This window comes from Streptomyces sp. NBC_01257 (genome assembly GCF_035917255.1).
Taxonomy (GTDB): Bacteria; Actinomycetota; Actinomycetes; order Streptomycetales; family Streptomycetaceae; genus Streptomyces.
The window spans coordinates 5,300,768-5,525,466 of the sequence record NZ_CP108472.1; the positions used below are offsets into that span (position 1 = coordinate 5,300,768).

Annotated in this window: 228 protein-coding genes and 4 tRNA genes (2 of these 232 running past the window's edge); 160 read left to right on the forward strand and 72 right to left on the reverse strand. The window is 70.8% G+C overall.

The features are described from left to right. Window positions 1–316, reverse strand: partial view of a helix-turn-helix transcriptional regulator gene (locus tag OG408_RS22930; RefSeq protein WP_326671679.1) — the beginning only. The gene continues 410 nt to the left of window position 1, outside the view; the window shows 316 of its 726 coding nt (coding positions 1–316); it begins with the start codon at window positions 314–316; its stop codon lies beyond the left edge, outside the window. A 202-nt stretch (window positions 317–518) separates the two neighbouring features. Here OG408_RS22930 and OG408_RS22935 point away from each other — a divergent pair, with 202 nt between their 5' ends. From OG408_RS22935 to OG408_RS23020, 18 genes are all read left to right on the forward strand, one after another. Further along, window positions 519–1,844 (forward strand): COG1470 family protein, encoded by a 1,326-nt coding sequence (locus OG408_RS22935; RefSeq protein WP_405404771.1) that lies wholly within the window; start codon window positions 519–521, stop codon window positions 1,842–1,844. A 544-nt stretch (window positions 1,845–2,388) separates the two neighbouring features. Continuing rightward, the gene (locus OG408_RS22940; RefSeq protein WP_326671681.1) at window positions 2,389–3,915 is read left to right on the forward strand and encodes a phage tail sheath family protein; all 1,527 of its coding nucleotides are present in this window, start codon (window positions 2,389–2,391) and stop codon (window positions 3,913–3,915) included. Between the two features lie 68 nt (window positions 3,916–3,983). Beyond that, window positions 3,984–4,424, forward strand: coding sequence for a phage tail protein (locus tag OG408_RS22945; RefSeq protein ID WP_124720830.1), 441 nt, complete (start codon window positions 3,984–3,986; stop codon window positions 4,422–4,424). After that, window positions 4,421–4,915, forward strand: a complete 495-nt coding sequence (locus tag OG408_RS22950; protein WP_266781404.1) for a hypothetical protein — start codon at window positions 4,421–4,423, stop codon at window positions 4,913–4,915. Before OG408_RS22945 ends, OG408_RS22950 begins: the two co-directional genes overlap by 4 nt. Further along, complete coding sequence (locus OG408_RS22955; protein WP_167535327.1) at window positions 4,912–5,070, forward strand: DUF6760 family protein; 159 nt, start codon at window positions 4,912–4,914, stop codon at window positions 5,068–5,070. The genes OG408_RS22950 and OG408_RS22955 overlap by 4 nt, the downstream gene beginning before the upstream one ends. 2,179 nt (window positions 5,071–7,249) lie before the next feature. Continuing rightward, window positions 7,250–8,086, forward strand: coding sequence for a hypothetical protein (locus OG408_RS22960; RefSeq protein WP_326671683.1), 837 nt, complete (start codon window positions 7,250–7,252; stop codon window positions 8,084–8,086). 37 nt (window positions 8,087–8,123) lie between these two features. Then, window positions 8,124–8,549 carry a phage tail protein gene (locus OG408_RS22965; protein WP_266781410.1) on the forward strand — a complete coding sequence of 142 codons (426 nt, stop codon included), beginning with the start codon at window positions 8,124–8,126 and terminating at the stop codon, window positions 8,547–8,549. A 109-nt stretch (window positions 8,550–8,658) separates the two neighbouring features. Then, complete coding sequence (locus OG408_RS22970) at window positions 8,659–9,333, forward strand: CIS tube protein (protein WP_266786365.1); 675 nt, start codon at window positions 8,659–8,661, stop codon at window positions 9,331–9,333. Next, the gene (locus OG408_RS22975; RefSeq protein ID WP_326671685.1) at window positions 9,330–11,105 is read left to right on the forward strand and encodes a VgrG-related protein; all 1,776 of its coding nucleotides are present in this window, start codon (window positions 9,330–9,332) and stop codon (window positions 11,103–11,105) included. Before OG408_RS22970 ends, OG408_RS22975 begins: the two co-directional genes overlap by 4 nt. Window positions 11,106–11,162: 57 nt before the next feature. After that, complete coding sequence (locus tag OG408_RS22980) at window positions 11,163–11,480, forward strand: PAAR domain-containing protein (RefSeq protein ID WP_285568515.1); 318 nt, start codon at window positions 11,163–11,165, stop codon at window positions 11,478–11,480. Then, window positions 11,477–11,884 (forward strand): GPW/gp25 family protein, encoded by a 408-nt coding sequence (locus OG408_RS22985; protein ID WP_326671688.1) that lies wholly within the window; start codon window positions 11,477–11,479, stop codon window positions 11,882–11,884. The genes OG408_RS22980 and OG408_RS22985 overlap by 4 nt, the downstream gene beginning before the upstream one ends. Then, window positions 11,884–13,845 (forward strand): putative baseplate assembly protein, encoded by a 1,962-nt coding sequence (locus tag OG408_RS22990; RefSeq protein WP_326671690.1) that lies wholly within the window; start codon window positions 11,884–11,886, stop codon window positions 13,843–13,845. Before OG408_RS22985 ends, OG408_RS22990 begins: the two co-directional genes overlap by 1 nt. Further along, window positions 13,842–14,408, forward strand: a complete 567-nt coding sequence (locus OG408_RS22995) for a phage tail protein (protein WP_266781420.1) — start codon at window positions 13,842–13,844, stop codon at window positions 14,406–14,408. The genes OG408_RS22990 and OG408_RS22995 overlap by 4 nt, the downstream gene beginning before the upstream one ends. Window position 14,409: 1 nt before the next feature. Continuing rightward, window positions 14,410–15,570 (forward strand): NADase-type glycan-binding domain-containing protein, encoded by a 1,161-nt coding sequence (locus OG408_RS23000; protein ID WP_326671693.1) that lies wholly within the window; start codon window positions 14,410–14,412, stop codon window positions 15,568–15,570. Between the two features lie 195 nt (window positions 15,571–15,765). Beyond that, window positions 15,766–16,017, forward strand: coding sequence for a DUF397 domain-containing protein (locus OG408_RS23005; protein WP_326671694.1), 252 nt, complete (start codon window positions 15,766–15,768; stop codon window positions 16,015–16,017). A 2-nt stretch (window positions 16,018–16,019) separates the two neighbouring features. Further along, the gene (locus OG408_RS23010; protein WP_326671695.1) at window positions 16,020–16,478 is read left to right on the forward strand and encodes a GNAT family N-acetyltransferase; all 459 of its coding nucleotides are present in this window, start codon (window positions 16,020–16,022) and stop codon (window positions 16,476–16,478) included. Window positions 16,479–16,691: 213 nt separating this feature from the next. Further along, window positions 16,692–17,348 carry an RNA polymerase sigma factor gene (locus tag OG408_RS23015; RefSeq protein WP_326671697.1) on the forward strand — a complete coding sequence of 219 codons (657 nt, stop codon included), beginning with the start codon at window positions 16,692–16,694 and terminating at the stop codon, window positions 17,346–17,348. Then, entirely contained in the window at window positions 17,345–18,415 is a 1,071-nt protein-coding gene (locus OG408_RS23020; RefSeq protein WP_326671699.1) for a hypothetical protein, read from the forward strand. Before OG408_RS23015 ends, OG408_RS23020 begins: the two co-directional genes overlap by 4 nt. A 225-nt stretch (window positions 18,416–18,640) precedes the next feature. On the opposite strand, the gene pspAB is transcribed toward OG408_RS23020, so the two are convergent. Together pspAB and htpX (OG408_RS23030) are read right to left on the reverse strand one after the other, a co-directional pair. Next, window positions 18,641–19,225, reverse strand: coding sequence for a PspA-associated protein PspAB (gene pspAB / locus OG408_RS23025; RefSeq protein ID WP_266781430.1), 585 nt, complete (start codon window positions 19,223–19,225; stop codon window positions 18,641–18,643). A gap of 25 nt (window positions 19,226–19,250) precedes the next feature. Next, complete coding sequence (gene htpX, locus OG408_RS23030) at window positions 19,251–20,162, reverse strand: zinc metalloprotease HtpX (RefSeq protein ID WP_266781432.1); 912 nt, start codon at window positions 20,160–20,162, stop codon at window positions 19,251–19,253. A 169-nt stretch (window positions 20,163–20,331) separates the two neighbouring features. On the opposite strand from htpX (OG408_RS23030), the gene OG408_RS23035 reads away from it, so the two are divergent. Both OG408_RS23035 and OG408_RS23040 read left to right on the forward strand, forming a co-directional pair. Continuing rightward, window positions 20,332–21,579 carry a cytochrome P450 gene (locus OG408_RS23035; RefSeq protein WP_326671701.1) on the forward strand — a complete coding sequence of 416 codons (1,248 nt, stop codon included), beginning with the start codon at window positions 20,332–20,334 and terminating at the stop codon, window positions 21,577–21,579. Between the two features lie 45 nt (window positions 21,580–21,624). Continuing rightward, window positions 21,625–21,837, forward strand: a complete 213-nt coding sequence (locus tag OG408_RS23040; protein ID WP_266781436.1) for a ferredoxin — start codon at window positions 21,625–21,627, stop codon at window positions 21,835–21,837. 13 nt (window positions 21,838–21,850) lie between these two features. Here OG408_RS23040 and OG408_RS23045 read toward each other — a convergent pair whose 3' ends face one another. Next, a complete protein-coding gene (locus tag OG408_RS23045) occupies window positions 21,851–22,543 on the reverse strand; it encodes a pyridoxine/pyridoxamine 5'-phosphate oxidase (RefSeq protein ID WP_326671704.1) in 693 nt (230 codons plus the stop codon). A 151-nt stretch (window positions 22,544–22,694) separates the two neighbouring features. Between OG408_RS23045 and OG408_RS23050 the strand changes: the two genes are divergently transcribed. Then, window positions 22,695–22,973 (forward strand): type II toxin-antitoxin system Phd/YefM family antitoxin, encoded by a 279-nt coding sequence (locus OG408_RS23050; RefSeq protein ID WP_266781440.1) that lies wholly within the window; start codon window positions 22,695–22,697, stop codon window positions 22,971–22,973. Next, complete coding sequence (locus tag OG408_RS23055) at window positions 22,966–23,370, forward strand: type II toxin-antitoxin system VapC family toxin (protein ID WP_266781442.1); 405 nt, start codon at window positions 22,966–22,968, stop codon at window positions 23,368–23,370. The genes OG408_RS23050 and OG408_RS23055 overlap by 8 nt, the downstream gene beginning before the upstream one ends. Before the next feature lie 33 nt (window positions 23,371–23,403). On the opposite strand, the gene OG408_RS23060 is transcribed toward OG408_RS23055, so the two are convergent. After that, window positions 23,404–24,585 (reverse strand): thiolase C-terminal domain-containing protein, encoded by a 1,182-nt coding sequence (locus OG408_RS23060; RefSeq protein ID WP_266781443.1) that lies wholly within the window; start codon window positions 24,583–24,585, stop codon window positions 23,404–23,406. A gap of 165 nt (window positions 24,586–24,750) precedes the next feature. Between OG408_RS23060 and OG408_RS23065 the strand changes: the two genes are divergently transcribed. Continuing rightward, window positions 24,751–25,986 (forward strand): acyl-CoA dehydrogenase family protein, encoded by a 1,236-nt coding sequence (locus tag OG408_RS23065; protein ID WP_326671706.1) that lies wholly within the window; start codon window positions 24,751–24,753, stop codon window positions 25,984–25,986. Further along, window positions 25,986–26,498 carry a nitroreductase family deazaflavin-dependent oxidoreductase gene (locus tag OG408_RS23070; protein WP_266781447.1) on the forward strand — a complete coding sequence of 171 codons (513 nt, stop codon included), beginning with the start codon at window positions 25,986–25,988 and terminating at the stop codon, window positions 26,496–26,498. The genes OG408_RS23065 and OG408_RS23070 overlap by 1 nt, the downstream gene beginning before the upstream one ends. 124 nt (window positions 26,499–26,622) lie before the next feature. On the opposite strand, the gene OG408_RS23075 is transcribed toward OG408_RS23070, so the two are convergent. Beyond that, on the reverse strand, window positions 26,623–27,270 hold the full coding sequence (locus OG408_RS23075) for a TetR family transcriptional regulator (protein WP_266781449.1): 648 nt from the start codon (window positions 27,268–27,270) through the stop codon (window positions 26,623–26,625). A 322-nt stretch (window positions 27,271–27,592) separates the two neighbouring features. Between OG408_RS23075 and OG408_RS23080 the strand changes: the two genes are divergently transcribed. Beyond that, a complete protein-coding gene (locus OG408_RS23080; protein WP_326671709.1) occupies window positions 27,593–28,393 on the forward strand; it encodes a VOC family protein in 801 nt (266 codons plus the stop codon). Window positions 28,394–28,571: 178 nt separating this feature from the next. After that, window positions 28,572–30,959: an outer membrane protein assembly factor BamB family protein gene (locus OG408_RS23085; protein WP_326674585.1), complete on the forward strand. Its 2,388-nt coding sequence runs from the start codon at window positions 28,572–28,574 to the stop codon at window positions 30,957–30,959. A gap of 257 nt (window positions 30,960–31,216) precedes the next feature. Here OG408_RS23085 and OG408_RS23090 read toward each other — a convergent pair whose 3' ends face one another. Continuing rightward, entirely contained in the window at window positions 31,217–31,906 is a 690-nt protein-coding gene (locus OG408_RS23090; protein ID WP_285568494.1) for a hypothetical protein, read from the reverse strand. Window positions 31,907–32,148: 242 nt separating this feature from the next. On the opposite strand from OG408_RS23090, the gene OG408_RS23095 reads away from it, so the two are divergent. Next, window positions 32,149–32,703: a hypothetical protein gene (locus tag OG408_RS23095; RefSeq protein ID WP_326671712.1), complete on the forward strand. Its 555-nt coding sequence runs from the start codon at window positions 32,149–32,151 to the stop codon at window positions 32,701–32,703. Between the two features lie 24 nt (window positions 32,704–32,727). Here OG408_RS23095 and OG408_RS23100 read toward each other — a convergent pair whose 3' ends face one another. The 3 genes from OG408_RS23100 to OG408_RS23110 are packed head-to-tail and all read right to left on the reverse strand — an operon-like array spanning window position 32,728 to window position 35,119. Further along, entirely contained in the window at window positions 32,728–33,510 is a 783-nt protein-coding gene (locus OG408_RS23100) for an enoyl-CoA hydratase/isomerase family protein (RefSeq protein ID WP_266781457.1), read from the reverse strand. Window positions 33,511–33,516: 6 nt separating this feature from the next. Beyond that, window positions 33,517–33,957 carry a Zn-ribbon domain-containing OB-fold protein gene (locus OG408_RS23105; RefSeq protein WP_285568490.1) on the reverse strand — a complete coding sequence of 147 codons (441 nt, stop codon included), beginning with the start codon at window positions 33,955–33,957 and terminating at the stop codon, window positions 33,517–33,519. 13 nt (window positions 33,958–33,970) lie between these two features. Further along, the gene (locus OG408_RS23110; protein WP_266781461.1) at window positions 33,971–35,119 is read right to left on the reverse strand and encodes a lipid-transfer protein; all 1,149 of its coding nucleotides are present in this window, start codon (window positions 35,117–35,119) and stop codon (window positions 33,971–33,973) included. Window positions 35,120–35,235: 116 nt separating this feature from the next. Between OG408_RS23110 and OG408_RS23115 the strand changes: the two genes are divergently transcribed. Continuing rightward, window positions 35,236–36,795 carry a FadD3 family acyl-CoA ligase gene (locus tag OG408_RS23115; protein WP_326671716.1) on the forward strand — a complete coding sequence of 520 codons (1,560 nt, stop codon included), beginning with the start codon at window positions 35,236–35,238 and terminating at the stop codon, window positions 36,793–36,795. Between the two features lie 64 nt (window positions 36,796–36,859). Here OG408_RS23115 and OG408_RS23120 read toward each other — a convergent pair whose 3' ends face one another. The 3 genes from OG408_RS23120 to OG408_RS23130 all read right to left on the reverse strand — a co-directional run bounded on the left by OG408_RS23120 (window position 36,860) and on the right by OG408_RS23130 (window position 40,560). After that, entirely contained in the window at window positions 36,860–37,027 is a 168-nt protein-coding gene (locus OG408_RS23120) for a hypothetical protein (protein ID WP_266781465.1), read from the reverse strand. Between the two features lie 192 nt (window positions 37,028–37,219). Further along, window positions 37,220–37,393, reverse strand: a complete 174-nt coding sequence (locus OG408_RS23125; RefSeq protein WP_266781467.1) for a hypothetical protein — start codon at window positions 37,391–37,393, stop codon at window positions 37,220–37,222. 200 nt (window positions 37,394–37,593) lie between these two features. Beyond that, the gene (locus OG408_RS23130; protein WP_326671719.1) at window positions 37,594–40,560 is read right to left on the reverse strand and encodes an AfsR/SARP family transcriptional regulator; all 2,967 of its coding nucleotides are present in this window, start codon (window positions 40,558–40,560) and stop codon (window positions 37,594–37,596) included. 233 nt (window positions 40,561–40,793) lie between these two features. Here OG408_RS23130 and OG408_RS23135 point away from each other — a divergent pair, with 233 nt between their 5' ends. Next, window positions 40,794–42,026 carry an amidohydrolase family protein gene (locus OG408_RS23135; RefSeq protein WP_266781471.1) on the forward strand — a complete coding sequence of 411 codons (1,233 nt, stop codon included), beginning with the start codon at window positions 40,794–40,796 and terminating at the stop codon, window positions 42,024–42,026. Between the two features lie 46 nt (window positions 42,027–42,072). On the opposite strand, the gene OG408_RS23140 is transcribed toward OG408_RS23135, so the two are convergent. Then, window positions 42,073–42,900: a MerR family transcriptional regulator gene (locus tag OG408_RS23140; protein WP_326671721.1), complete on the reverse strand. Its 828-nt coding sequence runs from the start codon at window positions 42,898–42,900 to the stop codon at window positions 42,073–42,075. 265 nt (window positions 42,901–43,165) lie between these two features. Further along, window positions 43,166–43,369: a cold-shock protein gene (locus OG408_RS23145; RefSeq protein WP_003967102.1), complete on the reverse strand. Its 204-nt coding sequence runs from the start codon at window positions 43,367–43,369 to the stop codon at window positions 43,166–43,168. 353 nt (window positions 43,370–43,722) lie between these two features. On the opposite strand from OG408_RS23145, the gene OG408_RS23150 reads away from it, so the two are divergent. The 4 genes from OG408_RS23150 to OG408_RS23165 all read left to right on the forward strand — a co-directional run bounded on the left by OG408_RS23150 (window position 43,723) and on the right by OG408_RS23165 (window position 48,632). Beyond that, on the forward strand, window positions 43,723–44,601 hold the full coding sequence (locus OG408_RS23150; RefSeq protein ID WP_266781475.1) for a menaquinone biosynthetic enzyme MqnA/MqnD family protein: 879 nt from the start codon (window positions 43,723–43,725) through the stop codon (window positions 44,599–44,601). A gap of 360 nt (window positions 44,602–44,961) precedes the next feature. Continuing rightward, on the forward strand, window positions 44,962–46,692 hold the full coding sequence (locus OG408_RS23155; RefSeq protein WP_326671723.1) for a serine/threonine-protein kinase: 1,731 nt from the start codon (window positions 44,962–44,964) through the stop codon (window positions 46,690–46,692). A gap of 72 nt (window positions 46,693–46,764) precedes the next feature. Then, window positions 46,765–47,964, forward strand: a complete 1,200-nt coding sequence (gene mqnC / locus OG408_RS23160; RefSeq protein ID WP_073732770.1) for a cyclic dehypoxanthinyl futalosine synthase — start codon at window positions 46,765–46,767, stop codon at window positions 47,962–47,964. A gap of 11 nt (window positions 47,965–47,975) precedes the next feature. Next, window positions 47,976–48,632: an amidohydrolase family protein gene (locus OG408_RS23165; protein ID WP_266781479.1), complete on the forward strand. Its 657-nt coding sequence runs from the start codon at window positions 47,976–47,978 to the stop codon at window positions 48,630–48,632. 19 nt (window positions 48,633–48,651) lie between these two features. On the opposite strand, the gene OG408_RS23170 is transcribed toward OG408_RS23165, so the two are convergent. The 4 genes from OG408_RS23170 to OG408_RS23185 form a co-directional block, all read right to left on the reverse strand. After that, on the reverse strand, window positions 48,652–49,347 hold the full coding sequence (locus tag OG408_RS23170; RefSeq protein WP_326671726.1) for a DUF3152 domain-containing protein: 696 nt from the start codon (window positions 49,345–49,347) through the stop codon (window positions 48,652–48,654). A gap of 98 nt (window positions 49,348–49,445) precedes the next feature. Next, window positions 49,446–50,237, reverse strand: coding sequence for a DUF3152 domain-containing protein (locus OG408_RS23175; RefSeq protein ID WP_442806139.1), 792 nt, complete (start codon window positions 50,235–50,237; stop codon window positions 49,446–49,448). An 85-nt stretch (window positions 50,238–50,322) separates the two neighbouring features. Continuing rightward, window positions 50,323–51,222, reverse strand: coding sequence for a hypothetical protein (locus tag OG408_RS23180; RefSeq protein ID WP_326671729.1), 900 nt, complete (start codon window positions 51,220–51,222; stop codon window positions 50,323–50,325). Between the two features lie 11 nt (window positions 51,223–51,233). Continuing rightward, complete coding sequence (locus OG408_RS23185; RefSeq protein ID WP_326671731.1) at window positions 51,234–51,743, reverse strand: SigE family RNA polymerase sigma factor; 510 nt, start codon at window positions 51,741–51,743, stop codon at window positions 51,234–51,236. 150 nt (window positions 51,744–51,893) lie between these two features. On the opposite strand from OG408_RS23185, the gene OG408_RS23190 reads away from it, so the two are divergent. Further along, complete coding sequence (locus OG408_RS23190; protein WP_266781489.1) at window positions 51,894–52,589, forward strand: demethylmenaquinone methyltransferase; 696 nt, start codon at window positions 51,894–51,896, stop codon at window positions 52,587–52,589. A 6-nt stretch (window positions 52,590–52,595) separates the two neighbouring features. On the opposite strand, the gene OG408_RS23195 is transcribed toward OG408_RS23190, so the two are convergent. Both OG408_RS23195 and OG408_RS23200 read right to left on the reverse strand, forming a co-directional pair. Beyond that, window positions 52,596–54,047, reverse strand: a complete 1,452-nt coding sequence (locus OG408_RS23195) for a phosphodiester glycosidase family protein (RefSeq protein WP_326671733.1) — start codon at window positions 54,045–54,047, stop codon at window positions 52,596–52,598. A 2-nt stretch (window positions 54,048–54,049) separates the two neighbouring features. Then, a complete protein-coding gene (locus tag OG408_RS23200) occupies window positions 54,050–54,790 on the reverse strand; it encodes a peptidase inhibitor family I36 protein (RefSeq protein ID WP_326671735.1) in 741 nt (246 codons plus the stop codon). Between the two features lie 146 nt (window positions 54,791–54,936). On the opposite strand from OG408_RS23200, the gene OG408_RS23205 reads away from it, so the two are divergent. Beyond that, entirely contained in the window at window positions 54,937–56,220 is a 1,284-nt protein-coding gene (locus OG408_RS23205) for a geranylgeranyl reductase family protein (RefSeq protein ID WP_266781495.1), read from the forward strand. 404 nt (window positions 56,221–56,624) lie between these two features. On the opposite strand, the gene OG408_RS23210 is transcribed toward OG408_RS23205, so the two are convergent. Then, a complete protein-coding gene (locus tag OG408_RS23210) occupies window positions 56,625–57,461 on the reverse strand; it encodes a C40 family peptidase (RefSeq protein ID WP_266781497.1) in 837 nt (278 codons plus the stop codon). An 816-nt stretch (window positions 57,462–58,277) separates the two neighbouring features. On the opposite strand from OG408_RS23210, the gene OG408_RS23215 reads away from it, so the two are divergent. The 15 genes from OG408_RS23215 to recQ all read left to right on the forward strand — a co-directional run bounded on the left by OG408_RS23215 (window position 58,278) and on the right by recQ (window position 76,491). Then, on the forward strand, window positions 58,278–58,637 hold the full coding sequence (locus OG408_RS23215; protein ID WP_123460983.1) for an NADH-quinone oxidoreductase subunit A: 360 nt from the start codon (window positions 58,278–58,280) through the stop codon (window positions 58,635–58,637). Window positions 58,638–58,654: 17 nt separating this feature from the next. Further along, window positions 58,655–59,209, forward strand: coding sequence for a NuoB/complex I 20 kDa subunit family protein (locus OG408_RS23220; protein ID WP_030926341.1), 555 nt, complete (start codon window positions 58,655–58,657; stop codon window positions 59,207–59,209). Then, a complete protein-coding gene (locus OG408_RS23225; protein ID WP_285568457.1) occupies window positions 59,206–59,931 on the forward strand; it encodes an NADH-quinone oxidoreductase subunit C in 726 nt (241 codons plus the stop codon). The genes OG408_RS23220 and OG408_RS23225 overlap by 4 nt, the downstream gene beginning before the upstream one ends. Then, complete coding sequence (locus OG408_RS23230; RefSeq protein WP_326671740.1) at window positions 59,931–61,253, forward strand: NADH-quinone oxidoreductase subunit D; 1,323 nt, start codon at window positions 59,931–59,933, stop codon at window positions 61,251–61,253. Before OG408_RS23225 ends, OG408_RS23230 begins: the two co-directional genes overlap by 1 nt. A gap of 29 nt (window positions 61,254–61,282) precedes the next feature. Continuing rightward, window positions 61,283–62,113: an NADH-quinone oxidoreductase subunit NuoE gene (gene nuoE / locus OG408_RS23235; RefSeq protein ID WP_266786369.1), complete on the forward strand. Its 831-nt coding sequence runs from the start codon at window positions 61,283–61,285 to the stop codon at window positions 62,111–62,113. Further along, the gene (gene nuoF, locus OG408_RS23240) at window positions 62,110–63,477 is read left to right on the forward strand and encodes an NADH-quinone oxidoreductase subunit NuoF (RefSeq protein ID WP_266781503.1); all 1,368 of its coding nucleotides are present in this window, start codon (window positions 62,110–62,112) and stop codon (window positions 63,475–63,477) included. The genes nuoE and nuoF overlap by 4 nt, the downstream gene beginning before the upstream one ends. Then, a complete protein-coding gene (locus tag OG408_RS23245) occupies window positions 63,474–65,981 on the forward strand; it encodes an NADH-quinone oxidoreductase subunit G (protein WP_326671742.1) in 2,508 nt (835 codons plus the stop codon). The genes nuoF and OG408_RS23245 overlap by 4 nt, the downstream gene beginning before the upstream one ends. Further along, complete coding sequence (nuoH, locus tag OG408_RS23250; RefSeq protein WP_266781507.1) at window positions 65,978–67,381, forward strand: NADH-quinone oxidoreductase subunit NuoH; 1,404 nt, start codon at window positions 65,978–65,980, stop codon at window positions 67,379–67,381. The genes OG408_RS23245 and nuoH overlap by 4 nt, the downstream gene beginning before the upstream one ends. Next, a complete protein-coding gene (nuoI, locus tag OG408_RS23255; RefSeq protein ID WP_405404825.1) occupies window positions 67,374–68,057 on the forward strand; it encodes an NADH-quinone oxidoreductase subunit NuoI in 684 nt (227 codons plus the stop codon). The genes nuoH and nuoI overlap by 8 nt, the downstream gene beginning before the upstream one ends. Further along, on the forward strand, window positions 68,054–68,884 hold the full coding sequence (locus tag OG408_RS23260) for an NADH-quinone oxidoreductase subunit J (protein WP_266781509.1): 831 nt from the start codon (window positions 68,054–68,056) through the stop codon (window positions 68,882–68,884). Before nuoI ends, OG408_RS23260 begins: the two co-directional genes overlap by 4 nt. Next, on the forward strand, window positions 68,881–69,180 hold the full coding sequence (gene nuoK / locus OG408_RS23265; RefSeq protein ID WP_018101339.1) for an NADH-quinone oxidoreductase subunit NuoK: 300 nt from the start codon (window positions 68,881–68,883) through the stop codon (window positions 69,178–69,180). The genes OG408_RS23260 and nuoK (OG408_RS23265) overlap by 4 nt, the downstream gene beginning before the upstream one ends. Before the next feature lie 15 nt (window positions 69,181–69,195). Then, a complete protein-coding gene (nuoL, locus tag OG408_RS23270; protein WP_266781511.1) occupies window positions 69,196–71,097 on the forward strand; it encodes an NADH-quinone oxidoreductase subunit L in 1,902 nt (633 codons plus the stop codon). A 4-nt stretch (window positions 71,098–71,101) separates the two neighbouring features. Next, window positions 71,102–72,673, forward strand: a complete 1,572-nt coding sequence (locus OG408_RS23275; RefSeq protein ID WP_266781513.1) for an NADH-quinone oxidoreductase subunit M — start codon at window positions 71,102–71,104, stop codon at window positions 72,671–72,673. After that, window positions 72,670–74,334, forward strand: coding sequence for an NADH-quinone oxidoreductase subunit NuoN (gene nuoN / locus OG408_RS23280; protein ID WP_285568447.1), 1,665 nt, complete (start codon window positions 72,670–72,672; stop codon window positions 74,332–74,334). The genes OG408_RS23275 and nuoN overlap by 4 nt, the downstream gene beginning before the upstream one ends. A 135-nt stretch (window positions 74,335–74,469) precedes the next feature. Continuing rightward, a complete protein-coding gene (gene recQ, locus OG408_RS23285; RefSeq protein ID WP_405404829.1) occupies window positions 74,470–76,491 on the forward strand; it encodes a DNA helicase RecQ in 2,022 nt (673 codons plus the stop codon). A gap of 24 nt (window positions 76,492–76,515) precedes the next feature. Here recQ and OG408_RS23290 read toward each other — a convergent pair whose 3' ends face one another. The 11 genes from OG408_RS23290 to OG408_RS23340 all read right to left on the reverse strand — a co-directional run bounded on the left by OG408_RS23290 (window position 76,516) and on the right by OG408_RS23340 (window position 89,653). After that, window positions 76,516–77,124: a Uma2 family endonuclease gene (locus OG408_RS23290; RefSeq protein ID WP_285568445.1), complete on the reverse strand. Its 609-nt coding sequence runs from the start codon at window positions 77,122–77,124 to the stop codon at window positions 76,516–76,518. 86 nt (window positions 77,125–77,210) lie between these two features. Then, on the reverse strand, window positions 77,211–79,931 hold the full coding sequence (locus OG408_RS23295) for a fumarate reductase/succinate dehydrogenase flavoprotein subunit (protein ID WP_326671750.1): 2,721 nt from the start codon (window positions 79,929–79,931) through the stop codon (window positions 77,211–77,213). A 26-nt stretch (window positions 79,932–79,957) separates the two neighbouring features. Continuing rightward, window positions 79,958–80,695, reverse strand: coding sequence for an ABC transporter ATP-binding protein (locus tag OG408_RS23300; protein ID WP_326671752.1), 738 nt, complete (start codon window positions 80,693–80,695; stop codon window positions 79,958–79,960). Then, window positions 80,692–81,564, reverse strand: coding sequence for an ABC transporter permease (locus tag OG408_RS23305; protein ID WP_326671754.1), 873 nt, complete (start codon window positions 81,562–81,564; stop codon window positions 80,692–80,694). The genes OG408_RS23300 and OG408_RS23305 overlap by 4 nt, the downstream gene beginning before the upstream one ends. After that, complete coding sequence (locus OG408_RS23310) at window positions 81,561–82,928, reverse strand: ABC transporter substrate-binding protein (protein ID WP_326671755.1); 1,368 nt, start codon at window positions 82,926–82,928, stop codon at window positions 81,561–81,563. Before OG408_RS23310 ends, OG408_RS23305 begins: the two co-directional genes overlap by 4 nt. Before the next feature lie 14 nt (window positions 82,929–82,942). Continuing rightward, on the reverse strand, window positions 82,943–83,170 hold the full coding sequence (locus tag OG408_RS23315; protein WP_190086068.1) for a 4Fe-4S dicluster domain-containing protein: 228 nt from the start codon (window positions 83,168–83,170) through the stop codon (window positions 82,943–82,945). Window positions 83,171–83,209: 39 nt separating this feature from the next. Then, complete coding sequence (locus tag OG408_RS23320; protein WP_266781532.1) at window positions 83,210–83,980, reverse strand: GntR family transcriptional regulator; 771 nt, start codon at window positions 83,978–83,980, stop codon at window positions 83,210–83,212. Between the two features lie 156 nt (window positions 83,981–84,136). Then, window positions 84,137–84,787, reverse strand: a complete 651-nt coding sequence (locus tag OG408_RS23325; RefSeq protein WP_266781534.1) for a GOLPH3/VPS74 family protein — start codon at window positions 84,785–84,787, stop codon at window positions 84,137–84,139. Continuing rightward, window positions 84,784–86,013, reverse strand: a complete 1,230-nt coding sequence (fahA, locus tag OG408_RS23330) for a fumarylacetoacetase (protein ID WP_266781536.1) — start codon at window positions 86,011–86,013, stop codon at window positions 84,784–84,786. Before fahA ends, OG408_RS23325 begins: the two co-directional genes overlap by 4 nt. Before the next feature lie 137 nt (window positions 86,014–86,150). After that, entirely contained in the window at window positions 86,151–88,145 is a 1,995-nt protein-coding gene (locus tag OG408_RS23335; protein ID WP_266781538.1) for a CocE/NonD family hydrolase, read from the reverse strand. Window positions 88,146–88,153: 8 nt separating this feature from the next. Beyond that, window positions 88,154–89,653, reverse strand: a complete 1,500-nt coding sequence (locus OG408_RS23340) for a peptide MFS transporter (protein WP_266781540.1) — start codon at window positions 89,651–89,653, stop codon at window positions 88,154–88,156. Between the two features lie 156 nt (window positions 89,654–89,809). On the opposite strand from OG408_RS23340, the gene OG408_RS23345 reads away from it, so the two are divergent. The 6 genes from OG408_RS23345 (at window position 89,810) to OG408_RS23370 (ending at window position 96,207) form a co-directional block, all read left to right on the forward strand. Further along, complete coding sequence (locus tag OG408_RS23345) at window positions 89,810–90,820, forward strand: polyprenyl synthetase family protein (protein ID WP_266781542.1); 1,011 nt, start codon at window positions 89,810–89,812, stop codon at window positions 90,818–90,820. A 228-nt stretch (window positions 90,821–91,048) separates the two neighbouring features. Next, window positions 91,049–92,275 (forward strand): LolA family protein, encoded by a 1,227-nt coding sequence (locus tag OG408_RS23350; protein WP_266781544.1) that lies wholly within the window; start codon window positions 91,049–91,051, stop codon window positions 92,273–92,275. 102 nt (window positions 92,276–92,377) lie between these two features. After that, window positions 92,378–93,331, forward strand: coding sequence for an ABC transporter ATP-binding protein (locus OG408_RS23355; protein ID WP_326671759.1), 954 nt, complete (start codon window positions 92,378–92,380; stop codon window positions 93,329–93,331). Continuing rightward, the gene (locus tag OG408_RS23360) at window positions 93,318–94,211 is read left to right on the forward strand and encodes an ABC transporter permease (RefSeq protein WP_326671761.1); all 894 of its coding nucleotides are present in this window, start codon (window positions 93,318–93,320) and stop codon (window positions 94,209–94,211) included. The genes OG408_RS23355 and OG408_RS23360 overlap by 14 nt, the downstream gene beginning before the upstream one ends. Before the next feature lie 237 nt (window positions 94,212–94,448). Then, the gene (locus tag OG408_RS23365; RefSeq protein ID WP_326671763.1) at window positions 94,449–95,039 is read left to right on the forward strand and encodes a TetR/AcrR family transcriptional regulator; all 591 of its coding nucleotides are present in this window, start codon (window positions 94,449–94,451) and stop codon (window positions 95,037–95,039) included. 223 nt (window positions 95,040–95,262) lie between these two features. Further along, complete coding sequence (locus tag OG408_RS23370; protein ID WP_326671765.1) at window positions 95,263–96,207, forward strand: hypothetical protein; 945 nt, start codon at window positions 95,263–95,265, stop codon at window positions 96,205–96,207. 51 nt (window positions 96,208–96,258) lie between these two features. Here OG408_RS23370 and OG408_RS23375 read toward each other — a convergent pair whose 3' ends face one another. The 8 genes from OG408_RS23375 to OG408_RS23410 all read right to left on the reverse strand — a co-directional run bounded on the left by OG408_RS23375 (window position 96,259) and on the right by OG408_RS23410 (window position 103,877). Further along, window positions 96,259–97,065, reverse strand: coding sequence for an HAD family hydrolase (locus tag OG408_RS23375; protein WP_326671767.1), 807 nt, complete (start codon window positions 97,063–97,065; stop codon window positions 96,259–96,261). A gap of 143 nt (window positions 97,066–97,208) precedes the next feature. Next, on the reverse strand, window positions 97,209–97,391 hold the full coding sequence (locus OG408_RS23380; RefSeq protein WP_326671769.1) for a hypothetical protein: 183 nt from the start codon (window positions 97,389–97,391) through the stop codon (window positions 97,209–97,211). A 148-nt stretch (window positions 97,392–97,539) separates the two neighbouring features. Further along, a complete protein-coding gene (locus OG408_RS23385) occupies window positions 97,540–97,998 on the reverse strand; it encodes a VOC family protein (RefSeq protein ID WP_285568421.1) in 459 nt (152 codons plus the stop codon). Next, a complete protein-coding gene (locus OG408_RS23390; protein ID WP_326671771.1) occupies window positions 97,979–98,659 on the reverse strand; it encodes a class F sortase in 681 nt (226 codons plus the stop codon). Before OG408_RS23390 ends, OG408_RS23385 begins: the two co-directional genes overlap by 20 nt. Continuing rightward, window positions 98,656–100,128, reverse strand: a complete 1,473-nt coding sequence (locus OG408_RS23395; RefSeq protein ID WP_326671773.1) for a hypothetical protein — start codon at window positions 100,126–100,128, stop codon at window positions 98,656–98,658. Before OG408_RS23395 ends, OG408_RS23390 begins: the two co-directional genes overlap by 4 nt. A gap of 56 nt (window positions 100,129–100,184) precedes the next feature. Further along, window positions 100,185–101,735, reverse strand: coding sequence for an FAD-dependent monooxygenase (locus tag OG408_RS23400; RefSeq protein WP_326671775.1), 1,551 nt, complete (start codon window positions 101,733–101,735; stop codon window positions 100,185–100,187). 62 nt (window positions 101,736–101,797) lie between these two features. Then, window positions 101,798–102,814, reverse strand: a complete 1,017-nt coding sequence (rarD, locus tag OG408_RS23405; RefSeq protein ID WP_326671777.1) for an EamA family transporter RarD — start codon at window positions 102,812–102,814, stop codon at window positions 101,798–101,800. Window positions 102,815–103,016: 202 nt separating this feature from the next. Next, window positions 103,017–103,877 (reverse strand): SDR family oxidoreductase, encoded by an 861-nt coding sequence (locus OG408_RS23410; RefSeq protein ID WP_326671779.1) that lies wholly within the window; start codon window positions 103,875–103,877, stop codon window positions 103,017–103,019. 110 nt (window positions 103,878–103,987) lie between these two features. Here OG408_RS23410 and OG408_RS23415 point away from each other — a divergent pair, with 110 nt between their 5' ends. After that, window positions 103,988–104,374 (forward strand): winged helix-turn-helix transcriptional regulator, encoded by a 387-nt coding sequence (locus OG408_RS23415; protein WP_285568412.1) that lies wholly within the window; start codon window positions 103,988–103,990, stop codon window positions 104,372–104,374. Window positions 104,375–104,459: 85 nt separating this feature from the next. Here OG408_RS23415 and OG408_RS23420 read toward each other — a convergent pair whose 3' ends face one another. From OG408_RS23420 to OG408_RS23440, 5 genes are all read right to left on the reverse strand, one after another. Next, window positions 104,460–105,518 (reverse strand): 2-oxoacid:ferredoxin oxidoreductase subunit beta, encoded by a 1,059-nt coding sequence (locus tag OG408_RS23420; RefSeq protein ID WP_266781572.1) that lies wholly within the window; start codon window positions 105,516–105,518, stop codon window positions 104,460–104,462. Continuing rightward, window positions 105,511–107,463: a 2-oxoacid:acceptor oxidoreductase subunit alpha gene (locus OG408_RS23425; RefSeq protein ID WP_326671782.1), complete on the reverse strand. Its 1,953-nt coding sequence runs from the start codon at window positions 107,461–107,463 to the stop codon at window positions 105,511–105,513. Before OG408_RS23425 ends, OG408_RS23420 begins: the two co-directional genes overlap by 8 nt. A 299-nt stretch (window positions 107,464–107,762) precedes the next feature. After that, entirely contained in the window at window positions 107,763–108,422 is a 660-nt protein-coding gene (locus OG408_RS23430) for a response regulator transcription factor (protein WP_148022109.1), read from the reverse strand. Window positions 108,423–108,618: 196 nt separating this feature from the next. Next, a complete protein-coding gene (locus OG408_RS23435; RefSeq protein ID WP_266781576.1) occupies window positions 108,619–109,971 on the reverse strand; it encodes a sensor histidine kinase in 1,353 nt (450 codons plus the stop codon). Between the two features lie 293 nt (window positions 109,972–110,264). After that, window positions 110,265–111,473, reverse strand: a complete 1,209-nt coding sequence (locus OG408_RS23440) for a sensor histidine kinase (RefSeq protein WP_266781578.1) — start codon at window positions 111,471–111,473, stop codon at window positions 110,265–110,267. Between the two features lie 170 nt (window positions 111,474–111,643). Here OG408_RS23440 and OG408_RS23445 point away from each other — a divergent pair, with 170 nt between their 5' ends. From OG408_RS23445 to OG408_RS23510, 14 genes are all read left to right on the forward strand, one after another. Continuing rightward, the gene (locus tag OG408_RS23445; RefSeq protein WP_266781580.1) at window positions 111,644–112,069 is read left to right on the forward strand and encodes an NADH-quinone oxidoreductase subunit A; all 426 of its coding nucleotides are present in this window, start codon (window positions 111,644–111,646) and stop codon (window positions 112,067–112,069) included. Next, complete coding sequence (locus tag OG408_RS23450; RefSeq protein ID WP_266781582.1) at window positions 112,060–112,776, forward strand: NADH-quinone oxidoreductase subunit B; 717 nt, start codon at window positions 112,060–112,062, stop codon at window positions 112,774–112,776. Before OG408_RS23445 ends, OG408_RS23450 begins: the two co-directional genes overlap by 10 nt. 86 nt (window positions 112,777–112,862) lie before the next feature. Further along, window positions 112,863–114,518, forward strand: coding sequence for an NADH-quinone oxidoreductase subunit C (locus OG408_RS23455; RefSeq protein WP_326674586.1), 1,656 nt, complete (start codon window positions 112,863–112,865; stop codon window positions 114,516–114,518). Further along, the gene (locus OG408_RS23460) at window positions 114,515–115,483 is read left to right on the forward strand and encodes a complex I subunit 1/NuoH family protein (RefSeq protein ID WP_326671786.1); all 969 of its coding nucleotides are present in this window, start codon (window positions 114,515–114,517) and stop codon (window positions 115,481–115,483) included. The genes OG408_RS23455 and OG408_RS23460 overlap by 4 nt, the downstream gene beginning before the upstream one ends. Further along, entirely contained in the window at window positions 115,483–116,055 is a 573-nt protein-coding gene (locus OG408_RS23465) for a NuoI/complex I 23 kDa subunit family protein (RefSeq protein WP_326671788.1), read from the forward strand. Before OG408_RS23460 ends, OG408_RS23465 begins: the two co-directional genes overlap by 1 nt. Beyond that, entirely contained in the window at window positions 116,055–116,756 is a 702-nt protein-coding gene (locus tag OG408_RS23470; protein ID WP_326671790.1) for an NADH-quinone oxidoreductase subunit J family protein, read from the forward strand. The genes OG408_RS23465 and OG408_RS23470 overlap by 1 nt, the downstream gene beginning before the upstream one ends. Further along, a complete protein-coding gene (gene nuoK / locus OG408_RS23475) occupies window positions 116,756–117,166 on the forward strand; it encodes an NADH-quinone oxidoreductase subunit NuoK (RefSeq protein ID WP_266781590.1) in 411 nt (136 codons plus the stop codon). The genes OG408_RS23470 and nuoK (OG408_RS23475) overlap by 1 nt, the downstream gene beginning before the upstream one ends. Next, window positions 117,163–119,163: an NADH-quinone oxidoreductase subunit 5 family protein gene (locus tag OG408_RS23480; protein WP_266781592.1), complete on the forward strand. Its 2,001-nt coding sequence runs from the start codon at window positions 117,163–117,165 to the stop codon at window positions 119,161–119,163. Before nuoK (OG408_RS23475) ends, OG408_RS23480 begins: the two co-directional genes overlap by 4 nt. A 3-nt stretch (window positions 119,164–119,166) precedes the next feature. Next, a complete protein-coding gene (locus tag OG408_RS23485) occupies window positions 119,167–120,741 on the forward strand; it encodes a complex I subunit 4 family protein (RefSeq protein ID WP_285573658.1) in 1,575 nt (524 codons plus the stop codon). Continuing rightward, complete coding sequence (locus OG408_RS23490; protein ID WP_326671793.1) at window positions 120,738–122,270, forward strand: NADH-quinone oxidoreductase subunit N; 1,533 nt, start codon at window positions 120,738–120,740, stop codon at window positions 122,268–122,270. Before OG408_RS23485 ends, OG408_RS23490 begins: the two co-directional genes overlap by 4 nt. A gap of 110 nt (window positions 122,271–122,380) precedes the next feature. Continuing rightward, window positions 122,381–122,845 (forward strand): large conductance mechanosensitive channel protein MscL, encoded by a 465-nt coding sequence (gene mscL, locus OG408_RS23495; protein ID WP_266781598.1) that lies wholly within the window; start codon window positions 122,381–122,383, stop codon window positions 122,843–122,845. A 194-nt stretch (window positions 122,846–123,039) separates the two neighbouring features. Continuing rightward, complete coding sequence (htpX, locus tag OG408_RS23500; RefSeq protein WP_266781600.1) at window positions 123,040–123,903, forward strand: zinc metalloprotease HtpX; 864 nt, start codon at window positions 123,040–123,042, stop codon at window positions 123,901–123,903. Continuing rightward, window positions 123,900–124,292, forward strand: coding sequence for a YccF domain-containing protein (locus OG408_RS23505; RefSeq protein ID WP_266781602.1), 393 nt, complete (start codon window positions 123,900–123,902; stop codon window positions 124,290–124,292). The genes htpX (OG408_RS23500) and OG408_RS23505 overlap by 4 nt, the downstream gene beginning before the upstream one ends. A gap of 147 nt (window positions 124,293–124,439) precedes the next feature. Beyond that, entirely contained in the window at window positions 124,440–124,718 is a 279-nt protein-coding gene (locus tag OG408_RS23510; protein WP_266781604.1) for a GlsB/YeaQ/YmgE family stress response membrane protein, read from the forward strand. Window positions 124,719–124,756: 38 nt separating this feature from the next. On the opposite strand, the gene OG408_RS23515 is transcribed toward OG408_RS23510, so the two are convergent. From OG408_RS23515 to OG408_RS23525, 3 genes are all read right to left on the reverse strand, one after another. Continuing rightward, on the reverse strand, window positions 124,757–125,425 hold the full coding sequence (locus OG408_RS23515; protein ID WP_326671797.1) for an alpha-ketoglutarate-dependent dioxygenase AlkB family protein: 669 nt from the start codon (window positions 125,423–125,425) through the stop codon (window positions 124,757–124,759). Further along, window positions 125,425–125,943: a methylated-DNA--[protein]-cysteine S-methyltransferase gene (locus OG408_RS23520; RefSeq protein WP_266781608.1), complete on the reverse strand. Its 519-nt coding sequence runs from the start codon at window positions 125,941–125,943 to the stop codon at window positions 125,425–125,427. The genes OG408_RS23515 and OG408_RS23520 overlap by 1 nt, the downstream gene beginning before the upstream one ends. Window positions 125,944–126,094: 151 nt before the next feature. Then, entirely contained in the window at window positions 126,095–126,583 is a 489-nt protein-coding gene (locus OG408_RS23525; RefSeq protein ID WP_266781610.1) for a YajQ family cyclic di-GMP-binding protein, read from the reverse strand. A gap of 216 nt (window positions 126,584–126,799) precedes the next feature. On the opposite strand from OG408_RS23525, the gene OG408_RS23530 reads away from it, so the two are divergent. Further along, window positions 126,800–126,881, forward strand: a tRNA-Tyr gene (locus tag OG408_RS23530). A 103-nt stretch (window positions 126,882–126,984) separates the two neighbouring features. Here OG408_RS23530 and OG408_RS23535 read toward each other — a convergent pair. Further along, window positions 126,985–128,397: a tyrosine-type recombinase/integrase gene (locus tag OG408_RS23535; protein ID WP_326671799.1), complete on the reverse strand. Its 1,413-nt coding sequence runs from the start codon at window positions 128,395–128,397 to the stop codon at window positions 126,985–126,987. A gap of 303 nt (window positions 128,398–128,700) precedes the next feature. On the opposite strand from OG408_RS23535, the gene OG408_RS23540 reads away from it, so the two are divergent. The 3 genes from OG408_RS23540 to OG408_RS23550 all read left to right on the forward strand — a co-directional run bounded on the left by OG408_RS23540 (window position 128,701) and on the right by OG408_RS23550 (window position 130,548). Further along, complete coding sequence (locus OG408_RS23540; protein ID WP_326671800.1) at window positions 128,701–128,823, forward strand: hypothetical protein; 123 nt, start codon at window positions 128,701–128,703, stop codon at window positions 128,821–128,823. 736 nt (window positions 128,824–129,559) lie between these two features. After that, a complete protein-coding gene (locus OG408_RS23545; RefSeq protein WP_326671801.1) occupies window positions 129,560–129,952 on the forward strand; it encodes a hypothetical protein in 393 nt (130 codons plus the stop codon). Window positions 129,953–130,098: 146 nt separating this feature from the next. Beyond that, complete coding sequence (locus OG408_RS23550) at window positions 130,099–130,548, forward strand: DUF523 domain-containing protein (protein ID WP_285573636.1); 450 nt, start codon at window positions 130,099–130,101, stop codon at window positions 130,546–130,548. A 30-nt stretch (window positions 130,549–130,578) separates the two neighbouring features. Here OG408_RS23550 and OG408_RS23555 read toward each other — a convergent pair whose 3' ends face one another. Continuing rightward, entirely contained in the window at window positions 130,579–131,235 is a 657-nt protein-coding gene (locus OG408_RS23555) for an SDR family oxidoreductase (protein ID WP_326671804.1), read from the reverse strand. Window positions 131,236–131,269: 34 nt separating this feature from the next. Further along, window positions 131,270–132,547, reverse strand: a complete 1,278-nt coding sequence (locus tag OG408_RS23560; protein WP_326671806.1) for an amidohydrolase family protein — start codon at window positions 132,545–132,547, stop codon at window positions 131,270–131,272. A gap of 332 nt (window positions 132,548–132,879) precedes the next feature. Between OG408_RS23560 and OG408_RS23565 the strand changes: the two genes are divergently transcribed. The 8 genes from OG408_RS23565 (at window position 132,880) to OG408_RS23600 (ending at window position 137,635) form a co-directional block, all read left to right on the forward strand. After that, window positions 132,880–132,952 (forward strand) — tRNA-Thr (locus OG408_RS23565). A gap of 45 nt (window positions 132,953–132,997) precedes the next feature. Further along, window positions 132,998–133,070: transfer RNA gene (locus OG408_RS23570), tRNA-Met, on the forward strand. A 90-nt stretch (window positions 133,071–133,160) separates the two neighbouring features. Then, on the forward strand, window positions 133,161–133,325 hold the full coding sequence (gene rpmG / locus OG408_RS23575; protein ID WP_003956487.1) for a 50S ribosomal protein L33: 165 nt from the start codon (window positions 133,161–133,163) through the stop codon (window positions 133,323–133,325). A 110-nt stretch (window positions 133,326–133,435) separates the two neighbouring features. Then, window positions 133,436–133,888, forward strand: coding sequence for a MaoC family dehydratase N-terminal domain-containing protein (locus tag OG408_RS23580; RefSeq protein WP_266781617.1), 453 nt, complete (start codon window positions 133,436–133,438; stop codon window positions 133,886–133,888). Then, on the forward strand, window positions 133,888–134,316 hold the full coding sequence (locus tag OG408_RS23585; RefSeq protein WP_326671807.1) for a MaoC family dehydratase: 429 nt from the start codon (window positions 133,888–133,890) through the stop codon (window positions 134,314–134,316). Before OG408_RS23580 ends, OG408_RS23585 begins: the two co-directional genes overlap by 1 nt. A 138-nt stretch (window positions 134,317–134,454) precedes the next feature. Beyond that, complete coding sequence (locus OG408_RS23590) at window positions 134,455–135,003, forward strand: TetR/AcrR family transcriptional regulator (protein ID WP_285573591.1); 549 nt, start codon at window positions 134,455–134,457, stop codon at window positions 135,001–135,003. A gap of 75 nt (window positions 135,004–135,078) precedes the next feature. Continuing rightward, complete coding sequence (locus OG408_RS23595; protein ID WP_266781623.1) at window positions 135,079–136,509, forward strand: MFS transporter; 1,431 nt, start codon at window positions 135,079–135,081, stop codon at window positions 136,507–136,509. Window positions 136,510–136,579: 70 nt separating this feature from the next. After that, window positions 136,580–137,635, forward strand: a complete 1,056-nt coding sequence (locus OG408_RS23600) for a UDP-N-acetylmuramate dehydrogenase (protein ID WP_326671809.1) — start codon at window positions 136,580–136,582, stop codon at window positions 137,633–137,635. A gap of 13 nt (window positions 137,636–137,648) precedes the next feature. Here OG408_RS23600 and OG408_RS23605 read toward each other — a convergent pair whose 3' ends face one another. Continuing rightward, window positions 137,649–138,284, reverse strand: coding sequence for an NAD(P)-dependent oxidoreductase (locus OG408_RS23605; protein ID WP_326671811.1), 636 nt, complete (start codon window positions 138,282–138,284; stop codon window positions 137,649–137,651). A gap of 87 nt (window positions 138,285–138,371) precedes the next feature. On the opposite strand from OG408_RS23605, the gene OG408_RS23610 reads away from it, so the two are divergent. Beyond that, complete coding sequence (locus tag OG408_RS23610; protein ID WP_266781629.1) at window positions 138,372–138,977, forward strand: TetR/AcrR family transcriptional regulator; 606 nt, start codon at window positions 138,372–138,374, stop codon at window positions 138,975–138,977. A 15-nt stretch (window positions 138,978–138,992) separates the two neighbouring features. On the opposite strand, the gene OG408_RS23615 is transcribed toward OG408_RS23610, so the two are convergent. Both OG408_RS23615 and OG408_RS23620 read right to left on the reverse strand, forming a co-directional pair. Continuing rightward, window positions 138,993–140,015, reverse strand: coding sequence for an adenosine deaminase (locus OG408_RS23615; RefSeq protein WP_266781631.1), 1,023 nt, complete (start codon window positions 140,013–140,015; stop codon window positions 138,993–138,995). 132 nt (window positions 140,016–140,147) lie between these two features. Then, window positions 140,148–141,374 carry a pyridoxal phosphate-dependent aminotransferase gene (locus tag OG408_RS23620; protein WP_266781633.1) on the reverse strand — a complete coding sequence of 409 codons (1,227 nt, stop codon included), beginning with the start codon at window positions 141,372–141,374 and terminating at the stop codon, window positions 140,148–140,150. Window positions 141,375–141,620: 246 nt separating this feature from the next. On the opposite strand from OG408_RS23620, the gene OG408_RS23625 reads away from it, so the two are divergent. The 15 genes from OG408_RS23625 (at window position 141,621) to tuf (ending at window position 160,738) form a co-directional block, all read left to right on the forward strand. Beyond that, window positions 141,621–141,693, forward strand: a tRNA-Trp gene (locus OG408_RS23625). A gap of 106 nt (window positions 141,694–141,799) precedes the next feature. Next, window positions 141,800–142,087: a preprotein translocase subunit SecE gene (gene secE, locus OG408_RS23630; protein ID WP_073732696.1), complete on the forward strand. Its 288-nt coding sequence runs from the start codon at window positions 141,800–141,802 to the stop codon at window positions 142,085–142,087. Between the two features lie 73 nt (window positions 142,088–142,160). Then, entirely contained in the window at window positions 142,161–143,063 is a 903-nt protein-coding gene (gene nusG, locus OG408_RS23635) for a transcription termination/antitermination protein NusG (RefSeq protein WP_266781636.1), read from the forward strand. Between the two features lie 190 nt (window positions 143,064–143,253). Continuing rightward, window positions 143,254–143,688 (forward strand): 50S ribosomal protein L11, encoded by a 435-nt coding sequence (gene rplK / locus OG408_RS23640; RefSeq protein ID WP_024494105.1) that lies wholly within the window; start codon window positions 143,254–143,256, stop codon window positions 143,686–143,688. 79 nt (window positions 143,689–143,767) lie between these two features. Then, a complete protein-coding gene (gene rplA, locus OG408_RS23645) occupies window positions 143,768–144,490 on the forward strand; it encodes a 50S ribosomal protein L1 (RefSeq protein WP_266781638.1) in 723 nt (240 codons plus the stop codon). 161 nt (window positions 144,491–144,651) lie between these two features. Beyond that, window positions 144,652–145,569 carry a hypothetical protein gene (locus OG408_RS23650; protein WP_266781640.1) on the forward strand — a complete coding sequence of 306 codons (918 nt, stop codon included), beginning with the start codon at window positions 144,652–144,654 and terminating at the stop codon, window positions 145,567–145,569. A 276-nt stretch (window positions 145,570–145,845) separates the two neighbouring features. Beyond that, window positions 145,846–146,403 carry a 50S ribosomal protein L10 gene (rplJ, locus tag OG408_RS23655; protein WP_148020214.1) on the forward strand — a complete coding sequence of 186 codons (558 nt, stop codon included), beginning with the start codon at window positions 145,846–145,848 and terminating at the stop codon, window positions 146,401–146,403. Window positions 146,404–146,486: 83 nt separating this feature from the next. Continuing rightward, on the forward strand, window positions 146,487–146,867 hold the full coding sequence (gene rplL / locus OG408_RS23660) for a 50S ribosomal protein L7/L12 (RefSeq protein WP_148020215.1): 381 nt from the start codon (window positions 146,487–146,489) through the stop codon (window positions 146,865–146,867). A gap of 596 nt (window positions 146,868–147,463) precedes the next feature. Next, complete coding sequence (gene rpoB / locus OG408_RS23665; protein ID WP_266781644.1) at window positions 147,464–150,949, forward strand: DNA-directed RNA polymerase subunit beta; 3,486 nt, start codon at window positions 147,464–147,466, stop codon at window positions 150,947–150,949. A gap of 129 nt (window positions 150,950–151,078) precedes the next feature. Continuing rightward, window positions 151,079–154,978, forward strand: coding sequence for a DNA-directed RNA polymerase subunit beta' (locus OG408_RS23670; RefSeq protein ID WP_266781646.1), 3,900 nt, complete (start codon window positions 151,079–151,081; stop codon window positions 154,976–154,978). Between the two features lie 458 nt (window positions 154,979–155,436). Continuing rightward, entirely contained in the window at window positions 155,437–155,910 is a 474-nt protein-coding gene (locus OG408_RS23675; RefSeq protein WP_326671817.1) for a hypothetical protein, read from the forward strand. A 461-nt stretch (window positions 155,911–156,371) separates the two neighbouring features. After that, window positions 156,372–156,743 (forward strand): 30S ribosomal protein S12, encoded by a 372-nt coding sequence (gene rpsL, locus OG408_RS23680; RefSeq protein WP_003948652.1) that lies wholly within the window; start codon window positions 156,372–156,374, stop codon window positions 156,741–156,743. A 2-nt stretch (window positions 156,744–156,745) separates the two neighbouring features. After that, entirely contained in the window at window positions 156,746–157,216 is a 471-nt protein-coding gene (rpsG, locus tag OG408_RS23685) for a 30S ribosomal protein S7 (protein WP_014047773.1), read from the forward strand. Between the two features lie 38 nt (window positions 157,217–157,254). Further along, window positions 157,255–159,384 carry an elongation factor G gene (gene fusA / locus OG408_RS23690; RefSeq protein ID WP_266781649.1) on the forward strand — a complete coding sequence of 710 codons (2,130 nt, stop codon included), beginning with the start codon at window positions 157,255–157,257 and terminating at the stop codon, window positions 159,382–159,384. 160 nt (window positions 159,385–159,544) lie between these two features. Continuing rightward, the gene (gene tuf, locus OG408_RS23695; RefSeq protein ID WP_073732686.1) at window positions 159,545–160,738 is read left to right on the forward strand and encodes an elongation factor Tu; all 1,194 of its coding nucleotides are present in this window, start codon (window positions 159,545–159,547) and stop codon (window positions 160,736–160,738) included. Between the two features lie 95 nt (window positions 160,739–160,833). Here the strand turns inward: tuf and OG408_RS23700 are convergent, their stop codons facing one another. Beyond that, complete coding sequence (locus OG408_RS23700) at window positions 160,834–161,304, reverse strand: GNAT family N-acetyltransferase (RefSeq protein WP_326671821.1); 471 nt, start codon at window positions 161,302–161,304, stop codon at window positions 160,834–160,836. A gap of 69 nt (window positions 161,305–161,373) precedes the next feature. Here OG408_RS23700 and OG408_RS23705 point away from each other — a divergent pair, with 69 nt between their 5' ends. Continuing rightward, window positions 161,374–161,847, forward strand: a complete 474-nt coding sequence (locus OG408_RS23705; RefSeq protein WP_326671823.1) for a hemerythrin domain-containing protein — start codon at window positions 161,374–161,376, stop codon at window positions 161,845–161,847. On the opposite strand, the gene OG408_RS23710 is transcribed toward OG408_RS23705, so the two are convergent. After that, a complete protein-coding gene (locus OG408_RS23710; protein ID WP_326671825.1) occupies window positions 161,844–164,024 on the reverse strand; it encodes an RNA repair domain-containing protein in 2,181 nt (726 codons plus the stop codon). The two genes, OG408_RS23705 and OG408_RS23710, sit on opposite strands and share 4 nt — an antisense overlap. Beyond that, a complete protein-coding gene (locus OG408_RS23715; protein WP_326671827.1) occupies window positions 164,024–165,706 on the reverse strand; it encodes an RNA ligase family protein in 1,683 nt (560 codons plus the stop codon). Before OG408_RS23715 ends, OG408_RS23710 begins: the two co-directional genes overlap by 1 nt. Window positions 165,707–166,199: 493 nt before the next feature. Here OG408_RS23715 and rpsJ point away from each other — a divergent pair, with 493 nt between their 5' ends. The 31 genes from rpsJ (at window position 166,200) to truA (ending at window position 183,552) form a co-directional block, all read left to right on the forward strand. Then, window positions 166,200–166,508, forward strand: coding sequence for a 30S ribosomal protein S10 (rpsJ, locus tag OG408_RS23720; protein WP_003948644.1), 309 nt, complete (start codon window positions 166,200–166,202; stop codon window positions 166,506–166,508). Between the two features lie 14 nt (window positions 166,509–166,522). Further along, window positions 166,523–167,167, forward strand: coding sequence for a 50S ribosomal protein L3 (rplC, locus tag OG408_RS23725; RefSeq protein WP_136328436.1), 645 nt, complete (start codon window positions 166,523–166,525; stop codon window positions 167,165–167,167). A 4-nt stretch (window positions 167,168–167,171) separates the two neighbouring features. After that, window positions 167,172–167,822 (forward strand): 50S ribosomal protein L4, encoded by a 651-nt coding sequence (gene rplD / locus OG408_RS23730; RefSeq protein ID WP_266781659.1) that lies wholly within the window; start codon window positions 167,172–167,174, stop codon window positions 167,820–167,822. Further along, window positions 167,822–168,145: a 50S ribosomal protein L23 gene (gene rplW, locus OG408_RS23735; protein ID WP_014154589.1), complete on the forward strand. Its 324-nt coding sequence runs from the start codon at window positions 167,822–167,824 to the stop codon at window positions 168,143–168,145. Before rplD ends, rplW begins: the two co-directional genes overlap by 1 nt. Window positions 168,146–168,184: 39 nt before the next feature. Next, complete coding sequence (rplB, locus tag OG408_RS23740) at window positions 168,185–169,021, forward strand: 50S ribosomal protein L2 (RefSeq protein WP_145765090.1); 837 nt, start codon at window positions 168,185–168,187, stop codon at window positions 169,019–169,021. Between the two features lie 12 nt (window positions 169,022–169,033). Next, entirely contained in the window at window positions 169,034–169,315 is a 282-nt protein-coding gene (gene rpsS, locus OG408_RS23745; protein WP_015610726.1) for a 30S ribosomal protein S19, read from the forward strand. Between the two features lie 42 nt (window positions 169,316–169,357). Then, window positions 169,358–169,705, forward strand: coding sequence for a 50S ribosomal protein L22 (gene rplV, locus OG408_RS23750; RefSeq protein WP_026290933.1), 348 nt, complete (start codon window positions 169,358–169,360; stop codon window positions 169,703–169,705). Beyond that, a complete protein-coding gene (gene rpsC, locus OG408_RS23755) occupies window positions 169,705–170,541 on the forward strand; it encodes a 30S ribosomal protein S3 (RefSeq protein WP_266781663.1) in 837 nt (278 codons plus the stop codon). The genes rplV and rpsC overlap by 1 nt, the downstream gene beginning before the upstream one ends. A 5-nt stretch (window positions 170,542–170,546) precedes the next feature. Then, on the forward strand, window positions 170,547–170,966 hold the full coding sequence (gene rplP, locus OG408_RS23760) for a 50S ribosomal protein L16 (protein WP_003966953.1): 420 nt from the start codon (window positions 170,547–170,549) through the stop codon (window positions 170,964–170,966). After that, a complete protein-coding gene (gene rpmC, locus OG408_RS23765) occupies window positions 170,966–171,190 on the forward strand; it encodes a 50S ribosomal protein L29 (RefSeq protein ID WP_024494976.1) in 225 nt (74 codons plus the stop codon). The genes rplP and rpmC overlap by 1 nt, the downstream gene beginning before the upstream one ends. Then, window positions 171,190–171,474 (forward strand): 30S ribosomal protein S17, encoded by a 285-nt coding sequence (rpsQ, locus tag OG408_RS23770; RefSeq protein ID WP_024494977.1) that lies wholly within the window; start codon window positions 171,190–171,192, stop codon window positions 171,472–171,474. The genes rpmC and rpsQ overlap by 1 nt, the downstream gene beginning before the upstream one ends. A 107-nt stretch (window positions 171,475–171,581) precedes the next feature. Then, window positions 171,582–171,950 (forward strand): 50S ribosomal protein L14, encoded by a 369-nt coding sequence (gene rplN / locus OG408_RS23775; protein WP_003966950.1) that lies wholly within the window; start codon window positions 171,582–171,584, stop codon window positions 171,948–171,950. Window positions 171,951–171,952: 2 nt separating this feature from the next. Then, window positions 171,953–172,276: a 50S ribosomal protein L24 gene (rplX, locus tag OG408_RS23780; protein WP_018550616.1), complete on the forward strand. Its 324-nt coding sequence runs from the start codon at window positions 171,953–171,955 to the stop codon at window positions 172,274–172,276. Further along, entirely contained in the window at window positions 172,276–172,833 is a 558-nt protein-coding gene (gene rplE, locus OG408_RS23785) for a 50S ribosomal protein L5 (RefSeq protein WP_018550615.1), read from the forward strand. The genes rplX and rplE overlap by 1 nt, the downstream gene beginning before the upstream one ends. Before the next feature lie 2 nt (window positions 172,834–172,835). Next, window positions 172,836–173,021, forward strand: coding sequence for a type Z 30S ribosomal protein S14 (locus OG408_RS23790; RefSeq protein WP_003948630.1), 186 nt, complete (start codon window positions 172,836–172,838; stop codon window positions 173,019–173,021). Window positions 173,022–173,245: 224 nt separating this feature from the next. Then, window positions 173,246–173,644 carry a 30S ribosomal protein S8 gene (rpsH, locus tag OG408_RS23795; RefSeq protein ID WP_018519291.1) on the forward strand — a complete coding sequence of 133 codons (399 nt, stop codon included), beginning with the start codon at window positions 173,246–173,248 and terminating at the stop codon, window positions 173,642–173,644. A gap of 21 nt (window positions 173,645–173,665) precedes the next feature. Continuing rightward, window positions 173,666–174,205, forward strand: coding sequence for a 50S ribosomal protein L6 (gene rplF / locus OG408_RS23800; RefSeq protein ID WP_266781667.1), 540 nt, complete (start codon window positions 173,666–173,668; stop codon window positions 174,203–174,205). Between the two features lie 2 nt (window positions 174,206–174,207). Continuing rightward, on the forward strand, window positions 174,208–174,591 hold the full coding sequence (gene rplR, locus OG408_RS23805; RefSeq protein ID WP_018550612.1) for a 50S ribosomal protein L18: 384 nt from the start codon (window positions 174,208–174,210) through the stop codon (window positions 174,589–174,591). A gap of 47 nt (window positions 174,592–174,638) precedes the next feature. Next, complete coding sequence (gene rpsE, locus OG408_RS23810; RefSeq protein WP_018101216.1) at window positions 174,639–175,244, forward strand: 30S ribosomal protein S5; 606 nt, start codon at window positions 174,639–174,641, stop codon at window positions 175,242–175,244. Further along, complete coding sequence (rpmD, locus tag OG408_RS23815) at window positions 175,244–175,426, forward strand: 50S ribosomal protein L30 (RefSeq protein WP_018550611.1); 183 nt, start codon at window positions 175,244–175,246, stop codon at window positions 175,424–175,426. The genes rpsE and rpmD overlap by 1 nt, the downstream gene beginning before the upstream one ends. A gap of 1 nt (window position 175,427) precedes the next feature. Further along, window positions 175,428–175,883 carry a 50S ribosomal protein L15 gene (gene rplO / locus OG408_RS23820; protein WP_018550610.1) on the forward strand — a complete coding sequence of 152 codons (456 nt, stop codon included), beginning with the start codon at window positions 175,428–175,430 and terminating at the stop codon, window positions 175,881–175,883. 223 nt (window positions 175,884–176,106) lie between these two features. Continuing rightward, on the forward strand, window positions 176,107–177,426 hold the full coding sequence (gene secY, locus OG408_RS23825; RefSeq protein ID WP_266781671.1) for a preprotein translocase subunit SecY: 1,320 nt from the start codon (window positions 176,107–176,109) through the stop codon (window positions 177,424–177,426). Continuing rightward, window positions 177,426–178,082, forward strand: coding sequence for an adenylate kinase (locus tag OG408_RS23830; RefSeq protein ID WP_266781673.1), 657 nt, complete (start codon window positions 177,426–177,428; stop codon window positions 178,080–178,082). The genes secY and OG408_RS23830 overlap by 1 nt, the downstream gene beginning before the upstream one ends. Before the next feature lie 128 nt (window positions 178,083–178,210). After that, window positions 178,211–179,047 (forward strand): type I methionyl aminopeptidase, encoded by an 837-nt coding sequence (gene map, locus OG408_RS23835; RefSeq protein WP_266781675.1) that lies wholly within the window; start codon window positions 178,211–178,213, stop codon window positions 179,045–179,047. A 166-nt stretch (window positions 179,048–179,213) separates the two neighbouring features. Beyond that, window positions 179,214–179,435 (forward strand): translation initiation factor IF-1, encoded by a 222-nt coding sequence (gene infA / locus OG408_RS23840; protein WP_003956442.1) that lies wholly within the window; start codon window positions 179,214–179,216, stop codon window positions 179,433–179,435. 60 nt (window positions 179,436–179,495) lie between these two features. Next, the gene (gene rpmJ / locus OG408_RS23845) at window positions 179,496–179,609 is read left to right on the forward strand and encodes a 50S ribosomal protein L36 (RefSeq protein WP_003956441.1); all 114 of its coding nucleotides are present in this window, start codon (window positions 179,496–179,498) and stop codon (window positions 179,607–179,609) included. Window positions 179,610–179,803: 194 nt separating this feature from the next. Next, complete coding sequence (rpsM, locus tag OG408_RS23850; RefSeq protein ID WP_014047799.1) at window positions 179,804–180,184, forward strand: 30S ribosomal protein S13; 381 nt, start codon at window positions 179,804–179,806, stop codon at window positions 180,182–180,184. A 105-nt stretch (window positions 180,185–180,289) separates the two neighbouring features. Next, window positions 180,290–180,694, forward strand: a complete 405-nt coding sequence (gene rpsK / locus OG408_RS23855) for a 30S ribosomal protein S11 (RefSeq protein ID WP_003956432.1) — start codon at window positions 180,290–180,292, stop codon at window positions 180,692–180,694. 137 nt (window positions 180,695–180,831) lie between these two features. Beyond that, on the forward strand, window positions 180,832–181,854 hold the full coding sequence (locus OG408_RS23860; RefSeq protein ID WP_003966937.1) for a DNA-directed RNA polymerase subunit alpha: 1,023 nt from the start codon (window positions 180,832–180,834) through the stop codon (window positions 181,852–181,854). Between the two features lie 252 nt (window positions 181,855–182,106). Then, window positions 182,107–182,607 (forward strand): 50S ribosomal protein L17, encoded by a 501-nt coding sequence (rplQ, locus tag OG408_RS23865; protein ID WP_266781678.1) that lies wholly within the window; start codon window positions 182,107–182,109, stop codon window positions 182,605–182,607. Window positions 182,608–182,697: 90 nt separating this feature from the next. Further along, on the forward strand, window positions 182,698–183,552 hold the full coding sequence (gene truA, locus OG408_RS23870; protein ID WP_285564868.1) for a tRNA pseudouridine(38-40) synthase TruA: 855 nt from the start codon (window positions 182,698–182,700) through the stop codon (window positions 183,550–183,552). Between the two features lie 7 nt (window positions 183,553–183,559). Here truA and OG408_RS23875 read toward each other — a convergent pair whose 3' ends face one another. Beyond that, window positions 183,560–185,431 carry a hypothetical protein gene (locus tag OG408_RS23875; protein WP_326671834.1) on the reverse strand — a complete coding sequence of 624 codons (1,872 nt, stop codon included), beginning with the start codon at window positions 185,429–185,431 and terminating at the stop codon, window positions 183,560–183,562. Window positions 185,432–185,483: 52 nt separating this feature from the next. Next, a complete protein-coding gene (locus OG408_RS23880) occupies window positions 185,484–186,338 on the reverse strand; it encodes a hypothetical protein (RefSeq protein WP_326671835.1) in 855 nt (284 codons plus the stop codon). 67 nt (window positions 186,339–186,405) lie between these two features. On the opposite strand from OG408_RS23880, the gene OG408_RS23885 reads away from it, so the two are divergent. The 4 genes from OG408_RS23885 to glmM all read left to right on the forward strand — a co-directional run bounded on the left by OG408_RS23885 (window position 186,406) and on the right by glmM (window position 191,202). Further along, window positions 186,406–188,025 (forward strand): ABC-F family ATP-binding cassette domain-containing protein, encoded by a 1,620-nt coding sequence (locus OG408_RS23885; RefSeq protein ID WP_266781686.1) that lies wholly within the window; start codon window positions 186,406–186,408, stop codon window positions 188,023–188,025. A gap of 642 nt (window positions 188,026–188,667) precedes the next feature. After that, window positions 188,668–189,111, forward strand: coding sequence for a 50S ribosomal protein L13 (gene rplM / locus OG408_RS23890; protein WP_266781688.1), 444 nt, complete (start codon window positions 188,668–188,670; stop codon window positions 189,109–189,111). Between the two features lie 45 nt (window positions 189,112–189,156). Next, complete coding sequence (gene rpsI, locus OG408_RS23895; protein ID WP_266781690.1) at window positions 189,157–189,678, forward strand: 30S ribosomal protein S9; 522 nt, start codon at window positions 189,157–189,159, stop codon at window positions 189,676–189,678. A gap of 165 nt (window positions 189,679–189,843) precedes the next feature. Then, window positions 189,844–191,202, forward strand: a complete 1,359-nt coding sequence (glmM, locus tag OG408_RS23900) for a phosphoglucosamine mutase (RefSeq protein ID WP_266781692.1) — start codon at window positions 189,844–189,846, stop codon at window positions 191,200–191,202. 31 nt (window positions 191,203–191,233) lie between these two features. Here the strand turns inward: glmM and OG408_RS23905 are convergent, their stop codons facing one another. The 3 genes from OG408_RS23905 to coaA form a co-directional block, all read right to left on the reverse strand. Then, window positions 191,234–192,778 (reverse strand): PH domain-containing protein, encoded by a 1,545-nt coding sequence (locus OG408_RS23905; protein WP_326671839.1) that lies wholly within the window; start codon window positions 192,776–192,778, stop codon window positions 191,234–191,236. 109 nt (window positions 192,779–192,887) lie between these two features. Continuing rightward, window positions 192,888–193,853 carry a DUF389 domain-containing protein gene (locus tag OG408_RS23910; RefSeq protein WP_266781696.1) on the reverse strand — a complete coding sequence of 322 codons (966 nt, stop codon included), beginning with the start codon at window positions 193,851–193,853 and terminating at the stop codon, window positions 192,888–192,890. 18 nt (window positions 193,854–193,871) lie between these two features. Then, window positions 193,872–194,867, reverse strand: coding sequence for a type I pantothenate kinase (gene coaA / locus OG408_RS23915; RefSeq protein WP_326671841.1), 996 nt, complete (start codon window positions 194,865–194,867; stop codon window positions 193,872–193,874). Between the two features lie 192 nt (window positions 194,868–195,059). On the opposite strand from coaA, the gene OG408_RS23920 reads away from it, so the two are divergent. After that, window positions 195,060–195,875: a hypothetical protein gene (locus OG408_RS23920; RefSeq protein WP_326671842.1), complete on the forward strand. Its 816-nt coding sequence runs from the start codon at window positions 195,060–195,062 to the stop codon at window positions 195,873–195,875. A gap of 76 nt (window positions 195,876–195,951) precedes the next feature. Here OG408_RS23920 and argG read toward each other — a convergent pair whose 3' ends face one another. The 4 genes from argG to OG408_RS23940 all read right to left on the reverse strand — a co-directional run bounded on the left by argG (window position 195,952) and on the right by OG408_RS23940 (window position 199,961). Continuing rightward, entirely contained in the window at window positions 195,952–197,397 is a 1,446-nt protein-coding gene (gene argG, locus OG408_RS23925) for an argininosuccinate synthase (protein ID WP_266781702.1), read from the reverse strand. Window positions 197,398–197,475: 78 nt separating this feature from the next. Continuing rightward, window positions 197,476–198,225, reverse strand: coding sequence for a vWA domain-containing protein (locus OG408_RS23930; protein WP_326671843.1), 750 nt, complete (start codon window positions 198,223–198,225; stop codon window positions 197,476–197,478). 128 nt (window positions 198,226–198,353) lie between these two features. Continuing rightward, window positions 198,354–199,211, reverse strand: a complete 858-nt coding sequence (locus OG408_RS23935; protein WP_326671844.1) for a helix-turn-helix domain-containing protein — start codon at window positions 199,209–199,211, stop codon at window positions 198,354–198,356. A gap of 330 nt (window positions 199,212–199,541) precedes the next feature. Further along, window positions 199,542–199,961, reverse strand: a complete 420-nt coding sequence (locus OG408_RS23940; RefSeq protein WP_285564861.1) for an ATP-binding protein — start codon at window positions 199,959–199,961, stop codon at window positions 199,542–199,544. A gap of 136 nt (window positions 199,962–200,097) precedes the next feature. Here OG408_RS23940 and OG408_RS23945 point away from each other — a divergent pair, with 136 nt between their 5' ends. Both OG408_RS23945 and OG408_RS23950 read left to right on the forward strand, forming a co-directional pair. Next, window positions 200,098–200,949, forward strand: coding sequence for a helix-turn-helix domain-containing protein (locus OG408_RS23945; protein ID WP_326671846.1), 852 nt, complete (start codon window positions 200,098–200,100; stop codon window positions 200,947–200,949). Next, window positions 200,946–201,152, forward strand: a complete 207-nt coding sequence (locus tag OG408_RS23950) for a DUF397 domain-containing protein (protein WP_326671848.1) — start codon at window positions 200,946–200,948, stop codon at window positions 201,150–201,152. The genes OG408_RS23945 and OG408_RS23950 overlap by 4 nt, the downstream gene beginning before the upstream one ends. Before the next feature lie 168 nt (window positions 201,153–201,320). On the opposite strand, the gene OG408_RS23955 is transcribed toward OG408_RS23950, so the two are convergent. Together OG408_RS23955 and OG408_RS23960 are read right to left on the reverse strand one after the other, a co-directional pair. Next, window positions 201,321–201,704: a hypothetical protein gene (locus OG408_RS23955; protein ID WP_326671850.1), complete on the reverse strand. Its 384-nt coding sequence runs from the start codon at window positions 201,702–201,704 to the stop codon at window positions 201,321–201,323. 157 nt (window positions 201,705–201,861) lie between these two features. Continuing rightward, complete coding sequence (locus OG408_RS23960; RefSeq protein ID WP_326671852.1) at window positions 201,862–202,848, reverse strand: Lrp/AsnC family transcriptional regulator; 987 nt, start codon at window positions 202,846–202,848, stop codon at window positions 201,862–201,864. Between the two features lie 126 nt (window positions 202,849–202,974). On the opposite strand from OG408_RS23960, the gene OG408_RS23965 reads away from it, so the two are divergent. The 9 genes from OG408_RS23965 (at window position 202,975) to OG408_RS24005 (ending at window position 212,253) form a co-directional block, all read left to right on the forward strand. Next, a complete protein-coding gene (locus OG408_RS23965) occupies window positions 202,975–204,462 on the forward strand; it encodes an MFS transporter (protein WP_326671854.1) in 1,488 nt (495 codons plus the stop codon). Window positions 204,463–204,627: 165 nt separating this feature from the next. Beyond that, window positions 204,628–206,475, forward strand: coding sequence for a glutamine--fructose-6-phosphate transaminase (isomerizing) (gene glmS / locus OG408_RS23970; RefSeq protein WP_326671856.1), 1,848 nt, complete (start codon window positions 204,628–204,630; stop codon window positions 206,473–206,475). Between the two features lie 28 nt (window positions 206,476–206,503). After that, complete coding sequence (locus tag OG408_RS23975; RefSeq protein WP_266781716.1) at window positions 206,504–206,872, forward strand: holo-ACP synthase; 369 nt, start codon at window positions 206,504–206,506, stop codon at window positions 206,870–206,872. 54 nt (window positions 206,873–206,926) lie between these two features. Beyond that, window positions 206,927–208,393, forward strand: a complete 1,467-nt coding sequence (locus OG408_RS23980; protein WP_326671858.1) for an NAD(P)H-hydrate dehydratase — start codon at window positions 206,927–206,929, stop codon at window positions 208,391–208,393. Between the two features lie 32 nt (window positions 208,394–208,425). Beyond that, the gene (locus tag OG408_RS23985) at window positions 208,426–208,815 is read left to right on the forward strand and encodes a DUF488 domain-containing protein (RefSeq protein WP_326671860.1); all 390 of its coding nucleotides are present in this window, start codon (window positions 208,426–208,428) and stop codon (window positions 208,813–208,815) included. 85 nt (window positions 208,816–208,900) lie between these two features. Beyond that, window positions 208,901–210,070 (forward strand): alanine racemase, encoded by a 1,170-nt coding sequence (gene alr / locus OG408_RS23990; protein ID WP_285564853.1) that lies wholly within the window; start codon window positions 208,901–208,903, stop codon window positions 210,068–210,070. Window positions 210,071–210,142: 72 nt separating this feature from the next. Continuing rightward, window positions 210,143–211,396: an alpha/beta fold hydrolase gene (locus OG408_RS23995; protein ID WP_326671862.1), complete on the forward strand. Its 1,254-nt coding sequence runs from the start codon at window positions 210,143–210,145 to the stop codon at window positions 211,394–211,396. Next, complete coding sequence (tsaE, locus tag OG408_RS24000; RefSeq protein WP_285564851.1) at window positions 211,365–211,940, forward strand: tRNA (adenosine(37)-N6)-threonylcarbamoyltransferase complex ATPase subunit type 1 TsaE; 576 nt, start codon at window positions 211,365–211,367, stop codon at window positions 211,938–211,940. Before OG408_RS23995 ends, tsaE begins: the two co-directional genes overlap by 32 nt. A gap of 145 nt (window positions 211,941–212,085) precedes the next feature. After that, complete coding sequence (locus OG408_RS24005) at window positions 212,086–212,253, forward strand: hypothetical protein (protein WP_266781726.1); 168 nt, start codon at window positions 212,086–212,088, stop codon at window positions 212,251–212,253. Window positions 212,254–212,331: 78 nt separating this feature from the next. Here the strand turns inward: OG408_RS24005 and OG408_RS24010 are convergent, their stop codons facing one another. After that, window positions 212,332–212,868 carry a hypothetical protein gene (locus OG408_RS24010; protein ID WP_266786377.1) on the reverse strand — a complete coding sequence of 179 codons (537 nt, stop codon included), beginning with the start codon at window positions 212,866–212,868 and terminating at the stop codon, window positions 212,332–212,334. A gap of 240 nt (window positions 212,869–213,108) precedes the next feature. On the opposite strand from OG408_RS24010, the gene tsaB reads away from it, so the two are divergent. From tsaB to OG408_RS24055, 9 genes are all read left to right on the forward strand, one after another. Further along, window positions 213,109–213,756: a tRNA (adenosine(37)-N6)-threonylcarbamoyltransferase complex dimerization subunit type 1 TsaB gene (tsaB, locus tag OG408_RS24015; protein ID WP_266786379.1), complete on the forward strand. Its 648-nt coding sequence runs from the start codon at window positions 213,109–213,111 to the stop codon at window positions 213,754–213,756. Next, a complete protein-coding gene (rimI, locus tag OG408_RS24020; RefSeq protein ID WP_219572924.1) occupies window positions 213,753–214,244 on the forward strand; it encodes a ribosomal protein S18-alanine N-acetyltransferase in 492 nt (163 codons plus the stop codon). Before tsaB ends, rimI begins: the two co-directional genes overlap by 4 nt. Then, a complete protein-coding gene (gene tsaD / locus OG408_RS24025; RefSeq protein ID WP_266781731.1) occupies window positions 214,244–215,353 on the forward strand; it encodes a tRNA (adenosine(37)-N6)-threonylcarbamoyltransferase complex transferase subunit TsaD in 1,110 nt (369 codons plus the stop codon). Before rimI ends, tsaD begins: the two co-directional genes overlap by 1 nt. After that, entirely contained in the window at window positions 215,350–215,634 is a 285-nt protein-coding gene (locus OG408_RS24030) for a hypothetical protein (protein WP_326671867.1), read from the forward strand. The genes tsaD and OG408_RS24030 overlap by 4 nt, the downstream gene beginning before the upstream one ends. A gap of 137 nt (window positions 215,635–215,771) precedes the next feature. Beyond that, window positions 215,772–216,134, forward strand: a complete 363-nt coding sequence (locus OG408_RS24035; protein ID WP_326671869.1) for a YciI family protein — start codon at window positions 215,772–215,774, stop codon at window positions 216,132–216,134. A 51-nt stretch (window positions 216,135–216,185) separates the two neighbouring features. Continuing rightward, window positions 216,186–217,436 carry an RNA polymerase sigma factor gene (locus tag OG408_RS24040; RefSeq protein WP_266781737.1) on the forward strand — a complete coding sequence of 417 codons (1,251 nt, stop codon included), beginning with the start codon at window positions 216,186–216,188 and terminating at the stop codon, window positions 217,434–217,436. A gap of 63 nt (window positions 217,437–217,499) precedes the next feature. After that, on the forward strand, window positions 217,500–217,970 hold the full coding sequence (locus OG408_RS24045; protein ID WP_266781739.1) for a VOC family protein: 471 nt from the start codon (window positions 217,500–217,502) through the stop codon (window positions 217,968–217,970). Window positions 217,971–218,016: 46 nt separating this feature from the next. Continuing rightward, window positions 218,017–218,682, forward strand: coding sequence for a hypothetical protein (locus tag OG408_RS24050; RefSeq protein WP_285564848.1), 666 nt, complete (start codon window positions 218,017–218,019; stop codon window positions 218,680–218,682). A 52-nt stretch (window positions 218,683–218,734) separates the two neighbouring features. Continuing rightward, window positions 218,735–219,100: a hypothetical protein gene (locus OG408_RS24055; RefSeq protein WP_266781743.1), complete on the forward strand. Its 366-nt coding sequence runs from the start codon at window positions 218,735–218,737 to the stop codon at window positions 219,098–219,100. Window positions 219,101–219,112: 12 nt separating this feature from the next. Here the strand turns inward: OG408_RS24055 and OG408_RS24060 are convergent, their stop codons facing one another. Further along, window positions 219,113–220,360 carry a THUMP-like domain-containing protein gene (locus OG408_RS24060; RefSeq protein WP_266781745.1) on the reverse strand — a complete coding sequence of 416 codons (1,248 nt, stop codon included), beginning with the start codon at window positions 220,358–220,360 and terminating at the stop codon, window positions 219,113–219,115. 96 nt (window positions 220,361–220,456) lie between these two features. Between OG408_RS24060 and OG408_RS24065 the strand changes: the two genes are divergently transcribed. The 4 genes from OG408_RS24065 (at window position 220,457) to groL (ending at window position 224,086) form a co-directional block, all read left to right on the forward strand. After that, window positions 220,457–221,473, forward strand: a complete 1,017-nt coding sequence (locus tag OG408_RS24065; RefSeq protein WP_405404992.1) for a polysaccharide deacetylase family protein — start codon at window positions 220,457–220,459, stop codon at window positions 221,471–221,473. Beyond that, entirely contained in the window at window positions 221,470–221,808 is a 339-nt protein-coding gene (locus OG408_RS24070) for a hypothetical protein (protein ID WP_266786635.1), read from the forward strand. The genes OG408_RS24065 and OG408_RS24070 overlap by 4 nt, the downstream gene beginning before the upstream one ends. A 244-nt stretch (window positions 221,809–222,052) precedes the next feature. Beyond that, window positions 222,053–222,361 (forward strand): co-chaperone GroES, encoded by a 309-nt coding sequence (gene groES / locus OG408_RS24075; RefSeq protein WP_018101172.1) that lies wholly within the window; start codon window positions 222,053–222,055, stop codon window positions 222,359–222,361. Between the two features lie 102 nt (window positions 222,362–222,463). After that, complete coding sequence (gene groL / locus OG408_RS24080) at window positions 222,464–224,086, forward strand: chaperonin GroEL (RefSeq protein WP_266781749.1); 1,623 nt, start codon at window positions 222,464–222,466, stop codon at window positions 224,084–224,086. Window positions 224,087–224,392: 306 nt separating this feature from the next. Here the strand turns inward: groL and OG408_RS24085 are convergent, their stop codons facing one another. Next, a protein-coding gene (locus tag OG408_RS24085) for a hydroxyacid dehydrogenase (RefSeq protein ID WP_326671878.1) crosses the window boundary here: on the reverse strand, window positions 224,393–224,699 show its final stretch. It continues 722 nt past the right edge of the window; only the last 307 of its 1,029 coding nucleotides appear in the window; the start codon falls outside the window, past its right edge; it ends in the stop codon at window positions 224,393–224,395.

Genomic DNA, 224,699 nt, shown 5'->3' on the forward strand with positions numbered 1-224,699 from the left:
CGAGGCCGGTACGGGTGGAGGTGTTGCGCTGGAGGCGTTGCAGGAGCTGGACGGTGGGCTCGTTCACCATGTCCACCACCACTAAGGAGACCTGCGCGCGGTCGGCCTCCTCCTCCGGTATCAGCTCTATCTCCGGCCGCAGGCGCAACTGGTGCACCATGCCGGTCCGCAGGATCAGGTCCTCGGCGTAGACCGCCACCGAGACCCTGCCCGCCGGGGGCACCGCGGGCGCGCCCTCCGCGGGGCGACCGGGCGCCACCGGTCCGGGGCCGCGGCCGGTCTGCGCCGCTGTCTTCGTCACTTCTGTCATGGTCATGTGCTCGTCTTCCTCAACTGCTTCCGCCGGTGTCCGATACGTCGGGCGTCGTGCGCGTTCGTGCCGTGACCGGACAGGGCGACCTGGCCCGGGGGTGGGGCGGCAGGACGCGGCGCGGAGGGGCTGCCGGGGCACCGGACCTGCCCGCACATTGCCCTCCCGCCTCTGCTGCGGGGGCCGGGGCGCGGCCTAGCGTCGCATCGTGACCACATCTGCCGAATTCGACATAGCCACGGTGACGGTGTCGCCGGGCGCCGGGGCGACGACCACGCTGACCGTGCGCAACGACGGCGACATCGTCGAGGCGTACACCCTCGAAGTGGTCGGCGACTGTGCGGCATGGGCCACGGTGGAGCCGGCCCGGGTCTCGCTCTACCCGGGCACCTCCGAGACCGTCACGGTGCGGCTCGCGCCGCCCCGGTCCCACGAGGTCGCGGCGGGCGAAGTCCCCCTGGGCGTACGCGTCCTGCCCGCGGAGCACCCCGAGTCGGTGGCCGTCCCCGAGGCGACGGTGGTCGTCGAGCCCTTCCACGAGCTCCGGACGAAGCTGGAGCCGGGCCGGCGCAGGGGCTGGCTGGGCGCCCGGTTCCGGACCTCGGTGCAGAACCGGGGGAACACCCCCGTCGACGTCGTGTTCGGCGGAAAGCAGGCGGGGGAGGAGCTCCGCCTCGCCTTCGCACCGGAACGCCGGAGCCTGAAGCCGGGCGAGTCCGCCGACGCGGGCCTGCGGGTGCGGGCCCGGAAGCTGATCTGGTTCGGCGCCCCGGTCACCTGGCCGTTCGAGGCCGCGGTGGCGGAGAGCGAGGGGGCCGGCGCCGAGGGCGAGCAGCGTGAGCGGCCGGAGCCCCTGCCCGGGGAGTTCGCACAGCTCCCGCTGCTGCCGAAGTGGCTGCTGATCGTCCTTGCGGCGCTCATCGCGCTGCTGCTGGCGTGGTTCGCGCTGGTGCGGCCCGCCGTCCGCAGCACCGCCAAGGAGGCGGGGGCCAAGGCCGCGCAGGAGGAGAACCGGCAGACACCGCAGGGCGGTGCGGCGGCAGGCGGCGCCACGGGCGGCGGCACCGGCGGTGCACAGGGCGAGGGTCAGGGGCAGACCGCCGGAACGGGCCAGACCGGGAGCGGGGGCGCCGCCGACGGCGGCTCCGGCTCGACGGGCGGCGGCACGGCGAACACCCAGCAGAGTTCCGAGACCATCGACGTGCAGACGGGTGCCGGGGCCAAGAAGGACGGGACGTACCGGGTCCCGGAAGGAAAGGTATTCGGCGTCACGGACATCGTGGTGGCGAACTTCCAGGGCGACGAAGGGGTGCTGACCATCTCCTTCGGGGAGCGGAAGATCACCACCATTGCCCTGGAGACGTTCCGCAACCAGGACTATCACTGGGTCACCCCCATTCGGATACCGGAGAACGCAGCGGTCACGGCTTCCGTGACCTGTTCCAAGCCAGGGACTCCGGCGACCGGAACGCAGGCCTCCGAATGCCATCAAGTACTCAATGTCAGTGGTGTGCTGAGCGATATCGCGCCGTAGGAACGATAGCGCCGGATTCCTTCCCGTCCGTTCCGTTGGCGTGAACAAACAGGGGTTCTGCCAGCGGAAACCTTCACATGACCGTTTGTCGGAGTGTGTCCTTCCACACATCGCCCGGAATCGGGAACGGAATCGCCGGAGCGCGTCGTGACTGGTGAATGCCGGTCCTCGGCAGGTGATTCCCGGTATTTCCCGGGTGGCGGGATTCGGCCGGTCCGCGAACACCCCGGCTCGGCGACGCGAACCGGCATCTCCCGGGCTCCGGACCGACCGTAGGAATCCGGCCGCCGCGGCCGTGCGCGATGAGTAGTTTCTGGCTGAAACTAACTGCTGGGGCGCCGGATCGGGTGAGTGGCGGCGAGGAATTCCCGCCGCCCGCGGACGGCCGCGGACGCCCGCGGCGGCGAAGGGCCTTCACGGGGCGGCCGGGGTGCCTGGGAAGGCAGCCGCCCTGCCCCGGGGCCAGGACTTTGAGGCCTACTGCCCGCAGACACCGCCGGGCAAGACTGAACAGGCGAACGACTGACCACCCGAAGGAGCGAGCATGCCGTCGTACCTCACCCCAGGTGTATACGTGGAGGAGGTGCAGTCCGGAGCGCGGCCCATCGAGGGAGTCGGCACCGCGGTCGCAGCCTTCGTCGGGTTCTCCGAGACCGGCCCCTTCCACCGGCCGACGCTGGTGACGAGCTGGGACCAGTACGTTTCGTCCTTCGGCACCTTCACTCCCGACACGTATCTGACGCTCGCCGTCCACGGCTACTTCAGCAACGGCGGCGGCGCGGCGTACATCGTGCGCATCGGCGGCCCGGCCGAGGACGCGGCGCGGGGCGAGGCGCCGGCGACGGCGCCGTCCGTCGCCGTCGGCGGCTTCCTGATCTCCGCCCGGCCCGGCGCCGGTGACGGCCTCTCCGTCGAAGTGGCCGACCCCGAGGGCGAGAACCCGCCGGAGGACCGCTTCCGGCTGCTGGTGCGGCAGGGCGGCAAGGTGGCGGAGAGCTACGACACCTCCGTACGCAAGAACGTCAAGGGCTACCTGGTCACCCAGGCCCGCCAGTCCAAGCTCATCGAGGTCACCGAGCAGCCCGGTGCGGCGCAGACCCGCCCCGAGAAGCAGAGCCTCTCCCTCGCTCCCGCCGCCCCGGAAGCGGGCGGCACGGTCCCGGGCGGCCCGGGCGAGTACGTGGGCGACGCGTCGGCCCGTACGGGCATCGCGGCGCTGGAGGCGATCGACGAGATCACCATGGTCGCCGTCCCGGACCTGATGAGCGCCCACCGCCGCGGCGACATCGACGCCGAGGGCGTCAGGGCCGTGCAGCTGGCCGTCATCGCGCACTGCGAGCAGATGGGCGACCGCGTCGCCGTGCTGGACGCCCCGCCCGGGATGAACGCCCAGCGCGTCCGCACCTGGCGCAACGAGGACGCCGGCTACGACTCCCGCTACGCGACCCTCTACTACCCGTGGCTCAAGGTCCTCGACCCGGCGACCGGCCAGCAGACCCTGATCCCGCCCAGCGGCCACGTCGCCGGGGTCTGGGCGCGCAGCGACGGCGAGCGCGGGGTGCACAAGGCGCCCGCCAACGAGGTCATCCGCGGGGCGCTGGACCTGGAACTCCGCCTGAGCAAGGGCGAACAGGACCTGCTCAACCCGATCGGCGTCAACTGTGTCCGTGCCTTCCCCGGCCGCGGCATCCGGATCTGGGGCGCACGGACGCTCTCCTCCGACCCGGCCTGGCGCTACCTCAACGTACGCAGGCTCTTCAACTACCTGGAGGAGTCCATCCTCCTGGGCACCCAGTGGGTCGTCTTCGAGCCGAACGACGACCGTCTCTGGTCGAGCATCCGGCGCAACGTCACCGCGTTCCTCACCGAGGAGTGGCGCCGGGGCGCGCTCTTCGGCCGGACGGCGGAAGAGGCCTTCTACGTGAAGTGCGACCGCGACAACAACCCGCAGGAGTCCATCGACCTCGGCCAGGTCGTCTGCGAGATCGGCGTCGCCCCGGTGAAGCCCGCGGAGTTCGTCATCTTCCGGCTCTCGCAGTTCTCGGACAGCACCAGCCTCGTCGACGAGTGACCCGCACCCGCCGTCCCCGGCGGGCAGTGACCCCAGCAGGCAACGAACGGAACAGGTGACACACAGTCATGGCAGAGGGCGATGCTCTTTCCACCCACGTCTTCGGCGTACAGCTCGGCGGCTATCTCGTGGAGTCGATCCAGGAGATCAGCGGTCTGACCGTCGAGGAGGAAGTCGTCGAGGTCCGCCAGGTGACCGCCGAGGGCAAGCAGATCATCCGCAAGCAGCCCGGCGCGCGGCAGGCCGGCGAGGTGACGATCACCCGCGGGCTCGACAAGAGCAGCGAGTTCACCAAGTGGATCAAGGAGACGCTGAACAACGGCGCCGTCGACACCGCTCGGCAGAACCTCACCATCGAGATCAAGGACTCGAAGGGTGAGACCGTCCGCCGCATCCAGCTGATGCAGGGCTGGGCCAGCAAGTGGGAGGGCCCCTCGCTGAAGGCCGGCGAGTCCAGCGCGGCGACGGAGACGGTCACCATCACCTTCGAGGAGATCGTCGTCGAATGAGGCGCAGGACCGTTACCGGCGGCGGCCTCGAAGAGGTCCTCGACAGCCTCGCCGCCGCCGCACCCGCCCCGGGCGAGGACGCCCCGGCGCCCCCGCCCGCCAGGGAGCGGGACCGTCAGGACATGCGCACGGAGTTCGACTTCGAGCTCCCGCGCGGATACGTCGACGACGAGGGCCGGGTCCACCGGAGCGGGTCGATGCGGCTCGCCACGGCACGGGACGAGCTGCGCCCGCAGATCGACCTGCGGGTCAAGGAGAACCCCGCGTACCTGAGCGTGGTGCTGCTCAGCCAGGTGATCACCCGGCTCGGCACCGTCACGGACGTGCACGCCGGGGTGGTCGAGGGGATGTACGCCACCGATGTGGCGTTCCTCCAGGACTTCTACCGCCGCATCAACAGCGAGGGCCACACCCACGCCGCGGTGACGTGCCCGCTGTGCCACGGGTCGTTCGAGGTGGACCTCTCGGGTGAACGCCTGGGGGAATCGTGACGTACGCGCCTTCCCGGCTGCGGGAGGAGCTCGCGTACATCGCCTACCACTTCCACTGGCAGCGTGAGGACATCCTCGACCTCACCCACGGTGAGCGGCAGGAGTGGGTGAGGGAGATAGCGCGGATCAACACCCGCGTCAACGAGAGCGGGTGAGGGCGTGGAGTTCAGGGACTGGTTCGGCAGGGGCGGCCGGCGGCAGGCCGCGGCAGCACCCGCGCCGGGGCCCGCGGAGGACGGCGCCGGTGACGGTACGCGGTCCGCGGACGCGCCGGAGACCGCCCGGCCGGCCGCGCGTCCGGACGCCGACTGGGACGGCGGCTGGCGCCGGGTCGCACCACCGGCCGTGACCGTCGCCCGGTCCTCGATCGGGGTGAGCGACGGGCTGCGCTTCCGGTCCCGGCTCGCCTCGTGGCAGAACATCGCGTACGGCGGCGAGCTCGGCCATGCCGTCCTGCCCTCCGCACCGGTGGGCCTCATCCACGGTGTGGCGCGGCCGGGTGCCGCCCGCACATCCGCACCCGGAGCGCCCCTGCTCCTGCGTGCGGCCGGAGCCCCGGAGGAGGCCGTCCGGCCGCCGGTGTCCGAGGCTTCGGTGCCGGAGACCCCGGGCCGCGCGTCCACCGGGCGCGGGCCGACGACACGGCGGCCCGGCCCCGACGACACGGCCACCCGGAGCGGGGCCGATTCCGCGGCGGCGCCCGCCGCAGCCGCGGCACCGCGGGCGCGGCCCGCGGCCGTCCGCCCCCGGCGCACCGCGCCGCCCCTGGTCGTCGCCCGCCGCCCGGCAACGGCCCTGCGGAGCCTCGCCGCGTTCGTACCAACTCCGTCTGTGAGCAGGAGGGGTGAGGTGGCGTCCGACGCGCCGGACAGCGCCCACGACGCCGGCCGTACGGGGCCCGGGGAGCGGTTGCCCGCCGCCCGGCCGGAGCGCGACGCGGGCTCGCCCGCCGCACCTCCGGTACGTCCCGCGCTGGGCAAGCCCCTGCGGGAACTCCCGCCCGGGGCGGCCCTCTTCACGCCCTCCGGCCAGAGCGGGAGCGGGGGCGCTGGCGGTGGCGCATCTGTTGCACCGGCCGTGCCCGGCGAGCCGGCTCTTCCTGTGGTCCAGCGGCAGACGCCGGAGTCGGCGGCCGGGGCTGCTTCGGCTGCTGCGTCAGGGGGCCGGGCAGCCCCGGGGACGTCGTCGGCCGAACGGAAGCCGCAGAGCGTGGAACGGGGGGCATCGGGGCGGCAGGACGCGGGGCGGCTGGCGAGCGAACGTCAGCTTTCCCGTCCCGGCGCGGCTCCCACGTCGGGGCCCGCCGCGTCCGGGCCCGCCGCGTCCGGGAGTACGGCCTCCGGTCCCGCTTCCCGTCCCGTCTCCGGTCCCACCGACTCCCGTTCTGCCACTTCCGGTTCCTCGCCGTCCGTCCAGCGTGCGCCGTCCGCGCCCACCACGCCGCCCACGGACGGGTCCGCATTCGACGGCCCGCCCGCCTCCGCGCACCGGACGCCCGCCCCCGGTGGTCCGGGCGCTCGGGCCCGTACCCGGGGCGGGCTCGGCGCGCCCCTCCCCGCGCTCCCGCCAACCGCCGGTCCCTCGCCCGACGCCCCGCTGCTGGGCGACCCGCGCCGCGCGCGGCCCGGGGCCACGGGTCCGTTGCCGGTCGGCGCTCCGATGGGTGAGTCATCGTCGCCACGGTCATCCGCCCCGGCCTCGCCCGCGGCGACCCCCGACATGCCGCTGCGCGCGCCGGCCGGGCCCGCCGCCGGGCCCGCATCCCCCTCGCTGCCTCCGGCGGCCGTCCAACGTGCTGCGGACACCACGACCCGCACGTCCGCGAACCCGACTGCCCCGACCACCTCGACCACCCGGGCTGTCCCACCCGCCCCGGTGCGGGTCCGGCGGATCACCACGGGGGGAACGGCAGGCGCAAAAGGTACGGCAGGTGCGCCACGTACGTCCGGAACGGCAGCCGGTTCCGTGCCGTCGGTCCAGCGGTCGCGCGCCCTGCTCGCCGGAAGGACGCTGACCGTGCGCACCGGCGCGGCCGAGGGCTTCTCGGCGCCGGCGTCGGCAGCCGCCACGCGTCCCGTCGTACCGGCGACCTGGCGGCGGGACGCCCGGCAGCCGGGTCCCGAAGGGCAGCCGGCCAGTGGCACCGGCCGGACGGAACGAGGGACGGAACGAGGGACGGGACGAGGGACGGGACGAGGGACGGGACCGGGGACCGAACGACGGTCCGTAACCCCGGCCACCCCCGCCCGAACTCCGGCCATCCGGACCCCACTTGCCTGGGCGGCGGGACCGGAGCAGCGAACGCCGCCCGGCGGCGCGCCCGTCCAACGGGCCGTGCCCGGCGGCCCCTCGACGGCCGCCGCGGCATCCCCGGCCCTTCGGGGCACGGCACCCGAGGCCACGAAGGCCCGGCGCACCGGCATGGCGGACGCGGACCGCGCCGACCGTCCAGGCCGGTTCGACCGCTCCGCCACCGACCGCCCCAGCCGGACCGCCCGGTTCGGCTGGGGCGGCCGCTCCACCACCCCGACACCGGCACGACCAGACCCCCAACAGCCCACCCCAGCCGGCACCCCCACCCCCACCCACGCCTCCGCCCCCGCACCGCACGCCGCCCCCGCCGCCCCGCCCGTCCCGGTGGTGCGCCCGCATCCGCCGGGGGCGCCGCGGCCCGGAGGTGACGCCGTGCCGGTGCAGCGGTTCTCGATGCCCGTGGTTCCCGAAACCGGCGTCCCCGCCATCGGACCGGTACCGGCCGCCGCTGCCCCGCCCGGACCGCCGGACCTCACCGTGCGCGCGTCGCGCCCCGCGCCGGCCGGATCCGGTGAAGGCCCGGGCGGCGGAGCCCGGGGCGGTGGTCCGGGCGGCGCCGCTCCCCGGAGTCCCGGCACCGGCAACCGGGCCCCGGGCCCGTCGGCCCGGGCGCTCCAGCGGGCGGTGGCCGAAGCGGGGTTGTCCGGAGTCCCCGTGCGGGTGGTCCAGCCGAGGTCCGTCCCCGGCCCCGCCCCGGCCGCACCGGAGACCACCGGCACGCCGGCGAGGAACGAGGCAGCCGGCCCGGACATCGAGGAACTCGCCCGCCGTCTGATCGACCCGGTCAGCAGGCTGATCCGGGCGGACCTGCGCAGAGGACGGGAACGCTCCGGGCGGCCGTACGACGGCCGCCGGTGAATCCGCCTCCCGCCCACGCAGAGAAGAAGAGAAGCAGATGACGGACAACATCTTCGCGACGAGCGTGTTCTTCAAGCTCGCCATCGGGGGGAGCGACCTCGGGGCCTTCCACACCTGCTCGGGCCTGGGCGCCGAGGTGGAGCTGGAGCAGTACGCCGAGGGCGGCAACAACGACTTCACCTGGCAGCTGCCGGGGCGGATCACCTGGACCAACATCACGCTGACCCGCCCCGTCACCGCGGACACGCTGAAGATCGCGCGATGGCTCAACGAGACGACCCGGCGGGTGGAGCGCAAGGACGGCGAGATCGTCGCACTGCGGCCCGACCTCAGCCGGATCATCAGCTGGCAGATCCAGGGAATCGTGCCGGTGCGCTGGCAGGGGCCCTCCTTCGACCCGTCCAGTTCCGAGGCGGCGATCGAGACCCTGGAGATCGCGCACGAAGGGCTGGTGCCCTCCTGATGGCCCGCCCGTTCCGCCGTGCCCGGGCCGGCGCCGCAGACGTACAGGAAGGAGGAGCACCGTGGCAGCGACTGCCCGCACGAGCCGTGCCCGTGCCCAGCTGACCATCATGGAACCGCCGGCGGACGTCGGTGCGAAGCCCGCCGGCACCCTCGCCCGGCTCACGCTGCAGTTCAACCCGGCGACGCTCTCCCTGACCAAGAGCACCGAGTGGCGGCGCACGCCCTCCCGGACGGCCGGTGAGTCCGCGCTGCCGGAGTTCGTCGGCAGCGGACCCCGCTCGCTGTCCCTGGACGTCTTCCTGGACGCCACCGCCACCCACGACAACTCGGTGGAGAAGGCGGTGGAGCAGCTGATGACGGCCTGTGTGCCCACCCCGAGCAGCCTCGGCCGGAAGAAGCCGTCGAGCCCCTGGGTGCGGTTCGACTGGGGGACGGCGAAGACGACGTCGTTCGACGGGGTGCTGTCCAGTCTCTCCGTCTCGTACACGCTGTTCGACGTCGACGGGAAGCCGCTGCGTGCCACCTGCTCCCTCTCCATCGAGGAGGCGAGCGTCGACCCGGCCGGGCAGAACCCCACGTCAGGATCGCGGGAGGCCCGCCGTACCCACCGGGTCGTCGCCGGTGACAGCCTGCCGCTGCTCGCCTGGCGCGAGTACGGGGACGCCACCGCCTGGCGCACGATCGCCGAGGCCAACGACATCGACGACCCCATGCAACTGGCCCCGGGCACGGAACTCCTCGTGCCCGGGCTGGAAGACCATGCCGCGGAGGACGCCCGGTGACCGGAACCGCACCCGCCCGATCGTTCGCCGCCGACCCGATCGTGGAGGCGCCCGCCGAGCTTCCGCAGGCCTGGGCCGCCCAGCTGGTCAGCTGTGTGGTCGACGAGAACGTCGGTCTGCCGGACACCGCCGTGCTGACGTACCGGGACCCGTACCACACGCTGCTCACCGCCACCGGGATCACCATCGGCACCCCCGTGAAGATCTCGGTGGTCACGGTCCGGGAGCGGGCGCGCGAGCGGCTGTTCACCGGTGAGGTCACCGCGCTGGAGCTCGACAGCGACACCACCGGCTCCTTCACCGTCGTCCGCGCCTACTCCAGGGCCCACCGGCTGCGGCGCGGACGCAAGGTGGTGGCCTTCCGCAACATGAAGGCCGCCGACATCGTCCGCAAGGTCGCCGCCGGCGCCGGGCTCCCCTGCGGGAGGGTCGAGGCGGCGCCCGTCATGTACAAGCAGCTCACCCAGCCCAACATCTCGGACTGGGACTTCCTCCAGTACCTGGCGGGCGAGTGCGGTGCGCAGGTGCGGGTGGACGAGAAGGGCCTGCTGCAGTTCGTGAAGCCGAAGCCCGCGTCCTCCGCGCCCTCGCCGTCCACACCGGCGGCCAAGAGTCCGATGGTGCTGGAGTACGGGCGCAATCTGCTGGCCCTGCGAGCCGTGCTGACCGGGTCGGACGGGGCGGACAGCGTCGAGGTGCGCGGCTGGGACGTGGAGACCAAGACCCGGCTGGTGGCGCGCGAGCAGTCCGTCCGCAGCACCACGGTGGTCCCCGGGATGAGCCCGTCCGTCGCGTCCGGGGCGTTCGGGGGGAAGGCCCGGATGACGGTCGCCGACACCCCGTACCGGACCCAGGCCGAGGCCGGTGCGGTCGCCGGCGCGGTGGCCGCACGGGTCAGCTCCGGCTTCGGGGAGATCGAGGCGGTCGCCGAGGGAAACCCCCGGCTCCGGGCCGGCGAACCGGTCACCCTCGGCAACGTCGGACCCGCGTTCGCCGGCCGGTACACGGCGACGGCGGCCCACCACGTCCTCGACCCGCACGGCGGCTACCGCACGACCGTCCTGGTCAGTTCCTCGCCCGACCGCTCCCTGGCCGGGCTCACCGGCGGCGACGGCGCCCTGCGCGGCCCCCGGATGCCGGGCCTGGCGACCGGGGTGGTCACCGACATCCGCGAGGGCCGGGGCAAGGGCGAGCGCGGTTCGGTGCGGCTGAAGTTCCCCTGGCTCGACGACACCTACGTGTCCGACTGGGTCCGTACGGTGCAGTGGGGCGGCCAGGGCGGCGGCGGGGTGTTCAGCCCCGAGGTCAACGACGAGGTGCTCGTCGGCTTCGAGCAGGGCCTGCTGGACAGCCCCTATGTGCTGGGCGGCCTCTACAACGGCGTCGACAGGCCGTCGCCCCACGACGTGCCGCTGGTCGACCCGACCAGCGGAAAGGTCAACCGTCGTTCCCTGGTGTCCCGTTCGGGCAACCGGATCGAGCTGCTGGACGCCCCGCGCGGCCCGTCCGGTGTACGACTGGCCACCGGCGACCAGCAGTTGGAGGTCACCCTGGACGAGCGGCGGGGGGAGATCGCACTGAAGGTGCTCGCCCGCGGCACCTCCCGGGTGCTGAGCTCCCTGTCCCTGAGCCGGTCCGGGATCACGCTCGACGCCGGCACGGGGAACGTGGAGGTGAAGGGGGCCTCGGTGACCGTCAACGGCAGGACCGGGGTCACCGTCGACGGCGGACTGCTCGCCGTGCTCAAGGCCAGGCTCATCCGGATCAACTGACACCCGAACCGCCCCGTCCGCCCCCGAACACCCGGCCCAGCAAGGAGAACAGCAGCCATGCCCCCCGCAGCCCGCACGGGCGACAGCACCGTCCACGGAGGCCTCATCGGCACCCCGCCACCGGGTGCGGTGGCCGTCGCCACCGTGCTGATCGGCGGCAGGCCGGCCGCCGTCACCGGCAGCCTGCACGTGTGCGTCGTCCCCCCGCACGCGCTCCTCGGCCCGGGGAACGTCGTCCTGCCGAATCCGGCCGCCCTGGCCGCCGGCGGGGTACTGATCGGCGGGCTGCCGGCCGCCCGCATGGGAGACACCACCAGCTGCGGTGCCAAGATCATCAGCGGTGCGCCGAACGTCCTGATCGGAGGACCGCTGTGAGCGGGGGCGGATTCATCGGACGCGGCTGGGGCTTCCCGCTGCGGGTCGGCTCCACCGGCGGCATCGGCATGGTCGAGCGGGACCAGGAGATCGAGGAGGCCATCGGGCTGGTGCTCGGCACCGCACCGGGGGAGCGGCCGATGCGCCCCGAGTTCGGCTGCGGCATCCACGACTACGTCTTCGCGCCGGGCGACGGCGCCACCGCAGGGCGCATCGCGCACGAGGTGCGGGCGTCGCTGGAGCGCTGGGAACCGCGCATCGAGGTGGCGGACGTGGTGGTCGCCTTCGACACCGTCGACGAGGGGACCCTCTACATCGACGTGCACTACACCGTGCGGTCCACCAACGACCTGCGCAACCTCGTCTTCCCCTTCTACACCATCCCGGAATCGGGAGCCGCCTGATGTCCCTGCCCTCGCCCAACCTGGACGACCGCCGCTTCCAGCAACTCGTCGACGAGGCCAAGCGGTACGTCCAGCAGCGCTCTCCCGAGTGGACCGACCACAACGTGTCGGACCCCGGGGTCACGCTCATCGAGACGTTCGCCTACATGGTCGACCAGCTGCTGTACCGGCTGAACCGGGTCCCCGACCGCAACTACGCAGCCTTCCTGGACCTGTTGGGCGTGCGGCTGTTCCCGCCGACGGCCGCCCGCGCCGACGTCGACTTCTGGCTGTCCGCCCCCCAGCCGGACACCGTGCGCCTCCCCGCCGGTACGGAGGTGGCCACCGCCCGCGGTGAGACGGAGGAGTCGGTGGTCTTCTCGACCGACGAGGACCTGGCGATCGTGCCCAGTTCACTGATCAGGCTCGTCACCGCCCCCGCCTCCGGGGACCGGACGGACCGCACGGCGCCGCTCGGCGCGGGCAAGGACATCCCGTGCTTCCAGGCCCGGCCGGAGCCGGGCGACTCCCTGCTCTTCGGGCTGCCGACCGCCGTACCGCGGTGCATCGTCGCCGTACGTCTGGACAGCCGGGTGGAGGGCGTCGGCGTCGACCCCCGGCAGCCGCCGCTCGTCTGGGAGGCCTGGGACGGCGCCCGCTGGGTGCCCTGCGCGACGGGCACCGACAGCACGGGAGGCCTGAACAGGCCCGGTGAGGTGACGGTGTTCGTGCCCGCCGGGCACACGGCGTCGGTGACGGCCGGCATCAGGGCCGGGTGGCTGCGCTGCCGGGTCACCGCGCCCGAACCGGGCCAGCCCTTCTACTCCGAGTCGCCGACGATCCGGGAGGCCGAGGTGTTCACCGTCGGCGGCACCGCCGGCGTCGAACACGCGGAGACCGTCCTCGACGTACCGCTCGGCACTTCCGAAGGGGTCGCCGGCCAGCGGTTCTCCGTACGCAGGGTGCCGCTCCTGCTGGACGGGGAGCCGCCCGTCGTCCAGGTGTCCTCCGCCGACGGCTGGCAGGTCTGGACGCCCGTGGAGCACTTCGGCGCCTCGTCCCCGGGCGACCGGCACATGCGGATCGACGCCGCCACGGGCGAGTTCGCGTTCCCGCCCGAGGTGCGGGAGGCGGACGGCACCATGCGTGCGTACGGGGCGGTGCCCCCGAAGGGCGCCCAGCTCCGCATCCCGCGCTACCGGACGGGCGGCGGCGCCGCCGGGAACGTGGCCCGCGGCGCCATCCGCGTCCTGCGCAGCTCGGTGCCGTACGTCGCAGGCGTCGACAACCGCGAGGCGGCCCGCGGCGGGGTCGACGGCGAGAGCGTCGCGAACGCCAAGGTGCGCGCGCCGAACATCCTCCGGGTCCAGGAACGGGCGGTCACGGCCGAGGACTACGAGGTCATCGCCCGTGAGGCCGCGCCCTCGCTGCACCGGGTCCGCTGCCTGCCCGCCGTCGCGGGCGAGGCCGGTGCGGTGCGCGTCCTGGTGGTGCCCGACGCGGTCCCCGACGAGGGCGGCCGGCTGCGGTTCGAGCAGCTGATACCCCCGGACTCGGTCCTGTCGGCGGTCGCCGGGCGGCTCGACGAACGGCGGCTGGTCGGCACCAGGCTGGTCGTGGAACCGCCCGCCTACCAGGGCGTCACCGTGGTCGCCGAACTGGTGGCGGCCGACGGCGATGTGGACCGCGTCCGCGCCGAGGCGCTCGACGCGCTGTTCCGCCACATCGACCCGCTGCGGGGCGGCACGGACCGGACGGGCTGGCCCTTCGGCCGTCCCGTGCAGTACGGCGAGATCTTCGCCGTACTCCAGAACGTGCCCGGAGTCCGGCTGGTCGACGAGGTGCGGCTGTTCCCCGCCGACCCGCTCACCGGGCGGCGGTCCGCGGCGGCGGACCGGATCGACGTGGCCTCCAACGCGCTGGTCTTCTCCCACCAGCACCAGGTCGTCGTCACGGCGGCCGGGGCCGGTGAGCGCGCATGACCAGGGCCGCGGTCCCCGGACTCCCGAGCCGCTACCCGATCGGCGGGCTGCTGCCCGCCCTGTACGCGGACGACGACCTCGCCCAGCGGTTCACGGCGGGCCTGGACACGGTCCTGGCCCCCGTCCTGTCCACCCTCGACAACCTCCCGGCGTACTTCGATCCCGCGCTGACCCCGGACGACTTCCTGCCCTGGCTGTCGTCCTGGGTCGGCGCCGACATCGACACCGCGTGGCCGGTGGCCCTGCGCCGGGCCGCCGTCGCCCGCGCCGTCGAGCTCCACCGGTGGCGCGGAACCCGCCGCGGCCTGGCCGGACACCTCCGCCTCTGCTTCGGCGTCGAGGCCGACATCCACGACGGCGGCGGCGCCGCCTGGTCGGCGGAGCCCGGGGCCGAACTCCCTCCGGCCCCGACCGGGGAACTGCTGGTACGGGTCCGGGCACCGGCCGGGACCCCGGTGGACGAGGCCCGCATCCTGGCCGTCGTCCGGGCCTCGTGCCCCGCTCACCTCACCTGCCGGGTGGAGATCCTGCCCGGCGCACCGGACGAGACAACAGGAGACTGACGTGACGCGCTCGTGCCCGGCGTGCGGAGCCGCCAACGAGGAGGACGAGGACTTCTGCGGAAGCTGCGGTACGTACCTGGGATGGTCCTCGCGCCGTGCCCGAACCCGGGCTGCCGCACCGGAGGCTGACGAACCGCCGGCCCCCGAGCCGCCCGCCCCGCCTGCGGCCGAGACCGCCCCGCCCGCGCCCGAGACCGCCCCGCCGCCCCCGGTCCCGGCCCCGCGCCGCGCACCCGCACTCGCACCCGCACCGGAGCGGGCCGAGCCTCCCGCCCCGGGCGCGGCGGAGCCGCCGCGCCCCCGCACGGCCGAGGCGCCCCCCGAGCCCCCGGCCGAGCCCGCCCCCGTACGCCCGGCTCGGCCGGAACCGCCGGTGGAGGACGAGCCCGTGGTGGCTGTACAGCCCGGCGTGCCGATCGCCCAGCGCCCCGTCGTCAGACCGGTGGCGGCGCAGGAGGAGAAGGACGGCTTCCCCTGTCCGTCGTGCGGGGCCCTCAACCGGCCGGGACGCAAGTTCTGCGGCCGCTGCGCGACGCCGCTCCACCCGGGCGAGCAGGCCGAACCGCTGCCCTGGTGGCGTACCAGATGGCCGTTCGACCGCAAGGTGCGGGCAGGCTCGGGGCGTCTGCTGCGGGGGAGCGTGCTGGCCCTGCTGATCGTCGGGCTCCTGATCGCGGGCTTCCTGCTCGTGCCGGCGGGGCGCTACGTCTTCGAGGACGTACGGGACAAGCTCGGCGGTACGGGGGAGATCAGCCCCAGCGACGTCACGGCGAGCACCGCCACCGCCGGGCACCCGGCGAAGCTGGCCGTGGACGGGCTGACGAACACCTACTGGGGCGCCCCGAAGGCCGGCGCCTCATTGACCGCCGAGTTCGACAAGCCGTTCCGGCTGGTCGGCGTCACCGTCCACACCGGGGTGTCGACGAAGCCCGAGGCGTTCCAGCGAGGCGCCAGGCCGACCTTGGCCGACGTCTTCATCACGACGAAGGACCGGAAGGTCCACGAGAAGACCATGACGCTCGCCGACAAGCCCGGCGAGCAGTCGATACGGACGGGCATCAGCGATGTCGTCTCCATCCGGTTCGTCGTACGGGAAGCGGCGGGTCAGGGCGCCGGACGGTCGATCGCGCTCGGGGAGATCGAGTACTTCAAGCGGACGTGAGGAAGCCCGGGCCACCCGCCCCGCCAGGGGACTCCCGGGCCTCGAACGGTGGGAAGACCATGGTCAGGGCGGCGATAGGTTGATCTCGAAGCCGGAGCAGGTGGGCGACATGTTCGACCTCTTCGGCATCCTGCGAGCCCAGGCGCTCAACCCCTGGAAGTCCGCGGAGATCATCGAGACGAAGGTGGGACAACTGTGAGCCACGGACCCGGACTGACCTGGTTCAAGTCCAGCTACAGTAATAATGAGGTCGGTGCCTGCCTCGAAGTCGCCTACGACTGGCACAAGTCCAGCTACAGCGGCAACGAGGGCGGGGCCTGCGTAGAGGTTTCCACCTGCCCCCACACCGTCCACGTCCGCGACTCCAAGGTCACCGACGGCCCCACCTTCGCCGTTGCGCCCGCCGCCTGGACCGCGTTCCTGGGCCACGCGACAGTCAACGGCTGATCATGCCCGGCGCGGACGCGCTCGCCGTGCGGCGTGCGAGCGAGACGGATGCCGACGCGCTGGCCCGGATCGACTCGGTTGCGGCGGAAGGCGACGAAGCGCGGCGCCGGAACATCCGGAACTGGTGCAGGCAGGGTCTCGCCGCCGTGGCCGAGGACGAGTCCGGGCCCCTGGGATACTGCGTGGTGGAGTACACGTTCTTCGAGCAGGGCTTCGTCACGATGCTGATGGTGGCGCCCGCCGCCCGTGGCCGAGGTGTGGGCGGGCGCCTGCTGGCGGACGCCGCGGCTTCGTGCAGTGCCCCGAAGCTGTTCACCTCGACGAACGTCTCCAACCAGCCGATGCAGCGGCTGCTGCAACGCGCGGGATGGAGCCCGGTCGGCCTGCTCCACGGCCTGGACGAGGGCGACCCGGAGCTGTTCTACCTCTGCCCGCAGGAACCGGGCGCCGTGCGTCCGTGACATCGGCGGGTCAAGCGCCGAGGTGCACCTGTCCGCCGAGCCGGGGCGGAGGTCCATGCCGATCGTGGTGGCGGCAGCACAGCGTGGAGACTCGGTGCTGCCAGGCGCCGCTCCGCCCACCCGTCACGTTCGAGTCCGGCTTCGGCGCACCTTCACCCAGGATCCGTGACGCACGTCACGGGAACCCGCCGGACCGGTCGGACATTAATCCACGTGACTCACTCAACCCCCGCCCGTCTCCGCGACGGTGACCCGGCCGCGCTTGCCGAGGCGTTCCGGGAGCACGCGGACGCCGTGTACCGCCATGCCCTGTGGTCCACGGGCAACTGGGCCACGGCCGAGGACGTCGTCTCCCTCACCTACCTGGAGGCGTGGCGCTCGCGTGAGCGGCTGCGCCCGGAGGAGACCGTCAGTCTGCGCCCGTGGCTGCTGGGCATAGCCACCAATGTCCTGCGCAACACCGCTCGTTCGGCCCGTCGGCACCAGAGAGCCCTGGCCCGGATGCCGCGATCGGACGCCGTCCCGGACTTCGCCGAAGAGGTGACCGGGCGGCTGGCGGACGCCGAACAGCTGGCAGCGGCCAAGGCGGCGCTGAAGGGGCTGCGGCGCACCGAGCGCGAGGTGTTCACCCTGTGCGTCTGGGGCGGGCTGGACTACGCGTCCGCCGCCGAGGCCCTGGGCGTACCCGTCGGCACCGTGCGCTCCCGGCTGTCCCGCGCCCGCGCCAAACTGCGCGACTCCGTGGACCACCCGGCCACCCGGCGCGACGACACGCAGCGCGCGCCCGGTCGGGAACTCCCCGGAGGCAGCGGACAAGTACAGCACGTAGACGGCATTCTGGCTCGAACCACCCAGGAGAACCTCGCATGAACGCTCTGTTCCGGAACCGTTCCGCCGCCCCGTCCTCCCGTCCGGCGGCCCCGGGCCACGAGGAGGGGGGCCGGGAGTGGCAGGAGGCCCGCGACCGCTCCGAGCTCGCAGCGTTGCGGGAGATGGTCCCGCCGCCCGCCGCCCCCCGGCTTTCGCCCACCCGTCGTGCGGAGCTCGAAGCCCACCTGATGAGGGAGGCCGACGACTCGGCCGCCACGTCCGACCCCGCGAAGTCCTCCACGTTCCGTGCCGCCGCCGGCCGTCCCTCGGCCTTCGGATGGCTGACGCCCGGCCGGTCGATGTCCCTCGGGGCGGCTGCCGCCGTCGTCGCGGCGACCGTGGCGGCGTTCGCCTTCACCGGCAGCAGCGGTCAGACGGCCGTCGCCGCGCCCGCCCCGCTCAGGGTGGAGGGCTCCCGGGCCACCGTGCCGCTCGCCACCGTCGCGAAGCGGGCCGCGGCCCTCGCGGATTCCCCGGGCGACGCGCTCCGCGGGACCCACCGCAGGGAGTGGGCACTGGGGATGTGGGACGACGGCAAGCACAAGCCGGAGCAGATGCCGGTGATCGAGTCCCGCGAGCGCTTCAACGCCGACGGCAGCGGTGAGGTGCAGGACATCGAGGACGGCCAGGTCGTCCGGCGTACGCACTTGCCGGCAGGGTCCTGGGAGAAGCTCGCCGAGTTCCGGAGCGCGCCCCCGACCACCGTCCCCGGCCTCGCCGACTACCTGGCGAAGGACAACCCCGATACCCGCGGCAGCGCGTACTGGACGATGAACTCCGTGGAAGCGCTGCTGCGTGACTGGACGCCCGGCCCCGCCCAGACGGCCGCGATCGACGGCCTGCTCGCCGAGCAGTCCGGCCTGAACGCCATCGGCCCGGTCAAGGACCGTGCGGGACGCCGGGGCCAGGCGTACGCCGTGGACTTCAAGGGGACGGTGCGGTGGACGATCATCCTCGACGAGCACACCGGACGGATCCTCGGCACGGAGCTCTCCAGCATCAAGACCGACCCGAAGATGCAGCTCAAGCCCGGTGATGTCGAGCAGTACGACACCTACCTGGACTGAGGCCGCACGCCTGGTCACCGCCCGTGGGGCCGGCCCCCACAACCCTGACGCCCCGCACCGGAACCACCGCCCAGGTCCTTCTCCACCCGAGGGCCGTCCCCGAGAGCGCGCCGGAATCGAGCGCAACGGGGTGGTGGCCACCGTCACCGTGGCCCGTACGCCCGAGAGGACGGCGCCCCGGTCGCTCCTGCGGCGGCCTGACGATCTCGTAGGGGGCGCCGGGTCTCAGAGCCCCGGCGCCCCCCACACCGGGAACCACCGGGCCAGCTCCTTCTCCACCCGCAGGTCGTCCCCGAGGGCGGCCCGGACCTGGAGTTCCAGCTGGTTGTCCCGTTTCTCGTCGCCGCCCGGGACGGGGGCGAACGGGTAGAACGTGCCGCGCTTGTAGAGGTACACCAGGGCCAGCGACCGGCCCTCCGGGTCGCGGAAGGCGATCAGCGAGCAGAGCAGCTGTGGGCCGAAGCCGCCGTCCTGGAGCAGGGTGTTGACCGCGTGCAGGTCGTTGACCAGGGCGGCGGAGTCATCGGGCGGCTGCCGGGTGAGCAGCCAGCTGTAGCCGTACGCGTCCCGGCTGAACTCCACCGGGACGCCGCCGCGCCCGGTGTCGGCGTCGAGCAGTTCCCGTACGTCCTGCTGGACGCGGGCGAAGGTGGCGCCCTCGACGCCCGCGAAACACACCGAGCCGTTGCCGGTCGGGACGAAACCCGTGGCCGCCTGGAGGGTGAGGGCGGCGGACGGGACGGCGAAGAGCTGGTCGAGGTCGGGGCGGACCGGTTTGCTGCGGCCCAGGATGCTGTCGAGCAGGCCCACGGACGTACTCCTCACGGGGTGGGGGTCAGGGGCGGGACAGGTCGGCGGAGATCCGGGCCAGCTGGTCCAGCCGCTGTTCGAGCGTCGGGTGCGAGGAGAGCAGCCGGCTCAGGCTCTCCTTGGAGGAGAAGGCGGGGACGAAGTAGAAGGCGTTGTACGGCTCCGCCTTCCGCAGGTCCTCCGTCGGGATGCGCGCCATCTGGCCGCTGACCTTGGTGAGTGCGGAGGCGAGGGCCGAGGGCCGGCCGGTCAGCAGGGCGGCTGTGCGGTCGGCGGAGAGCTCGCGGTAGCGCGAGAGCAGCCGGGTGAGCAGGAAGCTCAGGGCGTAGACGACCGCGCTGATCAGCGGGATCAGCATGATCGCGATGCCCATGGGGTCGTTGCTGCGGCTGTTGCGGGCGAAGCCGCCCCAGAGCGCGACGCGGGTGATGATGCCCGCGAGGACGCCGAGGAACGAGGCGATCGTCATGACGGCGACATCGCGGTGCGCGACGTGTGACATCTCGTGCGCGAGCACGCCCTCCAGCTCCTCCGGCTCCAGTCTGCGCAGCAGACCGGTCGTGGCGCAGACGAGGGCGGTCTTCTCGCTGCGGCCGGTGGCGAAGGCGTTCGGCACGTCGCTCTCGGCGATCGCCACCCGGGGCTTGGGCATGTCGGCCAGGGCACAGATCCGGTCGATCGCTCCGTGCAGCTCGGGCGCCTGCTCGGGGGTGACCTCGCGGGCCCCCATGCTGAAGGCGGCGATGCGGTCGCTGAACCAGAACTGGGCGACGAACATGCCGCCGGTGATGATCAGGATGATCGGCCAGGCGCCGCGCAGTACGGCCAGCAGCACGCCGACCAGCACCACGTACAGCAGCCCGATCAGGAACATGGTGGTGAGCATGCGTGTGGTCAGACCGCGGTCGGGGGCGTACCGGCTACGGGTTTTGGTCATCGGTGACCTCCAGTCCTCGCCTGCCTCCCATAGTGCTCCTCGGGTGTCGAAAGCGGATAAGAGACGCGGTGTGCGGCATTTGGCCGAACAGCACCTAGCCGTTTAGGTGCCTTGGGCATCTAGTAGGGAGTGATCGGCAGGACACCCCCCTCTCCTTGCGAGGTCCGCCATGACGGAGACCAAGACCGAAACCGAAGCCAAGGCCGCATCCGGGACCGAGACCCCATCCGAGGCCGTCGCCTTCCCGCAGAACCGCAGCTGTCCCTACCACCCGCCGACCGGCTATCCGAGCGCGAGCCGCGGGCAGGAGTCGGTGTCCCGCGTGCGGCTCTTCGACGGCCGTACGGTGTGGCTGGTGACCGGGCACGCCGAGGCGCGGGCGCTCCTCGTGGACCCCCGGCTGTCGTCCGACCGGGAGAACCCCGCGTTCCCGTTCTTCGCCGAGCGGCTGGCCACGACCACCCAGCGGCGCGTCGAGCTGATCGGCGTCGACGATCCCGAGCACAACGTGCAGCGCCGGATGCTGATCCCGAGCTTCACGGTCCGGCGCACGGCGGCGCTGCGGCCGGCGATCCAGGAGACCGTGGACCGGCTGCTCGACACGATGGTGGCGCAGGGACCGCCGGCCGAGTTGGTCGGCGCCTTCGCCCTGCCGGTGCCCTCGATGGTCATCTGCGCGCTCCTGGGCGTGCCCTACGAGGACCACGAGTTCTTCGAGGCGCAGTCCCGCAGACTGCTGCGCGGTCCCGAGGGCTCCGACGTCGAGGCGGCGCGGATCGCACTCGGTGACTACTTCCGCGACCTGATCGCGCGGAAGCGGCGCGACCCGGGCGACGGGCTGCTGGACGAGCTCATCGCCAAACAGCTGGAGACCGGGGCGGTGGACCTGGAGGAACTGGTCCGGCTGTCCCAGATCCTGCTGGTGGCGGGCCACGAGACGACCGCGAACATGATCTCGCTCGGCACCCTCACCCTGCTCCAGCACCCGGAACAGCTGGCCCGGATGCGCGCGGGCGGCCCCGACGGGATGGCCCCGGCGGTCGAGGAACTGCTCCGATTCCTGTCCATCGCCGACGGGCTCTCCCGGGTGGCCGTCGAGGACATCGAGATGAACGGGGTGACGTTCCGCGCCGGGGACGGTGTCCTGCTCTCCACCGCGGTGAGCAACCGCGACGAGGCCGTCTACCCGGCACCGGACGAGCTGGACCTCGGCCGCGGCGCGCGCAACCACGTCGCCTTCGGCTTCGGCATCCACCAGTGCCTGGGCCAGAACCTCGCCCGCGCCGAACTGGAGATCGCGCTGCCCGCGCTCTTCGACCGGCTGCCCGGCCTGCGGCTGGCGGTGCCGGCCGAAGAGATCCCGTTCAAGCCGGGAGACACGGTCCAGGGGCTCATCGAACTGCCCGTGACGTGGTGAAGGGATGACCCGGTGACCGGAAGCCGAGCGGAAGAACGGACGGACATGCGCGACGAGACGGAGACCGGCATCGCGATCGGGATCGACAGGGACGTCTGCATCGGGGCCGGGCAGTGCGCGCTCGTCGCGCCGAAGGTGTTCACCCAGGACGACGACGGGCTCAGCGAGCTCCTGCCCGCGTCCGAGGACGACCTGGCGGGCCCGTTGGTCGGCGAGGCGGCCCGCGCCTGCCCGGTGCAGGCGATCACGGTGACCTGAGGTGGAGGAGGGGTCAGGGCCAGAGCAGCTCCCGCACCCAGGGTCCGGCCCCGGCCCCGTCCTCCCGGCGGTAGCGCAGCCGTACGTGCCGCCGCCGGGCGTCGCCCTGGAAGAACTCGACCTCGCGCGGCTCGACGACGTACCGCGTCCAGCCGGCCACCTCGGCATCCGGCTCCGCCCCGGCCCGCCGCCAGGCGGCGTCGGACGCCCGGTCGAGCTCCGCCGTCGAACCCAGCACCTCGCTCTGCCGCCCCACCAGCGCCGAGGCCAGGGCCCCGGTCGAGCGGGCGTGCAGATCGGCGCGGCCCTCGGCGGGTGAGCAGGCGGTGACGGGGCCCCGGACCCGGACCTGCCGGCCCTGCGAGGGCCAGTAGAGGCCGAGCGCGGCATACGGGCGGGCGGCCAGCTCGCGGCCCTTCGCGCTGGTGGCGTGCGTGGCGAAGTGCCAGCCCGCCTCATCCGCGTCGTGCAGCATCAGCGTCCGCACATCGGGCAGCCCCTCGGCGTCCACGGTGGCCAGCGACATGGTGTGCGGCTCGGTCTGCCCGGCGGCGACGGCCTCGGCGAACCAGGTGTGGAAGAGGGGGAGGGGTGCGGAGGGCGCCGTGGCCGGTTCGAAGGCGGGCAGCTCGACGTCCCAGACGCGCTGGGCGTGGAGCAGGTCGAGGAAGGCGCGGTGTGCGGCGGAAGCCGATGCGTCGGTCATGTGGCCATTTCACCTGGCGCGGCGGAGTCCGGGGATGCCGGGCCGGATCCCGCGCCACCGGATTTCGCCCGGTTGCCCGGCGGGCCGGGTGCGGCGATGGCAGGGACCGATTGCTGTAGCACACCGAGACACAGGGGGCTACGCTGGTCGTATGAAGACCATCACGCAGCGGGAGTTCCGGAATCGGTCCGCGGACGTCATGAACGCCGTGGAGGAGGGCGAGATCTTCCACATCACGCGTAACGGGGTAGAGGTCGCGGAACTCCGGCCGCTCACGCGCAAGCGGAGCCTGAGTGCGGAGGAGCTGGTGGCCCGGCACAGGCGGCTGCCCCGGGTGGACGGCGCGTTGATGCGTCGCGAAGCGGACGAGCTGTTCGGTGACGAGGACCGGGCCGGGGACGACGATCCCTGGGAGCGGACGCGTGGCTGAGCGCTACCGTGCGGGGGTCCTCGACACCTGCACGTACATCGACCTCGACCTGTTGCGCGCCGAGGATCTTCCTGCCTTTCCGGCGCTCACCGCTGTGACGATGGCCGAACTCCAGCAAGGTGTGGCGATGGCCGGGGATCCGGCCGGGCGGGCGGCGCGGATGGAGAAGCTGGGGGCCGCCGTGGCCGACTTCGAGCCTTTGCCCTTCGACGGGGACGCGGCTGTTCGTTACGGGAGCATGGTGTCCCTCGTCGTCGCCGCCGGCCGCAACCCTCGTCCCCGGCGGATGGATCTGATGATCGCTTCCATCGCCTCGGTCAGGGGGCTGCCGCTCTTCACGCGTAACGCGGACGACTTCAAGGGTCTGGAAGGTGTGCTCACCGTCGTCGCCGTGTGAGTCCGCGCCGGAAGCCCGTGGCGCCCCGCCCCCTCACCCCCGCCCCAGCACCACCGTCCCCGACGAGCAGAACCAGCCGCCCGTGCCCGAGGCCACCGCCAGTTCCGGCAGCCGGCCCCCGGCCTTGACGACCTGGCGGTCCCCGGCCTCGCCGCGCAGCTGGCGGACCGCCTCCACCAGCAGGAACAGTCCGCGCATCCCCGGGTGGCAGGCGGACAGGCCGCCGCCGTCCGTGTTGACCGGGAGTTCGCCGGTGAGGCCCGTGCGGCCCTTCTCGACGAACGCGCCGCCCTCGCCCTTCGCGCAGAAACCCAGGTCCTCCAGCGTCACCAGCGTCATATAGGTGAACGCGTCGTAGATCTCGGCCAGATCGATGTCCGCGGGCCGCACCCCCGCCCGCTCGAAGGCCAGGCGGCCCGAGACGGCGGCGGGGGAGACGGTGAAGTCCTCCCACTCCGACATCGTGGAGTGCGAGACGTGTTCGCCGGTGCCCAGGATCCAGACCGGGGCCTTCGCCGTGTCGGGCACGTACTCCTCGGCCGCCAGCAGCACCGCACAGCCGCCGTCGCTGCGGATGCAGCAGTGCAGCTTGGTGAACGGGTCCGCGATCATCGGGCCCGACAGGACCTCGTCGACCGTGACCGGGGTGCGGAACATCGCGTCCGGGTTGGCCGCCGCGTTCGCCCTGGCCTGCACCGCCACCTCGGCGAGCTGCTCCAGGGTGGTGCCGTACTCGTGCATGTGGCGGCGGGCGGCCATCGCGTACTTGGCGATCAGCGAGTGCCCGTACGGCACCTCGAACTGGAGCGGGCCGCGGGCACCGAAGGAGAGGTTCGACGTGCGGCGGCCCGCCTTGATGTCCGCCCGGGCCGTCGACCCGTACACCAGCAGGACGGCGTTGGCCCGCCCCGCCGCGATGGCGTCCGCCGCGTGGGCCGCCATCACCTCCCAGGTCGATCCGCCCACCGAGGTGGAGTCCACCCAGGTGGGTCTCAGGCCCAGGTACTCGGCGACCTCGACCGGGGCGAGCGTGCCGAGGCCCGCGGAGGCGAAGCCGTCGACGACGGACCGGTCCAGGCCCGAGTCGGCGAGCGCCCGGCGCGCCGCCTGGGCGTGCAGGGCGTAGGGGGTGGCCGTGTCGACGCGTCCGCAGTCGGCGAGGGATATGCCGACGACAGCGACCTTGCGGCGGGGAGAGGACGTGGCAGGCAGCATGAATCTGACGGTACATCAGATGCGGGGAGGGTGAACATCGGTGAAGGGAGGGGATCTTGTGGTCCGTGTCGCTCTGCGCGACTCTGGGAATCTCACCGCTTCACCCCTAGCATGACGGCCCGTCAGATCAGAGGCCGTCGGCCTCTGAGGGGAAGGAGCCCGACGATGGATGCCGCCTTCACCGCGGAACAGGACGAGATCCGCCGCACCCTGCGCGACCTGCTGGCCAGACGTGGCGGACCCGGCGGGGCCGTGGACGCCGCGGCGACACCGGACGGATACGACACCGCACTGTGGCGACGGTCCGCCCGGGAGTTCGGGCTGCCCGGACTCGCCCTCCCGAAGGAGTACGGGGGCGGGGGCCGCGGCCCGGCCGAGCTCGCCGTCGTCCTGGAGGAGGCCGGCCGGGCCCTGCTGCCGTCCCCGCTGCTCGCCACCACCGTGCTCGCCGCACCCCTGATCCTCGCCCTCGGCACCGCGGAACAGCGCGCCGCCCTGCTGCCGTCCATCGCGGCCGGCGAGCTCACCGCGGCCCTGGCCGTGCCCGGCGGCTCGCTCTCCACCGCCCTCGGTCTCACCGGCGACCCCACCGGAGGCGCCTGGGCCGGCGGTGGCCGGGCGGGCGGTGTCCAGGCCCGGCCGGCCGGCGGCGACGGCGGCTGGCGGCTGTACGGGGAGGCATCCCAGGTGCTGGACGGGCACAGCGCAGGACTGCTCCTGGTCGCCGCCCACACCGGCGGCTTCCCGCGCAGCCGCACCCTGTTGTTCCTGGTCAGGACCGACGGACCGGAGGCGCCCGCCGGGCTCGTCCGCACCCGTCAGGACTCGCTGGACGAGACCCGGCCGCTCGCCCGCGTCCAGCTGCGCGACACCGAGGCGGCGCTCCTGGGCGCCGACGACGCCGTGGACGCGACGGCGGCCCTGGCCGCCGCCGGGCGCACGGCCGCCGTCGCCCTCGCCGCGGAGGCGGCCGGAGCGGCGGCGAGCGTGCTGGAACGGGCGGCCGGCCGGCTGGAGGCGCGCGAGGCCTCCGGCCGGGTGACCGGCGCCGCCGAAGCCGTGAAGCTACGGCTGGCGGACCTGTACGTACGGGTCCAGTCGGCCAGGTCCGCCGCCCACTACGCGGTCCTCGACCCCGAATCCGGCGGGCTCGCGCTCGCCCAGGCGCTGGAGGCGCTGCGGATCACCACCGCCGAGGCCGTACAGCCGCACGGCGGCGGCTTCGCCGGGGAGCAGGAGGCGCAGCTCTACTTCAAGCGGGCCGCCGCCGACGAACTGCTCCTCGGCCCCGTCCACCGGCTCCGCGACCACGCGGCGCAGCGGGCCGGGCTGTTCGGCCGGGAGCGGCTCGGCGGGCGCGCGGCCGGGCCCGGACCGGCGGCCGGGCAGGTGGCGGTCTGATGGCGCCCGGCGTCCGGCTCGTCCAGAAGGTGTCCGCGACCCGGGTCTTCGCCCGGATCGCCCCGCACGTCGTACCCGCCATGGACCGCACGGTCCACCGGCTCACCCGCGGCCGGGTGCTGCTCAGCGCGCAGATGCTGCCGGGCGTCGTGATGACGGTCCCGGGAGCGCGCAGCGGGCAGCCCCGGACCACCCCGCTGGCGTGCATGCCGCAGCCGGGTGACGGCGAGGGGGGCGGGGACAGCTGGGTCCTGATCGGCAGCAACTTCGGCCGTCCGGGGCATCCGGCCTGGACGGCGAACCTGCTGGCGCATCCGGAAGCGGCCGTCATCAACTGGAAGGGCCGCGACATTCCCGTACGCGCGAGGCTGCTGGCGGGGGAGGAGCGGGCCCGGGTGTGGCAGGCCGCGCTGAAGTTCTGGCCGCCCTATGCCGCGTACCAGTCCCGGATCGAACGGGAGATCCGGTTGTTCCGGTTGGATCCTTTGGAGGGACGCGGCGGTCACGAGTGAGGTGGGCGGGCGTCCGGATACACCGACGGCGGACCACCTGCGTGGTCCGCCGTCGGTGAGACAGGACCTGGGGTGCCCGGGATCACCGCGCGTCACCCAGTACGAGGGAAATCCGGCGCGGGCGCTACTTCGTCGGCTTCTTGCCGGTGATGCCCAGATGCACCAACAGCGCCAGGTTCGGCCGGAGTTCCGACTGCTTCACGCCCCAGGTGGTGAAGCCCTTCTGGTGCGAGGCGACGGCGGCCAGCATCGCCACCAGGGATCCCGCCATCGCCGCGGGGCTGACGTCCTTGTCGACCTTGCCCTTGGACTGGAGCTCCTTCACCGAATCCGTAAGGGAGTTGGTGACGGAGTTCAGGATCTTCATGCGGATCTTGTAGAACCGCTTGTCGCCCTCGGCCGCGCCGAGGTCGACCACGCGCAGGATCGCGTCGTTGCGCCGCCAGAAGTCGAGGAATCCCTCGACGAGTTCTTCGGCGGTCTGCCATCCCGACTTGCCGACCCAGGAGCGCCCGGCGACCAGTTCGGTCAGTCCGGCACCCTCCTTGGCCATTTCTTCGGCGATTTCGAGGACGGCGCCCTCGACGTCGGGGAAGTACTGGTAGAAGGTCGCGGGTGAAGTCCCCGCCTTCCGGGCGACGTCGATGACTTTGACGTCCCGGTACGGCGAGGAGCTGAGCATCTCGCTGAGGCAGTCGAGCAGCTTCTGCCGCGTCGCCTGTCCGCGTCGACCGGCCACGCGGCCGTCGACGGTGCGTACTTGTCCTGTCATGCCGTCAGCTTACCGACGGGTGATCGGAGCGCGATTCGGCCGACTGCAAATGGGGAGCGCGGCAGGCGTGGTGGGGGGAGTGAGGCGGGAGTGGGGTGATATCGGGCGATGCGTCCCGCCGAGGCCCGGCCGGGTTCCCCACAGCTTGATTAGTGTTATCAACAGCCTGTGGATAACTTCCGTGGATAACTTTCCGTGACGTCCATGAGGGCGCTTCGTGCATCGAAAATATGTTCGCATCGGAGGTGCCGGTGCGCGGGCGCCCCGGAGCGCGGCTACTTTGGGTGTGACGAGCGTCACCACGACGGAAGGATCCGGGCCCATGGCCGCATTCGCGCAGTCCGCGCCGTGCTGGGTGGATGTGCAGCTCCCCGACCTCGAAGCGGGCAAGCGCTTCTACGGGGAGTTCTTCGGCTGGACCTTCCGGGCGGGCGACGGGCCGTACGCCGACGCGCTCAGCGACGGTGCCCTCGTCGCCGCGCTCGCCGCCAAGCAGGACGGCCGCATGCCGACCGCCTGGGGCATCTACTTCGCCACCGACGACATCGCCGCGTCCGTCGCCCGGGTCCGCGAGCACGGCGGCCAGGTGATCACCGACCCCGTCCGGGCCGGCCGCTCCGGGGTGCTGGCGCAGGCCGCCGACCCCGGCGGTGCCGTGTTCGGCCTCTGGCAGGCCGGTGAGCGCCAGGGGTTCCAGAAGCAGAACGAGCCGGGCTCCTTCTGCTGGACCGAGGTCTACACCCGGCAGAAGGACCGGGTCGACGCCTTCTACGAGCAGGTCTTCGGCTTCCGCTCCATGGACATCGACGAGCCGGGCGCCGGTGACCCGGGCACCGCGGAGTCCGGCGTGGACTACCGCATGTGGTCCCCGCCCGGCACCGATCCGGGGCCCGACACCGCGGTCGGCGGGCGCAGCGTCATCACGGACGGGCTCCCCGCCGAGATGCCCAGCCACTTCCTCAGCTACTTCACCGTGGCCGACTGCGACGCGGCGGCCGAGACCGCCGTCCGGCTGGGCGGCCGGGTCTCCGAACCTCCCTTCGACATCCCGTACGGGCGGATGGCGGTCCTCCAGGACAACCAGGGCGCCGTCTTCGCCGTACTTCAGGAACCTGTGTCCTGAAACAGGCGGAACGGTACGGGACACCCCGATCCGCCCCCGGGTTCGCAACCGGCGCCTCGGCCAGGAACAATCGGGGTGCGCACCGCCGGGTGGTGCCCACTGATGAGACGCTGCACACGGCGGGTTTTTCGCGGACCTCTCCTCACGGAGGTCCGTACGGGGAGGTGGCAGGCAAGTGGTGGAGCAGCTGACGCAGCACGACCCTAGGCGGATCGGCCCGTTCGAGGTGCTGGGACGGCTCGGGGCCGGCGGCATGGGGCTGGTCTATCTCGCCCGTTCGGCGTCGGGCCGGCGGGTGGCGATCAAGACGGTCCGTACGGAACTGGCCGAGGACCAGCTGTTCCGGGTCCGCTTCACGCGCGAGGTGGAGGCCGCCCGCGCGGTCAGCGGGTTCTACACGGCCGCCGTGGTCGACGCCGACCCGCGCGCGGCCGTGCCCTGGCTCGCCACCGCCTACGTGCCCGCGCCCTCCCTGGAAGAGATAGTGAATGAGTGCGGGCCGATGCCGACGCAGGCCGTGCGCTGGCTGGCGGCGGGCATCGCGGAGGCCCTGCAGTCCATTCACGGCGCGAAGCTGGTCCACCGCGACATGAAGCCGTCGAACGTGCTCGTCGTCGAGGACGGCCCGCGCGTGATCGACTTCGGGATCGCCTCCGGTGTCTCCAACACCCGGCTCACGATGACGAACGTCGCCGTGGGCACGCCCGCCTACATGTCGCCGGAGCAGGCGCGCGACTCGCGCAGCGTCACCGGCGCCAGCGACATCTTCTCGCTCGGCTCGACGCTCGTCTTCGCCGCGACCGGCCATGCGCCGTTCCACGGGGCCAACCCCGTCGAGACGGTCTTCATGCTGCTGCGCGAGGGCCCCGACGTCAGCGGTCTGCCCGACGACCTGCGGCCCCTCATCGAGTCCTGCATGCAGATGGACGCCTCGCTGCGGCCCAGCCCCGCCGAACTGCAGGCCCAGCTCTCCCCGCACCTGTTCGCCTCCGGCGACGACGACAGCGGCACGGCCTCGGCCTGGCTGCCGGCCGACGCCACCGCGATGATCGAGCAGCGCCGCGGCGGCGGCCGCGCGATCGCCGCCGCGCCGCCCGTCCCGCCCGCGCCCGTGGCGCCGCCGCCGCCGCAGCAGTCGCCCGGTGCCGACTGGGACAACGCCTGGCGCAGCGGAGCCGAGGGGCAGCCGCCCGCCGCCTCCGCGCAGGCACCCGACGCGGGCGGTCCGGTGAGGCTGTCCGGCGCGCATGTGCCGATCGGTCCCGGCCCGCGCGCCCAGGACGTGCGCGCCTCGGCGGGCGCCGCCGAGGCCGGTCCGGCGACCGGGTGGGTGCGCCCTCCCGCCGGGGTGAACGGCGTGGCGGCGACCGCCCCGACCGCCCCCGTACCCGCTCCGGCGCACGCGCCCGACAGCGCACCCGCCGCCCCCGAGCGCTGGCGGCCCTGGCGGTTCCGGATGTCGAACGACGTGTGGGGGACCCCGGTCGTCGTCGGTGACCTGCTGTACGTCACCTCCTTCGAGGTGCACGCGCTGGACACCGGCAACGGGCGGCGCCAGTTCAAGACCCGGGACGTGGCCTGGGCGATGGCCGTGGACGGCGGCAGCATCCACGCCTCCGACGGCCCGTCGCTCTACGCCCTGGACGCGACCACCGGCACCGAGCGGTGGCGGCTGCAGTCCGACGCGTGGGTGTACTCCCTCAAGGCCGAGCGCGGAACGGTCCTCACCGGCACCCGGGGCGGCGGCGTCCAGGCGCGGGAGGCGTCCACCGGCGAGAAGCTCTGGGAGATCAACGGGGCGCAGACGGACTTCGAGACGGCGGAGGCCGGACCGGCGCTCCACGACGGCACGGTCTACGTCTGGCAGGACGCCCGGCTGCGGGCCCTCGACGCCCGCACCGGTTCCGAGCGCTGGTCCTACCCGGTCGGCGACGCGGCGTCCTGCGGCGGGGTTCCGGTCCGGGTGACCCCGGCGGCGGACGGCTACGTGTACGTCTCCGCCGGCACCCGGGTCCTGGCCGTGGACATCGCCTCCGGCCATGTGCGCTGGCACTTCGAGTCCCCGGCGGTCTTCCTCTCCCCGCCCGCGTTCGCCCCCGGCCCCGCGGTCACCGGCGGTGGCGTGTACCTCGCGGACTACCTCGGCACGGTGTACGCGCTGGACGCCTCGACCGGCAAGGACCGCTGGCGCATCGCCACGGAGTCCCGGCAGTCGATCGAACCGGTGCTGGTGGTGGCGGGCAACGTGCACGTCGGCAGCGGCAGCGCGCTGTACACGCTGGACGCGGTCACGGGCACCCCGAAGTGGCGGTTCGCCGCGGGTGGCGAGGTGGTGGGCGCGCCGGTCGTCGCCGACGGCCGCGTCCACTTCGGCTCGGCGGACCACGTCCTGTACACCCTGGACGCGGCGGGCGGCCAGCTCCGCTGGAAGCTGGCCACGGGCGGCGAGATCACGGGTTCGCCGGTGGCGCAGGGCGGGGTGGTCTATGCGTGCAGCAAGGACCGCTGCGTGTACGCGCTGGACGCGCTGAAGGGCACGGGCACGGGCAACCGGGCGCGGGCGTAGCGGGGCGCCCACCCCAGCCCGTCCGGCGTTTGAGGACGGAACCGTGGCTGTGGTGGCCGCCGCCCGGACGGAAAACGTCCACCTCCAGCCCGTCCGGCGTTTGAGGACGGAACCGGTGAGCGGGCGGGCGTCGCGAGAGGGTCCGGGGGCGCCCGGCGGCCGCTTCGTCCTCAAGCGCCGGACGGGCTGGACCTGGTGGCCGAATCGTCGTCATGCGCCGGACCGGCATGGTCGGGCGCCGGGCGCGCCGGTGACGGCTACCCCCGCGGGTAGCCCGGGGGACCCGGGCGGTCCGGCGGGTCCTGGACCGGGTACGTCGCGGTCGGCTCCGAGTCGGGATCACGCGGCGGCCCCGAAGCCGGATCACGCGGCCCCGACGGCGGCCCCGGCGGGCCCACGTACGGGTCGGGTTCCGGCTCCGGCCACGGGCTCGTCTGCACCGACGGCCCCGGCTCCCGCGTCGGCGGCCACGTATCGGGATCCGCCGACCCCGGCGCCTCGTACGGCCGGTCGACCCGCTCGCGCCGCGGCCTCCCGCGCCGCCCCGACATCAGCGCCGCCCCCAGCAGCAGCAGCACCCCGCCGCCCGCCGCGCCCGCGACCCCCTGCTGGAGCCCGGAGCCGTCGCCCGCGATCGTCAGGCTGCCGGCCGCCTGCCCCTGGCGCACCATCCACAGCACCGTGAACCCGAGCACCAGCACGCCCGCGAGCGCGACCATCGGCCGGAAGCGGAGGACGACGCCCACGACCGCCAGCACCGCGGCGAAGAGGAAGGGCAGCAGGATCGAACCGAGCACGGCCGGGTGCGCCCCGGTGACACCGGTGAAGAGGTCGTCGACCCCGTAGTACCGCCCGAGGCGGCCGTCGTACCAGTCACGGAAGGGGCTCAGCACGGCGGCCGCCGCTCCAAGGAGAGCGACGATCGAACCGAGGACGTTACGGATCATCTCCGGACCTCCCGCGGGCGTGAGCGCCGCCGGCCGGCGACGCGGATCACCACCGCTCTCGACTCGACGCTACGCCCGGGGTATGCCCCTCGCCACCAGACGGACGATGACGAGACTGTGACAGGGCCATGACCGGGCCGCCGGACGGGGCCCGCCATGCTGTGCGTTACGGTGTCGCGCGGCCGCCCGCCTGCCGGGCCGGCCGCGGCACAGACGAAGGACAACACAAGGGGGACGTACCGATGGTGCGGCAACACGTGAAACTGACCGTGGTCCTGGTGGCGGTGGTGCTCGCGCTCACCGGCTTCTCCAGCTCCAGCCACGGCGGCAAGGGCGGCAAGAGCCGGAGCGGGAAGAGCAAGTCGAGCAGCAGCAGCGGCGGCGGGTGCTCCAACTCCAAGAAGAGCAACGGCACCTACCACGACACCGACTACGACGACGATGACGACTACAGCTCGTCGAGCAGCTCGTCCGGCTCCACCTACGGCACCCCGACCCCCACCGCCACCGCGACGGACGCCCCGCAGGCGTACGTCTTCCGCTGCGCGGCACCCCGCAAGGGCAAGCGCAAGGCCGTCACCACCTCCACCGTCCGGCTCACCGCGAACGCCGTCGGCAGCCACACGTACGAGGTCGACGTGAAGTTCCTCGACGCGGTCGGCAACACCGTCGACACCGGTGAGGCCACCGTGCAGGCGGACGGCGGCGACACGAAGACGGTCTCCGTCCGGATGGCCAGCCCGGGCAAGGTCTCCCGCGTGAAGAAGTGCGCGGTCACCGCCGAGCTCAGCTACTGAAGGTCCGGGCCGGACACACCGCCCTCACCGCAGCCGGAACGTTCCGCCGCCGCCCCCGCCCCGCCCCCTGAACAGCTCCGCCTGCCGCTCCGGCGTCAGGTTCCCGAGCGCGATCAGGTGCGGGGCATGGGCGAGCGCCTGCGCCCGGGCCGCCTCCCTGGCGGACCAGACGGCCCGCACCGTGCCCTGCACCGCCCCGGTCGGATACGAGGCGACGACGGCCGCCGCCCGCAGCGCCGCCGCCACCGCCTCACCGGGCGGGGTCACCTCGCTGACCAGCCCGGTCTCGTACGCACGCCGGGCCGTGACCCGTTCCGCCGTCCCCATCAGGGACATCCGGGCGACCTCACCGAACGGCATCCGCTGCGCCATCGAGATCGCCTCGTACGCGCTGACCATGCCGTACGAGGTGTGCGGGTCGAAGAACGTCGCCTCGTCGGACGCGATGACGAACTCCGACTCGCCCAGCAGATAGAACGCCCCGCCGCAGGCCATCCCCTCCACGGCCGCGATCACCGGCTTCCACAGGTCGTTGGCCTTCGGCCCGATCGCGATCAGCGGATCGTCGATCGTGTACGGGGACGAGGGCTGCGGCACGTCCACGCCCCGGTCGATCCCGGTGCAGAACGCCCGCCCGCCGGCCCCGGTGAGGACGACGGCCCGCACCTCGTCGTCGTACCGGAACGCCCGCCAGGCGGCGGTGAGTTCGGCGGCGGTCGCGAGATCGATCGCGTTGTGCTTCTCGGGCCGGTCCAGGGTGACCAGCGCCACCCCGGTCCCCTTGTCCGTCTCCGTGCGCAGCGCCATGACCCGTCACCGCTCCAGCAGCCAGCGGACCAGGGTCGCGTCGGGGGAGACGGGGCAGAAGACCGCCTTCACCGCCGCCCCGATCCGCAGCCGCGCCGGATCGACGGAGTTCAGGGGCGCGTCGGGCCCGCTGACCACGTTCCCGACCAGCCGGATCTCCGGGGCGTCGGCCAGTTCGACGACGACGGCGTTGTACGGGGCCTGGTCGGCGTACGCGGGGAGCAGCGGCGGATGCGGCAGCACGTACGACCAGATGCGGCCGCGTCCGCTCATCTCGCGCCACTCGCTCTCGAACGACTGGCAGTGCGGGCAGCACGGCCGGGGCGGGAAGCGGAGCCTTCCGCAGTCCGGGGCGGCGCACGCCTGGACGCGCAGTTCACCGCGGGCCGTGTACTCCCAGAAGGGTGCCCCGTCCTCGTCCACGACGGGCAGCAGCAGTCCATCCATCTCGGTCAGCTCCTCAGTTCCTCAGCAGTACGGCGGACGTGGGGACGCCCTCCCCGGCGGTGACCAGGCAGGTCGAGGCGTCCGGGACCTGGGCGGTGGAGATGCCGCGCAGCTGCTTCACGCCCTCGTTGATGAGGTTGAAGCCGTGTACGTACCCCTCGCTGAGCCCGCCCCCGCCGGTGTTGACCGGCAGCCGGCCACCGCTCTCCAGCGCCCCGCCCTCGGTGAACGCTGCGCCCTCGCCGCGCCCGCAGAACCCGTAGCCCTCCAGGGAGAGCGGGATGAGCGGGGTGAACGCGTCGTAGATCTGCGCCACATCGACGTCCTCGGGCCCGAAGTCGGCCTGCTTCCACAGCTGTCGGGCCGCGGCCCAGGCCGGGCCGGTGAGCGGGTCGTCGTTCCAGTAGTTGACCATCCCGTGGTGCTGGGCGGGCAGTCCCTGGGCGACGGAGTGCAGGTAGACGGGCTTCTGCCGGCAGTCGCGGGCGCGTTCGGCGGAGACGATGACGCAGGCCAGCGCCCCGTCCGTCTCCAGGCAGTTGTCGAAGAGGCAGAGCGGGTCGCTGATCCAGCGCGAGGTCATATACATGTCGCGGGTCAGCGGGCGCTCGTACATCACCGCGTCCGGGTTCTGGTTGGCGCGGTTGCGGCAGGCGAGCGCGACGTTGAAGAGGTGGTCGCGGGTCGCGCCGTACTCGTGCATGTACCGCCGGGCGAGCATGCCGATCTCGTCGGCGGGCCGCAGCAGCCCGTACGGGCGGGTCCACTGCGCGGGGGTGGGCAGCTGCACCGCGGTGTTCTTCCAGGGCCGCGGGCCCGAGCCCCGTTTCCGTGAGCGCCAGGCGACACCGACGCTCGCCTGTCCGGTCGCGACGGCGGAGGCCAGATGCGCGAGGGTCGCGCAGGAACCGCCGCCCCCGTACCCCACCTTGCTGAAGAAGGTGACGTCGCCGGCCCCGATCGCCTTGGCGACCTCGACCTCGTCGGTCTCCTCCATCGTGTACGAGGAGAACGCGTCCACCTCCGACGCGGCGATGCCCGCGTCGTCGAGCGCCGCGACGATGGCCCGGCAGGCCAGGGTCTTCTCCGACTCGGGCAGGTGCTTCGCGAAACGCGTCTGCCCTATCCCGGCTATCGCCGCCTTGTCCTTGAGCGTCGCCACCCGCCACCTCCGAGGCCGTCATGACTGCTGACAGCGGAGGAGGCTACAGCTAATCTGACGGATAGTCAGCTACGGGGCGGCCATGGCGTTCCGGTTCGACGGCGGGAGGGCACGAGATGCGCGGCGACGAGGAATGGTCCACGGTCCCCAGCCTGGTGAGGGCGGCGGCGAGCCGGTACGGGGACCGGGAGGCGGTGGCCGACGGCCGCACCCGCGTCACGTACGCGGAACTCGGCGAGCGCGTGGAGCGGGCCGCTGCCGCGTGCATGGCCTCGGGGGTGGAGCCGGGGGACCGGGTCGGGATCTGGGCGCCGAACACCCTGGACTGGATCGTCTCCGCGCTGGGCGCGGTGACCGCGGGCGCGGTCCTGGTCCCGCTCAACACCCGCTTCAAGGGCACGGAGGCGGCGTACGTCCTGGAGCAGAGCCGCGCGAAACTGCTCTTCGTCACGGGCACCTTCCTGGGGACGTCGTACGTGGCGTCCCTGCGCCGGTCCGAGGTCGAACTCCCGCACCTGGAGACGGTGGTGGTGCTCGCCGACTCCGCCCCCGCCGACTACGTCACCTGGAAGGACTTCCTGGCGGCGGGGGAGCGGATATCCCCCGGGCAGGTCCGCACCCGGGCCGCCACGATCGCCCCCTCGAATCCCTCCGACATCATCTACACCTCGGGCACCACGGGCCGCCCCAAGGGCGCGGTCATCAGCCACGCGCAGACCCTGCGCTGCTACGCGATCTGGAGCGAGCTGGCGGGCCTGCGCGAGGGCGACCGCTATCTGATCGTGAACCCGTTCTTCCACACCTTCGGCTACAAGGCGGGCATCATCGCCTGCCTGATGCGGGGGGCGACGATGGTCCCGCAGCCGGTCTTCAACGTGGACACGGTCCTCGCGAACATCGCAGCCGAACGCATCTCGGTCCTGCCCGGCCCGCCCACGCTCCACCAGTCCATCCTGGACCACCCGGCCCGCGCGAACCACGACCTCTCGGCCCTGCGCCTGGTGGTGACGGGCGCCGCGGTCGTCCCCCTCCAGCTGGTGAACCGCCTGCGCACGGAACTCGACATCGCCACCGTCCTGACCGCCTACGGCCTCTCCGAGGCGGGCGGCATCGTCACGATGTGCCGCCAGGGCGACCCGGCGGAGGTGATCGCCGCCACGTCGGGCCGCGCGATCCCCGGCACGGAACTCCGTGTCCTGGGCGCCCCCGGCACCCCCGGCGAGATCCTGGTCCGCGGCTTCAACGTGATGCGGGGCTATTTCGAGGACCCGGAGACGACGGCCGCCACGATCACCTCGGACGGCTGGCTGCACACCGGCGACGTCGGCGTCCTCGACGGGGACGGCAACCTGAGGATCACGGACCGGATCAAGGACATGTTCATCGTCGGCGGCTTCAACGCCTACCCCGCGGAGATCGAACAGCTCCTGGGCCTGCACCCGGACGTGGCGGACGTCGCGGTGATCGGCATCCCCGACCCCCGCCTGGGCGAGGTCGGCAAGGCGTACGCGGTGCGCCGCCCGGGCGCCACGGTGACGGCGGACGACCTGATCGCCTGGTCGCGGCGGGAGATGGCGAACTACAAGGTGCCCCGGGCGGTGGAGTTCGTCAGCGAGCTCCCGCGCAACGCGAGCGGCAAGGTGGTGAAGGGGGAGCTGCGGGGCGGGCGGGGGTAGGGGAACGGCACGGCGGAGGGGCCCGGGCCGGGGTGGCTCGGGCCCCTCCGCCGTGCCGGCCGGTTCAGCTCGCGTGCGCGTCCTGCGGGGTGGCCACGCCGGTGTCGGCATCCTGAGTCGTGACCGGGGTGTCGCCGCTCGCGTGGGCGTCGGCCAGGGCGGGACACGCGCCGCCGATGCCGAGGGCCACGGCGAACGCGGCGGCGACGAGCGTCTTCTTGGTGCGAGTCATCTCAACTCCTGCGATGGGAGCGAACTTCCGGACGTGGAGTGACGCTAGCGACGGGACCGGCGGCGGCGGTACCCCCTGGCGGGAAGCGGCCCCCACGCTGACGCGATCGCGTGGGCCGTCCCTGCCCGGACACGCAGCGGCCGCGACGGCTCCCCCTCCGCGCCGCCGCGGCCGCTCCCCGTGCAGGTTGGACTAGTTGGCCGGCTCGGACGTGGCGTGCGCGTCGGTCGGCTTGGCCGGCTCGGACGTGGCGTGCGCGTCGGTCGGCTTGGCCGGCTCGGACGTGGCGTGCGCGTCCAGGGTGGTGATCTCCTCGCCCGTCGCGTGCGCGTCGGTCGGCTTGAGGCTGTCCTTGTTGGCGGCCATGAAGGTCAACTCCTGAAAGTGTGGACATATGGATTGGGCCGGCCCGCCCGGCTGTTCCCCCGTGGACTGCCGGGCGGGCCTTCCAGGGCCGTTCACCTTAGTGGTGAGGCCGCACGCCGATCCGTCTGCCCCCCGACGCGGCGGATCGATGAGTAGAGAGTGGCGTGCCGCGATAAACGATTGATGAACGCCCGGCAAGGTCAGGCCACGGCCGTCGGGTTGACGAGTGCACGGACCGATTCGGCCTCCGGGGAGCCGAGCGTATCGAAGATCGTCAGCGCCTCGTTCCAGCAGACCTGCGCACGGTCCGTCTGCCCGATGGCCGCCAGTGCCTGACCGAGCACCGTCAGCACGTTGGCCCTGCGCCAGTCCCCGCCGATGCCACGGAGCACGGCCAGCGCCTGCTCGGCGTGGGCCGCCGCCTGAGCCGCCTGCTGTTCGGCCATGTGCAGCTCGGCCAGCCGGAAGAGCGTCATCCCGTGCCACAGCCGCTGGCGGCTCTCGCGGAAGATGTGCAGGGCCTCCAGCAGGACGTTCTGGGCCCGGGAGGTCTGCCTGCTGCCGATGAGGGCGAGCCCGAGCGCGTACTTCCCGTTCGCGAGCCGGAGCGCGAGACCGGTGGTGTCGTCCTCGTAGATCGCGACGCCCCGCTGTGCCAGCTGGACGGCGCTCGGGGTCCGGTCCGTCGCGAGGTGCACACGCGAGAGGTTGCAGAGCGCCGATGCCTCGCCGGGCTTGTTGCCGTCGGCGCGGAAGGCCGTCATGGCCTGCGTGAGATGCGACTCCGCGTCCTCGTGGCGGTTCTCGTAGAGCGCGATGATCCCGCGCTGGTTGGGGGCCTGCCCCAGCGAGACCGGGTCGCCGGCCAGTTCGCCGAGCCCCAGGGCCCTCATCGCTTCGGCCTCCGCCTCGGTGAACCGGCCCGAGACGCTGTGGACGTGGGACAGCATGGTGCGGGCCCTGGCCTCGGCCTGCGCCTCGCCCGCGGCCTCGGCGGCCTCGGCCACGGCCGTCGCGGCCGTGGCGAACTGATGCGAGTTCGCGCCCGACTCACCGAGGTCGACCACCGCCATCAGCAGGTCCGATGCGCGCCGCGGCATGCCGATGGCGGCCGACTGGCGGGCGCAGGCGAGCAGTCCGCTGGACTCCGTGAACAGCCAGTCCAGGGCGGTCTCGCGGACCCGGAAGGCAAGGCCCGGGTAGGACGTGGACGAGAAGTGATCGAGGACCCGCTCCCCCGGCCGCTCCAGTGCGTAGACCCCCGCGGCCGTCGCCAGATAGAAGTCCAGCAGCCGCGACAGCGCCAGTTCCTTCTCCTCCGGCGGCTGTTCGTCCCGGTCAGCGCACGAACGCGCGTAGAGGCGGACCAGGTCGTGGTAGCGGTAGCGGCCCGGGGCCGCCGACTCCAGGAGGGACGTGTCGACCAGGGCCTCCAGGAGGTCCTCCGCCGTGTGCGCCTCCAGGTTCAGCAGCGCCGCCGCAGCCGCCAGGGAGATGTCCGGGCCGTCCGCGAGGCCCAGCAGACGGAAGGCGCGGGCCTGGGCCGGTTCCAGCTGGCCGTAGCCGAGTTCGAAGGTGGCCTTCACCGCGAGGTCGCCCGCCTGGAGCTCGTCCAGCCGGCGGCGCTCGTCCGCGAGCTTCGCGGCCAGGACCGAGACCGTCCAGGTGCGGCGGGCCGCCAGCCGGGAGGCCGCGATGCGGATGGCCAGCGGGAGGAAGCCGCACGCGGCGACGACGTCGAGCGCCGCCTCGCGTTCGGAGTTGATGCGCTCCTCGCCCACGATCCGGGTGAAGAGCTGGAGCGCCTCCTCGGGCGACATCACGTCCAGGTCGACCAGGTGCGCGCCCGCCAGGTCGACCATCCGGACCCGGCTGGTGACCAGCGCCGCGCAGCCGGCCGTGCCGGGGAGCAGCGGGCGGATCTGGGCCGCGTCGTGGGCGTTGTCCAGGAGGACCAGGATGCGGCGGCCGTCGAGCGTGGAGCGGTAGAGCGCGGCGCGTTCGTCCAGGGAGTCGGGGATGGCCGAGTCCGCCGTGCCCAGCGCGCGCAGGAACGCGCCGAGGACCGTCTCCGGCTCGGCGGCGCGGGCGCCCGCGCCCTGGAGGTCGACGTAGAGCTGGCCGTCCGGGAAGTGCGGGCGGGCCTGGTGGGCGACGTGCACGGCGAGGGTCGTCTTGCCGACGCCGCCGATGCCCGCGAGGGCGGAGACGGCCATGACCGAGCCCTCCGCGGTGGCGAGGCGGTCGCCCAGTTCGCGGACGAAGGAGTTGCGGCCCGTGAAGTCGGAGACCGTGGCCGGGAGCTGCGCGGGGCGGAGCGGTGCGGCGGCCGGCGTGGGTTCGTCGGCCGGGCGGGCCAGCTCCTCGTCGGCCCGCAGGATGCGCTGCTGGAGCGCGGCGAGTTCGGGGCGCGGGTCGACGCCGAGTTCCTCGGCGAGCAGCCGCCGGGTGTCGGCGTAGACGGCGAGGGCCTCCGCCTGGCGGCCGCTGCGGTACAGGGCCACCATCAGGAGCTCGCGCAGCCGTTCGCGCAGCGGGTGCGCGGCGGTGAGCGCGGTCAGTTCGGAGACCGCCTCCGCGTGGCAGCCGACCTCCAGGTCCAGATCGAGACGGGTCTCGGTGAGCTGGAGCCGCCACTCCTCCAGCCGGGTCCGCTGGTACTCCGCGTACGGCCCGGGGACGGAGGCCAGCGCCTCGCCGTCCCAGAGGGCGAGTGCCTCGTTCAGCAGCGCCCTGGCCCCGCAGCGGTCGCCCGACGCCCTGGCCTTCTCCGCGTCGGCTGCCCGGTCCTGGGCCACGGTCAGGTCGAGCGCCCCGGGCCCGATCCGCATCGCGTATCCGCCGGAGTCGCTCGCCAGGGTCAGCGGGCCCAGGGTCTTGCGCAGGCGCGAGGCGTAGGTGCGTACCGCGGCCAGTGCCTGGGAGGGCGGGTCCTCGCCCCAGATGGCGTCGATGAGTTCGGCGGCCGTGGCTGTGCGGCCGCCTCTCAGGAGCAGGGCCGTCAGCAGGGCGCGCTGCTGCGGCGAGCCGCACGGCAGCGTCTCGTCGCCCCGCCCGGCCCGTACCGGACCGAGGAGGGAGAAACGAAGTCCGGCTTCCTCCACCGACCTCTGCTCCGGGACGCGCTGCTCCGGAACGCGTACCCGTGGTCCGTCGGCACGGCCCATTGCTGTCTCCTGTCCTGCTCTGTGCGCTGCCCGGCACGATGGCACATGTCCGGATTCCTTCGAGGCCATCCGGATTGCTCCATACCGTTGGTATCGCCGTCAACAGTCTGCCTTGTGAACGGGGCGCGCGTCAGCAGTGGGTGACTCTCTGCACAAGCCCTCGACAACGATTGTGGAACGGGGCCCCGTCCAGATAGCTGACGGTTCGTCAGATCGGCGCTACCGTGGGACGCATGGAGACCTTCCCGAAGATCATCTCGGTGGACGACCACACGGTGGAGCCCGCTCATGTCTGGCGGGACCGGCTCCCGTCCAAGTACGCGGACTCAGGACCGCGCATCGTCCGGGCGCCGCTCAAGGAAATGACCTTCATGGGCGGCAAGTTCGCGCCCGTGATGGGTGCGAAGGGCGACGACGGCCCGATCGGCGACTGGTGGGTGTACGAGGACCTGCACCGCCCGCTGACCCGGCTCGACACCGCCGTCGGCTACGACCGCGACGAGATCAGGCTGGAGGTCATCACCTACGAGCAGATGCGGCCCGGTTCGTTCTCGGTGCCCGAGCGGCTGGCCGACATGGACGTCAACCACGTCCAGTCCGCGCTGTGTTTCCCGACCTTCCCCCGCTTCTGCGGCCAGACCTTCACCGAGGCCAAGGACCGCGAACTCGGGCTGCTCGGGGTGCGCGCGTACAACGACTGGATGGTCGAGGAGTGGTGCGGGCCCGACGCGCACGGCCGGCTCATCCCGCTCACCCTGGTCCCGCTCTGGGACGCACAGCTCGCCGCCGACGAGGTCCGGCGCAACGCCGCACGCGGGGTGCGTGCCGTGGCGTTCTCCGAGATACCCCCGCACCTCGGGCTGCCGTCCATCCACACGGACGAGTGGGACCCGTTCCTCCGCGCCTGCGACGAGACGGGGACGGTGATCGCCATGCACATCGGCTCGTCCTCGAAGATGCCGTCCACCTCGGCCGACGCCCCGCCGGCCGTCGGCTCCACCATCACCTTCGCCAACTGCTGTTTCTCGATGGTCGACTGGCTGATGAGCGGCAAGTTCGAACGCTTCCCGAACCTGCGGATCATGTACGCGGAGGGCCAGATCGGCTGGATCCCGTACATCCTGGAGCGTGCCGACGTCGTCTGGGAGGAGAACCGGGCCTGGGGCGGAGTGGCCGACAAGGTCCACCGGCCGCCGTCGGAGCTCTTCACCGAGCACGTCTACGGCTGCTTCTTCGACGACGCCTTCGGGCTGAAGAACCTGGACGCCATCGGGGTGGGGAACGTCCTGTACGAGACGGACTACCCGCACTCCGACTCGACCTGGCCCAAGTCCCGCGAGGTCGGCGAGGCGCAGATGGGGCACCTGGACGCCGATGTCGTGGACCGCATCGTGCGCCGCAACGCGATCGACCTGCTCGGGCTGACCGACGACGGGCTCTGGGCGGGGCCCGGCACGGCGGTGTGAGAGAGGGGGGTGAGGGGGCGGCCGGCCCCTCACCCCCCTCACCCGGTCAGGCCCGGGTGACCGGCTCCTGGAGTTCCGTCACCCATGCGTCCCGGTCCTCGGGGCACTCCAGGCTGACCTCGTGCGCATACCCCGCCGAGCGGTAGCCGCCGGCGTCGATCCACCGGGCCAGCGTCTGCACCGTCGACAGGACGCCGTCCATGCAGCCGCGGTGGACGATCGTCGCCGCCTCGAACGCGGGCAGCTCGACCACCGTCACACCGGTGTCACCCAGCGGCCCGGCCGGGGTCGCGACCGTCACCCCCGCGTGCACGACGACCGCCCCGCCGCCCTCCGGCACGTCCTCGTAGCGGGCGATCCCCGGGCCCGTCGGCACGACCCCGGCCTCGCCCAGCAGCGGGAACAGCCGCTCGTACAGCGGGCCGATCACCGGTGTGATGTCCTCCGGCGCGAAACCGGCGGCCACCTCGGTCAGTTCCGCGACCCGTACCGCGGGAACGCTCTTGATCACGACATCGTCCACGGACATGTGTCCCTCGCTCTCGATCGACCGGAGTCTCGCCTCGACCTGGGCCAGCCGCGCAGCCGCCGCGGCCATCGCCGCCTCCAGCTCCGAACGCCGCAGCCGCAGCATCCCGCGCAGCTCCTCGGAACCCACCTCGTCGTCGAGGACGGCCCGCACCTGCTGGAGCGTGAAGCCGAGGTCCTTGAGGGCGATGATCCGGTTGAGCCGGGCGAGCTGGGCGGCACCGTAGTGCCGGTAGCCGGTCGAGGGGTCGGTACGGTCGGGGTGCAGCAGCCCCACCGCGTCGTAGTGACGCAGCATCCGGGCCGACACCCGCCCGTACCGGGCGAAGTCTCCGATGGTGAACATGATGTCTCCCAGTGCACGGCCTCACACGGTGTCAAGGTCAAGCATCGCAACCCCCCGGTCCGGGTGTGACGCGCGTCATGGGAACTCCTCGCCCGCCGCGGACGGCAACTGACGTGGAGCATTCCCTGAGAGCCCGGATACGGGCAGGCGACCCGGACGCGTTCGGCGGGAGGGGCACAGGCAGGAGCCCCGCTTCTCCGCCGAGGCGGAGGAGCGGGGCTCCTTGGGTACTGCATTACCGGCCGCGATCGGCCGACCCGGGCAACTAGGCCGGGGTGACGTTCTCAGCCTGCGGACCCTTGGGTCCCTGAGTGACGTCGAAGTTCACGACCTGGTTCTCCTCGAGGGAGCGGAACCCGGACGCGTTGATCGCGGAGTAGTGGACGAAGACATCCGGGCCGCCGCCGTCCTGGGCGATGAAGCCGAAGCCCTTTTCAGCGTTGAACCACTTGACGGTTCCGGTAGCCATAAGCCCTCCTTGGGCCAAAGGGTTGCCCTGCTCCAGAACCTGCAAAGAAGTCTGAAAACTACAAAAGCCTGCGGGTTACATGCTCCGCAGGCTCTGTACTGCAAGGGAAACCAAACTGCAACTTGGCGTTGAGCCTAGCACGCAGCCTGCGCCGAAGGGTAGAGGGAAAGATCACTTGACCCGGATGTTTGATTGACGTGCGGATGAGCGGACCGAGAGGCCCTTCCGGGTGGCTCGGAGGCCTCTCCGGACACCTCTCCCGCGGCCATTGCCGGGCACCCCGGAAGAGGGAGCGCGCCGCGCCGCGCGCCCCCGGTGAGGGCGCCGGCCGGTCACGGGTCTAGCCTCGCGATGTGGACAATTCAACCGTCTCAACCGTCGCAGGCGACGACCGTCGCAGCCGGCCGCGCGTCGGCCACATCCAGTTCCTCAACTGCCTGCCCCTCTACTGGGGGCTCGCACGGACCGGAACCCTGCTCGACCTGGAGCTCTCGAAGGACACCCCGGAGAAGCTCAGCGAGCAGCTGATCAGGGGCGATCTGGACATCGGCCCCGTCACCCTCGTGGAGTACCTGCGCAACGCCGACGACCTGGTCGCCTTCCCCGACATCGCGGTCGGCTGCGACGGGCCCGTCATGTCGTGCGTGATCGTGTCGCAGCGGCCGCTGGAGGACCTGGACCGGGCCCGGGTGGCGCTGGGTTCGACCTCCCGCACCTCCGTACGGCTGGCGCAGCTGCTGCTCGCCGAGCGGTACGGCGTCACCCCCGACTACTACACGTGCCCGCCGGACCTCGGCGTGATGATGCAGGAGGCGGACGCCGCCGTCCTCATCGGTGACGCCGCGCTCCGCGCCAACCTGCACGACGCCCCACGGCTCGGGCTCCAGGTCCACGACCTGGGCGCGATGTGGAAGGAGTGGACGGGACTGCCGTTCGTCTTCGCCGTCTGGGCCGCCCGCAAGGACTACCTGGCCGCAGAGCCCGACGCGGTCCGCAAGGTCCACGAGGCGTTCCTGGCCTCGCGGGACGTGTCCCTGGAAGAGGTCACCAAGGTCGCGGAGCAGGCGGCGCGCTGGGAGGCCTTCGATGCCGAGGTCCTGGAGCGCTACTTCACGACCCTCGACTTCCGCTTCGGGCCCGCGCAACTGGCCGGTGTCACGGAGTTCGCGCGCCGGACCGGCCCGACCACGGGCTTCCCGGCGGATGTGAACGTCGAACTCCTCGGCGGCTGAGGGCTTCGCCGGACATTCCGCTACGGCGGATGCCGGCGGTGCGGGCCGGGCCGGAATGCCCGGCCTTTCCGTTCCGCCGTTCCCGCCCTTCCCCGAGGGGAAGGCTCGGGCGGATGTGCGGATATCGATTCGGGTGAATTCGCGTTGAATGGCCGATTGACGGAAGGGCCCGGGGGTGTGCCTCCCCGGGCCCTTCCGCAATCGCCCCGCGGAACGGCACATTCACGCCTTTTGTTGCGGTGAATGACGCCGTTCGTTCCCTTGGGGGCGAAATCGGCGGATGGTTTCCCCTGTGACCCGATGACCTTCGCCCCTAGGCTTCGGTCGGAGGTCCGGCCGGTCCACAAGGGGAGTCCGTATATGCAGCCGCTCGAAGCCGGCGAACCGCTGAGCATCGGTGCCTACCGGCTGCTCGGCCGGCTCGGCGCCGGCGGCATGGGGCGCGTCTATCTGGGGCGCAGCGCGGGCGGCCGGACCGTCGCGGTCAAGGTCGTCCACCCGCACTTCGCGCTCGACGAGCAGTTCCGCGCCCGCTTCCGGCGCGAGGTGGACGCGGCGCGGCGGATCGGCGCGCAGTGGACGGCCCCCGTCCTGGACGCGGACCCGGACGCCCCCGTTCCGTGGGTGGCCCACGGTTACGTCGCCGGGCCGCCGCTCTCGGAAGCCGTCACCGAGTACGGGCCGCTGCCCGAACAGGCGGTACGCACGCTGGGTGCCGGGCTCGCCGAGGCGCTGGCCGCGGTCCACGGCCAGGGCCTGATCCACCGGGACGTGAAGCCGTCCAACGTGCTGCTCGCCCTCGACGGCCCCCGGCTCATCGACTTCGGTATCGCCCGGGCCATCGACGCCACGGCCTCGCTCACCTCCACCGGCGTCTCGGTCGGCTCGCCCGGCTACATGGCACCGGAGCAGATCCGCGGCCTGGACATCTCGGGCGCGGCCGACATCTTCTCGCTGGGCGCGGTGCTCGCCTACGCGGCGACCGGCGCCGCCCCCTTCCTCGGCGACTCCTCCGCCGTACTCCTCTACAAGGTGGTCCACGAGGAACCCGAACTGGGTGAACTGGAGGGCGGACTGCGCGACGTCATCGCCTCCTGCCTCGCGAAGGACCCGGCCGTCCGGCCCACCCCGGCGGAGCTCGCCCGGCAGCTGGCGCCCGGCGGTGCGGCGGCCTCGGTCGCGGCGGGCTGGCTGCCCGGTCCGCTGGTGCGCGAGGTCAGCCGCTCGGCGGTCGCGCTGCTGGACCTGGAACCGCAGGAGGCCCCGGTGCAGTCGGGACCGGTGCCGTTCACCAGCGCGTCGTTCGGGACGACCGGGGCGAACGGCCCGCTCGGTGTCTTCGGCCCGCCCGTCGAACCGCCCCAGGCGTCCGGGCCGACCCCGCCGCCGCGCCACCCCACCACCGGGACCGGCGGGGTGCCGGGGCAGCGCACCCCCGATCCCCGGTTCGCCGTCACATTGAACGCGGACGCGCGGCCCGGCGAGCACCGGGGGCGCAGACTCAGCTGCACCGTCGCCCTCGCGGTGGCCGGTGCGCTCGCCGCGGTGACCGTGGGCAGCGCCTTCCTCTTCGACCTGATGCCGGGCGGGCGCGGCGCCGACCACGCCGGTCCCAGCGATACCGGTGCGACCCCGTCCGCCACCTCCTCCGGCCCGTCCGCCGCGGAGCCCCCCGCGCCGACGCGCTCCGCGACCGGGCCGGCGGACCCGCTCACCGCGGTCCCGGACGCCTTCGTCGGGACGTGGCGGGGGCCGCTCACCGAGAAGACGACCGGAGCGCCGCACGGCACGCTCACCGCGGTGCTCGTGAAGGGGAAGAAGGGCGCCGGGGTCGCCCGTATGACGACGACGGTCACCGGACTCGGCGTGGATGTCAGCTGCCACAGCATCGCCACCCTCACCTCCGCCACGGAGAAGGAGCTGACGCTCCGGGAGCGCGCCGATCCCGAACACCCGGGCACGGCGGGGCTGTGCACGACCACGCCCGCCGACCTCCACTTCACCCGCGCGGCCGACGGCACGCTGCGGTTCCGGTCCGACGAGCGGGGCGCCGGACTTCCCTACGGCACGCTGACCCGGTCCGGCCGCTGACCCGTACCGGCGCTGGCGTACGCTGAAGCGGTCCGTAGATCCGTTGAAAAACCGCCGAAAGGTGACAGCCCGGTGACCGAGAAGGCCGACCTCCAGCCCATCCTCGACCGAGCCGCCGAAGGCGGCCGGATCACTCCGGCGGAGGCCCTCGACCTCTACCGGTCGGCGCCCCTGCACGCACTGGGCGCGGCCGCGGACGCCGTGCGCCGGCGCCGCTACGCCGGTACGGAGCACATCGCGACGTACATCATCGAGCGCAACATCAACTACACCAACGTGTGTGTGACGGCGTGCAAGTTCTGCGCGTTCTACGCCGCGCCGAAGGACACCGCCAAGGGCTGGTCCCGCGATCTCGACGACATCCTGCGCCGCTGCGCGGAGACGGTCGAGCTCGGCGGCACGCAGATCATGTTCCAGGGCGGGCACCACCCGGACTACGGCGTCGAGTACTACGAGGAGCACTTCTCCGCGATCAAGAAGGCGTTCCCGCAGCTGGTCATCCACTCGCTCGGCGCCTCCGAGATCGAGCACATGGCCCGGATCTCGAAGGTCTCCGCCGAGGAGGCCATCAGCCGCATCCACGCCGCCGGGCTCGACTCCTTCGCGGGCGCCGGCGCCGAACTGCTGCCGGCCCGGCCGCGCACCGCGATCGCCCCGCTCAAGGAGTCCGGCGAGCGCTGGCTGGAGATCATGGAGATCGCCCACGGCCTCGGCGTCGAGTCGACCTCCACCATGCTGATGGGCACCGGCGAGACCAACGCCGAGCGCATCGAGCACCTGAGCATGATCCGCGACGTGCAGGACCGCACCGGGGGCTTCCGCGCCTTCATCCCGTACACGTACCAGCCGGAGAACAACAAGCTGAAGGGCCAGACGCAGGCCACCCTCTTCGAGTACCTGCGGATCATCGCCATCGCCCGGCTGTTCCTGGACAACGTCGCCCACATCCAGGGCTCCTGGCTCACCACCGGCAAGGAGGTCGGCCAGCTGTCGCTGCACTACGGCGCCGACGACCTCGGCTCGATCATGCTGGAGGAGAACGTCGTCTCCTCCGCCGGTGCCAAGCACCGCTCCAACCGGCTGGAGATCATCGACCTGATCCGCAAGGCGGACCGGGTGCCGGCCCAGCGCGCCACCACGTACGAGCACCTCGTCGTCCACGACGACCCGGCGAACGACCCGGTCGACGAGCGCGTCGTCTCGCACATCTCGTCCACCGCGATCGAGGGCGGCACGGCCCACCCCGAGCTCAAGCTCCTCAACGCCAACTAGGGTCCGTCGCCTTGCTGACGATCCACACCGCCGCCCTGCTCCTGCCGGGCGGCGGTCGTGCGCCCGTGCCCGGCGGGGCGGTGGCCGTCCGGGACGCGGTGATCGCCGCCTTCGGCCCGTACGCCGGACTCGCCGCGGCCCACCCCGCCGCCCGGGTCCGGCGCTGGCCGGGCGTCCTGACCCCGGGCCTGGTGCAGCGGGACGCCGTCCGGCTGCTGGAGGAGTCGTACTTCCCCGATCCGCGCGAGGCGGACACCCTGGGCACGGAGCCGCTGACCGGTGCGGCGCTCGACGCGCTCGGACCGGACGACACCTGGCGGGCGGGCAGCGTCCGGCGCGGGCTGCACCGGATGCTCCGGCACGGCACGACCGCGGTGACCGTTCCGCCCGCCACCGCGCCCGCGTTGCTCACCGCCGTGCGCCGATCCGGCCTGCTGGTCCTCGGCCCCGCGCCGGGCACCGGGAGCCCCGCCGGCGACGGGCCGCGGCTCGACCCGCTGGCCGGGGTGAGTGCGGTGGCCGACGCGATGGCGTCACCCCTCACCGTCGGGGGCCGGGCGGACCTCGCCGCCTTCGACGCACCGGACGAGGCCGCGCTGGCGGAGGCGGGCGGGGCGAGCTGCGTGGCCACGGTCGCGGGCGGACGCCTGGTGTACCGGGGCCGCTGAGGGCTGTCCCGGGGAGCGTCTACGGGACGGTGGGGCCGCCGAGGTAGGTGCCGTCGGCGGCGTAGGGCCAGGCGTTGGAGACGCAGCCCTTGAGTCCGTAGATCTGCTGCATCATGGCGGGGGCGGGGCGTCCCTTGCCGGGGCAGGTCTCGTGGCCGTGGCCGAGCCAGTGCCCGACCTCGTGGTTGACGATCAGGGCGCGGTAGTCGGCGAGCGGTCCGTGGAACTCGGGCGAACCCGTCCGCCAGCGCTTGAGGTTGACCATGACGTCGGTCCCGACCCGGCAGTTGACCTCGCCGTGCGTGTCGAGCCCGCCCTTCCCGCAGATGCGGTCCGTGGTCTCCGGGGTGGCGATCCGGATGACCAGCCCGGCCGGCCCCTCGGCGACCTGGCGGAAGGAGTGCTCGCCGTGGTGCGCCCAGCCGCGCGGGGCGGCCAGGATGCGGGCGACCTCGGCGGCCGCCGCGTCCGGGTCCAGTCCCGAGCCCTTCTCCACCTCGACCCGGTAGGCGTCACCGCCGCCGGACTCCGAGACACCCGCGCGGGCCACGGTGAAGGTGGCGGCGGCGGACGACGAGCTCGGCTCGTGCCCGCCGTTCCACCGGACCGCCACGGCCGCCGCCGTGACCAGCACCACCGGCACGACGGCCTTCACCCACAGCCGGTTCCGGCCGCGCTCGCGCCGCACTCCCCGGCCCACACTCCCTGCGGACATCCGCGCCCCTCCCCGGCCTCCGCATCCCCTGCGGTTGGCGTTTCCCCGCTATAAGGACCGCCGCCGGAGCCGATTGGTTCAGTCCACACACATATGGATCACGGGACGGTGGGGCCGCCGAGGTAGGTGCCGTCGGCGGCGTAGGGCCAGGCGTTGGAGACGCAGCCCTTGAGTCCGTAGATCTGCTGCATCATGGCGGGGGCGGGGCGTCCCTTGCCGGGGCAGGTCTCGTGGCCGTGGCCGAGCCAGTGTCCGACCTCGTGGTTGACGATCAGGGCGCGGTAGTCGGCGAGCGGCCCGTGGAACTCGGGCGAACCCGTCTGCCAGCGCTTCAGGTTCACCATCACCACCTCGCCCACCCGGCAGTTGACCTCTCCGTGCGTGTCGAGGCCCATCGCCCCGCACACCCGGTCGGTGGTCGCCGCGGTGGCGATGCGGATCACCAGTCCGGCCCGAGCGTCCGCGACCTGGTGGAAGGAGTGCGCCCCGCCGTGCGCCCAGCCGCGCGGCGCGGCCAGGATGCCGGCGACCCGGCCGGCCGCCTCGTCCGGGTCGACGCCGGAACCGTCCTCGACCTCGACCCGGTAGGCGTTCCCGCCGCCCGGGGAGACGCCCGCGCGGGCGACGGCGAACGTGCCGGGGCCGGACGCGGGGACGACGGGGTCGCGGGCGGAGTCCGTGGGGGAGGGGGAAGGGGGTGGTGGCGTGGCGCTCTTCGTGGGTTCCGCGGCCGGGGCGGACGCCGCGTTGTCCGGCCGTGAGGTCCGTGGCGTGTCCGACGGTTCCGGCGCGGCCGCCGCGGCCGGCCGGTCGTCCCCGCCGGCCCACCGGGGTGCGGCGACCACGGCGATCCCGATCAGCGCCGCCGTGACGGTGACGGCGGCGAGCACGCGTATCCGGCCGCGGCGCCGCCGCTCCCGCCGGGTGCGCCGCCGGACTCCCCGGCCTCGCCGCGGTGCGGGGTGCCGTCCTGTCTCAGCCGCCACGTACGGAGTGCTCCTTGTCTTCCATCGGATGTCCGTCCGCGTACTTCACGAGCTCCAGGAACCTGGAGTCGCTCGCGACGGAGACGAGTTGGTCCACGGTGACCGGTGACGACACCATCGAGGAGCCGTCACCGTCGACCGAAAGCCGGACGGTGCTGGTCCCGTAGGCGAGCTTGAGATCGACGCCGGTGATCGTCCGCGAGCCGTCCCAGTTGCCCTCCGCGGTGATGGCGCGGGCCCTGATGCCGCCCGGCAGCACGACCATCCGGCACTCGAGGCCCTTCGAAGGGATGCTGCGGCACGCCGGATCGGCGGGAACGGCGCCCGGACCGCCCCTGGGGCGCACCGAGACGACGACCGGGAAGGTGTTGCCGTCCGATCCGCCCTGGTAGCGGTTGACCGCCAGGTCGACCGGGCGGACGGTGCCGAGCTGCTCGTGGAGCAGTTCGTCGAGCAGCACCGCGACCTTCTGCTGGAACGCCTCCTGCCGGGCCCGTTCGGCCGCGGGCAGGGCGGCCATCGGCGTCTCGCCGTCGCTCGGCTCGATGTGCACGGGCGCGGGTACGGGCCGGGCGGACGGGACCGGCGACGGGGCGGCGGTCGTGGTCTGCGAGGCGGCGGAGGACCAGGTCTGTGCCGGCTGCGTACGCCCCTCCGGGACCCACGTCGCCAGCACCGCGCCGAACACTCCCAGTGCCACCGCACCTGTCACCCCGGCCCCGACGGCCGCACGGGCGCGGGTGCGGCGCCGACGGCCCTGGACCAGGGCGACCGGCACCAGGTCGGGCAGCGGCGGTGCGCCCTCGGCGGCCTGTTCCATCGCAGCCCTGATCAGCACGGCCTCGGCATCGGGGTCCGGCCGGTGGCCGGAGCGGTCGGTAACGTCCACGACGGGTCTCCTCAGCTTCGGGTGGTGTAGAGGTGTGCGTCGCCCAGGAGGGTGCGCAGGGTGGCGAGTGAGCGTGAGCACTGGCTCTTCACGGTGGACGGGCTGCACCGCAGCAGCTCCGCGACCGTCTCCACGCTCAGGTCCTCCCAGTACCGCAGGACGACCATCGCCCGGGCGCGGGGCGGCAGTTCGGCGAGCGCGGTCAGCAGCGTCACCGTGAGCTCCGGGCCGACCGCGGGCGGGTGCGCGGCTATCGGGGTGTGGGCACGGAAGTCGCGCAGCCGGCGGCGGCGCTCGGCGATGTAGGTACGGGTCAGCACCGTGCGGGCGTAGGCGTCCGGATGGTCCGCGGCGCTCGCCCGGCCCCAGTGCTGGAAGAGCTTCGCCAGCGTGGTCTGGGTCAGGTCCCGGGCGGCGTCGGCGTCCCCGCACAGCAGATAAGCGGTGCGGTACAGCCGGCGCTGGCTCGCGCGGGCGAATTCCTCGAAGCCGGCGGCGTCCGGGCTGCGTCCGGCTGTCATGCGGCCTCCTCTGCGGTCTGTCGTGGTCACCACGCCTGTTACTGAGTGCCGGCAGGCACGAAAGGTTGAAGCCGGATCGGAACTCCTTCCCGCATCCCGGGACGGCGGGCCCGCCCCGGTGCCGTCCGGCCGGGCTGCTTGAATGGGTGGGTGACCCGAGCCTCCCTGGACAAGCAGCCGCACGAAGTCGCCTCGATGTTCGACGACGTGGCGGCGAACTACGACCTCACCAACGACGTGCTCTCGCTCGGCCAGGCCCGGCTGTGGCGCAAGGAGGTCGCCAAGGCGGTGCACGCCCGCCCCGCCGAGAAGGTCCTCGACCTGGCCGCCGGGACGGCGACGTCCTCGCTGCCGTTCGCCGCGACCGGCGCGTACGTCGTGCCGTGCGACTTCTCCATCGGGATGCTGCGCGAGGGCAAGAAGCGCAACTCCTGGCTCCCGTTCACCGCGGGCGACGCCACGAAGCTGCCGTTCCGCGACGAGACGTTCGACGCCGTCACCATCTCCTTCGGGCTGCGCAACGTCCAGGACACGGACGCGGCGCTGCGTGAGCTGTACCGGGTGACGAAGCCGGGCGGCCGGGTGGTCATCTGCGAGTTCTCCCAGCCGGTCCTGGCACCGTTCCGGACCGTCTACACCGAGTACCTGATGCGGGCGCTGCCGCCGGTCGCGCGCGCGGTGTCGTCCAACCCCGACGCGTACGTCTACCTCGCCGAGTCGATCCGCGCCTGGCCCGACCAGGCCGGCCTCGCTGCGAAGCTCCAGCGGGCCGGCTGGTCGCAGGTCGCCTGGCGCAACCTCACCGGCGGCATCGTCGCCCTGCACCGCGGCACCAAGGCGGTCTGACGCGGGCTACTGCTTCGCGTACATGCCGTAGCCGCCGACCCCGGTGTACACGGAGTCGGCCACCCGCCGGTGGACGTACTCCGGTCCGTCCGGATCCTTGCCCGCGTCCGTCGGCGGTGTCTGCACCTCCGTACCCGTCATGAGCGTCGTGGATCCGCCGCCGTCGAGGTTGAGGACGTCGACCAGCGCCAGCTCCGGCGAGTCGAGCAGCCGGGCGAAGGCCTGGAGGGAGTCGCCGTCCTCGTGGGTGACCGAGGGATCGGTCTGCGGCTGTCCGGTGAGGGTGATGAGCACGGGGCGGCCCTTGATATCGGTGCCGAGCGCCGTGCGGGAGTCCGTGCAGATCAGGGTCGTGCCGTCGGCCCCGGTCTCGCGGCCGCTGCACGAGTCGGGGAGTTCGGCGGGGACCGTGCCGACGCGGAGCAGCTGGTGGAAGGAGCTCACGACGTCGACCGAGCCGTCCAGGGGTATGTCCCGGTCGAGTGTCATGTCGTGGAGTTCCAGGCCGACCGCCGGGCGGTCGTCGCGGGTGAGGTGGGTGCGCAGCCACTGCGCCCCGGTGCCGACTCCCTGCAGGATGCGGCCCCCGTCCGGGACGTGGACCTGCTCGGCCGCGGTCCGGCCGCCCCGGCGCTCCCGGGCATCGGTGACGACGCCGTGTGCGTCGATGACGACTTCGAAGCCGGGGTCGTCGTCCGCGGTGATGTTCCGGTCGATGCCCGGCTTGGGGACCGGGTACGCGTAGTCGTCCGTGAACAGGATGATCTCGTCCGGGTCGGTGTACAGCCCCGGCTGGCCGGCCACGGCCACGTCCTCGGCGTCGCGGGCGCAGCCCCGGCTGCGGCCGGGATCCCGGTTGACGTCGTCGATCCGTACGGTCGCGCCGGCGGCGGTCAGCCGCAGGTCCGTACGGAGCCTGGTGATGTACGGGATGCCGTACTGGATGACCGCCCCGTTGCTGCCGTCGCCGTTCGTCCAGCAACTGGAACTGTGCAGGACGCCGTCGGTGACCGAGACGCCCATGTGCATCAGGGTGGTGCCTTCGGCACCGGCCGGCAGGACGTGATCGGGGTGCTTGGGCTCGGACTTGAACAGGCCGCCGTTGACACCCGCGTACGGACGGCGGGCGGCGACCGACGAGACGCCGGCGAGCTGATCGGCGACCGTCTCGGTCAGTCCGTCCCCCGCGCCGACGATGCTCTCCAGGGTGAGCGCGGAGGCGGCCGGGTCGATCTCCACGATGTTCAGGACGCGGCCTCGGACGCGGTTGTCGGGGACGCGCTCCGTGTAGCGGATCCCGGTGACGCCGGGAGCGAGTGTCCTCGGGGTCTCCTGGGTCCAGCCGGCGGCCAGCGGGCTCGGCGCCGGGTCCGCGGCGGGCGCTGCGGGGGCGGTGAGGGCGAGGGTGCTCAGCGCCGCGGTCACGGCCACCCAGGTGCGGGTGAGGGATCCGGTCATGATTACTGGCACTCCGAGGTTCCGTTGACGAGTTCGTGGGAGCGGAAGGTCTTGGCGAAGGGCGGCGGGACGGTGGTGCTGTCGCCCCGCAGCACGACGTAGGCGCCGTACTTGCCGGCCGGAGCGGCCGGGTCGGTCCAGGTGCCGCTGAACGTCTCGGCCGGGTAGAAGCAGACATGACGTCGGGTGCGGTTCCAGACGGACGCGGGCGCCGTCCCGGCGCCGTACGCGTTGCCGTAGTTCTTCGTCGACGGATCGGTCGAGGGGATGTGGACCGTCATGGCGCCGCGGCCCGCCGGCTCGGTGAAGGTGCAGACGCGGTTGTCGGGGCAGCGCTCGTAGCCGGTGAAGCAGTGCGCCCGGGACGGAACCAGCTTGTGGGAGCTGATCGTTGCGGCGAAGCGCGGGTCGCTGCCGTACTCGTCGGAGTTCCCGGGCCTGATCGTCTGGAGCAGCCCGCCGAACTCGGTGTCCACGTACACGCAGGCCCAGTAGGCGGTGTTGTTCTTCGCGGAGAGCGTCGTGTCGTCCCAGGAGGCGTCGTAGCGCTGTCCGTCGTCCTGCGGGGCGAAGGTCCGCTTCGTGCCGGCGCCGCCCGACGCGCTGTACAGGCAGAGCTGTCCGGCCGGGCAGTCGTCGAAGGCCTCGGCGCTCGCGGGCAGGACGAGGAAGGCCGAGCAGAGCAGGGCGAGCGCGGCGGCGACGAGGGAGCCGCGCCAAGTGATGATCTTCTTGATGGTCACGGATGATGATCGCACCGGGATCGGCCACGTGAGGGGACCGATGTGCGGACCGGTTCCGGCCGCGGCCCACCCGCCCTGCCGGCTCCGGATGTCCCCCATAGACTGCCCGCATACGCAATGTCGTCGAGTTTTCGGGAGACCCCGCCGTGACCGAGCCCCTCTCCGAGCACAGCGCGGACGTGATCGTCGTCGGGGCGGGTCCCGCCGGCTCCACGACCGCGTACTACCTCGCCAAGGCCGGACTCGACGTCCTCCTCCTGGAGAAGACCGCCTTCCCTCGCGAGAAGGTCTGCGGCGACGGCCTCACGCCGCGCGCCACCAAGCAGCTCGTCTCCATGGGCATCGACATCTCCGAAGAGGCCGGCTGGCTGCGCAACAAGGGCCTGCGCATCATCGGCGGCGGCGTCCGGCTCCAGCTCGACTGGCCGGACCTCGCCTCGTACCCGGACTACGGACTGGTCCGCAAGCGCGACGACTTCGACGAACAGCTGGCCCGCCAGGCGCAGAAGGGCGGCGCGCGGCTGTACGAGCGCTGCAACGTCGGCGCCCCGATCACGGACGAGCGCACCGGGCGGATCACCGGCGTGCACGCGAAGCTCGGCGAGGAGAAGACCCCGGTCACCTTCCACGCCCCGCTCGTCGTCGCCGCCGACGGCAACTCCACCCGGCTCTCGCTGGCGATGGGACTGCACCGCCGCGAGGACCGGCCGATGGGTGTCGCGGTCCGTACGTACTTCACCTCGCCCCGCCACGACGACGACTACCTGGAGTCCTGGCTCGAACTCTGGGACCGGCGCGGCGCCGAGGACCGGCTGCTGCCCGGCTACGGCTGGATCTTCGGCATGGGCGACGGCACCTCCAACGTCGGCCTCGGCATCCTCAACTCCTCCTCCGCCTTCAAGGAGCTGGACTGGCGCGAGGTCCTCAAGGCGTGGTGCGCCTCGATGCCGGAGGACTGGGGCTACACCCCCGAGAACATGACGATGCCGATCCGCGGCGCCGCCCTCCCGATGGCGTTCAACCGGCAGCCGCACTACACCAAGGGCCTGCTGCTCGTCGGTGACGCGGGCGGCATGGTCAACCCGTTCAACGGCGAGGGCATCGCGTACGCCATGGAGTCGGGCCAGATCGCCGCGGACGTCATCGTCCAGGCCCACGCCCGCGCCACCCCGGCCCAGCGCGAACTGGCCCTGAACAACTACCCGAAGGTGCTCAAGGAGACCTACGGCGGCTACTACACGATGGGCCGCGCCTTCGTGAAGCTGATCGGCAACCCGAAGGTCATGAAGGTCGCCACCCAGCGCGGCCTGACGCACCCGCTGCTGATGAAGTTCACCCTGAAGATGCTCGCCAACCTCACCGACCCGACGGGCGGCGACGCGATGGACCGCATCATCAACGGGCTGACGAAGGTGGCTCCGCGCTCCTGACGGGTGTCGGGGAGCGGAACCACGAGCCCCCGGACCGCGAGCAGGACGCAGGCGCCCGCCCCGCCGCGGCCCAGGACGGGCAGCAGGGCCGTCGCGGTGGCGATCGTCGCGGCGGCCGCCCCGAACGCCGGGCGCGGGCGGTGTGCGACCAGGGTGCCGCCGAGGAAGCTCCCGGCCACCCCGCGACCCCGGCGGGGCCGTCCTGTGCTCGGTGGGGCGGGCTGTCCGCCCCTACGGGCCCCAGTTCACAAGCTCCGGTGCACGGAGTCCGGCAGGTTCGCGACGTCGACGGCCGCCACCGGGGGCAGGTCGCGTTCTCGCCGGTCACGGCGAAGGGCCGCCGCTCCCGAGCGGGGGAGCGACGGCCCTTCGAAGTGCGCCGAGGCGCTTGTGAATCCGTGAACTCAGAGGACGCGGACCGCGCCCGACGGCGGGTCGTAGTCCAGGGACTTCTGCACCACACCGGTGGAGGAGTTCTGTGCCCCGACGAACTGGCCGCCGCCGACGTAGACGCCGACGTGGTACGCGCTGCCGGCGCCGCCCCAGTACAGGATGTCGCCCGGCTGGAGGTTGCTCAGGGAGACCTGGGTGCCCGCGGTCGACTGGCTCTGCGAGACGCGCGGCAGGTCGACGCCCACCGAGCGGAACGCGGCCTGGACGAGGCCGGAGCAGTCCCACGAGTTGGGGCCGGTGCCGCCGGACACGTACGCGTCGCCGACCTGCATCTGCACGAAGGAGACGACGGCCGCTGCGGAGCCCGTGGCGGAGGAGGAGACCGGCGTCGAGGCGGACGACGACGAGGAACCCGAGGAGGAGGAGCCGGAGGTGGTGCTGAGCGTCGTGCGCGCGGCGCTGCGGGAGGCGCGCTCGGCGGCCTCCGCCTTGGCCTTGGCGGCCGCTTCGGCCTTCTTCTTGGCCTCTGCCTTGCGGACGGCCTCGGCCTTGGCCTTCTTGGCGGCCTTGGCGGCGGTCGTGGCCGCGGCGTCCTCGCTGGCCTGCGTCTCCAGGTCCAGGGCGACCTGCTGGGTGGCCTCGGCGGATGCCGCGACGGTGGTGGAGAGCCCGGCCGTGATGGTCGGCATCTCGATCGTCTGGGTCACCGGCTCGGCCTGGGCCGGCCCGGCAGCGCCAGCGACCGCGATGGTGCTGAGGACGCCACCGGCAACTCCGGCCCGCAGCGCCGTCTTCGAGGCGTTTCGGCGGGGCTTCCGGTGGCTGGGTATGAGAGCGGTGTGGGACATGGGTACTAGCGCTATCAGGGCCTCAGGGGTCCCATCAAGAAACGTGTGTTGCGACACAGTTACGTCCGGAATCTGTGAATCCGCTTTCCGGAGGCCTTTATTGACGCCGTAACGGTCAAAACGGGCATGGCTGATCACGGCTGTGATCACGGGCTTTCGGCAATACGCCCGAATTGCCCGTCACTTACCATCCGTTCACACCGATGGCCAAGCCCGCTTCTGTGGGCGACCTGGTGGAGTGACGCAGGTCACAGCATGGTCTCCGCGTGACGGGCATACGAGCGCCTCGCGCGCGGAACGCCCCGTCGGCGTGAAGCCGGCTTCGGGGAGGGGTGTCCCGGTCCCGGGGAACTGGCGGGCCGCGGCTGCCCATTCGCCCGTAAGGGGGCGGATGTCGCGGTGTGTCCACTTCGTTCCGTACCGGACCCCGCGCGAGTGACCCCCGGTCTTCCCAGAGTGGGGCAGATCCCTTTATCACCCCATCGCGTCCATCGCCAATTTGGCGGAGTGTGCGTCCGCTTGATAGGGCGACACCTCTTTGACCAGCGGTAACGGCACCAGATGTCACGTCTCGTGATCACTCGGCCGCTTCGTGTACGAAGATCACCGCTCATCCGACTTCATGATCGTTCGTCAGGTGGTGGAGATCACAAAGACGTTGTCGTACCCCGTGTCGCAGATCACAGGACGGCAGGCATAGGATGCGGGGCAGTCGGGCTTGTGAACTGCCTCACATGTGCACGATCTTGGTGAGGTGGCGAGCCAGGTCGCCCGATGCGGTCCAACGGTCAAGGACGACTGGAAGGAGCGAGGAGCGTGAATGCCTACGCGCCCATCCTCGTGCTCGGCGCCCTCGGGGCAGGGTTTGCGATCTTCTCCGTGGTCAGCGCCACGCTAATCGGCCCCAAGCGGTACAACCGGGCCAAGCTCGAAGCGTACGAGTGCGGTATCGAACCCACCCCCACTCCAGCCGGAGGCGGCCGCTTTCCCATCAAGTACTACCTGACGGCGATGCTCTTCATCGTCTTCGACATCGAGATCGTCTTCCTCTATCCCTGGGCGGTCACTTTCGACGCCCTGGGGATCTTCGGGCTCGTCGAGATGCTGCTCTTCGTGCTCACCGTCTTCGTCGCCTACGCGTATGTGTGGCGTCGCGGCGGCCTGGAATGGGACTGAGGGGCTGAGGGGCACATATGGGACTCGAAGAGAAGCTGCCCAGCGGCTTCGTGCTGACCACTGTCGAGCAGGCCGCCGGCTGGGTACGGAAGTCCTCCGTCTTCCCGGCCACCTTCGGCCTCGCCTGCTGCGCCATCGAGATGATGACGACGGGGGCCGGGCGCTACGACCTGGCCCGGTTCGGCATGGAGGTCTTCCGCGGATCGCCGCGGCAGGCGGACCTGATGATCGTGGCAGGGCGGGTCAGCCAGAAGATGGCGCCCGTCCTGCGGCAGGTCTACGACCAGATGCCGAACCCCAAGTGGGTCATCTCCATGGGGGTTTGCGCGTCATCGGGCGGAATGTTCAATAATTACGCCATTGTTCAGGGTGTTGATCATATTGTCCCGGTTGATATCTATTTGCCGGGCTGCCCGCCGCGGCCCGAGATGCTGATGGACGCGATCCTCAAGCTCCACCAGAAGATCCAGGGCTCCAAGCTCGGGGTCAACGCGGAGGAGGCCGCCCGCGAGGCGGAGGACGCGGCGCTCAAGGCACTGCCCCTGATCGAGATGAAGGGGCTGCTGCGATGAGCGAGCACGACAACGGCGCCGAGCAGAGCGCCAACGGCGTTCCCGCCCCGCGCGACGAGCACGGCGAGGTCATCGGCGTACGCAAGGGGATGTTCGGCGCCGACAACGGCGGCGACACCTCCGGCTACGGCGGTCTCGTCCGCACCGTCGCGCTGCCGGGCGCCACCGCCCGGCCGTACGGCGGCTGGTTCGACGAGGTGGCCGACGAGCTCGAAGGGGCCCTGGAGGAGCAGGACCTGCTCCCCGGGAACGTCATCGAGAAGACGGTCGTCGACCGCGACGAGCTCACCTTCCACATCGCCCGCGAGCACCTGCCGGCCGTGGCCCGCACCCTGCGCGACGACCCCGCGCTGCGCTTCGAGCTCTGTACGGGGGTGAGCGGCGTCCACTTCCCCGGTGACAAGGGACGCGAGCTGCACGCCGTCTACCACCTGCGCTCGATCACCCACGGCCGGCTGATCCGGCTGGAGGTGTCCACACCGGACAGCGACCGGCACGTCCCGTCCCTCGTCGCGGTCTATCCGACCAACGACTGGCACGAGCGCGAGGCGTACGACTTCTTCGGGCTCGTCTTCGACGGGCATCCCGCCCTCACCCGGATCATGATGCCGGACGACTGGCAGGGCTTCCCCCAGCGCAAGGACTATCCGCTCGGCGGCATCGCCGTCGAGTACAAGGGCGCCCAGATCCCGGCTCCGGACCAGCGGAGGTCGTACTCCTGATGACCACTCCCCATGCAACGCCCCGAGCCACGACCGAGGGGACTGTATATACAGTCACCGGCGGCGACTGGGACGAGGTCGTCGAATCGGCGGTCAAGTCCGACGACGAGCGCATCATCGTCAACATGGGTCCCCAGCACCCGTCCACGCACGGCGTGCTCCGGCTGATCCTGGAGATCGACGGCGAGACCGTCACCGAGGCCCGCTGCGGCATCGGCTACCTCCACACCGGCATCGAGAAGAACCTCGAATTCCGGAACTGGACCCAGGGCACCACCTTCGTCACGCGCATGGACTACCTGACGCCGTTCTTCAACGAGACGGCGTACTGCCTGGGGGTCGAGAAGCTCCTCGGCATCGAGGACCAGATCCCCGACCGGGCCAGCGTCCTGCGCGTGCTGCTGATGGAGCTCAACCGGATCTCCTCGCACCTGGTGTGCATCGCCACCGGCGGCATGGAGCTCGGCGCCACCACAATCATGATCTACGGCTTCCGCGATCGTGAACTCGTTCTCGATCTCTTCGAGCTGATCACCGGCCTGCGGATGAACCACGCGTTCGTCCGCCCCGGCGGACTCGCCCAGGACCTGCCCCCGGGCGCGGTCGACCAGCTGCGCGAGTTCGTGAAGACCATGAAGAAGAACCTGCCGGAGTACGACAAGCTCGCCACCGGCAACCCCATCTTCAAGGCCCGCATGCAGGACGTCGGCTACCTCGACCTGACCGGCTGCATGGCGCTCGGCGCCACCGGCCCGATCCTGCGCTCCGCCGGGCTCCCGCACGACCTGCGCAAGACCGACCCCTACTGCGGGTACGAGAACTACGAGTTCGACGTCCCCACGGCGGACAGCTGCGACTCCTACGGCCGCTTCCTCATCCGGCTGGAGGAGATGCGCCAGTCGCTGCGGATCATCGAGCAGTGCATCGACCGGCTCGCGCCGGGCCCGGTCATGGTCGCCGACAAGAAGATCGCCTGGCCCGCGCAGCTCGCGCTCGGACCGGACGGCCTCGGCAACTCGCTCGACCACATCAAGAAGATCATGGGCACCTCCATGGAGGCCCTGATCCACCACTTCAAGCTGGTGACCGAGGGCTTCCGGGTCCCGCCCGGGCAGGCGTACACCGCCGTCGAGTCGCCCAAGGGCGAACTCGGCGTGCACGTCGTCTCGGACGGCGGCACCCGCCCCTACCGGGTCCACTTCCGCGACCCGTCCTTCACCAACCTCCAGGCCATGGCGGCGATGTGCGAGGGCGGCCAGGTCGCCGACGTCATCGTCGCCGTCGCATCCATCGACCCCGTGATGGGAGGCGTCGACCGGTGACCGAAGCACGTAGCGAAGTCAGTCTGGGGATGCCGCAGCTCCCCGCCCCCGCCTACCCGGCCGAGGTGCGCGCCAGGCTCGAAGCGGATGCGAAGGAGGTGATCGCCCGCTACCCCGGCAGCCGCTCCGCGCTGCTGCCGCTGCTGCACCTCGTGCAGTCCGAGGAGGGGTACGTCTCGCGTACGGGCATGGCCTTCTGCGCCGAGCAGCTCGGCCTCACCACCGCCGAGGTCACCGCGGTCGCCACCTTCTACACGATGTACCGGCGCAAGCCCAGCGGCGACTACCAGGTCGGTGTCTGCACCAACACGCTCTGCGCGGTGATGGGCGGCGACGCCATCTTCGACAGGCTCAAGGAGCACCTCGGCGTCGGCAACGACGAGACGACCGAGGACGGCAAGGTCACCCTCGAACACATCGAGTGCAACGCGGCCTGCGACTTCGCGCCCGTCGTGATGGTCAACTGGGAGTTCTTCGACAACCAGACGCCCGAGAGCGCGACGCGGCTCGTCGACGACCTGATCGCCGGCCGCACCGTCGAGCCGACCCGTGGCGCCCCGCTCTGCTCGTACAAGGAGACCGCCCGCATCCTGGCCGGTTTCCCCGACGAGCGTCCCGGCGCGGTGGAGGCCTCCGGCGGCGCCGGACCCGCCTCGCTCATCGGCCTGAAGCTGGCCAGGGGCGAGGCCGCACCGCAGGCCCGTGTCGTGAGCCCGCGCGGCGAGACGCCTCGCGACGAGGCCCCGCGCGACGAACCGCAGAAGGGCGCCGAGCACCTCAGCTCCCACGACGCACCGCAGCAGACCTCGGCGTCCGACCCGGACCACCCGGCCGGCCCCGCCGCCGAGGAGGGGGAGTGATGACGTTGGCCGCCGAAATCGACAAGAACGGGACCAGTCCCGAGAAGCTTCTCGCGCCGGTCCTTTCCGCCTTCTGGGACGAGCCCGAGTCCTGGACCCTGGAGACCTACCGCCGCCACGAGGGGTACGAGGGGCTGCGCAAGGCCCTCACCATGTCCCCGGACGACCTCATCGCGTACGTCAAGGACTCCGGTCTGCGCGGCCGCGGCGGCGCCGGCTTCCCCACCGGGATGAAGTGGCAGTTCATCCCGCAGGGCGACGGCAAGCCGCACTACCTGGTGGTCAACGCCGACGAGTCGGAGCCCGGGACCTGCAAGGACATCCCGCTCCTCTTCGCCAACCCGCACAGCCTGATCGAAGGCATCGTGATCGCCTGTTACGCGATCCGCTCCTCGCACGCCTTCATCTACCTGCGCGGCGAAGTCGTCCCCGTACTGCGGCGGTTGCACGAGGCCGTGCGCGAGGCGTACGAGGCGGGCTATCTCGGCACGAACGTCATGGGCTCCGGACTCGATCTGGAACTCACCGTGCACGCGGGCGCCGGCGCGTACATCTGCGGTGAGGAGACCGCGCTCCTCGACTCGCTCGAAGGACGCCGCGGCCAGCCCCGGCTGCGCCCGCCCTTCCCCGCGGTCGCAGGCCTGTACGCCTGCCCCACTGTGGTGAACAACGTCGAGTCCATCGCCTCGGTTCCCGCGATCCTGAACAAGGGCAAGGACTGGTTCAAGTCCATGGGCAGCGAGAAGTCCCCGGGCTTCACGCTGTACTCGCTCAGCGGGCACGTCTCGGGACCCGGCCAGTACGAGGCCCCGCTCGGCATCACGCTGCGCCAGCTCCTCGACATGAGCGGCGGCATGCGCCCCGGCCACCGCCTGAAGTTCTGGACCCCGGGCGGCTCCTCCACCCCCATGTTCACCGAGGAGCACCTCGACGTGCCCCTCGACTACGAGGGTGTCGGCGCCGCCGGATCCATGCTCGGCACCAAGGCGCTCCAGTGCTTCGACGAGACCACCTGCGTGGTGCGGGCCGTCACCCGCTGGACCGAGTTCTACGCCCACGAGTCCTGCGGCAAGTGCACGCCGTGCCGTGAGGGCACGTACTGGCTGGTCCAGTTGCTGCGCGACATCGAGGCCGGCAAGGGCCAGATGTCCGACCTCGACAAGCTCAACGACATCGCCGACAACATCAACGGCAAGTCGTTCTGCGCCCTCGGCGACGGCGCCGCCTCGCCGATCTTCTCCTCGCTGAAGTACTTCCGCGAGGAGTACGAGCAGCACATCACCGGCAAGGGCTGCCCCTTCGATCCCGCCAGGTCGACCGTCTGGGCCGACGACAAGAACGCATCCCAGGGGGTGAACGCATGACAGTCACCACGAGTGCGCCCTCCGGGGGCGGCGAGGCGGCGCTCCCGCCCGAGGACCTCGTCACGCTGACCATCGACGGCATCGAGATCAGCGTGCCCAAGGGCACCCTGGTCATCCGGGCCGCCGAACTCCTCGGCATCGAGATCCCGCGCTTCTGCGACCACCCGCTCCTCGACCCGGCCGGCGCCTGCCGCCAGTGCATCGTCGAGGTCGAGGGCCAGCGCAAGCCGATGGCGTCCTGCACCATCACCTGCACCGACGGCATGGTCGTCAAGTCGCAGATCACCTCGCCGGTCGCCGACAAGGCGCAGCGCGGCGTGATGGAGCTGCTCCTCATCAACCACCCGCTGGACTGTCCGGTCTGCGACAAGGGCGGCGAGTGCCCGCTGCAGAACCAGGCGATGTCGCACGGCGACGCGACCTCCCGCTTCGACGGGAAGAAGCGCACGTACGAGAAGCCCGTCCCGATCTCCACCCAGGTGCTGCTGGACCGTGAGCGGTGCGTGCTCTGCGCCCGCTGCACCCGGTTCTCCAACCAGGTGGCGGGCGACCCGATGATCGAGCTGATCGAGCGCGGCGCGCTTCAGCAGGTCGGCACCGGCGAGGGCGACCCGTTCGAGTCGTACTTCTCCGGCAACACCATCCAGATCTGCCCCGTCGGTGCGCTGACCTCGGCGGCGTACCGGTTCCGCTCCCGCCCCTTCGACCTGGTGTCGTCGCCCTCGGTGTGCGAGCACTGCGCCGGCGGCTGCGCCACCCGCACCGACCACCGGCGCGGCAAGGTCATGCGGCGCCTGGCCTCCAACGACCCCGAGGTCAACGAGGAATGGCTCTGCGACAAGGGCCGCTTCGGCTTCCGCTACGCGCAGCAGCGCGACCGGCTCACCACCCCGCTGGTGCGGGGCGAGTCCGGTGAGCTGGAGCCGGCGAGCTGGCCCGAGGCGCTGGCCGCGGCGGCCGCCGGACTCTCCGCCGCGCGCGGCAGGACCGGCGTCCTCACGGGCGGCCGGCTGACCGTCGAGGACGCGTACGCGTACAGCAAGTTCGCCCGGATCGCGCTGGACACCAACGACATCGACTTCCGGGCCCGGGTGCACAGCGGCGAGGAGGCCGACTTCCTGGCCGCCCGCGTCGCCGGGCGCGGCCGGGACCTGGACGGCAGCGGGGTCACGTACACCTCGCTGGAGAAGGCCCCGGCGGTGCTGCTGGTCGGCTTCGAGTCCGAGGAGGAGGCGCCCGGCGTCTTCCTGCGGCTGCGCAAGGCGAACCGCAAGAGCGGACAGCGCACCTATGCCGTCGCCTCGCACGCCACCCGCGGTCTGACGAAGGCGGGCGGCACGCTGCTGCCGGCCGCCCCCGGCACCGAGACGGAGTGGCTGGACGCCATCGCGGGCGGTGTCGGCCTGGACGGCGACGGAGCCGCCGCGGCCGAGGCGCTGCGCGGTGCGGGCGCCCTGATCGTGGTGGGTGAGCGGCTGGCCGGAGTGCCCGGCGGGCTGACCGCCGCGGTGCGGGCGGCGACCGCGACCGGGGCCACCCTGGTGTGGATCCCGCGCCGGGCCGGCGAGCGCGGTGCGGTGGAGGCGGGCGCGCTCCCGTCGCTGCTGCCCGGCGGCCGCCAGGCCACCGACCCGCGGGCCCGGGACGAGGTGGCGGCCGTCTGGGGCGTCGCCGAACTCCCGTCCCGCTTCGGCCGCGACACCGGCCAGATCGTCGAGGCCGCGGCCACCGGCGAACTGGGCGCGCTGCTCGTCGCCGGTGTCGAGACGGACGACCTGCCCGATCCGGCCCGGGCCCTGGAGGCCCTGGACCAGGTCGGGTTCCTGGTCTCGCTGGAGCTCCGCCCCAGCGAGGTCACCGACCGCGCCGACGTGGTCTTCCCGGTCGCCGCGGTCGCCGAGAAGTCCGGCACCTTCCTCAACTGGGAGGGCAGGGCGCGGATGTTCGAGGCCGCGCTGAAGCCCGAGCAGATGACGCGGAACCTCGCCCCGGGCGACGCCCGGGTGCTGCACATGCTGGCCGACGCGCTGGACGTCCACTTCGCGCTGCCGGACCTGAAGTCCGTGCGCCGCGAACTGGACCGGCTCGGCGGCTCGCAGGGCACGCACGCGGACGACCCGCGCGTCTCGGCGCAGCCGCTGCCCCGGCCCGGCGACGGCGAGGCGGTCCTCGCGGGCCACCGGATGCTGCTCGACCTCGGCCGGCTCCAGGAGGGCGACGAGGCGCTGGCCGGGACCCGGCACGCCGCGGTCGCACGGCTCTCCGCCGTCACCGCCGCCGAGACCGGCGTCAAGGACGGCGACGTGGTGTCCGTATCCGGCCCGGCGGGCAGCGTGCAACTGCCGCTTCAGGTCACCGAGATGCCGGACCGGGTGGTCTGGGTGCCGCTGAACTCCGTCGGGCGGGGTGTCCCCGCGGGCACCGGTGTCCAGCCCGGCGGCCTGGTCCGGATCGGCCCCGCCGCACCCGGTACTCCCGACGTCACACCGGAGGTGGGGGCGTGAGTGCCTTCGCTCAACTGGCCGCGGCACCGCACGGCGCCGTGCTCGCCGCCGAGGACCTGTCGATGTTCGGCACCGACCCCTGGTGGCTCGTCGTCATCAAGGCGGTCTTCTGCTTCGCGTTCCTGATGGTGACCGTGCTCTTCTCCATCGTGTGGGAGCGCAAGGTCGTCGCCTGGATGCAGCTGCGCATCGGTCCCAACCGGCACGGCCCCTGGGGCATGCTCCAGTCGCTCGCCGACGGCATCAAGCTGATGCTGAAGGAAGACGTCATCGTCAAGCGGGCGGACAAGGTCGTCTACGTCCTCGCCCCGATCATCGCGGCGATCCCGGCGTTCATGGCGATCGCGGTCATCCCGTTCGGACCGTCCGGCAACGAGGTCTCGATCTTCGGGCACCGTACGGCGATGCAGCTCACCGACCTGCCGATCGCGATGCTCTACATCCTCGCGGTCGCCTCGGTCGGGATCTACGGCATCGTGCTGGCGGGCTGGTCCTCCGGTTCGACGTACCCGCTGCTCGGCGGGCTCCGCTCGTGCGCCCAGATGATCAGTTACGAGATCGCGATGGGTGCCGCGTTCGCCTCCGTCTTCCTCTACTCCGGGTCGATGTCGACCTCGAAGATCGTGGAGGCGCAGGAGGACCGCTGGTTCATCATCCTGCTGCCGGTCTCCTTCATCATCTACATCATCACCATGGTCGGGGAGACCAACCGCGCCCCGTTCGACATGCCGGAGTCCGAGGGCGACCTGGTCGGCGGCTTCAACACCGAGTACTCGTCGATCAAGTTCGCGATGTTCATGCTCGCCGAGTACGTCAACATGGTGACCGTCTCCGCGGTGTCCACGACCCTGTTCCTGGGCGGCTGGCGGGCCCCGTGGCCGATCAGCACCTTCTGGGAGGGCGCGAACCACGGCTGGTGGCCGATGCTCTGGTTCGTCATCAAGGTCCAGCTGCTGCTGTTCTTCTTCATCTGGCTGCGCGGCACGCTGCCCCGGGTCCGCTACGACCAGCTGATGAAGCTGGGCTGGAAGGTCCTGATCCCGGTCTCCGTCGTCTGGCTGATGCTGGTCGCGACGGTGCGGGCGCTGCGCAACGAGGGCTACGACTTCTCCAGGATCCTGCTCTACGTGGCCGGGGCCGTGATCGCGGTCCTGCTGATCTCCTTCGTGGTCGACATCTTCCGGGACCGGAAGGGCAGGGAAGCCGCCGCCCGGGCGGAACCGGAGCCGGCGTTCGACCCGATGGCGGGCGGATTCCCGGTGCCGCCGCTGCCCGGACAGACCCTGCCGCCCGTGCCCCGGCGCAGGCCGCGCCGCGAGCGGGAGCTCGTTGTCAGTGGCGGCGTGGATACTCAGAGTGACGGAATTCCGAGCGACGGAAAGGAGGCCGGCGGTGTCTGAACTGTCTGAGTCGCCGGGGTCCAAGAGGCCGGCGAAGCCCACGCAGGCTTCCGGGTCCTCGGATACTCCGGATGAGAAGTTCCAGAATCCCGTGGCCGGCTTCGGCGTGACCTTCAAGGCCATGTTCAAGAAGCGGCTGACCGAGCAGTATCCGGAGACGCCGAAGGTGACGGCGCCGCGCTTCCACGGCCGGCACCAGCTCAACCGCCACCCGGACGGCCTGGAGAAGTGCGTCGGCTGCGAGCTGTGCGCCTGGGCCTGCCCGGCGGACGCGATCTACGTCGAGGGCGCGGACAACACCGAGGAGGAGCGCTACTCCCCGGGGGAGCGCTACGGCCGCGTCTACCAGATCAACTACGCGCGCTGCATCCTCTGCGGACTGTGCATCGAGGCGTGCCCGACCCGGGCGCTCACGATGACCAACGAGTTCGAGCTCGCCAACACCACCCGCGAGAGCCTCATCTACACCAAGGACGAGCTGCTCGCGGGCCTGGAGGAAGGCATGGTCGACAGCCCGCACGCGATCTTCCCCGGCACGGACGAACAGGACTACTACCGGGGCCTGGTCACCGAGGCCGCCCCCGGCACGGAACGCCAGCTCGCCGTCTCCAAGGGCGAGAAGCCGGACGACGGTGACAGCGAGAGCAACGGCTCGACGCGGGAGGTGGACGCATGACCGGCCTGGCCGCTGCGGCCTCCCAGACCTCGACCGGTGAGGCCTTCCAGTTCTGGGTGCTGGGCACGGTCGCCGTGATCGGCGCCCTGTCCACCGTGCTGATGAAGAAGGCCGTGCACAGTGCGCTGAGCCTCGCCGGGACCATGATCATCCTGGCGGTGTTCTATCTCGCCAACGGCGCCTACTTCCTCGGCGTCGTCCAGGTCGTCGTCTACACCGGCGCGATCATGATGCTGTTCCTCTTCGTGGTCATGCTCGTCGGTGTCACGGCGGCGGACTCGCTGAAGGAGACCCTCAAGGGCCAGCGCTGGCTGGCCGCCGGCTGCGGGCTCGGCTTCGGCGTCCTCCTGATCGCCGGTATCGGCAACGCCTCGCTGAACAGCTTCAACGGACTCGGCACGGCCAACGCGGAGCACGGCGGAAACGTGGAGGGGCTCGCCAGCCTCATCTTCACCAAGTACGTCTTCGCCTTCGAGATCACCGGCGCACTGCTGATCACCGCCACGGTCGGCGCGATGGTGCTGACGCACCGCGAGCGCACCGAACGGGCCAAGACCCAGCGGGAGATGTCCGAGGACCGCGTGCGCGGGAACCACCTGCCGCCGCTGCCCGCACCCGGCGTCTACGCCCGGCACAACGCCGTGGACATCGCCGGACTGCTCCCCGACGGCACCCCGTCCGAACTCACCGTCATGCAGACGCTGCGCAAGCGCGGCCAGATGCGCGATGTGTCCAACGAGTCGCTGGCCGGCCTCAAGGCACTGGAGCAGCGCTCCGGTGAGCGGCTCGGCCGGGACACCGCAGAAGAAGAGGAGGTCGCCAAGTGAATCCGGTCAACTACCTCTATCTCGCCGCTCTGCTGTTCACCATCGGCGCGGCCGGGGTGCTGATCAGGCGGAACGCGATCGTGGTGTTCATGTGCGTGGAGCTGATGCTCAACGCCTGCAACCTCGCGTTCGTCACCTTCTCCCGGATGCACGGCAATCTCGACGGCCAGATCATCGCCTTCTTCACGATGGTCGTCGCCGCCGCGGAGGTCGTGGTCGGGCTCGCGATCATCGTGTCGCTGTTCCGTTCCCGCCACTCGGCCTCGGTCGACGACGCCAGCCTGATGAAGCTGTAGAGGGGCGCTTGAACTGTGGAGAACCTGATTGCGCTGCTCGTCGCGGCGCCCCTGCTCGGAGCGGTGGTGCTGCTCTGCGGCGGCCGCCGGCTCGACCGCGCGGGCCACTGGCTCGGCACCCTGCTCGCCGCCGCCTCGTTCGTCGTCGCCGTGGTGCTCTTCACCGACATGCTCGGGAAGGGCGCCGAGGACCGCGCGCTGCACCAGAAGCTGTTCAGCTGGATTCCGGTCGAGGGCTTCCAGGCCGATGTGGCCTTCCAGCTCGACCAGCTGTCGATGACCTTCGTCCTGCTGATCACCGGTGTGGGCACGCTGATCCACATCTACTCGATCGGCTACATGGAGCACGACGAGCGCCGGCGCCGCTTCTTCGGCTATCTGAACCTGTTCCTCGCCGCGATGCTGATCCTGGTCATCGCCGACAACTACCTGCTGCTGTACGTCGGGTGGGAGGGCGTCGGTCTGGCGTCGTACCTGCTGATCGGCTTCTGGCAGCACAAGCCCAGCGCGGCGACCGCCGCGAAGAAGGCCTTCCTGGTCAACCGGGTCGGTGACATGGGCCTGTCGATCGCGATCATGCTGATGTTCACCACCTTCGGCACGTTCGCCTTCGCCCCCGTCCTGGATGCCGCCGAGGGCGGTCAGACGAGCGAGGGCAAGCTGACGGCGATCGGCCTGATGCTGCTGCTCGCCGCCTGCGGCAAGTCGGCCCAGGTGCCGCTGCAGTCCTGGCTCGGTGACGCGATGGAGGGCCCGACCCCGGTCTCGGCCCTGATCCACGCGGCCACCATGGTCACCGCCGGTGTCTACCTCATCGTCCGCTCCGGCGCGATCTTCAACGGTGCACCGGACGCCCAGCTGGTCGTCGTGATCGTCGGAGCGGTCACGCTGATCTTCGGGGCGATCGTCGGTTGCGCGAAGGACGACATCAAGAAGGCCCTCGCCGGCTCGACGATGTCGCAGATCGGCTACATGATCCTGGCCGCCGGGCTCGGCCCCATCGGCTACGTCTTCGCGATCATGCACCTGGTGACGCACGGCTTCTTCAAGGCCGGGCTCTTCCTCGGCGCCGGTTCGGTCATGCACGGCATGAACGACGAGGTCGACATGCGGAAGTTCGGCGGCCTGCGGAAGTACATGCCGGTCACGTTCATCACCTTCGGACTCGGCTACCTCGCGATCATCGGCTTCCCCGGTCTGTCCGGCTTCTTCTCCAAGGACAAGATCATCGAGGCCGCGTTCGCCAAGGGCGGCACCGAGGGCTGGATCCTCGGCGCGGTCACCCTGCTGGGCGCCGCGATCACCGCGTTCTACATGACGCGCGTGATGCTGCTGACGTTCTTCGGCGAGAAGCGCTGGGTCCCGGACGCCGACGGCCACGAGCCGCACCCGCACGAGTCCCCGAAGTCCATGACCATCCCCATGATCGTCCTGGCGTTCGGTTCGGTCTTCGCCGGAGGCTTCTTCTCCATCGGCGACCGCTTCCTGCACTGGCTGGAGCCCGTCACCGGCCACGACCACGGGGACGCCCCGGTCGGCGCGACCACCGTCACCGCCGCCACCATGGTGGTGCTCGTCATCGGTGTCGCCATCGCCTGGGCGATGTACGGCCGCCGGCCGGTGCCCGCGGTCGCCCCGCGCGGCTCGCTGCTCACCCGGGCGGCCCGCCGCGACCTCCTCCAGGACGACTTCAACCACGTGGTCCTGGTCCGCGGCGGCGAACACCTCACCCGCTCCCTGGTCTACGTCGACCACACCCTGGTCGACGGCGTCGTCAACGGCACGGCCGCGTCCATGGGCGGGCTCTCCGGCCGGCTGCGCAAACTGCAGAACGGCTACGCCCGCTCCTACGCGGTCTCGATGTTCGGCGGTACGGCGGTCGTCATCGCCGCGACCCTGCTGATGAGGGCGGTCTGATCACATGTCCTTTCCTCTCCTGACAGCGACGGCGGCGCTCCCGGCGATCGGCGCGATCGCCACCGCCGCCGTCCCGGCCGCCCGGCGCACCGCCGCCAAGTGGCTGGCGCTGGCCTTCTCGCTGGGCACCCTGGTGCTGGCGGGCATCGCGCTCGTCCGCTTCGAGCCCGGCGGCAGCCGCTACCAGCTCACCGAATCGCACGCCTGGATCAAGGACTTCGGCGTCCGGTACGAACTGGGCGTGGACGGCATCGGGCTGGCGCTCATGGCGCTCACCGCCCTGCTGATCCCCTTCGTCATCCTGGCGGGCTGGCACGACGCGGACCCGCTGGAGACCAACTCCTCTCGCTGGCGCCCCACTCAGGGCTTCTTCGCCCTGATCCTGATGGTCGAAGCGATGGTGGTCCTGTCCTTCGTGGCCACCGACGTCTTCCTCTTCTACATCCTGTTCGAAGCCATGCTCATCCCGATGTACTTCCTCATCGGCGGCTTCGGGGACCGGGCCCACTCGGGGAGCGACGAGAACGCCGCCGCGCAACGTTCGTACGCGGCCGTGAAGTTCCTCCTGTACAACCTGGTCGGCGGCCTCATCATGCTGGCCGCGGTGATCGGGCTGTACGTGGTCGCGGGGACGTTCTCGCTCTCCGAGATCGCCGAGGCCCGGGCCAACGGCTCGCTGACCATGGCGACGGGCACCGAGCGCTGGCTCTTCCTCGGGTTCTTCTTCGCCTTCGCGGTGAAGGCCCCGCTGTGGCCGCTGCACACCTGGCTGCCCAACGCCATGGGCGAGGCGACCACCCCGGTCGCCGTGCTGATCACCGCGGTCGTCGACAAGGTCGGCACCTTCGCGATGCTGCGCTTCTGCCTCCAGCTCTTCCCGGAGGCCAGCAAGTGGGCCACCCCGGTGGTCCTGGTCCTGGCGCTGATCAGCATCGTGTACGGGGCGCTGCTCGCCGTCGGTCAGCGCGACATCAAGCGGCTGATCGCCTACGCGTCGATCTCGCACTTCGGCTTCATCATCCTGGGCATCTTCGCGATGACCAGCCAGGGCCAGTCGGGCGCGACGCTGTACATGGTCAACCACGGCATCTCGACGGCCGCGCTGATGCTGGTGGCGGGCTTCCTGATCACCCGGCGCGGTTCGCGCCTCATCGCCGACTACGGCGGAGTGCAGAAGGTGGCCCCGGTCCTGGCCGGCACCTTCCTGATCGGCGGCCTGGCCACGCTGTCGCTGCCGGGGCTCGCCCCGTTCGTCAGTGAGTTCCTGGTCCTGGTCGGCGCGTTCGCCGCGTATCCGGCGGTCGGCATCATCGCCACCACCGGGATCGTGCTCGCCGCGATCTACGTCCTCGTCCTCTACCAGCGGACGATGACGGGACCGGTCAAGGCCGAGGTCCAGGGCATGGCGGACCTCAAGGTCCGTGAGCTGGTGGTGGTCGTTCCGCTGATCGCACTGCTGATCTTCCTGGGCGTCTACCCGAAGCCGCTGACGGAGATCGTCAACCCGGCGGTGCAGCACACCATGTCCGACGTACAGAAGAAGGACCCCCAGCCCGAGGTGGAGGCCGCCAAGTGAGCGCAACAGCTGTCCACAGCCTGTGGACAATGGCGGGCGGGGTGACATCGGCCGCCCCGGACGAGAAGTTCAAGGCCCCGGTCATCGAGTACACCCAGCTGACCCCGGTCCTGATCGTGATCGGAGTCGCCGTCCTGGGCGTGCTCGTCGAGGCCTTCGTGCCGCGCCGGGCCCGCTACTACACGCAGGTCTTCCTGACCGTCGCCGCCCTGGTCGCCGCGTTCGCCGCGGTGATCGGCCTGGCGGCCGCCGGATACGGTACGACAAAGGCACACATCGCCGCGATGGGCGCCATCGCCGTCGACGGACCCGCCCTGTTCCTCCAGGGCACCATCCTGCTGACGTCACTGGTCGCCGTCTTCACCTTCGCCGAGCGGCGGCTCGACCCCGAGTCGCACGGCAACCGGGTCGACTCCTTCGCGGCCCAGGCCGCTTCGGTGCCCGGCAGCGACAGCGAGAAGGCCGCCGTCAAGGCCGGGTTCACCACCACCGAGGTCTTCCCGCTGGTCCTGTTCTCGGTGGCCGGCATGCTGGTCTTCCCGGCGGCCAACGATCTGCTGACGCTCTTCGTGGCCCTGGAAGTCTTCTCGCTCCCGCTCTACCTCCTGTGCGCCCTCGCCCGCCGCAAGCGGCTGTTGTCGCAGGAGGCCGCGGTGAAGTACTTCCTGCTCGGCGCCTTCTCCTCGGCGTTCCTGCTCTTCGGGATCGCCCTCCTCTACGGCTACGCGGGCTCCGTCTCGTACGCGCAGATCGCCACCGTCGTCGACGGCTCGATCCAGCAGATCGACCCGGCGCTCGCCGACACCATGGGCAACGACGCACTGCTGCTCATCGGCGGCGCGATGATCCTGACCGGCCTGCTCTTCAAGGTCGGCGCCGTCCCGTTCCACATGTGGACCCCGGACGTCTACCAGGGCGCCCCGACCCCGCTCACCGGCTTCATGGCCGCGGCCACGAAGGTCGCCGCGTTCGGCGCGCTGCTGCGCCTGCTGTACGTGGTGCTGCCGGGCCTCACCTGGGACCTGCGCCCGGTCATGTGGGGCATCGCGATCGTCACGATGGTGGGCGGCGCGGTCGTCGCCATCACCCAGACCGACATCAAGCGGCTGCTGGCCTACTCCTCGATCGCGCACGCCGGATTCATCCTCGCCGGTGTCATCGCGGCCACCCCGCAGGGCATCTCCTCGGTCCTCTTCTACCTGGCCACGTACTCCTTCGTGACGGTCGGCGCCTTCGCCGTCGTCACCCTGGTGCGGGACGCGGGCGGCGAGGCGACGCACCTGTCGAAGTGGGCCGGACTCGGCCGGCGCTCCCCGCTGGTCGCCGCGGTCTTCGCGGTGTTCCTGCTGGCGTTCGCCGGTATCCCGCTCACCTCGGGCTTCTCCGGGAAGTTCGCGGTGTTCAAGGCCGCGGCCGAGGGCGGCGCGGGCGGACTGGTCGTCGTCGGTGTGATCTCCTCGGCGATCGCGGCCTTCTTCTACATCCGGGTCATCGTGCTGATGTTCTTCAGCGAGCCGAAGGCGGACGGCCCCACGGTCGCCGTCCCGTCCCCGCTGACGATGACCACGATCGCGGTCGGTGTCGCGGTCACCCTGGTGCTGGGCCTGGCCCCGCAGTACTTCCTGGACCTGGCGAGCCAGGCCGGAGTCTTCGTGAGGTAGCCGGACGCACCACCGCATCGACAGCGCCGGACGGGCTTGGAAGTCAAGCCCGTCCGGCGTTGTCGTAGGCGGCGCCTATCGTGGCAGGGGAGAGCACGGGGACAGAACGGGACCAGTCGTCGGGGGAACAGAGCGATGAGCATGACGGGCGGGACAGGTGTGACGGACATGACCACGGACGTGACCGAGAGCGATGCGCGGCAGACGCTGCACCGGGTCTTCGGGTACGAGACGTTCCGCGGCGAGCAGGAAGCGGTCGTCGACCATGTGGTGGCGGGCGGCGACGCCGTCGTGCTCATGCCGACCGGTGGCGGGAAGTCCCTCTGCTACCAGATCCCGTCCCTGGTCAGACGGGGCACGGGCATCGTGATCTCCCCGCTGATCGCCCTGATGCAGGACCAGGTCGACGCGCTGCGCGCGCTCGGCGTGCGGGCCGGGTTCATCAACTCCACGCAGGACTTCGACGAGCGCCGCTCGATGGAGGCCCAGTTCGTGGCCGGCGAGCTGGACCTGCTCTACCTGGCCCCGGAGCGGCTGCGCCTGGACTCCACGCTCGGGCTGCTCTCCCGGGGCGAGATCTCCGTCTTCGCGATCGACGAGGCGCACTGCGTCGCCCAGTGGGGCCACGACTTCCGCCCCGACTACCTGGCCCTGTCCGTGCTGGGCGAGCGCTGGCCCGACGTCCCGCGCATCGCCCTGACGGCCACGGCGACCGATGCCACGCACCGCGAGATCACCCAGCGCCTGGGCATGCCCGACGCCAGGCACTTCGTGGCCAGCTTCGACCGGCCCAACATCCAGTACCGCATCGTGGGGAAGTCCGACCCGAAGAAGCAGCTGCTGACCTTCCTCCAGGAGGAGCACGCCGGCGACGCGGGCATCGTCTACTGCCTCTCGCGCAACTCCACGGAGAAGACCGCCGAGTACCTCTGCCGCAACGGCATCGAGGCCGTCCCGTACCACGCGGGTCTCGACGCGGGCACGCGCGCGGTCCACCAGTCCCGCTTCCTGCGCGAGGAGGGGCTCGTCGTCGTCGCGACGATCGCCTTCGGCATGGGCATCGACAAGCCGGACGTCCGCTTCGTCGCCCACCTCGACCTGCCGAAGTCCGTCGAGGGCTACTACCAGGAGACGGGCCGCGCCGGGCGTGACGGAGCCCCGTCCACGGCCTGGATGGCGTACGGACTCCAGGACGTCGTCCAGCAGCGCAAGCTCATCCAGGGCGGCGAGGGCGACGAGGCGTTCCGCCGCCGGGCCGCCGCCCACCTGGACTCCATGCTGGCGCTGTGCGAGACCGTCGAATGCCGCCGGGCCCAGCTGCTGACGTACTTCGGCCAGGACCCCGTCACCGCCGCCTGCGGCAACTGCGACACCTGTCTGACCCCGCCCGAGACCTGGGACGGCACGGTGGTCTCCCAGAAACTGCTGTCGACGGTGGTCCGGCTGAAGCGGGAGCGCGGGCAGAAGTTCGGCGCCGGCCAGATCATCGACATCCTGCTGGGCCGCAAGACGGCGAAGGTCATCCAGTTCGACCACGACCAGCTCTCGGTGTTCGGCATCGGCGAGGAGCTGGCCGAGGCGGAATGGCGGGGCGTGGTCCGGCAGCTGCTGGCCCAGGGCCTGATCGCAGTCGAGGGCGAGTACGGCACGCTGGTGCTCACGGAGGAGAGCGGCACCGTGCTCGGCCGGGAGCGCGAGGTGCTGCTGCGCAAGGAGCCGAAGAAGCCCACGTCGTCCCGCTCCTCCTCGAAGGGCGAGCGGAAGGCGAAGTCCTCGGCGGCCGCCGCCGAGCTCCCGCCGGAGGCGCTTCCGGTCTTCGAAGCCCTGCGCGCCTGGCGCGGCGCCCAGGCCAAGGAGCTGGGCCTGCCCGCGTATGTGATCTTCCACGACGCGACGCTGCGCGAGATCGCGACCCTGCGCCCGTCGTCGCTCGGCGAGCTGGGCGGGATCAGCGGACTGGGCGAGAAGAAGCTGGCGACGTACGGGGAGGGCGTGCTGGAGGTGCTGGCCGGTCTCCCGGACGAAGCGGCACCCGCGGCCCCGGAGGCGGCCCCCGCCTCGGCCCCTGCCGCCCCGGCCCGGGTGACAACCCCGGCCGCAGCCCCGGCAGCCGACCCGGAGTTCGGCTGGGACGAGGAACCGCCGGAGTACGAGTGAGGCTGGGGCGGGGGTACGGCGGATCTACTGCGGGTCCGCCGCCCGGCGGCGCGAGACGATCGCGGTGAGGTCGAGATCGACGGGGAAGGGCGCAGAGACCTTCATCCGGTCGTGGAAGATGCCGGTGGAGGTGTAGGCCCCGGTCGCCGGCTCCAGCTCGAAGACGTAGACGACCGCACGGCCGTCCTGGTTCTCCACCCGCCAGTAGTGCGGGATCCTCGCCCGTGCGTACTTCACGGGCTTGGTCTCCCGGTCACGGGTGACGGACTCGTCGGACACGACCTCGATCGCGAGCAGCACGCTGCTCGCGGGGAACCGGGTCTGCCGCAGACTCTCGACCGCGTCGCCGCGGACGACGACCACATCGGGTTCGGGCCGGTTCTGGAAGTCGACGTCGATGGTGAATTCCCGGAAGACCTCCAGATCGAGCGGTGCCAGCGACTGCAACTGCCATTTCAGGTAGTCGATCGCGCGCTCGTGGAAAACGGTCTGCGGACTCACGAAAACCAAGCTCCCGTCGATCAGCTCCGTGTGCGGAGGCAGATTCGGGAGTGTGTCCAGGTCATCGGCGGTCCAGCCGCCCACGGGCGGAACCACCCACCGCGGCTCGGGGGCCTCGGGTTCGACGCTCATCAGTGCTCCCATGGGCCGGAGTCTGGCGGGTCCGTCCAGCGTATCCGCACGGAACCGGCTCGGGCCTGCCTGAACGTGTGAACGAGTCACGCGCCGTTGACCCCCACCCCCCGCCCCGCATACGCCCGCACATCCGCGTCCGCATCCGTGACCGCCCCCGCCAGGGCCTTCCGCGCCGCCGAGTCGCCCGGGTGACGCAGCAGCGCCAGCACCGCCGCCTTGCGGACATCGGCGTTCCGGTCGTCGAGCGCCTCGGCCAGCGGGGTGACCGCCCGGTCCGGGTCCGCCGAGGACAGGGCCGTCGCCGCGCCCGCGCGTACCCGCCAGGCCGGGTCGGTCAGCGCGGCCACCGCCCGCTCGGCGTACGAGGGCGGGCACCCCGTCCCCGCGAGCGCGGCCAGCGCCGCCGCCCGGACCAGCGCGTCCGGGTCGTCCAGCAGCGGGTCGAGGGGGGCCGGGGCGGGGGAGCGGACGGCGGCGAGCCCCTTCGCCACCGCCACCCGCACCTCGCGGGCCGGGTCGGCGGCCGCGCGTACCAGCCCTTCCACCGCGTCCACGGACACCAGGGCCCGGACCGTCTCGACCCGCACATCGAGATCCGGGTCGTCCAGCGTGCCGGCGTACAGCTCCGCGTCCCCGAGCCGCAGCGCGCGCAGGGTGTCGAGGGCGGCGGCGCGGACCACCGGGTCGGCCGAGGCGAGAGCGGTGACCAGGGGCGTGCGCAGGGCGGGCGAGGGCTCCAGCACCTCGACCAGTTCGCGCAGGGACGCCGCGACGGCCGCCCGTACGGCCACGGCCGGATCGGCGAGCGCCCCCGCCAGGGCGGGGCCGGCGCCCGGTGGGGTCGACTCGGTCAGCGTGGCGACGGCGGCGCGGCGGACGGCCGGGTCGGGGTCGGCCAGGTAGGGGGCGAGGGCCGCCAGTTCGGGTTCGCCCTCGGCCAGGGCCAGCAGCTCCAGGATGCGCGGCGAGGTGGAGGGGGCGACACCGCCCGCGGCGGGAGAGGCCCTGCGCGCGGAGCCGGACACCGGCGCCGCGTCCCGCGCCCCCGCCGTCCCCACCCCCTCCGGCTCCACCTCGCCGATCCGCCGCACGGGCCCCCCGGCCGGGGCGAAGCCCTCCACCGGGACCAGGTAGGGAGCCACCGGGCGGGCGGTGAACTCCATCGCCCCGGACGCAGACTTGTACAGGTCCAGGTGGTGGAACCAGTCCGTGTCGTCCCGCTCCGGATGGTCCGTGCGCTCGTGGTAGAGGCCCCAGCGGGACTCCGTGCGGGCCAGCGAGGAGCGTGCCGCCATCTCCGCGCAGTCCCGGATGAACGACACCTCCGCGCACCGCATCAGCTCGTGCGGGGTCTTCGCACCCATCTCCGCGAGGTCCGTGCGCATCCGCTCGAAGGACTCCAGGGCGATCCCGAGCCGGGCGCCCGACTTCGGCGGGGCCACGTAGTCGTTCACGAAGCGGCGCAGCTTGTACTCGACCTGAGGCTGCGGCGGCCCGTCCGGGTTGCGCAGCGGCCGGTAGACCAGCTCGTGGGCCGCGCGCAGCTGCTCGGCCGGCAACTCGCCCTCGTACGCCGTGAAACGGGCCGCGTCCTCGCCCGCAAGATCGCCGAAGACGAACGCGCCGATCATGTAGTTGTGCGGGACGCAGGCCAGGTCGCCCGCCGCGTAGAGCCGGTCCACGGTGGTGCGGGCGTGGTCGTCGACGCGGACGCCGGAGGCGGAGTGGCCGCCGCACAGGCCGATCTCGGAGATGTGCATCTCGATGTCATGGGTGCGGTAGTCGTGGCCGCGTCCGGAGTGGAAGGTGCCGCGGGTGGGCCGCTCGGTGGAGTGCAGGATCGTCTCCAGCGCGCTGACGGACTCCTCCGGGAGGTGGCTCAGCTTCAGGTAGACCGGCCCGCGGTCGGAGGCGACCTCCGCCGCGAACTCGGCCATCATCTGCCCGGACCAGTAGTCGGAGTCCACGAAGCGTTCGCCGTGCCGGTTGACCTGGTAGCCGCCGAAGGGGTTGGCGACGTACGCGCAGGCCGGGCCGTTGTAGTCCTTGATCAGCGGGTTGATCTGGAAGCACTCGATGCCGGTCAGTTCGGCGCCCGCGTGGTACGCCATGGCATAGCCGTCGCCCGCGTTGGTCGGGTTCTCGTACGTACCGTAGAGGTAGCCGGAGGCGGGCAGGCCGAGGCGGCCGCAGGCGCCGGTCGCGAGGATGACGGCGCCCGCGCGGACCGTCACGAACTGCCCGGTGCGGGTGTTGAAGCCGGCCGCGCCGATCGCCCGGCCGTCGTCGCCGGTGAGGATGCGCACGGGCATGACGCGGTTCTCGATCCGGATGCGTTCGCGCATCTCGCGGCGGCGCAGCTGCCGGTAGAGGACCTTCTTCACGTCCTTGCCCTCGGGCATCGGCAGCACGTACGAGCCGGAGCGGTGGACCTGGCGGACCGCGTACTCGCCGTGCTCGTCCTTCTCGAACTTCACCCCGTACGACTCCAGCCGCCGCACCATCGCGAAGCCGCGCGTCGCGGTCTGCCGGACGGTGGACTGGTCGACGATTCCGTCGTTGGCGCGGGTGATCTCGGCGACGTAGTCGTCGGGTTCGGCGCGGCCGGGGATCACGGCGTTGTTCACGCCGTCCATGCCCATGGCGAGGGCGCCGGAGTGACGCACGTGCGCCTTCTCCAGGAGGAGGACCGAGGCGCCGCGCTCGGCGGCGGTGAGGGCCGCCATCGTGCCGGCCGTGCCGCCGCCGACGACCAGCACGTCGCAGGAGAGTTCCTCGGCGTCGGCGAGGGCGGGGATCTGCACGGGAGGGCCTTTCGGGAGAGGGGAGTTCAGGAGGTGAGGGATTCCAGGACCTCGCGGCGCAGCGCGACCGTCGCCGGATCGGTGTGGGCGGCGCGCTCGCGCGGGCGTGGCACGGGCAGCACCCGGCCGGTGGAGAGCAGCGCGACGCGGTCGCCGAGGAACAGCGCCTCGTCCACGTCGTGCGTGACGAACACGACCGTGGCGCCGGTGCCCCGCAGCACATCGACGAGCAGCTGCTGCATCCCGGCCCTGGTCTGGGCGTCCAGCGCGCCGAACGGCTCGTCCATCAGGACCGCGCGCGGCCCGGCGGCCAGCGCCCGGGCCAGCTGGACGCGCTGGCGCTGACCGCCCGAGATCCGGTGCGGGAGCTTCGTCGCGTGCTCCTCCAGACCGACCCGGGCCAGCCAGGACGCGGCCCGTTCCCGGCGTTCGCCGCGCCCCGCCCCCTGGATGGCGAGCGGCAGTTCCACGTTGGCGCGGACCGTGCGCCAGGGCAGCAGCGCGTCGTCCTGGAAGACGAGGGCCCGCTCGGCGCAGGGCGCGGTGACGGGCTCGCCGTCCTGGCTCACCTCGCCGCCGAGCGCGGGCAGCAGCCCGGCCAGGGTGCGCAGCAGGGTGGACTTCCCGCAGCCGGACGGGCCGACGACGGTGAGGATCTCGCCGGGGACGACGTCGAGGTCGACCCCGTCCAGGACGGGCACCCCGGCCCGGCCGAGCGTGGCGCCGCGCAGGGTGAGCCGGACGCCGTGGGATTCGGTGATCATGAGCGCACCCGTTCCTGTTCCTGTTCCTGTGCCGCACGGGCCGGGAGGACGGCGGCCGCCGCCGGGGCGGGCCGGCGGCGTACCGGAGCGGCCGGGCGGTTCTCCGTACGCGGCAGCCAGCGGGTCAGCCTGCGGCCGAGCAGTTCCACGGCCGTGGAGGTCAGCCAGCCGAGCAGGCCGATGGTGGCCATGCCGACGAAGACGCCCGGGTAGTCGACGACCGTGTAGTCCTGCCAGGTGCGGTAACCGACCCCGTACTCGCCGGAGATCATCTCGGCGGAGATCACGCAGATCCACGACACCCCGATGCCGACGGACAGACCGCCGAGGATGCCGGGGAGCGCGCCGGGCAGCACGACGGACCACAGGATCCGCCACCGTCCGCCGCCCATCGTCAGCACGGCCTCCTCCCACACGGGTGTGAGCGCCCGCACCGCGTGCCGGGTGGAGACCATGACGGGGAAGAACGCCGCGGTGCAGGTGATGAAGACGATGCCCTGCTCGTTGCTGGGGAAGAGCAGGATCGCGACCGGGACGAGCGCGATCGCCGGGACGGGGCGCAGCACTTCGAGGACCGGGCCGAGCAGATCGGCGGCGAGCCGCGAGCGGGCGACGGCCGTGCCGACGGTGACGCCGAGGACGGCGGCCAGCGTGAACCCGGTGACGATCCTGGTCAGGCTGTCGGTGAGGTCCTGCCAGTACGTGTCGCCCGTGATCCGGTCCGCGTAGGCGCGGGCCACCTCCGTCACCGTGGGGAACTGCTCGAAGCGCAGCCACACGTTGATGTCGTAGGAGGTCAGCGCCTGCCACAGGGCGAGCGCCGCGACGAGCGAGAGCGCCCGGCGCACGAGGGACCACCGGCCGCTCATGACGCGGACCGGGCCAGGCTCAGCGCGGTGGCGTACGGGACCGTGCGGGCGCCCGGGTGGGCCTTCACGTCGGCGCGGGCGGCCGAGCCGGTGACGTACGGGCGCAGCGCGTCCCCGTCGGCGACCCACACCGCCCGGTCCGCGAACCACAGGGTGCCGGTGGACGCGTCGGGGACGTACGCCGCCCGGACCGCGTCGCGGTGCGCGGCCACGTACCGCAGCAGTTCGGCGGAGCCGGCGAACGCCGTCGTGGTGTCCTTCCCCTTCAGCCACACCTCGCCGCCGCGCCGGGCGGGCGGACCCGCGGCCAGGGCCTTCGCGTAGCCGGAGCCGTACACCCGCTTCACATAGCTGTCGTCGACGAACGCGTCCACGTCGACATCACCGACGAGCTTCGCCGAGCGCAGCACCGGGACGTCCTTCTTCAGCGCCGCGATCAGGGCGGGCTTCAGCGTGGTGTCGAAGGTGGCGATGCCCTGGGCGCCGTTGTAGAGGTGGACGACCTCGGCCGGCAGCCCGGTGGCCTTCGCGACCGACTCGGACGCCGCCACCGGGTGCTCGTGCAGATAGTCGGTCGCCCGCCCCTGGGCGCGCAGGAAGTCCTCCACCACCGCCGGCCGCTTCTTCGCGAAGTCCTGGCGGACCGTGACCCCGTGGAAGGTCGGCAGCTTCAGCTCGGCGCCGTCGTACAGCGCCTTCGCCCGGCCCTTGAAGGCGAGCAGCCCGGGCCACGCCACGAACTGCGACAGGGCGTCCGCGCTGCCCGCCTGGAGTGCCGAAGCGCCCACCGCCGGCTGCTGGTTGAGCTTGCGGATGTCCTTCTCCGGGTCGAGACCGGCCTGCTGGAGGGCGCGGACGAGGGTGCCGTCGGCCGCCGAGCCGACGCTGGTGGATACCTTCTTGCCGCGCAGGTCGGTGAGCGAGTCCAGCTTCGAATCCGGTCCTGTGACAACCGTGTTGAGGCCGCCGGCCAGGTTGTAGCCGGTGACCGAGACGAGCCGGGTGGGGCGGTCGAGCTGCTTGCCGCGGGCCGCGTTGATGAGCAGGGGGAAGTCGCCCATGGAACCGATGTCGATCTTTCCGGCGGTCATCTGCGCGGTGATCGGGGCGCCGGTGGCGTAGTCCTGCCACTCCACCCTGTACGTCACACCGTCCCGCTTCCCGCGGCTGCGCAGCTCGTCCTCGAAGTAGCCGAGGGAACGCAGCAGGGTGCCGGCCGTGACGGTGTTGATCGTCCGGGACTGGTAGCCGACGGTCACCGTGACCGTGCCGCTGTCGTCCGCGTTCGCCCCGCCACCGCAGCCCGCGGTGAGGGTGACGAGCAGCGCGGCGCCGGACAGTGCGCCGAATGCCTTGCGTCGCATGGGAGTCGGGCCTTTCAGCGCAGGAGGTAGGGCATGTTGACGGTCACCGCGTCGGTGGGGCACCGGGCGGCGCACGGGCCGCAGTACCAGCACTCGTCGACGTGCATGAAGGCCTTGCCGCTCTCCGGGTTGATGGCGAGGGAGTCGAGCGGGCACATGTCGACGCAGAGGGTGCAGCCGTCGATGCACTTCGACTCGTCGATGGTCACGGGCACGTCGGCCCGCTGGGGCGCCAGAGGCATGGCGGGGCTCCAGGGAAAGGGGGAGGGAAGGGAAGGGGTTCAGGAGTCGCGGTGCAGCACGCCGTTCATGCTGATGCGGTCGCCGCGGAAGCGGATGAACTCCAGGTCGACGGGGCGCCCGTCGGCGAGATGGGTGAGGCGCTCCAGCATCAGGACTGCGGAGCCGCGCGGGGTCTCCAGGACGGCGGCGGAGTGCGCGTCGGCGTTGACGGCCTCCAGGGTGATGTCGGCGCTGCCCAGCGGCTGCCCGGTCAGCGACTCCAGCAGCCGGAACACGTCGGTGTTCTCCAGGTCGGCGCCGATCAGCCCGGCGCCGAGGTCCATCGGGACGTAGGTGAGGTCGAGGGAGAGCGGCAGCCCGTTCAGCAGCCGGCGGCGCTCGATGTAGAGCACGTCGGTGTGCTCGTCGACGCCGAGCCGCCGGGCGACGGGGGCGGGCGCGGGGACCGGTCCGACGGTACGGACCTCGTTGGTGACCCGGCCGTGTTCGTGCAGGGTCTCGGCGAGCCCCTGGAGCCGGTCCACGGCGTGCGGGTACTTCTCGCCGACGACGACGGTGCCGACCCCCGGCTGCCGTTCGACGATCCCCTCGCCGCGCAGCAGGTCGAGCGCCTGGCGGACGGTGTTGCGCGAGACGCGGTAGTCGGTGCCGATGGTGTCCTCGTACGGCAGGACACCGCCCGGGAACGCACCCGTGCGCACCTGGTGGCGCAGCAGGTCGGCGAGGAGCCGGGCACCGTCCGCGCGCAGTCGGCGCCGGCGGGCGGCGGCGACCGGCACGGTGTGCTCACGGATGCGTTCGGCTGGCATGCGGTGGACCATACCGACGCCGTGCGGGAGTTGGTGTTGCCACAGTGTTGCGCCACTTGGGGATGCCGGCGCGAGGGCTGTGACCTGCGGCGACGGGGCCGGTGGCGGAAGATCTGCCACCGGCGCCGGCCGTCGCGACCGTCACCGGGCGCTGTCCTACCCGCCGCCGCCCGACTGGTTCGACCTGTCCTGGCGGACGTTGCGCAGCACCGCGTGGGCCGGCCACTGATCGAGGACCAGGCGGCGCATCGCGCTCCGGCTGCCGCGGTCGGTGCCGACGAAGCGGGAGAGGCCCGCCGCCGAGACGAGGGCGGCGAGTGCCCGGCCGCGGTGGTCGGGGAACCCCGCCATCTCGGCATGGACGAACTGCTGCCGGGCCTGAGCGGCCAGGTCCTTCGCCGCCACCGGGTGGCGGTGGTAGGGGAGCAGCCCGAGGAAGCGGTGGGTCTCCCGGCGCAGGATGCCGCGCTCCACCAGGGCGTCCAGATACATGCCTTCGACCTGCCGTCCGGCGTGCCGGACCCAGCCCTTGGCCGACACCCCGGAGAACCGGCCGCCCTTGCCCGGTGCCGGCAGGCTCCGCATCACCCCGGCGAGCACCGGGTCCGGCGGGTCCAGCGGATTGGCGACCTGGAAGCGGCCGCCCCCGCCGGTGATCCGCCCCTGGATCTCCAGCTCCGCCAGGGCCGCCCCGGCCATCGCGTACTCCAGGAAACGGCCGCGGCAGAACGGTTTGCCGCGCACCGGGTCCAGCGCGAGCAGCATCAGCTCCTCGGGCAGCGTCGGTGCGGGCTGCGGCGGCATCATGGCGCGGACACGATCCGGCCGGTCACCTCGCCGAGACCGACCCGGGTGCCGTCCGGTCCCGGGGCCCAGGCCGTCAGCGTCACCGTGTCCCCGTCCTCCAGGAACGTCCGCTTGCCCTCCGGGAGTTCGAGCGGATCGCGCCCGTTCCAGGTGAGTTCGAGCAGGGAGCCGCGCTGGGCCGGTTCGGCGCCGCTGATGGTGCCGGAGCCGTACAGGTCGCCGCTGCGCAGCGAGGCGCCGTTCACCGTCATCTGCGCCAGCTGCTGGGCGGCCGTCCAGTACATCGTGGAGAACGGCGGCTCCGCGACGACCTGCCCGTTGATCGCGACGGAGAGCCGGAGGTCGAAGCCGCCGGGCTCCTCCTCGTCCGCGTCGTCGAGGTAGGGCAGCAGCGGGAAGTCACGGGCGGGCGGGGCGGTCCGGGCGGCGTCCAGGGCCTCCAGCGGTGTCACCCACGCCGAGACGGAGGTGGCGAAGGACTTGCCGAGGAACGGGCCCAGCGGGACGTACTCCCAGGCCTGGATGTCGCGCGCCGACCAGTCGTTGAGCAGCGACAGGCCGAAGACGTGCTCCCGGAAGTCGGCCAGCGGGACGGGCCGGCCCTGCTCCGAGCCGACACCGACGACGAAACCGACCTCGGCCTCGATGTCCAGCTTCACGGACGGGCCGAAGACCGGCGCCGGGTCGGCGGGGGCCTTGCGCTGCCCCGCCGGACGCACCACGTCCGTGCCCGAGACCACGACCGTGCCCGCCCGGCCGTGGTAACCGATCGGCAGGTGCTTCCAGTTGGGGGTGAGAGCGTCGCCGTCGGGGCGGAAGATGCGGCCGACGTTGGTGGCGTGGTTCTCGCTGGCGTAGAAGTCCACGTAGTCCGCGACCCGGTAGGGCAGGTGGAGCGTCACCGACTCGACGGGGTGCAGCAGCGGCTCGATGTCGGCGCGGTGGGCGGGGACCGTCACCCACGCGGTCAGCGCGCGGCGTACATCTCTCCAGGCGGTGCGGCCGGCGGCCAGCAGCGGCATCAGGTCGGTCTGGGCCAGCAGTTGCGCGTAGGGCGAGCCCAGCGCGTGCGCGGCCGCCCCGGCGTCCAGCACGTGGTTGCCGATGCGGACACCGACCCGCCGCTCGCCGGGGCGGTCGGGGGTGGAGAAGACACCGTACGGAAGGTTGTGCGGACCGAAGGGATCGCCCTCGGCCAGTTCGAGCGGGCTGCTCTGCTCGGGCATCTGTTGCTGCCTCGCTTTCCAGGTCGCTTGGGGGACACGTTACGTGGGGGACATCCCCACGCGGCAGTGCCCCAACCATCCCCAATGCCCGGAAAGTTCCGCCGTATCCCCGTGTGTACGGGGACACGGCGGTGGGTTCACCCGGCGGTGCGCGGAATCCGCTTCTCCCAGGTCCGGTGGAAGACGACCTCGCCGCCCTCCTTGCAGACCACCTCGTTGGAGGTGATGAAGTCGCTCGCGTCGGCGGAGATCTCCGAGCGCGTCTCGACCAGCACGTCCCAGGACATCTCCGGCCGGTGCAGCCGGATCGTCCAGTCGGAACGGGTGCGCGCCGAGAGCGGATCGCTCTCCTGGACCGTGTACGTCTCCACCGCGTCCTCGGTGAACTCCAGGCCGTCCGGGTAGACCCGGGTGCCGCCGTAGCGCGGGTCGACCTCCATCCGCCACTCGCCCTTGGCGACATCGCGGACCACCAGCCGTTCGGGCCGCTGCTCGTCGAGGGTGACGGGGAAGACGACGCCGAGCGGCTCCGACTGCTCGGGCTCCTCGAAGCGGATCGAGGGGTCCTCGGTGTGCCGGCGGACCGGGAGTTCGACGAAGCTGCCGTCGGCGTCCAGGGTGAAGCCCTTCGAACCGGCCTGCGGCCAGATCCACGGCCAGTACGAGGAGGAGACCGCGAGCCTGATCCGGTGGCCGGGCGGGAAGGTGTGCCCGATGCCGTTCAGCTCGAAGGTGACGTCCTCGGTGGTTCCGACGGGCCAGTCCTCGGTGCGGTCGCGGCCGTTGCGGGCGGCGAGGTTGAGGACGCCGCGGGTCACGAGGGTGGACGAGCCGTCCGGGGCGACGTCGCAGAGCCGGGCGATCGCCTGGCCGCGCGGCACGTCCATCCGGATCCGCAGCCTCACCCTGGGCCGGCCCAGGATCTCGATCGGGGCGGCCTCGACCGGGAACTCGAAGCACACCGACTTGGCGTCCTCGTCCCGCTGGTCGGGCGGCAGGTCGGCGTCGTTGCCGAACGGGAAGAACCGTCCGGCGTCCACCCCGGTCTGCTGCGGCGAGTCGACGGTCTGCGGCCCGCCCTGGAGCGCGTACGCGACCGGCGCCACGTTCTCCGAAGGCCAGCTGGTGTCACCGACCCAGCGGCCCGGCAGCGTCTCGTAGACCGTCGCCGGCCGGTGCGACTCGCTGATCCAGGACCGCAGCAGCGGCTCCGCCATGACGCCGGTGTCCTGGTCCTTCAGATGCTGGTCCCACCACCGCAGCGTCTCCTGGAGGAAGCCGATGCCGGGCCCCGGCGGCAGCCCGCGGTCCGGGTACTGGTGCGACCAGGGGCCGATCAGCCCGCGGACCTTCGCCGGGTCCAGGTGCTCGACGAGCCGGAGCACGGTGTCGCGGTACGGGTCGTGCCAGCCGCCGACCGCGAGGACGTTCGCCTGGATGGCGGAGTAGTCCTCGCAGACGCTGCCGTGCTTCCAGTAGTCGTCGCGCGTCTGGTGGGCCAGCCAGGTGTGGATGAAGGGGTCGACGGCTTCCAGCCGGTTCAGCCACATCTCCCGCCAGTCGTCGCCGACGTCCGCCGGGTCCGGCGGACGGCAGACGAAGGCGAGCATGGTCGCCGCCCAGGCGTGCATGTCCACGGCGAGGACGGAGCCGCCCATGTAGTGGACGTCGTTGTCGTAGCGGTCGTCCGCCGAGCAGACGGTGACGATCGCCTTCAGCGGCTCGGGGGCGAGCGCGGCGAGCTGGAGCGAGTTGAAGCCGCCCCAGGAGATGCCGAACATGCCGACCCGGCCCGAGCACCACTCCTGCTGCGCCAGCCAGTGGATGACGGCGACCCCGTCGGCGAGCTCCGTCGCGTCGTACTCGTCGCCCGGCATCCCCTCGCTGTTGCCGTGACCGCGCACGTCCACCCGGACCGAGGCGTAGCCGTGGCCCGCGTACCAGGGATGGCGCTGCCAGTCGCGCGGCGCGGTCCAGTCGCTCAGCCGGTACGGCAGGTACTCCAGCAGCGCGGGCACGGGTTCGTCGGTGACCGGCCGCCAGATCCGGGCGTACAGCTGGGTGCCGTCCGGCAGCGGGATGTAGATGTCCTCGCGGGTCGTCTCGTACGGGAACACGGTCTGGATGTGCATGGGGAACCTCAGTGGACGGGGTGCATGGTGCGCTTGAGCCAGGGTGCGGCGGCGATGACGGCCACACCGGCCGCCACCGCGATAGCGCCATTGACACCGAAGTAGGCGGGGTTGGAGACCTCGCCGTACAGCTTCACGATCTGGGCCTGGATGCCGTTGGCGAGGGCCAGCGAGAGGAACCAGAGCGCCATCGTCTGGCTGGCGAACGCCTTGGGGGCGAGCTTCGTGGTCGCGGACATGCCGGAGGTCTCCAGCAGGATGTCGCCGAGCCCGAGCAGCAGGTACGAGCCGACGATCCACCAGGCGGCCATCTTGTACGTGTCCGAGGAGTGCCCGGAGGTGGGCAGGACCATCAGCAGGAAGGAGAGCCCGCCGAGGATCACCCCGATCGCGATCTTGTTGGACGCGTGCGGCTGGCGGGGCCCCATCTTCGCCCAGACGGCTGCGACCACCGGAGCGAGTGCCACCTCGAAGGCGCCGAGCGCGGAGGCGTACCAGCTGGCCGGGAAGTGGAAGCCGAAGATCTCCGTGCGGGCGTTGGTCGACGCCAGCAGCATCATCGTCGAGTACGCCTGGAAGAGGATGAAGTTGAAGACGACCGAGGCCAGGAACAGCACCACGTACGGGCGCAGCCTGCCGCGCTCCTCCGAGGTGACCCGGGGACTGCGGAACATCACCACGAAGTAGACGACCGGCGCGATCACGGAGACGATCGTGAGCAGGTCGACGAAGCGGTCCATGGTCAGCCAGCCCGCCAGGGCCAGCACGGTGGCGAGCGCGGCGACCACCACGACGCCGATGACGATGAGCCGGACCGCCCGGCGCATGGGTCCGGGGGCCAGCGGGAATTCGGCGGCGTTCTTACGCCCGGCCAGGTGACGGCGGCCCAGGACGTACTGGATCAGGCCGAGCGTCATACCGAACGCGGCGGCCGAGAAACCCCAGTGCCAGCTCGCGTGGTCACCGAGCCAGCCGGTGATCAGCGGGCCGAGGAAGGCACCGATGTTGATGCCCATGTAGTACAGGGCGAAGCCGGCGTCACGGCGCTCGTCGTCGGTGCGGTAGAGCTTGCCGACCATGGTGGCGACATTGGGCTTGAGCAGGCCCGTTCCGGCGCTGATCAGGCCCAGGCCGACCCAGGTCATGACATCGGTGGGCACCGCCATGGCGTAGTGCCCGATGGCGATGAGGATGCCGCCGTACAGGACGGCGCGGTACGAGCCGAGGATCCGGTCGGCCAGCCAGCCCCCGGCCACGGAGACCAGGTAGACGAGCGTGCCGTAGGCGGCGGATACGGACGCGGCGGTACCGGCCTCCATGCCCATGCCGCCGTTGCTGACGGCGTCGGCGAAGTAGAGGACCAGGATCGCCTGCATGCCGAGGAACGAGAACCGCTCCCACACCTCCAGGCCGGACAGGGTCATCAGACCCCGTGGCTGGCCGAAGAAGGCGTGGTCGTCGCCCGGCGGTGGCTGGGTGGGTTCGGTGTCTGCGGCGGTGTGGGACAAAGGGACAACTCCTGATCGTATGAGCTGATCCCGAACATACCGGCGGTGGCGGGAAGGCGCCCACGGTGATCCAAAGGGGACCGGATACGCTGACTTGAGTGATGACAGCGACACATCGACATTCCGTGTGATCGTCAGCAGACAGGAGATCCCCTCGTGACCGTCGTCGGGCCGTTCGGACTGAGCGTGCGGGACCAGGCTCTTGAGGCCGGTGTCCAGGCCGGTTTGGCTGCTGTCGAGTCGGGGCTGCTCGATGCCACCAAGAGCGAGGTGCCCTTCATCACGGAGGCCGCGCAGCACCTCGTGCGCGCGGGCGGCAAGCGGTTCCGGCCCCTGCTGGCGATGCTGGCCGCCCAGTTCGGTGACGCCGACGCCCCGGGCGTGGTGCCCGCCGCCGTGGTCGTCGAGCTGACCCACCTCGCGACGCTGTACCACGACGACGTGATGGACGAGGCCGACGTGCGCCGCGGGGTCGACAGCGCCAATACCCGCTGGGGCAACTCGGTGGCCGTGCTGACCGGCGACTTCCTTTTCGCGCGCGCGTCGCACATCCTGGCCGACCTCGGCCCCGAGGCCGTCCGCATCCAGGCGGAGGCGTTCGAGCGCCTGGTCACCGGCCAGATCCTGGAGACCGCGGGCCCGCGCGACGGGCGCGACCCGGTCGAGCACTACCTCGACGTGATGCGCGGGAAGACCGGCTCGCTGATCGCCGTGGCCTGCCGGTTCGGCGCGATGATGTCCGGCGCCGACGAGTCGGCGACCGACACCCTCACCCAGTACGGCGAGCGCCTCGGCGTCGCCTTCCAGCTCGCCGACGACGTCCTCGACATCGCCTCCGACTCCCACGAGTCCGGCAAGACCCCCGGCACCGACCTCCTCGAAGGCATCCCGACCCTGCCCGTCCTCCACCTCAGGGCGCAGGCCGCGGCCGACGGCAAGCCGGACGACCTGGAGCTCGTCGAGCTGCTGGACGGGGACCTCGGCGACCCGGACCGCCTCGCCGAGGCGCTGCGCCGGCTGCGCGCCCACCCCGCGCTCGAACAGGCCCGACGCGACACCGTCCGGTACGCGGAGGAGGCGCGGGCCACCCTCGCGCCGCTGCCCTCCTGCTACGCCAAGGCCGCCCTGGAAGAGATGTGCGACGCCGTGGTGCACCGCGCGGGCTGAGCGCCGCTCCACGCACCGCCGCCGCGACCCCTACGGGACGGGTGAGGAAACGGTGCGCGGTGTCATCCCGAAGAGGTACGCGGAGTTGCTCCCGGGGGCTGACGCCTGAAGCCGCCCGATTTGGTCAGATGGAGAACAACCACTCCTGACCAAAACGGGTGAGAATGGCGGCACGGAGTGGACGAGTGCATCCCGACGGAAGCCGCCGACCACGGAGGTAGGGCACACATGGCACCGAACGACAGCGCGGAGACCAACGGCACGGTCGCGGACGGGACCCGAGGATCCGTCGCGAACCGCCGCAAGGCGGTGCGTTACATCGTCCCGGTGGCGGTGGCCGGAGTGGCGGCCGCCACGATCGGGCTCGTCCCGGCGCTCGCCAGTTCCGGCGACCCGGACCTGCCGGAGATCACCGCCCAGGAGCTCATCGAGAAGATCGCCGCCTCGGACACGCAGCAGCTCTCCGGCACGGTGAAGATCAGCACGGACCTCGGCATCCCGTCCATGGGCGGACTGGCCGGCTCCCTCGTCCCGGACGGCGGAGGCGACCGGGGCGGCGCGAGCGCCGACCCGCAGACGAAGCTCACGGAGCTGGCGTCCGGCACCCACACCCTGCGGGTGGCCGCCGACGGCCCCGACAAGCAGCGGGTCTCGATCCTCGACCAGGCGTCCGAGTACAGCCTGATCCACAACGGGGACCAGGTCTGGGCGTACGACAGCAAGTCGAACAGCGTCTACCACGCCGAGGGCGAGGCCGGCCGGGACAAGGAGAAGGCCGCACCCGACGGCGTGCCCACCACCCCGAAGGCGCTCGCCGAGCAGGCGCTGAAGGCCGCCGACGGCACCACGTCCGTCACGGTCGGCGGCACCGCGCAGGTCGCCGGGCGCGACGCGTACCGGCTGGTCATCAAGCCGGAGCAGAGCGGCTCGACGATCGGTTCGATCACCGTCGCGGTGGACGCGGAGAACGGCGTGCCGCTCAAGTTCACCCTGCAGCCCAGCAGCGGCGGCAAGGCGGCAGTCGACGCCGGCTTCACCTCGGTCGACTTCAAGAAGCCCGACGCGTCCTCCTTCGCCTTCACCCCGCCCAAGGGCGCGAAGGTGACCGAGGCGGACGAGGCGAAGGAGCACGGGAAGGCCGAGGCGGAGGCCGAGAAGGCGAAGGGCGACCTCGGCGCCTTCGAGGGGATGAACGTGATCGGCGAGGGCTGGAACAGCATCGCCGAGATCAAGACCCCCGGCGGCGCGGCCCTCCCGACGAAGGAGTCGGGCGAGGTACCGGCCGAGGCGCAGCAGTTCCTGGACGCCCTCGGCGACAAGGTCACCGGGAAGTTCGGCTCGGGCACGGTCTTCAAGACCCGCCTGGTCAACGCCCTGATGACGGACGACGGCCGGGTGTACGTCGGCGCGGTCACCAAGGACGCGCTGGTGAACGCGGCGAACAAGGCCGGCTGACACCACCTCGTCCACCATCTCGTGCGCCACCCGGTGCACAGTCCGCCCGCCCCGCCGTAGCCTCCATACGGCGGGGCGGGCGCGATCCGTGGGGAGCAGACCATGACAGGGGCGGACACCGTGCCCGTGATCGAGACGCAGGGGCTCACCAAGCGGTACCGGGGCGGCCAGCTCGCCGTCGACGGGCTCGACCTCACCGTCCCGGGCGGCAGCGTCTTCGGCTTCCTCGGGCCCAACGGCTCCGGGAAGACCACCACCATCCGGATGCTGATGGGCCTGATCGAGCCGACATCCGGTACCACGAGCGTCCTGGGCCGCCCCATGCCCGGCGCGGCCCGCAGCGTGCTGCCGCAGGTCGGGGCGCTGATCGAGGGACCGGCGCTGTACGGGTTCCTGAGCGGCCGGGACAACCTCGTGCGCTACGACCGGGCCGACCCCACCGCCGATCCGCGCACCCGGAACACCCGCGTCGGCGACGCCCTGGAGCGGGTCGGCCTGGCCGCCGCGGCAGGCAAGAAGGCCCGGGCGTACTCACTGGGCATGAAGCAGCGCCTCGGCCTCGCCGCCGCCCTCCTCCGGCCCCGCCGGCTGCTCGTCCTGGACGAGCCGACCAACGGCCTGGACCCGCAGGGCATGCGGGAGATCCGCGCCCTCGTCCGGGAACTGGCCGCCGAGGGCACCACGGTCTTCCTCTCCTCCCACCTCCTCGACGAGATCGAGCAGATCTGCACCCACGCGGCGGTGATGGCCCGGGGCCGGCTGCTCACGCAGGGGTCCGTCGCCGACCTCGCGGCGGGCACCCGGGGCCGGCTCGCCGTCACCACCCCCGACCCGGCCGACGCCGCCCGCGTCCTCAAGGAGCACGGGATCGGCGGCGTCACCGTCGACGGCGACCGGGTGCGCGCGGACTCCCCGCCGGGCTCCGTGGAACTGTCCGACCTGAACGCGGCCCTGGTGCACGACGGCGTCCGGGTCCGGTCCTTCGGCGTCGAACGGGCCTCGCTGGAGGACGCGTTCGTCGCACTCACCGGAGAGGGATTCGATGTCGCAGGCTGAACTCGCACCCGCCGCGGCCACCGCTCCGGTCCGCCGCAACCCGCTGTGGACCCTCGGCATCCTGCGGTCCGAACTGACCACCACCCTGCGCCGCTGGCGCACCCTCGCCCTGCTCGGGGTGCTGGCCGCCGTCCCCGTGCTGATCGGGATCGCGGTGCGCATCGAGACGTCCGACGGCTCGTCGGCCGGACCCGGCGAGGGCGGGGCCGGACCCGCTTTCCTCTCCCAGGTGACCAACAACGGTCTCTTCCTGGTCTTCGCCGCCCTCGCCGCCACGCTCCCCGTCTTCCTCCCGATGGCCGTGGGCGTCGTCGCGGGCGACTCGATCGCGGGCGAGGCCAACGCGGGAACGCTGCGCTACCTGCTGGTCGCACCGGCGGGCCGGACCCGGCTGCTGCTCGCCAAGTACGCGACCACGCTGGCCTTCTGCCTGATCGCGACCCTGGTCGTGGCGGCCTCGGCGCTGGCCGTGGGCGCGCTGCTGTTCCCCGTCGGGGAGGTCACGACGATCTCCGGGACCCGGATCGGCTTCGGCGAGGGGCTGCTGCGGGCGGTGTTCGTCGCGGTGGCGGTCGCCGCGTCACTGATCGGCTTCGCGGCGCTCGGACTCTTCGTGTCGACCCTCACCAACAGCGGCATCGCGGCCATGGCGGCGACGGTCGGGGTGCTGATCACGGTGCAGATCCTGGACACCATTCCGCAGCTGAGCGGGATCCACCCGTATCTCTTCCCGCACTACTGGCTGTCCTTCGCCGACCTGCTGCGCGAACCCGTCTACTGGGACGGCCTGCTGAAGAACCTGGGACTCCAGGGGCTGTACGCGGCGGTGTTCGGCACGGCGGCCTGGGCCCGGTTCACGGCGAAGGACATCACGGCCTGAAACGGTCCGGCAGCCGGGGGAGTGCCCGGCTGGGAGCGGCTCCGGCACCCGTACCGTCGGCCGGGCGAGCCGTCCCCCGATCGGCTCGTCGCGGCACGAACGGCACGAACGGTGCGAAAGCGCAGCAAGGCGCAGGAACGAGCCGACACGGTACGTTCCGTTTCCGCTTGAGCATTGTTCGACTTCTGGCGACGGACTGTCAACAAGGATTGGCTCGAACAGCCCTATGCTCACCGAATGATCACATCGCCGAGTTCACTGCGCCGGAGCGAGAGCTCACGCAGGGCGACGCTGGAGGCCGCCCTCGATCTCTGCACGGAGAAGGGGTACGGCCGCGTCACCGTCGAGGCCATCGCGGCCCGGGCGGGTGTCAGCAAGAAGACGATCTACCGCTGGTGGCCGTCGAAGAGCGCGGTACTGCTGGAGGCGTTCACGGAGAAACTGGTCAGCGCCACCCCGTTCATCGACACCGGTGACATCGCAGGCGACCTGCACACCCATGTGACGGGCGCGGTCCGGGTGCTCTCCGTGCCGCCCTTCGGTCCCGCGTACGCGGGCATACTCTCCGAGGTCCACCACGACGACGAGCTGGCCGAAACGGTTCGCACCCAGCTCATCGAGCCCCGCTTCGAGGCGGCGGTCGGGCGGCTGCGCAGCGCCCAGGACCAGGGCCAGATCCCGCCGGGCGCCGATCTGCGGCTGGCGGTCGAGATGCTCTACGGGCCGGTCTACTACCGCCATGTGCTGCGCAAGCCGATGCAGGACCCGGAGGCGGTCGCGGCCCTGGTCGCCCATGTGCTGCGCTCGCTGGGGGCCGTGCAGAGCTGAGGGCGTCGTGACGGGCGGCCGGGTCGGTACGGCGAAGCGCTCCTAAAAATATTTCAATCGCACCAATCCGTAAGGCTGTTGGGACCGAACTCCTCAGTGGGGTGGAACGGCCGGGCCCGGATGCCGGTCACTCTCGCGCGCCACTCGGCGCCTTCCCCGGCGACGACCAGCTCTGCCGGCACCGTTTCGGCGGGCCGGCACAAGGGGGCGACACGGGGTGGGCATGCGCGGCGAGTCAGTGGACGAGGCCGAGGACGCGAGAACCGACGCGAAGGGCGATGCGGGGGTGCGCGAGAGGGTGGGCGCACTCGCCGGCGGGGGCGCGTGGGACGACCTGGCCGCGGCCTTCGGTGCGGAGGCGCCCGGTACCGGCGGCGACGAGGACCGGATGCCCGGACCGCGCCCCGGCGGCATCGCTCCGCGTGACGGCGGACCGCGCTCCGGCAGCCCCGGCCCGGGTGACGCTGATCGGTCCCCGGGAACGCGCCCCGGAATCGCCGCGCGGTCCGGGGGGCCGGTCTTCGTCGACGCCACCGGACGGCGCAGCCGGAGCTGGCGCCGCGCGGGCGTCATCGGGGCGATCGTCTGTTCCTGCTACGCCACGACGGTGATCGCCACGCTGATCGGCGTCGATTCCAGCGCGCCCTTCCTCCAACTGCCGCGTGCGATGGGCCTGGACCGTGAGGCGGAAGCACGTCCGGCCCCGACGGCTGCCGGGACCGGTACGGCTCCGGCCGCCGAACCCCAGGACGCTCCTTCGGCGCTGCCGTACGGCGTGTGGCCGAAGGCCACCGGATGGACCGCGCAGCCCGAGTCCGCGGAGACCTCTGCGGAGAAGACCGCCGAGCGCCCCGACACCCCTGCCGCGCTCACCACCGGGGCCCCAGCGACCGGGAAGCCCTCGACGCCCGAGCGGCCGGCACAGACGCAGGACAGCGCTGAAGGGAGCCCCGTCGTCCCCCCGCCCGCCCCGGCACCGCACGAGCCGTCGGCCGGGCCTGACCCCTCCCCGGCGACCGGAAGCGGTGGCGGATCCGGTGGTTCCGGATCCGCCGGCGATGACCCGCAGGAGGAAGCCGACCCGGACGACGGGGACACGGCGTCGGACCCCGGACCGCTCGGTGGTCTCCTGGGCGGGCTGCTCGGCGGGCTGTTCGGCGGCGCCTGAGGGGCGCGTGCCGCGCGGACGTCCCCGGTCAGGTCCGACGGGTGGCTGTCATCAGCGGAAGACCCGTTCGAGCACCACCGCGACCCCGTCGTCCTCGTGGGACAGCGTCACCTCGTCGGCCGCGGCCCGCAGGAGCGGATGTGCGTTGGCCATCGCCACCCCGTACCCGCAACTGCTGAACATCGGCGTGTCGTTGGGCATGTCCCCGAAGGCGATCGCCGTCGCCGGGTCCAGCCCCAGGTGTTCCGCGGCGAGCGCGACCCCGGCGCCCTTGTCGACCCCGTACGGCTGGAGCTCGACCGTGCCGGGACCGGACAGTGTGACGGTGGCCAGATCGCCGACGACCGCCCGGGCCGCGGCCGCCAGGGTGTCGTCGTCGAGGCCGGGGTGGCGGATGAGGACCTTGACGATCGGGGCCGCCCACAGTTCGTCCCGGTGCCGTGTGCGGTGCGCGGGCAGGGTCGGGTGCGGCATCAGATACCCGGGCCCGATCAGGGTGCGGCCCTCGGTCCCGTCCTGGTCCACCGCCACGAAGACCGGGCCGACCTGGGCCTCTATCTTCCCGATGGCGGCGTCCGCCGCCTCCCGGTCCAGCGTGGCCGCGTGGACCATCCGCCGCGCCCCGGCGTCGTACAGCTGCGTCCCCTGTCCGCAGACCGCGAGCCCCCGGTAGCCCAGCCCCGCGAGCAGCTCCCGCACACCCGGCACCGGCCGCCCGGTGACGACGAGATGCCGGGCCCCGGCGGCCGCGGCCAGGGCGAGCGCGGCGCGGGAGCGGGGACTGACGGTGTCGTCGCGGCGCAGCAGGGTGCCGTCCAGGTCCGTGGCGACGATGGCATATGCGGGCGGGAGGGGCATGGATCAAGGGTAGGGAGATCCGGAACCGGTCGTACGGCTCTGACCTGCGGCGACGGTTCGGTCTGCCCGGGTGGGCGGCCCAGTGCGGACGCATGTCCCGTATGTCCGGAGGAAACGTCCGCCCGGGTGGATGTCCGCCCGGGTCAGCCCCAGCTGTGTCCGTCGCCGAAGTTCAGCGCGTGTTCCAGGACGTCCTCGAAGGGGTCGTCGATCTGGCCGGTGCTGATGAGCGCGACGACGGGGGCGTTGTGGCTGTCCCACTCGTCGGCGGCGGCCGTCCCCGCCGCCGTGGCGCAGAGGGTCATCGCAAGGGGCACCACGGTCATGATCCTTTTCATGGGCTGATCAACGAACCCCTGCTCAGGGGGTGCGGCCCGGTCATCCGTCCGTGTCCCGCGTGGGCCGTCCGGCCCCCATCGGTCATACCGCGCCGCACCGTCCTGCTACCGCCTGCTGCGCACTGCCTGCTTCCGGCTACTGCACGCAGAACTCGTTGCCCTCGGGGTCGGTGAGCACCGTCCACGTCCCGCCCGGCTCCGCCACCTTGCGGACCACGGTCGCGCCCAGGCCCTCGAGCCTGGCCACCTCCGCGTCGCGGCGGTCAGGGCCGGCGTGCAGGTCGAGGTGGAGGCGGTTCTTCACCGTCTTGGGCTCGGGGACGCGCTGGAACAGCAGCCGCCGGCCCAGCCCCGTCCCGCTCTCCTCCTCGTGCGGATCGTCCGGGTGCCGCACCGCGGCCAGGTCGAGCCAGGCCCGCCGCCCGTGCGCGGTCGTCGTGATGGCCTCCGGTACGGCTCCGAGCCCCAGGAGCCGTTCGACCAGGGGGCTGTTGTCCTCGATCTCGTAGCCGAGGGCGGCGGACCAGAATCCGGCCTGGGCGTGCGGGTCGGCCGAGTCGACGACGACTTTCCAGTCAAGAGTCATGGGAATCATTCTTCCCCGGAAGGCCGGGATCCGGCGGGTGAACCGCGATCAGCCGGGCAAAGGCCACCACGTTCGACTGGTAGCCGCCGGCCTCGGGATCGTAGGAGCCGCCGCAGGTGAGCAGGCGGAGTTCGGCGTCCTTCGCCGGGCCGTAGACGCGTGCGCTGGGGAAGTCGCTCTTCTCGAACTCCTCGACGGCGTAGAGGCGGAACGCCGCGACGGTCCCGTCCGCCCGGCGCACGTCGACCGTCGCGCCGGGGCGCAGCGTGTCGAGTCCGGCGAAGGCGGCGGGGCCGGTGGGGGTGTCGACGTGGGCGACGACGACGGCGGTGCCGGGGGAGCCCGGCGTCACCCCGTCCCGGTACCACCCCGCGAGATTGCGCTCTGCCGGGTCGGGCACGCCGAGCTTGCCCCGGCTGTCCAGGGTCAGGTCCACCAGCGGGGCGCTGACCCCGAGGGCGGCGATGTCGACGCGGACGGGGCGGGCCGCGGGCAGGGGGGCCGCTGTCGTGGAGGCGGGTCCGGGCCGGGGCGCGGCCCCGCGGGGCTCCGTCAGGGGCGAGCCCAGGAGCAGGACGAGTGCCGCCGCGGCGGCCGGGACCAGCCCGGCCGCCGCGATCGGGCGCGGGAACGGCCGCGAGGGCCGTTCCCGCGCGGCGCGGGCGCTCAACCGCGCCGGCGCCGGACCGTGCGCAGGCCGCCGAGAGCGGCTGCCGCGACCGCCAGCAGGCCGGCCGCCCCGGCCATCAGGCCCGTACCGATCGGACCGGCCGAGCCGGTGCCGGTCAGGGCGGTGGAGCCGTCGCCCGCGTCGACCGGCCCGTTGGGCATGGGCCCGTTGCCGTGACCGCCGCCGCCGTGGCCGCCGTTGTCGCCGCCCCAGTGGCCGCCGCCGTGGCCGCCGCCGGGCGGGGTGGGCTTCGGGTGGTGGGGGTGCGTGGGGCTGGGTGACGGGCTGGGCTCCACGTCGGCAGCGGTGATCCGCGTGTGGTCCGTCGCGCTCACGCCCGTGCGCCGGGGCCCGTCGGCTCCGGCGATGGTGACGGTCAGTTCGGCCGTCACGTCGAGCGGGCCGGTGGGCGCGTCATCGGCGGCGGTCAGGGTGAACGCGGCGCCCGCCCTGCCGCCGGGCTCCAGCGTGCCGCCCGCCCGGAGGTTGGTCCGCAGCTCGCCGGTGAACGTCCCGTCGGTCTCCCGGGTCAGGGGGACCTCGGAGCCCTCGGACACCACCGTCAGCTGGTCGGTCCGGAGGCCCGCCGGTCCCTTGAGCGTCAGGTGCGTGCCGATGCCCGGGTACTGCGGTCCGTCCGCCGGGTCGGTGTAGGAGGCGTCGGCCGGACGGGGGCCGTCGCCGGCCTGGATCTCCTCGGGGACGGTGAGCGCCGCCGTGGCGCGGCCGGTGACCGCGAAGTCCCAGGTGGTGCCCTGGGCGGTGATGTTGTCGACGTAGGTGTTGAGCGTGCCGTTCGCGTCACCGAGCCGGCCGATGTTGGCGATCACGCCGTACGCGCCTTCGCACTTCTCGACGAAGACCGACAGCGGGGCGCTGCCGCCGGCCGGGATGCCGGCCGCCGCGTTCGAGGTACGCATCACCGAGTCGGCGGTGAACCGGTACTCCTGCCAGGTGTCCGGCTTCAGCGCCTCGCCCTTGACGTCCGTGTTGGCGCCGGGCTCGAAGGACAGCGTGGTGAACCCGCCGCAGGAGGCCGGGAGCTGGAGGTTGGCGCCGATGGTGGTGGTCGTGGAGCCCTCGGTGGAGGTGTACGCCCAGTAGGAGATGCCCGCGTCCAGCAGCGGCCGCATGGGCACGGGCGTCCACGTCGCGTTGAAGTAGTGGGCGGCCTGGGCCTGCTGGGCCGCACCGATGGCCAGGTGCAGGCTGCCGTTCAGATGGACCGGGTCGGGCTTCGGGGAGACCTCGTGGAGGCCCGGGTCCCGGTCGGGAGTCGTTTCCTGGAGCCGGAACCAGGGGCCCGCCGGGCCGAGGCCCGACGGGTTGACGGTCTGCACCGTGTCGTCCGCGCCTGCGGTGGGAGCGAATCCGCAGGCCAGGAGCGTCAGGGCGGACAGGGCGGCGGTGGTGGTGGCGGTGCGCAGGAGCGTGCGGGACGTTCCGGAGGTGCGCAGGGATCGGGTCATAAGTATGAGGAAAAGATAAGCGGAGTGTTAGAGCGGGATGACCCGCCGTGACGCGCTCAAGCTCGCTCCAATGCCGCACCGTTCAGGTAGGCGCCGACCGCCCCGAGGTCCCCGGGCGGGATGATCAGGGCCACGTGGTTGTCCGGGCGGACGAGCACCAGCAGGTCCTCGTCCGGGCCGATGCCGTAGGCCGTGCGGGCGTGCCCGCCGTCGTCGGCCAGGCCGTGCGGACCGCCCACGTCCACGCCGTACGCCCGCAGTTCGCCGTCGTGCGCCCCGGCCGCCTCCCGCAGGGCCTGTGCCGTGCCCGGTCCGAAGCCGAGCAGGGTGAAGTGCGGTCCGGCGAAGGCTTCGAACAGCCGGCGGGGAGTGCCGGTGGCGAGGTCGCGGCAGGGGGCGTCCGGGGCGCGGTCGCCCGCGCGCAGCCGGCCGGTGCCGCCGCCGGTGGCCAGGGAGCTCCAGCGGTAGCCGCCGCCGAGGCCGTTGGTCCGCTCGGAGACCGCCGAGTCCAGCCCGCCGCCCGGCTTCCTGATCGCCTCCATCGTGGCGCGCAGCCGCTCCGCGCTGAGGTCCAGGGCATCGGCGGCGATGGGCAGCCGCTCCTCCTCGTAGGTGTCGAGCAGGGCCGGATCCGCCCGGCCCGAGGCGACCCGGGCGAGCTTCCAGCCGAGGTTGTACGCGTCCTGGATGCCGGTGTTCATCCCCAGTCCGCCCGCGATGGAGTGCACATGGGCGGCGTCGCCCGCCAGGAACACCCGCCCCACCCGGTAGCGCTCCGCCAGGCGCTCGTTGACCCGGTAGGTGGAGAGCAGCGTGGCATCCGACAGGCCGCTGCCCGGCAGCCGGGTGTGCTTGGTGAACAGGCGCCGGAAGCTGTCCAGCGACGGGGGTACGGGGGCGCCCGAGGCGTCGGTCTCGGGGCCGGCCTGGAACCACCAGCCCGAGCGGGTGCCGGGGATCGGGCAGAGCATCACGGCCCCGTCCTCGTCGAACCACTGGTGCCAGAAGCCGCGGTCCGGGCCCTCCGCCTCGACGTCGCCGCAGACCATCATCTGCGTCTCGTCGGTCTTCCCCTCGAACGGGACGCCGAGCAGCTTGCGCACCGCACTGTGCCCGCCGTCGCAGCCGGCCACGTACCGCGCCTCGATCTCCCCGCCGCCGGCGAGGGCGGCGGTCACGGACGTGCGGCCCTCGGCCAGTCCGACGAGCTCGGAGCCGAGTTCGACCCGCACGCCGTACTCGGCGAGACGGGCGCGCAGGATCTCCTCCAGCCGCCACTGGGCGATCATCCGGGGCCGGTCGTAGGGGGCGTCCGGCGTCGGGCGCGCGTCGGCGAAGGGGGCGGCGTCGGCGATCGGCACCCCGTTCCGGTACTTCCGCATCGGCAGCGGCGCCGAACTCGCGGCCAGTACCTCCCCGACGACACCGAGGTCCTCCAGGACCTCCAGCGAGCGCGGATTGGGGCCCTTGGCCCGTGAACTGCGGGGGAAGCCGGGCGTCTTGTCGATGATTCGTACGTCGACGGCCCGCCGGGCGAGCTCGATGGCCAGGGTCAGCCCGGTCGGCCCGGAGCCGACGATCAGCACGGTGGTCGGGGATGTGGGCATGCGTACTCCTCGGTTGCGCTTCCGTGGACCTCAAGAGAAACGCAACCGAGTAAGAAAAGCAACTAGGTAATAATTTTAGACGCGGGATTGGAGTGGGGATCGGAGGCGGGAGCCCCGGTCCCGGGCGGGGCGGCCGGGGCGGCCGGAGCGGCCGGGATGGCCGCGGCCAGCCGGGCGGCCAACGCCTGGGCCCTCGTGCGCCGCGACGTCCGCAGCGCGTCCCAGGTCAGCAGCGTGAGGGCCAGCCAGACCAGGCCGAATCCGGCCCAGCGCTCGGCGGGCATCGCCTCGTGGAAGTACAGGATGCCCAGGATGAACTGGAAGACCGGCGCCAGGTACTGCAGCAGGCCGAGCGTGGAGAGCGGGACGCGGATCGCGGCCGCGCCGAACAGGATCAGCGGAACGGCCGTCACCAGCCCCGTCCCGGCCAGCAGGGCCGCATGGCCGGCGCCCTCCGAGGTGAACGTCGAATCGCCCTGCGTCCCCAGCCACACCAGATAGCCGAGGGCGGGCACGAACAGCACCGCGGTCTCGGCCGTGAGCGACTCCAGGCCGCCCATGTTGACCTTCTTCTTCACCAGGCCGTACGTCGCGAAGGAGAACGCCAGGACCAGCGAGATCCACGGCGGCTGCCCGTACCCGATCGCCAGCACCAGCACGGCCGCCACGCCGGTGCCGACCGCCACCCACTGCACCGGGCGCAGCCGTTCGCCGAGGAGGAGGACCCCCATGGCGATGGTGACCAGCGGGTTGATGAAGTATCCGAGCGACGCCTCGACGACGTGACCGTTGTTCACCGACCAGATGTACAGGCCCCAGTTGACGGTGATCACGGCCGCGGCGACGGTGATCAGCGCCAGCTTCCGCGGCTGCCGCACCAGTTCGCCGATCCAGGACCAGCGCCGCAGCGCCAGCAGGGCGATGGCGACGACGCCGAGCGACCAGACCATGCGGTGGGCCAGGATCTCGATCGCGCCGGACGGCTTCAGCAGCGGCCAGAAGAGGGGGACGACCCCCCACAGGCCGTAGGCGGCGATGCCGGACAGGAGCCCCGCCCGCTGTTCGTTCTTCCCTTGCACGGGCCCCTCCTGGCAGGTGTCCGCCGACGGCTCCGCCGACCAGATGAAGGTAGCGCCGACGGAGCCCGGTGTCATTGCCGTATCGCCAGACGGTCATGACACCGGGCCGGATCCAGTTCTGCGGCACCTGCGGGGCCGCCGGAGCTTGCGGGGCCTGCGGGACTTGCGCGGTCGGTGCGCCCTGCCGGGTGGCCTGCGCGAGTTACTGGGCGGCGACCGCGGCGGCGACGGTCTCCGCCAGCGGGGTCGTGGGGCGGCCGATCAGCCGGGCCAGGTCGCCGTTGGAGTGGGCCAGCAGCCCGCGCCGGATCGCCTCGTCCACATCGGTGAGGACCGCCGCGAAGCCCTCGGGCACACCGGCGCCGACCAGGATCTCCTGGTGCACGGCGGCCGGTACGTCGTTGTGGACGATCTCCTTGCCGGACGCCTCGGCGATCACCGCCGCGTACTCCGTCAGCGACCAGGCGACATCGCCGCTCAGCTCGTAGGCCTTGCCGAGGTGGCCCTCGCCGGTCAGGACGGCGGCGGCCGCGGCCGCGTAGTCGGCCCGGGTGGCGGAGGCGATCCTGCCGTCGCCCGCGTTGCCCACGACGGCGCCGTGCGCCAGGACGGGCGCCAGGTTCGCGGTGTAGTTCTCCGTGTACCAGCCGTTGCGCAGGAAGGTGTGGGGAAGGCCGGAGTCGAGGATCAGCTGCTCGGTCACCTTGTGCTCGTCGGCCAGCACGAAGTCCGCGTCCGGGCCGCCCAGGATGCCGGTGTACGCGAGCTGTGCCACGCCCGCCGCCTTGGCCGCGTCGATGACCGCGGAGTGCTGCGCGACGCGGCTGCCGACCTCGCTGCCCGAGATGAGCAGCACCCGGTCGCCGGCCCGGAAGGCGCCGGCCAGCGTCTCGGGGTGGCTGTAGTCGGCGATCCGGAGCTCCACGCCGCGGGCGGCGAGAGCGGCCGCCTTCTCCTTGTCGCGGACGACGGCGGCGATGCCGCTCGCGGGGACGGTGGTCAGCAGCTGCTCGACGACGAGGCGGCCGAGGGCTCCGGTGGCTCCGGTGACGACGATGCTCATGGGGTGTTTCTCCTCTTTAGATGCTCATGTTCCTGTTCGTGCGTTCTGGTACTCACCTTAAGGGTGGCGCTAACCAAACGAAAGTACCCACTTTGAAGTAAGGTACTGGTATGAGCGTAAGGAACCTGGAGCGACGGCCCGATGTGCGGGAGCCGATGTGCCCGTCCCGGCTGGTGCTGGAACACGTCACCAGCCGCTGGGGTGTCCTCGTGCTGGCCGCCCTGCTGGAGCGCTCGTACCGCTTCAGCGAGCTGCGCCGCGAGGTCGGCGGGGTCAGCGAGAAGATGCTGGCGCAGACACTCCGGACGCTGGAGCGCGACGGCTTCGTGGACCGGGACGCCAAGCCGGTGATCCCGCCGCGGGTCGACTACAGCCTCACCACGCTCGGCCGGGAGGCCGCCGAGCAGGTGTGGGCGCTGGCGCGCTGGTCGGAGCGGAGCCTGGACGCGGTGGACGCGGCGCGCACGGCGTACGACGGGCAGAAGCAGGACGCGTAGGCACGCGCCGCCACGTGAAAACGAAGATGCGTCGGCCGTGCCCGTGACGGGCACGGCCGACGCATCGAGGCGCGACGGGCCGGTGTCAGCCGACGACCGTCCAGTTGTCGTTGCCTGCGAGCAGGGCACCGAGGTCGCCCTTGCCCTGCTGTTCGACCGCGGTGTCGAGTTGGTCGGCCATGAGGGTGTCGTAGACGGGTCGTTCGATGCTGCGGAGCACGCCGATCGGGGTGTGGTGCAGGGTGTCGGGATCGGCGAGGCGCGACAGGGCGAACGCGGTCGTGGGACTGGGGGCGTGTGCGTCGTGGACGAGGATCTGTGACTTGTTGTCCTCGGTGACCGCGACCACGTTCAGGTCACCGGTCAGGGTGTCCCGCACGACGCCTTTGGAGTTGTCGGTGCCGAAGAGGATCGGCTGGCCGTGTTCCAGTCGGATGACGGCTTCCTGGGCCTGCTCGCGGTCCTTGAGGACCTCGAAGGCGCCGTCGTTGAAGATGTTGCAGTTCTGGTAGATCTCCACGAGTGCTGTGCCGGGGTGGTCGGCCGCTGCGCGGAGCACGCTGGTGAGGTGCTTGCGGTCGGAGTCGACGGTGCGGGCGACGAAGGACGCCTCCGCCCCGATCGCCAGGGACACCGGGTTGAAGGGCGCGTCGAGCGAGCCCATCGGCGTGGACTTGGTGATCTTGCCGACCTCGGAAGTGGGGGAGTACTGGCCCTTGGTCAGTCCGTAGATCCGGTTGTTGAAGAGGAGGATCTTCAGGTTGACGTTGCGGCGCAGGGCATGGATGAGATGGTTCCCGCCGATCGACAAGGCGTCGCCGTCGCCGGTGACCACCCAGACGCTCAGATCCCGCCGGGAAGAGGCGAGCCCGGTGGCGATGGCCGGGGCACGGCCGTGGATCGAGTGCATTCCGTAGGTGTTCATGTAGTACGGGAAGCGGGAGGAGCAGCCGATGCCGGAGACGAAGACGATGTTCTCCTTCGCCAGTCCGAGCTCGGGCATGAAGCCCTGCACGGCGGCGAGGACGGCGTAGTCGCCGCAGCCGGGGCACCAGCGCACTTCCTGGTCGGACTTGAAGTCCTTCATGGACTGCTTGGCCTCGGTCTTAGGCACCAGCGACAAGAGTTCGTTGGTCTCAGCCATCAATGGCCTCCTCGAGGGCCGTCGCAAGCTGCTCGGCCTTGAACGGCATGCCGTTGACCTGGTTGTAACTGTGCGCGTCCACCAGGTACTTGGCCCGGATAAGCATGGCCAGCTGCCCGAGGTTCATCTCCGGGACGACCACCTTGTCGTAACGCTTCAGCACCTCGCCGAGATTCCGCGGGAACGGGTTGAGATGCCGCAGATGAGCCTGCGCGATCGGCCGTCCCGCGGCCCGGAGCCGCCGCACGGCAGCGGTGATGGGGCCATACGTCGATCCCCACCCCAGCACCAGCGTCTTCGCCTCCGCCGGGTCGTCGACTTCCAGGTCCGGGACCTCGATGCCGTCCACCTTGGCCTGTCGGGTGCGGACCATGAAGTCGTGATTGGCGGGGTCGTAGGAGATGTTGCCGGTGCCGTCCTGTTTCTCGATGCCGCCGATGCGGTGTTCGAGGCCGGGGGTGCCGGGGACGGCCCAGGGGCGGGCCAGGGTTTGTGGGTCGCGCTTGTAGGGCCAGAACACCTCGGTGCCGTCGCCCAGTTCGTGATTGGGTCCGCCGGCGAACTGGACGCGCAGGTCGGGGAGGCTGTCGGTCTCCGGGATGCGCCACGGCTCGGATCCGTTGGCCAGATAGCCGTCGGACAGGAGAAAGACCGGGGTGCGGTAGGTCAGGGCGATCCGGGCGGCGTCCAGTGCCGCGTCGAAGCAGTCGGCCGGGGTCTTCGGCGCCACGATGGGCACCGGTGCTTCCCCGTTGCGCCCGTACATCGCCTGGAGCAAGTCCGCCTGCTCGGTCTTGGTCGGCAGCCCCGTGGAAGGCCCGCCCCGCTGGATATCAATGATGAGGAGCGGGAGTTCGAGAGAGACGGCGAGGCCGATGGTCTCGGACTTGAGGGCGACCCCGGGCCCGGAGGTGGTGGTGACTCCCAGCGCTCCGCCGAAGGCCGCACCGAGTGCGGCGCCGATGCCCGCGATCTCGTCTTCCGCCTGGAAGGTGCGGATGCCGAAGTTCTTGTGCTTGCTGAGTTCGTGCAGGATGTCGGACGCCGGAGTGATCGGGTAGGACCCCAGGTAGACGGGTAGGTCGGCCTGTCGGCCGGCGGCGATCAGGCCGTAGGACAGGGCGAGGTTCCCCGAGATATTGCGGTACGTGCCGGTGGGGAAGGCCTGGGTGGCGGGTGCGACCTCGTAGGAGACGGCGAAGTCCTCGGTCGTCTCGCCGAAGTTCCAGCCGGCGCGGAACGCGGTGACGTTGGCTTCGGCGATCTGTGGTTTCTTGGCGAACTTGGCGCGCAGGAACGTCTCGGTGCCTTCGGTGGGGCGGTGGTACATCCAGGAGAGGAGTCCGAGCGCGAACATGTTCTTCGAGCGTTCGGCTTCCTTGCGGGAGAGCCCGAATTCCTTCAGTGCCTCGATCGTGAGGGTGGTCAGTGGCACCGGGTGGACGTTGTAGGCCTCCAGGGACCCGTCTTCCAGCGGGCTGGTGTCGTAGCCGACTTTTGCCATGGGGCGTTTGGTGAACTCGTCGGTGTTGACGATGATTTCGGCGCCGCGTGGTACGTCGGCGATGTTGGCCCGCAGTGCGGCGGGGTTCATCGCGACCAGGACGTTGGGGGCGTCGCCGGGGGTGAGGATGTCGTGGTCGGCGAAGTGGAGCTGGAAGGAGGAGACGCCCGGCAGGGTTCCTGCGGGGGCTCGGATCTCGGCGGGGAAGTTCGGCAGCGTGGAGAGATCGTTCCCGAAGGACGCGGTCTCCGAAGTGAAACGGTCACCCGTGAGCTGCATACCGTCCCCGGAGTCACCCGCGAAACGGATGATCACCCGATCCAGACGACGGATCTCTTTCTCGCCGGTGCCTGCTGCGGACTGGGGGGCACGCTGTCCCCCTACGAGCGCCTCACTGGCCTCATCGGCCTGATCGGCTGGGCTACTGACCTGGCTGGTCACTTACTGGACCTCCCTCGGCGCGGCAACTCGGAACCATCCGGCCCGCCGGCGGTCCCGAGCCCCACCCTACGTCTGTAAGGGTCGCCTTCCTGTGGCCGATCGCATATTGGACGGCGTTTTGAGACGCTTTTCGGCGCTGTTCCGTCATGATTCACCAGCCGCCCGGCCCATCGGCGGATCTTCGCTGGAGACACCCGGGAGGGAATCTCCCGTTCCGCCTCTTCGGGCCGTTCCCGGTCCCCGGCACCGCTATTACCTGACTACCCGTCAGATAATAGCGGGCGTCATCACGCGCGGCGTCAGGAGTTCAGATAGGTCAGGACGGCCAGGACGCGCCGGTGGTCGCCGTCGCTGGGGGAGAGCCCCAGCTTCAGGAAGATGTTGCTGACGTGCTTCTCCACCGCGCCGTCGCTCACCACGAGCTGCCGCGCCACCGCCGAGTTCGTCCGCCCCTCCGCCATCAGACCGAGCACCTCGCGCTCACGCGGCGTCAGCCCTGCCAGCACGTCCTGCTTACGGCTCCGGCCCAGCAGCTGCGCCACCACCTCCGGATCCAGCGCCGTGCCGCCCTGCGCCACCCGGACCACCGCGTCGACGAACTCACGGACCTCGGCGACCCGGTCCTTCAGCAGATAACCGACGCCCCGGCTGGACCCGGCCAGCAGCTCGGTGGCGTACTGCTCCTCGACGTACTGCGAAAGGACCAGCACCCCGATCCCTGGGTACTCCTTGCGCAACCGCACCGCGGCCCGCACCCCCTCGTCGGTGTGGGTCGGCGGCATCCGCACATCGGCGACCACCACATCGGGCAGCGCGTCCTGCCCGGCGAGGTCACCCACCGTCTTGATCAGGGCCTCCGCGTCACCGACCCCCGCCACGACGTCATGCCCGAGATCCGTCAGCAGCCGGGTGAGTCCCTCCCGGAGCAGTACCGAATCCTCGGCGATGACCACGCGCACTCTGTCCTCCACCACGACGCTGAATCCCCCACTGCTCGCTGTTCCCACCCGTATGCCGTCCAGCATCCCAGTATCGGCAGGGACGTCGCGCACGTTCGCAGGGTTGAGTCGTCACGCGACCGGCCCGGCGCGGAACGCCCGGACGCCGGGCGGCCCGCTGTACGGGTCCGTCCGGCGTCCGGGTACGGGAGGGCGATCAGCCGCGCCACGGGAGCTCGGCCGTGATCTTCGTCGGGCCGCCCACGGGGGAGTCGACGACCAGGATCCCGTCCACGGCGTCCAGCCGCTCGGTCAGCCCGGCCAGACCGCTGCCCGACGCCGGGCCGGCCCCGCCGCGTCCGTTGTCGGCGACCTGGAGCATCAGCCGGTCCGCCGACCGCCAGACGTCGACCGTGGCGCGGGTGGCGCGGGCGTGCTTGCTGACGTTCTGCAGCAGCTCGGAGACGGTGAAGTACGCGATGCCCTCGATGGCCTGCGCCGGCCGGCCGGGCAGATCGACCTCGACCGTGACGGGCACCGTGCAGCGGGAGGCCACAGCGGAGAGTGCGGCGTCGAGTCCGCGGTCGGTGAGGACGGCGGGGTGGATGCCGCGGGCCAGGTCGCGCAGTTCCTGGAGGGCGACCTTGACCTCGCCGTGGGCCTCGTCGACCATGCGGGCCGCGGCCTCGGGGTCGTCGGTCAGCTTGTCCTTCGCCAGCCCCAGATCCATGGCGAGGGCGACGAGCCGGGCCTGCGCGCCGTCGTGCAGATCGCGCTCGATGCGCCGCAGGTCGGCGGCGGCGGTGTCGACGACGACGCCCCGGTCCGACTCCAGCTCCGAGACGCGCGAGGCCAGCCGCGACGGGCCCAGCAGCCCGGTCACCATCAGCCGGTCCACCGAGGCCAGACCGCGGATGATCCACGGCGTGACGACGACGAGGACCAGACCGAAGGCGCTGGTCAGCGTGAGTTCGACGGACGAGTCCAGATAGACCTGGTGATTGGCGTCGCCGTACAGCTGCACCCCGTCGATACCCACGTAGGCCGGGAAGACCCAGGAGTACAAGGGGTACGTGAGGGCCGCCCAGCCGTACGACCACAGGGTCAGCGAGACGCAGAAGGCGAAGACCGCCCACGGGAAGTGCAGCAGCGCGTAGAGCAGGTGCCGCCAGGACACCCCGCTCTTCAGGACCGCGCCGACCCAGGACATCAGACCGCCGGTCCGGCCCCGCACCGGCGCCGGATCGGCCACGTCCAGCTTCAGCAGACCGCGCGCCCTGGCCCGCTCCATCGCGCCGAAGCCGCGGCACATGGCCAGCCCGGCGGCCAGGACGGGGATCCCCAGGAAGGTGACGAGCAGTCCGGCACCCACGGCGGTCATGGTGATCGCGAAGCTGAACAGCACGACGCTGATCGGCAGACTGAGCATCAGATAGCCGAACTCGCGCCAGGTCCTGCCCTCGAAGGGGGCCCGCAGCACGGCCGGGACGCGGTGTCGCGCCGGCTGCTCCCCGTATCCGGAGCCCGACCGCTGATGGTCCCGTGTGTCCGGTCCGTATGCCGTGGCCATGGGTTCCGTCCGTTTCTGCTGCATCCGTCGTATCCGCTGCTTCTCTGGGTCTGCTTCCGAGCGCCCGCTGACTTGCTGTGCTGCTGTGCTGCTGACTTGCTCTGTTGCTCTGTTGCGCTGTTGCCGTGCTGCTCAGTTGTTTCTGTTGCTCTGCACGAACTTCGCGCGGTGACGTGCGGTCGTGCGCCTGATTCAAGGGTGCTGTGCCGACGGATCCCGCACCATGAGGACGGTCTCCCTCTTCGACCGGGGGTTTTCCCTACCCCTGGGCGCCGCGCGTGGCCGGGCGCGGTTCAGGCCCTGGCCGTGCGGCCGGCGGCCGCGTCCTTCTCGTCCTCCCGGTCGCGCCAGGGCAGCTCGGCGGTGACGGTCGTAGGGCCCCCGACCGGGGAGTCGAGGACGAACAGCCCGTCGACGGCGTCCAGCCGCTCGGCGAGCCCCGCCATCCCCGTACCGCCGTCCATCGAGGCCCCGCCCCGCCCGTCGTCGGAGACCTGGATCAGCAGCCGGTCCGCAGACCGCCACACATCGACGGACGCCGTACGCGCCCCGCTGTGCTTGCTGATGTTCTGCAGCAGTTCGGAGACGGTGAAGTAGGCGATGCCCTCGATGGCCTGTGCGGGCCGGCCGGGCAGATCCACCCCCACCGTGACCGGGACCGTGCAGCGCGAGGAGATGGCGGAGAGTGCGGCGTCGAGTCCGCGGTCGGTGAGGACGGCGGGGTGGATGCCGCGGGCCAGGTCGCGCAGTTCCTGGAGGGCGACCTTGACCTCGCCGTGGGCCTCGTCGACCATGCGGGCCGCGGCCTCGGGGTCGTCGGTCAGTTTCTCCTTGGCGAGACCGAGCCCCATCGCGAGGGCGACGAGCCGCGCCTGCGCGCCGTCGTGCAGATCGCGCTCGATGCGCCGCAGGTCGGCGGCGGCGGTGTCGACGACCACGCCCCGGTCCGACTCCAGTTCGGCGATGCGGCGTTCCAGCTCGTCGGAGGGCGAGAGCAGCCCGCGCACCATGCCGCGGTCGGCGTTGGCCATGAACCGCGCCGTATAGGGGAGTACCGGCCACAGGACGAAGAGACTCACGAGCGTCACCGCGAACGTGACCACGCCCCACGGAAGCCGCATGAACGAGTACAGCGCCGCGCGCCAGCCCACCGGGTCCTTCAGGCTCGACCACAGCCAGGCGAAGAACCCCTCCTCCCGGCGGACCCGGGCCAGCGGGCTCGGCTCGTCGATCCGCAGCCCGAGCAGCCCCCGCGCCCGGCCCCGTTCGGCACGTCCCAGCAGCCGGGAGCCCTGGAGCCCCAGCGCGAGCAGGGGCAGTCCGATCACCGTGATCGCCAGCCCCACGCCGATGGAGACCATCAGCACGGTGTAGACGAAACCGGCGATGGCCATCGGAAGATTGGCGAGAAGATGCGCGATCTCCTTCCACGTCCACCGGTCGAAGGCGAAGCGGACAGGAGGCGGCCCGTCGTGATCGGGCACCTGGGGGCTCATGGTCATGTGTCCAGCCTGCCGGGCCGGGCTCCCGGACGCCATGGGGCTCATGGGTGGGGGCGAAGTGGGGATAACCCCACCAGTTGCCCGACGCAACTGCTTACCGTTCCTTTACAGGGCCTAGACTCCCGTGCGTACAGATCGTCGAACAGGTTTGAGGGAGCGAGGGGGCGGACGTGACGGACGTGGCGGACCTGCCGGGAGCGGAGCTGCCGGGACCGGCCGTTCTCGCGTCGGACTACTTCCACAGCTACTCAGTGGTCGGACTGCTCGCCGTGGTCGGCGTGCTGTTCGTCGCCGTCGCCTTCGGAGCCGGCCGGCTGCTGCGTCCCGTGGTGCCGACGCCGGAGAAACTCCTCACGTACGAATGCGGCGTGGACCCCGTGGGAGAGGGCTGGGCACACACCCAGGTCCGCTACTACGTGTACGCCTTCCTGTATGTGATCTTCGCCGTCGACTCGATCTTCCTGTTCCCGTGGGCGACCGTCTTCGCCGCGCCCGGATACGGGGCGACGACGCTCGTGGAAATGTTCATCTTCCTCGGTTTCCTGGCCGTGGGACTGCTCTACGCATGGAAGAAGGGCGTCCTCGAATGGACGTGACGAGCCCGTCGTCCGCCGGTCGGCCGGGAGCGGAGGCGGAATCCGCCGAGGCCTCCGCGCCCGAGCCCGTCCCCACGTTCCTCCCCGAGCCGAAGCGCCTGGGCGTGCTGTCCAGGCTCGCGCCCGAGCCGATGAAGGTGGTCCTCAACTGGGGCCGCCGCTACAGCCTCTGGGTCTTCAACTTCGGACTCGCCTGCTGTGCCATCGAGTTCATCGCCGCCTCCATGGCGCGTCACGACTTCATCCGGCTCGGCGTGATCCCCTTCGCCCCGGGCCCCCGCCAGGCCGACCTCATGATCGTCTCCGGCACGGTGACGGACAAGATGGCGCCCGCGGTGAAGCGGCTGTACGAGCAGATGCCCGAGCCCAAGTACGTCATCTCCTTCGGCGCCTGCTCCAACTGCGGCGGCCCGTACTGGGATTCGTACTCCGTGACGAAGGGCGTCGACCAGATCATTCCGGTCGATGTCTACGTACCGGGCTGCCCGCCCCGGCCGGAGGCCCTGCTCCAGGGCATTCTCAAGCTCCAGGAGAAGATCGCGCGCGAGTCGCTGGGTGAGCGTTACGCGACGGGCGGCGGCCGCCCCTCCACGGCCGCCCTGCGCAGCGGCCTGGTAGCGGCCCCGCCCGCGCCCGGCTCCTCGGCCGCTGACTCCGCGACTCCCGACTCCTCGACCCCTGACTCCTCGAAGGAGGAGCCGAAGTGACCACCGACGGGAGCGCCGAGAGCGCTGAGAGCGCTGAGAGGGCCGGGAGCGCCGGTAGCGCCGGGAGCGCCGGGGGATACGACCGGCTGCCGGACGCCGTCACCGAGATCTTCGGCGAGGACGCGACGGCGGAGCAGGCGTACGAACTGCTGACCGTCGACGTGCCGCCCGCGTCCTGGATCGCCGCGCTCGAAACGGCGCGCGACCGGCTCGGCTGCACGTACTTCGACTGGCTGAGCGCGGTGGACGAACCGGGCACCGGCTTCCGGGTCTGCGCCCATGTCGCCGCACTGCCGGCCGCGGGCGGACGGGTCCGCCGCCTGCTGCTCCGTACGACCGTCCCGCACGAGGCGGCCGTGCTGCCCACCGCGATCGACGTGTACGCGGGCGCCGCCTGGCACGAGCGCGAGACCCACGAGATGTTCGGCATCGGCTTCGACGGCCACCCGCACCTGGTTCCGCTGCTGCTGCCCGAGGGCTTCGAGGGCCACCCGCTGCGCAAGGACTTCGTCCTCGCGGCGCGCGTGGCGAAGGCCTGGCCTGGCGCCAAGGAGCCGGGCGAGTCGGAGCACGGCGGCCCGAAGCGCCGCACGATGCTGCCGCCTGGCGTGCCCGACCCGAACGAATGGGGCCCGCTGAAGGGCCAGCTCCCACCTGCCCCGGCGCGCGCGGCCCGCCCGGCCCGCCGCACCCGCAGCGCGAGCGACGGCTCGGCGGGCCAGCAGCCCACGACGACACCGACCGAGCAGACGACACCCGCTGCCGCTCCCGCTCCAGCGCGTCGGAGCCGCTCCGTGTCCCAGGGCTCGGCGAGCCAGCAGCCCGCGGCGCCTGCGGTGCCGCCGGTGCAGCCGGTGCCGTCGGTGCAGCCGGGCGAGGCACCGAAGGACGCTGCGGAGGCGGCCCCACCGGAGCCGAGTCCCACGTCGGAACCGAGTCCGACGCCGGAACCGAGTCCCAAGGCAGAGCCGAGTCCCAAGGCAGAGCCGAGTCCCAAGGCAGAGCCGAGTTTCACGCCGGAGCCGAGCCCCAAGGCAGAGCCCGGTACCCCTTCGAAGCCTCGTACGTCGTCGGATTCCCGGACGCCGTCGAAGCCCCGGACCTCGTCGGAGTCCCGTACCCCGGAGGCGCCGTGGCACGATGCCCGGCCTGCATTCGACGAGCCGGCGGGTGGGACACGAGAGGCCGGCGGGGCGGTTGCGCCGGGCGAACCCGGTGAGCCCGGTGAGCCCGGTGAGCCGGGTGCTTCTGGCGACTCCGACACTCCTGGTGTCCCCGGTGCTCCTTCCCGCGGTGACTCCGGTTCCTCCGAGACCCAGGGTGCTTCCGATGCCTCTGAGGCTCTCGGTGCTTCGGGCGACTCCGACGACTCTGGCGGCTCCAGTGACCCGGGTGACTCCGGCGGCTCCGGTGACCCGGGTGACTCCGAACCCCACGGTGCTCCCGGTGCATCCGGCTCCCCCGAGTCCCACGGTGCTCCCGATTCCTCGGATTCCCCCGATGGCTCCGGTTCCTTCCAGCCCCTCCGGCGTTTGAGGAGCGGGGGTCCGGGGGCGGAGCCCCCGGTTCGGGAAGGGGCGGGTAGGGGACAAGCCCCGCGCAGCGACACCCCCGACGCCACCCCCGAGCAGCCCAACGCCGAGCAACCCTCCACCGAGCAGCCCCCCACACCCCCCAAACCCCCCACACCCCCCGAGACCACCCCGCCCCCCAAGCCCCCGACCGGAGGCGATCCCGAGTGAACGACGTACTGGACGTCGCCCTCCGCCTCATCGTCGTTTTCGCCGTGTTCATGGTCGTCCCCCTCATCGTGGGCCAGGCCGAACACAAGGTGATGGCGCACATGCAGGGCCGCCTCGGCCCCATGTACGCCGGCGGCTTCCACGGCTGGGCCCAGCTCGTCGCGGACGGCGTGAAGTTCGCGCAGAAGGAAGACATCGTCCCGGCCGAGGCCGACCGCCGGGTCTTCCAGATCGCGCCCGCCGTCGCACTGCTCCCGTACCTCCTCGTGCTCGTCGCCATCCCGATCGGCCCAGGCGAGGGCGCGGTCGGCCAGGTCGTCGACGCGGGCATCTTCTTCGTGCTCGCGGTGATGGGCGTCGGTGTGCTCGGCTCGCTCATGGCGGGCTGGGCGTCGGCGAACAAGTTCTCGCTGCTCGGCGGCCTCCGCACCGCCGCGCAACTGCTCGCGTACGAGCTGCCGATGCTCCTCGCCGCCGCCTCGGTGGCGATGGCGGCCGGCACCGTGTCCCTCCCCGGCATCCTCGACGCGTTCGAGTGGTGGTGGCTGCCCTGGCAGATCGTCGGCGCCCTGGTCTTCTTCGTGGCCGGACTCGCCGAACTCCAGCGCCCGCCCTTCGACATGCCGGTCGCGGACTCGGAGATCATCTTCGGCGCGTACACCGAGTACACCGGCCTGCGCTTCGCACTCTTCCTGCTCGCCGAGTACGCGGGCATCGTCGTGCTCTGCGGACTGACGACCGTCCTCTTCCTCGGTGGCTGGCACGGCCCGCTGGGCGCCGACGGCCTCGGCTGGGTCTGGACGCTCCTGAAGACCGGCATCCTCGCCTTCGTCGTCATCTGGCTGCGCGTGAGCTACCCGCGACTGCGCGAGGACCAGCTCCAGAAGCTCGCCTGGACCACGCTCATCCCCCTCGCCCTCGCGCAGATCGCGCTCACCGGCATCGTGAAGGTGGCGATCAGCTAATGCCCCCGATCCCCGGATCAGGCCTGGCCAAGGGCCTCGCCGTCACCCTGCGGGCGATGACGAAGAAGACCGTCACCGCGCAGTACCCGGACACGCAGCCCGAACTCCCGCCCCGCTCCCGCGGCGTCATCGCGCTGTTCGAGGAGAACTGCACGGTCTGCATGCTCTGCGCCCGCGAATGCCCCGACTGGTGCATCTACATCGACTCCCACAAGGAGACGATGCCCGCCGCGGCCCCGGGCGGCCGCGAGCGCAGCCGCAACGTGCTGGACCGCTTCGCGATCGACTTCTCCCTCTGCATGTACTGCGGCATCTGCATCGAGGTGTGCCCGTTCGACGCGCTCTTCTGGTCGCCGGAGTTCGAGTACGCGGAGACGGACATCCTGGAACTCACCCATGAGCGCGACAAGCTGCGCGACTGGATGTGGACGGTCCCGGAGCCGCCGGCCCTCGACCCCGGTGCCGAGGAGCCCAAGGAGATCGCCGCCGCCCGCAAGACGGCGGACAAGCTCCGCGCCCAGCGCGAACAGGAAGCGGCGGAGCAGGCAGCCGACCAGGAGGGACCGGAGTGATGACCGCCACCGGAGCCGCCTCCGTCCTCGCCGCCGCCGGGAGCCACCCCGGCTTCCTCTCCCCGACCGGTGTGGAGATCGCCTTCGTCCTCGTCGGCGTCGCCACCCTCGGCGCGGCCCTCGTGACCGTCACGACCCGGCAGCTGGTGCACGCCGCCCTCTGGCTGATCGTGGCGCTCGGCGGCCTCGCCGTCGAGTACCTCCTGCTGACCGCGGAGTTCATCGCCTGGGTGCAGGTGCTGATCTACGTCGGTTCCGTCGTCGTCCTCCTCCTGTTCGGGCTGATGCTGACCCGGGCCCCCATCGGCCGCTCCCCGGACGCCGATTCGGAGAACCGCTGGGCCGCCCTCGGGGTGGCCGTCGCCGCGGCCGGCACCCTCGTCTGGGTCGTCGTGGACGCCTTCCGCACCACGTGGATCACGCTGGACGGGCCGGCCCAGGGCTCCACCGAGGCCACCGGGTCCTTCCTCTTCCGGCACTGGGTGCTGCCGTTCGAAGCCCTCTCCGTCCTGCTGCTCGCCGCTCTCGTCGGCGCGATCGTCCTGTCCCGCAGGGACCGCGAAACGAAACCCGCCGCAACCCCCGGCCGAAGCAGCACCACACCCCGAAGCACCACGACCCGCGGCGCCGCACCCCAAGGCACCACAACCGATGGCACCGCAACCGACGGCACCCCGAGCCGAGAGGACAGGAGCAGCTGATGCACCTCGCCTATCCCGCCGTGCTCGCCGCCCTCCTCTTCTGCACCGGGCTGTACGGAGCACTCGCACGCCGCAACGCGATCCTCGTCCTGATGTCCGTCGAGCTCATGCTCAACGCGGTCAACCTCAACCTGGTCGCCTTCGACGTCTGGCTCCGCGACACCCTGCACTCCGGCCAGGCCCTCACCCTGTTCACCATCGCCATCGCGGCGGCGGAGATCGGCATCGGCCTGGCGATCGTCCTCGCCGTCTACCGCAACCGCGGCAGCTCGGACGTCGACCGCCTCCGCGACACCGCCGAGACCGACGACGCCGAAGAACTCCCGGACGATCCGGACGACGCCGACGCCCCCGAAGACCAGGCCACTGCTCCGGCAGGGAAGGCAAAGAAGGCAGAGGCCACCGCGTGACCACCACGACCCTTGCCGTCCTCGTCCCCCTCCTCCCGTTCCTGGGCGCCGTGGCCGGTCTCCTCCTCGGCCGGTCCGCGCCGGGCTTCGTGCGGCCGCTCGCCGTGCTGCCGTCCCTCGCCTCCCTCGTGATCGCCGTCGTCGTCGCCGCACGCCAGGGCGGCGGCCGGGCCATCGACGCCGCGACCCAGCTCACGCCCACCGGCTCGGTCCCGATCGACCTCGCGCTGCACCTCGACGGCTTCGCCGTCCTCGTCGCCGTGCTGGTCGGCCTCGTCGCGAGCTGCGTGCAGATCTACTCGACCGCGTACCTGCGCGACGACCCCCGCTACCCCTCGTACGCGGCCCTCGTCTCCCTCTTCACCTCCGCGATGCTGCTCGTCGTCTACTCCGGCGACCTGATGGTGCTCCTGGTCGGCTGGGAGATCATGGGCATCTGCTCGTACTTCCTGGTCGGCCACTACTGGGAGACGCCGGAGGCCCGCGCCGCCTCCCTCAAGGCGTTCCTTGTCACCAAGCTCGGCGACGTGCCCTTCCTCATCGGCCTGTTCGCCCTCGCCGCCGACACCGGCACCTTCCGCATCACCGGCATCCTGGGCTCGGTCGCCCACGGCGGCCTCGATCACCCCACCCTGATCGCGCTGCTCCTCCTCGCCGGTGTCGCGGGCAAGTCCGCACAGTTCCCCCTGCACACCTGGCTGCCCGACGCGATGGCCGGTCCCACCCCCGTCTCCGCACTGATCCACGCGGCGACGATGGTCGCCGCCGGTATCTACTTCGTGGCCCGGCTCCTCCCCGTCTTCGCCGAATCGGGCGCCGCCCTCGTCGTCCTCGCGGTGATGGCCGCCGTGACGATGATCGGCTCCGGACTCGCCGCCCTCGCGCAGGACGACATCAAGCGCGTCCTCGCCTACTCGACGATCGGCCAGCTCGGCTACATGTCGGGTGCCCTGGCCGTCGGCGACCGCGGGGCCGCCGTCTTCCACCTCATCTCGCACGGTGCGTTCAAAGCCGTCCTCTTCCTCGCCGCGGGCGTCGTCATCCACGCCGCCGGCACCAACTCACTGGCCGCCATGTCCCGCATGGGCGGCCTGACCAAGCGCATCCCCGACGCCTACTGGACGATGACGGTCGCCCTCCTCGCACTGGCCGCCATCCCGCCGTTCGCCGGCTTCTTCTCCAAGGAAGCCGTCCTCGTCGCCGCCGAGCACACCGCCCTCGGCGACCGGCACGTCGCCCCGGCCGCCGCCGGCTGGACCGTCCTCGTCGCCGGCCTCCTGGCCGCCGTGCTCACCGCCGCGTACGCCACCCGCCTCTGGCTCCTGGCCTTCCGCGGCCGCGGCGCCGAAGCACCCGACCACGGCAGGCAGCCCGTCGCCATGACCTCGGTCCTGTGGGTACTGGCCGTCCCCACCATGGCCTTCGGACTGACCGTCGGCGTGATCACCGACTGGTTCGACGGCCACAGCCTCACCCCGTCGCTCACCACCGCCGTGCTGTCCACCGGCGTCGGTCTCGTCGGCGGCCTCGTCACCTACGGGGCCTGGCGCCACACCACGGCACTCGCCCCCCGCACCCCCATGGGTTCGGTCGTCGCCCACCCCGACGAGGAACCCGCCCTCATCGAGGTCGAGGCCATGGAGAGCCACACCGCCGCCTACGGAACCGCCGGTGACGCCCCCGACCCGGCCGACCCCGGCCGGCTGCTGCTCGGCCCGCTCCACCGCCACGCGGCCACCGGATTCCACCTGGACGCCCTGTACGCGGCCCTGTTCGTCCGCCCCGTCCAGGCCGCGGCGAGCCTCGTCCGCTTCCTGGACCGCGAGGTCGTCGACACCTACGTACGCGGCTCCGCCACCGCCACACGCTGGCTCGGCACCGCCGTCCGCCGCGCGCAGACCGGCAACGTGCAGACCTACCTCAGCGCACTGCTCGCCGGTTCGCTGGTCCTGGCGGTCGCCGCCGTCGTCTTCGCCAACGTCAACGCCGGGTCGTGAGCCGTGATCGATATCAGCGCATCCGTGATGCAGTTCCTTCTGGCGTTCGTCGTCGTGGGCCCGCTCGTCGGCGCCGTCGCCGCCCTGCTCCCGGCCCCGCCCGGGCTGAAGGGCAGGAGCCCGGACCAGGCCGTGCTCCGCCACGGAGTGACCGTCAGCGGCGTGATCCTCATCGCCGCGATCGTGCTGGCCCTGGGTTTCGACCACGACCACCCGTCGAAGATGCAGGCCACCACCGACATCAGCTGGATCCCGGCGCTCGACGTCCGCATCCACCTCGGCATCGACGGCATCTCGCTCCCCCTTCTCGTACTGACCGCGCTGCTGACCTTCCTCTGCGCGCTCTACAGCTACTTCAAAATGCCCGAAGGCCCTTCCCCGAAGGCCTTCGTCGCCCTCATCCTGCTGCTGGAGTCCGGCACCCTCGCGACCTTCGCCGTCCTCGATCTGCTGCTGTTCTTCCTGGCGTTCGAGATGGTGCTCATCCCGATGTACTTCCTCATCGCCCGCTGGGGCGGTGCGCAGAAGCAGGCAGCCGCCTGGAAGTTCATCCTCTACACACTGCTCGGCTCGGTCGTCATGCTGCTGGGCCTGCTCCTCATCGGACTGAAGAGCGGCACCTTCGACATGGTGGCACTCGCCACTGACAACGGCCGTGGCCTCACCTCGTCCGTGCAGGTCGTCGCCGTTCTCGCGATCGGCATCGGGCTCGCGGTCAAGACCCCGATGTGGCCGCTGCACAGCTGGCTCCCCGACGCCCACACCGCCGCCCCGACGGTCGGCTCCGTCCTCCTCGCGGGCGTCCTGCTGAAGATGGGCACGTACGGATTCGTCCGGATCCTGCTCCCCGTCGCACCCGACGGCATGCACACCTTCGCGCCCTACCTCGCGGCGTTCGCGGTCGCCGGCATCATCTACGGATCGCTCGCCTGCCTGGCGCTGGCCCGGCCCGGCGCCAAGGGCGACCTCAAGCGGCTGATCGCGTACTCCTCCGTCGGCCACATGGGCTTCGTCCTCCTCGGCATCGCGAGCATGACCCCCACCGGCGTCAACGGCGCGCTCTTCGCCAACATCGCCCACGGACTCATCACCGGCCTGCTGTTCTTCCTGGTCGGCGCGGTCAAGGACCGGTACGGCACCGCCGACCTCGACACCCTCGCCGGAGCCACCGGCGCCGCCCTCTACGGCCGGGCCCCCCGCCTCGGCGGCCTCCTCGCGTTCGCCGCGGTCGCCTCCCTCGGACTGCCGGGCCTGGCCGGCTTCTGGGGCGAGATGCTCGCCCTGTTCGGCGCCTTCGACCCCGCCGACGGACTCAGCCGCCCCGCCTTCCTCACCTTCATGTCCGTCGCCGCGTTCGGCACGCTGCTCACCGCCGCGTACCTCCTCGTCGTGGTCCGCCGGGTCTGCATGGGCGCCAGGCGCGAGGAACCGCATCCGATCGCCGACGTCCAGAACTACGAATTCGCCGCCTGGACCCCCCTCGCGGCCCTCACCGTCCTCGCCGGACTGTGGCCGGCCGTCCTCCTCGGCCTCACCGACCCGGCCGTGCAGAAGCTCCTCGCAGGAGGCAAGTCGTGATCGTGGCAGCCGAAAGCGCCCCCGGCGCAGCAAGCCTCGTCCAGTCCGTCGACTGGCTCGCGATCGCACCCCCGGTCACCGTCGCGGCCGTCGCCCTCGTCGTCCTGGTCGCCGACCTCTTCGTCCCCGCGGCCCGCAAGCCGCTCCTCGGCTACGGGGCCGTCGCCGGCCTCGCCGCCGCCCTCGCCCTCCTGATCCCCCTGCACGACGGCGACCGCTCCACCTTCTGCCTCACCACCGGCAGCCGCGCCTGCAGCTACACCGCCGACCACTTCACCCTGGTCATCCAGGCACTCGTGCTCGGCGGCGCCCTGCTCACCGCGCTGCTCTCCATCGGCGACACCCGCAAGCTCCCGGCCGGCGAGTTCTGGTTCCTGCTGCTGTCCTCCGCCGCCGGTGCCGCCCTGCTGCCCGCGTCCCGCGACCTCGCCACCCTCGTCGTCGCCCTCGAAGTCGCCTCGCTGCCCGCGTTCGCCCTCGTCGGCATCAAGCGCGGCGACCGGCGCTCCTCCGAGGCCGCGCTGAAGTTCTTCCTGTCCTCCGTCGTCGCGACCGCCGTCATGCTCCTGGGCGTCAGCTTCGTGTACGCCGCGACCGGCACCCTCCACCTCACGGAGATCGCCGCCCGCCTCGACGACGTACCCGGACAGCTCTCCACCCTCGCCGAGGCGGGCGTCGCCCTCACCCTCGTCGGCTTCGCCTTCAAGACGGCCGCCGCACCCTTCCACTTCTGGGTCCCCGACACCTACGTCGGCGCCCCCCTGCCGATCGCCGCCTATCTCTCGGTCGTCGGCAAGGCGGTCGGTTTCTCCGGCCTCATCCTCGTCACCGTCGTCGCCTTCCCCTCGTACGCGGACGTCTGGGGCCCCGCCCTCGCCGTCCTCGCCGCACTCACCATGACCGTCGGCAACGTCGCCGCACTGCGCCAGAGCGCCACCCGCGCCCGCAGCGCCGTACGCCTGCTCGCCTGGTCCTCCGTCGCCCAGGCCGGCTACCTCCTGGTGCCGATCGCCGCCGCCGCGTACGCCGGCGACCGCCAGATCGGGTCCACCGTCGCGTACGCCCTGATGTACGCCGTCGTGAACCTCGGCGCCTTCGCGGTGGCCGCCCTCGTCGCCCGTACCCACCCGGGCAACCGCATCGCCGACTACCGCGGCCTGTACGCCCGGCGCCCGCTCGCCGCCCTCGCGATGGGCTTCTTCCTGCTCTGCCTGGCCGGACTCCCGCCGGGCATCATCGGACTCTTCGCGAAGGTCACGGTCTTCTCCTCGGCCGTCGACGCCGGACTCGGCTGGCTCGCCGTCGTCATGGCCGTGAACGTCGTGATCGCGCTCTACTACTACCTCCAGTGGACCGCGGCCCTGTTCCGCAGCCCCGCAGAGGACGGTACGGAGCAGCCGCAGGCCGGCACCCGGCGCCGCACCCCGGCCCCGCTCACCGCCGCGATCGTCCTCACCGCCGTCGCCGGCATCGCCCTGTCGGGCGCCCCCCAGACCGTCCTCAGATTCGCCGGCGTCAACCTCTTCTGACCCCCGCGTCACCCGCAAGATCGGTTTGCCCCCGGCGGGCCGCACAGGGCAGGGTCGTGCCCGCGCACCGCGCGTATCACCTTCACATCACCACAGAGGAGCCAAGGGCAGTGCTGAACGGGTTCAAGGACTTCATCCTCCGCGGAAACGTCATCTCCATGGCGATCGGCCTCGCCGTCGGAGCCGCGTTCACCGCGGTCGTCACCGGGTTCAGCAACGCGTTCATCGTGCCGCTGATCGGGATCATCACCCGCGGGACGGGCGACTTCAGCAAGGCGCACTTCAAGTTCGACGGGGTGACCTTCCCCTACGGCCTCTTCATCAGCGCCGCGATCGCCTTCCTCATCACCGCCGCGGTCCTCTACTTCTGTGTCGTCATGCCCATGGCCAAGGTCCAGGACCGCTTCACGGCCAAGAAGGACCAGGAGGAGGTCGACATCAAGGCCGCCCTGCGCGACTGCCCCCGCTGCTACACCCCGATCCCGGCCGTCGCCTCCCGCTGCGCCCACTGCACCAGCGACGTCGAGCCCGACCCCGAGGCGCTGGCACTCGCCAAACTCCCCGTCCAGCGCTGACCCCGCGGCACCCCTCCACCCGTACGGCCTACGGCCCGCTCCGCCGTGAACACCCGGAGCGGCCCGGCCCCGCGGCAGTAAGCACAAGGGAACTAGCTCTCCTCGCCTGGCGTTGACCAGTACGGGAGGCTCCACTGGAGAGTGGAGCACCACCGAGCAAGGGTTCCCCTGCTGCACCACTTGGAGGGCGTACCGTGCACCGCCGGCACAACGGGCTGAGAACCGCCGTCCTCCTGGGCGGCCTGTCCGCACTCATCATCGTCATCGGCAGCTTCTTCGGACGTACGGGCCTGATCGTCGCGCTCCTCGTAGCCCTCGGCACCAACGCCTACGCGTACTGGAACAGCGACAAGCTCGCCCTGCGGGCCATGCGCGCCCGGCCGGTGAGCGAGTTCGAGGCGCCCCAGCTCTACCGCATGGTCCGAGAGCTCTCCACCACGGCCCGCCAGCCCATGCCGCGCCTCTACATCTCCCCGACCCAGGCGCCCAACGCCTTCGCGACCGGCCGCAACCCGCGCAACGCCGCGGTCTGCTGCACCGAGGGCATCCTCCAGCTCCTGGACGAACGGGAACTGCGCGGCGTCCTCGGCCACGAGCTCAGCCATGTCTACAACCGCGACATCCTGATCTCGTCCGTCGCCGGAGCGCTCGCCTCCGTCGTCATGTTCCTGGTCAACTTCGCCTGGCTGATCCCGATCGGACGCTCCAACGACGACGAGGGCCCCGGCATCCTCGGCATGCTGCTCATCATGATCCTGGGACCGCTCGCCGCATCCGTGATCCAATTGGCCGTGAGCCGGTCCCGTGAGTACGAGGCGGACGCCTCGGGCGCACAGCTGACCGGCGACCCGCTGGCCCTGGCCGCCGCGTTGCGGAAGCTGGACGCCGGCACCAAACAGCTTCCACTGCCCCCCGAGCCCCGGATCGAGACCGCGAGCCACATGATGATCGCGAATCCGTTCCGCCCCGGACAGGGCATGTCCAAGATGTTCTCGACCCACCCGCCGATGGCGGAGCGCATCGCCCGACTCGAGCAGATGGCAGGTCACCGACCGTGAAGACAATTCTGAACGTCATTTGGCTGGTCCTGTGCGGCTTCTGGATGTTCCTCGGCTACCTGCTCGCGGGACTCCTGCTGTGCATCACGATCATCGGCATCCCGTTCGGCCTGGCGGCCTTCCGCATCGGCCTCTACGCCCTGTGGCCCTTCGGCCACCGAGTCGTCGATCGCCGGGACGCGGGCGCGCCCTCCTGCGTGGGCAACGTCCTCTGGCTGGTCCTCGCCGGCTGGTGGCTGGCGCTCGGTCACATCACCACGGGCATCGTCCTGTGCATCACGATCATCGGCATCCCCCTGGGCATCGCCAACTTCAAGCTGATCCCGGTCTCGCTGATGCCCTTCGGCAAGGAGATCGTCAGCACGGACGACGAGTTCGCCGGCTGGTAGCGCACCCGTCCCGGGCATCCCACCCGCACCCGGCGGCCCACTCGTACGACAGGCGGGGCACAGGCAGTTCACAGCCTGTGCCCGCAACCGCCCGACCGGCGCGAACGTCTTGGATTCCAAGACCGAGTGACGGGTAGGTTCGCACGCATGACGACCATAGTTGGCTGGATCATTCTCGGACTTGTCGCCGGTGTCATCGCCAAGATCCTGCTGCCGGGCCGCGACCCCGGCGGCCTCGTGGGGACCACCCTCATCGGGGTCGTCGGCGCCTTCCTCGGTGGCTGGATAGCGACGCGCTTCCTGGACCGCACGATCGACAACGAGGACTTCTTCGACCCGGCGACCTGGGTGTCGGCCATCGGCGGCTCACTGGTCCTGCTGATCGGCTACCGGCTGCTGTTCGGGAACTCCCGCGAACGCCGCTGAGACGTCCGGTACCCCTGGGCCTTGGTTCGGTTCAGGCACTAGCCCCCGAGGCCGCCCAGTCCCGTCTCACGCAGTGTCATATTGAGCCGGCCGCCGCTCATCCCCGTCCCGGGATCCGCCGTTCCGGGACGGATCCGCGGCACTCCGTGGAACGCGTACCGCGACGGCCCGCCGAACACGAAGAGATCCCCGGAGGCCAGCTCCACGTCCGTGTAGGGCTGTCCCCGGTTCTCCGTGTTGCCGAAGCGGAAGACGCAGGTGTCGCCGATGCTGAGCGAAACCACCGGGGCACCGGACCGTTCCTCCTTGTCCTGGTGCATGCCCATCCGTGCGGCGTCGTCGTAGAAGTTGATCAGCGCCGCGTCCGGGGCGTACGTCTCCGCCGGACGCCCCGGCCCGTAGGCCTCGGCCACCGCCGCCCGCCCCAGTTCCGCGAGCCACGGGGGGAACGGCGCGACCGGCGCACCGTTCACGTCGTCCGCCGTGCGCGTGTAGCGGTACGGCTGCCAGTGCCACCCCAGGCACACGGTCCGCACCGACATCACCCCGCCGCCCGGCAGCGCCGTGCGCCGCAGCGGAACGGGCCCGCGCGCCCATTCGCGGCACGCCTCCACCAACTCCCGCTGCTGCCCCTCCGACAGCCACTCGGGTACGTGTACGGCACCCGGCGCGACCACGGCCCGCGGCCTCGGGAAGAGACCGCTCATCAGCCCGCCGCCAGGGCGCCCTCGAGCCCGAGAAGCCGCTCCTTGTGCTCCAGACCGCCGGCGTAACCCCGCAGCGCCCCGTCGGCGCCGATCACCCGGTGGCACGGCCGCACGACGAGCAGCGGATTGCGCCCGATCGCGGTGCCCACGGCCCGTACGCCCGCGCCGGCCGAACCGACCCGCTCGGCGATCTGCCCGTACGACACCGTCTCCCCGTACGGCACGGCGTCGAGCGCGGCCCAGACGCGGCGCTGGAAGTCCGTGCCCCGGCCGTCGGCGTACACGAGGTCGAAGCGGGTCCGCCGCCCCCCGAAGTACTCCCGCAACTGCGTGGCGACCCCCTCGAAGGCCGCGGGGGCGTGCTCCCACCCGCCCTCGACGACCGCGGCGCCCTTCTGGCCGGGCAGGGAGAGCGAGACCAGCGCGACCCCCGCGGCGGAACCCGCAGGTCCCGCGGCCTCCTCGCCGACCAGCAGCAGCTCACCCAGTGGGCTGTCGACCGTCGCGTACATGGTCATGGCTCGTCCCTCTCCTCGTCCGGAAGCCGGCCGGAGCGCCGGCCGTCACGGACCAGTCTGCGTCGCCCGTACCGCCGCGACCGGCGGTATTCGGACATGCAGTCCGGGCGCGGAGCGACACGTTCCGCCCGCGCGCCCGGACCGCCGCGTCCTACCGGTAGTTCGCGAACTGGACGTCGAAGTCGAAGTCCTGCCCCTTCACCAGCGCCTGTACGGCCTGCAGGTCGTCCCGGCTCTTCGAGCTGACCCGCAGCTCGTCACCCTGGACCTGGGCCTTGACGCCCTTGGGGCCCTCGTCGCGAATGATCTTCGCGACCTTCTTGGCGTTCTCCTGGGAGATGCCCTCCTCGATCGTGGCGAAGAGCTTGTACTCCTTGCCGGACAGCTGGGGCTCGCCCGCGTCCAGCGACTTCAGCGAGATGCCGCGCTTGATCAGCTTGGACTGGAAGATGTCGAGGATCGCCTTGACCCTCTCCTCGCCGTTCGCCTCCATCAGGATCTTCTCGCCGGACCAGGAGATCGAGGCACCGGTGCCCTTGAAGTCGTAACGCTGGGAGATCTCCTTCGCGGCCTGGTTGAGGGCGTTGTCGACCTCCTGCCGCTCGACCTTCGAGACGATGTCGAAACTGGAGTCGGCCATGACGTGTGGCTCCTTGTATCGGGGTGCTGGAATGGAAGTGCTCACAGGGGCGGCGGCAGAGCCCGCAGGCACCACGCCGCCCACCAAAGCCTAGCCACCCGCGCCCGCCCCGGCCGCTGGTCAATCCAGTGGCGTAGCACCCCCGGGCATCAGGTATCGTTTACGTCGTTGCCACAGAGCGCCGCCGCAAGGCGGGGTCTCACGGCAGCATCCCTTGGCGGTGTGCCCGAGTGGCCAAAGGGAGCAGACTGTAAATCTGCCGGCTCAGCCTACCCAGGTTCGAACCCTGGCGCCGCCACTGGAAGTGAAACCCCTTCCGACCTGCTGTTTCAGCTGGTCGGAAGGGGTTTTCTCGTATGCCCGGCAACTCGATGCCGAAGAGCCCGAAACCCCACCTTGTCTCACCTGATCTCGCCCCGATCCCAGGTCTGATCAGGGCGTGTTCCCCAGGCGTCCCCCGGGGGAGGGCGGGGCTGCTCCGGTTCGCTCCACTCGCGCATCGCTGCGTCGATCCGCCGGTTCGCGGCGTCCTGCGTGCGGGCCAGCACCTTGGCGTAGACGCGGAACAGCACCGCGATCGTGTGCCCTGCTCGCCGGGCGCACTCCATCGGGTCGACCCCGGAACTGAGCCAGAAGGACACCCCGGCGTGACGCAGGTCATACGGCCGTCGTGCGAGTTGCGACGCCGCTTCCTCCTCGGAGAGCACGTCCGTGCGGGCCTGGGCCCACACCTCGCCGTACCCGGTCTCTTGGAGCAGACCGCCCCGGTTGGTCCGGAACAGCCGCCCGTCCGGGGCGGTGCCGTGCGCCGCGACGTGCTGCCGAAGCATGCGTACGAAGTGCGGCGGGATCAGAACGGGGCGCGAATCCTTCGCCGCTCGGGCCTTCAGGTGCCGCGCTTCGTGCGCCTGCCCGTCGTCGGTCCAGCCCTTCCCAACCCTCACGAAGCCGCCCCGGAGGGTCAAGGTGCCCCACCCCTTGTCCGGGAGGTGGCACTGGGCCAGTCGGAGCGCGGTCACTTCCGCCGGCCGCATGGCTGCGTAGTACAGGCAGCCGAAGAACGCTTCCAAGTGCTCTCCGCGCTTGCCCTGCTCACGTACGCCCTTGAGTAGCGCCCGCACTTGGCGAGGGTTCGCCACGCTGTCCGGGTCGACTTCTTCGGCGGTCTTGGGGGCCGCCCACTTCACGGTCGTGAGGGGATTGACCGGCGTGGAGAAGTAGCCCTGCTCCACAGCGAGGCCGAGCACGTCACTCAGGCAGGCCCGCTTGCGCCGCGCGGTGCGAGGGGCCGCCGACTTGCCGTCCAGCTTCAGGGCGAGTGCGTCTAGGGCAAGCCGCACTATGGAGGGCTGTTCGAGCATGGAGACGGGAAGAGAGTTCTTGGCCAGCCAGCGCAGCGCATGCGCCACGTCCGCAGGGGGCTCGTCGTCCCACCGGTTGTGGTTGTAAGCCCACCCGTAGAGCGCCTTGCGGAGAGTCGCGGCGTCCGGGCGCCCGACCCGCGTCTTGGCGAGCGCCGGCGTGATGGTGGCGAGGGCATCTGCGTAGTTCTTCCGCGACTTCGCCGGGGCTGCGGCCCACTTGCGTTCGATGTAGTTGAGGGTGTGCTCGTACCAGGTGATTGCCCCCTGCATCGCGCGGATCTCGGATGCGGGGAGCCCCACCTCTTCGTCGAACTGCTCACCCCGCCGGACGGCGGACATCAGCTCGGACCGGCGGCCATCGGCCTGCGCTTTGAGTTGGTAGCTCTTGGAGTGCTCTCGCTGTCCGACCCGCCAGCGCGGCCGGTAGGGCTTCGGGCGTTCGCGAGTCACTAGTGGGCAGGGGCAGTGAGCGTCAGTTGAGGTCACGGCGTTGCCAGGCCGGTGGGTGAGGCGGCTTGAAAGCTGTCATGGCCTTGCCGAAAGCGTCGCCTGCATCGTCAGTGGTTCTTCATGTGGCTAGCCCTGGCGAAGCCTAGCGATTGGCCGTGCACGCGTCGTCTGCTTGGGCGCGCACGATAGGTTGCCAGGTGTTCGGCTCTGTCGTATCCAGACACCTCGCTCGCCTTGGGCGGGGGTTCGACCTGGTCAGCGCCTCGACCTGGTCGGGAGTGACAACAGACAGGAGCCGACACGATGGTGCGACCCAAGCAGAGGAAGCGGCGCCCACGTCGACCCAAGGACTGGGTCGAGCTGGCGATCGTGGCTCTCGGTGCGGTCACCGCCATCGCGGGGTTCATGGAGCGATTCACGCACTGATTCAGTGACGTGGCCCCGGCTGGTATGGACGGGCATGCGTGAGCCCGGCCGTGTCGTAGTCGGCCGGGCTCACTCCGCCCCGCGCGCGAGGCCTGGCTCCGGACCGCACCGGAGTCAGGCCTTCGTGGTTCACGCGGGCAGTCTCGAATCAACTTAGAGAACGCAGCTACCGAGTAGCGCGGTATCCGCCTGCTCTGTTGGCTCGCTCCGATGGTACAACCGCCCATCGTGCACCAAAGCCTCGAGAGGAGTGTTTCCGCAGGTCAAATGGGTGGCGCGAGGGTATTGCGAGGCTTGGCGACGACCAGCGAATTTTCCAAGATCATAAACGTTTCCGCTGATCAAAGCGTTTTGGGGGTGGCGCGAAAGTGCGGCGGGAGGTAGCGAAGGGTGGCGGAGTGCAGACCTTGCCGCCAGAGCTGTGTCTGACACTCATCACATGCGAGTCAGCACGCCTCTGATACGCGGGGTTGCAGCTATCTCCGCGTCGGCTCATTGTCCTGGTCATGCTCCAGTGAGCTGGCGGACGCCGCGGTTACTGTCGTGAGGCACCAAGTCTGAGCAGCTCAAGGAACTGTCATGAACTCCCACGAACAGCCATGCGCACAGTTGGAAAGCGGTCACCTTCAGCGAGGTTGCGGCACGCGACCTACAGGCCGCAGCGCGGCTGACGTGGCGACGACCGGCTATGCACTGACGAGCCTCCGACTCGACGAGTGACTGCCACGATGGGTGCATGCCGATGACGCCTGGAATGCCGCTCCCCGCAGCGCTGATACCCGACTGCACCTCAGAGGAGGCCCATCGTGCGGCCTACAAGAGGGCGAAGGCCGACAGCTCCATCTTCGTGTGCATCACCCGGCAGGGGGCGCATTGGAGCGTGGTGCTTGATGTCATCAGCAGGCCACTCGTCACTGACGAGGCAGCCAAGGTTCTGCGGTCCGCCGTTGAGGAGCTAGTGGCCACTGGCGCTGCAGCAGGCGGAGCCAACTTCAGCACCGAATACATCTTGTTGCGCAAGATCGGGAGCGAGGGACAGGCCCGCGAGATTGCCGCAGCGTTCCACGCCGCTATCTGCGGCCTTCAGCAGCTGCAGGTCGCCGTGCCGATCCCACGGCAGAGTGCATGAGCGGCCAACTGTGGGTCGGCGCAACGTCCGGTTCGAACCCTGGCGCCGCCACACAGCAAGGCCCCCGTCCTTCGGACGGGGGCCTTCTCTGTTGTGCCTGGAGTGGCCGGCGAGATGCGAGTGCCGTGACCGAAGGGGAGGCGTCCATGGAATCCGTACTGGTCAGCGCGTGTCTGCGGGGTGTGCCCTGCCGCTTCGACGGGCGGGGCAGGGCCTCGGCGGAGACGGCCGCGGTCCTCTCCGGGCGGCGGGCCGTCGCCTTCTGCCCCGAGGTCGCCGCCGGGCTGCCCACGCCCCGCCGGCCCGCCGAGATCACCGGCGGCGACGGGCACGACGTCCTGGACGGCAGGGCCCGGGTCGTCGACGACACCGGACGCGATGTGACCGACGCGTTCGTGGACGGCGCCCACAGGGCGCTGGAGGCGGCGCGCGCGGCCGGCTGCACCGAGGCGTTGCTGATGGCCCGCAGTCCTTCCTGCGGGCGCGGCGCCGTCCATGACGGTACGTTCGCCGGCCAACTGCGCGTGGGCGACGGCGTCACCGCCGCCCTGCTGGAGCGGCACGGGATCACCGTCCGGCCCGCCACGGGGGACTGACCGCGGCGGGCGGTGCGGCGGCAGCGGGCGTCAGTTGCCCGCGACGTCCTTCACGCCGACCGACACCGGCACATTGCCCGAGATCAGTTCCAGCGTCAGGCCCGCCGTCGCCGGGGTGTCCAGGAGCTCCAGGAGCGTCGCCGCGACGTCGTCGCGCGGCACCGGGCCGCGCCCGGTCGACGCGGCGAGCAGCACCTCGCCGGTGCCCGCGTCGTTCGTCAGCATCCCGGGACGCAGGATCGTCCAGTCCAGGGCCGTACGGGAGCGCACGTACGCGTCCGCCGCGCCCTTGGCCCGCAGATAGACGTCGAACACCTCGTCGCCGGGGTGGTCCGGGTCGGCGCCCATGGACGAGACCACGAGATAACGCCGCACCCCCGCCCGCTCCGCCGCGTCCGCGAAGAGCACCGCGGCCCCGCGGTCCACGGTGTCCTTGCGGCCCGTGCCGCTGTCGGGACCCGCGCCGGCCGCGAAGACCGCCGCGTCGGCGCCGCGCAGCACCTCGGCGGCCTCCTCCACGGTGGCCGACTCGAGGTCCAGGACCACGGGTTCGGCACCTACCGCCCGGAGGTCCTCGCTCTGTTGCGGATTACGGATGACGCCCGCCGCCTCATCCCCGCGCGCAGCGAGCAGCCGCTCGAGCCGCAGCGCGATCTGACCATGTCCACCTGCGATGACAATGCGCATGCTGTCGACGGTACGCCGCGCGGCGCCGCGGCGCTCAAGGCCCGCCGCCGGCCGCGGAATCCGGCCGCCCCTGGCGCGGCAGCCCGAACGAGCCGTCCGTCTCCGAGTCGCAGTACTCGCGTACCGCGCTGGTCCGGGCGACCACCCGGCCGCGGTGCACCACGATGCGGCTGTAGGACAGCGACAGCACCCCGGCCAGCTGCTCGCCGCGTACGGCGATCAGCTCGGCGGGGAAGCCCGCCTCGACCCGCACCTCGGGCAGCCCCATCGCACGCCTGGCCTCCGTGGAGACGGCCTCGTACGCGTGCTCGGCCCGCAGCCCGCTCTGCGAGGCCAGCAGGAAGGCGGCCTCCAGCGGATCGCCGCGTCCCACCGGGTTGGCGAGGTCGCGCAGCGCCCCGCTGCCCGCCGCGACCCGCACACCGGCGGCGCGCAGCAGCCGCACGGGGGCGGTGCCCCGGCGCTCGGTCCCGCAGCAGCTGCCCTGCGGCAGGCAGATCACGCTCACGCCGGCCGCGGCGAGCTGGTCGGCCGCGCGGGAGGCGGCCTCCCGGGGGAGCCGGGAGAGGCCGGCGCAGGGGCCGATGGAGACCCCCTGGCGCATCCCGCCCGCCATCGCGGCGAACCGGGCCAGCCGGGCCGGATCGTCACTGTCCGTGTGCAGGTCGACGGGGCAGCCGTGCTCGGCGGCGACCTCCAGGACGGCCTCCGTGTACCCCGTCGGGTCCGGGTCCAGGTCGGGGGAGCCGCCGACCGCTCCGGCCCCCATCTTGAGCGCGTCGCGGAGCATCGCCAGATTGCCGGCCCCCGCGACGCCGGTGAGCAGCCGGGGGACGGCGACCGCGGTCAGATCGGCGAGCCCGCGCAGTGAGCGGCGGGCCTGGAGGACGGCTTCGAGTGCGGTGAGGCCCTGTATGTCGCCGATCCGCACGTGCGAGCGCAGTGCGGTCGCGCCGTGGCCGAGTTGCAGCAACGCGGCCTCGGTGGCGCGTCGCTGGATGTCCTCGGGGCGCTGCGAGGCCGGTCCGGGAGCGTCGGGTCCGGTGCCCTCGGCGGTGAGGGCGGTGTCGCTGTGGGCGTGCGGTTCGGCGGGGGCGGGGAGCAGCAGATGGCCCCGCAGGTCCACCCGGGCGCCGGGCGCGAGGAGGCTGCCCGCGGTGCCGACGGCCTCGATCCGGCTGCCGCCGAGCCGTACGTCCACGATGCGGCCGTCGGTGAGACGGGCGCCGCAGAGCGTCAGCGCGGTGCTGTCCGGGCTGACGGTGGCGTCCGGCGCGTGGTCGTCCGGGGGCCGCGGCTGACTGTCGGGCATCGCGGCTCCTGGGAAGGGAAAGGGGGGCAAGATCACGCAGAGTGAGTCGAGCCTAGGCGGGAGCCCTGTCCGGTTCGAGGAGGAGCGGAATAGTCGTACCGGCGCGGTTCCGTGGTGCGCGTGGGGCTCCGCCGTACGTGCGGGGCCGGCGGTGCGGGAGTGGCTGATCAGGAGGCGTGAGCCGTGCTGATCACGGGCCGGAAACCCTGCTGATCAAGGGCTCGGAACGGCGTCGGCCAGCGGTGTGGAGCGGTCCCGATCAAGGGCTCGGGATGGGGCTTCGAAACGGATTTGGGCGATCGGCGACCAACCGTGTAATGTCTTCATCGCTCGCCCCAATAGCTCAGTCGGTAGAGCGTCTCCATGGTAAGGAGAAGGTCTGCGGTTCGATTCCGCATTGGGGCTCTGGTGATCGGGAAACCCCGCTTCGGCGGGGGGCCTCGTCATCAAAGCGGTGTAGCTCAGTCGGTAGAGCAAGCGGCTCATAATCGCTGTGTCACCGGTTCAAGTCCGGTCACCGCTACTAACAGTAGCCGATTGTGGGGTCGGTCCTCCGATCGGCTACTCTTTTTTTTGCGTTCATCCGTCCACCGTCCGTCCAAGGAGCACTCACGTGGCTGCCACCGACGTCCGCCCGAAGATCACGCTGGCCTGCGTGGAGTGCAAGGAGCGGAACTACATCACCAAGAAGAACCGGCGTAACAACCCGGACCGTCTTGAGATGAAGAAGCATTGCCCGCGCTGCAACTCGCACACTGCGCACCGCGAAACGCGCTGAATCAGGCTCGTACACGAGGCCGTCCCCATTGGGGGCGGCCTCGTGTCGTTTGTACGGGGCCGTAGTCGTACTGTGGCCCCTTCGTCTTTCCATCAGGAGGTTGCGAGCTCATGGCGCTCGACCAGTCCTTCGTGGGGCGGACCTATCCGCCCACCGCGCCGTACGAGGTCGGCCGGGAGAAGATCCGAGAGTTCGCCGAGGCGGTGGGCGACACCAACCCCGCCTACGTCGACCCCGGGGCGGCCGTGGCGCTCGGTCACAGCGATGTGATCGCACCGCCGACGTTCGTGTTCTCGATCACCTTCAAGGCCGCCGCGCAGGTCGTCGAGGACCCTCAGCTGGGCCTGGACTACAGCCGGGTGGTGCACGGTGACCAGAAGTTCGTCTACGTGCGTCCGGTGCGGGCGGGGGACCGGCTGACGGTCGTCTCGACGATCGAGGCCGTCAAGTCCATGGCGGGCAACGACATCCTGGACGTGCGTGGCGAGGTCCACGACGAGTCCGGTGACCTCGTCGTGACGGCGTGGACGAAGCTGGTGGCGCGCGCCGCCGAGGAGGCGTGATGACGGCGAAGGTGAGTTACGACTCGGTCGAGGTCGGTACGGAGCTGCCGGCGCAGTCCTTCCCGGTCACCCGCGCGACGCTGGTGCGGTACGCGGGCGCCTCGGGCGACTTCAACCCGATCCACTGGAACGAGAAGTTCGCCCGCGAGGTCGGACTGGACGACGTGATCGCCCACGGCATGTTCACCATGGCCGAGGCGATCCGGGTGGTCACGGACTGGGCCGGCGATCCGGGTTCGGTCATCGAGTACGGCGTGCGGTTCACCAAGCCGGTCGTCGTCCCCAACGACGACAAGGGCGCGCTGATCGAGGTCAGCGGCAAGGTGGGTGCCCTGCTCGACGACCGGCGGGTGCGGGTCGACCTGACGGCGATGAGCGAGGGCAGGAAGGTGCTGGGCATGTCCCGCGCCGTCGTACAGCTCGGCTGAACCGTCGAGCGCCGAGAGGCGCTGAACGGTGGAGGTAGGGGGCACGGTCCATGGGCCGTGCCCCTTACTCATGAGCAATGCCGGCATCCCGCTTGACTAAGTTAGTGATTGAGCAATAACTTAGCTCCCATGGCAAGGATGAGTGCAGACGAGCGACGCGAGAGCGTCATCCGTGCAGCGATCACCGAGTTCGCCCGGGGCGGGTACAACGCGACGTCCACCGAGGCGATCGCCCGGCGGGTGGGCGTCTCGCAGCCGTATCTCTTCCGGCTCTTCGCCAACAAGCAGGCCATGTTCCTGGCCGCCGCCGAGCGGTGCCTGCTGGATACCCGCAAGGTCTTCTCGGACGCCTCCGAGGGGCTGGAGGGCGAGGAGGCGCTGCACGCGATGGCGAGGGCCTACCAGCGCCTGATCATCCACGACCCGGACCGGCTGCTGATGCAGATGCAGATGTACGCCGCCGTCGCGGCGGCGGAGGCCGCCGGGGACCACGAGTTCGGTGAGTCGCTGCGGGCCGGCTGGCTGCAGATGTTCGACGACCTCGCCCTCACGCTCGGCGGCGATCCCAACGAGGCGACCACGTTTCTCGCGTACGGAATGCTCGTCAACACCCTGACCTCGCTCGGCTATCCGGCGGATCACCGGATCTGGTCGAGGTTCTACGACTCGGCCAAGCCGGCCGGCTGAACAGTGCCACCCGGGTTCGGCCCGGTTTTCTGCCCAGAAAAGTTAGTAATCAATAACTAACCCTCAGGGGGAGCAGTGGACCAGCACACGAAAGGCCGCTCGGGAGCGGTCTGGGCCCTTGTCATCACCAGCGTGGCCAGCTTCATGGCCGCCCTCGACAACCTCGTCGTCACCACCGCGCTGCCGTCCATCCGGGAGAGCCTCGGCGGCGAGCTGGAGGAGCTCGAATGGACGGTGAACGCGTACACGCTCACCTTCGCCGTCCTGCTGATGTTCGGCGCCGCCCTGGGTGACCGGTTCGGCCGGCGCCGCCTCTTCATCGCCGGACTCGCCGTCTTCACCGGGGCATCGGCCGCGGCCGCGCTCTCGCCGGGGATCAACGAACTCATCGCCTTCCGCGCCGTCCAGGGCGTGGGCGCGGCGATCATGATGCCGCTGACCCTGACCCTCCTCACGGCCGCCGTGCCGCCCGCCCGCCGCGGCGCCGCGCTGGGCATCTACGGAGCCGTCACCGGCCTCGCCGTGGCCAGCGGGCCGCTGGTCGGCGGGAGCCTCACCGAACACATCTCCTGGCAGTGGATCTTCTGGCTGAACGTCCCGATCGGCCTGGCCCTGCTGCCGCTCGCCCGGCTGCGGCTGGCCGAGTCCTACGCCCCCGAGTCCCGGCTCGACATCCCCGGCACCCTCCTGGTCAGCGGCGGACTCTTCGGCATCGTCTACGGCCTGGTGAACGCCAACGCCGACGGCTGGACCAGCCCCACCGTGCTGACCGCCCTGATCGCCGGTGCCGCGCTCCTGGCCGGATTCGTCCGCCACGGCTTCCGCGCGAAGAACCCGATGCTGCCCATGCGCCTGTTCAAGGACCGGGCGTTCTTCGGGATCAACATGGCCAGCCTGCTGATGTTCCTCGGCATGTTCGGTTCGATCTTCCTGCTCAGCCAGTACCTCCAGGGCGTCCTGGGCTACTCGCCCACCGAGGCCGGGCTGCGGATGCTGCCCTGGACCGGAATGCCGATGCTGGTGGCGCCGATCGCCGGGATACTCGCCGACCGGTTCGGCGGCCGGCCGGTGGTCGTGACCGGGCTCGCCCTCCAGGCCGTCGGACTCGCCCTGTTCGCCATGGTCCTCGCCCCCGACGCCTCCTACGCCTCGCAGCTGCCCGGACTGATGGTGGGCGGCGTCGGCATGGCCCTGTACTTCGCACCCGCCGCCAGCCTGGTGATGTCCAGCGTCCGCCCCTCGGAACAGGGCATCGCCTCCGGTGCCAACAACGCGCTGCGCGAGGTCGGCGGCGCCCTCGGGGTCGCCGTCCTCGCCACGGTCTTCTCCGCCCAGGGTGGTTACGGATCGCCGCAGTCCTTCACGGACGGGACCGTCCCCGCGGTCTGGATCGGGGCCGGAGCGGTGGCGCTCGCCGCGCTGGTCGCCCTGCTGATCCCGCGCCGCCGCACCACCCCGGCGCAGGAGCCGGACCCGACCGAGGCGCGGGTGCCGGTGGCCGTCTGAGGACGTGTCACGCCGCCACGGTCCGCGGCCCCGCCCTGGAGGCGGGGCCGCGGACCGTACTCTTGACCCTGTGCAGGAACTCCACGACGCGCCCCTCGCCCCCCTGACCACCTTCCGGCTCGGCGGACCCGCCACCCGCCTGATCACCGCGACGACCGACGCCGAAGTGGTCGAGGCCGTGAGCGAGGCCGACGACAGCGGCACCCCGCTCCTGGTCATCGGCGGCGGCAGCAACCTGGTCATCGGTGACAAGGGCTTCGACGGCACCGCCCTGCGCATCGCGACCAAGGGCTTCGTGCTCGACGGCGGGATGCTGGAGCTGGCCGCCGGAGAGATCTGGACGGACGCCGTCACCCGCAGCGTGGAGGCCGGTCTCGCCGGCCTCGAATGCCTGGCAGGCATCCCCGGCTCCGCCGGTGCGACACCGATCCAGAACGTCGGGGCGTACGGGCAGGAGGTGTCGTCCACCATCACGGAGGTCGTCGCCTACGACCGGCACTCCCGGGAGACGGTCACGATCCCGAACTCCGAGTGCGCCTTCGCTTACCGGCACAGCCGCTTCAAGGCCGAACCCGACCGTTTCGTGGTGCTGCGTGTCCGCTTCGGGCTGGAAGAGGCGGGCGGTCTGTCCGCGCCCCTCAAGTACCCCGAGACGGCCCGCGCCATGGGTGTCGCGGAAGGTGAACGCGTTCCCGCCGCTGCGGCGCGTGAAACCGTGCTCCGGCTCCGGGCAGGCAAGGGCATGGTGCTCGACCCCGAGGACCACGACACCTGGTCGGCCGGCTCGTTCTTCACCAACCCGATCCTGGACCGGGAAGAGTTCGACGCGTTCCTCGCCCGGGTGGCGGACCGGCTCGGACCGGAGGTGACGCCCCCCGCCTTCCCCGCGGGCGAGGGACGCACCAAGACCTCCGCGGCCTGGCTCATCGACCGGGCCGGCTTCACCAAGGGGTACGGCACCGGCCCGGCCCGCATCTCCACCAAGCACACGCTCGCCCTCACCAACCGCGGCGCCGCGAGCACCGAGGACCTGCTGGCCCTGGCGCGCGAGGTCGTCGCCGGCGTCCACGAGGTCTTCGGCGTCACGCTCGTCAACGAACCGGTGACCGTCGGCGTGAGCCTGTAGTCCCGTCCCGTCCTCAGTAGGCCACGCCCACGCCCTGCTTCACCGCCCCCGGGTCGTCGGTCAGCGCCAGCATCGCGTGCGCCACGTCGGCGCGCGAAATGGACCGGCCGCTGCGCGGATTGCTGCCGATGACCGTGCGGTAGGTGCCGGTCAGCGGTCCGTTGGTGAGCTTCGGCGGCCGTACGGACGTCCAGTCGGTCGCGGAGGCGGCCAGCGCGGCCTCCATGGCGGTGAGGTCCGCGTAGACCTCCTTCAGGATCGCGCCGATCGCCGAGAGCATCATCCGGTCGATCAGGGGATCGTCCGCGGGCTTCGGGGCGACCGGCGCCGCGCTCACCACGAGCAGCCGCCGGGTCCCCTCCGCCTCCATGGCCGTCAGCACGCTGCGGGTCAGCCGCTCGGCGATCCCGTCCGCCTTACGGCCCTTGGCACCCAGTCCTGACAGCACCGCGTCGCGGCCCGCGACCGCCTCGCGCAGCGCCTCCGGATCGTCGATGCGGGCCGCCGTGTGGACGGTGAGGCCGGAGAGCGGCACCGGCAGCCGCGCGGGATCGCGGACCACCGCCGTCACCTCGTGCCCCGCCGCCACCGCCTGGCGGACGATCTCCTGCCCGATGCCGCCTGTCGCGCCGAACACTGTGAGCTTCATGGCACACCCTCCTAGGGTGGGTAAGTATTCACTCACCTCTAGAGTGAGCGTGTACTCACCCACTCGTCAAGCTTCGTTGGAGTGCACATGGAGCAGAGGCCGGCCCGCGCCCGCATCATCGACGCCGCCCACCAGCTGATGCTCACCATCGGCCTGGCCCGGGCCACCACCAAGGAGATCGCCCGGGCCGCCGGCTGCTCGGAGGCGGCGCTCTACAAGCACTTCCCGAGCAAGGAGGAGCTGTTCGTGGTGGTGCTGAAGGAACGCCTGCCCAAGGTCGACGGCGTCCTGAAGCGGCTGATCGCCGACCCGGGGGAGGGGGAGCGGTCGCTGGAGCGCAATCTCACCGAGATCGCCCGCGAGGCCGCCCTCTTCTACGAGCAGAGCTTCCCGATCGCCGCGTCCCTGTACGCCGAGCCGAGGCTCAAGGAGCGCCACAACGAGGCCATGCGCGAGCTGGGAACCGGCCCCCACATCCCCATCCGCGGCGTCGACGCGTATCTGCGCGCCGAGCAGTCGGCGGGCCGGGTACGGGCCGACGCGGACACCTACGCGGCCGCCTCCCTGCTGATGGGGGCCTGCGCCCAGCGGGCCTTCGCCTACGACGCCACGGAGACCGGCGGACCGCCGCAGCCGCTCGACGCCTTCGCCGCCTCGATCGCCCGGATGCTGCTGGGCGGCCTCACGGGGTAGGCCGCACCGGGAACGTCAGCTCGCCGGCTTGGCCAGCCAGTCGTCCACACCTGCCAGGAGCTCCGCCCGCACGGCGTCCGGCGCCGCCGAACCCCGTACCGACTGGCGCGCCAGCTCCGCCAGCTCCTCGTCGGTGAAGGCGTGATGGCGGCGCACCAGGTCGTACTGCGCGGCCAGCCGGGAGCCGAAGAGCAGCGGGTCGTCCGCGCCGAGCGCCATCGGAACCCCGGCATCGAACAGAGTGCGCAGGGGTACGTCGGACGGCTTCTCGTAGACGCCGAGCGCCACGTTCGACGCCGGGCACACCTCGCAGGTCACCCCGCGCTCCGCCAGCCTGCGCAGCAGCCGCGGGTCCTCGGCGGCCCGCACGCCGTGCCCGACCCGCGAGGCCTCGAGGTCGTCCAGGCAGTCGCGGACGCTGGAGGGCCCCGACAGCTCGCCGCCGTGCGGAGCCGCCAGCAGGCCGCCCTCACGGGCGATGGCGAAGGCCCGGTCGAAGTCGCGGGCCATGCCGCGCCGCTCGTCGTTGGAGAGTCCGAACCCGACGACGCCCCGGTCCGCGTACCGCACGGCGAGCCGCGCCAGGGTCCGGGCGTCCAGCGGATGCTTCATCCGGTTGGCCGCGATCACCACCCGGATCGGCAGCCCGGTCCCGCGCGAGGCGCTGTCCACCGCGTCCAGGATGATCTCGATCGCCGGGATCAGTCCGCCGAGCAGGGGGGCGTACGAGGTGGGGTCGACCTGGATCTCCAGCCAGCCCGAGCCGTCCGCCACGTCCTCCTGGGCGGCCTCGCGCACCAGCCGCTGGATGTCCTCGGGCGACCGCAGACAGGACCGGGCGATGTCGTAGAGCCGCTGGAAGCGGAACCAGCCGCGCTCGTCCGTCGCGCGCAGTTGGGGAGGCTCGCCGCCGGTCAGCGCCTCCGGCAGCCGCACGCCGTACTTGTCGGCGAGTTCGAGCAGCGTCGTGGGCCGCATCGACCCGGTGAAATGCAGGTGCAGGTGGGCCTTGGGCAACAGCCGTACATCACGCTCCATTCAAAGATCTTGCCGCACGGACGGGGTGTCGCGGTAGCCGGATTCCCCATCGAGTTGCCCATCGAACGAAGGAGCGAACAAGAAAGCGACCCCCGGCCGGAGCCGGGGGTCGCTGACCGCATGCGGGAGGCGTCAGGCCTTGGCCTCGCCCAGCAGCTTCTGGAGCCGCGAAACGCCCTCGACGAGGTCCTCGTCACCCAGCGCGTAGGAAAGGCGCAGGTAGCCCGGCGTACCGAAGGCCTCGCCCGGTACGACCGCGACCTCGGCCTCGTCCAGGATCAGCGCCGCCAGCTCGACCGAGGTGGCCGGACGCTTGCCGCGGATCTCCTTGCCGAGCAGCTCCTTCACCGAGGGGTACGCGTAGAACGCGCCCTCGGGCTCGGGGCAGAGCACGCCGTCGATCTCGTTGAGCATCCGCACGATGGTCTGCCGGCGCCGGTCGAAGGCGGTGCGCATTTCGGCGACCGCGTCCAGGTTCCCGGAGACGGCGGCCAGCGCGGCGATCTGCGCCACGTTGGAGACGTTGGACGTCGCGTGCGACTGCAGGTTGGTCGCGGCCTTCACGACGTCCTTGGGGCCGACGATCCACCCCACGCGCCAGCCGGTCATCGCGTACGTCTTGGCGACCCCGTTGACCACGATGCACTTGTCGCGCAGCTCGGGCACGATCGCCGGCAGCGAGGTGAACTTCGCGTCGCCGTAGACCAGGTGCTCGTAGATCTCGTCGGTCAGCACCCACAGGCCGTGCTCGACGGCCCACTTGCCGATCGCCTCGGCGTCCGCCTCGCTGTAGACCGCACCGGTCGGGTTCGACGGGGAGACGAACAGGACGACCTTCGTACGCTCGGTACGGGCCGCCTCCAGCTGCTCCACGGAGACCCGGTACCCGGTGGTCTCGTCGGCGACGACCTCCACCGGGACACCGCCGGCCAGGCGGATCGACTCGGGGTAGGTGGTCCAGTACGGCGCCGGGACGATGACCTCGTCGCCCGGGTCGAGGATCGCGGCGAAGGCCTCGTAGATGGCCTGCTTGCCGCCGTTGGTCACCAGGATCTGGGAGGCGTCGACCTGGTAGCCGGAGTCGCGCAGCGTCTTCTCTGCGATGGCGGCCTTGAGCTCGGGGAGCCCGCCCGCGGGGGTGTAGCGGTGGTACTTCGGGTTGCGGCAGGCCTCGACCGCGGCGTCGACGATGTAGCCGGGCGTCGGGAAGTCGGGCTCGCCGGCACCGAAGCCGATCACCGGACGGCCGGCGGCCTTGAGGGCCTTGGCCTTGGCGTCGACGGCGAGGGTGGCGGACTCGGAGATGGCACCGATGCGGGCGGAGACCCGGCGCTCGGAGGGAGAAGTAGCAGCGCTCATGCCCCCATGCTCCCAGACCGTATTCCCCGTCGGCACAGGGGTTTCATGGACCGGACAGCACTCGGACAGCATGCGGACAGCCAATCGGAACGCCACCGGACAGCATCGGGCAGGAACGGTCGGGAGCTATCTGTTCGACGCCGGGCCTCTGAGCACGTACACTCACCTGTCGTTGGCCTTCACCAGCCGCACCGTTCCTGCACCCGGAGCATCCGGGAACATGCGGTAGGTTGGTGGAAACCACAAAGGGTCGTAGCTCAATTGGTAGAGCACTGGTCTCCAAAACCAGCGGTTGGGGGTTCAAGTCCCTCCGGCCCTGCTACACACTCCTTCGCCAGGATGTGTGCGCATGTACGTACTTCAATGCACCGCCGTGCGGCTCCACCGGGCGCGGCACGGCCATGACCCGGAATCAGGTGAGAAGCGTGACGGACGCCGTGGGCTCCATCGACATGCCTGATGCCGAGGATGAAGTCCCCGAGTCGAAGAAGAAGACCCGGAAGGGCGGCAAGCGCGGCAAGAAGGGCCCTCTGGGCCGTCTCGCGCTCTTCTACCGCCAGATCGTCGCCGAGCTCCGCAAGGTTGTCTGGCCGACTCGCAACCAGCTGACGACATACACCTCCGTGGTGATCGTGTTCGTGGTCGTCATGATTGGTCTTGTTACCGTGATTGACTTCGGTTTCCAGCGGGTCATCAAGTACGTCTTCGGCTGATCCCGCGGAGGGCGCCTCATGGGCGCCCCTTTCGCATGTTCCACCCATTTGTATCCAGGAAGAAGCAGCCACCGTGTCTGACCCGAACCTGAACGACGCCGTCGAGCCGACGGCGGGCGCCTTCGAGTCCGCCGAGGACGAGCTCGACATCGTCGAGGCGGCGGACGCTGTGGAGCCGGACCAGGCTGAAGCTGCCGACGCCGCCGCGGGCGAGCCCGCCGAGCAGGCCGCCGTGCACACCGAGGAAGCCGCCGACGAGGCCGCTGACGCCGAGGACGAGGCTTCCGACGAGGACGCCGAGGCGACCGACGAAGCCGCTGACGAGACCGACGAGGAAGAGGCCGAGCCGGCCGAGCCCGTCGACGCCGTCACCGCCCTGCGCGAGGAGCTCCGCGGCCTCCCGGGCGAGTGGTACGTCATTCACACGTACGCCGGTTACGAGAAGCGTGTGAAGGCCAACCTGGAGCAGCGCGCCGTCTCGCTGAACGTGGAGGAGTTCATCTATCAGGCCGAGGTGCCTGAGGAGGAAATCGTCCAGATCAAGAACGGCGAGCGCAAGAACGTCCGGCAGAACAAGCTCCCGGGTTACGTCCTGGTGCGCATGGACCTGACGAACGAGTCCTGGGGCGTCGTCCGCAACACTCCCGGTGTCACCGGCTTCGTGGGCAACGCCTACGACCCGTACCCGCTGACGCTGGACGAGATCGTCAAGATGCTCGCGCCGGAGGCCGAGGAGAAGGCCGCCCGCGAGGCCGCAGAGGCCGAGGGCAAGCCGGCTCCGTCCCGCAAGGTCGAGGTCCAGGTGCTGGACTTCGAGGTCGGCGACTCCGTCACCGTCACCGACGGCCCGTTCGCGACGCTGCAGGCGACGATCAACGAGATCAACGCCGACTCGAAGAAGGTCAAGGGCCTCGTCGAGATCTTCGGCCGCGAGACGCCGGTCGAGCTCAGCTTCGACCAGATCCAGAAGAACTAGCGGCTGCCCCGAGCGGGCGCCCACCAGCTTCTGGACACATGCCTACCGAGCAGGTCAGAACGGCTGTCAAAGCCGGTCTGACCTGCTCGGTTTTTGGTCGCGCAGCTATACCCGTTATCGTTGTGCGGTATGCCTGCATCCGGATGACCGGATGACGGCGAAAACTCTCACTAGGACCCGGAGAGAGCACATGCCTCCCAAGAAGAAGAAGGTCACGGGGCTTATCAAGCTCCAGATCAACGCCGGTGCGGCCAACCCGGCACCGCCGGTCGGCCCCGCACTGGGCCAGCACGGCGTCAACATCATGGAGTTCTGCAAGGCCTACAACGCCGCGACCGAGTCGCAGCGTGGCATGGTCGTGCCGGTGGAGATCACGGTCTACGACGACCGTTCCTTCACCTTCATCACCAAGACTCCGCCGGCCGCCAAGCTGATCCTCAAGGCCGCGGGTGTGGACAAGGGCTCCGGCGAGCCGCACAAGACCAAGGTTGCCAAGCTGACGGCCGCCCAGGTCCGCGAGATCGCCACGACGAAGCTCCCCGACCTGAACGCCAATGACCTCGACGCCGCGTCGAAGATCATCGCCGGCACCGCCCGTTCCATGGGCATCACGGTCGAAGGCTGATTCAGCCCCACCCCCTCAGTGGTAGGACCAAGCGCTGGTCCGCACCACGACTCCACACTCTGAAACCACAGGAGTAGAAGTGAAGCGCAGCAAGAACCTCCGCGCTGCGGACGCCAAGATCGACCGGGCGCGCAACTACGCCCCGCTCGAGGCCGTCCGTATCGCCAAGGACACCGCCTCCACGAAGTTCGACAGCACCGTCGAGGTCGCGTTTGCCCTGGGTGTTGACCCTCGCAAGGCCGACCAGATGGTCCGTGGCACCGTGAACCTCCCGCACGGCACCGGCAAGACCGCCCGGGTCCTGGTCTTCGCGACCGGTGACCGTGCTGCGGCCGCGGAAGCCGCGGGCGCCGACATCGTCGGCGCCGACGAGCTCATCGACGAGGTGGCGAAGGGCCGTCTGGACTTCGACGCCGTCGTCGCGACCCCGGACCTCATGGGCAAGGTCGGCCGCCTCGGCCGCGTGCTCGGTCCGCGTGGTCTGATGCCGAACCCGAAGACCGGCACCGTCACCCCCGACGTCGTGAAGGCTGTCAACGACATCAAGGGCGGCAAGATCGAGTTCCGCGTCGACAAGCACTCGAACCTGCACTTCATCATCGGCAAGACCTCGTTCGACGAGACCAAGCTGGTGGAGAACTACGCAGCGGCGCTGGAGGAGATCCTCCGTCTGAAGCCGTCCGCCGCCAAGGGCCGCTACATCAAGAAGGCCACGCTGGCCACCACGATGGGCCCCGGCATCCCGCTGGACTCCAACCGCACCCGTAACCTCCTCGTCGAGGAGGACCCGGCCGCCGTCTGAGCCTCCGTGCTCGTACGACCGCCGTGTCACGTGTGACATTGACGGGCCCCGCAACCTTTCGAGGTGCGGGGCCCGTCCTCGTATGTACGCAACCGTGGCTGTCGGAGCCGTGCGCTAGCGTGCGGGGCGTACCGGGAGCCGATCGAGGGGTGGAGACGGACATGAGGACCAGTACCGTACGGCGCGTGGGCCTGGCCGTGGCTGTGGCGGCGGCGCTGACGTCGGTCGCGGCCTGCGGCGGATCGGACGACGCCGCCGGGCCGAAGACCGAGGACGGGAACGGCGGCACCTCGGTGGTGAAGACCGACACCATCGCGGCGCTGCTCGACGTACAGAAGAAGACCGGCACGGCGAACTCGGCGAAGATCGAGGGCACCACCGTCATGGGCAGCACCATGTCCATGAAGCAGAGCGGGGTCATGGAGTGGTCCGACGGCGTCACCGGCGCCATGAAGATCACCTACACGGGCGGCTCCATGGCCGACTCCATGAAGAAGCTCGGCAGCGACGGCAGCATGCAGGCCCGCTACTTCAAGGACGGCTACGCCGCCGACATGGGCCCGGCCATGGCCAAGCAGACCGGCGGCAAGCGCTGGATCAGCTACTCCTACGACGACCTCGCCGAGCTCGGCGGTGCCTCCGGTGCCGCGATGAAGGACCAGATGCAGAACACCACTCCCGACCAGGGAGTGAAGTCGCTGCTGGCCTCCGGTGACGTGAAGAAGGTCGGCCAGGAGGATGTCCGCGGTGTCGCCACCACGCACTACTCCGGCACCGTCGACGTCGCCGAGCTGACCGCCAAGAACTCCAAGCTCGACGCCGACCAGCTCACCGCCCTCAAGAAGCAGCTCACCGACGCGGGCATCACCACGGAGAAGGTCGACATCTGGGTCGACGGGAACGACCTCCTGGTGAAGAAGAGCGAGCGCGGACAGATGAAGACCGGCGAGCTCAACTCGACGGTGTTCTACAGCGACTACGGGACCAAGGTCTCGGTCGAGCGGCCGCCGGCCGGCGAGACCATCGGCTTCAAGGAACTGCTGGAACAGCAGCAGGGTGCGGCCTCGGGCGCGTCCTAAACCTCTCCGGAGCACCCGAAGCGGGACGGATTTGCCCGGCGCGACCCCGGTCGCGTACTCTTCTGCAGAAGCCAAAGACCGCTGGTCGTTGCTCGGAACCCGCAAGGGTGACGGCAACCGAAGGATCCGTTGGATACGGACGACCTGCGCAGGTGACTGTGGAAAAGCTCCCGGACTCGTTCCGGTCGAGCTTCGCCCTGGCGCCTGCGCCGGGGCGTTTCGTCTTTTCCGGGTTCTTTTGAGCGGTCCTCATCACCCGGAAGGAGGCCGACGCTCATGGCAAGGCCCGACAAGGCTGCAGCGGTAGCCGAGCTCGCGGACCAGTTCCGCAGCTCGAACGCCGCCGTGCTGACCGAGTACCGGGGTCTCACCGTGGCACAGCTCAAGCAGCTGCGCCGTTCGCTCGGTGAGAACGCCCAGTACGCCGTGGTGAAGAACACGCTGACCAAGATTGCGGCCAACGAGGCCGGGATCGACACGCTGGACGACCTGTTCGCAGGTCCGACGGCGGTTGCCTTCGTCACCGGTGACCCGGTGGAGTCGGCGAAGGGTCTTCGTGACTTCGCCAAGGACAACCCCAACCTCATCATCAAGGGCGGTGTCCTTGACGGTAAGGCGCTGTCCGCCGATGAGATCAAGAAGCTCGCGGACCTCGAGTCCCGCGAGGTTCTGCTCGCCAAGCTGGCCGGCGCCATGAAGGGCAAGCAGACTCAGGCTGCGCAGCTCTTCCAGGCTCTGCCGTCGAAGTTCGTCCGCACCGCGGAAGCTCTTCGTGCCAAGCGGGAAGAGCAGGGCGGTGCCGGTACTCCGGCTCCCGCCGAGGCCGCCGAGTAATTTCGCTCAGCGGTCCAGCGGGCTCCACGTACGCCCGCCGACATATACATCCGGCACCTGCCGAATAGTGGAAGGACGCCATCATGGCGAAGCTCAGCCAGGAAGACCTGCTCGCTCAGTTCGAGGAGCTCACCCTCATCGAGCTCTCCGAGTTCGTCAAGGCCTTCGAGGAGAAGTTCGACGTCACCGCCGCCGCGGCCGTCGCCGCCGCTCCGGTCGGCGCTGCTGCCCCGGCCGAGGCCGCTGCCGAGCAGGACGAGTTCGACGTCATCCTCACCGCCGCCGGTGACAAGAAGATCCAGGTCATCAAGGTCGTGCGTGAGCTGACCTCCCTCGGCCTGAAGGAGGCCAAGGACCTCGTCGACGGCGCCCCGAAGCCCGTCGTCGAGAAGGTCGCCAAGGAGGCCGCCGAGAAGGCTGCCGAGTCCCTCAAGGCCGCCGGCGCCTCCGTCGAGGTCAAGTGACCCTGCGAGTCTTCTGACTCGTCTGGACCCCCGTGCCGCGAGGCACGGACGTCACATCGCGAAAGGCGACCACCCGTATGGGTGGTCGCCTTTCGGCGTACCCGTGGCGGGTGCCTTGCTCTTCCCGCGCTGACGAGTATGGTGATCTTCGCCGTGCGCCTCTCGTGGGGGGCGCGGGCGGTGGCGAGGGGCGGCGGGGCACGAGTCTCGGGGCCCGTCCCGGCTGGGGGGCCTTGACGAACCGCACGAGGCGCGCAATTCTCAAGGCGCGTCGTCACATCGATCCGGATCCGAGGCATGGATCGATGGCGAAGAGGGCAGTAAAGAAGAGCGCAGCTCGCGCAGGGCTAGACATAGGTGTTGAGAACAGCTGTTGAGAGCAACGTGGGTCTCTGAGAACCCCGACTGGACATCAGTGTGCCGCTTGGCTACACTGACCCTTTGCGCTGCCTGTTAGCTGCCTCCTGCCCGTCACCAGGGGCATACCCATCCTGTGCACCGTGGACCGTTCATCCCTCACCTGGGATATCTGTCCACCTGTCCAATTTGGGACCGGTACGCGCGTAGTGAGTCCGAGCCCTCGGAAGGACCCCCTCTTGGCCGCCTCGCGCAACGCCTCGACCGCGAATACGAACAACGGTGCCAGCACCGCCCCGCTGCGCATCTCTTTTGCAAAGATCAAGGAGCCCCTCGAGGTTCCGAACCTCCTCGCGCTGCAGACCGAGAGCTTTGACTGGCTCCTCGGTAATGCCGCCTGGAAGGCTCGCGTCGAGGCTGCTCTGGACAGTGGACAAGACGTCCCCACCAAGTCCGGCCTGGAGGAGATCTTCGAGGAGATCTCACCGATCGAGGACTTCTCCGGGTCGATGTCGCTTACGTTCCGCGACCACCGCTTCGAGCCCCCCAAGAACTCGATCGACGAGTGCAAGGAGCGCGACTTCACGTTCGCCGCCCCGCTCTTCGTCACGGCCGAGTTCACCAACAACGAGACCGGCGAGATCAAGTCCCAGACGGTCTTCATGGGCGATTTCCCGCTCATGACCAACAAGGGCACCTTCGTCATCAACGGCACCGAGCGTGTCGTGGTGTCGCAGCTGGTCCGCTCGCCGGGTGTCTACTTCGACTCGTCGATCGACAAGACGTCCGACAAGGACATCTTCTCCGCCAAGATCATCCCGTCCCGGGGTGCCTGGCTGGAGATGGAGATCGACAAGCGCGACATGGTCGGTGTCCGCATCGACCGCAAGCGCAAGCAGTCCGTCACCGTCCTCCTGAAGGCTCTCGGCTGGAGCACCGAGCAGATCCTCGAGGAGTTCGGCGAGTACGAGTCCATGCGCGCCACCCTGGAGAAGGACCACACCCAGGGCCAGGACGACGCGCTGCTCGACATCTACCGCAAGCTCCGCCCCGGCGAGCCGCCGACCCGCGAGGCCGCTCAGACGCTGCTCGAGAACCTCTACTTCAACCCGAAGCGCTACGACCTCGCGAAGGTCGGCCGCTACAAGGTGAACAAGAAGCTCGGCGCCGACGAGCCGCTGGACGCCGGCGTGCTCACCACCGACGACGTCATCGCGACCATCAAGTACCTGGTCAAGCTGCACGCCGGTGAGACCGAGACGACCGGCGAGTCGGGCCGGGAGATCGTCGTCGAGACCGACGACATCGACCACTTCGGCAACCGCCGTCTGCGTAACGTCGGCGAGCTCATCCAGAACCAGGTCCGTACGGGTCTGGCGAGGATGGAGCGCGTCGTGCGTGAGCGCATGACGACCCAGGACGTCGAGGCGATCACGCCGCAGACCCTGATCAACATCCGGCCGGTCGTCGCCTCCATCAAGGAGTTCTTCGGCACCAGCCAGCTGTCCCAGTTCATGGACCAGAACAACCCGCTGTCGGGTCTCACCCACAAGCGCCGCCTGTCGGCTCTTGGCCCGGGTGGTCTCTCCCGTGAGCGGGCCGGCTTCGAGGTCCGTGACGTGCACCCGTCCCACTACGGACGCATGTGCCCGATCGAGACCCCTGAAGGCCCGAACATCGGTCTGATCGGTTCGCTCGCCTCGTACGGCCGCGTCAACGCGTTCGGCTTCATCGAGACGCCGTACCGCAAGGTCGTCGACGGCCAGGTCACCGACGAGGTCGACTACGTCACGGCCGACGAGGAAGACCGTTACGTCATCGCCCAGGCGAACGCGACGCTCTCCGACGAGCTGCGCTTCACCGAGCCCCGCGTCCTGGTCCGCCGTCGTGGCGGAGAGGTCGACTACGTGCCCGGCACCGAAGTCGACTACATGGACGTCTCGCCGCGCCAGATGGTGTCCGTCGCCACCGCGATGATCCCGTTCCTGGAGCACGACGACGCCAACCGTGCCCTCATGGGCGCGAACATGATGCGTCAGGCGGTGCCGCTCATCAAGTCCGAGGCGCCGCTCGTCGGCACCGGCATGGAGTACCGCTGCGCCACCGACGCCGGTGACGTGCTGAAGGCCGAGAAGGACGGTGTGGTCCAGGAGGTCTCCGCGGACTACATCACCGTGACGAACGATGACGGTACGTACACCACGTACCGCATCGCGAAGTTCATGCGCTCCAACCAGGGCACCTCGGTCAACCAGAAGGTCGTCGTCTCCGAGGGCGACCGGGTCATCGAGGGCCAGGTGCTCGCCGACGGTCCGGCCACCGAGAACGGTGAGATGGCGCTCGGCAAGAACCTGCTCGTGGCGTTCATGCCCTGGGAGGGTCACAACTACGAGGACGCGATCATTCTTTCGCAGCGCCTCGTACAGGACGACGTCCTCTCCTCGATCCACATCGAGGAGCACGAGGTCGACGCCCGTGACACCAAGCTCGGCCCGGAGGAGATCACCCGGGACATCCCGAACGTCTCCGAAGAGGTCCTCGCCGACCTCGACGAGCGCGGCATCATCCGTATCGGTGCCGAGGTCGTCGCCGGCGACATCCTCGTCGGCAAGGTCACGCCCAAGGGCGAGACCGAGCTGACCCCCGAGGAGCGCCTGCTCCGCGCGATCTTCGGTGAGAAGGCGCGCGAAGTGCGCGACACCTCGCTGAAGGTGCCGCACGGTGAGATCGGCAAGGTCATCGGCGTCCGCGTCTTCGACCGCGAAGAGGGCGACGAGCTGCCGCCGGGCGTGAACCAGCTGGTCCGCGTCTACGTCGCGCAGAAGCGCAAGATCACCGACGGTGACAAGCTCGCCGGCCGTCACGGCAACAAGGGCGTCATCTCGAAGATCCTCCCGATCGAGGACATGCCGTTCCTGGAGGACGGCACCCCGGTCGACATCATCCTCAACCCGCTGGGTGTCCCGTCCCGAATGAACCCGGGACAGGTCCTGGAGATCCACCTCGGCTGGCTCGCCAGCCGCGGCTGGGACGTCTCCGGCCTCGGTGACGAGTGGGCCAAGCGCCTGCAGTTCATCGGCGCCGACCAGGTCGCCCCCGGCACCAACGTCGCCACGCCCGTCTTCGACGGTGCGCGCGAGGACGAGATCACCGGCCTGTTCCAGGCCACGATCCCGAACCGCGACGGCGACCGGCTGGTCCAGCCCTCGGGCAAGGCCAACCTGTTCGACGGCCGCTCCGGCGAGCCGTTCCCCGAGCCGGTCTCGGTCGGCTTCATGTACATCCTCAAGCTCCACCACCTCGTCGACGACAAGCTGCACGCTCGTTCGACGGGTCCGTACTCCATGATCACCCAGCAGCCGCTGGGTGGTAAGGCTCAGTTCGGTGGACAGCGCTTCGGTGAAATGGAGGTGTGGGCCCTTGAAGCTTATGGCGCCGCTTACGCCCTCCAGGAGCTGCTGACGATCAAGTCCGACGACGTGACCGGCCGCGTGAAGGTCTACGAGGCCATCGTCAAGGGCGAGAACATCCCCGAGCCCGGCATTCCCGAGTCCTTCAAGGTGCTCATCAAGGAAATGCAGTCGCTCTGCCTCAACGTGGAGGTGCTGTCCTCGGACGGCATGTCCATCGAGATGCGCGACACGGACGAGGACGTCTTCCGCGCGGCGGAGGAGCTCGGAATCGACCTGTCCCGGCGAGAGCCGAGCAGCGTCGAAGAGGTCTGACGGGTTGGCCGGCCGGATCCCCGTGATCCGGCCGGCTCTCCCCGGACCCGTTCAGACCATTGCTGAAGTGCCCCGATTTCTCGCGTGACGCGAGGGGGCTCGAACCCCCGAAAGAGGGATTGACGACAAGTGCTCGACGTCAACTTCTTCGACGAGCTGCGGATCGGCCTTGCCACCGCGGACGACATCCGGACCTGGTCCCACGGCGAAGTGAAGAAGCCGGAGACCATCAACTACCGCACGCTCAAGCCCGAAAAGGACGGACTCTTCTGCGAGAAGATCTTCGGTCCGACCCGGGACTGGGAGTGCTACTGCGGCAAGTACAAGCGTGTCCGCTTCAAGGGCATCATCTGTGAGCGCTGTGGCGTCGAGGTCACTCGCGCCAAGGTGCGCCGTGAGCGCATGGGCCACATCGAGCTTGCCGCTCCCGTCACCCACATCTGGTACTTCAAGGGTGTCCCGTCGCGTCTGGGCTACCTGCTGGACCTCGCGCCGAAGGACCTCGAGAAGGTCATCTACTTCGCCGCGTACATGATCACGTTCGTCGACGAGGAGCGCCGTACCCGCGACCTCCCGTCGCTGGAGGCGCACGTCTCCGTCGAGCGTCAGCAGGTCGAGAACCGTCGCGACTCGGACCTCGAGAACCGTGCCAAGAAGCTCGAGACCGACCTCGGCGAGCTGGAGGCCGAGGGCGCCAAGGCCGACGTGCGCCGCAAGGTGCGCGAAGGTGCCGAGCGCGAGATGAAGCAGCTGCGCGACCGTGCGCAGCGCGAGATCGACCGCCTCGACGAGGTGTGGAGCCGCTTCAAGAACCTCAAGGTCCAGGACCTTGAGGGCGACGAGCTGCTCTACCGCGAGCTGCGTGACCGCTTCGGCACGTACTTCGACGGCTGCATGGGTGCCGCTGCTCTGCAGAAGCGCCTCGAGTCGTTCGACCTCGACGAGGAGGCCGAGCGCCTCCGCGAGATCATCCGTACCGGCAAGGGCCAGAAGAAGACCCGTGCGCTCAAGCGCCTCAAGGTCGTCTCCGCGTTCCTGCAGACCAGCAACAAGCCCAAGGGCATGGTGCTCGACTGCGTGCCGGTCATCCCGCCGGACCTGCGTCCGATGGTGCAGCTGGACGGTGGCCGCTTCGCGACCTCCGACCTGAACGACCTGTACCGCCGTGTGATCAACCGCAACAACCGCCTCAAGCGTCTCCTTGACCTCGGTGCCCCCGAGATCATCGTGAACAACGAGAAGCGGATGCTGCAGGAGGCCGTCGACGCGCTGTTCGACAACGGCCGCCGCGGTCGCCCGGTCACCGGTCCCGGTAACCGCCCGCTCAAGTCCCTCAGCGACATGCTGAAGGGCAAGCAGGGTCGATTCCGTCAGAACCTTCTCGGTAAGCGTGTGGACTACTCCGCGCGTTCCGTGATCGTCGTCGGCCCGCAGCTGAAGCTGCACCAGTGCGGTCTGCCCAAGGCCATGGCGCTGGAGCTCTTCAAGCCGTTCGTGATGAAGCGCCTGGTGGACCTGAACCACGCGCAGAACATCAAGTCGGCCAAGCGCATGGTCGAGCGCGGCCGCACGGTCGTGTACGACGTCCTGGAAGAGGTCATCGCGGAGCACCCGGTTCTCCTGAACCGTGCGCCCACGCTGCACCGTCTCGGCATCCAGGCCTTCGAGCCGCAGCTCGTCGAGGGCAAGGCCATCCAGATCCACCCGCTCGTCTGCACCGCGTTCAACGCGGACTTCGACGGTGACCAGATGGCCGTGCACCTGCCGCTCTCCGCGGAGGCGCAGGCCGAGGCCCGCATCCTGATGCTGTCCTCGAACAACATCCTGAAGCCGGCCGACGGCCGTCCGGTCACGATGCCGACCCAGGACATGGTGCTGGGTCTGTTCTTCCTGACCACCGACGGTGAACTCCGTGACACCAAGGGCGAGGGCCGCGCGTTCGGCTCCACGGCCGAGGCGATCATGGCGTTCGACGCCGGCGAGCTGGCGCTCCAGTCGTCCGTCGACATCCGCTTCCCGGTGGGCACCATCCCGCCGCGTGGCTGGGTGCCGCCGGTCGCCGAGGAGGGCGAGCCCGAGTACCAGCCGGGTGACACCTTCCGGCTGCGCACCAGCCTGGGCCGCGCGCTCTTCAACGAGCTGCTGCCCGAGGACTACCCGTTCGTCGACTACTCGGTCGGCAAGAAGCAGCTCTCCGAGATCGTCAACGACCTCGCCGAGCGCTACCCCAAGGTCATCGTGGCGGCGACGCTCGACAACCTGAAGGCGGCCGGCTTCCACTGGGCCACCCGTTCCGGAGTCACCGTCTCCGTCGCGGACATCGTCGTCCCCGAGGCCAAGAAGGCCATCGTCAAGGGCTACGAGGACCAGGACGAGAAGGTCCAGAAGCAGTACGAGCGCGGTCTGATCACCAAGGACGAGCGCACGCAGGAGCTCATCGCGATCTGGACCAAGGCGACCAACGAGGTTGCCGAGGCGATGAACGCGAACTTCCCCAAGACGAACCCCATCTTCATGATGGTTGACTCGGGTGCCCGAGGAAACATGATGCAGATGCGTCAGATCGCCGGTATGCGTGGTCTGGTGTCCAACGCCAAGAACGAGACGATCCCTCGTCCCATCAAGGCGTCCTTCCGTGAGGGCCTCACCGTTCTGGAGTACTTCATCTCCACGCACGGTGCCCGTAAGGGTCTGGCGGACACCGCCCTGCGTACCGCCGACTCGGGTTACCTGACCCGTCGTCTGGTGGACGTCTCGCAGGACGTGATCATTCGCGAGGAGGACTGCGGCACCGACCGTGGCCTCAAGCTGAAGATCGCGGTCAAGGGTGCCGACGGCGTGCTCCGCAAGACGGACGACGTCGAGACCTCGGTGTACGCCCGCATGCTGGCCGAGGACGTCGTCGTCGACGGCAAGGTCATCGCGCCGGCCAACGTCGACCTCGGTGACGTCCTGATCGACGCCCTGGTGGGCGCCGGAGTCGAGGAGGTCAAGACCCGCTCGGTCCTGACCTGTGAGTCCGCGGTCGGCACCTGTGCCTTCTGCTACGGACGCTCGCTCGCCACCGGCAAGCTGGTCGACATCGGTGAGGCGGTCGGCATCATCGCCGCCCAGTCCATCGGTGAGCCCGGTACCCAGCTGACGATGCGTACCTTCCACACCGGTGGTGTGGCCGGTGACGACATCACCCAGGGTCTGCCCCGAGTCGTCGAGCTCTTCGAAGCCCGTACGCCGAAGGGTGTCGCCCCGATCTCGGAGTCCGCGGGCCGGGTCCGGATCGAGGAGACCGAGAAGACCAAGAAGCTCGTGGTCACGCCGGACGACGGCAGCGACGAGATTCCCTTCCCGATCTCCAAGCGCGCCCGCCTGCTGGTGGGCGAGGGCGACCACGTCGAGGTGGGCCAGAAGCTCACCGTGGGTGCCACCAACCCGCACGACGTGCTGCGGATCCTCGGTCAGCGCGCGGTCCAGGTCCACCTGGTCGGCGAAGTCCAGAAGGTCTACAACTCGCAGGGTGTGTCGATCCACGACAAGCACATCGAGATCATCATCCGGCAGATGCTCCGCCGCGTGACGATCATCGAGTCCGGCGACGCGGAACTGCTGCCGGGCGAGCTCGTCGAGCGCTCGAAGTTCGAGACCGAGAACCGTCGTGTGGTCCAGGAGAGCGGTCACCCCGCCTCCGGCCGACCGCAGCTGATGGGTATCACCAAGGCCTCGCTGGCGACGGAGTCGTGGCTGTCCGCGGCTTCCTTCCAGGAGACGACCAGGGTCCTGACGGACGCGGCGATCAACGCCAAGTCCGACTCCCTGATCGGCCTCAAGGAGAACGTCATCATCGGTAAGCTCATCCCGGCCGGTACGGGTCTGTCCCGCTACCGCAACATCCGGGTCGAGCCGACCGAGGAGGCCAAGGCCGCGATGTACTCGGCCGTCGGCTACGACGACATCGACTACTCGCCGTTCGGCACCGGCTCCGGCCAGGCCGTTCCGCTGGAGGACTACGACTACGGTCCGTACAACCAGTAGGCGAGTCGCCTGATACGACCGGAGGGCGGTCATCCCGTACATGGGGTGACCGCCCTCCGGCGTTTCCGGGTAGCGCCTGGCGCGGGCGGCCGGACCTCGTAGTCCGTGAGCTGCCGGTCGCTCCGGTCAGTTATCGGTAAGGGCTGCTGAATTTCAGGCGAACTCGGAGAGAAGCCCATCAGCTTTCGCGTGCGTTCTCCGAGGTGATCGGCCAATTGCAGACGGGGCGTTGCGGTGCGGTCATCGTGCTGACGTAAAGGGGGAAAAGGCCGCCTTTCCCTGGCGCCGCGACCAGGTCTTTGTCTTGAATAGATCAGGCAGGAAGCTGGGTTTTGCTTTGAGGTCTTCCGGGGTTTCTCAGGGGTCGGGATCATTCAGGTGCCCTGGAATCACCCGGGTGCCTCGGCTGCTGGCATGGCGGCGCACCCTTCGATTATTTTGGGCCTTTTTGTGTATGTGTGCCTGCGGCCCTTTCGCTGAAGGTGTTGCTGCGTGCTGGGGTGTTGTGCGATGATTTCCCCAAAAATCGCCCTGGAGGCTCGGTGCCGTTTTTTGTCGTCGGCGTAATATTTCTTATTTCCATCATGACGCTTCTGGTGTTCGGAATCCCTTTCCTCCTACAGTCTCCCCTGCGTGCGCGCGGAGTGCACTGCTACGCCACAGTCGCCCGCAAATCCATCCCCAAAGACGGCAAGATCGATGTGGTTTTCGCGTACGTCACTGCCGACCGAAAGCGGTTTACGATAACGAGGTTCGGTCTCTCCTATGTGCCTGAAGGTGCGGGCGTGATCTACGATCCGCTGAATCCCGGGCGATCTGAATTTGTCGACGCGGTCCCCGGGAACCCGAGGAGGCGGCGCATATTTCTGATCGTGACGGCAGGGGTGGCGGTGATCGCGTTGGCGTTGCTCTGTGTCGGGCTGTTGGTCTGACGTGTTGCGCCCGGTACGCGATGTCCGCGCACGGGTTCTGTGCTGAACCGCACTGATCCGCGTGCCCCGCCTGCGGCTTGCGTCCGCCCCTCGGCCCGGTCTCGCGTCGGCCGAGTGGTGCGCAGCCTCGGGGGCGGGCCGAGGGGGTTGGTGAGGTGCGGCGGGGGCCGGCCCGGCGCCCCACGGCCCCGGCGTGGCACGGCGTGACCCCCCGGCGTTTCGGGGGCGCTGCATTTGTTTTGACCCAAGTCGATGAGGTAGGTACGCTCAGACCTTGTGCCTGGGGTGTGCCTGGGCTCGTGTGCGTGTCCTCAACCGCACGGCGAGCTCGTCTTTGGCCACCGTGATCTGTGCTTCCACTGCTCCAGGGGAGTGGCCCGCAGCATTCGACACACCCGACCGCGTGGGTCGGCGACGTTCCAGGTTAGTTTCACCGACGGCACACAGAAACCGGAGAAGTAGTGCCTACGATTCAGCAGCTGGTCCGGAAGGGCCGGCAGGACAAGGTCGAGAAGAACAAGACGCCCGCGCTCGAGGGTTCGCCCCAGCGCCGCGGCGTCTGCACGCGTGTGTTCACGACCACCCCGAAGAAGCCGAACTCCGCGCTCCGGAAGGTCGCACGTGTGCGTCTGACCTCCGGCATCGAGGTCACGGCCTACATCCCGGGTGAGGGACACAACCTGCAGGAGCACTCCATCGTGCTCGTGCGTGGTGGCCGTGTGAAGGACCTGCCGGGTGTTCGTTACAAGATCATCCGCGGCTCCCTTGACACCCAGGGTGTCAAGAACCGCAAGCAGGCCCGCAGCCGCTACGGCGCCAAGAAGGAGAAGTAAGAATGCCTCGTAAGGGCCCCGCCCCGAAGCGCCCGGTCATCATTGACCCGGTCTATGGTTCTCCTCTTGTCACCTCGCTGATCAACAAGATCCTGCTCAACGGCAAGCGTTCCACCGCCGAGCGGATCGTGTACGGCGCCATGGAAGGCCTCCGCGAGAAGACCGGCGCTGACCCGGTCATCACGCTGAAGCGCGCGCTTGAGAACGTCAAGCCCTCGCTCGAGGTCAAGTCCCGCCGTGTCGGTGGCGCCACCTACCAGGTGCCGATCGAGGTCAAGCCCGGTCGCGCCGCCACCCTCGCGCTGCGCTGGGTCGTCGGCTACTCCCGCGCCCGTCGCGAGAAGACGATGACGGAGCGGCTCATGAACGAGCTGCTCGACGCCTCCAACGGTCTTGGCGCTGCCGTCAAGAAGCGCGAGGACACCCACAAGATGGCCGAGTCCAACAAGGCCTTCGCGCACTACCGCTGGTAGTCGCTTACCCCATCGAGACCGAGAGAAGATTGAGCCTTATGGCCACCACTTCGCTTGACCTGGCCAAGGTCCGCAACATTGGGATCATGGCCCACATCGACGCGGGCAAGACGACCACCACTGAGCGGATCCTGTTCTACACCGGCGTCTCGTACAAGATCGGTGAAGTCCACGACGGCGCTGCCACGATGGACTGGATGGAGCAGGAGCAGGAGCGCGGCATCACGATCACGTCCGCCGCGACGACCTGTCACTGGCCGCTCAATGATGTTGACCACACCATCAACATCATCGACACCCCGGGTCACGTCGACTTCACCGTCGAGGTGGAGCGTTCGCTCCGCGTCCTCGACGGTGCCGTCACCGTGTTCGACGGTGTGGCCGGCGTCGAGCCGCAGTCCGAGACCGTGTGGCGTCAGGCGGACCGCTACGGCGTTCCGCGTATCTGCTTCGTCAACAAGCTCGACCGCACCGGTGCCGAGTTCCACCGCTGTGTCGACATGATCGTCGACCGCCTGGGCGCGGTCCCGCTCGTCATGCAGCTCCCCATCGGCGCAGAGGCCGACTTCAAGGGCGTCGTCGACCTCGTGTCGATGAAGGCCTTCGTGTGGCCCGAAGAGGCCGCCAAGGGCGAGATGTACGACACGATCGACATCCCGGACACCCACAAGGAAGCCGCCGAGGAATGGCGCGGCAAGCTCCTTGAGGCCGTCTCCGAGAACGACGACGAGATGATGGAGCTGTACCTGGAGGGCGTCGAGCCCACCCAGGACCAGCTGCACGAGGCGATCCGCCGCATCACCCTCGCGTCGAAGGGCAGTGCCGACTCGGTCACCGTCACCCCGGTGTTCTGTGGCACCGCGTTCAAGAACAAGGGCGTCCAGCCCCTGCTCGACGCGGTCGTCCGCTACCTGCCTTCCCCCCTGGACGTCGAGGCCATCGAGGGCCACGACGTCAAGGACCCCGAGAAGGTCATCCAGCGCAAGCCTTCGGACGACGAGCCGTTCTCCGGTCTCGCGTTCAAGATTGCCAGCGACCCGCACCTCGGCAAGCTCACCTTCGTCCGGATCTACTCCGGTCGCCTCGAGGCCGGCACCGCGGTGCTGAACTCGGTCAAGGGCAAGAAGGAGCGCATCGGCAAGATCTACCGCATGCACGCGAACAAGCGTGAGGAGATCGCGTCGGTGGGCGCCGGTGACATCATCGCCGTCATGGGCCTGAAGCAGACCACCACCGGTGAGACGCTGTGTGACGACAAGAACCCGGTCATCCTGGAGTCCATGGACTTCCCGGCGCCGGTCATTCAGGTCGCCATCGAGCCCAAGTCCAAGGGTGACCAGGAGAAGCTGGGTGTCGCCATCCAGCGCCTCTCCGAGGAGGACCCGTCCTTCCAGGTGCACTCCGACGAGGAGACCGGCCAGACCATCATCGGTGGTATGGGCGAGCTTCACCTCGAGGTGCTCGTCGACCGCATGAAGCGCGAGTTCCGCGTCGAGGCGAACGTCGGCAAGCCGCAGGTCGCGTACCGCGAGACGATCCGCAAGGCCGTCGAGCGCATCGACTACACGCACAAGAAGCAGACTGGTGGTACCGGCCAGTTCGCGAAGGTGCAGATCGCCCTTGAGCCCATCGAGGGTGGCGACGCGTCCTACGAGTTCGTCAACAAGGTCACCGGTGGCCGCATCCCCCGTGAGTACATTCCCTCGGTGGACGCGGGTGCCCAGGAAGCCATGCAGTTCGGCATCCTGGCCGGCTACGAGATGGTCGGCGTCCGCGTCACCCTTCTCGACGGTGGTTACCACGAGGTCGACTCCTCGGAGCTCGCCTTCAAGATCGCCGGTTCGCAGGCGTTCAAGGAGGGTGCCCGCAAGGCGTCCCCCGTGCTCCTGGAGCCGATGATGGCCGTCGAGGTCACCACGCCCGAGGACTACATGGGCGATGTCATCGGCGACCTCAACTCCCGCCGTGGCCAGATCCAGGCCATGGAGGAGCGCAGCGGCGCTCGCGTCGTGAAGGGCCTCGTGCCCCTCTCGGAGATGTTCGGCTACGTCGGAGACCTCCGCAGCAAGACCTCGGGTCGCGCAAGCTACTCGATGCAGTTCGACTCCTACGCCGAGGTTCCGCGGAACGTCGCCGAGGAGATCATCGCGAAGGCCAAGGGCGAGTAACTCTCCGAGTTGACGCTTTAGGCTTATCACCGGAACCCGGTGGGGCATTTGACGCGGCGCGCATGCAATGCGTCGAATGCCCCCTGGGCCCGGCATCCCAGCAAAGATCACCTGGCGCCGATGAAGCAAGGCGTACAGAACCACTCCGCAGGAGGACCCAGTGGCGAAGGCAAAGTTCGAGCGGACTAAGCCGCACGTCAACATCGGCACCATCGGTCACATTGACCACGGTAAGACGACCCTCACGGCCGCCATTACCAAGGTGCTGCACGACGCGTACCCGGACCTGAACGAGGCCTCGGCCTTCGACCAGATCGACAAGGCTCCTGAGGAGCGCCAGCGCGGTATCACCATCTCGATCGCGCACGTCGAGTACCAGACGGAGTCGCGTCACTACGCGCACGTCGACTGCCCGGGTCACGCCGACTACATCAAGAACATGATCACGGGTGCGGCGCAGATGGACGGCGCCATCCTCGTGGTTGCCGCCACCGACGGCCCGATGCCGCAGACCAAGGAGCACGTGCTCCTGGCCCGCCAGGTCGGCGTTCCCTACATCGTCGTCGCCCTGAACAAGGCCGACATGGTGGACGACGAGGAGATCCTGGAGCTCGTCGAGCTCGAGGTTCGTGAGCTCCTCTCCGAGTACGAGTTCCCGGGCGACGACCTTCCGGTCGTCAAGGTCTCGGCGCTCAAGGCTCTTGAGGGTGACAAGGAGTGGGGCCAGACCGTCCTCGACCTGATGAAGGCCGTCGACGAGTCCATCCCGCAGCCCGAGCGTGACGTCGAGAAGCCGTTCCTGATGCCGATCGAGGACGTCTTCACGATCACCGGTCGTGGCACCGTCGTCACCGGTCGTATCGAGCGTGGTGTCCTCAAGGTCAACGAGACCGTCGACATCGTCGGTATCAAGACCGAGAAGACCACCACCACGGTCACCGGCATCGAGATGTTCCGCAAGCTGCTCGACGAGGGCCAGGCCGGTGAGAACGTCGGTCTGCTCCTCCGTGGCATCAAGCGCGAGGACGTCGAGCGCGGCCAGGTCATCATCAAGCCGGGTTCGGTCACGCCGCACACCGAGTTCGAGGCGCAGTCCTACATCCTGTCGAAGGACGAGGGTGGCCGTCACACCCCCTTCTTCAACAACTACCGCCCGCAGTTCTACTTCCGTACCACGGACGTGACGGGCGTTGTGACCCTTCCCGAGGGCACCGAGATGGTCATGCCGGGTGACAACACCCTCATGAACGTCGCGCTGATCCAGCCGGTCGCCATGGAAGAGGGCCTGAAGTTCGCCATCCGTGAGGGTGGCCGGACCGTGGGCGCCGGCCAGGTCACCAAGATCCTCAAGTAAGTCCTTGAGCGTCTGACCTGGTAGCTCCGCACAAGAGCACCGAGAAGGGCCCCGTCCCGCCGCGCAAGCGGTGGGACGGGGCCCTTCTTCTTGTCTCAGGCGGTGGGTACGGGAGGCGGCCGGCGCACCATGAACACGTCGACCGGGTCCTCGCGTTCCGTGGTGAATCCGTGCCGCTCGTACAGCCGCCGGGCCGCGCTGCCCTGGAGGACGTTGAGGCGGACCGGTACCCCTTCGGTGTCCGTACGGGCCAGCAGGGCGGCCAGCACGGCCGAGCCGATGCCCCGCCCCTGGAGTGCCTCGTCGAGGAAGAAGCTCTCCAGGCAGTGCCCGTCCTCGAAGGGGCGGAGGGTGACGCTGCCGGCGAAGCGGCCGTCGACGAGGATCACCGAGGTGTGTTCGGGCAGGTAGGAGTCGCGCAGCCGCTGGCGCACCCGGTGTTCGTCGTAGCGGCCGAGGCGGACCAGATCCGGGCGCATCACGACGGCCCGGATCTCGGCTATCGGCTCAAGGTCCTCGGGGGTGGCGGGGCGCAGGGCCCAGCCTTGAGTGGTACGTACACGCATGGCGGGAGTCTGTCAGAGGGGTGGCCGGGTCCCGTCCGGAGGTGTGACACACCTGCCTAAAGTGGGCGCATGTGCCACTACTGCGGCTGCCGCGAGATCCCGTTGATCAAGGAGTTCATCGCGGAGCACGAGTCCGTCACCGATGCGGCGGGCGGCGCCCTGCGGGCCCTGGACCGCGGTGACCGGACCCTGGCCGCGGAACTGGTGGACCGGATGGAGCGGGAGCTGCGGGCCCACTGGCAGGGGGAGGAGCAGGGGCTTTTCGCGGTGATGGGCGGCAGTGCGGAGTACGCCGGCTACATCGACGCGCTGGTGCGTGAGCACCGCGAACTCGCCGCGTTCCTCGGCCGGGTCGATCTGGACCGCACCGAGGACGTCGTCCGGCTGCGGGAGGCGGTCGACGAACTGCACCACCACATCGCGAAGGAGGAGGACGGGCTGTTCCCGGCCTCGCTCACCGCGCTGTCCGGGGACGAGTGGGACCGCTCGATGACGGCGTGGCGCTCGGCGCACCCGGAGGCGCCGGGGGAACTCGGGCGCTAGGGCGGGGGCGGGCGGTCCATCGGGGCCAACGACGCGTCCCTGATGCCGCGCAGTACCTCCGCCCCGATCTCCGCCAGCCGGTGAGCCGGTGGCGGGGTCGCGCCGAGCCCGATCGCGTACCCCGTGCGCGCGCCGACCGTGAGTGGGCGCGGCCAGACGCGGCAGTCGGCGGCGCCCGCCTCGGAGAGGGCGGCCGTCAGGGCGAGGAGTCGCCCGCGTAGCCGCCCCTCGTCGGTGCCGCCCGGCGGTACGGAGGCGAGGGCCCAGGACGAGTGCAGGCCGGACAGGCGTGGCGGCGCACACAGCAGCGCACGCGGGTCGGTGCCGTCCTCCGCAGCCTCCAGGATCTCCCACGCGCGGTACAGCTCGGCCGCGAGGAGATCGCGGCCGGCGGGGGAGACCTGCGTGGTGCAGGAACGTACGGGGGCCGTCGGGGTCAGCACCGTGACGGCGGCTCCGGCGCCCGCACCCGTCCCCACCGCCTCGTCCCAGTCCCACGCCGCCCACGTCGCGAAGAAGTGCCGGAGCAGCGCGAGCGGCGGCAGGCCGCCGGCCTCGTGTGCGGTACGGGCCGCGAGGACGGCCCAGGCCAGGCCCGGCAGCCCGCCGCAGGGGGCGGAGTCCAGGCCCCGGGCCCCCGCCCACGCCTTGACGTCCCGGGCGAGCGGGGCGAAGGCGTCCCGGAGCGGGTCCGCCGCCGCGAGCACCGCTTCGGCGTCGCTCACCGCGCTGAGCGCGACGGCCGCCGCCTCGCCCAGTTCGGTCCGGCGGGCGACCGCGTCGGCGGGGGAGAGGCCCCCGGTCGCCACGGTGACCAGGTCGACCCGGAGGCCGTCGGTGTGCCAGCGCAGCCCCGGCACCCGGGCGCCGGTCACCTCGCGCAGGTCCCGCGCCCGGGGGAACGCGGCGGCCAGCCGGTGCCGCACGCCGGCCGGATCGGGGGCGCCGGGCAGTGCCGCCACCAGGTCCAGGTCCGCGTCGGGCAGCGCGCAGCCCATGCGCCGGGAGCCGACGACGTGGACGCGGGCGCCGGGGAGGGCCGCGGCGACCCGTTCCGCCACCCCTTCGGCCACTGGGAGGGGCGGGCCCAGCTCCACCCGTACCCCGTAGTGGTCGGAGACGTACAGCCCCGCCGGGCTCGGGACCTCGCCGGTCAGGGCCGCGGAGCTGGCCCGCAGCCGTTCCGTGCGCAGCAGGACCCGGTCCAGGCGGGAGACGCGGCCGGACAGGGAGGAGACGGCGGCCAGCGGGTTCACGGACGGGTCGAAGGTCGGGGTGCGGTCGGCGGGGCCGTGTACCTCGGTCCACGCGTCCGCCATTGCCAGGCGGGTCTGTGGGCGGTCGCCGCCGTCATTGAAGTCGCCGACGAGCAGCAGCTCGCCCTCGATGCCGGCCAACCCCGTTGCCAGGTCCATCAGTTCGGTCTCGCGGCGGGTGGCGCCCGCGGGGGAGTGGTCGCTGCTGAGATGGGTCACGGCGACCGTGACGGGGCCCTCGGCCGTCTCGACGACGGCCGCGGCCACCGCCTTGTGCGGGCCGAGCGCGTGCAGAGCCGCCTCGCTCACCGGCAGCCGGCTGAGCAGCAGCAGTCCGCAGTCCGGTACGTCACGGCCCGCCGGGTCGGTGGCGAGGACGTACCCGTCGCGCACCCAGGCGCAGTCCAGCAGCATCTCCAGCAGGGCGGGTTCCGCCTCCTGGAGGGCGATGACGTCCGCGTCCGCCGCGCGCAGGGCGTCGAGCAGGAGGGGGCGGCGGAGTGCGGTGTCGATGCGGTCGCTGTCGTAGCGGTCCCAGAGGGTGTTCCAGGTGAGGACGGTCAGCGGGGCCGACGGGCCCGGCGGCCCGGGGGAGGACGGGTCCCAGCGGCCCGTGGCCGGGGAGAAGGCGTGCGGCGTACGGGAGAGGAAGTACGGGGACGGCAGCCGGCGCGGGGACCGGATCCGGCCCGCGTCCGTCGCGTCGATCCGGTCCGTGCCGGAGGAGCGGTCCCACACCACCTCGCCGTCCGCCTCGAAGAACAGCACCCGGTGCCAGGGGATGTCCCCGCCCGGTGTGAACCGCTCCAGCGGTACCCGCTTGGGGTCCCGCCCGCGCTGGGCGACGCCCAGCACGAAGCGCGCCGGGTCGAAGCGGGCGTCCCAGCGGACCCGGTGGTAGATCTCCTCGCTCGTACGCATCAGGCCCGGTCCTCCACGGTTCCGCTCGTTCCGATGTACCAGGTGCGGTGGGCCTGGTCGGGATACGGGGGTACGAAGCGGTGCAGCTGGGAGGCCAGGACCGTCGGCGGCACCGGGTGGGCGCGCCGGCCGTTGCGCGCGGTCAGCTCGTCCTCGCCCACCCACGCCACGGCATGGGTGACCAGCGCGTCCCTGCGCGCGGCGACGGCGTGCACCAGGGAGCGCTGGTGCGGGTTGAGCGAGGTGGCGTCCCAGACCACGGTGGCGCCGGGCACGAGGGCGGCGTCCAGGCGCCGCAGCCCCTCGCGCAGCACGTCCCCGTTGGCGCTCTGGTCGGCGCGTGACCGGCGTGACTCGCGCAGTTCGTCGAGCGAGAGGTACGTGGCGGTGCCGGGCAGGGCGCGGCCGAAGGTGCTCTTGCCGCTGCCGGACGGCCCCACCATGTGGACCAGGCGCGGGAAGTCCCCGGACCGCCACCGCCAGGTCGCGGCGACCGCCTCGTCGGCCGTGCCCACGCGGCCCAGCGCGTACGCCTCCCGGGCCTGCGCCAGACAGCGGGCGGCGGCCTCCGGTCCCAGGTCGTCGAAGGCCCGGTCCAGCCCGTCCGGCTCGGCCACGTCCTGGGCGTTCAGGGCCGACCACTCCACCTGCTCACCGGCCTCGGGCCCGTCGGCCAGGGCGTCCGCCAGCGCGTGCAGGACCGGCAGGTCCGCGGCGAGCGACATCCGCGCCAGACCGGCGCGGCGCTGCTCGTCCGGGTAGGGGCGGTGCAGCGAGGGGTAGAGCCCGACCAGGTCCGCGACCCGGCGGGCGAGCGGCATGCCGAGCGGGCCGGCGAGCGCCGGTGCGAGCGCGGCCCGGCGGGTGCGGTGGTGCAGGGCGGCGAGCACCCCGGCCAGCCGGTCGTCACCCGTGCGGCCCAGGGTGTCCAGGGCCTCGCCCGTCGCGAGGGCGGCCGGTGCGTCGCCGGGGCCGGCACCGGGGCCGGCACCGGTGGCGACGGCGAGTGCCGCCGGGTCCACCGGCGCGCCCGAGCGCACGGCCCACAGGGCGGCGGCCGGTCCCAGCCCGTTCTCCACGATCTCCGTGTGCATCCAGTGGGTGCCCGTCGTGACATGGCCGGGCCGTACCCACTTAGCGACCCGGTGCCCGAACTCGGCGGCCCCGAAGCCCTCGGCCGGCCGGACGACGTACCCCTCCTGGCGCTCCGTGTCCGGCTTCAGCGCCCGCAGCGCCTTCTCGGCCCGGGCGTCGAACACGCCGCGCCACAGCACCGGCGGGGTCGGAATCCCCAGGTCCCGCAGGAAGGCCACGGTCCGGTCCCAGTCCAGACAGCGGTCGCCGTCCCAGACGGAGAAGCCGTGGAAGTGGCCCGGGAGGTCCTCGTACGGGATCGAGTGACGGGCGAAGGTGTTCTCGCCGCAGATCCGCCACCCCGCGGGGATGCGGGGGCCGACGCGTCCCTGGAGGGCCTTGACCCATCCGCGGGAGGGGTGGTGCGCCGAGTCGAGGGAGCGGGCGTGCACTCCGTCGGCGTAGAGCGTGGTGTTCTCGCCGTCCAGCTTCTCGGTGACCACGACCTGCGAGCCGGTCAGTCCGGCGAGGTCGGTGAGGCGCACATCGTCCGACGCGGCCCCGGGTGACCAGGGCAGATGCGGGGTCCGTGGATAGTGCGTACGCATGTTCGCTGCCCCCGTGAGTCGCCGTCCCGGCCGGTCACTGTAGGGGCGGGGGCATACGGCACTCGACCGAATATCGCGAGGGGCCGGGCGGGCGGTTCGTGCCCGCGTTTGACCACGGTGGAGCGGGGGGTAAGATCCTCCGCCCGATTGGCCAGGCTCGTGCCCCGTATGGCACACTGACCAGGTTGCTCGGTTGAGTGTCAATGCTGCGCGCCTCCCGCCGGGAGGACCGGAAGCGAGTCCCACAGTACTCGTCGGCCCCATGGGCCGGACGTACGGGAATCTTTCGGGAAGCAATGTGTGGCACCGGCCAGGCGCCCGGTGGGGTTCCTCCCCCGGCATCCGCGGTCTCAGGCCCGCACCCCCTTGGTTGGGATCTCCTTCGGGAGATTTTCGTAGAGGGGATGCGACACGCCCGACCGCGTGGGTCGGAGGCGGAGTAATCAGAACCCCGGGTTCCAGAGCGTTACGAGAGACAGGACTACTAGTAGCCATGGCGGGACAGAAGATCCGCATCCGGCTCAAGGCCTACGACCACGAGGTCATCGACTCCTCGGCGAAGAAGATCGTCGAGACGGTGACCCGCACTGGTGCGTCGGTCGCGGGCCCGGTGCCGCTGCCCACTGAGAAGAACGTGTACTGCGTCATCAAGTCGCCGCACAAGTACAAGGACTCTCGCGAGCACTTCGAGATGCGCACGCACAAGCGCCTCATCGACATTCTCGACCCCACGCCGAAGACGGTTGACTCGCTGATGCGCCTCGACCTGCCGGCGGGCGTCGACATCGAGATCAAGCTCTGAGGGGACGGGCCGAGATGAGCAAGAACATCAAGGGCGTCCTGGGCGAGAAGCTCGGCATGACCCAGGTCTGGGACGAGAACAACCGGGTTGTCCCGGTGACCGTCGTCAAGGCCGGTCCGTGCGTCGTGACGCAGGTTCGTACGAACGACAGCGACGGCTACGAGTCGGTCCAGATCGCCTTCGGCGAGATCGACCCGCGCAAGGTGAACAAGCCCCTCAAGGGCCACTTCGCCAAGGCCGACGTGACCCCGCGCCGCCACCTGGTGGAGCTCCGCACCCCTGACGCCAGCGAGTACACGCTGGGCCAGGAGATCACCGCCCAGGTGTTCGAGTCCGGCGTCAAGGTTGACGTCACGGGCAAGAGCAAGGGCAAGGGCTTCGCCGGTGTCATGAAGCGTCACAACTTCAAGGGCCTCGGCGCCGGACACGGCGTCCAGCGCAAGCACCGTTCCCCCGGTTCGATCGGTGGCTGCGCCACCCCTGGGCGTGTCTTCAAGGGCATGCGCATGGCCGGCCGGATGGGCAACGAGCGCGTCACCACCCAGAACCTGACCATCCACGCGGTTGACGCGGAGAAGGGTCTGCTGCTCATCAAGGGCGCGGTCCCCGGTCCGAACGGCGGCCTCGTCCTGGTCCGTACCGCGGCCAAGGGGGCTTGAGGTAATGAGCACCATTGACATCCTTTCGCCGGCAGGCGACAAGGCCGGTACCGTCGAGCTCCCCGCGGAGATCTTCGACGCGAAGACCAGCGTTCCGCTGATCCACCAGGTCGTTGTCGCACAGCTGGCAGCTGCCCGTCAGGGCACGCACTCGACCAAGCGCCGCGGTGAAGTCCGTGGTGGTGGCCGCAAGCCGTACCGCCAGAAGGGCACCGGCCGCGCCCGTCAGGGTTCGACCCGTGCGCCGCAGTTCGTCGGCGGTGGCGTCGTGCACGGCCCCAAGCCGCGCGACTACTCGCAGCGCACCCCGAAGAAGATGAAGGCCGCCGCCCTGCGCGGTGCCCTGTCGGACCGGGCGCGTCACTCCCGCATCCACGTCGTCACCGGCGTGGTCGAGAGCGCGATCTCCACCAAGGCCGTCAAGACGCTGCTCGGCAAGATCTCGGAGCGCAACAACGTGCTCCTGGTCGTCGAGCGCAGCGACGAGGCCGCGTGGCTCTCCGCACGCAACCTGCCCCAGGTGCACATCCTGGACCCGGGCCAGCTGAACACGTACGACGTGATCGTCTCTGACGACGTGGTCTTCACCCAGGCCGCTTTCGAGTCCTTCGTGTCTGGCCCCCAGACCGCTGAGACCGAAGGGAGCGACGCCTGATGAGTGAGGCGACCGTTACCAGCAAGACCTACTCCGACCCGCGTGACGTTCTCGTCAAGCCGGTTGTTTCGGAGAAGAGCTACGCGCTGCTCGACGAGAACAAGTACACGTTCATCGTCGCGCCCGGCTCCAACAAGACCCAGATCAAGCAGGCCGTGGAAGCGGTCTTCTCGGTCAAGGTCACCGGGGTCAACACGATCAACCGTCAGGGTAAGCGCAAGCGCACCAAGACCGGTTTCGGCAAGCGCGCTGACACCAAGCGCGCCATCGTGACCCTCGCTGAGGGCGACCGAATCGACATCTTCGGCGGCCCGACCTCCTAACGGAGGTCGAGTCGTCCGGAATCGGACGAGGACTGAGAAATGGGTATCCGCAAGTACAAGCCGACGACCCCGGGCCGTCGTGGCTCCAGCGTCGCCGACTTTGTCGAGATCACGCGGTCCACGCCGGAGAAGTCGCTGGTCCGCCCCCTGCACAGCAAGGGCGGCCGTAACAACACCGGTCGTGTGACCGTTCGCCACCAGGGTGGTGGCCACAAGCGCGCCTACCGCGTGATCGACTTCCGTCGTCACGACAAGGACGGCGTGCCGGCCAAGGTCGCGCACATCGAGTACGACCCGAACCGCACCGCGCGCATCGCGCTCCTGCACTACGCGGACGGCGAGAAGCGCTACATCATCGCGCCGCGTGGCCTGACGCAGGGCGACCGTGTCGAGAACGGCCCGGCCGCCGACATCAAGCCCGGCAACAACCTGGCGCTGCGCAACATCCCGGTCGGTACGACCATCCACGCCATCGAGCTGCGGCCCGGCGGCGGCGCGAAGTTCGCCCGTTCCGCGGGTGCCTCCGTGCAGCTGCTGGCGAAGGAGGGCACCATGGCCCACCTTCGTATGCCGTCGGGTGAGATCCGCCTGGTCGACGCCCGCTGCCGCGCCACGATCGGTGAGGTCGGCAACGCCGAGCAGTCGAACATCAACTGGGGCAAGGCCGGTCGCATGCGCTGGAAGGGCGTTCGCCCGTCCGTCCGCGGTGTCGCGATGAACCCGGTCGACCACCCGCACGGTGGTGGTGAAGGCAAGACCTCCGGTGGACGTCACCCGGTCTCGCCGTGGGGTCAGAAGGAGGGTCGTACTCGCTCGCCGAAGAAGGCATCGAGCAAGTACATCGTCCGCCGCCGCAAGACGAACAAGAAGCGCTAGGAGCGGGTTTAGATGCCGCGCAGTCTCAAGAAGGGGCCCTTCGTCGACGGCCACCTCGTCAAGAAGGTGGATGTCCAGAACGAAGCTGGCACCAAGAACGTCATCAAGACCTGGTCCCGTCGCTCGATGATCATCCCGGCCATGCTGGGTCACACCATCGCGGTGCACAACGGCAAGATCCACGTCCCGGTGTTCGTCACCGAGTCGATGGTCGGCCACAAGCTCGGCGAGTTCTCGCCGACTCGCACCTTCCGCGGCCACGTCAAGGACGACCGGAAGTCGAAGCGCCGCTAGCGCGGGGTGGAAACGACTATGACTCACACCGAAGGGACAACCATGGAAGCCAGGGCCCAGGCGCGGTACATCCGCGTCACGCCCATGAAGGCCCGCCGAGTGGTGGACCTCATCCGTGGCATGGATGCCACGGAGGCTCAGGCGGTCCTGCGTTTCGCCCCGCAGGCCGCGAGCGTGCCGGTTGGCAAGGTGCTCGACAGCGCCATTGCCAACGCTGCACACAACTACGACCACCCTGACGCCTCTTCGCTGGTCATCAGCGAGGCGTACGTGGACGAGGGCCCGACCCTGAAGCGGTTCCGTCCGCGTGCTCAGGGCCGTGCCTACCGGATCCGTAAGCGGACCAGCCACATCACCGTGGTCGTCAGCAGCAAGGAAGGAACCCGGTAATGGGCCAGAAGGTAAACCCGCACGGGTTCCGGCTCGGCATTACCACGGACTTCAAGTCCCGTTGGTACGCCGACAAGCTGTACAAGGACTACGTCAAGGAAGACGTCGCCATTCGTCGCATGATGACGAAGGGCATGGAGCGAGCCGGCATCTCGAAGGTTGAGATCGAGCGCACCCGCGACCGCGTCCGCGTTGACATCCACACCGCCCGCCCGGGCATCGTCATCGGCCGCCGCGGCGCCGAGGCCGACCGCATCCGTGGCGAGCTGGAGAAGCTGACCGGCAAGCAGGTCCAGCTGAACATCCTCGAGGTCAAGAACCCCGAGGTGGACGCTCAGCTGGTGGCCCAGGCCGTCGCCGAGCAGCTCTCCTCCCGCGTCTCCTTCCGTCGGGCCATGCGTAAGAGCATGCAGAGCTCGATGAAGGCCGGCGCCAAGGGCATCAAGATCCAGTGCGGCGGTCGCCTCGGCGGCGCCGAGATGTCCCGCTCGGAGTTCTACCGCGAGGGCCGCGTGCCCCTGCACACCCTCCGTGCGAACGTCGACTACGGCTTCTTCGAGGCCAAGACGACCTTCGGCCGCATCGGCGTGAAGGTCTGGATCTACAAGGGCGACGTCAAGAACATCGCCGAGGTCCGCGCCGAGAACGCTGCTGCCCGTGCGGGCAACCGCCCGGCCCGTGGCGGCGCTGACCGTCCGGCCGGCCGCGGTGGCCGTGGTGGCGAGCGTGGCGGTCGCGGCCGCAAGCCGCAGCAGTCGGCTCCGGCCGCCGAGGCCCCCAAGGCCGAGGCGCCCGCCGCTGCTCCGGCTGCTGAGAGCACCGGAACGGAGGCCTGACCGAAATGCTGATCCCCCGTAGGGTCAAGCACCGCAAGCAGCACCACCCGAAGCGCAGCGGTATGTCCAAGGGTGGCACGCAGGTTGCGTTCGGCGAGTACGGCATCCAGGCGCTGACCCCGGCGTACGTGACGAACCGTCAGATCGAGTCCGCTCGTATCGCGATGACCCGTCACATCAAGCGTGGCGGCAAGGTCTGGATCAACATCTACCCGGACCGTCCCCTGACGAAGAAGCCTGCCGAGACCCGCATGGGTTCCGGTAAGGGTTCTCCCGAGTGGTGGATCGCGAACGTCAAGCCGGGCCGGGTGATGTTCGAGCTGTCCTACCCGAACGAGAAGATTGCTCGTGAGGCGCTCACCCGCGCTGCTCACAAGCTTCCGATGAAGTGCCGGATTGTTCGGCGCGAGGCAGGTGAGTCGTGATGTCGGCCGGTACCAAGACGTCCGAGCTGCGCGAGCTGGGCAACGAGGAGCTCCTCAACAAGCTCCGCGAGGCCAAGGAAGAGCTGTTCAACCTCCGCTTCCAGGCGGCGACCGGACAGCTCGAGAACCACGGCCGGCTCAAGTCCGTCCGTAAGGACATCGCCCGGATCTACACCCTGATGCGCGAGCGCGAGCTCGGCATCGAGACGGTGGAGAGCGTCTGATGAGCGAGAAGACTGTGACTGAGACGAACACTGACCGCGGTTTCCGGAAGACCCGTGAGGGTCTGGTCGTCAGCGACAAGATGGACAAGACCGTCGTCGTCGCTGTCGAGGACCGCGTCAAGCACGCGCTGTACGGCAAGGTCATCCGCCGTACGAACAAGCTCAAGGCTCACGACGAGCAGAACGCCGCCGGCGTCGGCGACCGTGTCATCCTCATGGAGACCCGGCCGCTGTCCGCCACGAAGCGTTGGCGCGTCGTCGAGATCCTCGAGAAGGCCAAGTAATTCCTGAGGGGCATTCCCCTCAGGCAGGTTCCGCCAGGCTCGGCGGGGGTCCGTTCCGGTAACGGAGCGGCCCCCGCCGGGAACCGGCAGACGATCAGGAGATAGACGTGATCCAGCAGGAGTCGCGACTGCGCGTCGCCGACAACACGGGTGCGAAGGAAATTCTCACCATCCGTGTTCTCGGTGGCTCGGGTCGCCGCTACGCGGGCATCGGTGACGTCATCGTCGCCACCGTCAAGGACGCGATCCCCGGTGGCAACGTGAAGAAGGGTGACGTCGTCAAGGCCGTCATCGTTCGCACCGTCAAGGAGCGTCGTCGTCAGGATGGCTCGTACATCCGCTTCGACGAGAACGCCGCTGTCATTCTCAAGAACGACGGCGACCCCCGCGGCACCCGTATCTTCGGCCCGGTGGGCCGTGAGCTGCGCGAGAAGAAGTTCATGAAGATCATCTCGCTCGCGCCGGAGGTGCTGTAAGCATGAAGATCAAGAAGGGCGACCTGGTTCAGGTCATCACCGGTAAGGACAAGGGCAAGCAGGGCAAGGTCATCGTTGCCTACCCTGCTCAGGACCGCGTCCTCGTCGAGGGTGTCAACCGGGTCAAGAAGCACACCAAGGCCGGTCAGACCGCTCGCGGTTCGCAGACCGGTGGCATTGTGACGACCGAGGCCCCCGTCCACGTCAGCAACGTGCAGCTGGTTGTTGAGAAGGACGGCAACAAGGTCGTTACTCGCGTCGGCTACCGCTTTGACGACGAGGGCAACAAGATCCGCGTTGCCAAGCGCACCGGTGAGGACATCTGATGACTACCACCACAGCGCCGCGTCTCAAGACGCGCTACCGCGAGGAAATCGCCGGCAAGCTGCGTGAGGAGTTCTCCTACGAGAACGTCATGCAGATTCCCGGTCTGGTCAAGATCGTGGTCAACATGGGTGTGGGCGACGCCGCCCGCGACTCCAAGCTGATCGATGGCGCCGTGCGCGACCTCACCACGATCACCGGTCAGAAGCCGGCCGTCACCAAGGCCCGCAAGTCGATCGCGCAGTTCAAGCTGCGCGAGGGGCAGCCGATCGGCTGCCACGTCACCCTCCGTGGTGACCGCATGTGGGAGTTCCTGGACCGTACGCTGTCGCTCGCGCTTCCGCGTATCCGTGACTTCCGTGGCCTGTCGCCGAAGCAGTTCGACGGCCGTGGCAACTACACCTTCGGTCTCACGGAGCAGGTCATGTTCCACGAGATCGACCAGGACAAGATCGACCGGGTCCGGGGCATGGACATCACCGTGGTCACCACGGCGACCAATGACGACGAGGGTCGTGCCCTCCTTCGTCACCTCGGCTTCCCGTTCAAGGAGAACTGACCGTGGCGAAGAAGGCTCTGATCGCTAAGGCCGCCCGTAAGCCGAAGTTCGGCGTTCGCGGGTACACCCGCTGCCAGCGCTGCGGCCGGCCCCACTCCGTCTACCGCAAGTTCGGCCTGTGCCGCGTGTGCCTTCGTGAGATGGCTCACCGTGGCGAGCTGCCGGGCGTGACCAAGAGCTCCTGGTAATTCTCCTTCGCCCTTTGGGCGTTGGGAATCACCGGAGACTCTCGGTAAGCATCTGGTCGGCAGGAGCCCGTCCTCGCATGCCGTAGGCTTGTGGGGTTGGGCGCCTGCCGCCCAAGACCGACTTACTACGCCGTAGGTCCCCGCACCGCACCCGTCCTGCCTCTGAGTAGGGAGAGGGATGGCGCATACAGGAAACCCCGGCGAGAGAGGCCGAAGGCCAACTCATGACCATGACTGATCCCATCGCAGACATGCTCACGCGTCTGCGTAACGCGAACTCGGCGTATCACGACGACGTCACGATGCCGCACAGCAAGATCAAGTCGCACATCGCGGAGATCCTCCAGCAGGAGGGCTTCATCACGGGCTGGAAGGTCGAGGACGCCGAGGTTGGCAAGAACCTCGTCCTCGAGCTGAAGTTCGGCCCGAACCGCGAGCGCTCGATCGCCGGCATCAAGCGAATCTCGAAGCCGGGTCTGCGTGTATACGCAAAGTCCACCAATCTGCCGAAGGTTCTCGGCGGCCTGGGCGTGGCGATCATCTCCACGTCCCACGGTCTCCTGACCGGCCAGCAGGCCAGCAAGAAGGGCGTAGGTGGGGAAGTCCTCGCCTACGTCTGGTAGTCGGGAACGGAGGAATAGCTCATGTCGCGAATCGGCAAGCTCCCCATCCAGGTTCCCGCCGGTGTGGACGTCACCATCGATGGCCGCACGGTCGCAGTGAAGGGCCCCAAGGGCACCCTCGCGCACACCGTTGCGTCGCCGATCGAGGTCACCAAGGGTGAGGACGGCGTTCTGAACGTCGTCCGCCCGAACGACGAGCGTCAGAACAAGGCCCTTCACGGCCTGTCCCGCACGCTGGTGGCGAACATGATCACCGGCGTGACCCAGGGATACATCAAGGCGCTCGAGATCAGTGGTGTCGGTTACCGCGTCCAGGCGAAGGGCTCCAATCTGGAGTTCGCCCTGGGCTACAGCCACCCGATCCTGATCGAGGCCCCGGAGGGCATCACCTTCAAGGTGGAGTCCCCCACGAAGTTCACCGTCGAGGGCATCGACAAGCAGAAGGTCGGCGAGACCGCGGCCAAGATCCGCAAGCTGCGGAAGCCTGACCCGTACAAGGCCAAGGGCGTCAAGTACGCCGGCGAGGTCATCCGCCGCAAGGTCGGAAAGGCTGGTAAGTAGCGATGGCATACGGCGTAAAGATCGCCAAGGGCGACGCGTACAAGCGTGCAGCCCTCAAGCGTCGCCACATTCGCGTCCGCAAGCACATCTCCGGTTCGCCGGAGCGTCCGCGCTTGGTTGTGACGCGTTCCAACCGCCACATGGTGGCTCAGGTCATCGACGACATCGCGGGCCACACGCTCGCGTCGGCGTCGACCCTGGACGTCTCCATCCGTGGTGGCGAGGGCGACAAGAGCAGCCAGGCCAAGCAGGTCGGCGCCCTGGTCGCTGAGCGTGCCAAGGCCGCAGGCGTCGAGGCCGTCGTGTTTGACCGCGGTGGTAACCAGTACGCCGGGCGGATTGCCGCTCTGGCTGACGCCGCCCGTGAAGCCGGGCTGAAGTTCTAAGCCCCGGTTCCTACGCACAGCGGACGTAACAGAGAGAGGTAAATCCAATGGCTGGACCCCAGCGCCGCGGAAGCGGTGCCGGTGGCGGCGAGCGGCGGGACCGGAAGGGCCGTGACGGCGGCGCAGCTGCCGCCGAGAAGACCGCGTACGTCGAGCGCGTCGTCGCGATCAACCGTGTCGCCAAGGTTGTGAAGGGTGGTCGTCGCTTCAGCTTCACCGCGCTGGTCGTGGTGGGCGATGGTGACGGCACCGTCGGTGTCGGTTACGGCAAGGCCAAGGAAGTTCCCGCGGCCATTGCCAAGGGCGTGGAAGAAGCCAAGAAGAACTTCTTCAAGGTTCCGCGTATCCAGGGCACCATCCCTCACCCGATCCAGGGCGAGAAGGCTGCGGGCGTCGTTCTGCTCAAGCCTGCTTCCCCCGGTACCGGTGTTATCGCCGGTGGCCCGGTGCGCGCCGTCCTGGAGTGCGCCGGCGTTCACGACATCCTGTCGAAGTCGCTCGGTTCTTCGAACCCGATCAACATCGTGCACGCGACCGTGGCGGCCCTCCAGGGCCTGCAGCGTCCCGAGGAGATCGCGGCCCGCCGCGGTCTGCCCCTCGAGGACGTCGCCCCCGCGGCTCTGCTTCGTGCTCGTGCGGGAGCGGGTGCGTAATGGCCCGTCTCAAGATCACGCAGACGAAGTCGTACATCGGCAGCAAGCAGAACCACCGCGACACCCTGCGTTCGCTCGGGCTCAAGCGCCTGCACGACGTGGTTGTCAAGGAGGACCGCCCCGAGTTCCGCGGAATGGTTCACACCGTCCGCCACCTCGTGACGGTTGAGGAGGTCGACTGACATGGCGGAGAACAAGCCGCTGAAGGCGCATGACCTCCGGCCTGCCCCGGGTGCCAAGACCGCCAAGACCCGTGTGGGTCGTGGTGAGGCATCCAAGGGTAAGACCGCTGGTCGTGGTACCAAGGGCACCAAGGCCCGTTACCAGGTTCCGGAGCGCTTCGAGGGTGGCCAGATGCCCCTCCACATGCGTCTCCCGAAGCTCAAGGGCTTCAAGAACCCGTTCCGCACCGAGTACCAGGTCGTGAACCTGGACAAGCTCGCGACGCTCTACCCCGAGGGTGGAGAGGTCACGGTGGCCGATCTGGTCGCCAAGGGCGCTGTGCGCAACAACCACCTCGTCAAGGTCCTCGGACAGGGCGAGATCTCCGTGGCGCTGCAGGTTTCGGTTGACGCCGTCTCCGGCTCCGCCAAGGAGAAGATTGCCGCTGCCGGCGGCACTGTCACCGAGCTCGTCTGAGACAACTCGGACCATTCGGTGGCCTGAACATCCGACCGGGGATGCCTCTCATATGGGGCATCCCCGGTTGGTCGTTCCTAGGGGGGCATGTACGCCGGTAAGGTGGCGTCCGTTGCTGTGGTAACCCCTGGGCGCAAGCGTCCGGGGACCTTTGACTGTTACGTATTCGTCGATCCTCAAGACCGTCACCTCTACGCATTGCGCGGGGGTCGCAGGAGGCACCGTGCTCACCGCGTTCGCCCGGGCGTTCAAGACGCCCGACCTGCGCAAGAAGCTGTTCTTCACGCTCGGCATCATCGTTCTCTACCGGCTCGGGGCACACATCCCGGTCCCGGGAGTGAGTTACGAGAACGTCCAGACCTGTGTTGATCAGGCAAGCAAGGGCAACAACAGCCTCTTCGGCCTGGTGAACATGTTCAGCGGTGGTGCACTGCTGCAGATCACGATCTTCGCGCTCGGCATCATGCCGTACATCACGGCCAGCATCATTCTTCAGCTGCTGACCGTGGTGATTCCCCGACTCGAGGCGCTCAAGAAGGAGGGGCAGTCCGGCCAGGCCAAGATCACGCAGTACACGCGTTATCTGACGGTCGCACTCGCCATCCTGCAGGGCACCGGCCTGGTGGCCACCGCACGCAGCGGAGCGCTCTTCAGCGGCTGCCCGGTCGCCGACCAGATCGTCCCGAACCAGTCGCTGTTCACGACCATCACGATGGTCATCACGATGACCGCCGGCACGGCCGCCGTCATGTGGCTCGGTGAGCTCATCACCGACCGCGGCATCGGCAACGGCATGTCGATCCTGATGTTCATCTCGATCGCCGCCAGCTTCCCCGGCGCGCTGTGGGCCATCAAGACGAGCGGCAAGCTCGCGGACGGCTGGATCGAGTTCGGCACCGTCATCCTGATCGGCTTCGTGATGGTGGCGCTCGTCGTCTTCGTCGAGCAGGCCCAGCGCAGGATCCCGGTGCAGTACGCGAAGCGCATGATCGGGCGCAGGTCGTACGGTGGCACGTCCACCTACATCCCGCTGAAGGTGAACCAGGCGGGTGTGATTCCCGTCATCTTCGCTTCTTCGCTGCTCTACATCCCGGCCCTGATCGTCCAGTTCTCCAACTCCCAAGCGGGCTGGGCGACCTGGATCAAGGACCACTTCGTCAAGGGCGACCACCCGTACTACATCACGGCGTACTTCCTGTTGATCGTCTTCTTCGCCTTCTTCTATGTGGCGATTTCGTTCAACCCCGAGGAAGTCGCCGACAACATGAAGAAGTATGGTGGCTTCATCCCGGGTATCCGGGCAGGTCGACCTACTGCCGAGTACCTGAGCTACGTGCTCAACAGGATCACTTGGCCGGGCTCGCTGTATCTGGGTCTGATCGCTCTTGTGCCGACGATGGCGTTGGCAGGCTTCGGTGGAGCCAACCAGAACTTCCCGTTCGGCGGGACGAGCATCCTCATCATCGTGGGTGTGGGTCTGGAAACCGTGAAGCAGATCGAGAGTCAGCTCCAGCAGCGCAATTACGAAGGGTTCCTCCGCTGATGCGAATCGTCCTCGTCGGCCCGCCGGGTGCCGGCAAGGGAACGCAGGCTGCGTACCTTGCCAAGAACCTGTCGATTCCGCACATCTCCACGGGCGACCTCTTCCGCGCCAACATCAGCCAGGGCACTGACCTTGGCAAGCAGGCCCGCGCCTTCATGGACGCGGGACAGCTGGTGCCGGACGAGGTCACGATCGGGATGGCCAAGGACCGGATGTCCCAGTCGGACGCGGTCAACGGCTTCCTGCTCGACGGCTTCCCGCGCAACGTGGGACAGGCCGAGGCCCTGGATGTGATGCTCAAGGACGAGGGCGTAAAGCTGGACGCGGTACTCGACCTCGAGGTTCCCGAGGACGAGGTCGTGAAGCGCATCGCGGGCCGCCGCGTCTGCCGCAACGAGAGCGCGCACGTGTTCCACGTGACGTACAACCCGCCGCAGACCGAGGGTGTCTGCGACACCTGCGGCGGCGAGCTGTACCAGCGCGACGACGACAGCGAAGAGACGGTCCGTACCCGGCTCGAGGTCTACCACACGCAGACCGAGCCGATCATCGACTACTACAGGGCGCAGGACCTGGTGGTCACCATCTCCGCGCTCGGCAAGGTCACCGACGTGACCGAGCGGGCCATGGAGGCTCTGAAGTCCGACGAGGGCTGAGCGAGCACACCCGTAGTACATGCAGTGCAGTCGGCCGCGGCGTCCTTGGGCGCCGCGGCCGACTGTTTGCGGCCGTATCGTGGAGTACCCGCCCCTCTCACCGTCCCCACCCGGAAAGGCGCCGCAGCATGGTGCAGATCAAGACCCCCGAGCAGATCGCGAAGATGCGTGAGGCGGGGCTGGTGGTCGCTGCCATTCACGCGGCGACCCGCGAGGCCGCGGTACCCGGCTCCACCACACAGGACCTGGACCAGGTCGCCCGCAAGGTGATCGCCGACCACGGCGCGAAGTCGAACTTCCTCGGGTACGGCGGGTTCCCCGCGACGATCTGCACCTCGGTCAACGAAGTCGTCGTCCACGGCATCCCGGACGACAAGACCGTCCTCAAGGACGGCGACATCATCTCGATCGACGCCGGCGCGATCATCGACGGCTGGCACGGCGACGCCGCGTACACGGCCTTCGTCGGCACCGGTCACGCTCCGGAGCTCATCGAGCTCTCCCGGGTGACCGAGGAGTCGATGTGGGCCGGCATCGCCGCGATGAAGGTGAACAACCGCCTGGTCGACATCTCGAAGGCGATCGAGTCGTACATCCGCCGCCAGCCCCGCCCCGCCACCGGCAAGTACGGGATCATCGAGGACTACGGCGGGCACGGCATCGGCACCGAGATGCACATGGACCCGCACCTGCTGAACTACGTCGCCCGCAAGCGCGGCAAGGGCATCAAGCTGGTCCCCGGCCTCTGCCTGGCCATCGAGCCGATGGTCTCGCTCGGCACCCCGCACACCGAGGTGCTCAAGGACGAGTGGACCGTCATCACCACCGACGGCACCTGGTCCTCGCACTGGGAGCACTCCATCGCCCTCACGGAGCAGGGCCCGCTGGTCCTCACCGCCCCGGACTGCGGCCGCGAGAAGCTGGCTCAGTACGGCGTCGAGGCGGCGCCCGACCCGCTGGGCTGAGGTTGTACCCCACCGGGAGGTCTAAGGATCTCCCGCGGTGGGCAAACTTGACGGATTCGTCTTTTGGAGTCCGCTGACGTAGACTGACTCGTCGGCTCTCGTGCATCCGTGTGTCCGCATACGAGTGACGAAAGTCGATCAAGGTAGCCGATTCGAAAGGCGAAGCGTGGCCAAGAAGCAAGGTGCCATCGAAATTGAGGGCACCGTGATCGAGTCCCTCCCGAACGCCATGTTCAAGGTGGAACTCCAGAACGGTCACAAGGTCCTCGCGCACATCTCCGGCAAGATGCGGATGCACTACATCCGAATCCTTCCGGACGACCGGGTCGTGGTGGAGCTCTCCCCGTACGACCTGACGCGTGGCCGGATCGTCTACCGCTACAAGTAGATCTTGCCTACATCTCGCTTCGGCGGGGTGCCGGCACTGACCCGGAGAACCTGACATCCCATGAAGGTCAAGCCGAGCGTCAAGAAGATCTGCGACAAGTGCAAGGTGATCCGCCGTCACGGTCGGGTCATGGTCATCTGCGACAACCTGCGCCACAAGCAGCGCCAGGGCTGACGCACGACCCCCTCGCATCTCGCAGTACTTCGCGCGACGCACGTAAACGTACATACGCAGAGCCCGTCCAAGCCACGGCTGACGACACCTCCGGCGGGGGCCGGGGACCCGGGCGTACCACCTCTCCCAGCGAGAGGTCGGCGGTCGGGAGTGGCACTGCGGAAGACCCCCGAAATAACAACTGGAGCCATTGAATGGCACGCGTTTCAGGTGTTGACATCCCGCGCGAAAAGCGCGTGGAGGTTGCCCTCACCTACGTCTTCGGTATCGGGCGCACCCGGTCCAAGGAGATCCTCGCCACCACCGGCGTGAACCCGAACACCCGCGTTCGTGACCTGGCCGAAGAGGACCTGGTCAAGATCCGCGAGTACGTGGACGCCAACCTCCGCACGGAGGGTGACCTTCGCCGCGAGATCCAGGGCGACATCCGCCGCAAGATCGAGATCGGCTGCTACCAGGGCATCCGCCACCGTCGCGGTCTCCCGGTCCACGGTCAGCGCACCAGCACCAACGCCCGTACCCGCAAGGGTCCGCGTCGCGCGATCGCCGGTAAGAAGAAGCCGGGCAAGAAGTAGTCCTCAGCGGACGCACTGCGCACGTCCGGTTCGCCGGACAACCGCAGCATCCAGCGGTCTTCGCTGTAGGACCGATCACCTCCCCTCTCCATCTGGAGTCAAGACATGCCCCCCAAGGGTCGTCAGGGCGCAGCCAAGAAGGTGCGTCGCAAGGAAAAGAAGAACGTCGCTCACGGCCACGCGCACATCAAGAGCACGTTCAACAACACCATCGTCTCGATCACGGACCCCTCGGGCAACGTGATCTCCTGGGCCTCCGCCGGCCACGTCGGCTTCAAGGGCTCGCGCAAGTCCACCCCCTTCGCCGCGCAGATGGCCGCCGAGTCGGCCGCCCGCCGCGCGCAGGAGCACGGCATGCGCAAGGTTGACGTCTTCGTCAAGGGTCCGGGCTCCGGCCGCGAGACCGCGATCCGCTCCCTCCAGGCCACGGGCCTGGAGGTCGGTTCGATCCAGGACGTCACCCCGACGCCGCACAACGGCTGCCGTCCGCCGAAGCGTCGCCGCGTCTGATGCGCCACGGCCGGTGACGGCCGTGCGTCAGTAGCGTGGGTACGGGCGGTATGCCCCCTACGGGGGTGTGCCGCCCGTATCCTTGTTTCATCTGTCGGGCGTCAAATAGTGGGCGCCCACGACTGAAGGATTCACACATGCTTATCGCTCAGCGTCCGTCGCTGACCGAAGAGGTCGTTGACGAGTTCCGCTCGCGGTTCGTCATCGAGCCGCTGGAGCCGGGCTTCGGCTACACGCTCGGCAACTCCCTGCGCCGCACGCTCCTCTCCTCGATCCCGGGTGCCGCTGTCACCAGCATCCGTATCGACGGTGTCCTGCACGAGTTCACCACCGTGCCGGGCGTCAAGGAGGACGTGACCGACCTCATCCTCAACATCAAGCAGCTGGTCGTCTCCTCGGAGCACGACGAGCCGGTCGTGATGTACCTGCGCAAGCAGGGTCCCGGCCTGGTCACCGCTGCCGACATCGCCCCGCCGGCCGGTGTCGAGGTCCACAACCCGGACCTCGTCCTGGCCACGCTGAACGGCAAGGGCAAGCTGGAGATGGAGCTGACCGTCGAGCGCGGTCGCGGCTACGTCTCCGCCGTCCAGAACAAGCAGGTGGGCCAGGAGATCGGCCGCATCCCGGTCGACTCCATCTACTCCCCGGTGCTCAAGGTCACGTACAAGGTCGAGGCGACCCGTGTCGAGCAGCGCACCGACTTCGACAAGCTGATCGTCGACGTCGAGACCAAGCAGGCCATGCGTCCCCGTGACGCCATGGCGTCGGCCGGCAAGACCCTGGTCGAGCTGTTCGGTCTGGCGCGCGAGCTCAACATCGACGCCGAGGGCATCGACATGGGCCCCTCGCCGACGGACGCGGCCCTGGCCGCCGATCTGGCGCTGCCGATCGAGGAGCTGGAGCTCACGGTCCGCTCGTACAACTGCCTCAAGCGCGAGGGCATCCACTCGGTGGGCGAGCTCGTGGCCCGCTCCGAGGCGGACCTGCTCGACATCCGCAACTTCGGTGCGAAGTCGATCGACGAGGTCAAGGCGAAGCTGGCCGGTATGGGCCTGGCGCTGAAGGACTCGCCTCCCGGCTTCGACCCGACCGCCGCGGCCGACGCGTTCGGTGCGGACGACGACGCGGACGCCGGTTTCGTGGAGACCGAGCAGTACTAGTACGCCTCCGGCTGGGGTGCCCGGTTTTGCTGGGTGCCCCGGGCCGGGCGAGGGCTTTGTCCTCAATCGCCGGACGGGCTTGATTACGGCTCGTACGCGAGGGCTTTGTCCTCGATCGCCGGACGGGCTTGCATTTCGGGCTGAGGCTCGATTTCGAGTGCGGGCGGCGTCTGGAACTTCCGTGGGGCGACCGCCTCACGGAAACTGACACCGGTACCTGATACGGCCGGTGCAGCACACAAGGAGAAAACCATGCCTCAGCCCGCCAAGGGTGCCCGTCTGGGCGGCAGCGCTGCGCACGAGAAGCACCTTCTCAACAACCTCGCGAAGTCGCTGTTCGAGCACGGCCGCATCACCACGACCGAGGCCAAGGCCCGCCGCCTGCGTCCGGTCGCCGAGCGTTTCATCACCAAGGCGAAGAAGGGCGACATCCACAACCGTCGCCTGGTGCTGCAGTCGATCACGGACAAGGGCATCGTGCACACGCTCTTCACCGAGATCGCCCCGCGGTACGAGAACCGCCCCGGTGGTTACACCCGTATCACCAAGATCGGCAACCGTCGTGGCGACAACGCCCCGATGGCCGTCATCGAGCTCGTCGAGGCCCTGACCGTGGCGCAGGCCGCCACCGGTGAGGCCGAGGCAGCCACGAAGCGCGCGGTCAAGGAAGACGCCCTCAAGAAGGACGAGACCCCGGTCGAGTCCGTCGAGGACGCCAAGCCGGCCGAGGCCGAGGAGTCGAAGGACGCCTGAGCGTTCTGAGACCTCTGGACGGGCCCGCATCACCCTTCGGGGCGGTGCGGGCCCGTTCCGTTGTGTGGGGATCTTGAGAGGATCACTGGTGTGAGTGATGTGGTGGAGCCCGGGTCCGTACGGCTGCGGCTGGACCTGGCGTACGACGGCAAGGACTTCTCGGGCTGGGCGAAGCAGACCGGCCGGCGCACCGTCCAGGGAGAGATCGAGGATGCGCTGCGGACCGTCACCCGGTCCACCCGCACCTACGACCTGACCGTGGCCGGGCGCACCGATGCCGGGGTGCACGCCCGGGGCCAGGTCGCGCACGTGGACCTGCCGGTCGAGGTGTGGGCCGAGCACGCGGACAAGGTGCTGCGGCGGATGGCCGGCCGGATGGCGCCCGATGTGCGGATCCGGCGGATCGAGGAGGCACCGGCCGGGTTCAACGCCCGGTTCTCGGCTCTGTGGCGCCGGTACGCCTACCGGGTGGCGGACGGTCCCGGCGGGGTGGACCCCCTGGTGCGCGGTCATGTGCTCTGGCACGACCGGCCGTTGGACGTCGAGGCCATGAACGCGGCCGCTGCGCGCATGACGGGGGAGCACGACTTCGCCGCGTACTGCAAGAAGCGCGAGGGCGCGACGACCATCCGGACGCTGCAGCAGCTGCGCTGGGTACGTGACGAGGCGTCCGGGATCATCACCGGCACCGTCCAGGCCGACGCGTTCTGCCACAACATGGTGCGGGCGCTGGTCGGTTCGATGCTCTTCGTGGGCGACGGACGCCGCCCGCACCCGTGGCCCGCCGAGGTGCTGGCCGCCGGGGTGCGCGACCCCGGGGTGCACGTGGTGCGGCCGCACGGGCTGACGCTGGAGGAAGTCGCCTACCCGGCCGACGAGTTGCTCGCGGCCCGGGCCGTCGAGGCGCGCAACGTCCGTACCCTGCCGGGAGCCGGCTGCTGCTGACGGCGGCTCAGGCGGCCGAACGCCCGCGCCGGCGCACCGCGTGCGTGAGGACGCCGGCCAGGTACAGCGCGGCGCCGCTCAGCACCGATGAGCGGAACCAGCCGACGCGCGGGCTCCACCAGGCGTAGACGGCGGCCGCGCCGATGACGGCCAGCAGGGCGGTACGGATCAGCCACCAGCGGGCCGGCCGCGGGGAGCCGTCCCCCGGGACCGGCGGATGGGCGCCCGCGCCCGTCGTCATCGTGTCGCGCATCCCCGCCAGGATCGAGCGGCGCACCTGCACCCGGGCGCCCGGGATCGCGCCCAGGATCTCGGTGTCCCCGCCGAAGCCCGGCGGGACGGGCGGCAGGCCCAGCGCGGTGACCAGGTCGGCCTGGTGCCGGACCGGATCGCCGGTGGCGCGCAGGATGTGGGCCAGCGGGCGCGGGTCCGCCAGCCGGTACAGCCGCGAGAGCTCCTCGGCGACGGACCGCACATCGGCGTGGTCGGGGGCGGGGGCTTCGGTGTCCCAGGTGTGCGTGGCCGTCTGCCGGCCCTGGTGGAGCGCGGTGATGCGGCTGCGCCCGGGGGAGCGGTGCAGAACCAGGGCGGGCCAGCTCTCCCCCGTCGTGAACGTCTCCGCCGCCGCGGTCAGGGGGTCCTCCGGAAGGAGCGCCGCGCGCCGGCCACGAGCGGCCTCAGGGACCACCTCCACATAGCTGTACCCCTCGCCCGCCGGAGCCGTGCGCAGCGAGAACCCGCAGATCAGCGCGGCCTGGGCGACCTCGGCCGGGGGAGCGGGGACGATCGCCACCGCACGCGGGGCCAGCTCCGCCCAGTCCGGCGCGACGGCGGGCGGCTCGGGCGGGCGGCCGAAGAACGGGATGCCGGACGCGAGGTCCAGCCGGACGTCGGACCGGGCTTCGAGGAACTCCGTACGGGGGTCGCCGAGCCGGTTCCACGGGTACTCGGTCGCGTGGACACCGATGGCCCGGAACACGTCGAGGGCCTCGGCCGGCCGGTCCTGCGTGATCAGCAGCAGGGCCAGCTCGTTGCGGAAACCGGCGGCCTCGCGGTCGCCCGCGCCCGCGTAGGTCTCGGAGAGGTCCAGGGCCCGGGTGATGGCCGCGTCGACCTTCGGGCCGTACGGGTCGGGGCCGTCGGGCCCGTCCTCCTCGGACAGCCGGTACTCCAGCGCCGCCTGGAGCGGCAGGGCGTGCAGCTTCGAGCCGGGCGGGGCGGACGCGGCGATCCGCTCCGCGTACCGGAACATCTCCTCGTGCGAGCCGTACCACTTGGCGCACAGATACTGCAGGGCCTGCGCATGGCAGCCGAAGTGGTGCGGATCGCGGGACCCGGCCTCGGCGAGATACGCGTCGAAGACCTCGCGCGGGGCCTGGACCCCACGGGCGTGGGTGAGCGCGATGCGCCAGGGGACCGGATCCGAGGGGTTGCGCTCGGCCGCGGCGCCGATCACCGGGACCGCGTCCTCCAGGAGCGCGAAGAACGCCTGGAACCGGTCGCGCTCCACATCCTTCGCGCGGGCGCTCGTCCGCACCTTCCACGCCTGGTGCAGATGGAGGTCGGCGACGACGAGCAGACCGTCCGGGTCGTCGGGCGACTCGGCCAGCCAGGCGTCCAGCCAGCCGTCGTGGTGCAGCGCGGTCCGGGCCAGCCGGCTCACGTACGCGTCCCGGCGCTCCCACTGGGCGTGCACCCGGGTCGAGGCGAGGAGCTCCCGTGCCGGGCCGTGGTCCCCGGCCGCCGCGGCGGCGAGGGCGGCGCCCAGCGGGGCGTCCGGCGGGTCCAGGGCCACCGCCTCGTCCGGAGCGAGGTCGGCGCCGACGGCATCGCGGTGGCGCAGGATGCGCAGGAAGGCGACCAGGAAGACGAGACGCACAGCAGCGGTCCTCCGCATCCGGGAGAGGTGGCTGAACCGAAGGACGGGCGGATCAGCCGGCCGGGGCGGTGGCGGCCGCCGAGGCCTGGACCTCGCCCCGGTGGCGGATCTGGCGGAACGTGAAGTTGGTCAGGTCGTCGCCGACGGCGAACACGCCCTTGTCGGCCTTGGTGACGTTCTTCCCGCTGGTGAAGCCGCCCACCGTGAAATAGGCGTACCGGCCGTACGAGTTCGCCGTGCGGCGGCAGACCGAACCACCGCGGCAGAAGGTCGGCACACCCGATCCGCTCAGCGAGGCCATGCCGCCGCTGGCCTGCTGGGCGGCCTTCTTGGCCTGGGCCTCCGTCTCGAAGACCGCGAGGCCGATCGTGACGGCCACCCCGCTGCGGCTGTACGTGGCCCGGATGACCTGGTCACAGCCGTTGTTCGCCAGGATCGCGCCGAGCGCGCCCTGAGTGGTGGTCGCGCACTTCGTGGTGCGGTGCGTGGCGCCCTTGGAGTAGGCGCGGTCGCCCATCGTCAGCTTCTTGCCCGGGAAGAAGGCGTCGACCGTGACCGGCGCCCGGTCCTTCTTCACATCGGATATGTAGTCCTTCGGGTCCGGCGGGGGCGGCGGGGCCACCGACGAGAACGACGGCTCGGGCTGCTCCGTCCGGCTCGGCAGATCGGTCGCCGACGGCAGCTCGCTCGCGTTCTTCCCGGCCGAGCCGGCCGGATCGTTCTTGTTGGTCGAGATGACCGCCGTCGCCACGATCGCGGCGACCGCCGCGGTGGCCAGCGCGCCCCCGCCGATCATCAGCCACCGCTTGCGCCTGGCGCGCGCCGCGGACGCCTCGGCCAGCGCCGCCCAGTCCGGAGTCCCAGTGCCCCCGGGCCCCCAGGAGGGCCCCCCTTGCCCAAAGCTCATGCCGCGAATCCTAGACGGAACGTAATCCGGTTGGGCCAGGGCTTCGCCGCCCGTGACAATGCTGTGCATGGGACATCTTGAAGCAGGCCATCTGGAGTACTACCTACCGGACGGGCGGGTACTGCTCGGCGATGCCTCGTTCCGTGTCGCGGACGGTGCCGTCGTCGCCCTCGTCGGGGCGAACGGCGCCGGGAAGACCACGCTGCTGCGGCTGCTCGCCGGGGAGATCCAGCCGCACGGCGGCTCGGTCTCGGTGAGCGGCGGGCTCGGCGTGATGCAGCAGTTCGTCGGCTCCGTGCGCGACGAGCGCACCGTGCGTGACCTGCTGGTCTCCGTCGCCCAGCCCCGCATCCGCGAGGCCGCGCAGGCCGTCGACCGGGCCGAGGAGCTGATCCTCACCGTCGACGACGAGGCCGCGCAGATGACGTACGCGCAGGCGCTCAGCGACTGGGCGGAGGTGCGCGGGTACGAGGCCGAGACGGTCTGGGACATGTGCACCATGGCGGCGCTCGGCATTCCGTACGAGAAGGCCCAGTTCCGCGAGGTGCGCACGCTGTCCGGCGGTGAGCAGAAGCGGCTGGTGCTGGAGGCGCTGCTGCGCGGGCCCGACGAGGTGCTGCTGCTCGACGAGCCGGACAACTATCTGGACGTGCCCGGCAAGCGCTGGCTGGAAGAGAAGCTGAAGGAGACCCGTAAGACGGTCCTCTTCGTCTCCCACGACCGGGAGCTGCTGTCCCGCGCCGCGGAGAAGATCGTCAGCGTCGAGCCCAGCCCGGCCGGCAGTGACGTCTGGGTGCACGGTGCCGGATTCGACACGTACCACGAGGCCCGCAAGGAACGGTTCGCCCGCTTCGAGGAACTGCTGCGCCGCTGGGAGGAGGAGCACGCCCGGCTGAAGGCGCTCGTCCTGCGGATGCGGCAGCAGGCGGCGAACAGCCCCGACATGGCGAACCGCTACCACGCGATGCAGACCCGCTTCAAGAAGTTCGAGGACGCCGGCCCGCCGCCGGAGCCGCCGCGCGAGCAGGAGATCAAGATGCGGCTGCGCGGCGGGCGGACCGGGGTGCGGGCCGTGACCTGCACGAACCTGGAGCTCACCGGGCTGATGAAACCGTTCGACCTGGAGATCTACTACGGGGAGCGGGTCGCCGTCCTCGGGTCCAACGGGTCGGGCAAGTCGCACTTCCTGCGGCTGCTGGCGGGCGAGCCGGTCGCGCACACGGGGGAGTGGAAGCTCGGGGCGAGGGTGGTGCCCGGGCACTTCGCGCAGACCCACGCCCATCCGGAGCTCCTCGGCAAGACGCTCGTCGAGATCCTGTGGACGGAGCACGCCAAGGACCGGGGCGGGGCGATGTCCGTGCTGCGGCGGTACGAGCTGGAGCGGCAGGGGGACCAGCCGTTCGAGAAGCTGTCCGGCGGACAGCAGGCCCGCTTCCAGATCCTCCTCCTGGAACTGGCCGGCACGACCGCGCTGCTGCTGGACGAGCCGACCGACAACCTTGACCTGGAGTCGGCCGAGGCGCTCCAGGACGGGCTGGAGGTCTACGACGGCACGGTGATGGCCGTCACCCACGACCGCTGGTTCGCGAAGTCCTTCGACCGGTACCTGGTCTTCGGGTCGGACGGTGTCGTCCGGGAGTCGACGGAGCCGGTGTGGGACGAGCGACGGGTGGCCCGGGCGCGGTAGCTCCGCTGCTTGGGGGTTCGCCATTGTCCGGTGGGTGGGGGTGGGGGCCCTCCGGGGCGTCTCCTCAAAAACTGGCGTGGCAACCGGAGACGTTGCGGGGGCCGGGTAGTACGCCATTTTTCTGCGGGGACCCCCCTGCACGCCCCCACCCACTCTCACGTGCGTCTGAACCCCGGCGATACGAACGCCGCAGACGCTCGGCGGCCGGGTCCGGGGCCGTGCAGGGGAGTCCCCGCAGGACGACGAACGGATTCCGGGCTCCCGCCGCGTGGGACTGGAAACGTTCGTCGTCTGAGGAGACGCCCCGGAGGGGCCCCGGACCCCCACCCACCGGGGCAGGCGCCCCCGGGTCGCGGGGAACCCGCACACACCAAGCCCGTCCGGCGATTGAGGACGGAACCCCGCCACCCGGACCGGGGCGACCCGCTTTGACCCGTCCGGGGGCAGGCGGGTACTGTCGGGGATTGTTATACGTATTGGCTTCGTCGTTCTCACGCGAAGGGCCCTTACGTAGGTTCCCTGGAGCAGTTACCAGTGGTTCGCATACGGGCAGCGTCCCCGGCACTGTGAGCCCCAGCTGCATATCGCTTCAGAGGTGCCGTGTGTCTGGACCCCATCCACTGAAGAAGCGAAGGCTACGAAGTGCGTACGTACAGCCCCAAGCCCGGCGATGTCACTCGCCAGTGGCACATCATTGACGCCGAGGACATCGTCCTGGGCCGTCTGGCCACCACGGCTGCGAACCTCCTCCGAGGCAAGCACAAGGCGATCTACGCCCCCCACATGGACATGGGCGACTTCGTCATCATCATCAACGCCGACAAGGTTCACCTGTCGGGCAACAAGAAGACCCAGAAGATGGCGTACCGCCACTCCGGGTTCCCGGGTGGTCTCCGCTCCGTTCGTTACGACGAGCTCCTCGCGAAGAACCCCGAGAAGGCCGTCGAGAAGGCCATCAAGGGCATGATCCCCAAGAACACCCTGGGCCGCCAGATGATCTCGAAGCTGAAGGTCTACGCGGGCGACCAGCACCCGCACGCTGCGCAGCAGCCGGTCCCGTACGAGATCACCCAGGTCGCGCAGTAGTTCCGGCCTCCCCCCAAAGACGTAAAGAAAGATCTGAGGAGAATCGTGGCCGAGACCACTGCAGAGACCCCCGTCACCGAGGGCGAAGAGACCTTCGCCGAGGTGACCACCTTCGAGTCGGAGGTCCCCGTCGAGGGTGAGTACACCTCCGAGTCGCTCGCGGGCCGCTTCGGCGACCCGCAGCCCGCGGCCGGCCTTGGCCGTCGCAAGAACGCCATCGCCCGCGTCCGGATCATCCCGGGCACCGGCAAGTGGAAGATCAACGGTCGCACCCTTGAGGACTACTTCCCCAACAAGGTGCACCAGCAGGAAGTCAACGAGCCCTTCAAGGTTCTCGAGCTCGACGGTCGCTACGACGTCGTGGCCCGCATCTCGGGTGGCGGTGTCTCCGGTCAGGCCGGCGCGCTGCGTCTCGGTGTGGCCCGCTCGCTGAACGAGGCGGACGTGGACAACAACCGCGCCACGCTGAAGAAGGCCGGCTTCCTCTCCCGCGACGACCGTGCGGTCGAGCGCAAGAAGGCCGGTCTCAAGAAGGCCCGTAAGGCCCCGCAGTACAGCAAGCGCTAAACCGCCTGCTCATCCGCGTTACACGTTCGCCCCGGCGGCACTCCTCGTGCTGCCGGGGCGTTCGTTTATTGAGAGCCTCGGGCATATAACGGCATAAGGCGTTCATAGGCTTGTTGGTTACTTAGTCTGAATTTTTGCGTTTCGGAGCACCTTCGGAGGACACCAGTGGGACGACTCTTCGGCACGGACGGCGTGCGCGGTGTCGCCAATGCGGACCTGACGGCCGAGCTCGCGCTCGGCCTGTCGGTCGCGGCGGCGCACGTACTGGCCGAGGCAGGCACCTTCGAGGGCCATCGGCCGACGGCCGTGGTCGGCCGCGACCCCCGCGCCTCCGGAGAGTTCCTGGAGGCCGCCGTGGTGGCCGGCCTCGCCAGCGCGGGCGTCGACGTCCTGCGCGTCGGCGTGCTGCCGACGCCGGCCGTGGCGTACCTCACCGGCGTCCTGGGCGCCGACATCGGGGTGATGCTCTCCGCCAGCCACAACGCCATGCCGGACAACGGTGTCAAGTTCTTCGCCCGCGGCGGCCACAAGCTCGCCGACGAGCTGGAGGACCGCATCGAGACGGTCTACGAGCAGCACCGCACCGGTGAGCCGTGGGCCCGTCCCACGGGCGCGGGTGTGGGCCGGATCAGCGACTACGCCGAGGGCTTCGACCGGTACGTCGCTCACCTCATCGGCGTACTGCCCAACCGCCTCGACGGCCTGAAGGTCGTCCTGGACGAGGCGCACGGCGCCGCCGCTCACGTCTCGCCCGAGGCGTTCGCACGGGCCGGCGCCGAGGTCGTCACGATCGGCGCCGAGCCGGACGGCCTCAACATCAACGACGGCTGCGGCTCCACGCACCTGGGGCTGCTCCGCGCCGCCGTCGTCGAGCACGGGGCCGACCTCGGCATCGCGCACGACGGCGACGCCGACCGCTGCCTGGCCGTGGACGCGGCGGGCGAGGAGATCGACGGCGACCAGATCCTGGCCGTGCTCGCCCTCGCCATGCGCGAGGCCGGACAGCTGCGCAAGGACACCGTGGTCGGCACCGTGATGTCGAACCTCGGCTTCAAGATCGCCATGGAGCGCGAGGGCATCCAGCTCGTCCAGACCGCGGTCGGCGACCGCTACGTCCTGGAGTCGATGAAGGCCGAGGGCTACGCCCTGGGCGGCGAGCAGTCCGGTCACGTCATCGTGCTGGACCACGCCACGACCGGCGACGGCACGCTGACCGGCCTGATGCTGGCGGCCCGGGTCGCCGCGACCGGCCGTTCGCTCGCCGAGCTGGCCGGGGTGATGGAGCGCCTGCCCCAGGTGCTCGTCAACGTCCCGGACGTCGACAAGTCCCGCGTGAGCACCTCCCCCGAGCTGGCCACGGCCGTCGCCGAGGCCGAGCGCGAGCTGGGTGCCACCGGCCGCGTACTGCTGCGCCAGTCGGGCACGGAGCCGCTGGTACGGGTGATGGTCGAGGCGGCCGACATCGAGCAGGCGCGTGCCGTGGCCGGCCGGCTGGCCGATGTGGTGAAGTCCGCGCTGGGCTGATCCGCCCCCGCTTCCCGGAAAGGGCCCGGCCTCACGGCCGGGCCCTTTCCGCGTCCGGTGCCGGGCGGACGCAGCCCAGCGCGTCGATGATGCGGGTCAGGTCCTCCGGCGCCGCCGCGAGGCGGACCGGCTCGCCCGCGTCGTCCAGCTCGGCGATGTGCCAGCCCCTCGGGACGCTGTCGCCGTCGCTGCCCCTGGCCCGCCGTACTCGGGTGACGGTGAGCCGCTCCGCGGGGATCCGCCGGGCCGCGAACCTGCCCGGGCCGGGGTGGGGCGTCACCGCGGGCGGGCCGTCGCCGAGGACGATGTGGGTGCCGAAGCCGTGCGGGTTGTAGTCGGTGTGATCGAGGAAGCGGGCGGCCAGGAAGTGGTCCGCCTGTTCCAGAGTGGTGGTGGGCGGGGTGTCGCCTGGTGTACGGATGCGGGTGGCGCGCCAGGCCGCAGTGAACATCCCCAGGCTGACCGCCGTGCCCGCGGCGGCCCAGGTGAGGGTCACGGGCGAGTCGAGCGGTTCCGTGGGCCGGAGATAGCAGAGCGGCATCAGCCACAGGGCCGTACCCACGAGCGCGGCCGCGAACGGCAGGGCCGAGGGCAGGACGTCGTCGTCCGGCAGCCGTCGCCCGCGGCGGCGCAGCAGCAGCCGGGCGCCGGGGTAGCCCGCGGCGAGGGCGCATCCGGCCGCGACGACGGCCACGTCCCCGGCGCCGGTGAAGTGATCGCGCCACACGTGGTCGTTGGTGGCGACCGCCCGCACCCGGTGCCGCCAGACGGTCAGTTCGACGCGGTCACCGGGGTGGAACCCCGCGGCGCCGTCCTGGGAGACCCCGAGCCGTTCCAGCGGCCGGCCGTCGGCGAAGTACAGCCAGCTGCGCTGGTTTCCCCGGCTGATCTTCGTCCGCGCGATCACGGCGTGCTGGGTGCTCAGGCACTCGCCCCGCTCCGTGGCGGGCGTGGCGGCGGTGCAGGGGACGGCGGCCGTCCACGCCCGCTTCTCCGCCCCGACGGACGGGACGAACGACGCGGCCAGGCCCGCGCCCGCGAGCAGCAGCACGCACACGAGCCACAGCACGGCCGTGCTGTGCCCGGCGGCCCGGTCGGTGATGACGGGCACGTGGTCCGACTCGGGGTCTCCGTGGCGGCGGTGCAGCGCGCGGAGCGCGGCCAGCTTCGCGTCGAACTCCGCGCGGTCCCCGGACGTCCCGCTCATCGGCAGCGGCAGCCGCCGCGTGTGGCCGTCGCGCAGCAGCACACTGACCCGGCGGATCTCCTGGTTCCGCCCGTACTGGAGGTACGTGCGCAGGTCGGCGATGTCGGGCCAGGCCATGTCGCGCCGGCGCAGCAGCGTCCGGGAGTGCACGCCGTACTCGTCCGCGCCGACCCGGGAGGTGGCCGCGTACGCGCAGAGGACGGACAGGAGCGCGAGCGACAGGCCCACGGTGATCCACACGGCCAGGGGCCCGTGCCCGTACCGGGCGCCCACCGCGGCCAGACCCGCGCCGGCCGCGCCGAACGCGGCGAACCACCACAGGGCGCGCCTCCTGACGGGGCGGCAGAGTACTTCCGGGGCATCGGCCATGCCCGGAATCGTGTCACCGGCCGGGCTGTTGGCGCAGGGGGGGTGTTCGGCAGTCCCGGAGTGCGCCACCTTGCCGGTCCGTGACGCGTTCTTTCGGTCGTGCGGCCGGTCAGCTGTGGCCGGTCACCTGCCGGCCACCGTTCCCGGTCGCGCGGCGGCGCATCGCGTTCCACAGTGCCCGCTGAACCAGCAGCGTCAGCGTCCCCGCGACCACGATGCCGCCCAGGTTGGCGAGGAGTTGCTGGGTGGAGCCCGTCATCTGGCTGTAGTCGCTGTAGCTGAACGCCACCGCGGCGTTGGCCGCGGCGGGCACGGTCGTCACGGAGATCGCGACACCGATCAGCGCCCCGGACTTCGCCGAGGTCAGGGAGAGCGTCCCGGCGATGCCCGCGAGGAACGCCACCACGAACGACATCCAGTCCGGCTGCCAGATGAACGCCGTGTTGGGCCGGGGCGCCTCGATCATCGAGGGGGAGAACAGCCCGAAGACGTCCATCAGCCAGGCGAAGCCGGCGGTCAGCACCATGGCCGCGGCGAACCCGCCGACCAGCGCCCACAGCGACCGCGCCGCCAGCCGCGGGGCGCGCTGCACCAGGGCCGTGGAGATCCCGGCCAGCGGCCCGAACTCCGGGCCCACCGCCATCGCGCCCACGATCAGGATCGCGTTGTCGAGCATCACACCGCAGGCCGCGAGCATCGTCGCCACCGACAGGAACGCCACGTAGGTGACGCTGAACGTCGACTCCTCGTGGGTGGCGTCCGTCAGCTCCTCCCACAGCACCGCGTCCGAGCCCTCGCCCGGCGCGTCCTCCTCGGCCCGGTCGGCCCGCGCGGAGAGCGTCAGATCCATGTTCTCGACGGTGATCGAGCCGTACTCGTCGACCCCGAGCCGCCGCAGCGCCCCGATCAGCTCGTCGCCGGCCTCACGCGCCACGTCGCACAGCACCACGTCGCCCACCGGGTCGCGCGCGACCCCCGGCAGTACCGCGAGGTGCGCGGTGCCGACCGTACGCTCCAGGAGGCCCACCACCTCGTCCGTACGGTCGGCGGGGACGATCAGGCGCAGATGCAGCACGGTGCACCCTTTCCGGAGTCAGAGCTTGCGCAGTGACAGCCGCTGGACCTTGTGGTCCGGCCCCTTGCGCAGGACCAGCGTGGCACGGCCCCGCGTCGGCGCGACGTTCTCCACCAGATTGGGCTTGTTGATGGTCCGCCACATCGTCGCCGCGTACTCCATCGCCTCCGCCTCGGAGACCTGCGTGTACTTGCGGAAGTACGAGGACGGGTCCTGGAACGCCGTCGCGCGCAGCTTGCGGAAGCGGTTGAGGTACCAGGTCTCGATGTCCTCGGGCCGCGCGTCCACGTACACGCTGAAGTCGAAGTAGTCGGCGAGCCCGACCCTGGTCCGGCCGTCCTTGCCGGGCAGCGCGGGCTGCAGCACGTTCAGCCCCTCGACGATGAGGATGTCGGGCCGCCGTACGGTGAGCCGCTCACCGGGCACGATGTCGTAGATCAGGTGCGAGTAGACGGGGGCCGTCACCTCGTCCTTGCCCGCCTTGATGTCGGCGACGAAGCGGGTCAGGGCGCGCCGGTCGTACGACTCGGGGAAGCCCTTGCGCGACATCAGCCCGCGCGCGTGGAGCTCCTTCATCGGCAGCAGGAACCCGTCCGTGGTCACCAGCTCCACCCGCGGGTGCTCCGGCCAGCGGGCCAGCAGCGCCTGGAGGATTCGGGCACTGGTGGACTTCCCCACCGCGACACTGCCCGCGACCCCTATGACGAACGGGGTCCCGCGCTGCGCCCCGTGCCCGTTGCCCGCGTCCCCGAGGAAGGTGTTCAGGGCGCCGCGCAGTCCGGACGTGGCCTGGACGTACAGATTGAGGAGGCGCGAGAGCGGCAGGTAGACGTCCCGCACCTCGTCGAGGTCGATGACGTCCCCGAGCCCGCGCAGCCGCTCCACCTCGTCGGCGGTCAGCGGCAGCGGCGTCTTGTCGCGCAGTGCGCTCCACTCCGCCCGGGAGAGGTCGACGTACGGCGTCGCGGCGGGCTCGGCGCGTCGGCTCGTGCTCCGTGTCGGCGAAGTGATCACGGGTTCATTGTTGCGGGAGTTCGACGGATGTTCGAACGGAGTGGGGGGTGGGCTCGGTCACGTGTGACGGCGTCCATGATCACCCCGCGCGGGGTGCCGGGCCGGGCCGTTGGTACTCTGCCGCCCCGCCGATCGGCCGGTGACGGTCAGGGACGGCGGATCCCTCCTTTCTTACGCAGCAACGAGGTGCGCATGAGAACAGCAGGCAGAACCGGCGCCGTGGTCGCCGTCGCGGGGGCACTCGCCCTCGTGCCGATCACGGCGCCGACGGCGCAGGCCGCCGACACCGGGATCACGGTGTCGCGGATCGTCGTGAACGGCGGCAGGCCCGTCGTGGTGGGAACGCACGACGTGCAGGAACCACCGGTCACCTTCCGGATCACCCTTCCGTCCGGATACAGCACCGCGCATTCCTCCGGGTACACCGCGGAACCGTTCCTGTACCACGACACCACCCCCAAGGCGGGCGCGGACGCCGGCGGTCTCCACATGGGCATCTACACCTGTTACGAGACGAGCTCCCGGATCGCGGACTGCGAGGGCACCCTGCGCATCGATCCGTACTACCGCGTGGACTCGAACAACGACGCGACGACCTGGAAGGTCGCCGTCGTGGCGAGGCTCTGGAAGACCAGCGGCGGGCTCAAGGCCGAGGAGTTCACGGCGACGTCGGGGCGTGTCCAGATCAAGCGCTGGGCCAGGGCGACGGTCAACGCCTCGCCGGAGCCGGTGACCAGGGGGAAGACGCTCACCGTGACCGGCGGCCTCACGCGTGCCGACTGGGTGAAGCACAAGTACACCGGTGTCGCCGCGGGTCTGGCCAGGCTGCAGTTCTGCAAGAAGGGCAGCTCGGTCTACACCACGGTGAAGTCGGTGCGGTCGAGCTCCACGGGGGCGCTGAGGACGACCGTCAAGGCGTCCGCCGACGGCTACTGGCGCTGGAGCTTCGGAGGCTGGGACACCACGGGCGGCGCCACCTCAACCGCCGACTACGTCGACGTGCGCTGAGCCGGCAGCGGTAGCGCACAACGGAAAGAGGCCGGCCCGGCGCACAGCGCGCCGGGCCGGCCTCTCTCGCGTCGTACTAGTCCGTACCGGACTCCATCGCCGCGCGGTCCAGCATCTCGTCGGCCTCGGAGACCTCGCCCCGGGAGGCGATGGCCTGGGCGCCGCCCTCGGGCAGGGAGCCGATCAGGCCGGTCGCGGCGGCCTGGGCCGCGCCGATGGCCGGGTTGGCGGTGCCGATCAGGCCGAGGCCCGCGTACTGCTCCAGCTTGGCGCGGGAGTCGGCGATGTCGAGGTTCCGCATCGTGAGCTGGCCGATCCGGTCGACCGGGCCGAACGCGGAGTCCTCGGTGCGCTCCATGGACAGCTTGTCCGGGTGGTAGCTGAACGCCGGGCCCGTCGTGTCGAGGATCGAGTAGTCCTCGCCGCGCCGCAGCCGCAGGGTCACCTCGCCGGTGACGGCGGTGCCGACCCAGCGCTGGATCGACTCACGCACCATGAGCGCCTGCGGGTCCAGCCAGCGGCCCTCGTACATGAGGCGGCCGAGCCGCCGGCCCTCGTTGTGGTACTGGGCGAGGGTGTCCTCGTTGTGGATCGCGTTGACCAGGCGCTCGTACGCGGCGTGCAGCAGGGCCATGCCCGGGGCCTCGTAGATGCCGCGGCTCTTGGCCTCGATGATCCGGTTCTCGATCTGGTCCGACATGCCCATGCCGTGGCGGCCACCGATGGTGTTCGCCTTCATCACCAGGTCGACGGCGGAGTCGAACTTCTCGCCGTTGATGGTGACCGGGCGGCCCTGGTCGAAGCCGATCGTGACGTCCTCGGTCTCGATCTCGACCGACGGGTCCCAGAACTTCACACCCATGATCGGGTCGACGGTCTCCACACCGGTGTTCAGGTGCTCCAGGGTCTTCGCCTCGTGGGTGGCGCCCCAGATGTTGGCGTCGGTGGAGTACGCCTTCTCCGTGCTGTCGCGGTAGGGCAGGTCATGGGCGACCAGCCACTCCGACATCTCCTTGCGGCCGCCGAGCTCCGTCACGAAGTCCGCGTCCAGCCAGGGCTTGTAGATCCGCAGGTGCGGGTTGGCGAGGAGACCGTAGCGGTAGAACCGCTCGATGTCGTTGCCCTTGTACGTGGAGCCGTCGCCCCAGATCTGCACGTCGTCCTCGAGCATCGCCCGCACCAGGAGCGTGCCGGTGACGGCGCGGCCGAGCGGCGTGGTGTTGAAGTACGCCCGCCCGCCCGAGCGGATGTGGAACGCCCCGCAGGTGAGCGCCGCCAGCCCCTCCTCGACGAGCGCCGCACGGCAGTCGACCAGCCGCGCCAGCTCGGCGCCGTAGGCCTTGGCACGGCCGGGCACGGAGGCGATGTCCGGCTCGTCGTACTGACCGATGTCGGCGGTGTAGGTGCACGGGACAGCGCCCTTGTCGCGCATCCACGCGACCGCGACCGAGGTGTCGAGGCCGCCCGAGAAGGCGATGCCGACGCGCTCGCCGGCGGGCAGGGAGGTGAGGACCTTAGACATAGGAAGATTATGCATCATCCCGCATGGTCATGCAACACGGGGTGGGTGCGGTGCGCCCGACGCACCGGCAGCCGCGTTTCAGCTGCGGACTATGCCCGCCCTGCGTGCGGCGGCCAGCCATTGAGGGAATTCCTGAAGCAGCTGGTTGTACAGATCCGCGTCGTCCAGATGCTTAGGAGACGGGCCGGCGGCGAAGAACCCCGCGTTGTCGATGATGCGCCTTCCGGGTACGGGAAGCTCGTCCAGCTTCCGGAGAAACCGGAAGTCGTCATAGCCGAAACCGATGAACTGCCAGAAGATCGGCAGTTTCGCCGCCGTGCACAGGACGTGCTCGGCCGCGGCCTTGGAGGTGGGGGAGCCGTCGGTCTGGAAGACGACGAGTGCCGGGGCGGTCGCGCCGCAGGATGTGTGGTGATCGATGACAGCCTGCATGGCCACGTGGTAGTTGGTACGCCCCATGTGCCCCATGGATTCGTGCAGAGGGTTGATGCGGTCGCGGTAGGCGTCGAGGCTGATCTCGGCGGTTCCGTCGATATCGGTGGAGAAGAAGACGACGGGCACCACGCCGTCGTCGTCGAGGTGGGCGGCCAGAGCGAGGGTCTGTTCAGCGAGGTGCTGCACCGAGCCGTCTCGGTAGTACGGACGCATGCTCCCGGAGCGGTCAAGCACGAGATAGACGGCGGCACGTTCCCCGCTGACCCGGTGTTTCGCCAGCGAGACGGCGGCGGTCTTGTAGAGGCTGACGAGGCCGGGGGCGCTTCCTGCGACGTGCTCCAGGCCGACGGCGGCTGTCGGCGCTTTGGGCCGCTTGCGGTAGTCGATGCTCATGCGGCGTGATTGTTCTCGTCCCCCGCTCCGGACGCATGGCTTTCATTGAATTGCTCATGGCCGGGGTGGAGTCCGAGCCTGCTGCGATCCCTGCACGCACGGTCGGCTGCGATCGCCGGGCGCGGCGACTACGCCGTAGCGGACAGCTCCCAGTTGCACTCGGCACAGTTCCCCGGTGCGGGTGCTCTGAACGCGCGGTCGCAGCCGTCGCAGTTCTGCAGCGGGTCGTAGAGCGGTGACCGCCCAGCCGCCGGGAGGGGTGCCGGGAGCAGTGCGGTGAGTCGGTGGGCGAGGAATTTCGGCGGGTACTTCAGTGGGGCGGGGAGGTCCGACGTGAGCGCCTGGCCGATGGACGCGGGGGTGGCGCCGCGTTCGAGCCAGGTGGCGACTGCGGGCGCGAGCGTCCGGATGTTGTCCTCCGACAGCACGATCTCCTTCACGTCCTCGTGGAGGCGCAGCAGGAGGGCCGTCGCGATGCGATGCAGGTCCAGGGCAGGAGTCTCCGGCCGGGGGAGGGGAGGAGGGGGCGGCTTGGGGGCGGGCGCGGGGGCGGGGTGAGTGGGGTTCGGGGGTGTTGCGGGCGTCTGGACTTCGCACAGTTCAACGGCCCTTGCCGGGCGGGTTGTTCGCGTAACCGTCAAGCCAGGCGGCTGGTTGTACGACGTCGTGCGCGTGGCGATGCGACCGTTCGGCAGGCGCTCCCGCGTGCGCTTCAGGTAGCCGTGGGTCTCCAGTTCGCGCAGCGCTCCCGCGATGCGGGTCTCGCTCTCCGGGAAGCGTTGGACCAGGCATTTGATGCCGATCTTCGCCCCGGCGGGCAGCGACTGAATGTGTGTGGCCAGGCCGATCGCGGTCAGGGAGAGCTCGCGGTGCTGGGCCAGGTGGTTGCCCACGACGGTGAAGTGGCTCGCGTGGCGCACGTTCACGTGGACGATGCCGCCGCCGGACGGGGCGCGGGAAGGGGAGATAACCTGCTGGGTATCCATCGGGAAGCGTTCTCTTCCGTGGTGGTCAGGCCCTCGCTCGGGATGGCAATCCCGGCGGGGGCCGTCACAGTCTGTGGTTCGGTTTCGTGAGCATATGCCAGGCAACCGGGGCGAAATCCAGCCCAGTTGGCGAACCTCACCCGTGCGAGTGACGGGCCCTCGCGGCTGCGCTCGCGGGCGCGCGGGGGCCTGCTGAGGTCCGCCCGGGTGGGTTGGGTTTGGTTGATTTCTTCTTCCCAAAGGACTTAAAAGCCTTTTACGTCGTGGGCCGCCGGGTCGCGGTCGGGCGGGTCGCCCTCCATCGCGTCGCGCTCCACCGGGTCGTGGTTGTCACGATCCGGTGAGTGCGATTTCCGCCCAGACGGTCTTTCGGGGGAAGGGCCCCTGTTCTACGCCCCAGCGCGTGGCCAGCGCCTCGACCACCAGCAGTCCTCGCCCGCCCTCGTGTGCGGCGTCCTGTTCCTGGGCGCGGGGGAGTTGATCGCCGCGCGCGTCCGCGACCTCGATACGCAGCGTGTCCCCGTTGACCGTGAGCAGGACGCGGAAGTCCCGCCCGGGTACGTATCCGTGGAGTGCCGCATTGGCCGCCAGTTCGGCGACGACATGGCTCGCGTCGTCCAGCGGCAGCCCCCAGGAACGGAGCTGCTCGGTGGCCAGCAGGCGGGCGAGTCGGGCGCCCCGACGGGTCGCGGAGAGCTGGACGGCGAACTGGCCGGCGCGGGCACGCGGTTGGGTGGTTTCTCGGTTCACGTCACTCAGCGTGTCCGCCCGTGGCTACGCTGAACAGCATCGACGCGTGTACGGACGGTGACTGTCCAGCGGTTGTGCGGACCTGTCCCACGCGTACAGCGGGCGGGTGCCGTTCACGGGTGGAGGCGGGTGGCGTATGGGTGTCAACGACGGTACGGACGGGTCCGAATGGGATGTTGAACCCGAGGACGATTCGGGCGCGGTGATCGCGGCGGTCGGCCGGCAGATCCGGCTCTGGAGGGAGGCGGCTGGTTTACGCGCGGCGGAGTTGGGCGAGGCGATCGGGTACGGGGAGAACCTGGTCTACAAGGTGGAGGCCGGGACGCGGATTCCAAAGCCGGAGTTCCTGGACCGTGTGGACGAGGCGGTCGGCGCGGGAGGCAAGATCTCCGCGATGAAGCAGGATGTGGCGGAGGCGCGGTACCCGAAGAAGGTCCGGGATCTGGCGAAGCTGGAGGCCGAGGCGGTGGAGCTCGGGTCTTACAGCAGCGATGTCGTGGACGGCTTGTTGCAAACCGAGGCCTATGCTCGCGCCCTGTTCGGTGAACGGGTGCCGGCGTTCTCCGAGGGTGAAGTCGAGCGCCGGGTGGCCGCGCGCGTGCACCGCCAGGGCGTGCTCGGACGGGCTCCCGCGCCGTTGCTGACGTTTGTCCAGGAGGAAGCAGTCCTGCGGCGGCCCACCGGAGGCAGAATGGTTTTGCGCGGCCAACTCGAACGCATGCTGGAATTGAGCATGCTGAGGCATGTCGAAATTCAGGTCATGCCCACAGATACGGAGGAGCACGCGGGGCTGGATGGCTCGCACCGGGTGTTGAAGCTGAAGGACGGAACTGCTGTGGCTCACAACGAGGTCCAGCTCACCAGCCGTTTGATCAGCGATCCCAAGGAAGTCCAGATCCTTGAGATGCGCTACGGACTGATCCTGGCCCAAGCCCTCACGCCTCGGCTGTCGCGGGCCTTCATCGAGAAGCTACTTGGAGAGACATGATTGGCAAGCCGCAAGCCGGAGCAGCTTCCGGACTGACGTGGTTCAAGAGCAGCTACAGCACGGCCGACGGCCCCTCCTGCGTCGAGGTAGCAACCGCCCTCACCACCATCCACGTCCGCGACTCCAAGAACATCCCCGGCCCCGCACTCGGCTTCGCCCCGGGCGTCTGGGCCGACTTCGTCGCGTACGCGTCGGCCCACTGACCACAGGGCCGACATCCCCCGAGGGCCTGCGGCGCACATCCGGGCCGCAGGCCGGTCAGGTAGTCGGTCATCAACTGGCCTACCTGGACCGGTTGCGCGTTCCTCCGCCCCGGCGTCGATATGCCCTGCGCCCCGCGAGGAGGCCTGACCCGGGCCCGTCCGTTCCGTTCAGAACACGCCCAAGACCTTGCAGGCGATGAAGGGAACGGGGATCAACGCCGCCGTTCCGAGCCAGAGGCGCGTCGACCAGCCCTCCTGGCGCGGCATGAGGACATCGATCACGACCGCCATGGCCAGGATGACGAGACCGCTGAGCCCGGCGCCCCATATGTCGACAGGTGAGGCGGCGTAGGGGGCGGTGTCGTAGCTGGTGGCCCCGGCGGACTGGTCCCCGTGGTCCGGTGGTGAGAGGTACGTCGTCAGCCACAGGATGTACCGGAAGGGGAGGATCGCGAACACCCCGAGGGTGAGATTGGCACCGGCGGCGACCCACGGGCCGCCTCCGGCCCGGCGCGCGCGACCGGTACCCGCGTCAGCTTCCTGCATGTCCATGTCCGCGTCCCCCTACGGCTACGGCTTGTCGTACCGCCGTAGATGATCAGGGGCGCCTCGGTGGTTCCGCCGGAGCCGGGCGTGCTCCAACTCCACCCGGTGAAGTAGGAACCGCTCAAAGTATGAGCCACTCCTGCTTTGTGGCGGACGCTCTCCGCTACCCCCGGAACGGCCGGTACGTCAATTGCTTCACGCGCCGCAGGAACGGCATCGACTCCACGTGCTCGACGCCCTCCAATCCGCCCAGGCGCTCGCTCAGGTACCGGTACAGGTGGCCCGTGTCGCGGGTGATCACCACCGCCACCAGGTTGGACGGGCCCGTGGTCGCCGCCGCGTACGCGACCTCCGGGTGGGTGGCGAGTGCCTCGCCCACCGCGTTGAGGGCGCGGGGTGCGGCCGTGATGCACAGCATCGTCGGGTGGCGGAAGCCGAAGGGGGCGGCGTCGAACTCGACGTCGATGTACAGCGCGCCCGAGGCCACCAGCTGGGCCATGCGGCGCTTGACCGCCGACTCGGAGCGGCCCGTGGCCTTCTGGAGTTCGGGGTACGTGGCCCTGCCGTCCTCCTCCAGCGCGGCGACCAGTGCTTCGTCCTCGGCGGTGATGACCGCCGGGCCGGGGTGGTCCGGGAGGGGTGCGGTGGGGGTGAGCGCGGCTGCCTGGCCGGGGGAGAGCGCGCCGCTCTTGTGGAGCCAGCCGGACGGGCCGCCGTAGAAGCGGTGCAGGAGCTGGTGGGCGCGGATGTCGACGATGTGCGGGGTGCGCGGCAGCTTGCCGAGGAGCAGGTCGTCGGCGTCGTCCCGGGAGCGGACGTTGGCCGTGCACGTCACCTCCGTACCGCCCGAAGTGAGGCCGATCCAGGCCGTGTCCGGGCGCTTCGCCAGTGCCTCCGCGATGGCCGTCGCGCCCTCGGGCGCGCAGCGCACCCGCAGCAGCCAGTGGTCCAGCCGGTCCTCGGCGGCCGCGCAGCGGACCCCGACGACCCTGAGGGCCGCATCCGCCCGCAGTCTGCGGAAGCGGCGCGCCACCGTCTGGTCGGAGACGCCGAGCACGGCCGCGATCCGGCTGAACGGGGCGCGGGCGTCCAGCTCCAGGGCGTGCAGGAGCTGGAGGTCGAGGGGGTCGCCCACGGTGTTGGATTCCATGAGGTCTGGCCCCTTCGGTGTCGGATTCCGGCGCTTAACGCTCACTGGCTGGGGGGTTCGGCCGCCCTTCTCCGATCGTACGGGAGTGGCAGCCGGCCACGGACGAATGCGTACAGGGAGAAAGACATGCGTAAGTGGGGGCCGCTCACCGCGGTCTGTCTGGGGACGTTCATGCTGCTGCTGGACGTCACGATCGTCATCGTGGCGCTGCCCGACATGGCACGGGTGCTGGACGCGTCGCTCTCCGAACTCCAGTGGGTCATCGACGGGTACGCGCTCGCGCTCGCCGCGCTGCTGCTCGGCATCGGGGCCGCGGCCGATCTGCTCGGGCGGCGCCGGGTCCATGTCGTGGGCGTGGGGCTCTTCGCCCTCGCCTCGCTGGCCTGCGGGCTCGCCTCGTCGCCGGCGGTGCTGGTCGCCGCGCGCGGGGTCCAAGGGGTGGGTGCGGCCGCGATGTTCGCGACCACGCTGCCGTTGCTCGCCTCCGTGTACCGGGGGCGGGACCGGTCCGTCGCGCTCGGGCTGTGGGGCGCGGTCAGCGGGGGCGCCGCCGCGATCGGGCCGGTGGTCGGCGGGCTGCTGACCGAGGGGCCCGGATGGCGCTGGATCTTCTTCGTGAACCTTCCGGTCAGCGTCGCCGCTGTCTGGCTGACGGTCCGGACCGTGCCCGAGTCGCACGGGGCGAAGGGCCGGCGCATCGACTGGGCGGGGACCGCCAGCTTCGCGGTGTTCGCGGCGGCGGCGACGTACGGCGTGGTGCGGGCGGGGAGTCTGGGCTGGACGTCGGGGCGCACGCTCGCGACCTTCGCGGTCGCCGTGCTCGCCCTGGTGTGCTTCGTGCTCGTCGAGCGGCGTGCCACCCACCCGCTGCTTGAGCTGTCGTTGTTCCGGAAGTCCGCCTTCACCGGGGTGATGGCGGGGGCGCTCGCGTACAACCTGGCGGCGTTCGCCGTCCTGCCGTACACCTCGATCTGGCTGCAGACCGTGCTCGGGCTCAGCCCCGTCCAGGGCGGGCTGGCCCTGCTGCCGCTGGCCGCGACCGCGTTCGTGGTGGCCGCTGTCGGCGGGAAGCTGCTGCACGGGGTGCAGCCGAGACTGTCCATCGGTGCCGGGCTCGTCCTGATCGGCGTCGGCACGCTCGGGCAGGCCGTTCTGGGGGCCGGTTCCTCGTGGCCGGCGCTGCTGCCGGGGCTTGTGGTCGCGGGCATCGGTACGGGGCTGGTGTCCCCGGCCCTCGCGGGCGCGGCGCTGGCCGCGGTGCCGCCGGAGCGGGCGGGGATGGCGGGCGGCGCCGTCAACACCTTCCGGCAGCTCGGATACGCCCTCGGGGTTGCCGTGCTCGGGACGGTGCTGACCTCCCGGATCGGGGAGACGCTGGGCGACGACCGGTCCCACACCCTCGCGGGCGGCGGGGCGTCCGGGCTGCGGGCGGCAGGGGTGCCGGAGCATGCGCTGCGGGCGGCGTTCGCCTCGGGGCTCGACACGGCGGCCGTGGTGGCCGGGGCGGTGGGCGTTGTCGCGGGGGTGGCGGTGCTGCTGCTGGTGAAGGGGGAGCGGAAGGTGCCTGTGGGGGCGGGGAGCGGTGCGGTGCCGGAGCCGGTGCGGGCGGTGTAGTCGAGCGCGGTGGGGCGGCGTCCGCCCTCGGCGGGCCCGTCCTCGAACGCCGGGCGGGCTTGATCCGGATCCAACAGGGCGACGGGCCTCGTTGGTGGGCTTGAAATGATGGTTGCTTCTGCGACTATGCGAAGAACAGGGGCTGGTGACCAGGAAAGGACCACTATGTGCGGAATCGTGGGTTACGTCGGTGGGCAGTCGGCGCAGGACGTCGTCGTCGCCGGTCTCAAGCGGCTGGAGTACCGGGGATACGACTCCGCGGGGATCGCCGTCCTCGCCGACGGGGGGCTGGCCGCCGCCAAGAGGGCCGGGAAGCTCGTCAACCTGGAGAAGTTGCTGGTCGAGCAGCCGCTGCCGGCCGGCAGCGCCGGTATCGGGCACACCCGGTGGGCCACCCACGGCGGTCCCACCGACGCCAACGCCCACCCGCACCTCGACAACGCCGGTCGCGTCGCCGTCGTCCACAACGGGATCATCGAGAACTTCGCCGCCCTGCGCGCCGAGCTCGGCCGGCGCGGCCACGACCTGGTGTCCGAGACCGACACCGAGGTCGTCGCCCACCTCCTCGCCGAGGCGTACTCGCAGAGCGCGGACCCGGCGGAGGCGATGCGGCAGGTGTGCCGGCGGCTCGAAGGGGCGTTCACGCTCGTCGCCGTGTTCGCGGACGCGCCCGACGTGGTGGTCGGGGCCCGGCGGAACTCGCCGCTCGTCGTCGGGGTGGGGGACGGCGAGGCGTTCCTCGCCTCCGACGTCGCCGCGTTCATCGCCCACACCCGTTCCGCGGTCGAGCTCGGCCAGGACCAGGTGGTCGAGCTGCGGCGCGAGGGGGTCGTCGTCACCGGGTTCGACGGGGAGCCCGCCGAGGTGCGGGCGTACCACGTGGACTGGGACGCCTCCGCGGCCGAGAAGGGCGGCTACCCCTCCTTCATGCTCAAGGAGATCGCCGAGCAGCCCAAGGCCGTCACCGACACCCTCCTCGGCCGGATCGACCCGGAGGGCACGCTCCACCTCGACGAGGTCCGGATCACGCGCGGCGAGCTGCGCGAGGTCGACAAGGTGGTGATCGTCGCCTGCGGGACCGCGTTCCACGCCGGGATGATCGCCAAGTACGCCATCGAGCACTGGACCCGGATTCCGTGCGAGACCGAGCTCGCCAGCGAGTTCCGCTACCGCGACCCGATCCTGGACCCGCACACCCTCGTCATCGCGATCTCGCAGTCCGGCGAGACGATGGACACCCTGATGGCGCTGCGGCACGCCCGTGAGCAGGGCGCGAAGGTCCTCGCCATCTGCAACACCAACGGCTCGACCATCCCCCGCGAGTCCGACGCCGTCCTCTACACGCACGCCGGTCCCGAGGTCGCCGTCGCCTCGACCAAGGCCTTCCTGACCCAGCTCGTGGCCTGCTACCTCGTCGCGCTCTATCTCGGACAGGTCCGCGGGACCAAGTGGGGTGACGAGATCCGTACCGTCATCCGCCAGCTCTCCGAGATCTCCGGATCCGTCGACCGGGTCCTGGCGACCATGGAGCCGGTGCGGGAGCTGGCCAGGTCGCTCGCCTCGCACGACACCGTGCTCTTCCTCGGGCGGCACGTCGGCTACCCGGTCGCGCTGGAGGGCGCGTTGAAGCTCAAGGAACTCGCGTACATGCACGCCGAGGGCTTCGCCGCGGGTGAGCTCAAGCACGGGCCGATCGCGCTGATCGAGGACGGACTGCCGGTCGTCGTGGTGGTGCCGTCCCCGGCCGGGCGCTCCGTGCTGCACGGCAAGATCGTGTCGAACATCCAGGAGATCCGGGCCCGCGGCGCCCTCACCATCGTCATCGCCGAGGAGGGCGACGACGAGGTCGTCCCGTACGCCGACCATCTCGTCCGGATCCCCGCAACGCCTACGCTGCTTCAGCCGCTGGTCGCCACCGTGCCGTTGCAGGTCTTCGCCTGCGAACTGGCGACGGCCCGCGGCAACGAGGTGGACCAGCCGCGCAACCTGGCGAAGTCCGTCACCGTGGAGTGAGCCGTCAGCCAACAGTGAGGGTGCGTACGTGATCATCGGGGTCGGGATCGACGTGGCGGAGATCGAGCGGTTCGAAGCGGCGCTGGAGCGTACGCCGAATCTCGCCCAGCGCCTGTTCATCGAGAGCGAGTTGCTGCTGCCCGGCGGGGAGCGGCGCGGGGTCGCCTCGCTGGCCGCGCGGTTCGCGGCCAAGGAGGCCCTGGCCAAGGCGCTCGGCGCGCCCCCGGGGCTCCTGTGGACGGACGCCGAGGTGTACGTCGAGGCGAGCGGGCAGCCCCGGCTCCGGGTCCGCGGCACGGTCGCCGCGCGCGCGGCGGAACTGGGCGTGCGGCAGTGGCACGTCTCGCTGAGCCACGACGCGGGCGTCGCCTCGGCCGTGGTGATCGCGGAGGGCTGAGCGGGGGAGGGCCGAGCCGGGGCGGGGGTGCGGATTCCTGCGTACGTTGGAGTCATGCGTACCGCCTACAGCGTTGACACCGTACGGGCCGCCGAACAGGCCCTGATGGCACGGCTCCCCGAAGGTGCGCTGATGCAGCGCGCCGCCGCCGGACTCGCCGCGGCCTGCGCCGATCTGCTGCGGCGCGGCGGCCGGGTCTACGGCTCCCGGGTCGTCCTCCTCGTCGGCAGCGGCGACAACGGCGGCGACGCGCTGTACGCCGGGGCCCGGCTGGCCCGGCGCGGCGCGGGCGTCGTGGCCGTGCGCGTCTCGCCCGGCCGGGCCCACGCGGGCGGGACCGCGGCGTTGCTGGCGGCCGGCGGACGGGTGATGGACGGGGGCGAGGTGGCCCCGCACCGCGACTGGGGCGGGCACATCGACCTCGTCGTCGACGGCATCACCGGCATCGGCGGACGCGGCGGACTGCGTCCGGAGGCGGCCGCCGTGGTCGAGCACTACGCGGCCCACGGGGTGCCCGTCGTCGCCGTCGATCTGCCGAGCGGCGTCGAGGCGGACACCGGCGAGGTGGCGGGGGCCGCCGTGCGCGCGGACGCGACCGTCACCTTCGGCGCGTACAAGCCGGGGCTGCTCGTCGACCCGGCCGCCGAACGTGCCGGTGCCCTGCTCCTGGTCGACATCGGGCTCGGTGCCGAACTCCCGGACGTGCCCGAGCTGGAGGCGCTCCAGTACGCGGACGTCGCCGCGCTGCTGCCCGTGCCCGCCGCCGAGAGCGACAAGTACCGGCGCGGCGTCGTCGGCATCGTCGCCGGGTCGGCGCGCTACCCGGGGGCCGCCGTGCTCGCCGTCTCCGGGGCGCTGCGTGGCGGGGCGGGGGCCGTGCGCTACGTCGGGCCGGGGGCCGAAGCCGTGATCGCGCGGCATCCGGAGACCCTGGTCCACGCGGGCCCGCCGTCGAAGGCCGGGCGGGTGCAGGCCTGGGTGGTCGGGCCGGGGCTCGGCGACGGCACGGACGCCGTCGAGGCGGTCTCCGACGTGCTGGCCACGGACGTGCCGGTGCTGGTCGACGCGGACGGGCTGCGGCTGCTGGACGCCGGCACCGTCCGCGCGCGCACCGCGCCCACCGTCCTCACCCCGCATGCCGGCGAGGCCGCCGCCCTGCTGGGGGTGGCGCGCGAGGAGGTCGAGGCGGGGCGGCTCGCCGCCGTACGCGCACTCGCCACCCGCTTCCGCGCCACGGTCCTGCTCAAGGGCTCCACGACGCTGATCGCCACCGACACCCCGCACACGCCCGTGCGCGTCAACCCGACCGGCACCTCCTGGCTCGCCACCGCGGGCAGTGGGGACGTGCTCTCCGGGCTGACGGGTTCGCTGCTGGCCGCGGGCCTCGCCCCGCGCGACGCCGCGTCCGTCGGAGCCCACCTCCACGGCCTGGCCGCCCGGCACGCGTCGGACGGCTCCCCGGTCGCCGCGCAGGACGTCGCCGACGCGATCGGGGCGGCGTGGCGGGACGTACGGGCCTGAGTGATCCTGGAAGCGGCGAGAGGGGCCCGGGCGTGAGCAACGACAGCGGTGACGTGCGCGTACGGCGGGTGTACGACCCGCGGGAGGACGGCGACGGCACCCGCGTGCTCGTCGACCGGCTCTGGCCGCGCGGCGTGTCCAAGGAACGGGCCGCGATCGACCGCTGGCTCAAGGACGTCACCCCGTCGGACGAACTGCGCTCCTGGTACCACGAGGACCGCTCCGCCACCCGCTACGACGCCTTCGTGGACCGCTACCGGGCCGAACTCGCCGACCCGCTGCACGCGACGGCCGTGGACGAGCTGGTGAGACTGGTCCGCGAGAGCGGCCCGGTGACGCTCGTCACAGCGGTCAAGGATGTTCCGCACAGCCACGTCCCGGTCCTCGCCGACCACGTGGAACACGCCCTGCACCACGGCTGACCTGCCCGTCCGGCCGGTGCGGCGCGCCCCGCCCCCGCACCGGCGCCCGGGGGCCGCGCCGCCCGGCTCTGAGACACTGGGCGCGATGAACGAGACAGCGTCCTTGAGAGCCCGTGCCGAGATCGATCTCGCCGCACTCCGCGCCAACGTGCGCGTTCTGCGTGCCCGGGCGGGCGGCGCGCACCTCATGGCCGTCGTCAAGTCCGACGCGTACGGGCACGGGGCGGAGCGCTGCGCCCGCGCCGCGCTCGAAGCCGGTGCCACCTGGCTGGGCACCGCCACCCCGCAGGAGGCGCTGGCCCTGCGCGCGGCCGGTCTCGGCGGCCGGATGATGTGCTGGCTGTGGACGCCGGGCGGACCCTGGCGCGAGGCGATCGAGGCCGACATCGACGTGTCGGTGAGCGGGATGTGGGCGCTGCGCGAGGTCACCGCGGCGGCCGCGGCCGCGGGCCGCCCCGCCCGCGTCCAGCTCAAGGCCGACACCGGCCTGGGACGCAACGGCTGCCAGCCCGCCGACTGGCCGGAGCTCGTCGCCGCCGCCCGCACCGCCGAGCAGGCGGGCACCGTCCGCGTCACCGGCCTCTGGTCCCACTTCGCCTGCGCGGACGAGCCGGGACACCCCTCGATCACCGCCCAGCTCGACACCTTCCGCGACATGGTGGCGTACGCGGAGAAGGCGGGTGTCGAGCCCGAGGTGCGGCACATCGCGAACTCGCCGGCGACGCTGACGGTCCCCGAGTCGCACTTCGACCTCGTCCGGACCGGGATCGCCATGTACGGCATCTCGCCCAGCCCCGAGCTCGGCACCTCCGCCGACTTCGGACTGCGTCCGGTGATGACGCTCGCCGCGTCGGTCGCCCTGGTCAAGCAGGTGCCGGCCGGCCACGGCATCAGTTACGGGCACCACTACACGACGTCGGCCGAGACCACGCTCGGCCTGGTTCCGGTGGGGTACGCGGACGGTGTCCCGCGCCACGCGTCGGGCCGCGGCCCGGTGCTCGTCGGCGGGGTCCGGCGGACGGTCGCGGGCCGGGTGGCCATGGACCAGTTCGTCGTCGACCTCCACGGGGATGTCGTCGAGGAGGGCAGCGACGCCGTGCTGTTCGGCCCGGGGGACCGGGGCGAGCCGAGCGCCGAGGACTGGGCGCAGGCGGCCGGCACGATCGCGTACGAGATCGTCACCCGGATCGGCGGCCGGGTGCCGCGGGTCTACCGGGACGACGGAACGCCGGAGGGGCGCCCGGCCGGGTCCTGACCGGGGAAGCGCCCCTGACCAGGCACGATCTGATCCGATGGATACGACACGACCGACGAGGAGCGCGGCACGGTGAGTGAGATCAGCGCGGGGGACGCGGTGGCGACGGCCGCTTCGGCGGTCGGCTGGCGCCGGGCGGGGATCGCCGGCGCCGCCATAGGCGTGATCGCCGCGGGCGCGGCGGCCGGGGTCGCGGTCGAGCGGCTGACGGTCGGGCGCGGCATGCGCAGGCGCGCCAGGCTCGCGCTGGACGCCACCGGACCGTACGGCTCCCTGCGCGGCCTGCCGGGCCGGGCCGCGGCCGACGACGGCACCGAGCTGTACTACGAGATCGACGAGGTCGACCCGGGCAGCGGTACGGGCACGGGCGGTACGGCCGCCGGCTCCGGAGCCGCCGGTCCGCGCAGGCTCCGCCTCTTCGGACGCAAGGCCCCCGCCCCCGTCACCATCGTCTTCAGCCATGGTTACTGCCTCAGCCAGGACTCCTGGCACTTCCAGCGCGCGGCCCTGCGCGGCCTCGTGCGCACCGTCCACTGGGACCAGCGCAGCCACGGCCGCTCCGAGCGCGGCCGGGCCCAGGCGCAGGGCGTGCACGTCGGCATCGACCAGCTCGGCCGCGACCTCAAGGCCGTGATCGACGCGGCCGCGCCCGAGGGCCCGCTGGTGCTGGTCGGGCACTCCATGGGCGGCATGACGATCATGGCGCTGGCCGACCAGTACCCCGCCCTGATGCGCGACCGGGTCGCCGCCGTCGCCTTCGTCGGCACGTCGAGCGGCAAGCTGGCCGAGGTCAGCTTCGGGCTGCCGGTGGCGGGCGTGAACGCGGTACGGCGGGTGCTGCCCGGCGTACTGAAGGCGCTCGGCTCGCAGGCCGAGCTCGTGGAGCGGGGCCGGCGGGCCACCGCTGACCTGTTCGCCGGGCTGATCAAGCGGTACTCGTTCGGCTCCCGGGACGTGGACCCGGCGGTCGAGCGGTTCGCCGAGCGGCTCATCGAGTCCACGCCGATCGACGTCGTCGCGGAGTTCTACCCGGCCTTCGCCGAGCACGACAAGAGCAACGCGCTGCCGCTGTTCCGGGACGTACCGGTGCTGATCCTGGCGGGGGACAAGGACCTGGTGACGCCGAGCTCGCACAGCGAGGCCATCGCGGACCAGCTGCCCGACGCGGAGCTGGTCATCGTCCCGGACGCCGGGCACCTGGTGATGCTGGAGCACCCGGAGACGGTGACGGACCGGCTCGCGGACCTGCTGGTGCGGGCCGGTGCCGTACCGGAATCCTCTAACGTTGGCGGGCATGGAAGCACCGCACAACAGCCCGGCCGCTGAGCGCGCCGCAGGCACCGCGCACGGAGTCACGCGCGACGACACCGTCACCGTGACGCTGGCCGTGGAGTCACCCGAACAGATGCAGGCCCTGGGCCGCCGGATCTCCGGCGTGCTGCGCCCCGGCGACCTCGTGATGCTCACCGGCGAGCTCGGTGCCGGGAAGACGACCCTGACCCGCGGGCTCGGCGAGGGCCTGGGGGTGCGCGGCGCCGTCACGTCCCCCACCTTCGTGATCGCCCGCGTCCACCCCCCGCTCGGCGGCGGCCCGGCGCTGGTCCACGTCGACGCGTACCGCCTGGGCGGCGGGCTCGACGAGATGGAGGACCTGGACCTCGATGTGTCGCTGCCGGAGTCGGTGGTGGTCGTCGAGTGGGGCGACGGCAAGGTCGAGGAGCTCTCGGACGACCGGCTCCGGGTGCTGATCGACCGCGCCGTCGGCGACACGGACGACGAACGGCGCGTGGTGACGCTCGCCGGCGTCGGCGCCCGGTGGGCGGGGCTGCGTGCGGAGTCCTGGGCCCCGTGGGAGGCCGCGGGCGCCTGAGCCCCCGGACCCGGACCTGACGGTCCGTTTCCGACATGGTGTCGGCAAATTGTTGCGCGGGGCGGTGCGGGCGTGGTGACATGGAGGGCGAGAGCAGGTTAGGTCTACCTAACCGTGCCTTCCACCGGAGCCCCAGGAGGCGTCCATGCCGACATCGGAGCGAGAAGTGCGTCCGCCGCGGGCGGTATCGATGAGAGACCTGCTCGCCGCCGGGGCGGCGGCCACCGCCGTCTCCACCCCGCCGTGCGGCCCGCGCCCGCGCACGGCCCCCGTCCCGCGCGACGGCAAGCCGTCGGGAACCGGGCGGGCCTGAGCTCCGGCCCGGGGAGCGGGCCGGAGGGGATCTCCGGGGCTGCGGGACGGCTCTTCCGAGCCGCCGGAACGCGCGGAGCTACGGGACGACGTTGACCTTCACGCCCACCGTGGCGAACGTCCACACCGCGTTGCCGTCCTCGCGGGACATCCGTACGCCACCCGCCTTCAGCGTCGGGTCCGGGCTCTCCATCGAGCCGTCCTGCGCGGCGCTGAAGCCGATGGCCACGTCGTTGTTGGTCGCGAACCGGACCACGTGCTCGATCGGCACCCCGTCGGAGCCCGTGACGCTGCCGGAGCGCGAACTCACCCGGTAGGTGCCCGGCAGGGCGCTCACCGCGCTCGGCATCACCTTGAAGGTCCGGGACGGCTTGCCCTTCGCGTCCACCAGCCACACCCGGCGGTCGCCCAGCGCGTACACCACGCGCATGCCGGTGCCGGACGCGGCGGGAACGGCGAGCGGGTCCTTCTTCGCCTTCGGCTTGGCGTGGCCGCCCTTGGCCGGTGCGCTGGCCGACGCCTTCGGTGTCGCCCCGAGGTTGTCCGGGACGTTCGCCGATGCCTGGTAGGCGAGGAAGCCGACCGCGGCGACGGCCGCCGCGGTGAGCGCGGCCACGATTCCCGAGCTGCCCCTAGCCACCGTTCGCGCCTCTTTCGCCGTTGCGGTTCGTCTGTGCCGTACAGCGGGTTCGCTGCATGCCGTACCGCGGTTCGCCGTATGTCCTACAAGCGTTTACACGTACTCCGCGTATACCCGGTGACGGTAGCAGCCGGGACCCCCGCTCCAGGGACGCCGTACGGGGGCGCGGCCCCCGCTGCCGCGGAGCCGTAGGCTGTTTGCGTGCTCTTGCTCGCTATGGATACCGCCACCCCCGCCGTCACCGTCGCCCTGCACGACGGGACCCGCGTCGTCGCCGAGTCCGGTCAGGTCGACGCCCGGAGGCACGGGGAGCTGCTGCTGCCCGCCGTCGACCGGGTCCTCGCCGAGGCCGGCGTCACGCTCGACGCCGTGACCGACGTGGCCGTGGGGGTCGGCCCCGGCCCGTACACCGGACTGCGCGTCGGTCTGGTGACGGCCGCGACCTTCGGCTCGGCGCTCTCCGTCCCCGTGCACGGGCTGTGCACCCTGGACGCGCTGGCGTACGCCGCGGGGCAGGCCGGGGTGGCGGGTCCGTTCGCCGTCGCGACGGACGCCCGCCGCAAGGAGGTCTACTGGGCGCGGTACGAGGACCCCCGCACCCGGACCGGTGAACCCGCCGTCGACCGGCCCGCCGACATCGCCGGTCAGCTCGCCGGTCTTCCCGTCGTCGGCGCGGGCGCGGTGCTCTACCCCGACGCGTTCCCGGACGCGCGCGGCCCCGAGCACGTCGCGGCCGGCGCCCTGGCCGCCCTCGCCGCCGAGCGTCTCGCCGCCGGCGCCGACATGCTGCCGCCGCGGCCGCTCTACCTCCGCAGGCCCGACGCGCAGGTCCCGAAGAACTACAAGGTGGTCACTCCCAAGTGACCGCCACGACCGCAGTGCTGCGCGAGATGCGCTGGTGGGACATCGACCCGGTGCTCGACCTGGAGCACGAGCTGTTCCCGGACGACGCCTGGTCGGCCGGCATGTTCTGGTCCGAGCTGGCGCACGCACGCGGCCCGCGGGCCACCCGCCGCTACGTCGTGGCCGAGGACCCGGTCAGCGGCCGGATCGTCGGGTACGCGGGCCTCGCGGCCGCCGGCGACCTCGCCGACGTACAGACGATCGGCGTCACCCGCGGCCACTGGGGCGGCGGGCTCGGCTCCGAGCTCCTGACCGATCTGCTGAAGCACGCCACGGCCTTCGAGTGCGCCGAGGTACTGCTGGAGGTCCGGGTCGACAACACCCGGGCGCAGAAGCTGTACGAACGCTTCGGCTTCGAACCCATCGGCTTCCGCCGCGGCTACTACCAGCCGGGCAACATCGACGCACTCGTCATGCGCCTCCACGTTCAAGAAAACGAGACTGACTGATGGCTGACGAACCGCTCGTACTCGGTATCGAGACCTCCTGCGACGAGACCGGCGTGGGCATCGTCCGCGGGACGACGCTGCTCGCCGACGCCGTCGCGTCCAGCGTCGACACGCACGCCCGCTTCGGCGGCGTCGTCCCGGAGATCGCCTCCCGCGCGCACCTGGAGGCGATGGTCCCGACGATCGAGCGCGCGCTGAAGGAGGCCGGGGTCACCGGCCGCGACCTCGACGGCATCTCGGTCACCGCCGGACCGGGACTCGCCGGCGCGCTGCTCGTCGGCGTCTCGGCGGCGAAGGCGTACGCGTACGCGCTGAACAAGCCGCTGTACGGCGTGAACCACCTCGCCTCGCACATCTGCGTCGACCAGCTGGAGCACGGCCCGCTGCCCGAGCCCACCATGGCGCTGCTGGTCAGCGGCGGGCACTCCTCGCTGCTGCTCGCCCCCGACATCACCAACGACGTGCGGCCGCTCGGCGCGACCATCGACGACGCGGCGGGCGAGGCCTTCGACAAGATCGCCCGGGTGCTGCACCTCGGCTTCCCCGGCGGCCCGGTCATCGACCGGCTCGCCAGGGAGGGCGACCCGAAGGCCATCGCGTTCCCGCGCGGCCTGAGCGGTCCGCGCGATCCCGCGTACGACTTCTCCTTCTCCGGCCTGAAGACCTCCGTCGCCCGCTGGATCGAGGCCAAGCGCGCCGCGGGCGAGGACGTGCCGGTACGGGACGTGGCGGCGTCCTTCCAGGAGGCCGTGGTGGACGTGCTCACCCGCAAGGCCGTCCGTGCCTGCAAGGACGAGGGCGTCGACCACCTGATGATCGGCGGCGGCGTCGCGGCCAACTCGCGGCTGCGGGCGCTCGCCCAGGAGCGGTGCGAGCGGGCCGGCATCCGGCTGCGCGTGCCGAGGCCCGGACTGTGCACCGACAACGGGGCGATGGTCGCCGCCCTGGGCGCGGAGATGGTGGCCCGCAACCGGCCCGCCTCCGACCTGGAGCTGTCGGCCGACTCCTCGCTGCCGGTCACCGAGCCCCACGTACCGGGCGCGGACCACGGCCACTCCCACACGCACGACCACGTGCACGAGATCAGCAAGGACAACCTCTACTCATGAGCGGTACCGGGACGACCGTCGCGCTGATGTGGGAGGCCCGGGCCGTCGAGGGCCGGGGCGCGGAACTCCTGGAGTGGGCCCGCGCCCGCGCGGGCGAACTGGCCCGGCCGCCGCTGCGCAGCGAGCTGCTGCGCGCCCCGCAGGACCGGGTCCTGGTCATCACCTGGTGGGACGGCGCCTACGGCGACGAGCTGCCGGAGCTGCCCGAGCCGGCCGCGGACGCCGTCACCCGGCCGGTGCACCGCTGGCGTTTCGAGTCACTCGGCTCGGCGGACGGCTGAGGGCGGCGGCGCCCGGGTGGCCGGTCCGCGAGATTCTCAGAAGAATTCCGTGCGGAGTGTCGATCCGGCCGTGTCCCGTTCGACGCAGGGGTGAGAGGCGGGGAAGAGGTCCCCGCCCTCCCGACCGAGGAGTCACCATGCCGCGCTTCATGTCACTCATCCGCATCGACGAGCAGGCCGCCGCGGGGTTCGAGCCCGACCCCGGCTTCGACGAGCGCATGGGCGCCCTGTTCGAGGAGATCAGCATGGCGGGCGTGATGCTGGAGACGGCCGGACTCGTCCCGACCGCCCAGGCCACCCGCGTCCACTGGTCCGGCGGCAAGCTCAGCTACACCGACGGCCCCTTCACCGAGACCAAGGAGGTCGTCGGCGGGTACGCCATCCTCCAGTGCAAGGACAAGGACGAGGCACTGGAGTGGGCCAACCGGTTCCTGCGCGTGCACCCGGAGAGCTGGAGCGTCACCTGCGAGGTCCGCGCCATCGACGAAGCGACCGGCTGACCGGCCGGCCGCGCTTGCCCGGGTCCGGTCCGGCTGCTCTGATGGGTGGCCGTGACGGCAGCGAGCGCGGTTGAGGCGGTATTCAGGATCGAGTCCGCGCGGATCATCGCCGGTGTCGCCCGGATCGTCCGGGACGTGGGCATCGCCGAGGAACTCGCGCAGGACGCCCTGGTCGCCGCGCTGGAGCAGTGGCCCGAGTCGGGCGTCCCGGACAACCCGGGAGCCTGGCTCATGGCCACGGCCAGGCACCGCGCCATCGACCTGGTACGCCGCCGCGAGACGTACGCCCGCAAGCTGGCCGAGATGGGCCGAGACCTGGACACCGTCCCCGGCGGACCCGACCCGGCCGCCGCCGACCCGGACCGCATCGACGACGACCTGCTGCGGCTGATCTTCACCTCCTGCCACCCGGTGCTCTCCACCGATGCCCGGATCGCCCTCACCCTGCGCCTCCTCGGCGGCCTCACCACCGAGGAGATCGCCCGCGCCTTCCTCAGCACCGAGCCCACCGTCGCCCAGCGGATCGTCCGCGCCAAACGGGCGCTCGGCCGGGCCGGCGTCCCCTTCGAGGTGCCGTACGGCCCCGAGCGCGCCGCCCGGCTCGGATCGGTACTGGAAGTCATCTACCTGGTCTTCAACGAGGGCTATGCCGCGACCGCCGGCGACGACTGGCTGCGCCCGGGCCTCTGCGAGGACGCGCTGCGGCTGGCCCGGGTGCTGGCCGGGCTGATGCCGCAGGAGCCCGAGGTGCACGGGCTGGCCGCCCTGCTGGAGCTCCAGGCATCGCGCACCGCCGCCAGGACCGGACCGGACGGGGCGCCGGTGCTGCTCGCGGACCAGAACCGGGCCCGCTGGGACCGGCTGCTGATCCGCCGCGGCTACGCGGCCCTGCTCCGGGCGAGCGAAACGGCCGCGGAGGCGGGACGGCCACTGGGCCCGTACGCCCTCCAGGCCGCCATCGCCGCCTGCCACGCCCGGGCGGTGCGGTACGAGGACACCGACTGGCCCGCCATCGCCGCCCTCTACGACCGGCTCGCCGTCCTGGCCCCGTCACCCGTCGTCGAGCTCAACCGCGCCGTCGCCGTCTCCAGGGCCGAGGGCCCCGCCGCCGCTCTCGTCCTGGTCGACGCGCTGGCCGCCGACCCCGCGCTCAAGGACTACCACTTGCTGCCGAGCGTCCGCGGGGATCTGCTGGAGCGGATGGGACGTACGGACGAGGCGCGCGCGGAGTTCGTACGGGCGGCCGGGCTCACCCGCAACGAGCGGGAGAGGGCGCTGCTGCTGGGCCGGGCCGGCCGATGAGTTCCGGGCCCGCCACCGGTCTACCCTGCATCGCGTTCCGCACCACCGAGTGAGGAGAGGACCATGCAGAAGGTCACCACGTTCCTTTGGTTCGACAAAAACCAGGCCGAGGAGGCGGCGGACCACTACATCTCCGTCATCGGCGGCGACTCGCGCGTCCTGGACGTGACCCGCTGGACCGCGTCCTCACCGGGTGACGACGGGGCGGTGATGACCGTGCGGTTCCAGCTGGAGGGCGCCGAGTACATCGCGTTCAACGGCGGACCCCAGTTCCCCTTCAGCGAGGCCGTCTCCCTCTCGGTGGAGTGCGCCTCGCAGCAGGAGGCCGACGAGCTGTGGGACCGGCTCACCGCGGACGGCGGCCAGGAGAGCCAGTGCGGCTGGCTCAAGGACAGGTTCGGGGTGTCCTGGCAGATCATCCCGCCCGGTCTCGGCGAGGCCCTGACCGACCCGGACCCGGAGAAGGCCGCCCGCGCCATGAAGGCGATGTTCGGCATGAAGCGCCTGGACATCGAGGCCCTGCGCAACGCCTGAGACCGCCCCGCCCGGGCGCCGTCCGGTGCTCGGTAGGGTCTGGCCCATGTCCGCTCGCCCTGCGCTGCCGCCGCCCCCGCCACCCGTGGAGATACGCACCTGGCCCGACCGGGGTGCGCTGCTCGCCGACCGGGCCTTCATCCTCGGCGCGTTGGTGCGGATGCACATCGGGCCCGGCCGCCTCGGGCTGCTCTGGACGTGGGGGGCGCTCGGGGCGTTCGGCTGGGCGCTGATCGGCACCGCGTTCATCACGTTCGAGGAGTCGTACGACATCATCAGCTCCATCATGGGCGTGGTCCTGCTCGCCCTGGGCGCCGCCGCCCTGGTGCCCGCGGTCGTCCTCGTCGTCGTGGGCCTGCGCCGGGACCGGGACATCCGCCGACTGCTCGCGCAGTGGGGCGCGTTGGACCGCGACCCGGCGGGCGACAGTGCGCTCCGGCTGCCCGGCGTGAGCCTGGCCTGGCTGCTGAGTTCCTTCGCGCTCTGCGCCTTCGGGCTGTACGCCTGCTTCGCCGTGCCGGCGGGCGCGGTCCGGGGCCATGACACCTACGGCCTGATGGCCCTGATCATGGGACTCGGCTTCATCAGCTGGCTGATCGGCCTCATCGGCGTCATCAAGGCCTTCCGGCACCGGAGTTGGATCCTCGGGACGCTCGCCGGCCGGGCCGCGTCCGATCCCCTCGTCCCCTCCGGCGGCGGTGCCCACCGCTGACCCCGGCCCTATCCTTGGCGCATACACGGGCGACTCAGGGGGAGGGCGTTTCATGGAGTGGTACTGGTGGCTGCTCATCATCTTCTGGACGGGCGGCTTCGGCTGGGCGGTCGACAACGTCCGTACGGCTCTGCGCAATCGGCACACCCGCAAGCTGGAACTGCTGGAGGCCGGCAAGCAGGAGCGGCTGGCGGTCGAGGCGGCGAACCGGCCGCCGGAGCCGGTCTGCGGCTGCACGCACCACCTCGCCAAGCACGACAAGCGGGGCAAGTGCCACGAGCGGGTCGAGGTGCCGACCGCGTGGGACGAGCAGAAGAAGCCGGTGCGCTTCGAGTCGGGGCAGTGCAACTGCCAGCAGTACGTGGGTCCGCAGCCGCTCTCACAGGTGTACGCGGACGATCTGACCGACCTCGCCTGAGGCTGGCCGCACTCACCCGAGGCCGGCCTCCGGGCCGGTCACGGGGCGGCCGACCAGCATCGTCGGCGCGTCCGCGACCCGGGTCAGGAAGACCGTGGCCGCGTGCGGCCCCCGGAGCTTCATCTTCCGCCGCAGCTCCTCGGGTTCGACCGCCGAGCCGCGCTTCTTGACCGTGAGGACACCGACCTCGCGCTCCCGCAGCAGCGCCTTCAGCCGCTTCACGTTGAAGGGCAGCTGATCGGTGATCTCGTAGCCGGCGGTGTACGGGGAGTCGTACAGCTCGTCGCTCGTGACGTACGCGATCATCCCGTCGATCAGCCGGCCGTGGCAGCGCTCCACGATGCCGGCGACCAGATGCGCCCGGATCACCGCACCGTCCGGCTCGTACAGATAGCGGCCCACCGGGCCGACCGGCGGGGCGGGCAGCGCGGCCGGAGCCGCCAGGGTGGCGCCCGACGGGAGCAGCGTCGCGCGGTAGGAGCCGGCCTCGAAGCCCTCGCCGAACCACAGCACCGCCTCCTTCACGTCGCCGCCGTCCGAGATCCACTCGGCCTCCGCCTGCGGCCCGATCGCCTCGTGCGGGACACCCGGGGCGATCTTCAGCGCGGCCCTCGGCGCCTTCAGCGCGGCCGCGGTCGCCCAGGACAGGGGCGGGGAGTACGCCTCCGGGTCGAAGATCCTGCCGCGTCCGCCGCGCCGGGCCGGGTCGACGAAGACCGCGTCGTAGGGCGTGGTGTCGATCTCGGTGACGTCCGCGCACCGGACCTCGATCAGCGCGTCCAGGCCGAGCGCGGCGGCGTTGGCGCGGGCCACCTCGGCGGTCAGCGGATCGCGGTCGACGGCGAGGACGGAGATCCCGGCCCGGGCCAGGGCGATCGCGTCGCCGCCGATCCCGCAGCAGAGGTCGGCGACGCTGCGCACCCCGGCGTCCGCGAACCGCCGGGCGCGGTAGCCGGCCACCGAGGTGCGGGTCGCCTGCTCGACCCCGTTCGGCGTGAAGAACATCCGGTGCGCGTCCTCGGCCCCGAACTTCGCCACCGCCCGCTGCCGCAGCCGGGCCTGGCCGATGGCCGCCGAGACGAGGGCGGCCGGGTGGGTGCGGCGCAGCCGGGTGGCGGTGGCCAGTTCCGTGGCGGGGTCGTACGACCGCAGGCCGGCCAGCAGTCCGGCGCCCTCGGGGGTGCGCAGGGCCAGGAAGTCGGCGAGGGGGTCGGGGGCGTCGGACGGGCCGGCCGGGGAGAGAGCGTTCACCCGCCCCATTGTGGGCCAGTCGGCTGCGCGCCAGCCGGGGGACCGTGCGGGGCGGGCGCTGTGTCGGCCCGGAAGCCCGGCCCCGGGCTGGCAGGATGCGGCGCCATGCAGCCAGTACGACAAAAGGAAGAATTGGACATGAAGAGGCGCAGACCGGGTGCGGAGTCGTGCGGGCAGGGACGGGCGAGGCGCGGACGGGGGCACCTGCGGCGCCGGCCGGGCTATGCGGTCGTCGCCGCGCTCCTGGTCGCCGCCGTCGGCTCGGGCTGTGCCGCCGAGACCGCCGAGCGCGCACCGGCCGACCCCGGCCGCGCGGCCGCCGCCCAGGCCGGACAGCAGGGCGGGCCCCCGGCGGGAGCGGCGGGGTCCGTAGCCGCGCAGGCCGAGAAGGCGCGCCGCGCCCTGGCCGCACGGGCCGTCGCCGCGAAGAAGTGGGGCCTGGCGGGCACCCCGCTGACCCCGCCGGCGCCGCCCGCCGTGAAACCGCACCTCACCACCCGCAAGGGCTTCGAGGTCGAGGGCGGTGACGCGTCCCTGCCGCCGGTCTTCACGACGGTCCCCACCAAGGACAAGATCGTCTTCCTGACGATGGACGACGGGGACGACAAGGACCCCGAGCTGCTGAAGATGATGTCGGAGCTGAACATCCCGTACAGCGCCTTCCTCAGCGACTACCTGGTGCGCGACGACTACGCGTACTTCAAGGAGGCCCAGGCGCGCGGCGTCGTCCTCGGCAACCACACGCTGAACCACCGCTACATGCCCGGTCTCTCCCACGAGGAGCAGCAGCGGGAGATCTGCGACCAGCAGGACATCCTGGAGAAGCAGTACGGCGAGCGCCCCCGGCTCTTCCGGCCGCCGTACGGGAACTACAACGGCGACACCCTGCGGATCGCCAAGTCCTGCGGCATCACGGCCGTGCCGCTGTGGGCTGCGGAGGCGTTCCCCGACCACATGGAGTGGCGCGAGGAGGACCAGGACCTGCACCCCGGCGACATCATCCTCACGCACTTCCGCGGCAAGAAGGACTGGAAGGGCAGCATGCCCGACCTGATCCGGTCCGTCATGAAGGTCATCACGGACAAGGGTTACGCCGTGGCCCGGCTGGAGGACTACGTATGAGAAGGGCGCACCGGCTGCTGGCCGGACTGCTGACCGCCGGTGCGCTCCTGACCGCCACCGCAGGCTGCGCGCAGTCGGTGGACCCGATCGAGCGGCTGGGCCGCAAGGCGGCGCAGCGGGTGCATCCGTCGCCGAGCGACCCGGAGGCGCGGCCCGCGGCGGTGCGCGGTGACCACGGGGCGCCGGGGGCGATGGTCGTCGTCGCCTGCGGCGGTCCCGCGGCCGGCGGCTACCGGGTGCGGCCACCGGTCCACTGGTGGCCGGAACGGCCGGGGCGGCCGGGACGTTACGAGTCGGGGGCCCCGGCCGTGGAGGCGGGGTGCGCGAGGCGGTAGTCGCCGGATCCGGACCTGCTCCGGCGCGCGGTCCGGACCTCTCCGGAGACGCCACGAGGGCGTGAATTGGCACTCCGCTTGACCGAGTGCTAATCGCGGTCATAGTCTCAGTGCTGGCACTCCCCACTGGAGAGTGCCAGCAGTTCTGTGCGACCGGCAGGTCCGGCACCCGCGACGACGGGCCCACCTGGTCGCCACCCCAGACTGATAACCCCGTGAGATCTCCGAAGGGGGAGACCGGATCGTGTCGACCGCCAGCTCCAAGGTTGCGATCAAGCCGCTCGAGGACCGCATTGTGGTCCAGCCGCTCGACGCCGAGCAGACCACGGCCTCCGGCCTGGTCATTCCGGACACCGCCAAGGAGAAGCCCCAGGAGGGCGTCGTCCTGGCCGTGGGCCCGGGCCGCTTCGAGAACGGCGAGCGCCTTCCGCTCGACGTCAAGACCGGCGATGTCGTTCTGTACAGCAAGTACGGCGGCACCGAGGTGAAGTACAACGGCGAGGAGTACCTCGTCCTCTCGGCTCGCGACGTGCTCGCGATCATCGAGAAGTAATTCACCCAACGTTTGCTTCTGTTCTGCGCCCCTGGCCCCCTGCGAGATAACTAGCCGGGCGGCAGGGGCGCAGTTCTTGTTTTGAGAGGACAGTTCAGCTCCATGGCGAAGATCCTGAAGTTCGACGAGGACGCCCGTCGCGCCCTCGAGCGCGGCGTCAACAAGCTTGCCGACACGGTGAAGGTGACGATCGGTCCCAAGGGCCGCAACGTCGTCATCGACAAGAAGTTCGGTGCTCCCACCATCACCAACGACGGTGTCACCATCGCGCGCGAGGTCGAGCTGGACGACCCGTACGAGAACCTCGGTGCGCAGCTGGTGAAGGAGGTGGCGACCAAGACCAACGACGTGGCCGGTGACGGTACGACCACCGCCACCGTCCTCGCCCAGGCGCTCGTCCGCGAGGGTCTGCGCAACGTGGCCGCGGGCGCGTCCCCGGCCGCCCTGAAGAAGGGCATCGACGCCGCGGTCAAGGCCGTGTCCGAGGAGCTCCTCGCGACCGCCCGCCCGATCGAGGACAAGTCCGACATCGCCGCCGTGGCCGCGCTCTCCGCGCAGGACACCCAGGTCGGCGAGCTCATCGCGGACGCGATGGACAAGGTCGGCAAGGACGGTGTCATCACCGTCGAGGAGTCCAACACCTTCGGTCTGGACCTCGACTTCACCGAGGGCATGGCCTTCGACAAGGGCTACCTGTCCCCGTACATGGTGACCGACCAGGAGCGTATGGAGGCCGTCCTCGACGACCCGTACATCCTGATCCACCAGGGCAAGATCGGCTCGATCCAGGAGCTGCTGCCGCTCCTGGAGAAGGTCATCCAGGCCGGTGCCTCCAAGCCGCTGCTGATCATCGCCGAGGACGTCGAGGGCGAGGCCCTGTCGACCCTGGTCGTCAACAAGATCCGTGGCACCTTCAACGCCGTCGCGGTGAAGGCCCCGGGCTTCGGTGACCGCCGCAAGGCCATGCTCGGCGACATCGCCACCCTCACCGGTGCGACCGTCATCGCCGAGGAGGTCGGCCTCAAGCTCGACCAGGCCGGTCTGGACGTGCTGGGCACCGCCCGCCGCGTGACCGTCTCCAAGGACGACACCACCATCGTCGACGGTGGCGGCAAGTCCGACGAGGTCGTCGGCCGCGTCAACCAGATCAAGGCCGAGATCGAGTCCACGGACTCCGACTGGGACCGCGAGAAGCTCCAGGAGCGCCTGGCGAAGCTGGCCGGCGGGGTCTGCGTGATCCGCGTCGGTGCGGCCACCGAGGTCGAGCTCAAGGAGAAGAAGCACCGTCTGGAGGACGCCATCTCCGCGACCCGCGCCGCGGTCGAGGAGGGCATCGTCTCCGGTGGTGGCTCCGCTCTGGTCCACGCCGTCAAGGTCCTCGAGGGCAACCTCGGCAAGACCGGCGACGAGGCCACGGGTGTCGCGGTCGTGCGCCGCGCCGCCGTCGAGCCGCTCCGCTGGATCGCGGAGAACGCGGGCCTCGAGGGCTACGTCATCACCTCGAAGGTCTCCGAGCTCGACAAGGGTCAGGGCTTCAACGCCGCGACCGGCGAGTACGGCGACCTGGTGAAGGCCGGCGTCATCGACCCGGTCAAGGTCACCCGCTCCGCGCTGGAGAACGCCGCGTCCATCGCGTCGCTGCTGCTCACGACCGAGACGCTGGTCGTCGAGAAGCCGGCCGAGGAAGAGGCCGAGGCCGGTCACGGCCACGGTCACTCCCACTAGCGGGTAGCTGTTCCGCGCAAGCGGTGAGGCCCGGCACCCTTTCGGGGTGCCGGGCCTTTCGCGTGCCCGGCCTCGGCCCGGGCCGGACCTGTCTCTGCTCGCGTATGAGGTTCAGCCGGCCGACTCCAGCCCTCGGGGCAACCTCAGCCCCGCCGGCGATTGAGGAGCGGGGGTCCGGGGGCAGGGCCCCCCGGGCTCCGCCCCGGACCCCGCGCCTCAAACGCCGGCGGGGCTGGAGTTGCCCGGCGAAACCTCAATAGCCGGAGGGGCTGGGGATGCCCGGAGGGCCTCCTTTCGCCCCCCGCCTCACGCCGAGCGCGACAACGCGTCCCCGTGTACCGGGTCCGCGAACGGGCGGCCGGTCGCGAAGCGTTCCAGTTCGTCCAGGGCCTGGTCCGCCATCCGGTGCAGTTCGTTGCCGAGCGAACCCGCGATGTGAGGGGTCAGCAGCACGTTCGGCAGGTCGTACAGCGGCGAGGCGGCCGGCGGCAGTTCGGGGTCCGTCACGTCCAGGACCGCGTGCAGCCGCCCGCTCGTCAGCTCGGGGAGCAGTGCGTCCTCGTCGACGAGCGAACCCCGGGCGGTGTTGATCAGCGTCGCGCCGTCCGCCATC

What these genes read in the sequence shown, in the direction of transcription:
- OG408_RS23095 (WP_326671712.1), top strand. Translation starts at nt 32,149, where the DNA reads ATGGTGCGGCAACACGTGAAACTGACCGTGGTCCTGGTGGCGGTGGTG.
- OG408_RS23560 (WP_326671806.1), bottom strand. Translation starts at nt 132,547, where the DNA reads ATGCCCGACAGTCAGCCGCGGCCCCCGGACGACCACGCGCCGGACGCC.
- OG408_RS23305 (WP_326671754.1), bottom strand. Translation starts at nt 81,564, where the DNA reads ATGAGCGGCCGGTGGTCCCTCGTGCGCCGGGCGCTCTCGCTCGTCGCG.
- OG408_RS23310 (WP_326671755.1), bottom strand. Translation starts at nt 82,928, where the DNA reads ATGCGACGCAAGGCATTCGGCGCACTGTCCGGCGCCGCGCTGCTCGTC.
- OG408_RS22990 (WP_326671690.1), top strand. Translation starts at nt 11,884, where the DNA reads ATGTCCCTGCCCTCGCCCAACCTGGACGACCGCCGCTTCCAGCAACTC.
- OG408_RS23365 (WP_326671763.1), top strand. Translation starts at nt 94,449, where the DNA reads ATGATCACATCGCCGAGTTCACTGCGCCGGAGCGAGAGCTCACGCAGG.
- OG408_RS24005 (WP_266781726.1), top strand. Translation starts at nt 212,086, where the DNA reads ATGCCGACATCGGAGCGAGAAGTGCGTCCGCCGCGGGCGGTATCGATG.
- OG408_RS23540 (WP_326671800.1), top strand. Translation starts at nt 128,701, where the DNA reads ATGGTGCGACCCAAGCAGAGGAAGCGGCGCCCACGTCGACCCAAGGAC.
- OG408_RS23620 (WP_266781633.1), bottom strand. Translation starts at nt 141,374, where the DNA reads ATGAGCGCTGCTACTTCTCCCTCCGAGCGCCGGGTCTCCGCCCGCATC.
- OG408_RS23410 (WP_326671779.1), bottom strand. Translation starts at nt 103,877, where the DNA reads ATGAGCATCGTCGTCACCGGAGCCACCGGAGCCCTCGGCCGCCTCGTC.
- OG408_RS23065 (WP_326671706.1), top strand. Translation starts at nt 24,751, where the DNA reads ATGGATGCCGCCTTCACCGCGGAACAGGACGAGATCCGCCGCACCCTG.
- OG408_RS23145 (WP_003967102.1), bottom strand. Translation starts at nt 43,369, where the DNA reads ATGGCTACCGGAACCGTCAAGTGGTTCAACGCTGAAAAGGGCTTCGGC.
- OG408_RS22980 (WP_285568515.1), top strand. Translation starts at nt 11,163, where the DNA reads ATGCCCCCCGCAGCCCGCACGGGCGACAGCACCGTCCACGGAGGCCTC.
- OG408_RS23155 (WP_326671723.1), top strand. Translation starts at nt 44,962, where the DNA reads ATGCAGCCGCTCGAAGCCGGCGAACCGCTGAGCATCGGTGCCTACCGG.
- rplQ (WP_266781678.1), top strand. Translation starts at nt 182,107, where the DNA reads ATGCCTCAGCCCGCCAAGGGTGCCCGTCTGGGCGGCAGCGCTGCGCAC.
- OG408_RS23350 (WP_266781544.1), top strand. Translation starts at nt 91,049, where the DNA reads ATGGCACCGAACGACAGCGCGGAGACCAACGGCACGGTCGCGGACGGG.
- OG408_RS23520 (WP_266781608.1), bottom strand. Translation starts at nt 125,943, where the DNA reads ATGACCATGTACGCGACGGTCGACAGCCCACTGGGTGAGCTGCTGCTG.
- OG408_RS23120 (WP_266781465.1), bottom strand. Translation starts at nt 37,027, where the DNA reads ATGACTCGCACCAAGAAGACGCTCGTCGCCGCCGCGTTCGCCGTGGCC.
- OG408_RS23715 (WP_326671827.1), bottom strand. Translation starts at nt 165,706, where the DNA reads ATGCGTACGCACTATCCACGGACCCCGCATCTGCCCTGGTCACCCGGG.
- OG408_RS24060 (WP_266781745.1), bottom strand. Translation starts at nt 220,360, where the DNA reads ATGGGGCGGGTGAACGCTCTCTCCCCGGCCGGCCCGTCCGACGCCCCC.
- OG408_RS23710 (WP_326671825.1), bottom strand. Translation starts at nt 164,024, where the DNA reads ATGCGTACGAGCGAGGAGATCTACCACCGGGTCCGCTGGGACGCCCGC.
- OG408_RS23935 (WP_326671844.1), bottom strand. Translation starts at nt 199,211, where the DNA reads ATGGATACCCAGCAGGTTATCTCCCCTTCCCGCGCCCCGTCCGGCGGC.
- OG408_RS23705 (WP_326671823.1), top strand. Translation starts at nt 161,374, where the DNA reads ATGTGCCACTACTGCGGCTGCCGCGAGATCCCGTTGATCAAGGAGTTC.
- OG408_RS23070 (WP_266781447.1), top strand. Translation starts at nt 25,986, where the DNA reads ATGGCGCCCGGCGTCCGGCTCGTCCAGAAGGTGTCCGCGACCCGGGTC.
- OG408_RS23965 (WP_326671854.1), top strand. Translation starts at nt 202,975, where the DNA reads ATGCGTAAGTGGGGGCCGCTCACCGCGGTCTGTCTGGGGACGTTCATG.
- OG408_RS23080 (WP_326671709.1), top strand. Translation starts at nt 27,593, where the DNA reads ATGGCCGCATTCGCGCAGTCCGCGCCGTGCTGGGTGGATGTGCAGCTC.
- OG408_RS23615 (WP_266781631.1), bottom strand. Translation starts at nt 140,015, where the DNA reads ATGGAGCGTGATGTACGGCTGTTGCCCAAGGCCCACCTGCACCTGCAT.
- OG408_RS23115 (WP_326671716.1), top strand. Translation starts at nt 35,236, where the DNA reads ATGCGCGGCGACGAGGAATGGTCCACGGTCCCCAGCCTGGTGAGGGCG.
- OG408_RS23225 (WP_285568457.1), top strand. Translation starts at nt 59,206, where the DNA reads ATGAGCGAGCACGACAACGGCGCCGAGCAGAGCGCCAACGGCGTTCCC.
- rplD (WP_266781659.1), top strand. Translation starts at nt 167,172, where the DNA reads ATGAGCACCATTGACATCCTTTCGCCGGCAGGCGACAAGGCCGGTACC.
- OG408_RS23960 (WP_326671852.1), bottom strand. Translation starts at nt 202,848, where the DNA reads ATGGAATCCAACACCGTGGGCGACCCCCTCGACCTCCAGCTCCTGCAC.
- OG408_RS23515 (WP_326671797.1), bottom strand. Translation starts at nt 125,425, where the DNA reads ATGAGCGGTCTCTTCCCGAGGCCGCGGGCCGTGGTCGCGCCGGGTGCC.
- OG408_RS23140 (WP_326671721.1), bottom strand. Translation starts at nt 42,900, where the DNA reads ATGTTCACCATCGGAGACTTCGCCCGGTACGGGCGGGTGTCGGCCCGG.
- rplF (WP_266781667.1), top strand. Translation starts at nt 173,666, where the DNA reads ATGTCGCGAATCGGCAAGCTCCCCATCCAGGTTCCCGCCGGTGTGGAC.
- OG408_RS23435 (WP_266781576.1), bottom strand. Translation starts at nt 109,971, where the DNA reads ATGGCCACGGCATACGGACCGGACACACGGGACCATCAGCGGTCGGGC.
- OG408_RS23395 (WP_326671773.1), bottom strand. Translation starts at nt 100,128, where the DNA reads ATGACCCGATCCCTGCGCACCTCCGGAACGTCCCGCACGCTCCTGCGC.
- OG408_RS23385 (WP_285568421.1), bottom strand. Translation starts at nt 97,998, where the DNA reads ATGATTCCCATGACTCTTGACTGGAAAGTCGTCGTCGACTCGGCCGAC.
- map (WP_266781675.1), top strand. Translation starts at nt 178,211, where the DNA reads ATGGTGCAGATCAAGACCCCCGAGCAGATCGCGAAGATGCGTGAGGCG.
- rpsS (WP_015610726.1), top strand. Translation starts at nt 169,034, where the DNA reads ATGCCGCGCAGTCTCAAGAAGGGGCCCTTCGTCGACGGCCACCTCGTC.
- OG408_RS23320 (WP_266781532.1), bottom strand. Translation starts at nt 83,980, where the DNA reads ATGCCAGCCGAACGCATCCGTGAGCACACCGTGCCGGTCGCCGCCGCC.
- OG408_RS23450 (WP_266781582.1), top strand. Translation starts at nt 112,060, where the DNA reads ATGGACGTGACGAGCCCGTCGTCCGCCGGTCGGCCGGGAGCGGAGGCG.
- OG408_RS23335 (WP_266781538.1), bottom strand. Translation starts at nt 88,145, where the DNA reads ATGCACATCCAGACCGTGTTCCCGTACGAGACGACCCGCGAGGACATC.
- OG408_RS24035 (WP_326671869.1), top strand. Translation starts at nt 215,772, where the DNA reads ATGCCGCGCTTCATGTCACTCATCCGCATCGACGAGCAGGCCGCCGCG.
- OG408_RS22995 (WP_266781420.1), top strand. Translation starts at nt 13,842, where the DNA reads ATGACCAGGGCCGCGGTCCCCGGACTCCCGAGCCGCTACCCGATCGGC.
- OG408_RS23060 (WP_266781443.1), bottom strand. Translation starts at nt 24,585, where the DNA reads ATGCTGCCTGCCACGTCCTCTCCCCGCCGCAAGGTCGCTGTCGTCGGC.
- OG408_RS23885 (WP_266781686.1), top strand. Translation starts at nt 186,406, where the DNA reads ATGGGACATCTTGAAGCAGGCCATCTGGAGTACTACCTACCGGACGGG.
- OG408_RS23920 (WP_326671842.1), top strand. Translation starts at nt 195,060, where the DNA reads ATGAGAACAGCAGGCAGAACCGGCGCCGTGGTCGCCGTCGCGGGGGCA.
- OG408_RS23040 (WP_266781436.1), top strand. Translation starts at nt 21,625, where the DNA reads ATGCGCGACGAGACGGAGACCGGCATCGCGATCGGGATCGACAGGGAC.
- OG408_RS23590 (WP_285573591.1), top strand. Translation starts at nt 134,455, where the DNA reads ATGAGTGCAGACGAGCGACGCGAGAGCGTCATCCGTGCAGCGATCACC.
- OG408_RS23315 (WP_190086068.1), bottom strand. Translation starts at nt 83,170, where the DNA reads ATGCCTCTGGCGCCCCAGCGGGCCGACGTGCCCGTGACCATCGACGAG.
- OG408_RS23245 (WP_326671742.1), top strand. Translation starts at nt 63,474, where the DNA reads ATGACAGTCACCACGAGTGCGCCCTCCGGGGGCGGCGAGGCGGCGCTC.
- rplX (WP_018550616.1), top strand. Translation starts at nt 171,953, where the DNA reads ATGAAGATCAAGAAGGGCGACCTGGTTCAGGTCATCACCGGTAAGGAC.
- rplC (WP_136328436.1), top strand. Translation starts at nt 166,523, where the DNA reads ATGAGCAAGAACATCAAGGGCGTCCTGGGCGAGAAGCTCGGCATGACC.
- OG408_RS24030 (WP_326671867.1), top strand. Translation starts at nt 215,350, where the DNA reads ATGAGCGGTACCGGGACGACCGTCGCGCTGATGTGGGAGGCCCGGGCC.
- glmS (WP_326671856.1), top strand. Translation starts at nt 204,628, where the DNA reads ATGTGCGGAATCGTGGGTTACGTCGGTGGGCAGTCGGCGCAGGACGTC.
- OG408_RS23700 (WP_326671821.1), bottom strand. Translation starts at nt 161,304, where the DNA reads ATGCGTGTACGTACCACTCAAGGCTGGGCCCTGCGCCCCGCCACCCCC.
- OG408_RS23045 (WP_326671704.1), bottom strand. Translation starts at nt 22,543, where the DNA reads ATGACCGACGCATCGGCTTCCGCCGCACACCGCGCCTTCCTCGACCTG.
- OG408_RS23185 (WP_326671731.1), bottom strand. Translation starts at nt 51,743, where the DNA reads ATGACAGCCGGACGCAGCCCGGACGCCGCCGGCTTCGAGGAATTCGCC.
- OG408_RS23195 (WP_326671733.1), bottom strand. Translation starts at nt 54,047, where the DNA reads ATGACCGGATCCCTCACCCGCACCTGGGTGGCCGTGACCGCGGCGCTG.
- rpsM (WP_014047799.1), top strand. Translation starts at nt 179,804, where the DNA reads ATGGCACGCGTTTCAGGTGTTGACATCCCGCGCGAAAAGCGCGTGGAG.
- rplW (WP_014154589.1), top strand. Translation starts at nt 167,822, where the DNA reads ATGAGTGAGGCGACCGTTACCAGCAAGACCTACTCCGACCCGCGTGAC.
- OG408_RS23550 (WP_285573636.1), top strand. Translation starts at nt 130,099, where the DNA reads ATGGAATCCGTACTGGTCAGCGCGTGTCTGCGGGGTGTGCCCTGCCGC.
- OG408_RS23010 (WP_326671695.1), top strand. Translation starts at nt 16,020, where the DNA reads ATGCCCGGCGCGGACGCGCTCGCCGTGCGGCGTGCGAGCGAGACGGAT.
- OG408_RS24055 (WP_266781743.1), top strand. Translation starts at nt 218,735, where the DNA reads ATGGAGTGGTACTGGTGGCTGCTCATCATCTTCTGGACGGGCGGCTTC.
- OG408_RS23580 (WP_266781617.1), top strand. Translation starts at nt 133,436, where the DNA reads ATGGCGCTCGACCAGTCCTTCGTGGGGCGGACCTATCCGCCCACCGCG.
- rplJ (WP_148020214.1), top strand. Translation starts at nt 145,846, where the DNA reads ATGGCAAGGCCCGACAAGGCTGCAGCGGTAGCCGAGCTCGCGGACCAG.
- rpsC (WP_266781663.1), top strand. Translation starts at nt 169,705, where the DNA reads ATGGGCCAGAAGGTAAACCCGCACGGGTTCCGGCTCGGCATTACCACG.
- OG408_RS23370 (WP_326671765.1), top strand. Translation starts at nt 95,263, where the DNA reads ATGCGCGGCGAGTCAGTGGACGAGGCCGAGGACGCGAGAACCGACGCG.
- OG408_RS23980 (WP_326671858.1), top strand. Translation starts at nt 206,927, where the DNA reads ATGCGTACCGCCTACAGCGTTGACACCGTACGGGCCGCCGAACAGGCC.
- OG408_RS23380 (WP_326671769.1), bottom strand. Translation starts at nt 97,391, where the DNA reads ATGACCGTGGTGCCCCTTGCGATGACCCTCTGCGCCACGGCGGCGGGG.
- nuoE (WP_266786369.1), top strand. Translation starts at nt 61,283, where the DNA reads ATGCCGCAGCTCCCCGCCCCCGCCTACCCGGCCGAGGTGCGCGCCAGG.
- OG408_RS23375 (WP_326671767.1), bottom strand. Translation starts at nt 97,065, where the DNA reads ATGCCCCTCCCGCCCGCATATGCCATCGTCGCCACGGACCTGGACGGC.
- OG408_RS23440 (WP_266781578.1), bottom strand. Translation starts at nt 111,473, where the DNA reads ATGACCATGAGCCCCCAGGTGCCCGATCACGACGGGCCGCCTCCTGTC.
- OG408_RS23130 (WP_326671719.1), bottom strand. Translation starts at nt 40,560, where the DNA reads ATGGGCCGTGCCGACGGACCACGGGTACGCGTTCCGGAGCAGCGCGTC.
- OG408_RS23470 (WP_326671790.1), top strand. Translation starts at nt 116,055, where the DNA reads ATGACCGCCACCGGAGCCGCCTCCGTCCTCGCCGCCGCCGGGAGCCAC.
- OG408_RS23300 (WP_326671752.1), bottom strand. Translation starts at nt 80,695, where the DNA reads ATGATCACCGAATCCCACGGCGTCCGGCTCACCCTGCGCGGCGCCACG.
- rpsE (WP_018101216.1), top strand. Translation starts at nt 174,639, where the DNA reads ATGGCTGGACCCCAGCGCCGCGGAAGCGGTGCCGGTGGCGGCGAGCGG.
- OG408_RS23415 (WP_285568412.1), top strand. Translation starts at nt 103,988, where the DNA reads ATGAGCGTAAGGAACCTGGAGCGACGGCCCGATGTGCGGGAGCCGATG.
- OG408_RS23210 (WP_266781497.1), bottom strand. Translation starts at nt 57,461, where the DNA reads ATGTCCCACACCGCTCTCATACCCAGCCACCGGAAGCCCCGCCGAAAC.
- OG408_RS23610 (WP_266781629.1), top strand. Translation starts at nt 138,372, where the DNA reads ATGGAGCAGAGGCCGGCCCGCGCCCGCATCATCGACGCCGCCCACCAG.
- OG408_RS23950 (WP_326671848.1), top strand. Translation starts at nt 200,946, where the DNA reads ATGATTGGCAAGCCGCAAGCCGGAGCAGCTTCCGGACTGACGTGGTTC.
- rpmD (WP_018550611.1), top strand. Translation starts at nt 175,244, where the DNA reads ATGGCCCGTCTCAAGATCACGCAGACGAAGTCGTACATCGGCAGCAAG.
- OG408_RS24050 (WP_285564848.1), top strand. Translation starts at nt 218,017, where the DNA reads ATGTCCGCTCGCCCTGCGCTGCCGCCGCCCCCGCCACCCGTGGAGATA.
- fusA (WP_266781649.1), top strand. Translation starts at nt 157,255, where the DNA reads ATGGCCACCACTTCGCTTGACCTGGCCAAGGTCCGCAACATTGGGATC.
- OG408_RS23360 (WP_326671761.1), top strand. Translation starts at nt 93,318, where the DNA reads ATGTCGCAGGCTGAACTCGCACCCGCCGCGGCCACCGCTCCGGTCCGC.
- rplL (WP_148020215.1), top strand. Translation starts at nt 146,487, where the DNA reads ATGGCGAAGCTCAGCCAGGAAGACCTGCTCGCTCAGTTCGAGGAGCTC.
- OG408_RS23355 (WP_326671759.1), top strand. Translation starts at nt 92,378, where the DNA reads ATGACAGGGGCGGACACCGTGCCCGTGATCGAGACGCAGGGGCTCACC.
- rpmJ (WP_003956441.1), top strand. Translation starts at nt 179,496, where the DNA reads ATGAAGGTCAAGCCGAGCGTCAAGAAGATCTGCGACAAGTGCAAGGTG.
- OG408_RS23325 (WP_266781534.1), bottom strand. Translation starts at nt 84,787, where the DNA reads ATGATGCCGCCGCAGCCCGCACCGACGCTGCCCGAGGAGCTGATGCTG.
- rpsG (WP_014047773.1), top strand. Translation starts at nt 156,746, where the DNA reads ATGCCTCGTAAGGGCCCCGCCCCGAAGCGCCCGGTCATCATTGACCCG.
- tsaD (WP_266781731.1), top strand. Translation starts at nt 214,244, where the DNA reads ATGGCTGACGAACCGCTCGTACTCGGTATCGAGACCTCCTGCGACGAG.
- rplO (WP_018550610.1), top strand. Translation starts at nt 175,428, where the DNA reads ATGGCGGAGAACAAGCCGCTGAAGGCGCATGACCTCCGGCCTGCCCCG.
- OG408_RS23170 (WP_326671726.1), bottom strand. Translation starts at nt 49,347, where the DNA reads ATGTCCGCAGGGAGTGTGGGCCGGGGAGTGCGGCGCGAGCGCGGCCGG.
- rpmC (WP_024494976.1), top strand. Translation starts at nt 170,966, where the DNA reads ATGTCGGCCGGTACCAAGACGTCCGAGCTGCGCGAGCTGGGCAACGAG.
- OG408_RS24045 (WP_266781739.1), top strand. Translation starts at nt 217,500, where the DNA reads ATGCAGAAGGTCACCACGTTCCTTTGGTTCGACAAAAACCAGGCCGAG.
- OG408_RS24065 (WP_405404992.1), top strand. Translation starts at nt 220,457, where the DNA reads ATGCAGCCAGTACGACAAAAGGAAGAATTGGACATGAAGAGGCGCAGA.
- OG408_RS22965 (WP_266781410.1), top strand. Translation starts at nt 8,124, where the DNA reads ATGACGGACAACATCTTCGCGACGAGCGTGTTCTTCAAGCTCGCCATC.
- rpsH (WP_018519291.1), top strand. Translation starts at nt 173,246, where the DNA reads ATGACCATGACTGATCCCATCGCAGACATGCTCACGCGTCTGCGTAAC.
- OG408_RS23230 (WP_326671740.1), top strand. Translation starts at nt 59,931, where the DNA reads ATGACCACTCCCCATGCAACGCCCCGAGCCACGACCGAGGGGACTGTA.
- rplP (WP_003966953.1), top strand. Translation starts at nt 170,547, where the DNA reads ATGCTGATCCCCCGTAGGGTCAAGCACCGCAAGCAGCACCACCCGAAG.
- argG (WP_266781702.1), bottom strand. Translation starts at nt 197,397, where the DNA reads ATGTCTAAGGTCCTCACCTCCCTGCCCGCCGGCGAGCGCGTCGGCATC.
- OG408_RS23510 (WP_266781604.1), top strand. Translation starts at nt 124,440, where the DNA reads ATGACGACCATAGTTGGCTGGATCATTCTCGGACTTGTCGCCGGTGTC.
- OG408_RS23075 (WP_266781449.1), bottom strand. Translation starts at nt 27,270, where the DNA reads ATGACAGGACAAGTACGCACCGTCGACGGCCGCGTGGCCGGTCGACGC.
- OG408_RS23050 (WP_266781440.1), top strand. Translation starts at nt 22,695, where the DNA reads ATGAAGACCATCACGCAGCGGGAGTTCCGGAATCGGTCCGCGGACGTC.
- rplE (WP_018550615.1), top strand. Translation starts at nt 172,276, where the DNA reads ATGACTACCACCACAGCGCCGCGTCTCAAGACGCGCTACCGCGAGGAA.
- OG408_RS23420 (WP_266781572.1), bottom strand. Translation starts at nt 105,518, where the DNA reads ATGGCTGAGACCAACGAACTCTTGTCGCTGGTGCCTAAGACCGAGGCC.
- OG408_RS23880 (WP_326671835.1), bottom strand. Translation starts at nt 186,338, where the DNA reads ATGAGCTTTGGGCAAGGGGGGCCCTCCTGGGGGCCCGGGGGCACTGGG.
- tsaE (WP_285564851.1), top strand. Translation starts at nt 211,365, where the DNA reads ATGGAAGCACCGCACAACAGCCCGGCCGCTGAGCGCGCCGCAGGCACC.
- OG408_RS23465 (WP_326671788.1), top strand. Translation starts at nt 115,483, where the DNA reads ATGCCCCCGATCCCCGGATCAGGCCTGGCCAAGGGCCTCGCCGTCACC.
- recQ (WP_405404829.1), top strand. Translation starts at nt 74,470, where the DNA reads ATGAGCATGACGGGCGGGACAGGTGTGACGGACATGACCACGGACGTG.
- OG408_RS22970 (WP_266786365.1), top strand. Translation starts at nt 8,659, where the DNA reads ATGGAACCGCCGGCGGACGTCGGTGCGAAGCCCGCCGGCACCCTCGCC.
- rpsJ (WP_003948644.1), top strand. Translation starts at nt 166,200, where the DNA reads ATGGCGGGACAGAAGATCCGCATCCGGCTCAAGGCCTACGACCACGAG.
- OG408_RS23125 (WP_266781467.1), bottom strand. Translation starts at nt 37,393, where the DNA reads ATGGCCGCCAACAAGGACAGCCTCAAGCCGACCGACGCGCACGCGACG.
- OG408_RS23020 (WP_326671699.1), top strand. Translation starts at nt 17,345, where the DNA reads ATGAACGCTCTGTTCCGGAACCGTTCCGCCGCCCCGTCCTCCCGTCCG.
- OG408_RS23090 (WP_285568494.1), bottom strand. Translation starts at nt 31,906, where the DNA reads ATGATCCGTAACGTCCTCGGTTCGATCGTCGCTCTCCTTGGAGCGGCG.
- OG408_RS23545 (WP_326671801.1), top strand. Translation starts at nt 129,560, where the DNA reads ATGCCGATGACGCCTGGAATGCCGCTCCCCGCAGCGCTGATACCCGAC.
- OG408_RS23290 (WP_285568445.1), bottom strand. Translation starts at nt 77,124, where the DNA reads ATGAGCGTCGAACCCGAGGCCCCCGAGCCGCGGTGGGTGGTTCCGCCC.
- OG408_RS23260 (WP_266781509.1), top strand. Translation starts at nt 68,054, where the DNA reads ATGACCGGCCTGGCCGCTGCGGCCTCCCAGACCTCGACCGGTGAGGCC.
- OG408_RS23955 (WP_326671850.1), bottom strand. Translation starts at nt 201,704, where the DNA reads ATGGACATGCAGGAAGCTGACGCGGGTACCGGTCGCGCGCGCCGGGCC.
- rplV (WP_026290933.1), top strand. Translation starts at nt 169,358, where the DNA reads ATGGAAGCCAGGGCCCAGGCGCGGTACATCCGCGTCACGCCCATGAAG.
- OG408_RS23860 (WP_003966937.1), top strand. Translation starts at nt 180,832, where the DNA reads ATGCTTATCGCTCAGCGTCCGTCGCTGACCGAAGAGGTCGTTGACGAG.
- OG408_RS23105 (WP_285568490.1), bottom strand. Translation starts at nt 33,957, where the DNA reads ATGGATGGACTGCTGCTGCCCGTCGTGGACGAGGACGGGGCACCCTTC.
- OG408_RS22945 (WP_124720830.1), top strand. Translation starts at nt 3,984, where the DNA reads ATGGCAGAGGGCGATGCTCTTTCCACCCACGTCTTCGGCGTACAGCTC.
- OG408_RS23830 (WP_266781673.1), top strand. Translation starts at nt 177,426, where the DNA reads ATGCGAATCGTCCTCGTCGGCCCGCCGGGTGCCGGCAAGGGAACGCAG.
- rpsQ (WP_024494977.1), top strand. Translation starts at nt 171,190, where the DNA reads ATGAGCGAGAAGACTGTGACTGAGACGAACACTGACCGCGGTTTCCGG.
- OG408_RS23605 (WP_326671811.1), bottom strand. Translation starts at nt 138,284, where the DNA reads ATGAAGCTCACAGTGTTCGGCGCGACAGGCGGCATCGGGCAGGAGATC.
- fahA (WP_266781536.1), bottom strand. Translation starts at nt 86,013, where the DNA reads ATGCCCGAGCAGAGCAGCCCGCTCGAACTGGCCGAGGGCGATCCCTTC.
- OG408_RS23555 (WP_326671804.1), bottom strand. Translation starts at nt 131,235, where the DNA reads ATGCGCATTGTCATCGCAGGTGGACATGGTCAGATCGCGCTGCGGCTC.
- tsaB (WP_266786379.1), top strand. Translation starts at nt 213,109, where the DNA reads ATGGATACCGCCACCCCCGCCGTCACCGTCGCCCTGCACGACGGGACC.
- OG408_RS22940 (WP_326671681.1), top strand. Translation starts at nt 2,389, where the DNA reads ATGCCGTCGTACCTCACCCCAGGTGTATACGTGGAGGAGGTGCAGTCC.
- OG408_RS23135 (WP_266781471.1), top strand. Translation starts at nt 40,794, where the DNA reads ATGGAGACCTTCCCGAAGATCATCTCGGTGGACGACCACACGGTGGAG.
- alr (WP_285564853.1), top strand. Translation starts at nt 208,901, where the DNA reads ATGAACGAGACAGCGTCCTTGAGAGCCCGTGCCGAGATCGATCTCGCC.
- nuoK (WP_266781590.1), top strand. Translation starts at nt 116,756, where the DNA reads ATGCACCTCGCCTATCCCGCCGTGCTCGCCGCCCTCCTCTTCTGCACC.
- OG408_RS23585 (WP_326671807.1), top strand. Translation starts at nt 133,888, where the DNA reads ATGACGGCGAAGGTGAGTTACGACTCGGTCGAGGTCGGTACGGAGCTG.
- OG408_RS22950 (WP_266781404.1), top strand. Translation starts at nt 4,421, where the DNA reads ATGAGGCGCAGGACCGTTACCGGCGGCGGCCTCGAAGAGGTCCTCGAC.
- OG408_RS23035 (WP_326671701.1), top strand. Translation starts at nt 20,332, where the DNA reads ATGACGGAGACCAAGACCGAAACCGAAGCCAAGGCCGCATCCGGGACC.
- htpX (WP_266781432.1), bottom strand. Translation starts at nt 20,162, where the DNA reads ATGACCAAAACCCGTAGCCGGTACGCCCCCGACCGCGGTCTGACCACA.
- groL (WP_266781749.1), top strand. Translation starts at nt 222,464, where the DNA reads ATGGCGAAGATCCTGAAGTTCGACGAGGACGCCCGTCGCGCCCTCGAG.
- rplR (WP_018550612.1), top strand. Translation starts at nt 174,208, where the DNA reads ATGGCATACGGCGTAAAGATCGCCAAGGGCGACGCGTACAAGCGTGCA.
- rplB (WP_145765090.1), top strand. Translation starts at nt 168,185, where the DNA reads ATGGGTATCCGCAAGTACAAGCCGACGACCCCGGGCCGTCGTGGCTCC.
- OG408_RS23100 (WP_266781457.1), bottom strand. Translation starts at nt 33,510, where the DNA reads ATGGCGCTGCGCACGGAGACGGACAAGGGGACCGGGGTGGCGCTGGTC.
- OG408_RS23275 (WP_266781513.1), top strand. Translation starts at nt 71,102, where the DNA reads ATGTCCTTTCCTCTCCTGACAGCGACGGCGGCGCTCCCGGCGATCGGC.
- rplK (WP_024494105.1), top strand. Translation starts at nt 143,254, where the DNA reads ATGCCTCCCAAGAAGAAGAAGGTCACGGGGCTTATCAAGCTCCAGATC.
- OG408_RS23905 (WP_326671839.1), bottom strand. Translation starts at nt 192,778, where the DNA reads ATGGCCGATGCCCCGGAAGTACTCTGCCGCCCCGTCAGGAGGCGCGCC.
- rpsK (WP_003956432.1), top strand. Translation starts at nt 180,290, where the DNA reads ATGCCCCCCAAGGGTCGTCAGGGCGCAGCCAAGAAGGTGCGTCGCAAG.
- OG408_RS23650 (WP_266781640.1), top strand. Translation starts at nt 144,652, where the DNA reads ATGAGGACCAGTACCGTACGGCGCGTGGGCCTGGCCGTGGCTGTGGCG.
- OG408_RS23220 (WP_030926341.1), top strand. Translation starts at nt 58,655, where the DNA reads ATGGGACTCGAAGAGAAGCTGCCCAGCGGCTTCGTGCTGACCACTGTC.
- OG408_RS23400 (WP_326671775.1), bottom strand. Translation starts at nt 101,735, where the DNA reads ATGCCCACATCCCCGACCACCGTGCTGATCGTCGGCTCCGGGCCGACC.
- OG408_RS23930 (WP_326671843.1), bottom strand. Translation starts at nt 198,225, where the DNA reads ATGAGCATCGACTACCGCAAGCGGCCCAAAGCGCCGACAGCCGCCGTC.
- OG408_RS23945 (WP_326671846.1), top strand. Translation starts at nt 200,098, where the DNA reads ATGGGTGTCAACGACGGTACGGACGGGTCCGAATGGGATGTTGAACCC.
- OG408_RS23525 (WP_266781610.1), bottom strand. Translation starts at nt 126,583, where the DNA reads ATGGCCGACTCCAGTTTCGACATCGTCTCGAAGGTCGAGCGGCAGGAG.
- OG408_RS24070 (WP_266786635.1), top strand. Translation starts at nt 221,470, where the DNA reads ATGAGAAGGGCGCACCGGCTGCTGGCCGGACTGCTGACCGCCGGTGCG.